We start from the raw sequence: 226,418 nt of genomic DNA, 5'->3' as shown, positions 1-226,418 counted from the left end.
CCGCCTCGGTCCGTCTCGCCCGTGAGCCGGCCGAGACTACCTGTGCGAGCTGGGGCATCAACCCCGGCCACCCCGCACTGGGCCCGGCCCTGCTCGTCCTGAGTGAACTGGTCACCAACGGTGTCCGGCACGCCGCCGCGGCCTCACCCCAGCTCACCGTCACCTACGCGGCGTCCGCCGGCACACTCGCCTTCGCCGTCCACGATCGCGACCCCCGCCTGATCGACCCGCTGAGCTTTTGTGCAGAGCGCCGGGGGCCTGGCCACCGTCGCCGAAGTCACCGCCCGGCTCAACGGCACCTGGACCGTGCGGCCCGACGCCGACGGCGGCGGCAAGAGCGTGTGGGTCACCCTGCCCCTGTGACCTGGCCGCACCACCCTCACCACCCACACGGAAGGCTCTGACGGCACATGTCGATCCAGTGGCGCTGCACCACCCACGATCACCTGGGCATCCTGTCGCCGGCCGGTCATCTGGGCCCGCGGGAGGTGAGCCGGTTTCGCGGAGCCGTCACCTGGCGCTGGCCCGGGGCGAGGGACCGGTGATCTTGGACCTGACTGCCCTTCAGGGGTGGACGGCGGCCGGGCAGGCCGCGATCGCCGAAGCAGCCCGCCAACTGGCCGCGTACGGCCGGCCGTTGACACTCGCCGCGATTCCGGCGGATGGCTCCCTCGTGCCCGACGAAACGTGGCCGGCCCTGACGGTGTACCGCGACCTGGACACCGCACTGACCGCCCACGCCCACACCCACCACGCCATGGCGTCGGCGCCGGCTGTGCGGCAGCAGTGGCGTACCGCCGATTGGGCGACTGGCCGACGATGACCTGATCAGCCGCGGCTCGTCTGCGGGGCCGCAGGCATCTCGGGCAGGGGGCCGAGGCGGGTGGTGACGCGTTGGCGCAGGAGCAGGTACTCCTGCCGGCGTCGGGGCAGCGGGCCCAGGGGCCGCTCGACGACGCGGGCGCCGGTGACGCTCTGGCCGTCGGTGAACTGCTCCACGGTGAGATCGAGGTCGATGCCACTGGGCAGGCGGTTCCACCAGTGGTAGCCGGCCGGTTTCCGGCCTGGTGCACGTCGCCGAGGATGAGGTCGCCGCCGAAGGGGTCATGGACGAGGAGGGCGGTGAGGTCGCAGTGGCCCCGGGCGGGGTTGCCGGGCTGCCGGTCGCCGTCGTCGGGTGAGCAGGTGTCGGCGGCCCAACTGGCCCGGAAGGCACGGTCGATATCGATCAGATTCCACGGTGTCATGCCGTGCAGTGTGCCGTGCGGCACTGACATCCGGCTCTGGCTACGGCCTCCCGCGGCCGTCGGGGCGTGGGGCGGGGTCCGGCAGCGACGAGCGGGCGTCGCTGCCGGGCGCGTCCCCCTTCCTCTCCGCACAGAGGAAGGGGCATCAGCCTTGGCGTGTGAGGGCGTCCAGGGCGGTATCGAGGTCGGGGTAGATGCTCACCGGGATGAGTCCGTCGGCGGTGAGGGCGGTGGTGGGCAGGTCCCCTATGCCGCACACGGACAGTGGCCGTTGCTGGGTGCTGAGGCTGCGGGTGGCGTCCAGGACGGCGGCTTCCCCTTCGGCGCTCCAGCTGACCAGTGCCGTCACATCCAGCAGTACCGGTCCGGTGCTGCGGGCCTGTAGCCAGGCGATGGCGCTCACGAAGCGGGGGGTGCTCTCGCCGCCGAGGTGGCCGGTGAGCGTCAGCACGGTCGCGTTGCGGTGGGTGGCGTATTGCCAGTCCAGGCTCATCTCCCTGCCCGCCGGGTCGAGGAGGCGGTGGGGGTGGACCTGCGGCCGCCGCGGGTGAAGTCCAGCCGGATCAGGCGGTCGTGGCCGCACCCGGGGCAGCGGCCCTGCGCGGCCAGGGCGGTGGGGCGGCAGGTGAGGCCGCAGGTTGGGTCGGGGCATTTGAGCAGAGCGGCTCCCGTGCCGCGCAGGGGTGTGATGCGCACGAATCTCCCTTCGAAGACTTCTGTAGTTGCTAACTTTAGCAATTCGCTAGGTCATGACCCCGGACGCGCTGGGTGAGGATGGCCGCATGACGTTGACGATGGGGTGGACGGGATGCGAGGGAGAGCGGTCACTGTGGCCGTCGAGTACTGGCGGGAGGGCGGTCCGGTGAGCGCGCCGCTGTATCAGCTGAAGGCGGAGTTCTTCAAGACGCTGGGACATCCGGTGCGGATCCGGGTGCTGGAGCTGCTGAGTGAGCGTGAGCACGCGGTGGCCCAGATGCTGCCGCAGATCGGCGTGGAGCCGGCGTACCTCTCGCAACAGCTTGCGGTTCTCCGGAGGGCGAATCTGGTCGTAACCCGCAAGGAAGGGTCGACTGTGTATTACTCGTTGACCAGTCCTCATGTGGCGGAGCTGCTGCGCGTGGCGCGGACCATCCTTTCCGGGGTGCTGACCGGGCAGGCCGAACTGCTGGCGGACCTGCAAGCCACCACGCCGTAGGAGAAGCCGCCGGGGCGCGCACCGTCCTAGCCTCTCGAACGGCGGCCGCTCCCGGGCACCATCTGGCGCTCTGGTGGCAGCAAGAGGGGCGGCCGCTGCGCGCGCGTCGTGAGGCTTCGCAATCGCTGACGTAGGAGTCGGCCCTGCACTCCCGAAGCTCCCGCGAAGTGACAGACAGCTCTCTGTGGCGGATCGGGGGGTGCTTCTCCCGGGTTCCGGGTTTCTCGTCCTTGTGGTGGTGCTCCGTCACCTCGGTCGCGTCACGACGACCGGGAGGAGACCGGGGTGCGGCAGGACTGGGAGCCGGAGGACCGGATCGAGGTCTGGACGCTGCTGGAGGAGGACCAGGAGCGATTACGGAACAAGTCGGGGCGAACCGGCTGGGGTTCGCCTTGTTGTTGAAGTTCTTCGAGGTGGCGGCCCGGTTTCCCGAGGACGTGTCGGAGATTCCGGTGCCGGCGGTGTCGTACGTCGCCCAGCAGGTGAAGGTGCCCGCGGAGGAGTTCGCCGCGTACGACTGGGCGGGGCGGGCGATCAAGCGGCACCGGCTGGAGATCCGGGCCGTCTACGACTTCAGGGAGTGCACCGAGGGGGACCAGGCACTGCTTGCCGAGTGGCTGTCCGTCGAGCTGTGCGGAGTGGAGCTGTCCCGCGACCGGCTCGCGGAGGCGGTGGTGGCGCGCTGCCGCAAGGAGTGGCTGGAGCCGCCGACGCCGGGGCGGATCGGCCGACTGGTGGGGTCGGCGGTCAATACCTGCGAGGAGCGGTTCTGCGCGACGGGTGTGGGCCGTCTGCCGGCGGCGACGCGGTCCCGTCTGGACGATCTGATCGCCGAGGACGACGACGGTGACGGTGAGGAGAGCGCGGGCGGCGGGGGGACGTTCTTCACCGAGTTGAAGGCCGCCCCGGCCGCGCTCGGCCTGGACAGCCTGCTGGCCGAGGTGAACAAGCTCCAGCGGGTGCGCGGGCTGGAGTTGCCACCGGAGCTGTTCGCGTCGCGGATGTGTCGGAGAAGCTGGTGGCCGCATGGCGGGCGCCGGCGGCGAAGGAGTACCCCTCGGATCTGCGGGCGGCGGCGCCGCCGGTGCGGTACACACTGCTGGCCACGCTGTGCCATGTGCGGGAGACGGAGATCGCCGACTCGCTCCTCCAGGACATCCTGAGCGAGGAGAAGTGGCAGACGCGCCTGACCGGCGCGGACAGGCAGGCGCTGTCACCCCTGTTCTGGACGCAGGTGAACCCGTACGGACGGTTCGAGCTGGATATGGCCTCGCACCTCGACATCACGTTGCCTGCTGTGCCGGGCCGGGCTCGCGCACCGCGTCGGATGCCCACGCCGGTGACGGGGAGTTGGCACCGGACCGTACGGAGGTATGAGTCACCGGGACAGGCGCAGGTTCCAGCGAGGCCCGGGAGCGCTGACAGCAGTGCGCTGCGGCCGGTCAGGACGTCCGCTTGACGGGAACGTGGTTCACAAGCGCTGCGCGAACCAGTCGGCGATCAGCTGCCGGGCAGGGTCGGGATCGTCCATGCTGCAGTGTTCGGCGCCGCCGTCCACACCGTCGAACACCACGAGCTGCTTGTCCCTGGACCCGGCGGCCTTGATTGCCCGCTCGGCATGCGGGAGCGGGATCATCGAGTCGTCGGCGCCGTGCACGATCAGGAACGGCTGGGTCAGGTGGGGCAGCGCCTCGGCGAGCGCGAACGCCTTGACCTTCTCCAGCGCCTGCTTCATCGTCTCGGTGCCCATCACCCATGGCAGCTGCCAGAACGGCACCGGGGTGGTCTTCGAGCGGGTTTCCCAGCGGTGCTGCCACAGCGCGCCGTAGTCCCACACCGCGCCCCACGCGGCGCACGCCTTGATTCGGTGCTCGAACGCGGCTCCGCGCGGAGCGTAGTACCCGCCGAGGCTGATGCCCAGCAGCCCGATCCGCGCCGGATCGATGTCGGGGCGGGTCACCAGGTAGTCCACGACTGCCTTCGTCGGCACCTCATAGTCCGGGCGGGAGGCCACACCGCGCAGCCGCAGCGGCTCCCCCGTACCCGGGGCGTCCACCACCAGGCAAGCGATGCCCCGGTCGGCGAACTCCTCACGGATGATGCAGTACAGCAGTTCCTTGGTGACATCGAAGCCGTTGTAGAAGATCACCACCGGCGCGGGGGCGGCGGAATCCCGTGCGAGGGCGGGGATGAGGTAGCCGGGCAGCATCCCGTCCGGCGAGTCGATCTCCACGCGCTCAAGCGGCCGGGGCATGGTCTCGACGGCCTTCCCGAACGTCTCCAGCGCCAGCCGGTAGCTGTTGGCCTTGGCAGGACCCGGCGCGGTCTGCCGCTCCCCGGTCAGGTAGTAGTTCACGGCCCGCAGATACCGCTCGGACGCGCTGCGCCGGCAGCCGCGGCTCAGGTCCCGCTCCGCGAATTCGGCCTGGAGCGCGCCCGCCTGATCCCACGCCTTCGTCCACGCCTCAGGATCCGCCTTTGTCTCGCGCAGCGGTGCGAGCTGACGGTCGATCTGGCCCAGCTGCCCACCGGCGGTAAGGGACAGCAGCACGGCCGAGGACCACATGTAGTTCTTCGGGAAGTACGTGAACATGACGGCTCCTGGATCCGATCTGCCCCGGGCATTCGCATCCACGACTTTATGGGGTGCCAGTAGTTATCGCGGAAAACAACGCGAAGCAGATGCGGCCCAGTTCAGTGGGCGGATCAGGGCGGCCGCAGCGGGTGGTCACTAAACCCGCCGGGCCTCTCGGTGAGGTAGCGGCCCGGGATCGCCGGTGCTCTCTCGTCTGCCATGTCGTCCGGAACGTTGTGCACCGTCCCCGGCCGGGGCTGCTCAGCTCATGGTGACGATCATCTTGCCGATGTTTTCGCCGCGGAACAGCCCGCTGATCGCGCCGGGCAGCGCTTCGAGCCCGTGCCGTTCGGTCTCCAGCGGGATCAGTCTGCCGTTTTCGACCCAGTCGATGAGGTGGTCCAGGGCGGCGGGCAGGGCGTCGGGGAATTGCAGCGGCGTGTAGCCCTGCAGCGTCAGTCCGTTGCCGTAGACGGGCGTGATGTCGACCGTCCAGGCCGTGTCGTCGTCGTACGTGGAGATCAGGCCGCACACGACGATACGGGCCGGGCGGCGCATCGTTGCCATGACGGTCCGGCTGATCTCCCCTCCGACGGAGTCGAAGTACAGGTCCGGCCCTTGCGGCGCCCATGCCCTGATCCGCTCGTCGAGGTCGGCGGCGCGGTAGTCGAGCGCGGCGTCGAACCCGAGGTCCTCGGTGAGGATCCGGCGTTTGCGCTCGGAACCTGCGAGACCGAGCACGCGGGCGCCCCGGATCGTGGCGATCTGTCCGGCCAGTGACCCGACGTTGCCGGCGGCCGCCGAGACCACCACGGATTCGCCGGCCCCGACCTGGCCGGCCTCGATGATGCCGGTGTGGGCCGTCACTCCGCCGAGCAGGCCGAACACGCCCAGTGCACGGGAGGGTCTGCGGATGCGGGGGTCGACGGGAGCCGGTTCGAGCCAGGTGCCGTGGGGAGGCCAGATGGACAGGTCGGCCCACTCCGCCTGGCTGACCACCCGGTCTCCCGGCTGGTGGCCGGGGTGGCGTGAGGCGGTCACTTCGGAGACGGCGAGCCCGGTCACTGCCGCGCCGACGGGGATCTGGGGGAGGAAGTAGCCGTCGTTACCCGTAAGTTGGCCGCGCAGTGTGGCGTCGACGGAGAATGCCAGCGGCCGTAAGAGGAGTTGGCCGTCGCGCAGGCGGGGCAGTTCCTTGGTGGTGAGGGTGAACAAGTCGGGTTCGATCCGTCCGGTGGGCAGGTGACGGCTGAGGGCGACGAATCTGGTGTGTGTCACGGGAGCCTCTCGGGGAATTGTTCGAGGGCCTGCGGGGGCACGCGCCCTCGGGGCGGCGGCGGGCCGCCGGCCGCCGGGTTCCGGCGTGCCGTCGGCTCACCGGCCGGGCCGTCGGTCCACGTGCGGGCCGGTGGTTCAGCCGGCGTCCGCGAGCAGTTGCTCCGAGAGGGTCCACAGGCGTCGGGCGTTGTCGGGGTCGAGGGCGTAGCGGGCCACGCCCTGCAGAGGTGCGCCGCGGCGGTCCAGGACCTCGGTCTCGTTGCAGTCGGTGAAGTAGCGGCCGCCGATGCCGTCCAGCAGGGGGGAGGTGGCGAGGAGGACGGATGTGGCGGCTCCTTGCCCGACCGTCTTGATGAGTTCGCTCGGGACGCTGCCGCTGCCGCGGCCTCCTTCGGTGTGGCGCTGGAGGTTGGTGTAGATGGCGCCGGGCATCACGGCGTTGGCGGTGATGCCGTCCTGGGCCCAGCGGCGGGTGGCCTCCACGGCGAAGAGGACGTTGGCGGTCTTGGACTGGCCGTAGGCGAGCCAGGGGTCGTAGGGGCGGAAGGCGAAGTGGATGTCGTCCCACACGACGGGGGACAGCTGGTGCCCGCTGGAGCTGACGGCGACGATGCGGGCGGCGCCGTCGGCGGCGAGCGCGTGGCGCAGGCCCGTGGCAAGGGCGAAATGGCCCAGATGGTTGGTGGCGAACTGCCATTCCCAGCCCCGCTGTGTGTACCGCTCGGGGCAGGCCATGACACCCGCGTTGTTCACGAGGATGTGCAGCGGGCCGGTCCAGGCCGTGGTGAAGGCGGCGACGGATGCCGGGTCGGTGAGGTCGAGGTGGGCGACGTGCAGGTCACCGTTCCCGGTGGTGGCGGTGATGTCCTTGGCGACGCGCTCGCCCGCCGCCGTGTCGCGGACGGCCAGGGTGACGGCCGCCCCCGTGCCGGCCAGGACGCGGGCCGTTTCCGCGCCCAGGCCGGAGGAGGCGCCGGTGACCAGCACGCGGCGTCCGGTGAGGTCGATGCCCTGGGCGACCTGTGCGGCCGTGCTGGAGAAACCGAAGGGCGTGGCGATGACGGTCATGCGTGAACTCCTGGTGAGGAAGCGGGGTGGCGTCTCGGTGCTGGTGCCGGTGCCGGTGTCTGGATGTCCTGGTGTTCAGGGTCGGACCATGCGGTCCTGTTCCTTCGGGGGCGTGCCGCTGTGCCAGTCCAGGGCCTCGCCGGAGCGGATCAGCTCGCCGTACAGGGCGCGGTCGACGTGTTCGGTGAACACGAGGTCGAGGACGGACCGTGCCGCCTCGGCGGGCGGCTGGGCCTGGCTGTAGTCGTCGAACCACGGCCGGGAGGTCGCGGTGTCGACCATGCCGGGGCAGACGGAGGCGATCAGGGTGCCGGTGGCCAGGTCGTGTTCGCGGCGTTGGGCCGCGACCGCGCGCACGGCGGCGACCTGAGCGACCTTCGAGGGCACGTTCAGCCACCGCGGCCAGCCCGCCTCGGTGGCGGTGTGGTGGTGAACGGCGGTGCGCCAGGATTCGACGGCGTACTCGACCTGGTCGAGGCTCGCGCCGTCGAACCGCCGGTGCAGCCGCGGGTCGAGGTGGCCGAGGGTGCCGAGGCTGCTGGCGATCACCAGCAGCCGGCCGCCGGGGCGCAGGACGGGGCCGAAGGAGCGCAGGACAGCGTGGGTGGCGGTGTTGGACACGTCGATGAACTCGTCGGCGCGCTCGGCCTGCGACTCACCGGGCAGCAGGCGGGCGACCGCGTTGGAGATGACGATGTCGACACCGCCGTACCGGTCGTGCAGTGCGTCGGCGAGTCGGCCGATCGCGTCGGTGTCGGTGACGTCCAGCACCCGGCCCTCGACGCGGGCGCGGGTGCCGGGCAGACAGGCGACCTCGCGGGCGGCGCCGGTGACGCGCTGGTGGCTGCGGCCCGTGAGGAGGACCAGGTCGCCCGGGTCCATGCGCGCGGCCAGTCCTTCGGTCAGGGCCCGGCCCAGGCCCTGGTTGGCGCCCGTGACGAGGGCGATGCGGGGAACGTTCACACCTGCCACGGTAGGAAGCCCGGCTGCTGTGCGTCCAACGAAAGTGGCGCAAGGGTGGTATGCGTAAACGTCATGGACTTCACGGATGTGTCGCTGACGGCACTGCGCGTCTTCCGCGCGGTGGCCGAACAGGGAACCTTCACCGCGGCCGCGGCGTCGCTGGGCTACACGCAGTCGGCGGTGTCCCGGCAGATCGCGGCGATCGAGCGGGCGGCGGGCGCGGAACTACTGGAGCGGCGGCGCGACGGTGTACGGCTCACCTCGGCGGGGCGCGTCGTCATGCGCCGCGCGACGGTCGTGCTTGACGAGATCGACCAGGCCGCCCGCGAGCTGTCCGGCCTGCCGGAGGAGGGCGGCATCGTGCGCCTGGGCTGGGTGCCCACCGCCGGTACGACGCTGGTGCCGCACGCCCTGGCCGCGCTGCGGCGCAGCGATCCGGGCGTGCACGTCGTCAGCCGCGAGGGCGGCACCCCGGCGCTGGTGCGCGCTCTGCGGGCGGGCAGCATAGATCTCGCCCTGCTGTCGTCGGCGCCGCCGTTCCGCGCACCGGACGCCGAGGCGCCGCCGCTGGCGTTGCAGACGCTCACCGAGCGCGCCCTGTGCCTGGCCGTGCCCACGACGCACCCGCTGGCCCGCGGGGAATTCGTCGACGTGGCCGACCTGCGCGGACAGCGGTGGATCGCTGGGTCGGCCTCCGGCGCGGACCGGCTCATGGGCGTGTGGCCGGGTCTGGACGAGCGGCCCGAGATCGCGCACACCGCCCGGGACTGGCTGGCGAAACTGCATCTCGTCGCCGCCGGCTGCGGAATCACCACCGTGCCCTCCGCGCTGGCCCCCGCCGCACCGCCCGGCGTGCGCATCCTGCCGGTGCGCGGCGGCCCGCAGGAGACGCGGCGCCTGCTCCTGGCCCGGCTCCCTCAGCCGCCCGCCGAACCGGTCGTCCGGCTCGCGGCCGCGTTGCGGGCCGCGGCCCTCGGAAACGGCACCGTCCCGGATCCGTGACGCGGGCCCGCCGACCGCTCGGCCCGTACAAGGGCGCGCCGGGACCGGGGCGCCGCATGATGTTCTCGCATGGAGCGTATGTCCAACTGTCGTTGGACTCATGGTGGTTCGCTCCGTAGCGTGACAGTGGTCCCGGGGTGGCCGCTCAAGACCTTGCCGCCGGGCCGGTACGGGCCTCGGCCGAACGCCGTGCCGACCGGCGCCCCCACCGTCCGTACGCCGTGCCCGGCGAGCACCGTGCCGGGCCCTCGCCCCCACCATCAGCGAGGGAGCCGTGCCCAGAGGAATCGAGCTCCACATCCCGTTCCCGTGCCGGATCAGCCCTGATGCCGACCGGGCCAGGCAACGGCATCTCGCCTGGCCACGCTCGCACGGCCTGCTGAACGACGAGGAGGCCGTGCGAAGACACGAGAGCGCGCGGTACGCGGAGTTGGCAGCGCGCTTCTACCCCGACGCCACCGGAGCGGACCTCGACCTCGGCGTGGACCTGATGAGCTGGTTCTTCGTCTTCGACGACCTGTTCGACGGCCCGAGCGGTGAGGACCCCGTCAGGGCGCAGGCCCTTGTGAGCAGCACCATGGAGGCGCTGCGGCGGCCGGCGGGGCATTCCGCGGCGCCCGTCGTGCGGGCGTTCTCCGATCTGTGGAGCGCCGAGCGGGTCACGCCGGCCCAGCGGCAGGGGTTCTTCGGCTTCGGCCTCGGGCGCCGCAAATGCATCGGCGACACCTTCGGACTCACCGAAGCGGCCATCGCCGTCGTCGCGATCCTCGGCCGATGGCGCCTGGAGCACACGGGTCCGGTGACGGACCGCCCCCTCATCGGCACCCTGCTCATGGCCCCGGCCACCCGTATGCGGGTCCGGGCCCGCTGAGGCCGGGGCTGTACCCGAGCGACGGACATTCCCCAAGACCGAGAAAGCCGGGAGAACGCGTGAAAGCCATTCCCGTGAGCGACGCCGAACTGTTCACGGACGGGAGTCTGAGCGACCCCTACCCTCTCTACCAGGAGCTGAGGGATCTCGGCCCGGTGGTCGAGCTCACGGCGTACGGTGTATACGCCTTCGCCCGGTACCGCCAAGTGCGCGAGGCATCCGGCAACTGGCAGGTCTTCTCCTCCGCCAAGGGCGTGATGATGAACGACCGGATCAATTCCGCGCTCCGGGGAGTCACGCTGTGCAGTGACCCACCCGAACACACCCGGATGCGACAGGTACTGGGCCGACCGCTGGGCCCGGAGAAACTGCGCGAGCTGGTCCCCCGGATCGAGGACGAGGCGGAGCGCCTCGTCGCACGCCTCGTGGAACAGGGCACGTTCGACGCGGTGACGGACCTCGCGGAGCACCTCCCGCTCACCGTCGTCTCCGAGCTCGTCGGCCTCGACGACGCCGGCCGCGCCCACATGCGGGAATGGGGGTCCGCCACGTTCGACGCCCAGGGGCCGGTGAACCAGCGGACCATGGACGCCTTCCCCAAACTCGACGAGATGGTCGCCTTCGCCCTGCACGAGGCGAAGCCCGGCACCATCAAACCGGACGGCTGGGCCGCCCACTTGTACGCGGCGGCCGCGCAGGGCGACCTCCCCGTGGAGAAGTGTCCGTTCATGATGATCGACTACATCGCGCCCAGCCTCGACACGACGATCCACGCGACGTCGAGTGCCATCCACCTCTTCGCCCACAACCCGGAGCAGTGGGACGTCCTGCGCGCGGACCCCGCACTGGTCCCGCACGCCATCAACGAAGTCCTGCGCATGGAGTCCCCGGTGCAGCGTTTCACCCGTTACCTCACCGAGGACTACGACACCGAGGGCTGCACGCTGCCCGCCGGCTCCCGCGTCATGCTGCTGTACGGAGCGGCCAACCGCGACGAGCGCCGATACCTGGACCCCGACCGGTTCGACGTCCGCCGCAAGCCGTCCGACCACCTGGCCTTCGGGCGCGGGGAACACGCCTGCCTCGGCATGAACCTGGCCCGGATCGAGATGCGCGCCCTGCTGGAGGCCCTGCTGCCTCGCGTCAGCCGCTTCGAACTGCTCGCATCCGAACTCGAACTCAACAACACCCTGCGCGGGCTGGGCACATGCACGGTACGGGTGAGCTGACTCGTGAAAGACCTTGCCACGACATCCGGCGAGAGCTCCCCACTCGGCCGGACCGCCCTGGTCACCGGGGGAAACAAGGGCCTCGGCCTGGAGACGTGCCGGGCGCTGGCCATGCTCGGCGTGACCGTACTGCTGGCTTCACGTGACGCCGAGCGCGGCGAGCAGGCCGCCGAGCTGCTGTGGGGCGAGGGCCTGGACGTTCACCCAGTGGTCCTGGACGTCACCCGCCCCGCGCAGATGTCCGCCCTGGCCGAGCACATCCGGCAGCGTGCCGGGCGGCTGGACGTACTGGTCAACAACGCAGGCATCATGCTCCCTTGGGATCCCTGGGCTCCGGACGCCGACACCCTTCGCCGGGTGTACGAGACCAACGTGTTCGGGCTGGTGTCCGTCACCGGAGCACTGCTGCCGCTGCTGCGCGAGGCGACGGCGCCCCGCATCGTCAACGTCACGTCCACGACGTCGTCGTTGAGCCTGATCAGCGAGCCAGGTTCACCGCTGGCCACCGACTACATCCTCGCGTACGCGTCGTCCAAGACCGCCGTCAACATGATCACTGTGCAGTACGCGCTGGCCTTCGCCCGCAGCCCCGACTGGCGGCACGTGAAGATCAACGCCGCGACCCCCGGCTTCATCGCCACCGACCTCAACGGCCATACCGGCCCCCGTACCGCGGCGGAAGGCGCCCGGGTGGTGGCCGACCTGGCAACACTGCCGCCGGACGGCCCCAGCGGTGGATTCTTCAACGAAGACGGCCCGCTGCCCTGGTGATACCTCCCATTGCCGCGGCCGGAAGGAGGCCGGGCGCGAGGAACCTTTCCGGCGGGGCCCTCGCTGCTCGGTCACCGGGGCGGAACACCGCTCATGAGCCGGGGTGCGTGGTCAGCAGTCGTGCGTCTGTGGCCGCTCGTTCCCTCTGCCGCCAGGTTCCGGGTGGTTCTCCGTGGTGGCGGCGGAAGGCGGCGGCGAAGGCGAACGGCGAGCCATAGCCGACGGTGTCGGCGATCTGGGCCAGGCTGAGATCGTCGGCGCGGAGGTGGTCGCGGGCGAGGGTCATTCGCCATTCGGTCAGGTACTGCTTGGGGGCCTGGCCGAGTGCCTCCCGGAACACCCGTGCGAAGGCGGCTCGGGGCAAGCCGCTGATCTCGGCGAGTACGGGGACCGTCCACGGGTGGGCCGGGTTCTCGTGCATGGCTTGCAGTGTGGCGCCCAGCCGTGGGTCCGCGGCGGCCCGGTACCAGCGTGGTGCGGTCGCGCTGCGACGGAAATCGGCGCGTATGGCCAGCACGAGGAGCAGGTCCAGGAGGCGGTCCAGCACGATCTGCTGGGCGGGCTCGGCGCGGACCAGCTCGCGCGACAGCAGGGTGATCACCTCCCGGAGGGGGTCGTCGTCGGCCGCCGAGAGGGTCATGACCTGGGGCAGTGCGTCGAGCAGTCCGCTGCCGACATCGCCGGAGAACCGGTAGGCGCCGCACAAGAACACCGTGGCCCGCGGGTTGTCGGCGGGGCCCGCGTGGGCGTGGCGGGCCCGGAACTCCTCTGGTTCCAGGCATTCGGCGCCCGGTGCGTGTCCGATGTAGTGGTCCGGTCCGCCACGTACCAGCGTGACGCTTCCCGGTATGAGCTCCACTGTGCTGCCGGGGGTGTTCAGCCAGAGGTAGCCCCGGCCGCGGACGACCGTGTGCACGGACAGCTGTATCGAGCCGCCCAGCCGCAGTCCCCACGGCGGTTCGGCGACCGTCCGCGCGAACACCGCGCCGGTGGCGCGCGCCCGCACCAGGTGGTCGGACAGCAGGTCCATGGGATCAGCTTGTGCAGGACGACCATCATGGTCAAGGTGTGAGAGCTTCGCGTATAAAGCCGAGCGCAGCACGCATGGATTGTCTCGCCCAGGGCTTCGAGCATGGAGTCATGAACAACGAAGCACCCACCGCGCTCATCCTGGGCGGCACCGGCAGGTCCGGCTCGCTGCTGGCCGACGGGCTCGCCCAGCGAGGCATCACCCCGCGTACCGCGGCGCGCCGCGGAGCCGACGTCCGGTTCGACTGGGACGACCCGGCCACCCACGCGGACGCCCTGGCGGGCGTCGACCGCCTCTACCTGGTGACGCCCACCCTGCGCCTCAGCTACGCCGACCAGGTCGCCGCCTTCCTGGACCTCGCCGAGGCGGCCGGCGTTCGCCACGTCACCCACCTGAGCGTCTACAACGCCGACCAGGCGCCGGCCCAGGCCGGCATCGCGGCCGTCGAGGCCGATCTCGCCGCCCGGCACGGCATCACGCACTCGATCCTGCGCCCCGCGTGGGTGATGCAGAACTTCGCCGACGGACACATCCCGCTCATGGACGGAGCGATCACGACCCCGAGCGGCGGCGGCAGGGAGGCTTTCGTCGACGCGGCCGACATCGCGGCGGTCGCGGCCGAGACGCTGCTGGATCCCGCCGCCCACGCCGGCGCCGTCTACCCGCTCACCGGCCCGCAGGCCCTCACCTTCGATGAGGTCGCGGACACCATCGCCTTCGTGAGCGGCCGACCCGTCTTCTACAACGACATCGAACAGGAGACGTGGATCAACGGCGCGGTCGCCGCGGGCGTACCCGCCGACTACGCGGTGATGCTGCGCTGGCTCACCGGCGCCGTCATCACCGGCAACGGCGCCACGCCCACCGGCGACACCGAGAAGGTCACCGGCAAGCCGGCCACGACCTTCCGCGAGTTCGCCGAGCGCCACGCCCACGCCTGGACCCCGGAGGCGAAGTGACCAAGACCGTCAGCGACGACACTCCCCTGGCCGGGGCGAACAGCCCGTTCTTCCGCATCATCAAGGAGGGGCTGGACGGCCTGGTCGACGGGGAGGACTACTACGACCTGCTGGCCGAGGACGTGGTCTTCGAGTACGTGGTCACCGTGCCGGGGTATCCCAGGCGGGTCGAGGGACGGCAGGGGATCGTCGACCTGTACAGCGACTACGGCGACTACGTGAAGCTGCGCAGCGCGGACAACCTCCGCGTGCACCGGGACCGCGAAACCTCGGTGGTCGTCCTGGAGTACGAAGTCCACGGCACGTCGGTCCGGACGGGGCGGCCCTATGACAACCGCTTCGTCTCCGTCGTGACCATCAAGGACCGCAAGGTGACGCACTGGCGCGACCACCTGGACCCCATCGCCGTATTCGACGCACAGGGATGGCCACAGGGCGGACGCTCGTAAGCGGGGTGTCGAACTGGCGAGATACGCGACAGAGGGGCAATGAGTTGATCTTGACTTTGGCAGTGCTGGACCTGCTCAGCTCCGGGCGTCAGCAGGGAGGGCGTTGAGGCGGGTTCCGTACTCGCGGCGGGCCTTGCGCTCCTTGCGCTGTGCCGGGATCGCCGCAGGGGCATCGAGGACCTGACAGCGGTCGAGGAATTTGGCGGTGGACCGCGGGCACAGCGGGGACGCGGAGGGTGTGGCCCTGGCCGCGCCGTACGGCGGCGCCCTGGTCGAGCGCAGCCCGCTCGGCGGGGGCGAGTTCAGCAGACCGGAGGAAGTCGGCGACCTCGCCCGGCATGTCGAGGGTGACCGGCAATTCCGGAGTCGGGCCCTCGGGTTCGGCGACGTGCTGGGGCATGAGGTCGGCCACGGCCGTGCGGACAGCACCGCGGCTGACGTCGTACTCGCGGGCCAGGGTGGCGATGGACCGGCCCTCCAGGTAGGCGGCGCGTACGCCGTCGATGTCCCCGGACGCGCTGGCGGGGCGGCGTCCGCCCCGACGCGGACCGTCCGGTTGGCGTACGGCAGCGTCCGGACGGCTTCGTGCCCGGGAGCCCCGGCTACTTTGCCCGGAATGTGCGCACCGTCGAGGTCCTTGTCGACCGCGACGCCGTCGCCTCCGGCGCGACGGCCACCGGCGAGCCCTGGCAGTACTACGACCTAGGCCACGGCTGGTGCCGTACACCTTCTTCGAACAGTGCCAGCATCGGGATGGCCTGCGCCCGTTGCGACTTCTGCACCCCCAAGGACTCCGGCAAAGCCCAACTCCGCGAAGCCCAAGAGACCGTGCAGCACATGCTCGCCTCCATCCCCCTGACCGAGGACGAACGCGCAGCGGTCGACGACGGCCGAACTGCCATCGACGCACCCCTCGCCCGGCTTACCGACATCCCCACGCCCGCCGGCCCCACCCCACGGGACTCGGCCTCCTCGCCACCGTCGCCATGCTGCCCATCGTGGAGGTCCGTCAAGGCGAACAGCAGTGAACTCGATGACGCCGACGGTAACGGCGCCGACGTCCTGGCGGAGGAAGCCGACGAAGGTATGAACCGGGGCGGGAGCGTCGCGTTCGGCCTCGCCGATCCAGTCCTGAAGGAGATGCCCGCGCCGGTGGGTGACGAGGTCGCGAAAGGTGCGGGCAAGGTCACCGGCGCGGGCGATGTCCAGGCAGGCCAGGCACACCTTCATTCCTCCAGGGCAGCCGCGATGTGGTCGAGGTCGGCGAGGAGCGCTGCGATGCGCTGCGGGGGGATCGCCTCGGCCATGCGCTGTTCGACGCCGTAGACGGCGGCCTGGACCGCGGTCAGGCGTGCGTGGCCCTCCTCGGTGAGGTGGGCGGGGCGGGCGCGGCCGTGGTCGGCGGTGGCGGGGCGGGTGATCAGTCCCGCGTCTTGCAGGCCCCGCAGGACGACGTTTCCGGACTGCCGGGTGACGAAGGTCGCGCGGGCGAGGTCCGCGTTGGACATACCGGGATGCAGGGCCAGGAGTTCGAGAGTGGCGTACTGCGGCACGGTCAGTCGGTGCTCGCGCAGGACCTTGTCCATGGCCCCGCGCAGGGCGGCCTGGGCGCGTTTGAGCAGGTATCCCACGTGGTGGGTGACGTCCTTCGCAGGGTGGGGCGGCTCGGGCGCTGGATTCTGTGGCATGTCAGCATTTTGACATGCCGGGCCCGCGGTCCTAGCCTCAGTCATGTCAAAGTCCTGACATTAACCATCGAGGGAGAGTCATGTCTGTCACCATCGACGGCCCCGACTTCGTCGCCCTGCAAGTGCGCGACCTGAACGCGGCAGCGGCCTTCTGCGAGCAGCACCTCGGTCTGCGCCGGGCCGCGGTCTCGCCGCCCCACGCGGTCGTGTTCGACACCAGGCCCACCCCCTTCGCCGTCCGCGAGCTGCTCCCGGGCGTCGACCTCACCGACACCGCACGGCCCGGCCTCGGCGTGGTGATCTGGTTCCGGACCTCGGACGCCCACAAGCTCCGCGACCAGCTCATCGCCGCCGGGATCAAGGTCCTCACCCCGATGGCGGACAGCCCCTTCGGCCCGATGTTCTCCTTCGAGGGCCCCGAGGGCTACACGCTCACCGCACACGGAGGCTGACCGTGACTGCCGTCTCCCTCACCCCCGCCGGGAGGTTCTCGCTCGCCTCCAGCATCCGGTTCCTGGAGGGCTTCACCCCCGCGAGCTACCACCACGCGGCGGACGGGATCCTCCGCCTGGCCTTCCCCGCCGACGACGCAACATCTGTCGTCGCAGCCACGGTCCGGCAGGATGCGGGACCGGACGGCAGCACAGGAACGGTCCGGGCCGAATTCACCGTGCGTCCCGGCACCCCCGCCCCGGCGAAGGCCGTGACCGCCGGGCCTGCGGTCAGCGATGCGGTGCGGGCCCAGCTCGCCCGTATCCTCTCGCTCGACGTCGACGCCACCGGATTCGGGGCCCTTGCCACGGACCCCGTGGTGGCCGGGCTCCTGGCGAACTACCCGGGGCTGCGCCCGGTGTGCTTCCACTCGCCCTACGAAGCCGCCGCCTGGAGCGTCATCGGCAACCGCATCCGCATGACCCAGGCAGCCGCCGTCAAGGCCCGCATCGCCCGCCGGTACGGGCACCGCATCCACATCGAAGGCCAGGCTCTGCACGCGTTCCCCACCCCAGCCGTCCTGCGCACCATCACTCACGTGCCCGGCCTGACCGACATCAAAATCCAGCGGCTGCACGCGCTGGCCGAAGCGGCCCTCGACGGACAGCTCGACGCAACGCGCCTACGCGCCCTGCCGGCCGACCACGCCCTCGCCGAACTGCGCACCCTGCCCGGTATCGGTCCCTTCTCCGCCGAGCTCATCCTCATCCGGGGAGCAGGACACCCCGACGTTTTTCCCCGCCACGAACCACGCGTACACAAGGCCATCGCCACCGAATACGGACTCGGCTCCCCAGCCGCCCAAGACATGATTCAACTGGCCAGGATCGCCGACCGGTGGAAGCCCTACCGCAGTTGGGTCGCTTTCCTGCTCCGCGTCCGCGCCCAGGACGCTGCTCAGCCGGGCCCGTGTGTCGCGGTGTCCCCGCCCCGTCACGCTTCGCGCTGAGGTCCCTCGGGATGCGAAGGAACGGACAGCAGGTCAGATGGGTGTCGTGAAAGGACCGGTGGCCATCAGCCCCCGATGCGCGTGCGCGAGCATCGGGGGCTGAACTGCGAGACCTGCCCGGGGCCGCGAACACTGCGGTGTGTCACAGCTCAGACGGCAGATCGGACCCGGGCCAGCCGGGGGAGCATCCGGTATGCGTTGGCCGTGGTGAGCGTCCGCCAGTCCGGGAAGCCCCAGGGCGGCGTGGCCTGGTCGATGGTGCTCAACTGACTGTGCACTCCGGCCGGCTGCGTCCAGCAGTAGTCGCTGCCGTACAGCAGGCGCCGTTCGGTGCCGGTGAGATGAGTGAGTGCAGGTACCTGGGCGGGGAACGGAGTGCCGGCCAGGTCGTAGAACAGCGTGGTCAGCTGCTCCGCGAGGGGTACGGTCGGCCCTTCGGGCTTCCTCACCAACCTGCGGAACCACTCCATGCGGTCGGACAGCAACGGCATGACCCCGCCGGCGTGGGTGACGATCCACCGGATGTTCGGGAAGCCGATCACGGAGTCGGTGAACAGCAGGTCGGCAAACGTGCGCGCGCTTTCGAAGAGGTATTCGATCATCGGGCTCGGGCGGCCACACCAGACGCTTTCGGTGTTCGGCGGCGTGATCGGGCGGACAGATACCACCGCGTTCCGCCGGTCGAGTTCGGCCAGCAGCGGGCGCAGCCGCTTGTCGCCGAGGTAGAGCCCGCTCATGTCGGTGTCAGCAGCACGCCGTCGACGCCGAGTTCGTCATAGGCGTAGGCCAATTCGGTCAGTGCGCCTTTTCCCACCTCACGTTGAGGCGTTGAGGTGGAGGGTGAGGACCGCCTGGACGAGGCTGTGATGCGGGTGGTGCTGCACCGCAGCTTGCGCAGGAGCCTCCAGGTTTTGAGTGTGGCCATGGCCTGTCCACCGAGCGCACGGATCTTGGCGTGGGAGATGTTGGCGGCCTGCTGACCTGCGGACAGCTTGTTCCAGAGACCGCGGTAGGGAACCCGCACGGTGCCTCCGGCGCCTTGGTAGCCCTTGCCGGCCCAGCAGCGCACGCCTGACTGGGCCAAGGCGTCGATGATGCCGTGGGTGTGGGCGGCTCGGATGTCGTGTACTGCGCCGGGCAGCGCAGGTGAGGCCCACAACAGGTTCCCGAATGGATCGGCAAGGACCTGGACGTTCATGCCGTGCTTCTTGTACTTGCCGGAGTAGTACGGCCGGTCGACGGCGATGCGGTCGATGGGCAGCAGCGTGCCGTCGAGGATCAGATACGCCTTCCGCGCCGCCGGGTGGACAGCGGTGGTCAGATCCGGTGCCAGGGCCGCCAGGAGCTCGATGGCCTCGGCCACGTACCGGTAGACCGTGGCGATCCCGATGCCGAAACCGGCTGCCAGCTGGGCGTACGTGTGACCGCACCGCAGGTGGGCCAGTACCAGCAGGGCCTGCCGGTCAGCGGGGAGTCGGCGCCACCGGGTGCCGCGCTCCGGACGCCGGGCGCGTAGCAGGCCGGGGACCGAAGTGTTGAGCTGGAAAGATCGATCCCCGATGTGTAGACAAGCACGCGAATCTCCGGGCGGACAGGTGGCTCTTGGTCCCCCCCCATCTACCAGGAGCCTCACCTCTTCCCGCGCCCAGCGCTCACACCAACTCGGCACGTCACCCGTCAGGGTGGGAAAGGTCGCTGGCTGCCCTCACATCAGAACAACCTCTGGCGGGCCCGTGTTCACGGAACGCGATGGCCGATGGCGCAGAGCTGATGGCGACCTGATCCAGTGAGCGGCTTGCTTCCCGAGGCGAACGGAAGTTCGCACAGTGGCACGGTTTCCAGTACGGAAAGCCCGTCGAGTCAGTGCTCTGCGCACGCACTGAGCGGTCATCGGAATACACACGGCTCACGACGTAGGTTCTGAACACCCATTGACTCTGACGTTCACTGCCATGGCCCACGTTTGTGACCCGGTCAGAGTACGTGGCCGCGCTTGCCGGTGCGGATACCTGAACACTCGGGTGCCGTAGGTCTCGCGGAAAGAGAGAGTCTCATGACAGCATTTCCGGTCCCCGGCTCACGGCGCCGAATACGTCGCATACACATCATGGCAGCTGCGTGCGGCATGGCACTGTGCACGACCGTGGCGGCCCCTGCCGCCGCGGACGGCGGCACGACCACGACCAAACCCACCATCGTGCTGGTGCACGGGGCGTTCGCGGACGCCTCCAGCTGGAACGGGGTCGTCGAACGGCTCGAAGGCCGTGGCTATACCGTCATCGCTCCCGCCAACCCGCTGCGCGGGCTGTACAACGATTCCACCTACATCGCCTCGATCCTGGACAGCATCAAGGGACCGATCGTGCTGGTGGGCCACTCGTACGGCGGCGCCCTGATCAGCTCGGCCGCCGCGGGCAACCCCCGGGTCAAGTCGCTGGTGTACGTATCGGCACTGATGCCCGACGTGGGCGAGAGCGGCATGTCCCTGGCCGCCAGGTTCCCCAGCGAACTCGGCACCGCCACGAAGTCCGTTCCCTACCGGGCCGGCGGCGTCAGCGGCACCGACCTGTACCTCAAGCCCGACAGGCTCCATCAGGTCTTCGCCGCCGACCTGCCGCAGAGCACCACCAGGGTCCTGGCGGTGACCCAGCGGCCCGCGGCGACGACCGCGTTCTCGCAGAAGGCCAAGGTGGCGGCCTGGAAGCACATCCCCTCGTGGTTCCTCGTCGCGAAGCAAGACAAGACCATCAACCCCGACCAGGAACGCTTCGAGGCGAAACGCGCGGGTTCACACACGGTGGAGATCGACTCCTCCCACGTGGCCATGATGGCCCACCCCGAAGCGGTCACCGACCTCGTCCTCCAGGCCGCCGCGGCGGCTGATTCCGCCCGGCCTGCGCTGGCCGCCACCGGTTCCGCACGGGCGGAGACCGAAATCGCCGGCATCGCCGCCGCCTCGTTGATCGCGGGGGCGGGAACAGTCCTCCTGGGCCGCTGCCTGAGGCGCCGCGCGCGCTGACGGCGCTCCGGGACAGCGTCCCTTCCTGTGCCGTGCGGCACCACCCGCATCACCGGCCTCGTCCAGCCGGTCCTCACCCTCCACCCCAACGCCTCAAAGTGAGGTTGAAAAAGGCTCAGTGCGCCGTTGATGTCGGGTACCGGCAGGGACGCGAACACACCGATCCGGTCCGGATGCGCGGCCATGAGCCGGGCGCCGAATTCATTGATCTGCCGGGACAGGGTGCGGGCGGCGGCGTCGTCGCCGTAATGCACTTTATTGGACCAGGAAGGCATCGACACGTCGATGCCTTCCTGGTCCATCATCTGCAGATGGCTTTCGATATCCCAGGCCGGCCAGGCGGGCATGCCCTCCGGATGGTCGCCGGCCCCTGAGCCTTCGCGGCCGCCACATAGAAGTCCGGCATCATGTGCGCATGCACATCGACCAGTCCGGGGCGGTGGCCGTCGGCACCGTTGGCCGACGCGGTAGCACTGGAAGTCACTGTGCTGGAGCTGGTCATCGAATTCCTCACTGTCCCTTCGGATCAGGTGCAACGGGCTGGGCGGCGAGGCGAGGAAACATGCGCCGCGCGTTCTCGGTGGTCAATGTGCGCCAATCCGGTGCGTCCGTCGGCGGTGCGGCGTTGTCGATCGAGATGAGCTGGTCGGCGACACTCCCTGCGGGAGTCCAGCAGTAGTCGCTGCCGTAGAGCACCTTGTCGGTACCGACCAGCCCGGTGAGTACCGGAATCTGGTGAGGGAACGGAGTGCCGGCCATGTCGTACCAGAGCTCGGCGAGCTGTTCGGACACCGGCGGCGGGGGCGGGTTCTCCTTCGCCGGGAACCAGCTGCTGAACATCTCCATACGGTCGGCGAGCAGTGGCAGCACCCCGCCGCCGTGCGTGAAGATCCACCGGATTCCGGAGTATCGGACCAGGGTGCCCGCGAAAATCAGATCGCTGACCGTGCGGGCGGAGTCGAAGATGAACTCGATCATCGGACGGGGGCGGCCGAGGGAAACACTCTCGTAGTTCGGTGGTGAGGTGGGGTGCACGAACACCACCGCGCGGCGCCGGTCGAGCTCGGCCAGCAGCGGCTGCATCCGCGTGTCGCCGAGATACATTCCGTGTGCGTTGGTTTCGATGACGAAACCATCGGCGTGCAGTTCGTCGAGCGCGTACGTCAGCTCGGTCAGGGAGCCGTCGATATCGGGGACCGGCAGTGAGGCGAACAGGCCGAACCGGTCCGGACGGCCGGCCACCAGATCCGCTCCGTACTCGTTGACCTCACGGGCCAGACGCCGGGCGGCGGCATCGTCCCCGAAATGCACGCCGGGAGAGGACACCGACAGCATCGCGATGTCGGTGCCGCTGCGGTCCATGAGATCCAGATGGGCATCGACGCTCCACGTAGGCCAGTCGGGCATGCCGTCCGGATGTGCGATGCCGGCAGCGATCGCCGCCGATTGGTACGCGTCGTTGACGAAGTGCGAATGTACGTCCACCAAACCGTTTCCGGTGGGGTGCTGGGAATTCGACTGTGCTGCATTCGAATCGGCCACGTTGTACTCCTCTGCGTGGGGGTGTCGGTGCGGACCTTTCGGATTGAATTCTCTCGGCGTTGCCGTGGGCGGTCAGGTGCTGGTCCTCGTCGCTCGGCTTCGCGGACTCGCTGCCTCGATCGGCCACCGGGCTCGACCGGACCATCGGTGAATACCCTTCAGCGGAACGCCTGCATCACGCCCAGCGGCATATTCAGCCGGGTCGACCTGCGACACCGCCATCGGCCCTTCAGAGATGACCTGATCATTCTCGGCCACTGAGGTGAAATCCTCCCGTTCTCTGCCGACCGCCTGGACTGGGCGATCTCGGCGGTGCTGCGCGGTCGGACGTGGGTGCTCACCGAGCCGTCGGCCGGGTCGTCGACAGCGGACGGCTCGACGTCCCTCGCGCTCGCCCAGTGGTGGTCGTAGAAGTCCACGATGGCGCTTTTGCCGTGAGGTGGTGGGCCGGTCGGAGCTCAGAGCCCGAGTAGCCGGCGGGCGTGGAGATGGGCGGCAGCCTCGGAGCAGAGTTGTCGGAACTCCTTCACCACCTGTTGCTGGACCGCGCGATCAAGGCCGTCATCGTGGTCGTGGCCCTGGGCGTCCTGGCGCTCGGGATGACGGTGATCTGGCGGAGGGCCGGGCGTGCGAAGAAGCGGCTCGACTGAGCCGACGGCACCAACCGATCCACAGCTATTGATTGTTTCTCACCACACCCTCGCGTTCCTACGTGAGTGGCTCGCAGGTCGGCGGCTCTGAATTCACTTCTTGTGGAGTGATTGCGGAATGTCATGATGCTCAGTCACCTCTGTGTGCTCGCCAGCGGCGATGCCCTCGCCCCGAATCGTGAAAGAATCCGCTGTGACTCACTCCCGCATCCGTCGCCGGTCGACTGCGTTTCCGCTCGTGGCCGTCGTGCTCCTGCTCGGCCTCGCGGGCTGGTACGTGTTCTCGGGCCGAGGTGCGGGGCTGCTGCCGCAGAGCAGCTGGAGGCCGTGGCATGAGAAGCGAGTGGACGACTGGTCGGTGCGGGTGCGGGTCAACTCGTGGGGCGAGGCGGCCGAAGCGTACGTGCACATGGGCAAGGCGGAGGGCTTCACCATCAAGGCATACGGCACGCCGGCCAGTGCCACGACGGTGATGGACGGCACCCGGTTCACTCTGACGCCCGGCGGCGAGGTCACCGGACAGCGGCCGGAGGGGCGCGGCGCGAGGTGACGGCCCCCTCGCCCTGCCCGGAGTGCGATGAACCGGACGCGGGGGCTTGAGCGCGTTCCCCCGGATTTACACGGGCGCGCTACAACACGCTGATCAGCACCGGCTGGCCGATGGGCAAGCGTCCAGGAACGTCGATCCCGCACGGATTTCCGTGCGCGGACACCGGCAAGTCACCCGCTGTGCCGTGCTGGTCGGCCCCGTTCGTCCCCGGCACCCGGCTCGGCGAACCTTTGCGTGCACCGGGAGCAGGTTCAGTGGTGCGGCCTTGATGAGCACCTCGGTTTTCGTATTGTGGCTGGTTGGGGGCGAGCCCTTAGTACTCCAGCAGGATTTCGCTGTCTGACCTGCGAGGTTCGCTGGGCGGCTGGAGTGTAGCGGGCTGTGGAGTCGTCAAGTTCAGCCTCGACGGGACCGACCCGCGAGTTCGAAACGGAAGAGACGAATGATTACTTGCATGCGATGACGGAACCAGCCTGGCCTGCACCCGTCCGATGGCATGCGGCCGTCGCCCTGGGGATCGAAGCATCCCTGGGTTTTGAAGAGGATCAGATGCTGGGCTAGCTCACGACCACAGCAGCGGGCCCAGAGGGACTGGAATGTAATTCTGGGGCCCCATCGACGAATATTCTCGGTGGGGCTCCGGAGGTGCTCGACGGCAACGTCAGGCCCAAGCGGGCCATTCCCACTTCACAGAGGAAAAACATGCACAGCGCAACAAAGAAGATCTTCAGATTGGCTTCTCTGGTGGCCACGACTAGTTTGACGGCAGTCCTGATAGCAGGTTGCGGCACCGGGGAGGCCGTCAAGAGCGAATTCGACAAGCTGGACGCCAAGGAGTTCAAGGTCGTCTACGAGGTGACCGGCACCGGCGTCAAAACGGTGACGTACGAAGAAGGAAACCAGGGGCAGATGTCCTCGGAGACGGCCGAAGACCCGAAGCTGCCCTGGAAGAAGGAATTCACCATGAAGGGCATCGCCACCTCGCCCAACGTCAGCCTGATGCTGGGTGAGAAGGGCGGCAAGGCGGACTGCGTGATCACGATCAACGGCAAGGAGGCCAAGCGCGCCACCGCCACGGGCGAGTTCGGCACGGCCAGTTGCGTGGCCACTTCACCGGCGGGAGAGTCCTCGTAACCATGGCGGCGACCAACGGCGGGCGCACCGCATGCGACCGCATGCGGACCGAACGGGAAGCGGCGGCCTCGCGCGCCCGACTGCGCAAGCGCGGCCTGCTGGTGGGTCATGCCGACTATCGGTGGAAGCGTCAGTGACAACTTCACCAATGCTGTCACCAACTGCCGAGGGAGCAGAGGGAGACCAGGGAGCAGAGGGAGACCAGGGCGGAGAGCGCGAGCGGCCGGACCAGGCGGCTACGGCGCAGCGGGGTGTCACGACGTACCGCGCGGCCCCTCCGCGAGTTTGTAGCCGATGCCGTACACCGTCAGGAGACGGGCGGGGCGGCGCGGATGCGGCTCTATCTTGCGGCGCAGGTTCATCACATGGGTGTCGACGGTGCGGGTGGTGATGTACCGGTCGATGCCGTGCAGTTGCTCCAGCAGCTGGGCGCGGGTGAAGACCCGGCCGGGCTCGGCGGCCAGCACCTCCAGCAGCCGGAATTCGGCGGGCGTGCAGCTCACGTACCGGCCGTCCGCGGTGACCTCATGGCGCAGCGGATCGACGGTGACCGCCCCGGCCGTCAGCGCGGGTGACGGCTCGGCCGACGGCGCGGGCGCCTCCTGCGGGAGCGCGCCGGAGCTGCGGCGCAGCAGGGAGCGGACCCGGGCCATGAGCTCCCGGGGGCTGTAGGGCTTGGTGAGGTAGTCGTCGGCGCCGAGATCGAGGCCGAGCAGGAGGTCCTCCTCGGTGGCACGGGCGGTCAGCATCAGCACCGGCAGGGCCGATTCGGCGCGCAGCGCGCGGCAGACGTCGAGTCCGTCCATGACGGGCATCATCACATCGAGGACCAGCAGCTCGGCCGGACCGCCGCGGGCCGCCTCCAGAGCGGCGCGGCCGTCGTGGACCACGACGACGCGGTGCCCTTCACGCTCCAGATAGCGGCGGATCAGGTCGGCCTGCTTGGGATCGTCCTCGGCCACCACGACATGTGCGCACATGCGGTGATCGTAGGGCGCTCCCCAAGGGCCGTTCCGCGCGGCGTCCGGACCGGGACGGACCGGGGCGGACGGGGACGGCGGCCGACGGGATCCGCCACACACTTCCTGACAGGCGCCCCGTATCCGCCACCTGCCTGCGGGGCCGGGGCCGGAGCAGGGGTCCCGGCCGGCTGGGACCCGTCGTACCCCTACCGCTTCGCGACAGCTTCCTGACAATTCCCTGACACCGATGGGCAAGCGTGGGCGCCGTCCGCCGGGGCGAGCGCCCTGTTCCGCATTGGAAGGTGCCCATGTGATGTCATCCCGTCGACCGCTGCTTCTCGCCGCCCGGATCCTGGGGGTATTCCTCGTCCTGTCCGTGGCCCCCGCCGCCACGGCCACGGCCGCAGGGCATCCGCGACCACCCGCCGCGCCGACCGTCTCGGAGGGCGAGGTGATGCCGCACCTGCGGGCTCTCCAGGAGATCGCCGACCGCAACGGCGGCAACCGTGCGCACGGCACACAGGGGTACGCGGACTCGGTGGCGTATGTGCGGCACGCGCTGGACCGGGCCGGTTTCCGCACCGAGCTCCGCCCCTTCTCGTACGGCGGCGCGGCCGGCTACAGCCTGATCGCCGACTGGCCGGGCGGTGATCCCGACCATGTGCTGTTCACCGGCGCCCACCTGGACAGCGTCAAGGAGGGGCCGGGGATCAACGACAACGGTTCCGGCGCGGCGGCGGTCCTGACCACCGCCCTGCGGGTGGCCGACGCCGGCCTGAAGCCCACGCGGCACCTGCGTTTCGCCTGGTGGGGGGCTGAGGAAGAGGGGCTGGTCGGCTCGGCGGACTATGTCCGGAGCCTCTCCGCCGACGACCGGAAGGCGATCGACGTGTATCTCAACCTCGACCAGGCGGGCAGCAAGAACACCCGGCAGTGGCTCGTGGTGCACGACACGGAGCACGGCGAGAGCGAGGCCCAGCAGGCGTTCGAGGCGTGGTTCGCCGCCCGGGGAATCGCCACGTTCGACATCGGGGTGGGCGGTTCGGACCACGAGTCGTTCGGGAACGCCGGCATCCCGTCGTCCGGCTTCAGCACCGGCATCTCGGACTGCCTCCACGAGGCGTGCGACAACCTCGCCAATGTCGACCCGCAGACGGAGACGACCAGCACCAACGCCCTGCTAGGCGTGGTGTGGCAGCTCGCCGCCACCGCCCCCGCCACCGCCCGTCACTGACCCCCGATCACCAGGAAGCAGAGATGCGCAGACCACTGAGCCGGCGCCGCGGGACCACCGCCGTGCTGACGACCACGACCGCCCTCGCCCTCGCCCTGACGGCCGTCCCCGCCTCGGCCGCGACCGGTATCGGCGACCCGTACTTCCCCGACGACGGCAACTCCGGCTACGACGTGACGCACTACGACGTCCGGATCGCCTACGACCCGGCGCGCACCGACCATCTGGACGGCGACACGACCGTCACCGCCCGAGCCGTCGGCGCGCTGGACCGCTTCACGCTGGACCTGAAGGGCTTCGAGGTCGCCTCGGTCACGGTGAACGGCGCACCGGCGAAGTCGTTCTCGCGGTCCGGGGCCCACAAACTGGCCGTCGTCCCGGCGCACCGGGTGGCCGACGGTGCCACGTTCGCGGTCCGGGTGAAGTACGCCGGCAAGCCCGACGCCGAGGGCTGGCACACCCTGAAGAACGGCGGCGCGGACGTCGCGGGCGAACCGCACTCCGCGACCTCCTGGTACCCCTCCAACGACCATCCGTCCGACAAGGCCACCTTCGCGCTCACCGCGACCGTCCCCGAGGGCTGGACCGCCATCGGCAACGGTCTGCCCGGCCCGACCACCACCGAGGGCGGCAGAACGACCTTCCGCTGGCACGAGGACAAGCCGATGGTGACCTATGCCAGCACGGTCGCCATCGACAAGTTCACCGTCCACCGCACGAAGATGCCCGACGGTACGCCGGTCATCACGGCCTACAGCCCGAGTGCCGTGATCGACGCGGCGGCGGAGGCCCAGCAGGGGGACGTCCTGACCTTCCTGGCCTCGAAGTTCGGCCCGTATCCGTTCTCCTCGGCGGGCGCCATCGTCATCGACGGGACGGTGGACAACGACGGCGCCTCCGCCCTGGAGACGCAGAGCCGGCCCACCTACCACTATGCCCTCTACGACGTTTCGGCGGCGCACGAGATCACCCACCAGTGGTTCGGCGACAGCGTCTCGATCACCGACTGGCGCGACGGCTGCCTCAACGAGTGTTTCGCCCAGTACGCCAACCAGTTGTGGGAGGAGCACAACGGCTCCAAAATCGACACGAGCTTCTACGCCGCCTTGGTCGACGAGAACAAGGACGACCCGTCGTACTGGTCCACGAAGCTCTACGACCCGGGACCGGGGAAGGAACTCGACCCCGCCCTGTACGACAAGGGCTCCCTGATGCTCCACGCGCTGCGGCGCACCGTCGGCGACGACGCGTTCTTCGACACCCTCCGGCGCTGGACCCGTGACCACGCGTACGGCAACGCCTCGTTCCCGCAGTTCGAGGCACTGGCGGCGGAGGTGTCGGGCAAGGACCTCAAGGGCTTCTTCGACGCATGGGCCCACGGGACGACGATCCCCCCGAAGCAGTACCTCTACCCGGGGGGTCTGGCCGCCCTGGGCCACTCGTAGCGCACTGACAGGCCGGGGGCGGGGCCGGGACGGGGCTGATACCGGGCGGGGATCAGCGGGCCCGACCCGGCCCCGGCCCCCGCTCGGGGACGACCGCCGCGAACCGGCCGCCCGACGGGAAGGGCCGGCGGCCCGTCCGGGCGCGGTATCCCCGTCCGGACGTCCGGACGTCCGGACGTCCGGACGAAGCGGCGGTCGTCCGGAACGGGCGGGCGGCAGCGGGGAGCCTGCCCGGCCCCGCCCCGTCCGGAGGGTCGCCGCACCCGGCCCGGAGGAGCATCATCTGCCCCGTGACCGAACAGCGACCGCTCCTCTTCCTCGATGTCGACGGGCCGCTCAACCCGTGGCGGGCCGCCTCCCGCCGCCGTCCCGCCGGCTACCGCGCTCTGCCGATGCGGCCGACGGGCTGGGAGGTGCCCCGCCCGCCGCTGCGGGTGTGGCTCAACCCCGACCACGGTCCGCTGCTGCTGGGCCTCGGCTTCCGGCTCGTCTGGGCGACCAGCTGGAAGGCCGAGGCCAACATCTGGATAGCCCCCGTACTGGGCCTGCCGGAGCTGCCCGCCGTGGACTGGCCGCGGATGCACCATCAGGACCCGGACGGCGTGCACTGGAAGACCCGTCATCTCGTCGGGTCGGCGGCGGGCCGGCCGTTCGCGTGGGTGGACGACGAGATCGGTCCGACGGACCGGGAGTGGATCGCGCACCACCACCGGGGCCGGGCGCTGCTGCACCGCGTCGACCCGGCCAAGGGGCTGCTCCCGGACGACTTCGCGGTGTTACGGGCCTGGGCGGCGGACCGGCCGGACGGCGGACCGGCGGGCGATCGGCGGCCGAGGCCGTAGCGGCCGTCCCGGGTGCGTCCGGCAGACCGGACCTCCGTGAACGTCATCGATTCGGTCGAGGACGGACGGTTCACCGCCGCACGGGCCTTGGCCGCGCGATCGGGCGGACCGCCGCGGGCCGCTGTCCGCCGGCGGGCGCCGAACCGATCCGGCAGGCGAGGGCCGTCGGCGCGGCGACGCTCGCCGCGGCCGGCCTGGTGGGGCAGATCCCGATGGCGGGTGCGGTGGAATCGCTCGACGCCGGGGTGGCGACCGGCATCGGCAGCTGCGAACTCCGCATGAGGACGGTCCTGGCCATGCTGACCGACCGTGTCCGCGACACCCTCGGCCGCCACCTCAACGTGGCCGGCCGGCTCACCCGGCAGGCGTCCGACACCGAACTGCGCCGTATCGGTGACCCGGACAGCGACCGGCGGTGCTCCTCGTGGTGCTCGCCTGCGAACGGCGCCTCCCCCAGGAACAGCTGCGCCGTGACACCGGCGTCGACGCCGGGGAACTCCACGTCCTGCTGACGCCGTTGGACGAACGCGGCCACGTGGTGCTCGGCGCGGACGATGCCACGATCACCGTCGCCGGTGAGCGGCCCATCGCGGCGCTGTGGACCGTACAGGAACGCGTCGAGGGCCGGCTGTAAGCGGGCTTCGGCTTCTCCCCGGCCGGAACGCGGTCAGCCGCGGGATTTCCTGCACCGTATCCAGCACAGCACAGCACAGCACAGCACAGCACAGCACAGCACAGCACAGCACAGCACAGCACAGCACAGCACAGCACAGCACGACGCGACGCGACGCGGTGCGGGGCGGCCGGTACCGGACGGGCGGCCGGCTGACGGGACTTCGGCCGGCGGCGCCGGGGTGCTCACCCCACGAGGTCCAGTACCGGGCGCAGACCGCCCGGACGGCGGTCCACCGGCAGGCGGTCGACCGGCAGATAGCCGCAGCCCAGTGCGGTGGCGCCGCCGTCCGTGGTGCGGTCGTCGCCCACCATCAGGACGGCGGCCGGGGCGAGCCCCAACTCCCGGCAGGCGAGCCGGAAAAGCCTTGGATCGGGTTTCTGTATGCCGTGTTCGCAGGAGAGCACGCAGCTGTCCAGATAGCGGTCGAGGCCGTGGGCGCGCAGCACCGGCCGCAGATCCCAGCCGATGTTGCTCACCACGCCGAGACGGATGCCGCGGCCGTGCAACGCGGCCAGTACCTCCTCGGCGTCGGGGTACGGCACCCAGGCGTCCGCCGTCCGGTGGCGGTCGTAGAGCGCGTCGTACAACTCGGGCCGGGGCAGCGGTACCTGGCGGGCCAGCGCGGTGTACAGCTCGCGGTGGCGGTCGGGCCGGCTGTCGCGGAGCCGCCACAGCCCGGCCAGCTCGGCGGGGATCGCGGCGGGTTCCGGTCCGCCGGGGAGCGCGCCCGCCCGCGCCAGCTCGCCCGCGCGGCGGACGATCTCGGACTCGGCCAGCTCCGTACCGGACGCGGTCAGCACCGCCCGCAGCCAGGACTCCGTGGACTCGATCCGCAGCAGGGTTCCGGAGAAGTCGAAGAGCACGCCCTGGAACGTCGTCATGGGGCCATTCTGTCGCGTTGCGCGGTGTCCGGCCGATGCCGTCGGGGGGCGGCCGGTGCGCGGCCGGTGAGAGAACCGGGCGGCCGGTGGGCGGCCTGTGCGGGGTACGTCGCGTACGGGACCGATGTGTGACGGCCGGTGCCGTACGCCGCCGGCGGTCCCCGGCCGGGCCGGGGCCGTGCGGCTCGCGGCACCGTGTGCCCGTCGCCCCGGGTCCGGGCGGCGCCCCTACGTCAGCGCGCTGAGCCCCGGCACGAACGTGATCAGCAGGGGGACCGCGGGGACCAGCGCCGCGCAGGCCGTCATCCGCAGCCGTCGGCCGGGAGTGAAGCGGTGCGCGGGCGCCAGCAGCCGGTCCACCCGGTGCTGTACCTGGGCGAGTTGGGCCGGTCCCGGGCCGAACACGCCGCGGTCCTCGTTGAGTTCGACCAGGGCCAGGGCGAACGTCAGCCGCCCGAAGCGGCGTGAGGCCGCGTCGTCGGCGGCCAGTTCGACCAGCCGGTGCACCTGGTCGCGGAACGCGGCGAAGACCGGGACCTGCGGGAAACCGGCGGCCAGCGCCGCCGCGCAGTACAGCAGCAGATCGTGCCGGGCCCGTGCGTGTCCCTGCTCATGGGCGATCAGCGCGTCCAGCTGACGACCCTTCAGGCGCCGTAACGCCGAGGTGGTGATGACCAGTTGGGGTGACGAGCTGGGCAGCCACCACACCTCCGGACGGTCGCCCTCCAGGATCACCAGACGGTCCCCGGAGCGCTCCTCGCCGGGCAGCAGGGGGGAGCGGCGGAGGAGGTCCGCGCGGCGCCGGCGCCGCCGGGTGCGGGCGGTGCGCACCTCGCGGGTCAGCGCCACGGCCGTCCACGCGCCGCCGCCCGCCAGGAGGACGGCCAGCGCCCCGGCCCACGGTCCGTACGCCTGGAGTTCGTACGCCTCGACGACCACCCGCGGGGCGGGCCCGAAGAGCTGGCCGCGGACGGCCTCCCAGGCGGCGGCCGCGCTCAGCGACATCGCGAGCGCGCAGCACAGCAGGACACCGGCGACCACGCACTGCCACACCCACAGGGCGAGCACCGGCTCACGGTCGGGCCAGTCGGAGCGGGTCATCAGCCGTGGCGCCATCGCCGCGGCCAGCACGCCGAGAATCATCAGGGCGAGGGGGACCATCATGGCGTCACCCTATGAGCGCCGGAGTACCGGTTGGTACGGCCCCGCGAGGGAAGTGACATAAGCCACTCCCGTCCGAGCCGTCCGCGGCTCAACGGGGCGCGCCCCGCCGCATCGTGAACGTCGCAGCTCAGAGCGTCAGCAGCATCGCGAACATCCCGATGCCCATCGCCACCCGGCAGGCGCCTATCAACTCCGGCCGCGCGGAGCCGATTCCGGCCGACGGGCCGCTCGGCCCCGCGACGTCCGGCGCATCCGCCGGCCCGTCGGCCGTCGCCACCGAGCCGGCCGGTGGTCCCGCGGCCGCCACCGCGCCCGCCGGCGCCAGCCGGAGGCCCGCGGCGACGACGAACACGGCGTAATAGGCGAGCAGCAGCCCGGTCAGCACCGGCACCCCGCCCGGTGCCGCATGGCCGGCGTGCGCGGTGTGTCCGGCGGCGCCGGTGCCCGCGGCCGCCGTCATCGCCAGCGCCATGTAGACCATCGCCGCACAGCCGACCAGGTGGTGCGGATGACGGTGGGCCAGCGCCCACAGACCCGCCGCGCCGAAGACGGCGGCGAACACCCACGGCGACCACGACGGCTGGACCACCACGGACATCGGCAGCGCCATCACCGCCATACCGAGTCCCATCAGCGCCTCGCCGCGGGCCTCCCGCCGCTGCGCGGCGCCGCCCGCACCCACCCGCGACAGGCAGTACGCGCCCGTCGCGGTGCAGAGCACCACCAGCAGCCAGCCCACCCACGGCGGTCCGTGCACGGAGCACCTCCCCACGCGCCCGTCGTACGGACCACGACACCCCGCCGGCCGCGCGGGGCGCCCGTTCCGTACGACGGCAGACTGCCCGCCGCGGACCGGGCACACGGGAGCGCACAGGCGCAACAGGGGGGCACGCACGGCGGGCCGCCAGGCGGCCGGGACGCGGTACCGGCAGGTCGGGGCAGGTCACCCGGTCACGGCGGAGGCCCGGCGGCGCCGGGGGAGTCGCCGCGGCGGCGGGCGGCGGTCAGGGGCGGTGGCGCAGCGGATGGTCCGCGGGGACCTCGGTCAGGACGATCCGGTGGCCGTCGGGGTCGGCGATCCACATCTCGATCAGCCCCCACGGCTCCGTCACCGGCGGCCTCAGCACCTCGACGCCGCGGGCCGACAGCTCCGCGTGCGCCGCGCCCACGTCGGCCACCTGGAGCCACAGCTGGAGCGTGCCGGTGGCGGGCCCGGCGGAGCGCCCGGAGACCTCCAGGAAGCCGCCGCCGAGGAAGTAGACCGTGCCGCGCTCGGGCCCCGTACCGAACTCCCGGTAGATCTCCAGTCCCAGCGCCCCGCCGTAGAACGCCCGTGAACGCTCGGGGTCGGCCGGCCGCACCAGCACCCTGCTGCTCAGTACTTGCACCATGGCACGGACCCTACGCGGCCGTGCCGAGCCCGCCGGGCCGCCGGGGCGGCCGCGCGCCGGGCGGGTCGCCGGCGGCCGGAATCCGATGCCGGAATCCGGTGGCCGGACGGCCCTGACACGGAGGGCCCCGGTCTTGTTAGCCTCCATTCCGGCCATGCGCCACGCCTGGCCATCCGTCCACCGCCACCCGTCACCACCCATCCGTCACCACCCGCCCGACGCCGGTGACAGCTCGCCGGCCGCCCGCCGCCGGCCCTTCGTCCCCTGCCGTCGGCCGCCCCGAGAGGACCCCGCGCACCATGCCCACCAGTCAGCTCACCTTCCGTTCCGCCACCGACGCCGACATCCCCGGGCTCGTCGAGCTCATCGAGTCGGCGTACCGGGGCGACGCCAGCCGCGCCGGCTGGACGACGGAGGCGGACCTGCTGGCGGGTCAGCGCACCGACCCGGACGGCGTCGCCGCGGTGGTCCGCAACGAGACCGGACGGCTGCTGATCGCCGAGCGCGACGGTGAACTGGTCGCCTGCTGCCAGCTCGAACACCGTGGTGACCACGTCTACTTCGGGATGTTCGCGGTGCGCCCCACGCTCCAGGGCGGCGGCCTCGGCAAGGTGATCATGGCCGAGGCGGAGCGGACCGCGCAGGCCGCCTGGGGTGCCCGCGAGATGCGTATGACCGTGATCCGGCAGCGCGCCGAACTGATCGCCTGGTACGAGCGGCGCGGTTACCGGCGCACCGGGCAGCTCACCCCGTTCCCGTACGGCGACGAGCGGTTCGGCATCCCGCAGCGCGCCGACCTGGAGTTCGAGCTGCTGGTCAAGCGGCTGGGCTGAGGGCTGTCCCGTAATACCTGGCGGCCCAGGTATTACGGGACAGCCCTCAGGGGACCGACAGCGGCGTACCAGGGCGTGGCGGCGGCGCCGGGGCCCCGTGGCCCCACCGCCGGCCGCCCCTCCCCGGGGCCCGCTACAGCCGCCCCGCCTGGATGATCCGTTGCAGGAACTGCCGGGTGCGGTCCTGCTGCGGATCGCCGAAGACCTCCTCGGGGGTGCCGCGTTCCAGCACCACCCCGCCGTCCAGGAAACACACCTGGTCCGCGACCTCCCGCGCGAAGCCCATCTCATGGGTGGCGAGCACCATCGTCATGCCCTCCGCCTTGAGATCGCGGACCACGCCCAGCACCTCGCCCACCAGCTCGGGGTCGAGCGCCGCGGTGATCTCGTCCAGCAGGAGCAGCCGTGGCCGGCCGGCCAGCGCGCGGACGATCGCGACCCGCTGCTGCTGACCGCCGCTGAGCCGGTCCGGGTACTCATGGGCCCGCCCGTCGAGCCCCAGTCGCGCCAGCAGCTCGTGCGCCCGCTGTTCGGCCTCGGCCCGCGGTACCCCGTGCACCCGGCGCGGTGCCAGCGTGATGTTGTCCAGGACGGTCAGGTGCGGGAAGAGGTTGTACGCCTGGAAGACGACGCCGATCCGGCGGCGTACCGCGTCCGGGTCCGCCCGCGGATCGGTGATCTCCGCGCCGTCCAGGAAGATCGCGCCGTCGTCGATCTCCTCCAGCAGGTTCGCACAGCGCAGCAGCGTGGACTTGCCCGAGCCCGAGGTGCCGATCAGCGCGGTGACGGTGTGCGGCGCGACCGTCAGGTCCACGTCCCGCAGGACGACCGTGCCGCGCCCGTAGGTCTTGCGGACCGACTCCAGCCGCAGCACCGGGCCGCCGGACGGCCCGTCGGCGACCGGGTCCGCCCCGGCCGCCTCGTGGGGGACGACGTCCTTCGGGGTGCTCATACGGTGCCTCCCTGGGCGCGCCTGCGGTCCATCCGGGCCGTGACCCAGTCCGTGAACCGCGTCATCGGGATCGTCAGCGCGACGAAGACGAGCCCGGCGACGACGTACGGCGTGTAGTTGAAGTCCTTGCCGGCGATGATCTGCGCGGCGTAGACGGCGTCCACCGCGCCCGCGATGGAGACCAGCCCGGTGTCCTTCTGGAGCGACACCAGGTCGTTCAGCAGCGCCGGCACCACCCGCCGCACGGCCTGCGGCAGTACGACGAAGCGCAGCGTCTGGCCGCTGGAGAGCCCCAGCGACCGGGCGGCGGCCCGCTGGCTGGGGTGGACGGACTCGATACCGGCCCGGAAGACCTCGGCCACGTACGCCGAGTAGGTGAGCACCAGCGCGGAGCCGCCGAGCACCACCGGATCGGTCGTCACGCCTTGCAGCCGCAGCGCCGGGACACCGAAGACCACCATCAGCAGGCAGATGATCAGCGGCAGTCCGCGGAAGAAGTCGGTGTACGCGGTGGCCAGCGCGCGCAGCGGGAAGAACACCGGGCCGCGCAGCGTCCGGGCCACCGCCAGCAGCATCCCGATCACCAGCACCGCCGCCCCGCACACCACCAGCAGCCGCAGGTTCAGCAGCAGCCCCTCCAGCACCTTGGGCAGCGCCTGGCGGGCGTACTCCGCGCTGAAGAACGTCTCGCGGGTGCGCTGCCAGCCGGGGGAGCCGGTGATGACGAAGTACAGGACGACGGCGGTGACGAGGGTGGAGAGCGCCGCGACAGCCGTGGCGCGGCGCGTCCTGGTGCGGTGGAAGCGCTCCCGCTCGATCCGCCGCCGCGAGGGCACATACCCGTCCCCGTCCGGCCGCCGCTCGTGGTCCTGTTCCTCCTGCACCGGTCCGCTGTGGAGCGTCATGAGAGCACCGGTACGGCCACGGCGTCGGTCAGCCACTTCTTCTCCAGCGCGGCGAGCGTGCCGTTCTTGCGCAGCGCGTCCACCGCGGCCGTCACACAGCCGGTGAGCCGGCTCTCCTTGTCCAGGACCAGCCCGAACTGTTCCTTCGCGGGTCCCGTGGCCGGGAACTGCCCGACCACCTTGGCGTCCTTCACCTCGGACGAGGTGATGTAGAAGGCCGTCGGCAGGTCGATGACGATCGCGTCGACCTGGCCGTTCTTCAGCGCGGACTTGGCGTAGTCGTTCTTCTGGAAGACGGCGGGCCGCTGGGTGGGCCGGATGGTGTCGTTGATGACGTCGAGGCTGGTGGTACCGACCTGCGCACCGAGCCTGACGTCCCGGAGCGCGGCGATGCTCTTGGCCCCTGCGGCCTTGGAGCCCTTGAGCGCGACGATCGCCTGGCGGACGTCGTAGTAGCCGGCGGAGAAGGCGACGGCCTGCTGCCGCGCGGCGCTGATGGAGATCTGGTTGAGGTCGAAGTCGAACTTCTTCGCACCGGGCGCGAACGCGTTGTTGAACGGTACGGTCTGCCAGGCCACCGCCCCCTTGGCGTACCCCAGTTGCCCGGCCACGGCGTAGGCGACCGCTGACTCGAAGCCCTTGCCGCTCGCCGGGTCGTCGTCGGCGAACCACGGTGCGTACGCGGGTTTGTCGGTGCCCACCGTCAGCTTTCCGGCGGCGACGGTGGGCAGTTTGCCGGGCTCGCAGCTCTCCTTTCCCGGTCCGGGGGTGCGCGCACCACCGGGGGACGCGTCCTGCGGGGCGCAGCCGACGGCCGCGGCGAGCAGTAAGGCCGCGGCGCAACTGGTGAGGCGTATGGGGCGATTGACGAGGCGCATGGCGGGAGAGTGGCAGCGCACCGGCCCGTCTGTCGAGATCACCGGAGAAATCGTCCGCATACTGGGAAGACGTTGCACGCCTGTGAACGACGGGTTTCCGCGCATGCCGGACCGGCCGGAACCGCCGCGCCCGTCGGGCCTTTCGGGTCCGTGCCGGGCGGCACGACCGCCCGCCCGGCTCACGCCGTGAAGCGCACCGCCCGCCGGATCTCGGGCTGGTCGGTGACCACACCGTCCAGCCCCAGCCCGCGCGCGAGCCGGAGGTGATCGTGGGTGTTGACCGTCCAGCCCAGGACCGTCAGCTGCGCGGTGTGCGCGCGCTCGACCAGTTCGAGGGTGAGCCGGCGGATGTTCAGCGACAGCCGGCGCGCGCCGACGGCCCGCGCGCGGTCGACCACCTCCGCGCCGTAGCGGCTGGCGACCAGGGCGGTGCGCACACCGGGCAGCAGGGCGCGGATGGCCGCCAGCGCCTCGTCGTGGAAGGAGATCACCTCGATGCGGCCGGTCAGATCGCGCGACCGCATGACCTCCGCGAGCGCGCGTGCGGCCGCCACATCCTTGATCTCGGCCTGCAACGGCGCGCCGACCGCGTCCAGCACCTCCTCGAAGACGGGGATCCGCTCACCCCGCCCGGCGTCCAGTTCGCGCAGCTCGGCGAGGGTGCGCTCGACGACGGACCCGCTGCCGTCGGTGGTGCGGTCCACTTCCGCGTCGTGCATCACCACGAGCGCGCCGTCCTTGCTCAGATGCAGATCCAGCTCGATGACGTCGAGCCCCTCGCGTTCGGCGCGCACGAAGGACCGCAGGGTGTTCTCCGGCTCCACGCCCATGACCCCGCGGTGTCCGATGGTGAGAAAGGACAAGGCTGCCTCGCTTCTGTCGGCTCGGTGCAACTGTCGGTGGGGGAATGTGCCGGCCGCCGACCGGAAACTGTCGACTGTCGACAACGCTCCACGAAACGGCGCACAGCCTAACGGGCCCGTACCGCGGTGGACCGGTAGCCGGACAGGACCGTGGCGTGCCCTGTACCGATACCCGCGGGGCCCGTTGCCAGACCCTCGGGAGGCCCTCCCGGCGAGGACGGCGGCGGACGTTCACCCGGTCGGCCGCCCGGGGCGGCGCGGTGCCGAAGGTGCCGCGGGCGCCCGTCCGGCGCAGCTGCCGGCGGACCGGCTCACCCGCGCGTGGGCGCGTCCTCCCCGCGCTGACGCCGGTCGCCGCGCGCCGGTCCGGGGGCGCCCGGTGCCGCCTCCGCGCTTCCTCCGGCACCCTCCGGCCCGCCGGAGGAAGCGCGGAGAGCCCCCGCCCTACGGGCAGAAAATGTCGCTGAAACCTCCGAGTGCGGGAAAAATAGGCGTGGTCATGGGTCTGTACAGAATAATTTTCAACAGTTCCCCTTGAAGCGGGAGAACCTCGCTGGATACCGTGTTCTCACCAGACGATCTACCGCCGGAGGGCAGTCATGACGGAAATCCTTTCGCCTGTGGGTGTCCCGGAGGGCACCGTGACCGCGGCCCGCGTGGTCGAGCACCCCGCATGGCCGGTGCTCAAGGACGCGGTCGAGACCATCCGCCCCTGGCAGGCCAAGGACGGCTCGGTGGACCTCCTGGCGGAGGACGCGCCCAGCGCCGCCACCGTCCGCCACGAGGTCGACCGCGCCATAGCCGCCATCGAAGAGCTCGCACCCTTGCTGCCGCACAACGCCGCCTATCACCAGGCGCTCGCCGCCGATCTGCGCCGCTGGGCCGAGAACGGCTTCGGCGTACCGGACTTCCTCGACTCGCTGCTCGCCTTCCAGCCCGCCCAGCAGCGCGCCGACGGCCTTCAGCACCTCGTCGTCTTCCCGATGTACACCCAGAACGGCAACCCGAACCGCAACTTCGAGGCCGTCGTGCTGCGCATGGTCTGGCCCGACTGGCTCGCCGAACTGGAGCGCACGCGCTACGACAACGCCCTGTTCTGCGGCATCACCTTCGAGGACTTCACGGCCGGCTACGACACCAACTCCGCGGTGCTCTTCCCGGAGACCATCGCCGTGCGCGAGGCCCCCGAGCGGTTCACCTGGGGCGGCATCTTCTGCGACCGCGAGGCCGCCCGCTTCCGCCGGGTCAGCGAGGCCGCCGTCGCCACGCTCGGCATCGAGCTCCCGCCGGACATCCGCGACATGCTCGCCGACCAGGACCGCTGCCAGCAGGCGTTCGTCCTCTGGGACATGGTCCACGACCGCACGCACAGCCACGGCGACTTGCCGTTCGACCCGTTCATGATCAAGCAGCGCCAGCCGTTCTGGATGTACGGCCTGGAGGAACTGCGCTGTGACCTCACCGCCTTCAAGGAGGCCGTGAAGCTGGAGGCCGAGGGCTTCCCCCAGGCCCGGGACGTGCAGTACGCGGTGATCTTCGACCGGATGTTCCGCTTCCCGGTCACCGGCGACCGGGTGCGCAACTACGACGGCCTCGGCGGCCAGCTCCTCTTCGCGTACCTCCACCAGCACGACGTCGTACGCTGGACGGACAACACACTGCACATCGACTGGGAGCGGGCGCCCAAGGTCACCAACCAGCTGTGCGGCGAGATCGAAAAGCTCTACCGCGACGGCATCGACCGGCCCAAGCTGGTCCACTGGTTCGCCGCGTACGACCTCGTCTCGACCTACCTCGCACCGCACCCGGGCTCCGTCTGGGCCAAGGGACCGGATGCCCTGAACCTGGACCAGCCGCCGCGCAAACTCGTGGACGACGTCCTTCCGGACGAGTTCCCGCTGAGCATGTTCTACGAGGCGCTCGCCAAGAAGCTGCGCGAGGTGATCGCCTCCACCAAGGGCATCACGGCCGGCAGCGACGTACTGGCGGCGGCGTGAAGGCCGTCCGGGACGCCGGAAAGCCGGCCGTCCAGGAGCATGAGGAGGCGACGGAGATGACCACTTCGACGGGCGGCCAGGGGCCGCTGGAAGGTGCCGTCGTCGCGGTGGCCGGGGCGGCCGGGCCGGCGGGCCGGGCCACCCTGCTGCGGCTGGCCGAGGCCGGTGCGGTGGTCGTCGCCGCGGACGCGAACGCCGCCCGTCTGGCGGAGGCCGTGGACGCGGCGCGCTACGCCCACGGCGGCGCCACGGTCACCGGCGACACGGTGGACCTCCTCGATCTGGAGCACACCCGCGACTGGGCGGACCGCACGGAGAAGGAGTTCGGGCGGATCGACGGTCTGGTCCACCTCGTCGGCGGCTGGCGCGGCTCGGCGAGCTTCGCCGAAACCGACCTGGACGACTGGGAACTCCTCCACAAGCTGCTGGTGCGCACCGTCCAGCACACCTCCCTGGCCTTCCACGCCGCGCTCGAACGGGGCGGCAACGGCCGCTATCTGCTCACCAGCGCGGCCGGCGCCAGCAAGCCGACCGCCGGCAACGCCGCCTACGCCGCCTCCAAGGCGGCGGCCGAAGCCTGGACGCTGGCGCTGGCGGACGCGTTCCGCAAGTCGGGGGGCCCGGACGGCCCGCGCGCCGCGGCTGCGATCCTGATCGTGAAGGCGCTCGTCAACGACCAGATGCGCGCCGAACGACCGAACGCAAAGTTCGCGGGCTTCACGGACGTCACGGAGCTGGCCGAGGCCATCGCCGGGGTCTGGAACAGGCCCGCCCATGAAGTGAATGGACAGCGTCTGTGGCTGACCCCCGAGCCGTGACCGGAAAGAAGACCGACGCCCGGCAGCACCACGACACCCAGGTACGCGGTTTCGCCAGCGACAACTACGCCGGTGCGCACCCGGAGATCCTCGCCGCGCTCGCCCTCGCCAACGGCGGCCACCAGGTCGCCTACGGCGAGGACGACTACACCGCACATCTCCAGCGGATCATCCGCAGCCACTTCGGGCAGAGCGCGGAAGCGTTCCCGGTCTTCAACGGCACCGGTGCCAATGTCGTCGCCCTCCAGGCGGTGACCGACCGCTGGGGCGCGGTGATCGCCGCCGACACCGCGCACATCCACGTCGACGAGTGCGGCGCCCCCGAGCGGGTCGGCGGGCTGAAGCTGCTGACCGTACCGACCGAGGACGGCAAGCTCACCCCGGAGTTGATCGACCGCGAGGCGTACGGCTGGGACGACGAGCACCGCGCCATGCCCCAGGTCGTCTCGATCACCCAGAGCACCGAGCTGGGCACCGTCTACACCCCCGACGAGGTCCGGGCGATCTGCGAACACGCCCATGAGCGCGGGATGCTGGTGCACCTCGACGGCGCGCGGATAGCCAACGCCGCCGCATCGCTCGACGTCCCGATGCGGGCCTTCACCAACGCCGTGGGCGTGGACATCCTCTCCTACGGCGGCACGAAGAACGGCGCGGTCTTCGGGGAGGCGGTGGTCGTCCTCAACTCCGACGCGGTGCGCGCGATGAAGCATCTGCGCAAGCTGTCCATGCAGCTGGCCTCCAAGATGCGCTTCGTCTCGGTGCAGCTGGAGGCGCTGCTCGCCCGCGACCTGTGGCTGCGCAACGCCCGCCACGCCAACACCATGGCGCAGCGGCTGGCGGCCGGCGTACGGGGGATCGACGGCGTGGAGATCCTCCACCCGGTGCAGTCCAACGCGGTGTTCGCGCGGCTGCCGCACGACGTCAGCGAACGGCTCCAGAAGCGCTACCGCTTCTACTTCTGGGACGAGCGGGCCGGCGATGTGCGCTGGATGTGCTCGTTCGACACGACGACGGAGGACGTCGACGGATTCGTCGACGCGCTCCGGGAGGAGATCAGCCGCTGAGGCGGGGCGTCGAAGCAGTGCCCGCCCCACCCCTGTCGTACCGCGATGCGCCCGACCGACGTGCCCTCGGCACGCGCCGGGCGCATCGCTGTGAGCTGTGGCGAGTCCAGTGAAGTGGACCTTCCGGTGTAGTTTGCTGAACCACGCCGGGTCGTGCTGCAATGCCTCCGGAGGCTGCCGCCCGGCCGCCTCCGGCAGACCCTCCCCACCGAACTCCGAGGAACGGCGATGACCCGCACCCTGCACGTCTCCGACGATGTCCGCGCGCTCGCGCCCGGCTTCGGCCATCTCGCCGTCGAAGCGCACGGACTGACCAACGGGCCCAGCGACGAGACCGGTGCGGCGCTGCTGAACGAGGCCACCCGCCGGCTCACGGAGCGGCTGGCCGGCCGCGCACCGCAGGACGATCCGCACCTCGCCGCCTGGCGCGCCGCGTACACCGCCTTCGGCGCCAAGCCCTCGCGGACCCGCAACTCCGCCGAGGCACTGGCCAAACGCGCCCTCGCGGACGGCGGACTGCCGCGCATCAACCGTCTCGTCGACCTCTACAACGCCATCAGCGTCGCCCACCTCATCCCCGTCGGCGGTGAGGACCTGGACCGTATCCAGGGCGATATGCGGCTCGTCCGGGCCACCGGCGAGGAGCCGTTCGCGACCGCGGCGGGCGGTGCGGAGGTCGTCGAGCATCCCGAGCCGGGCGAGGTCGTCTGGTGCGACGACGCGGGCGTCACCTGCCGTCGCTGGAACTGGCGCCAGGGCGTCCGCACCCGCCTGACCGAGGAGTCGGTCAGCGCCCTCTTCCTGCTGGAGCGGATGGCACCGATGTCCCTGGACGAGCTGTCGGCCGCCGCTGCCGAACTCGCCGAGGCGCTGCACAAGCTCTGCCCCGACGCCCGCATCGAGATCGGCGAGATCCGCGTCTGAGCTGCCGCCGAGCGTCTCGGGAGACCGTGCCGCTCGCCTCCGGGGCGCTCCCGCTAGCCGGCCGTCCCGGGCGTGGCCGGTGCGGTGCCGCCGAGGTGGGCCGGGATCCACCAGGTGTCCTCGGGACCCCTGGGGCGTACGGGATAGGCGCGCTGCGCCGCCTCCAGCAGCTCCTGCACCCGGGCCCGCAGCCGGTCGGTGACCTTCTCCGCCGACTCCGCCGGATCGGCCTCCATCGGCTCGCCCACCCGGATCGTGACCGGGTAGTGGCTGCGGCCCAGATCGCGCTTGTGGCCCTTGGTCCACAGCCGCTGGGTGCCCCACAGCGCCATCGGCAGCAGCGGCACCCCGGCCTCCTGCGCCAGCCGCGCCGCACCGGACTTGAAGTTCTTCAGAGTGAACGACTCGGAGATGGTCGCCTCGGGGAAGACCCCGATGATCTCGCCCGAACGCAGCGCGGAGAGCGCGTTCTTATAGGCGTGCACGCCCTGTGAACGGTCCACCGGGATGTGCTTCATCGCCCGCATCAGCGGCCCCGACACCTTGTGCCGGAACACCGAGTCCTTGGCCATGAACCGCACCAGCCGCTTGGCCGGTCTCGCCGCCAGACCGCAGAAGACGAAGTCCAGATACCCGATGTGATTGCTGACCAGCACGGCTCCGCCACGGCGCGGAATGTTGTCCGCCCCGGCGATGTCGAACTTGAGGTCGAGCGCCTTGAAGACGGTGCGGGCCGCACCGATCACGGGGGGATAGACGAGCTCTGCCATGTCGGAGGACCCCTTTTCTGTGCCTGGGGAGGGTTCTCCCGGCGGAAACCTACGCGGCCGTAAGTGTGCGGCTCCGGGAGATCGTGCCCGATGACGGCCCCAGGAGCCACCGCGTCAGGGGGCGCGGCCGAGAGATTCTCGTCACGTGGGGTTCACTTTCCGCGCTCGCCCTCCGCAACAGAAGGTACACCTCACGTCCCGGCAGGTGACCGGGCGGGAATGTTTACGGCCGGGCGGACGCTGCACCCGCCGATGACACACGGTTCATGACGGGGGCGTGGTCCATGACGGGGGCCAGGTCCGGGGCCGGATCCAACGGGAGGCGCAGGGTGCCAGGGCGGGACGACGGGGAGCGGCTGGGCGCCGCCGAGATCGGCGCGGAACTGGGGGAGCGGGCCACGCTGGTGCAGTTCTCCACCGCCTTCTGCCAGCCCTGCCGCGCCACTCGGCGCACCCTCACCGAGGTCGCGGACATGGTGGCCGGGGTCGCGCTCGTGGAGATCGACGCCGAGGCCCGGCTCGATCTCGTCCGGACCCTGGACATCGTGCGCACGCCCACGGTGCTGGTGCTCGACGCGGGCGGCGCGATCGTGCGCCGGGCCGCGGGGCTGCCGCGCAAGGCGGACGTCATCGCCGCACTGGGCGTGGCCGTCCGTGATTGATCTCCCAGATACCGGGCGGCCCTTGACGGTGCGGGCCGGGCATCGTCACTCTGACGTTATGCGGTCAGGGACCCTTCTGTACGGACGTGCGCACGTCGACCTTCTGCGTACCGCCAGCGCGCGCTGTCCGGGTGTGTGAGCAACGACGACAACAGTGCCGCCGGCGCCTCGTGGCCGCCGGCGGCTCCGCCTGGGCTCGTACACCACAGCAGAAGGACAATTCCATGACGGCCTCGCCCGACCTCGGTACGCCTCGCACCACCGCCCCCGATCTCCTGCGCTCCGTCTTCCGGCAGCACGCCGCGGGCGTCGCGGTGATCACCGCGCACGGCTCCCGCCCCGTCGGCTTCACCGCCACCTCCCTGACCTCCGTCGCCGCCGCGCCCCCGCTGCTCTCGTTCGGCATCGCCACCGGAGCCTCCAGCTGGCCGGCCGTCGCCGAGGCCGAGCACATCGGCGTCCACCTGCTCGGCGAGCATCAGCAGGACCTGGCCGCCACCTTCGCGCGCAGCGGCGCGGACCGCTTCGGACCGGCCACCTCCTGGCGCACCGGCCCCGAGGGCGTACCCCTCCTCACCGGCGTACTGGCCTGGCTGGTGTGCAGGGTGGTGGCACGGGTGCCGGCCGGCGACCACCGGATCGTGCTCGCCCAGCCGGTCGTCGGCGACCCCTCGGGACCGGGCCGGCCGCTCCTCTACCACCAGGGGCGCTTCAACGCGCTGCGGGACTGAAGGGTTCCCCGCCGCTCCGTCGTCCCCCGGGTCGGGGCCGTTGGCAAGGTCACAGTTCAACGGCCTTGATTCCGGGGACGAGACTGTATGTACTGGCGAGTAATATTCGGGTCGGCGCGAGGTTCCGCAACCGACCGGGAGCCGCCCCAACAGGCGCCTATGCTGCCAGCACAAGGCAGTTCTGAAGAGACGAAGCAGGTAGGAGAGCCGGCGTGAGCTTGAGGATCGTTGTCTGTGTGAAGTACGTGCCCGACGCCACCGGCGACCGGCACTTCGCCGAGGACCTGACCGTCGACCGCGACGACGTGGACGGCCTCCTCTCGGAGCTCGACGAGTACGCCGTCGAGCAGGCCCTTCAGATCAAGGAAGCTGCCGACGACGCGGAGATCACGGTCCTGACCGTCGGCCCCGAGGACGCCAACGACGCGCTCCGCAAGGCGCTGTCGATGGGCGCCGACAAGGCCGTCCACGTCGAGGACGACGACCTGCACGGCACCGACGCGCTGGGCACCTCGCTGGTGCTCGCCAAGGCCATCGAGAAGACCGGCTACGACCTGGTCGTCTGCGGTATGGCCTCCACCGACGGTGCCATGGGCGTGCTGCCCGCGCTGCTCGCCGAGCGGCTGAACGTGCCTCAGGTGACCCAGCTCTCCGAGGTCGCCGTGGCCGGCGGAAAGGTGACCGGCCGCCGGGACGGCGACACCGCCAGCGAGCAGCTGGAGGCCGCGCTGCCGGCCGTCGTGTCCGTCACCGACCAGTCCGGCGAGGCCCGTTACCCCTCCTTCAAGGGCATCATGGCCGCGAAGAAGAAGCCGGTGGAGTCCCTCGACCTGGAGGACCTGGAGATCGACGCGGACGAGGTCGGCCTCGAAGGTGCCTGGACCACGGTCGACGAAGCGACCGAGCGCCCGGCCCGTACGGCCGGCACGATCGTCAAGGACGAGGGTGAGGGCGGCAAGCAGCTCGCCGAGTTCCTCGCGGGCCAGAAGTTCATCTGAGCCCCGCCTCTTCTCAACCGCCTTCCTTCTTCCCGCAGGAGAGTCATCCCATGGCTGAAGTCCTTGTCTACGTCGACCACGTGGACGGTGCCGTCCGCAAGCCCACCCTCGAACTCCTCGCCCTCGCCCGCCGCATCGGCGAGCCGGTGGCCGTACACCTGGGCGCCGGTGCGGACACCGCCGCCGCCGTGCTCGCCGAGCACGGCGCGGTGAAGGTCCTGGCCGCCGACGCCCCGGAGTTCACCGAGTACCTCGTGGCCCCCAAGGTGGACGCCTTGCAGGCCGCCTACGACGCGGTCTCCCCGGCCGCCGTGCTGCTGCCCTCCTCCGTGGAGGGCAAGGAGATCGCGGCCCGGCTCGCGGTCCGCATCGGCTCCGGCATCATCACCGACGCCGTCGACCTGGAGGCCGGCGACGAGGGCCCGGTGGCGACGCAGTCCGTCTTCGCGGCGTCCTTCACCACCAAGTCCCGCATCACCAAGGGCACTCCGGTCATCACGGTCAAGCCGAACTCCGCCGCCCCGGAGGCCGCGCCGGCCGCCGGTACGGTCGAGCAGCTCGCGGTGACCGTCGCCGACTCCTCCAAGGGCACGAAGATCGTCTCGCGCACCCCGCGCGAGTCGACCGGCCGCCCGGAGCTGACCGAGGCCGCGATCGTGGTCTCCGGCGGCCGCGGCGTCAACGGCGCCGAGAACTTCCCGGTCATCGAGGCGCTCGCCGACTCGCTCGGCGCGGCCGTCGGCGCCTCGCGTGCCGCGGTGGACGCGGGCTGGTACCCGCACACCAACCAGGTCGGCCAGACCGGTAAGTCGGTCTCGCCGCAGCTGTACATCGCGGCGGGCATCTCCGGCGCGATCCAGCACCGTGCCGGTATGCAGACCTCGAAGACCATCGTCGCCATCAACAAGGACGCCGAGGCCCCGATCTTCGACCTGGTCGACTACGGCGTCGTCGGCGACCTGTTCAACGTCGTCCCGGCCCTCACCGACGAGGTCAACGCCCGCAAGGGCTGAGCCCCCGGCTCTCCGCGGCCTGCCACCGGCAGCGGCACGAGGCCCCGTACGCACCGCGCGTACGGGGCCTCGTGCCGTTGGTGCGAGGGTGGCGGGCCGGCGATGGTGGCCGGCGGCTCCGGGTGCGCCGCCGCACTACCGGGCGGACACCCCTCGCGGCCTACCAGGGCCTGTCCGGAGTCGTGATCCATGCGGTCTGTTCCGGACCCGAGGGGCACGCCGAGCGCCTCGGCACCCGGGACGGAGTCTTGAACGTGGACAACACCGGCTTCCCCAAGAAGGGCACCACCTCCGCCGGCGTGCGAAGGCAGTACTCCGGCACCGCCGGCCGCACCGAGAGCCGCCAGACCGGAGTCTTCACCACCCACGCATCGGCCAAGGGCAGAGGGCGAGACGATCGCGTGCGGGTACGAGAAAGAGGACCGCAGGGCGTGTCCGAGCACCAGGGAGTGCCGCTCGGTGCCGCCGGTCGCGCCGATGAGGACGGGCATGTCCGAGAGGGTCTGCTCCGGCATCACGTCGAAGAAGGACATGAACAGTCCGCTGAAGGAGGCGTTGATGGCGGGCGTGGCGGCGATGGCCCCGTCCGCCTGCGCGACCTGCTGGAACGCCGACTCCGGCGCGCCCCCGCTGACCCCCGTCAGCGTCGCGTCCATGATCGGGCGGGCGAGGGGACGCAGTCCACGAAGGTCAACTCCACCGGTACGCCCTCTTCTTCGATACGCCCGGCCACTGGGCGGGGGAATGGGGCGAGGGCGTGCCCCCCGGTCTCACGTCGTCATCCTGCGACGTTACAGACGATCCGGCAGAACGTGCTGCGGACCGCGTGCGCGGCCGGCAGCGGTACCCGCGAGCGGGCACAACGCCGGACCGCGTGGGACGATGGGCGAGGACCGCACTTCGGTGCCGGAGGCCGGCCCGTCACCGCACGGTACGTGTGCACACCGGCCCTTGCACCCCATGCCGACGGGTACCGGCGACCTCATCGACACGCTGGGAGGCTCCCCGTGAGCGAACGTCTCGCCGCGTGGCCGGAGCTCGACCGCGCGGAACTGGCGCCCATGGTCGACTACGTGAACCGGATCGTTCAGGTCGCGGGCAAATACACCCTGGACGATCCCTTCGAAGCGGGCTGGGGCAACATCGTCCTGGGCATCACGCCCCGCGGACTCGGCACGCCGACGTTCCGCCACCGGGGCGTGACCTTCACCGTGCACTACCGTCTGCTCGACGGTGATGTCGTGATCGAGACGGACAAGGACGAGCAGAGACTGCCGTTGTCCGGGGAGTCGGTCGCCTCGTTCTACCGGGCGTTCTGCGACACCGCGGCCGAACTCGGTATACCCCGCCCGCGCACCTCGCTGATCTGCGAGATCCCAGGCGCCCCGCCCACCTTCGAGGACGACCGCACCGAACGGACGTGGAACCCGCACGCGGCCCATCTGATGTGGCAGGCCATGAACCTGGCCACCGGCGGGCTGGAGTCCTGGCAGGCGCCCTTCCTGGGTCACCGCCCGCCGGTGGGTGTGATGTGGGGCGGGTTCGACCTGTCCGCCACCCGGCACCGGGCGCAGCCCACCACCCCGCCGCAAAACGCGCCGCCGTTCATGCAGAACGCGCAGCTCAACGCGTACGTCTCGGTGGGCTTCTCGTTCAAGAACGTGCCGGACAGACCGAGCATCGGCATGTACGCCTACATCTGGCCGCAGCCGGACGGTCTGGAGGGCCGGTCCTGGGGGGTGGAGGGCGCCACCTGGGACGCGGACGTCGGCCTGGTGCTGCTGCCGTGGGACGTCCTGCGGCAGACCGAGGACCCGCATCAGGCGATCGTGGTGTTCGGCGACGCCGTCTACCAGGCCGCGGTCGACACGGCCGGCTGGCCGGCCGACCTCGTCGGACCCCGCGTCGACGGCTGGTACGTGAGCCGGACCCCGGCCTCGGCCCTCCAGCACCTGCACGGCTGAGCCACGCCGGGGGCGCCCGGAACGGTGGTCGGCGGGCGCCCGCCGGGCGGGTTCGAGGCCGGCCGGCGACCACCGGGCGGTGTAGAGGCAGCGGGCAGGCATGCGGCCGCGCAGGTTTGCCGGCCTGGAGGCGGATCTCCTCGCGGCAGGTGGCGGCCTGGGGGCTTTCGTTTGGATTGCCGGGCGGATCGGACGAGGATGCCAGCGGTGTGGAGTCCGGCCAGGTAGATGGTTGCGGTCTTCTCGTAGCGGGTCGCGATACCGCGCCACTGCTTCAGGCGGTCACATGCACCTCTCGACGTGTTGCGCTGCTTGCCTGCCTCGCGATCGAAGGCCGTCGGTCCACCGCCCCGGCTGCCTCGTCGCAGCCGGTGACCCCGCTGGTCCGCCGGGACGGGTTCACCGCCCGGATACCGCGCTTGCGCAGGTGGTCACGGATCGCGCGAGATGAGTAGGCATTGTCCGCCGACGCCACGTCCGGCCTGGTGCGCGGACGACTACGCCGTCGGGGAACACGCAGGCGGGCATGACACCCGTGAAGGCGGGCGCGTCGCCGACCTGGCCCGCGGTGAGAACGAACGCCAGAGGCCGGCAGCGGGAATCGGCAGCGAGAGGGATCTCCGTGGTCGGTCCGCCACGGGAGCGGCCGATGGCGTGGTCGGCGGGTTCGTCGGCCGGGGCCCCCTTCTTTTTCCGGGCGCAGGCAGCGTGCTGGTGAGCGCGCCCGGCCGTGGAGTCCACCGATACGGCCAGGCCAGGTCCTCGTCGGCGTCGGCCTGGGCCATCAGCGTGGTGAACACCCGCTCCCAGGGTGCGTCGACGGCCCACATCCGCAGCCGGTGGCAGATGCCGCGCCAGTTGCCGGACTTCTCCGGCAGGTGCACCCACTGCGTTCCGGTCCGGGAGGTGAAGGCGATCGCGTCGATCACCTGGCGGCGATCCCGCCGGCGGTCACCCCGCTTCGGCGTACGGTCCGGGAGCAACGGCTCGATCCGCGCCCACTGCGCATCTGTTGACGGCACACCCGGCCCAACAACCGACTGATCCAAACGAAACCGGCCCAGTTCATCGCGGTGCTGGAGAAGGTCAGGGTGCGCGGACCGGTGGGCCGCCCGCGCACCCGACCGGACGCGGTAGCTGCCGATGGGGCGTACTCCCCGCGGGCGAGCCGCGCCCGACTGCGCAGACGCGGGATCGCGGTCATCCCGGAGCAGGCCGATCAGGCCGCGAACCGCAAGAAGCGCGGCAGGGATGGCGGCCGGCCGGGGGCCCATGACGCTGAGCAGTACGAGGAGCGCCACACGGTGGAGCGTGCATCAACAAGATGCGAGTGTGGCGGGGCCTGGCCACGCGCTACGACAAGAGGCTTGCGAGCCACCTGGCGGGGCTCCAGCTACGCGGATCCATCATCTGGATGCGCAGCCTCAGCCTGGGCCCGCGGTCGCGGCGTCCGGCCGGACGCCGCGACCGCGCACGTCAGGCCGGCGAGGTGACCGTCCGGCCGAAGTGCCGGGCGAAGAACCGGACCGCGCTGTCGGCCTCGAACCTGGGGAAGTCGAAGTGCTCGCCCGCGTTGGCGTGCAACGTCTTCTCCTTCGAGGCGAAGGCGTCGAACAGCGCGAGGCCGGCCTCGCGCGGGATGCGTTCGTCGTCCCACTGCATGTCGAACTCGATCGGGACAGTGACCTGCTTCGCCTTCTCGACCAGGGCATCGGGCCACATCAGGCCGAAGACCGCGGCCGTGATCCTGGGCTCGATCGCTACCAGCGGCACCCCGATCGCGGTGCCCAGGCCGATGCCGGAGTAGCCCACCGGCCCATCGGCGCCGATCTCCGGAAGTTCCTGAAGGGCGTCCAGGACCGCCTGCCACTCGGGCACGGCGAGCTCCGCCAGGCGGGCGTTGTAACGGACGACGATCGGGCCTTCCGGCTCGCCCGCCGCCTGCGCCTTGCGCAGCTCGGCGATCTCCTGCTCGTCGCGCGCCGTGCGCGGCCGGTCGCCGTGACCGGGCGCGTCGATGACGGCGACATGGAAGCCGCAGCCGGTCACGAGGCGCTGTGCCCGGCCCGCCATCGCCGGATGCTTCTTGTGGGCGCCCCCACCGTGGCCCATCAGCACCAGGGGTGCCCGGCCGGGCCCGGACGCCGGCGACCAGAGAACGCCGGGGACCTCGCCCACGATGAAGTCGCGCTCGACCATGCCGTTCGACGACGACTCGGCGGTGAACTGCGCAGAATGCATAGGTGTTGCCTTTCGGGAGTGCCTTGTTGTCGAGGCGCTCCCGGCGACACCTACGTCAATCGCCCGGCCGTGACGGGAAGGGGGAGCACCCACGTCGATACTGCGTTCATGGGTCTCACCTCCTCGGGCGGTGTCACGGTCGACCGCAAGCTACCAGCCCGATGCGATCCCGCCCACCTCTTTTCCCGTCACGTGATCACGACTCCGGACAGGCCCCAGTGCCGTGACCGGCAAACATTGCCGGTCTCGGCACTAGTCGCCGGTGACGCCGTCGATGCGCTCGCGCAGCAGATCCGCGTGGCCGTTGTGGCGCGCGTACTCCTCGATCAGGTGGACGTAGATCCAGCGCAGGTTCAGCGTGCGGTCGCGTGGACCGGCGAAGGTCTCGTCCAGCCCGCGATCCGTCATCGCCGCGTCGCAGCTCACGATCTCGGCGCGGAAGGCCGCGAAGTCGGCCTCGGCGCCGGCCGGGGCGGCGTCGTCGAAATCGGCGTCCTGATTGTCGGCGCTGAAGTAGAGGTCGCCGGTCTGCTCACCGAGGAAGCGCTGCCGGAACCAGCTGCGCTCGACCTCGGTCATGTGCCGGACGAGACCGAGCAGCGTGAGGTTGGAGGGCGGGGCGCTCGCCGTGACGAGCTGGTCCGGGGTGAGCCCCGCGCACTTGGTGAGCAGGGTGTCGCGGTGCCAGTCCAGCCACCCCTGGAGCATCTCCCGTTCGCCGACGGCTGTCGGCATGTCCCGGCGTTCTGTCTGTGGTGCGATCCAAGTCATGGGGTGAGTGTGACCGGACGGGCCGCCGTACGCCACGGAGTTGTTTCCGCTCACCGTGCACCCGGTCCCGGGCCCCTGGCCTGCGCCGCCTCCGGAGGAGGGTGTTGACCCCGGCAGGCGGCGCGATTAGGTTCGCCATACGGATTGTTGATTCCGTTGGATGGAATGCGGGGAAACGTCCGATCGCCGGGCGTGAGCACCGGGAGGGTGTCGAATGGGGCAGCAGGAGACCGTGGCGACGAGCCTTGCGGACACCGTACGCACGGAGATCGGCGCCGCTCTCGCCGTGACCGACGCGGATCTGGCGCGCCGTTACCCGGGCGACCCCGGCACCCGCCAGCCGGTCCACACCGTCTACGTCCCCGGTGATGTCTTCACCGCCGGAACCCTGCGCTCCTGGGGCGACCAGGCGCTCGCCGCCCTCGACGCGCACGCCCCCGACGCCGCCGCGTTCGCCGCCGTCCTCGGCATCCCCGACGAACTCGCCGGGCCGGTCCACGACCGTGTCCGCGCCAAGCTGGTGCGCGAGCCTGTCGAGGACCTGCGCATCGACTTCGAGGACGGCTACGGCCACTGCCCGGACGCCGAGGAGGACGAGGCGGCCGCACACGCCGCCGCGCTGGTCGCCGCCGCCGGCAAGGAGGGGACCGGGGCCCCCTATATGGGCATCCGGATGAAGTGCATGGAAGCCGCCGTCCGCGACCGCGGCATCCGCACCCTCGACATCTTCCTCACCGGTCTCATGGCGGCCGGCGGTCTGCCCGACGGGCTCGTCCTGACGCTTCCCAAGGTGACCTACGCCGAGCAGGTCACCGCCATGGTCCGGCTGCTGGCGGAGTTCGAGAAGGCCGCCGGGCTGGCGAGCGGCCGGCTCGGCTTCGAGATACAGATCGAGACCACCCAGTCGATCCTGGGTGCCGACGGCCGCGCCACCGTCGCCCGCATGATCGAGGCCGCCGAGGGCCGGGCCACGGCCCTGCATTACGGCACCTTCGACTACAGCGCCTCCTGCGGTGTCAGCGCCGCCCACCAGTCCCTGGACCACCCGGTGGCCGACCACGCCAAGGCCGTGATGCAGGCCGCCGCCGCGGGCACCGGAGTCCGGCTCTCGGACGGCTCCACCAACGTCCTGCCGGTCGGCCCGACATCCCGGGTACACGACGCCTGGCGGCTGCACCACGGCCTCGTCCGCCGGTCGCTGGCCCGCGCCTACTACCAGGGCTGGGACATGCATCCGGGCCACCTGCCCACCCGTTACGCGGCGGTCTATGCCTTCTACCGCGAGGGCCTGGAGCAGGCTTCGGCCCGGCTCGCGGCGTATGTCGCCAAGGCCGGCGGCGATGTCATGGACGAGCCGGCGACCGCCAGGGCGCTCAGTGGCTACCTGCTGCGCGGGCTGGACTGCGGCGCCGTCGACACCTCCGAGGTCGCCCGGCTGACCGGCCTGACCCGAGCCGACCTCGACGCACTCGCGGGCCGCCCGGTGAAGACGGCCTGACACCGCCGGCCACGCTGCCGTCGGCCACACCGCCGTCCCGCACCGCTCGCCGTCCCGCACCTCCCGTCGCCTCGTGGGCGCGGTCCCGTCGGGGCCCGGACGCGGGGCGGCGGCGTTGTCAGTGCCTCGTGCGAGCATGAATGCCGTTGCGTCAGAACTGCACGGGGGAGAGGCAGATGACACTTTCGCGCACCGCCGCGGACCGGCACGCCGTCGGACCGTACACGAGTCCTGAGCCGCGCGTACCGGTCGCCGTAGCGGCGGCCGCGGCTACGGTCACGGACCCGCTCGGCCGGCGCGGCGTCCCGGCTGCCGGCCGACTGCCGCCGCCTGCGCACGTCCGGCCGGTGGGATCAGTTCGGGCCGTGCGTGCCCGGCCGGCGGTCTCCGGCCGGCCGGGCTTACCCGGCCGGTCAGGCGTCCTCGGTCCGTCAGACGTCCTCGGGCGGGATCTCGCCGGAGCCGCGGGTGATCAGGCGGGTCGGGATCTCCACCCGGCACGGCGGCTCCTCGATACCGTCCAGCCGGCGGAAGAGCAGTCCGGCGGCGGTCCGTCCCATCCGTGCCGCGTCCTGCGCGACGACGGTGATCGCGGGGGAGACGAGATCGGCCAGTTCGAAGTCGTCGAAGCCCACCAGCGCGAGCGGGCGCGGCCGTTCGCCGAGGATGCGCACGGCGGTGACGGTGACCCGGTTGTTGCCCGAGAACAGCGCGGTCACCGGCTCCGGACCGGCCAGCATCGCGGCGGCGGCGGCGCGTACACGCTCGGGTGCGGTGGAGCCCAGCGACACCCACGACGCGTCGACCGGCAGCCCGGACTCCGCCATCGCGGCGCGATAGCCGCGCAGCCGCTCCATCGCGGTGTGGATCCGCGGCTGGTCCCCGATGAAGCCGATCCGGCGGTGCCCGTGCGCGATCAGATGGGCCACCGCTTCCCGGGCGCCGCCGAAGCTGTCGGAGAGTACGACATCGGCGTCGATCCGGCCGGCCGGCCGGTCCACGAAGACGGTCGCGACCCCGGCGGCGATCTCCGGTTCCAGATAGCGGTGGTCGTCGCCCGCCGGGATGATGACCAGTCCGTCCACCCGCCGCGCGCACAGCGCGAGCACCAACTCCTGTTCGCGGGCCGGGTCCTCGGCACTGGAACCATTGATCAGCAGCGCGCCGTGGCTGCGCGCGACCTCTTCGACGGCGCGGTTGAGCGGTCCGTAGAAGGGGTCGGCGAGATCCTCCAGGACGAGCCCGATGCTGGCCGTGCGGCCCTTGCGCAGGATCCGGGCGGAGTCGTTGCGGCGGAAGCCCAGCGTCGTGATGGCTTCCTGGACGCGCCGTTCGGTGTCGGGCGTGACGCCCGGTTCACCGTTGACCACGCGCGAGACCGTCTTGAGGCCGACTCCGGCCCGCGCCGCGACATCCTTCATCGTGGGCCGGGTGCCGTAGCGGCGGGCGGTGCCCCGGGCGGTGTCGGTCACGGTGCGCGGTCCTGTTTCTTTCGACAGCGGGGTGCGCTGCCGAGCATAGCCTCTAGACAACGTTGTCAAAAGCGTTAAGACTGGCCCATAACCTGCCGGGCTGACACTCCCCGGCTCCATGCCCACCAGGAGATTCGACACCGATGCACACGTACCTCAGCGCAGCGTTGGACATTGGCGGCACCAAGATCGCCGGCGCTCTGGTGGACGGAACCGGCAGAATGACCGCACGGGTCACGCGACCCACCCCCGCCGACAAGGACGGGGCGACGGTGATGCGTGCGGTTGCCGAGGTGGTCGGTGAGCTGACCGCGGATCCCGGCTGGGCGCGGGTGGCGACCGTCGGTATCGGCAGCGCGGGCCCGGTGGACGCCTCCGCCGGTACGGTCAGCCCGGTCAACATCCCCGGCTGGCGTGACTTCCCGCTCGTCGCCGGTGTGCGGGAACTGGTCGGTGAGCGGCCGGTGGTGCTGGTCGGCGACGGTGTGGCGATGACCGCGGCGGAGCACTGGCAGGGCGCGGCGCGCGGCCGTGCCAACGCGCTGTGCATGGTGGTCTCCACCGGTGTCGGCGGCGGGCTCGTCCTCAACGGCCAGCTGCACCCGGGGCCCACCGGGAACGCCGGCCACATCGGCCACATCAGCGTCGATCTCGACGGCGACCTGTGCCCGTGCGGCGCCCGCGGCTGTGTCGAGCGGATCGCCAGCGGTCCCAACATCGCCCGCCGGGCGCTGGCGAACGGCTGGCAGCCAGGACCTGACGGCGATGTCAGCGCGGCCGCCGTCGGCGCCGCGGCGCGGGCCGGCGATCCGGTCGCCCTGCGCTCCTTCGAGCGGGCCGCCCAGGCGCTGGCCGCCGGGATCGCCGCCACCGCGACGCTCGTCGAGATCGAGATCGCGGTCATCGGCGGTGGCGTCGCGGGCGCCGGGGACATCCTCTTCACCCCCTTGCGCGCCGCCCTGCGCGACTACGCCAAGCTGTCCTTCGTGGCGGATCTGACCGTCGTCCCGGCCCAAATGGGCACGGACGCAGGGGTGGTGGGCGCCGCCGCGGCCGCCGCGCAACAGTCCCGTCTCGAAGCCTTCCTCCCCGCCCTCTGAGCCCGCCACCGTCACCCGGGCGCCCCTCGTCCTGCCGTCGGCCACGGGATACGGGCAGCGTTGCGCGTAGGGAGGGGGCGGCGACGGTGGCATCGCGCCGGGGGAGCGTGAGCGGTGCGGAGCGGACGAGCCGACCGGGACGGACGGGAGGCGCCGGGGCCAGGCTGGGAACGGCCCCGGCGCAGCCGGCGGCGGGCGGGACCGGCACGGTGAGCCCACTCCGGGGCCGCCGTGCGCGGACATCGGCCGCGGTGATGCCCACTGCCCACTGCGACGTGTGCCGCACCACCACGCCGTACACCCGGTACGTCCAGCGGGCCGACACCCTCACCGCGGGGACCGGCACGGGGGCCTGCACGGGGACCGGCCACCTCCTCCGCCGGGCGAAGCCGAACCGCCCGGAGACGTACGGCATGTGGACCCACGTCCGGCGGGCCGATACCGCTGACGACAGCGGCTCTGACGGTGCCCACGTCAGCGTCGGCCGCCTCACTGGCCGACGGCACGACCGGCCCGTTCCGGGACCGCGTACCTGATGGGTGCCGGGCGGGCCCGACGGGCGGGTCCGCCCGGCACCGGCTGTGCCCGCTGCTCGCTCAGCAGCTGAACCTGGCGTCGGCCCAGTCGGCGTGGTCGTAGTCCACACCGTCGCCGCCGTCGGTCACCACCAGGCGGACGGTCTCGGCCCCGGCGAGGCCGGCGGTGAGCGTCGTGGCGGGGTCCGCGCCGGTCCGGGTGGCGCTCGCGGCGACCCGTTCGCCGTCCGCCCACACCTCGAAGGCGGCCGAACCCTTGTCGCCCACCTCGTCGTCGATGCCGACCTGCGCGGTGAAGGCCGTGCACCGGCCGCCCGTGTAGAAGCTCACCTCGCTGGGCGCGTGCACGCCCAGGCCCCGGTCGAAGCGGGTGCCGCCGATGGTGATCGGTCCGCCGTCACCGGCCGCGCGCTCCCCGACGCTGGTGTTCTTCTCGACCGGGCCCCAGCCGTTGGCGGACGTCAGCCAGGGCAGTTCGGCGGCGTACGCGGTCCCGGCCGGTGGTGGCACCACGACCTGGACCGTGCCGGGCAGGGTGGTGGTGATCCGCTGTCCGTCCGGTGCGCGGTAGCCGGCGGTCAGCGTCAGCGGCCGGACGCCGGGCGCGGCCCCGGGCGGGGCGGTGATCCGCCAGGTGGTGGTCAGCCGCCCGCCGCCGGGCAGTGCGCGGGCCGTCGCTGCGGTGGTGGCCCGGATCCGCCACCCCTGCGGGCCCTTGACAGTGACCGTGACGTCCTCGGCGGGCGTGCGGCCCAGGTTGCCGACGGTGCTGCGGAGGCCGGTGGCGGCGCCCGCCTCGACCAGCGGCGTACGGTCGGTGCCGGTTTCGACGGACGGCGGGTAGCTCGCCCAGTGCCGGTCGGCGGAGACCCGGTAGAGGGTGGTGCCGTGGGCCGGCACGGTCGCGGAGACGGTGCCCGCGGTGTGGTAGTCCCGGTGCTGCCACAGGTCGCGCAGCCGGTAGCCGGCCGCCCGCGGGAGGCCGATGTCCGTGGCGGTGGTGGTGATCCGCTGTGGCTGGCCGGTCTCGTTGAACAGCGCGACCGCGCGGTCACCGTCGGCCAGTTGCTTGACCACCGTCCAGCGGCCGGCCTCGGACGTGTGGACCGTGGCCTGCTTGCCCAGCGCGTCCTGGTCCAGGGCGATGACGTCCTTGTTGTCCAGGATCTCGAAGGTCGCGGGGGACGCCTTGCGCAGATCGGAACCGATCAGCAGCGGGGCGGACATCATCGACCACAGGGAGAAGTGGCTGCGGTACTCGGTGTCGGTCATACCGCCGTTGCCGACCTCCAGCATGTCCGGGTCGTTCCAGTGCCCGGGGCCCGCGTGCGGTGCCAGCGGCAGATTCTGCTTGAGGATCGCGAGCATGCTCGGCCAGTTGTCACCGATGTCGCCGGTGGTGCGCCACAGGTGGCCCACGTCCGACGCCCACTCCCAGGGCTTGTTCTCGCCCCATTCGCAGATGCTGTAGACGATGGGCCGCCCGGTGGCTTGCAGCGCGTCCCGCATGGTGCGGTACCGCTGCCGGGCGTCCACACCCTGGTTGTTGCAGTTGTCGTATTTGAGATAGTCCACGCCCCAGTCCGCGAACTGCTGGGCGTCGGAGGACTCATGGCCCAGCGCACCGGGAAAGCCGACCGGACTACAGGTCTTGGTGCCGGCGCTCGTATAGATGCCGAACTTCAGGCCCTTGGCGTGGACGTAGTCGGCCACCGCCTTGATGCCGTTCGGGAAGCGCTGCGGGTCGGGGACGAGCTTGCCGTGCGCATCGCGGGCGGGCAGCGCCCAGCAGTCGTCGAGATTGACGTACCGGTAGCCCGCGTCCTTGAGGCCCTTGGTGACGAAGAGGTCGGCGATGCCCTTGACCATCTCCTCGTTGAACTCCGCCCGGCAGTGGGTGGAGTTCCAGTTGTTGAACCCCATCGGGGGCGTCCTGGCGAGTCCGCCGGGCAGCCGTGGGGCGTCGTCGGTGGTGCGGGTGGTGCGCGGGGCGTCCGAGGCGTCCGGGCCGGGCGTACGGGCCGCGGCCGGCAGGGCGGTCACCCCCGCCGTGCAGAGCAGTGCGACGGACAGTGCTCCGACGATTCTTCGTCGGTTTCGCCGGGGTGTGCTGCGGGTGTGCGGGTGCATGAGGGGCTTCTCCGTCCTCGCGAGAGGTGCTGGGGAGTCATGTACCGGTCACTGGCGAGTGTTTACGGTAGGGCTTGTTGAACTCTGTTGGAAGAGGAGCGGTAACGGTTGTTCCTCCTCCTGCCAAATCTCTTGACTGACACGGTAGTTGGGAGGTGAGATCCCACCACTCGCGTTCGGTTCTGTTTGGTTCCACCCCTGAGGAGGGGGACATGGTCCGGTCAACGTTCAGCGGCTCAGACGCGTACGGGGAAGCGGCAGGAGATCGGATGTCCCGCCGGACGCTGCTGCGGGGCGCCGCGCTCGGCGCGGGGGCTGTCGCCCTGCCGTCCCTGCTCGCCGCCTGTGACAGCGGTCCGAAGAACGGCGTCTCACTGGGGTCCAACGCCTCGGACGCCGTACCGAAGAAGGCGTTCGCCGCGGCCTTCGCGGCGTACGAGAAGAAGTCGAAGAAGACGGTGAAGGTCAACACCGTCAACCACGAGAATTTCCAGGAGAACATCAACCGCTATCTCCAGGGCACCCCGGACGACGTCTTCATGTGGTTCGCCGGAAACCGCATGCAGTACTTCGCGCAGAAGGGCCTGCTCGCGGACATCAGCGATCTGTGGCAGCACTTCGGCGGATTCTCCGACGCCCTCAAGAAGCAGTCCACGGGTGCGGACGGCAAGCAGTACTTCGTGCCGTACTACTACTATCCGTGGGCGGTCTTCCACCGGAAGAGCGTGTTCCAGGAGAAGGGGTACGAGATCCCCCGGACCTTCGACGAGTACCGGGCACTCGCGAAGCAGATGCAGCGGGACGGGCTGGTGCCGTTCGCCTTCGGCGACAAGGACGGCTGGCCGGCGATGGGCACCTTCGACTACCTCGATATGCGCGCCAACGGCTACGACTTCCACATCGCGTTGCTGAGCGGCCAGAAATCCTGGAACAGCCCGCAGGTCAAGCAGGTCTTCGACCTGTGGCGCGGACTGCTGCCGTATCACCAGCAGGGCGCCAACGGCCGCACCTGGCAGGAAGCCGCGCAGAGCCTGGCGCAGAAGAAGGCCGGTATGACCGTCCTCGGGCTGCCGCACCCGGGACAGCAGTTCGGCGCGGCCGACCGCGACGACCTGGACTTCTTCCCCTTTCCCGAGATCGACCCCGCCTTCGGCCGGGATGCCGTCGAGGCGCCGGTCGACGGATTCCTGATGTCGAAGAAGGCCAGGGACAAGAGCGGTGCGAGGGAACTGCTGACCTACCTCGCCACGCCCGCGGCGGAAGACATCTACCTGGCCTCCGACCCGAACAACATCGCGGTCAACAGCGGCGCCGACACCACCGCGTACACACCGCTACAGAAAAAGGCCGTCCAGCTCGTCTCGGGCGCCCGGCAGATATCGCAGTTCATGGACCGCGACACCCGGCCCGACTTCGCCTCGACCGTGCTGATCCAGGCGATCCAGCAGTTCCTGAACAGACCGGACGACATCGACGGCCTGGTGAACGACATCGAACGCCAGAAGAAGCAGATCTTCGCGGCCGGCTGACCGTGCCCCGTACCGCCGTCAACCGGCCCGCGCCGACCGGGGAATTCCGTCATATGACCGCCGCGAGGGACGGGGAGCGAAGAACCGTGCCGAATACCTGCGCACGGCGCGCCGGACGACGCGGACCGCGGCGCCACACCCGCCGCGATCTCGCCGTCCTCGGCGTGCTGCTGGGCATACCGATCCTGCTCGATCTCGCCCTGATCTGGGGCCCGACGCTCGCCTCCGTCGGCCTGTCCTTCACCACCTGGGACGGTGTCGGCGACATCACCTGGGCCGGTTTCAAGAATTACGACAACCTGTTCACCACCTACCCGCAATTCTGGCCGGCGGTCCGTCACAACCTTCTGTGGCTGGTCTTCCTCGGCGTGTTCGCCGCGCCCTTCGGCCTGCTGCTGGCCGTCCTCATCGACCGCGGTGTCCGCTTCAGCCGCTTCTACCAGTCGACGCTCTATATGCCGGTGGTGCTCTCCCTGGCCGTCGTCGGCTTCATCGCCCAGCTGATCCTCTCCCGGGACCAGGGCGCGCTCAACGCCGTGGTCGGCGGCAGGAATCCCACCGACTGGCTGGGCGATCCCGGCCTCAATATCTGGATGGTGCTGCTGGCGGCCTGCTGGCGGCACACCGGATACGTCATGATTCTCTATCTCGCCGGCCTGAAATCCGTCGACCCCACCCTCAAAGAAGCCGCCGCCATCGACGGCGCCACCGAGCGGCAGACCTTCTTCCGCGTCGTCCTTCCCACGCTGCGCCCGGTGAATGTCATCGTCGGCGTCATCACCGTCATCGAATCGCTGCGCGCCTTCGACATCGTCTATGCGGTCAACAAGGGCCGCAACGGCCTGGAACTGCTGTCGGTGCTGGTCACCGACAACATCATCGGGGAGGCCGGCCGGATCGGATTCGGCTCGGCGATCGCCGTCGTCCTGCTGCTCGTCTCCATGGGATTCATCGTGACCTATCTCGTCCAGGAACTCCGCGGGGAAAAGCGGCGATGACCCTCTCCGCCACTCCCGCCCCGGTCCGCCCCCGCTCCCGCGGCCGACTCGGCGTCCACGCCTTTCTGCTCGTCGTCTCGCTGGCCTTCCTCGCCCCGCTGCTGCTGGCCGTCTACGCCTCACTGCGCCCCTACGAGGAGACCGCGAAGTACGGCTATTTCTCGCTTCCGCGCCATCTCTCCTTCGACTACTACCGGCAGGCATTCGTCGATTCCGGTATGGGCAAGTACTTCGTGAACTCGCTCGTCATCGCGGTCCCCGGCGTGGTGGTCACGCTCTTCCTGGCGTCCTTCGTGGCCTTCGCCGTCGCCCGGCTGCGGATACGCGGCGGCACGGTCCTGCTGATGGTCTTCACCGCGGGAAACCTGCTGCCCCAACAGGTGATCGTCACCCCGTTGTACGTCCTTTTCAACAAGATTCCGCTGCCGTACTGGATGTCCGACTCCCTGACCGTGTACGACTCCTACTGGGCCGTCATCGTCGTGCAGATCGCCTTCCAGCTCGGCTTCTGCGTCTTCGTCCTGGCCCATTTCATGCGCACCCTGCCGGTGGAGATCCTGGAGGCCGCCATCGTCGACGGCGCCGGGGTCTGGGCCCGGTACCGGCGCATCACCCTCCCGCTGTGCCGCCCCGCGCTCGCCGCCCTCGGGACGCTCCAGTTCACCTGGATGTACAACGACTTCCTCTGGGGCCTGGTCTTCCTGTCCGACGGCGACAAACTCCCCGTCACCTCGGCCCTGAACAATCTGCGCGGCCAGTTCTTCACCGACTACAACCTGCTCGCGGCGGGTTCCGTCCTCGTCGCGCTGCCCACGATTTTGGTGTTCCTGGTCCTGCAACGGCACTTCGTCGCCGGCCTGACCCTGGGGGCGAGCAAGGGGTAGGGCACAAGCGGCCGTTGACCCGCCGATGGGCTGCCGTTGACCGGGCCGGCGGGCCGCCGTCATATGCGCACCGGCCCCGCCCGCCCGCGGCCCGGAGGTCGGTGCGCGGGTGGGGGTTTCGGGGCTGGAGGGGCTGGGGAGCGCTTGAATGCCGGGGGCTACGCGGCGGGGGATGCGGTGACCGGAACCCCCGCCGTGGCGCATTCCCGACCGGCCGGAACACGGGGATCGAGCGGTCTCCGGGGCCTGGCCGGTAGGTGGACGCGCGCGGCGCCCGGTCATGCCCGCGACCCGTGGTCCGGGGCGTTTCCGTGGCAGGGTGTTGCGGGCAACTCACCTGGGTCTAGGGAAGAGGGGTAACCGTGATCGTCTGGCTGAACGGCACGTTCGGTGCGGGCAAGACCACAGCGGCTCATGAATTGCTCGACCTGCTTCCCGGAAGCACGCTCTACGACCCCGAACTCCTCAGCGGCGGCCTGCGGCTGATGCTGCCGGCCAAGCGGCTGGAGGACGTCGACGACTACCAGGACCTGCCGTCCTGGCGGCGGATGGTCGTGGACACCGCCGCGGCCCTCCTCACCGAGGTCCCCGGACCTCTGGTGACGCCGATGACGCTGCTCCGCCAGGAGTACCGCGACGAGATCTTCGGCTCGCTCGCCGCCCGCCGGATACCCGTCCGGCATGTCCTGCTACATGCGGAGGAAACGATCCTGCGCGCGCGGATATCGCGGCGGGAGGAGGAACAGGCGGACCCCGGGACCGGCGCCTCGACACGCGCCTGGTCGCTGGCGCACCTGGGGGCGTACGCCACCGCGCTGGAGTGGCTGGCGGGCGACGCACACGTCGTCGACACCACCCGGCTGACCCCCCGGCAGACCGCGGAACAGGTCGCCGAGGCCGTCCGGACCGGCGCCGGTTCCTGCGACATCGTGCAGACCCCGGAGCCGACCGCCGAGACCCTCGCCGCCGGTGTGCTGCTCTTCGACGACGAGGAACGGGTGCTGCTCGTCGACCCGACCTACAAACCGGGCTGGGAGTTCCCCGGCGGCATCGTCGAACCCGGCGAAGCGCCCTCCCGGGCCGGCGTGCGCGAGGTCGCGGAGGAATTGGGCATCCAGCTGCCGTGCACCCCCCGGCTGCTGGTGATGGACTGGGAAGCGCCCAAACCACCCGGCTTCGGCGGACTGCGGCTGCTCTTCGACGGCGGCACGCTGCCCGGCGACCGGATCCGTCAACTGCTCCTGCCCGGCGCCGAGTTGCGCGACTGGCGCTTCGTCACCGAGGCGGAGGCCGAGAAGCTGCTGCCGCCGGTGCGCTGGAACCGGCTGCGCTGGGCGCTGCGCGCCCGCGCCCGGGGCTGCCCGCTCAACCTGGAGGCGGGCGTCCCGGTCGGCTGAACCGGCTCCGGGCGCAGCAGCAGGCGCCGCGCCCCGGCCGCCGGCCGGCGGTCCGTGCGCGGCGCCCCCGGGCACGCGCGGCCTGGCGGGTCAGCCCCGGCTCGCCGCGTACCGCTGGAGGAACAGCGCCTCGGCGAGCGAGAGCCGCGCCAGCTCCTGCGGCGAGACGCTCTCGTTCACGGCGTGGATCTGTGCCTCGGGCTCGCTCAGCCCGATCAGCAGGATCTCCGCGTCCGGGTACAGCCCGGCCAGCGTGTTGCACAGCGGGATCGAGCCGCCCATACCGGACGTCTGCATCTCCTCGCCGTCGTACGCCTCGCGCATCGCCGACGCCATCGACGCGTACGCCGGGCTCTTGGTGTCCGCACGGAACGGCTGCCCCTGGCCGATCTGCTCGACCGCGACCCGCACACCCCACGGAGCGGCGCCCTCCAGATGCGCGACGAGCAGCTTCGTCGCCTCCGCGGCGTCGGTGCCCGGCGGCACCCGCAGGCTCACCAGCGCCCGCGCGCCCGCCTGGACGGACGGGGTGGCGCCGATCACCGGCGGGCAGTCGATGCCGAGGACGGTGACCGCGGGGCGCGCCCAGAGCCGGTCCGCGACCGTACCGCTGCCGATCAGCTCGACACCGTCCAGCACCTTGGCGTCCTTGCGGAACTCCTCCTCCGCGTACTGGAGCCCCTCCCAGCTCGCGTCCGCGGCCAGCCCGCGCACGGTCGTCGAACCGTCCTCGGCGCGCAGCGAGTCCAGGATCCGGATCAGCGCCGCGAGCGCGTCCGGCGCCGCGCCACCGAACTGGCCGGAGTGCAGATTGCTCTCCAACGCGTCGACCTGCACCCGCACCAGCGTCATCCCGCGCAGGGTCGCGGTCACCGTCGGCAGCCCGACCCGGAAGTTGCCGGTGTCACCGATGACGATCGCGTCGGCCGTCAGCAGCTCGGGGTGCGCCTCGGCGTACCGCTCCAGGCCGCCGGTGCCCTGCTCCTCCGAACCCTCCACGATCACCTTGACGCCGACCGGGACGCCGCCGTTCTCCTTGAGCGCGCGCAGCGCCGTCAGATGCATGATCAGGCCGCCCTTGCAGTCGGCGGCGCCGCGCCCGTACCAGCGGCCGTCCCGCTCGGTCAGCTCGAACGGCGGGGAGACCCACGCGGCCTCGTCCAGCGGGGGCTGCACGTCGTAGTGCGCGTAGAGCAGCACCGTCGGGGCCCCGGCCGGACCGGGCAGGAAACCGTAGACCGACCGGGTGCCGTCCGGCGTGTCCAGCAGGGCGACGTCCTGGAAGCCCTCCGCGCGCAGCGCGCCGGCGATCCAGTCGGCCGCCGCATCGCATTCGCTCCGGGGGAACTGGGCCGGGTCGGCGACCGACTTGAAGGCCACCAGCTCGGCCAGCTCGGTCCGGGCGCGGGGCTGGAGCGCGGCGACGGTGTGCGCGAGCGGGCTGTCAGACATGGAACGCTCCTTGTGGGCGCGGCGTTGAGTACGTACGGAACGTCCGGCGGGATGCCGCCGGACGGGCCGCACACACGGGCAAGAGTGCCCCCGATCTTCCCACAGGCGATCCGCGCGAGTGCGGCCCGTAGGATGCGGGCGGTACGCCCAGCCAGGCATCGAACGGGAGCAGCAGCACAGGTGAGCAGCGAGCAGGCAGCCGAGGACAACCAGCAGGTGTGGGACGTCGTGGTGGTGGGCGCGGGACCCGCGGGCGCCTCGGCCGCGCACGCCGCGGCCTGTACGGGACGCCGGGTGCTGCTCCTGGAGAAGGCGGCCCTGCCGCGGTACAAGACCTGCGGCGGCGGCATCATCGGCCCCTCGCGGGACTCTCTGCCACCCGGCTTCGAGCTGCCGCTGCGCGACCGGGTGCACGCGGTGACGTTCTCGCTGAACGGCCGGCTGACCCGCACCCGCCGCTCCAAGAACATGCTCTTCGGGCTGGTCAACCGCCCCGAGTTCGACGCCGGACTGGTCGAGTCGGCCAAGGACGCGGGCGCGACGGTCCGTACGGGCGTCACCGTCGCACGGGTCGAGCAGCACGGCGCCGCGGTCCCGGACCGGCGGACCGTCGCGGTGGTGCTGGGCGACGGCGAGGTGGTGCTGGCGCGGGCCGTGGTCGGCGCGGACGGCAGCGCGGGCCGGATAGGCGCGCATGTCGGCGTCAAGGTCGACCAGGTCGACCTCGGCCTGGAGGCGGAGATTCCGGTGCCCGCGACGGTCGCCGAGGACTGGGCGGGCCGGGCACTCATCGACTGGGGCCCGATCCCCGGCAGCTACGGCTGGGTCTTCCCCAAGGGGGACACCCTCACCGTCGGCGTGATCTCCGCGCGCGGTGAGGGCGCGGCGACCAAGCGCTATCTGGAGGACTTCATCGGGCGGCTGGGGCTCGCGGGCTTCGAGCCGAGCATCTCGTCCGGGCATCTGACGCGCTGCCGCGCCGACGACTCGCCGCTCTCCCGCGGCCGGGTGCTGGTCTGCGGTGACGCGGCCGGGCTGCTGGAGCCGTGGACCCGGGAGGGCATCTCCTTCGCGCTGCGGTCGGGGCGGCTCGCGGGGGAGTGGGCGGTACGCGTCAGTGAGGCGCACGACGCCGTGGACGCCCGCCGGCAGGCCCTGAACTACGCCTTCGCGATCAAGGCGGGGCTCGGTGTGGAGATGAGCGTGGGGCGGCGGATGCTCGCCCTCTTCTCCCGGCGACCCGGCATGATGCACGCCGCGGTCACGGGCCTCCGCCCGGCCTGGCACGCCTTCGCGAAGATCACCCGCGGTACGACGACGCTGGGCGAGCTGGTCCGCACCCACCCGATGGCGCGGCGCGTGCTGGAGGGGCTCGACCGGCCGTGAGGCGGTGCCCCGACAGTGCGGCCGGTGGCCACGACCGGCCGCCTCCGCTCCGGCGGGCGGCGGCGCGGTGCGGCCGGATCCCGGGATCGGGGCGCCGTTCGTGGCCGCCCGTAAGCGGCGCACCGCCGCGGATGTGCCAGGTGCGGGCGGGGGCGAGGCACCGGCCGCACCTGACTGCCATCCGTACGGCTACCGATACGGCCACGGCTACCGCTGACACGCCCCCGTGCCGCCGCGGAGCCCGTCGCCCGGGTCGGCCGGACACCGGTCGGTGTGGCCCGCGCCGCGTACGCGACCGGCGGGCCGACGGACTCCGCGGACCGGCCGCCCGCCGCCCGCCGCGCCTCAGTGGCGTATGCGCCGTTGGCCTCCGTGGCCTCCTTCGCCTCCGTGGCCTCCCCCCTCGCGTCCCATGCCGCCGCCGGGTGTCGTATGCACCCCGCCCGGTGCGGTGCCGATGACGACGGTGGCGTCGTGTTCCTCGCTGTGGGTGACCTGGGGAACCAGCCCGCTGCGGGCGAAGACTTCGGCGGCCGGCGGCGCCTGGCGCTCGCTCGTCTCGACCAGCAGATGGCCGCCCGGCGCGAGCCAGCGCGGCGCCGCGGCGGCCACCCGCCGCATCACGGCGAGCCCGTCCGCGCCGCCGTCCAGTGCCATCAGCGGCTCGTGGTCGCGGGCCTCCGGGGGCAGCAGCCCGACCGCGCCGGACGGTACGTAGGGCACATTGGCGGCCAGGACGCCGACCCGGCCCCGCAGCGTGGCGGGCAGCGGCTCGAAGAGATCGCCTGCGTACGCCCGGCCGCCGGCGGAGGTGATGTTCCGGCGGGCGCACCGCACCGCGGCGGGGTCGATATCGGCCGCGTACAGCTCGATTCCGTCCAGCGCCGCGGCCAGTGCGGCGCCCACCGCGCCCGAGCCGCAGCACAGATCGACGACCACCGTGCCGGGCCGGGCGAGGGCGGCGGCCCGGCGGACCAGGAACTCGGTGCGGCGGCGGGGGACGAAGACCCCGGGGTCCACGGCTATCCGCAGCTCGCAGAACTCCGCCCAGCCCAGAACGTGTTCCAGGGGCAGGCCGGTGACCCGCCGGTCCACCATGGCGGCGAGACCGGCGGGCGTACGTGCCGTGGCGATGAGCAACTCCGCCTCGTCCTCGGCGAAGACACAGCCGGCGGCCCGGAGCCTGGTGACGACGGCGGACGGGGCGAGCGAAGACGGGGGCGACGGACGTGACGGGGTGGGTGACGCTGACATGGGAGCCCTTCGGGATACCTGAGGGTGCTCCCGCGGTCACCTACGCCAGAGGGACCGCACGGCCGTGAGGAGGAGGGAGCACCCGACCTGATACAGCGGTAATGGGTCTCACCTCCTTGATATGTCCACTGCTGGAAGCGGAAACATTACCCGAGCACGCCGACCGTGTCGCGCCCCGGACTCCCCGCAGTGCCGCCCGCCACGGCCGTCGCCCGGCCGACGGCTGCTCCGTCGGGAGTCCGGCCGGTCACCGGGTGGGCGGACGCCGCGCGGGTCCGGTGCCGTCCGGCGTTACGGGCATGGAGAACGGAGCGCCGCCGAGGACGCGGCACCGCCTCGGCACGGTCCGGGAGCGATGGCTGACGGCGGCCGGCGGGGAACCGCGGAGCCGGGCCCGCCTGCCCTGGCCGTCGACGCTCGCGCTGACGGTCTTCGTGATGGCCGGTCCCGTTTCGCCACGAGGTTTCAGCCGGACCGCGTCCGGCTCGACGGGTACGCGCACGCCCTGCCTTCGGCATCGGCCTCTCCCACGAGGAGATCGCCCGCCGACTGGTCGTCAGCCCGCTGACCGCCAAGACGCATGTCAGCCGCACGATGGTGAGCCGGGCGCCGCGACCGCGCCCAACTGGTCGTGCCGGCCCGCGAGTCGGGACCGGTGCGGCCCGGCCGGCTGGGCTGACGCCCCGTGAACGGCGGCCCGCGGCCGGGCCTGGTGCGATCCGGCCGATCCCGTGGGGGACCGGGTGACGGGATGCCGGACACGGGAACGGGGGAGTGACCGGTCGGCCGATCGCGGGTGCGTGTTCCGGTTGGGTGCGGTGCAGGTGGCGGCCGGACTCCCGGCGGGAGCCGCGGGTACGCACGCGAGCTGTTGCGGGGGCGGATCGACGATTCGGCGTCGTTGGGGTCGGTCTTGTGGCGGGTGTTCTGCCGGTCTGGTCGCGCTCGATGGCTTGGTCGTGGTGCTGCGGTGCCGGTCGGGTGCCTGGGGCGGCGCGGGGAGGCCGGCCGGCGGTGGCCGTGCGGGCGGTGGGCGTGCGGGCGGTGGACGTCCTCGCGAACAGGGCCGTCAACGGGCCGCAGCCGTACGACGATCGCGCGCTGCCGCCGGTCGGTGCCGGGTCGGCCGCCGGTCGGTGGTCCCGTGGCGGCGAACACCCGGGACCGGGTCCCGGCACCGGGCGTTCGCCGCTTCCGGGAGATCAGATGCCGGCCTTCTCCTGCCACAGCCGGACCGGTGCCGGATCGCCGGTGACCGTCAGGCCGTCCCACGGCAGGCGGTTCCACAGCGCGAGATACAGCTCCTCGGCCGGGCCCTCGACCGTGCTGTCCGCCGGCTCTTCGGGTGCCGGGCCGCTCTCCGCCGTGCCGGCGGTACGCACTGTGCGCGGCGGTTCGGCGGAGAGGTGCACCGTCCAGTCCGCGCCGGCCACGTCCGTCGCGCGCACCCGCAGGGTCCGGGGCACGTCCGTCCGGACGGAGCTGCGGTCCAGGGAGTGGAAGCCCGCCAGGAGTTCGTCGATACCGTCGGCGGCGAACGCGGCCGGCAGGGGGGACAGCGTGGTACCGGCGGCCTGCTGGGCGTCCACGCGGTGCACCGCTGTCTCGTGTGCCTGTCGTCGCGCCCAGAAGGCCAGCGGGGACGGGGCGGGCAGGAACGTCCAGACCGCCAGATCCGGCGGGGCCGCCGTCAGCGTCGTCACGAGGAGACGATGCCCCTCCCGCAGCCAGGGGATCAGCTCGCTGTCGTCCAGCTCCGGCGCGGCGGGGAATCTGCCGGGCTGTTCGGCGCGGTCCGTCACGAACTTCGCCGCCCAGTGGTGCACCCGTCCCATATGGCTGACCAGAGCCCGCACCTGCCACTCCGGGCAGGCCGGAACCCGGGCGTCGGGACCGGCCGCGTCCGCGGCATCGGCCAGCAACGCCCCGTCCAGCCGCAGTCTTTCGAGGTGCTCGGTGATGTCCATGCCGTCGAGTGTGCCAGCCACCACTGACAACGGACCGGCGGGTGCTTCGGAGGGCAGTGGCCGCAGGGCCCCCCTCAGCCGGCCGCGAGTGGTGCCCGGCGCCGTCCGCGGCCCGGCCGGTGGGCGGACATATGGACGTACGGCCGTACGCACACGCCGGCCACAACAGCCAAAACAGCCGTAACAGCCGTGCCGCCCACCGGGGTTCAGGCCCGCTCGGTGCGGTGCGCCCCGCGGGTCGCATGGGCGATGACGGCCGCGACGGCGGCGAGCAGGGCGACCGTCGTCAGCGCCCCGGGCAGGCTGTACGCCTCGGCGAGGAAGCCGATGGCGGGCGGGCCGAGCAGCATGCCGCCGTAGCCGACGGTGGAGGCCGCGGCGACGCCGCCCGAGCCGCCGGACTCGCCGGCCCGCGCGATGGCGAGGGGAAAGATGTTGGCCAGCCCCAGACCGGCGACCGCGAAGCCCAGACAGGCCGCCCACGCCGTGGGCGCCAGCGCGCCCAGCAGCATCCCGGCGGCGGCCGTCGTACCGCCCGCGACCAGGGTGCGGGCCGCTCCGAAGCGCTGCACCACCGCCGTCCCCGACAGCCGTGCGGCGGTCATCGCCAGCGCGAACACCGTGTACCCGGCCGCGGCCACGCCGGGACCCGCGCCCAGGTCCTGCGCGAGGTGCAGGGCGCCCCAGTCGGCCATCGCCCCCTCGCCGTACGCGGTGCACAGGGCGATCAGCCCGAAGACGAGGACGACACGGCGCGGGTGGCCCGCCCGCTGCCCGTTCCGCTCCGTCGGAGTGCGGCCGTCGGGCACGGACCGCCGCCCCGGGGCCGCCGGACGCGTCCGCAGCGCCCGGCCCGCGACGGCCGTCACCAGCAGGCCGCCCGCGGCGAGCAGCAGCAGATGGACGGTGGGGGACAGGCCGCCGGCGAGCAGCCCGCCGAGCCCCGCGCCCAGCATCCCGCCGAGGCTGAAAGCGGCATGGAAACTCGGCATCACCGGGCGCCGCAGCGCGCCGATCAGATCGACGGCGGCGCTGTTCATGGCGACGTTGAGCGAACCGTAGGCGGCACCGAAGACCAGCAGGACCAGGCCCAGCGCGGTCGCCGAACGGGTGAGTGGCGGCAGCACGATGCTCAGGGAGAGGGCGAGGGCGGAGACGACCGTCACCGCATGGCTGCCGAACCGGCGGCAGAGTTTTCCGGTGAGCGTCATGAAGGCGACCGCACCGGCCGAGACACCGAGCAGCGCGAGCCCCAGCGCGCCCGCCCCGGCGCCGGTCTGCGCCTTGATCGCGGGGATACGGACGACCCAGCCGGCGAAGATGAAGCCGTCCAGGGCGAAGAACGCGGTGAGGGCGATGCGGAGCCGGACCAGCCGCGGGTCGGTGGAATCCTGGGGCCGGATCCCCGAGAGGGTCGCGGTAAGGGCCGTCCGTATTTTGTTTAGCGTCGGCACAAAGCCAGAATAGAGGCGTGACCCAGACTCGGACAACCAGGCTGGAGCGGGGCCGCGGCGCCCTCGGACCCGCACTGGAGCTCGTACACACCGGACGCGCGCCCACCCGCGCGGTCCTGACCTCCGAACTCGGCGTGACCCGCGCGACCGCGGGCGCGGTGGCCGCCGAGCTCGAAGCCCTCGGCCTGATCACCGTCGACTCCCGGCCGACCGCCTCCGCCGGCTCCCAAGGACGCCCCTCCCACCGGCTGTTCATCGACGAGAGCGGCCCCGTGGTGCTCGCCGTGCAGATCCACGCCGACGGCTATCGCGTCGCCCTGGTCGGCCTCGGCGGCCGTATCGCGGCGACCGCGACCGGCTGCGGCACCATCTCCGAGGACCCCGCCCATGTCCTCGCCGACGCCGTCGCGGCCGGCTCCGGCCTGCTGCGCGAGAGCGGTCTGCGCTGCCTCGGCGCGGGCCTCGCGGTGCCGTCCGCCGTTGCGGAACCGGACGGCGAGGCCCTCAACCCGCTGCACCTGGCCTGGCCTTCGGGCGCCCCGGTGCGTGCACTCTTCCTGCGCGCCCTCGCCGACGCCGGCATCCCCGGCGTCACCGACGCGATCGGTTTCACGGGAAACGACGTCAACCTGATGGCGCTGGCCGAACACCGGCACGGCGCCGGCCGGGGCGCCCGCGACCTGCTCTGTGTCGCCTCCGGCCACCGCGGTGTCGGCGGGGCGCTGGTGCTCGACGGCCGTCTGCACAGCGGTAGTTCGGGCCTGGCGCTGGAGGTCGGCCATCTGACCGTCAAGCCCGACGGCGCGCCCTGCCACTGCGGCAGCCGCGGCTGCCTGGACGTCGAGGCGGACCCGCTCGCCTTCCTGGGCGCGGCCGGCCGCGCACCCGGCCCCGAGGTCTCCCTCCTCCAGCAGGCCGCCGACCTGCTCCGGTACGAGTACGCCGACCCGGCCGTACGCGCCGCCGCCGACCTCCTCATCGACCGGCTCGGGCTGGGCATCGCCGGGCTCGTCAACATCCTCAACCCCGACCGCATCATCCTCGGCGGGCTCCACCGCACCCTCCTGGAGACCGACCCCGAGCGGCTGCGGGCGGTGGTCGCCGACCGCAGCCTGTGGGGCCGCAGCGGCGGTGTGCCGATCCTGCCGTGCAGTCTCGACCACAACAGCCTGGTCGGCGCGGCGGAGCTGGCCTGGCAGCCGGTCCTGGACGATCCGCTGGCGGTCCTGGACCGCTAGTACGCCTCCTGGCAAGCTGTGCCGCGCCGCCGCGCCGCCGCGCCGTCCAGCACGCACGCTCGCCGCATTGGCCGGAAGTCCTGATAGCTCCGCTGCAAGGACTTCCGGCCGCCCTGCGATCGCACGCACCGGGCGGTGCTCCGCACGGGGCGAACCTTGCCGGTCACGGCACCTAGGCTGCGCCTCATGATTCCCGAAGCGATCGCCCGCAGCCCCTACCTCAGCCTTGTCACGCACCGCAGGGACGGCACCCCGGTGGCCACCCCCGTATGGGCGGTGGCCGTCGGGGCGGAACTCCTGGTGTGGACGCGGGACGACAGCGGGAAGGTCAAGCGGTTGCGCAACGACACGCGGGTGACGGTCACCCCGTGCGATGTGCGCGGCGCGATCGCCGAGGGGGCGCCGACCGCCGAGGGCACCGCCCGGCTGCTGGCGGGCGGCGCCGAACTCGACCGGGTACGCAGGGCGCTGGCCGGCAAGTACGGGCTGCGGTTCCGGCTGCTGGACACCGGGGGCGCGCTGCTGCGCCGGGGCAGGCGCCCGCATGTGGGGATCGCCGTCACCCTGTAACGGAGCCGCCACCCCGCAGGCGGGCGGTGCCGCGTTCCCCGACGCCGCCTCAGATCCCGGCCGCCCGCGGTCCCCAGTCGGCGGCGAAGGCGCGGGCCGGATTGGCCGTCAGGAACCGTGTCACCAGTTCCTCGCCCAGGGTGCGGGCGAGCCGCGTCCGGTGGCCGTGCAGCAGATACGGCATCCCCGGGCCGCCGTTCACCGACCGGGCGCCGGCCGCCGTGGTGTCCCCGCCGAGCAGGATCCGGTCGCCGTACCCCGCGTCGGCGAGCGCGGCCAGGGCGTCGGGGAGCCGCCAGTCGGTCGCGTGATGCGCGCGCGAGGGGCCGTCGAAGGCCAGGTACGCACCGGCCTCGGCGGCCAGCCGGTGCGCGGTGAGGTCCGGCGAGCGGTTGAGATGGCCCAGGATCACCCGGCCGGGCGGCACCTCCAGGTCACCGCAGAGCAGGTCGAGGACGTCCGGCACACCGGTACCCAGCTCCAGGTGGACGCCGATGACGGCCCCGGTGGCGCGCTGCGCCTCGGCGGCCGCGGCGAGGGTGCGCCGGGCGTGCCGGTCCAGTCCGTGGAACCCCCCGGCGACCTTGATCATCCCGGCCCGGGGGCCGGTGCCGCCGATCCCCTCGGTCAGCTCGGCGACGAACAGCCCGGCCAGATCCGCGGGCAGCCGCTCCAGGATCCCGGGAGCGTAGTGCGCGGCCTGGTGCAGCCCGGTCGCCGCGACGATCCGTACTCCCGACTCGCGTGCCAGCCGCGGCAGTTCGGCGGCGTGGCGTCCCATCCCGTACGGCGTCCACTGGATCACCGCCGCGCCGCCCGCGGCCCGGAAGGCGCGCAGTTCGGCGGCGGCCGGGGCGGGGTCGTCCAGTTCCTGGCCCGGCAGCAGGGGGCTGCGCAGGAACAGATGGTCGTGCGCATCGCAGACGCCGAGGTCGCCGGGGGCGATATCCCCCAGAACGGTGCGGACGGTGCGGGTGGCGTCGGGGGCGGCCGGTGCGGCGGGCCGCTTTGTGGGGGCCGGGCTCACCACTGCCGTCCCGTGCCCAGCCGGCCGGTGCCCGGCGCGGACAGATGCAGCACCTGATAGCGGTCGCCCGCGGACTCGGGGACGGCGTCCGCCCAGAGGGTGAAGTGGACCAGTTCCCAGTGCCGGGGGTCGAGGGCCAGCGCGGTCGTGTGCACGCCGTCCGTGGCGGCCAGCTCCTCGTGCCCGGCCAGCGCGTGCGCGATGACGGCCGCCGGATCGGCGCTCTCGGGGACGGCCTCGGTCCGGCGGGAGAAGGCCCGCGGGAGGGTGGCGGCGGCCGGCCCCGGGCGGTGGAAGAGTCCTTGCCAGTGCTGGACGGCCGGCCGTCCGAAGTCGCGGCTCACCCCGCGGAAGCCGTCCCCGGTCAGGAAGCGGTTCATGGCCCGCGGATCGGCCCAGAGATAGAACGGCGCGTACTGGTTGACGGCCGACCCGTCGGTCCCGCGCTCGCGGATTCCGTACGCCTTGAGACCGAGCCCCTCGAAGTCGTCCAGGAGATGCCCCTTGGACCGGACCCGGTCCCGGATGATCCGCATGTCGTAGTCGGCGGGCAGAGTGATCGCGTACTGCATGGCGTGCATGGTCGGCTCCGGGTGGTGGGGGAGAGGTGTGGTGCTGTCGGCGCGGGTCGCGCGCCAGGGGCCCGGCCGCGGCCACGGGGCGGACCTCCTGTACGGGCGCTGGGGAGCCGAGGCGGGGGTGGGGCGGCGGTCAGCCGGCGGCGGGTGTGTCCGGTGTGCCGTCCGGGGCCGGTGTGACCTGGGCGGTGAGCAGGGCGAGCACGCCGTGTACCGCGGCGTCGAACGGTGCCGGGTCGTCGGCCGCGCGGGCGAGCACATAGCCGCCCTGGACGACGGCCGCGACGGCTGCCGCGGTGGCCGCCGGATCCAGGGCGGCGGCCAGCTCGCCGCGCCGCTGTCCCTCGGCGAGCACCTCCGCGATCCGGCCCCGGAGCCAGCCGAACATCTCGTCCAGCGGCTGCCGCAGCTCGGCGCTGTGCACCACATCGCGGTCCTGCGTCATCCGGCCGATCGGGCAGCCGCGCAGCACCCGCCGTTCCCGCAGCAGATAGGCCGCGACCCGGTCGTACGCCGTTCCCGGTCCGGACAGGCATTCCTCCGCGGACTCCCGCATGCCCTCCGCGGTGCGCCGGATCGCCGCCAGCGCGAGCGCGGACTTGCCCGCGAAGTGGTGGTACATGCTGCCCTGGCCGACGCCCGCGCGCTCCAGGATCGCCTTGGGGCTGGTGCCGACGTAGCCGCGCTCCCACAGGAGTTCCTGGGCGCTCTTCACCAGCCGTTCCCGAGTGTTCATGCCGCCACTGTACATACCAGTAGTTACAGAATCGGGCGGAGGGCGGACGCGGCGTGGTGGGTCCCGGGCACCGGCCGCGTGACCGTGGCCGGACCGCCCCGGCGCGCGGTCCGCCCGATGCGCCGCAAGTGCCCCGGACGACAAGGCGAACCCCCGTCCGGCGGGGACGGCGAATTCCGGGGCCCGCTCTTCCGCGCGATCGACGATCGCCCGGCCCGTGCTCACACGGTGAGCGCTCGCCTGGTCAGTGGACGATGCGGACCGCGGTGACGACCAGCACCGCCGAACTGACGTAGTAGACGACGAACGCCCCGGCCACGGTCGCCTCGCGGTAGTCGCGGTCGTCCTGGAGCTGTGTGGAGCCGTGGCCGTACGGGTCGAGGCCCAGGCTCTTGCCCATGGCCCGCTCGAACGCGGTGCCGGTGTCCGGCGTCATCGCCTTCCAGGACGCCGCGGCCTGGTCCGCGTACTGGATGCGGTAGCGGCTCACGCCACCCCCGTGCGGCGCTCGTCCCCCTCCTGGGGGACGCAGCCGGAGAAGTCGCCGGCCCGCAGCCGGGCGACGACCGTGTCGTCCTCGTCCTCGGCCTCGGCGGGCAGCGCCCAGCGGGCGAGCACGCGGTGCAGGTCCTGGGCCGGGGTCCGCAGGACCTCGGCGTCGTACGCCTCGGTATCGCCCTCGTCGAGGGTGGCGCGGATGCCCTCTATGGTCGCCGGGACCTTGACCGGCCGGCCGCCGACGTATGTCGTCCACGTCGCGGCCGCGACGTCGCTCATGTGGTACCTCCCTCGGCTACGGCCACGGTACGCGCGTGCGCGCGCGGTGGACGGCCGCGTGAACAACCGGTTCCGGAGTGTCGGGCGCCCGTCCCGCGGCACCGGTCGGCCCGGCGGGCGGGCCCGGCACGCCACCCCTCTATTCGCCGCGTGTATACATGCTGGCTATAGTCAGCGGGTCCGTGCTCGGCGGCCCTCGCCACCTGCTCTGGAGGACCCAGCGTGCCCAAAAGCGGTTCGACGCCTGCCATCCGGCAGGAACCCTGTCCCGGCGAGGTTCCGGCGGGCCGGGGAGGTGCGCGGACACCGGGCGGGCCGGCCACGGGGACGCGGCTGGCCGCCATCGACGGGCTGCGCCTCGTGGCCGCCCTCGCGGTGGCCGCCTACCACTACGTGGGCACGACGACCCCGCACTTCTGGGGCAGCTACGACCCGAAGCAGTTCGCTCCCGCGTTGCACGAGATCAGCCGCTACGGCTGGCTGGGCGTGGAGTTCTTCTTCATGATCAGCGGGTTCGTCATCTGCATGAGCTGCTGGGGGCGGTCCCCCGTGCAGTTCGTCGTCTCCCGCGTCTCCCGGCTGTTCCCGGCGTACTGGTGCGCCGTACTGCTGGTCATAGCCCTGGTCCTGACCGCGCGGCTCGCCCATCTTCAGGCCGCCACGCCGATCGACCTCCGGACGGTCCTGGGGAACCTGACGATGGTCCCGGGGCCGCTGGGGCTCGACCTGATCGACGGAGTCGCCTGGACGCTGTGGGTGGAGGCCCGCTTCTACCTGCTGATGGCGGTCATGCTCTTCTTCGGGCTGACCTATCGCCGCATGATCGCCTTCTGCGGGACCTGGCTCACCCTCGCGATCGTCACCCGTGAACTCCACTCGGCCGTACTCGACGAGATCTTCATCAGCCAGTACGCGGGCCTCTTCATCACCGGAATCGCGCTCTACCTGATGCACCGGTTCGGCCAGAACCTCGTGCTGTGGCTGCTGGCCGGAATCGCCTGGTGCTACGAACTCACGGTGCTCAACGCCCGGGTGGCCGGCCACACCGTGCGGCCCGCTGACGGGGGCGCGCTCTCCTGGGCCGCCTGTGCCGCGGTGCTGACCTTCTTCTTCGTCGTCCTCGCGCTCGCCGGATCCGGCCCGCTCGCCCGGCTGCGGTGGCGCTGGCTCGTGACCGCCGGTGCGCTCACCTACCCCTTCTACCTGGTGCACCAGAGCATCGGCATACCCGTCGCCAAGGGGCTGCTCCAGAAGGTCCCCGCGCTCGGCGTCCTGCCGTCGATGGCGGTGGCCATCGTCTTCTCCCTGCTGCTCGCGGCCGTCGTCTACCGCACCGTCGACGGCCCCCTCGGCCGCGTGCTACGGCGTCATCTGACGCGCGGGATGAGCCCTCGGCAGCGGCCGGCGGCCACCAGGGCGCCGGACCGGGACGAACCGCGCGGCCCCCGGCGGCAGCCTCCCGCGCTCGCCGGGCGGACCACGGGAGCCGGCCCGCAGCCGTGCGCGAGCGGCGCCGGAAGCGACGGCGGAAACCGGCCGGTGCCGTCGGGGTGAGCTCCGCCGGAGCGGCGGGGCCCACGTCCGGGCCGCGCCTCCGCCGCCGACGCGGCGCGGGGCCGGGCTCGTCCGGCCCCCGCCCGGTCCCTGGCCGGGCGGTACGGCGGCCCGGGGAGGAGCAGGCTGGGTAGTGACAGCACAGACACTCGTACCGGCGAGGAGCTGAGTCCCATGGTCGTGTTGGCGCACTACTGGTCCGGCGGCGGTCCCGGCCCCTGGATCCTCTTCGTTCCCGTCTTCTGGTTGCTGGTCATCCTGTGTCTGGTGATCCTCCTGGTGATCCTGGCGCGCCGCGCGGCCTGGTGGCGGCACGGCGGGCCCGGCCGGCCGTTCGGCGGCCCGTGGCACGGCGCCGACCCGAACTCGCCGATCGCCGAACTCGGCCGTCGCTTCGCCGCCGGTGACATCGACGAGGAGGAGTACCGGCGCCGGCTGGCCGTCCTGGAGGAGCGCTTCGGCGCCGGGCCGGCCGGTCCTCCAGGGCCCGCCGGTCCCGTGTGGCCCGGGAAAGGGGGCGGCAAGGAGTGAGCGCCGCCGGTCCGCCCGTACGGCCCCCGCTCGTGCGCGCATCCGCGCGGTGGCGCTCAGCCGACCTTCGTGCCCCGTTCCCGGGCGCGTGCACCGGCGGCCGCACGGGCGGCCTCCAGCGGCATGGCGTCCCAGCACGCGGGCACCGGGCGGACCTCTTCGCGCGCGGGGTCGAGGGTCGGCAGGGTGAACCAGACGACCTTGCCGGAACCGTCCGGGCGCACCCCCCAGCTCTCGCTGAGCGCCGCGACCAGGGACAGGCCGCGCCCGCTGGTCTCCCAGGTGTCGGCGGCCCGGATCCGTGGCAGCCGCGGATCGAGATCGTGCACCGAGACCGTCAACTGGTCGAGCAGTACGTACAGTTCGACCGTGCACTGCTTACTGGGGCGGGCGTGCCGGTGGACATTGGCGAGCAGCTCGGTCACCCCGAGCGAGGCCGGATCGATCAAGGCGTCGAGACGCCAGTACCGCAGTTGTGCGGAGACGATTCTGCGCACATGTCCGATGCGGGCCGGAAGGGCCTGGAGCTCTACCGAGCAGTGCCTGCTGGGCTGCCTGATCACGACCGCGACTCCCTGATGAGGTCGGGCGCCCCCACGTACACGGCAGGGACGAAGATCGGATCCAGCGATGCCGACTGCGCCACAACGTCACCGCTGGTGAACCCTCAGTGATACGTGTCCAGGGTCCGGCAGGCGGTGCGCTCCCGCAACCGCACACCTCGGCCGCGGTGGAGCCTCAGGCGTGTGGCGGACGCGCCGCCCGCACCGCCTTCAGGAAGAGCTCCGGGGCGCCGAGGGTGAGCGAATAGCGGTGTCCGTTGAGCGTGGCGAACGCCCGGTCCCGCGCCGCGAACAGCGGTTTGTGGGCCTGCACGGTCTGGATCGGGGCGCTGTCGATCTCCGTGCCGTAGCTGGTCAGCAGCGCCAGCCTGCCGTCGCGGATGACCACCTGTCCGGCGTGGGTCAGGGACCGCAGCCACCGTTCGATCCGTACGCCGGTCATGTTGAACTCCGGCTCCGCCATGGCCGTCACCTCCTCGGTGAACCGGGCGGGCGACCGCCGCCGGCCCGTGGGGGAAAGTCTGCCCGGGTGCCGCCCGGCACACCAGTGGCCCGGGGCCCGCGGCCCGTGCAACAGCCGTGCCCCAGGGCCTCCTTGGGGCTTCTCAAAGTGATGTTTATGCAGGTGAGAAGCGTGCGGTGGGTGGTTATAGTCGGAATCGGCCCGGTGTTCCGCGCGGGCCCCGGAACCCCTTGAGGAGCGCGTCGGTGAGCACCGCAGAACAGTCGCAGGGCCGACCGGACCGGGACGGCGCGGCCGGCGCCCCGATCCCCACCATCGATGTCGACCGCACGGATCCGGACTACCGGAGCTGGCTCAAAGAAGCCGTCCGAAAGGTCCAGGCGGACGCCAACCGCACCGCCGACACCCATCTGCTGCGCTTCCCGCTGCCCGAGGAGTGGGGCGTCGACCTCTATCTCAAGGACGAGTCGACGCACCCCACCGGCAGCCTCAAGCACCGGCTGGCCCGCTCGCTCTTCCTCTACGGGCTGTGCAACGGCTGGATCCGCCCCGGCAAGCCGGTCATCGAGTCCTCCAGTGGCTCCACCGCCGTCTCCGAGGCGTACTTCGCCAAGCTGGTCGGCGTCCCGTTCATCGCGGTGATGCCGGCCACCACCAGCCGGGAGAAGACCCGGCTGATCGAGTTCCACGGCGGCAGCTGCCATCTCGTCCAGGACCCGCGGACCGTCTACGAGGTGTCGGCCCGGCTCGCCGCCGAGTCCGGCGGGCACTACATGGACCAGTTCACCTATGCCGAACGGGCGACGGACTGGCGCGGCAACAACAACATCGCCGAGTCGATCTACCACCAGCTGCGGCTGGAGCGGCACCCCGAACCCGCCTGGATCGTGGCCACCGCGGGCACCGGCGGCACCTCGGCGACCATCGCCCGTTACATCCACTACATGCAGTACGACACCCGCGTCTGTGTCCCCGACCCGGAGAACTCCTGTTTCTTCCACGGCTGGGTCACCGGCGACCCCGGGACCGACTGCGCCACGGCCTCGCGTATCGAGGGCATCGGGCGGCCCCGGATGGAGCCGAGCTTCCTGCCCGGTGCGATCGACCGGATGATGAAGGTCCCGGACGCGGCCAGTGTCGCCGCCGTCCGCGCCCTGGAGACGGCGATCGGCCGCAAGGCGGGCGGCTCGACCGGCACCGGGCTGTGGAGCGCCCTGAAGATCGTCGCGGAGATGCGCGCCGAGGGCCGTACGGGCTCCGTCGTCACCCTGCTGTGCGACCCCGGCGACCGCTACCTCGACAAGTACTACTCCGACGACTGGCTGGCCGCCCAGGGGCTGGACATCGCGCCCTATCGGCGCACCATCGACACCTTCCTGACCACCGGCACCTGGTCGGACTGACCGGCCGCGCCCGCGCGCTCCCGGGGGCCCGCCCGCTCGGGCGGTCCGGTGCTCCCGGTGCGGGGGCACGCCGTCCGCCGTCCGCGCCCGGTGGCTGGTGCCGGCGGCCGCCGGGCCGGTGGGCGGCCGACGCCACGGCCCCCGGCCGTCCGTCAGCTGTCCGTGTCGTCCGCCGGCTCGCCCGCCACCAGCAGCTCCGGCGGCAGCTCCGCGATCTCCGCGCGCGCCCCGGCGGACAGCCCCGCGTCCGTCACCAGCACATCCACCTCGTCCAGCGAGGCGAATGAACTCAGGCCCACCGTGCCCCACTTGGTGTGGTCGGCGACCACCACCACCCGCCGCGCGGACCGCACGAAATGCCGGTTGGTCTCCGCCTCGGCCAGATTCGGTGTCGACAGCCCGGCCTCCACCGATATGCCGTGCACGCCGAGGAAGAGCACATCGAAGTGGAGCGACCGGATCGCCGCGTCCGCCACCGGGCCCACCAGGGTGTCCGACGGGGTGCGCACCCCGCCCGTCAGCACCACCGTCGGGGCCCCCGGGTGCGGGTCCGCGCCGCTGCTCGCCGCGTCCCGCTGGGCGCCGTAGAACACATCGGCCACCCGCACCGAATTCGTCACCACCGTCAGCTCCGGCACCTCCAGCAGCTGCTGCGCCAGCGCGAACGCCGTCGTGCCGCCCGCCAGCGCGATGGCGCTGCCCGGCGGTGCCATCCGGGCCGCGGCCCTGGCGATGTCCTCCTTCGCGCTCAGCTCCAGCGCCGACTTCGCCTCGAAACCGGGTTCGTGCGCGCTCGGTTCGCTCACCGGCACCGCGCCGCCGTGCACCTTCTCCAGCATGCCCTGGCGGGCCAGCGCGTCCAGATCGCGACGGACCGTCATGTCCGACACGCTGAGCCTGCGGGTCAGTTCGTTGACCCGCACCCCGCCGCGCCGTCTGACCTCATCGAGGATCAGGGCCCGCCGCTGCTCCGCGAGGAGGTTGTGGCTGTCGCTCACCGCGGCCCGTCCCTTCCGCCCGGTCCGCGCCCCCGGGCCGTCCGTGCCGGCTTGCGCCCGCGATCACTGGTTCCCTCATCCTCGCACGAGCCACCGACAGCGCGACGCGACCCGAACCTATGGCGTGAACGCGACAAGAATGTCCTCGGCGGGGGTGGATGGATGTCCGCTCGCGGGCAGGAGAGAATCTGACGGCTCGTCGCCGCACGGCGCCGCACGACAACGGGGGACACACCAGTGGAGACCGCGGACACGACACCGCACGCCCGACCGACGGACCGCGACGGCACACCGGCGCGGGCCCCGGCCGCCGCACCGCGGCTCGCCCTGGAACTGCTGGTGCACGGCGTCGGGGGCACCACCCCGGAGCGGATGCTCGGCGACCCGCGCGTCCAGCTGATCACCGGCGACGCCACCGCGGCCTGCTACCGCCGCACCGCGGACGCGGACGCCGAACAGCGGCCCGACGACTACCACGGCGAGCCGGTCCGCGAGGCGTACTGCTGGTCCAACCTCACCTCGGGCAACGGCGCCCGCGCACTGTGGCTGATCCTGCTCCCCTTCATGGTCGCCAACCTCGCCCACTGGATGCGCCCCGCCGCCCCACCCGGCCACCAGGCCCAGCGGATCTACGACGTCCTGGTGCGCATCCTCGCGCTCACCCTCACCGTCCTGCTGACCGCCGCGGCCTGCGAGGTCGCCCTCGATCTGACGGCCTGGCAGTGCGCCGGCTCCGCCTACTGCGTCGCCGGAAAATCCTGGCTGGGCTTCCTCAGCCCCGCCCACGGCGGCTGGTGGAGCGCCCCCGGCCGCCGCCTCGTGCTCGCCTCCGCGGTGCCGCTGCTGCTCGTCGGCCTGCTGTGGTGGCTCTCGCACCGCACCTGGAGCGCCTACGAATCCGCCTCACCGCCACCGCGCCGCCCCGGCGCCACCCGTGACATCCCCGCCGCCGAACGCACCGCGCTCGGCCTGGACGGCTTCTGGTACGGCCGCCGGCTCGTCGGCCGACTGCGCGCCGCGCACACCGCGGCCGGCGTCCTGACCATCACCGCCGCCCTGCTCGTCGCCACCGCGCGGACCGACCGGCACAGTGGCGCGGGCACCGTCCTCGCCGTCACCGGCCAAGGGCTGACCGCGCTGGTCGTCCTGCTCGCCGTCACCACCCTGGTGATCGTCTGGCGCACCGCCCGCAGCGAGGCCGCCCGGGACGACGAGTCCGACCTCCTGATCGTGCGGGCGCTGCCGTACGCCGCCCTCGCCGTGCTGGTCCTCACCGCCGTGTACACCGCCTGGGCGCGCCCCGGAGCCGACAGCGCGGGCCCGCTGCCCGGCGCCGGGACCTTCGGCGGTATCGCCGTCCTCCAGGGAGCCCTGGTCCTCGCGCTGGCCGTCACCGCCGGGTTCCTCCAGCGCGCCTCCCACAGCACGGCGCGCACCGCCCTGCGCGGGATGGCCGGACCGGCCGTCGCGCTGCTGTCCTGCGCGCTCGGCGGGGTGCTGACCGGGGGAGTGGCCCAGCGGTTCGCGGACTGGCTGGACCGCGGCGCGACCCCCGGCCAGGCGCACGCCCCCATGGCGGGCCCGCCGGTCCTGCTGTCCTGGCAGGCGTCGGTCATCCCCGCGCTGCTGATCGTGGTCGCCGTCGTCGCGACGCTCGCCGCGGTCCGGGCGACCGTCGTCCGCGACCGGATCGCCAGGGACGTCCCCGGGCTCTACGACCCCAAGGAGCGCCCCGACGCCTGGCGTACGAAGCGGATCGCCACCGTCATCGCCCGCGCCGGCCTGACCGACGCGGCCCCCGTCCTGGTCGCCGCCACCGCCGTCGTCACCCTCGTCCTGGGAGCCGGCGCGGTGGCCGGTGCCTGGCTCACCGGCCATGCGCCCGGCCGCGCCACCGACCACTCGGCGCCCGTCGTGCACGCCGCCGCGGCCACCGCCGAGGCCCTCGGCTCCTGGCTGATGGGCGCCGGCGTGCTGCTGCTCGTCGCCACGGGCCGGCGCGCCTACCGCGACCTCTCCGCGCGCCGCACCATCGGCATCCTCTGGGACGTCGGCACCTTCTGGCCGCGCGCTGCCCACCCCTTCGCGCCCCCCTGCTACGCCGAGCGCGCCGTCCCCGACCTCACCTGGCGGATGGCCACCTGGACCGAGCGGTTCGACGGCCGCCTGGTGATCTCCGGACACTCCCAGGGCAGCGTGCTGGCGGCGGCCGCCGTCTGGCAGCTGGACCCGGTGACCCGCAGCCGGATCGCGCTGCTCACCTACGGCTGCCCGCTGGAGCGCCTCTACGGACGCTGGTTCCCCGCCTACTTCGGCCCGCCCGCGCTCGACGGACTGCACCGTCAGATGGACGACTGGCGCAATCTGTGGCGCCTGACCGACCCCATCGGCGGTCCGATCCGGCTCGCCTGCGAGGACGGCCGGCGGATCGACTGCGGCCCGCTGCACGACCCGCTCGCCTTCGGCCGCACCCTGTACCACCCGCTGCCCGCCCAGATCCTGGGCCACGGCGACTACCAGGCCGACCCGGTCTTCGACAAGGTACGGGCCGAACTGATCGCCCGGCTCGGCCCGGCCGACCGCCACCCGGCACCCGTGCCCGCTCAGGACAGCTCGGGCAGATCCCCGGCGTAGAGCAGCGTCAGGTCGTCGGTGCTCGGATCGGCGACCTGCGCGATCCGGCCCGCGTGCCGCTCGACCATCGCCTCGAACGTCTGCCGGGCGGTACGGCCGTTGCCGAACGTGGGGCCCTTGGGCAGCGCCGTGAAGTACTTCAGCAGCGCCTCCCCGGTCCCCTCGGCGAGGCGGTACTCATGCTCCTCGCCCTGCTGCTCCACGATCCGCAGCAGCTCCTCGGGCGCGTAGTCGCCGAATGTGATGGTCCGTGAGAAACGGGAGGCCACACCCGGATTGACCGCCAGGAAGCGCGCCATCTCGACGGTGTAGCCCGCCACGATCACCACCACGGCGTCCCGGTGGTCCTCCATCAGCTTCACCAGCGTGTCGATGGCCTCCCGCCCGAAGTCCCGCCCGGAGTCTTCCGGGGAGAGGGCGTACGCCTCGTCGACGAAGAGCACCCCGCCGCGCGCCCGGTCGAACGCCTCCTGGGTGCGGATCGCCGTCGACCCGATGTGCTCGCCCACCAGGTCCACCCGCGACACCTCGACCAGATGCCCGCGCTCCAGCACCCCCAGCGCGGCCAGGATCTCGCCGTAGAGCCGGGCCACGGTCGTCTTGCCGGTGCCGGGGGAGCCGGTGAAGACCAGATGGCGGCGGACCGAGGCGGCCTTGAGGCCCGCCTCCTGGCGCCTGCGCCCCACCTCGATCATGTTGATCAGGCTGCGTACCTCACGCTTGACGCTGTCCAGCCCGACCAGGGTGTCCAGTTCGCCCAGCACCTCCTCGGAGGGCCGGGCGGCGGCCGGATCGGCGGCGCCCGCGGCGGGCGGCGGCGCGCTCCGCTCCGGGGCCGTGCTCGGCGCGGGGACGCCACCCAGCAGCCCGGCCGTCCGCGTCGCCTGCCCTGCCGCGGGCGCTGCTATCGCCCCGGTGGCCGGCGTCTGGGTGGCCCGGCTCTCGTCGCTGGTGCAGTCCTGGACCAGCGGCCCGCCGTCGCCCGCCGCGAAGCCGCCGTCCGCGAACTCGTAGCCGCCGCGCGCGCACCGCTCCGTACGGCACCGCGTCAGCGTCGTCCGGCAGCCGTCGATCACATGGAAGCCGAACCCCGAACTTCCGGTGACCCGGCAGCCGTGGAAGGTACCGCGGCCCTCCGCGGAGACGTAGAACCCTGCCTCGGCCGGTGAACTGACCGTGCAGCCCTCGATGGTGGGGTCGGCGCCCTTGGTGACGATCACGCCGGTCTGCGCGCCGTCGATGGTGCAGTTGGCGAGCGTGCCGCCGCTGCCGTGGTCGCGGAACCACGCACCGGTCGCGGCCTCCCGGATGCGGCAGTCGTCCAGCTGCACGGTCGCGCCGTCGCTCACCGACACCGCGGTGTTGCGCACCTGGGAGAGATCGCAGTCCACCACATCGGCGCGCGAGCCCCGGTCCAGGACGAACAGCGCGTCCGGCACATCGTGCACCCGCGTCGCGTCCAGCACCGCGGTCGCGCCGTCGCTCACCCAGACCGCCGGGTAGTCGCCCGTACTGTCGTGGATCTCGCACCGGTTGGCGTCCACCCGGGTGCCCGGATCCCATACGGACAGGCCGTTGCGGCCGAAGTGCCGCACCGTACTGCGGGTCAGCGTCAGCACCGACCGGGAGCGCAGGTCGATCGCGTTCTCCGGGATGTCGTGGATGGCGCAGTCGGCGAGGGTGAGCACCGCGTCGGTGTCCAGCGTGATGCCGTCGGCCGCGGTGCGGTGCACCGTGCAGTCGGTGAGCTGGCCCGTGGCCCGCGCCGCCACCTGCACCCCCGCGCCCTTGATCTCGTACAGCTCGCAGCCCACCGCCTCGACCGCGGTGCCCTCGCCGGTCAGCGACAGACCGGCCCCGGAGGCGTGGTGGATCCGGCAGTTCTCCAGCCGCGGCCGGGCCCCGCCGCGCACCGCCACCCCGGACTGCCCGGCGGCCAGCACCTCGCAGCCCTCGAAGATCCCGCCGGCGCCGTCCAGGACGCTGATGCCCACCCCGCCGGGGTTGTCGACCGTGCAGCGGCGCACCGTCGGCCGGGCGCCGCCGCGCACCTCGATGCCCGACGCGGACCGGGTCACCACCCGCAGATCGGACAGCTCCGGGGCGCCGTCCTCCACCAGCAGCGCGGGCGAGGCCGAGTCCGTCGCCTCCAGATGCAGATCGTGGACGGTGGCCGAGGCCCGGATCGTCAGCGCGACACCGTCGGCCGGCGCGATCCGCACCGAACCGCGGGCCCCGTCCGCCCCACGCAGCGTCACCGCGCGCACCAGCACCAGATTCTCGCGGTAGGTGCCCGCCGGCACGGTCAGCACATCACCGTCCCCTGCGGCCTCCAGCGCGGCGGCGAGCGAGCTGTACTCCCCCGTACGGCGCCGCCAACGCGACGTTCCGGAGTGCGTCACCTGGACCGAGCCCTGTGCCATGGCGCTGTCGTGTCCCCACCTCGTACGGCTGTTGCCGGCCCGGCAGCCGTACGTCCGCGGATGTCCGCGGCCGGCTCTGCGAGGCCCCAGCCAGGAGGCTGGCTGCACCACCGTAGCGCGCCCGGCGGGCGGGAGTTGACATGGTCAGCCGGACGGTCAGCTGCCCGCCCCGGCCCGCCCCCAGTCCTGGCCCGCGCGCTCCCACGCGAGGTCCCAGCGGCGGTGGCGACGCGCCGTCAGCCGCCGCACGGCCAGCCGCCGGCCGCCCCCGATGAGGCACCCGGTGGCCGCCGCGGCGCCCAGCCCCGCCAGCGCCGCGTGGGTGGCGGCGGTGCCGGCGTCCATCGGCGGCGGCAGCACCAGCCCCCGGCCGTCGGCCCAGATCCGGAACCGCTCACCGGGCCGCAGCGCACGCGGCGCGGCGATCCGCCCGGTGTGCGCGCTGCCGTCCCGCGCCGTCCAGCTGGCGACGACCCGCGGCTGCCCCGCACGCGACGACGAGGTCTCCGGATCCGGGCCGAGCGGGGTCCGGGAGGCCGGCCGCTCGACCGTGGCCCACACCGGGTGCCGCGTCTCGCGCTGGATCCGTACGCTCGCCAGCAGCGCGCCGTTCGCGGCCCGGCCTGCGTACCAGCCCACGGCGGGCGCCCCCAGCGCCATCAGGAGGACGGCGGCCAGCGCCAGCCACGCCTCGATCCGGTCGGTCCGGCGCCACAGCGGATTGCGCCGCCAGCGCCACAGCCCCGTCACCAGCCCGGTCATCGCCCGCACCGCCGCACCTCCTCGTCCGTTCCCGTACCTATCTCATCGGGTGGCACCCGTGGGGGAGTTACGCAAAGAGAGAGCAACATCACGCCACGCGCGGGGGAGGCGGCAGACGCCGTGCGGTGTCCTTCCTGCCCTGCCCGGGGCCTCTCGGTGCACCAACTCCGGTGATTGCCGGGCGTGTTCGAGGGAGTCCCGCAACTGCGGTACCGGTGGTCAGCGCAGCCGTACGGCCAGCGTCACCACCGTGCCGACCGCTCCGGCGCCCCCGGTGCCCACAGCGCCCGTCCCGACCGGACCGGCGGCGACCGTGAACCGGTCCGCCACCAGCCGCGCCAGCCACAGCCCGCGCCCCTGCGGCGCACCGTCGAGGCCGGGCAGCAGCTCGGGGATCACCGCTTCGCTGAACCCGGGGCCGGCGTCGCTGATGCGGCACTCCAGCTCATCGCCCACCCGGCGCACCTCCAGCCGCCCCGAACCGCCGGCATGCTCCACGGCGTTCCCGGCGATCTCGTCGACGGCCAGTACGAACTCGCCCCGCCGCGGCTCGGCCAGCCCCTCGCGGGCCGCGCACTCCTCCACCAGCAGCCGCAGCTGGGGCAGCAGCCGGGCGGTGAAGCGGCGCCGCAGCAGCGGGCGGCAGGGCGTCTCGGCCGGTGTCCCGGCGGGCCGGGCCGGATCGGGCTGCGCCACGGCCGCACCATCTCCGTCGGGGCGCGCCACGGCGCGCTCCCCGGGCCGCGGATGCGGGACGGGGATGAGGTGGACGCTCCTGGTGTTCCTCGCAGCCATCGACACGCGGCTCTCTGTCTCCCCGTCGGCCTCTCCCGTAGGCGGCGCCGGGCGCTCACTGCCCGGCGGCCGGTGAAACCGGGCCACAAGGAGTCCGGCCGGCCGCCGCGAGCGCCCTCGGCGCGGCCACGGCGGGGGCCGCGCCGGCCCGTCAGCCGAGTATCCCGAACGGGTCGCCGACAGGGATGGTGCCGATCTCACGAGGGATCAGAATCTGGCCGAAGACCCACTGGTCACCGGAGCGTCGATGCCCCGAGAGCATGCGCCGCGGCTCCTCGCCGAGCCCGGCCGCGCACCGGCCGAGGGCGGCGACCACGCAGTGTGCGCCGGGCCCGGCGGCCCGCTGGCCACCTCGCCGCACCGGACCGGGGGCCGGTGGTCCGCCGCCCGGGGTCCGGTGGCGCCCACCACCACATTGGGCCGGAAACGGTTCCTCGGCGGCGCGTCCCGGACGGCGGGACCGGCGCCGTTCCGGAGCGGTGAGATGTACGGGACGGGCCGCGGCGCCGCTGTGCGGACGCCGGGACCCGGTCCTGTCCGGCAGGGACCACCCCCGGGTCCCGGGCACCGTGACCGTCAGCCGCTCCCTGTCGGGCGCGGCCCGGCCGGAGGACGTCGCCCGTGAGCCCCCCGGCACGGACGAACGACGACTCCGGCCCCGGCCGTTGGACGAGCGGCCCGCGCCCGGTGGCCACCTGCGGCCACCGTCTCCCCGGCGGGCCTCACCGCTCCCCGGCCGTCTCGCCGGACCGGCCCCCGCGACGGCTGTGACCGGGTGCGGAGGGGCCGATCGCGGCGCGAGCCCGGACCTGCGTCCGGCCGGCCGGTCGGGCCGGACGGTTGGACGACCGGCCGGATCAGTACCCGCGTGGGTACTGGCGGCCGTACGGGTCGTCGTACGGAGCCGGGGGCCGCGGCGCGACCGGCGCGGCCGGACGCATCGCCTCGTACCCCGTGCCCGAGGCGGAGCGCTGGGGCTGCGGCGGCTGCGGGGCGGGATAGCCCCGGGTACCGGCCTGCTGCGGGATGTACGGCGCCGGAGTCTGCTGGAGCGGAGCGACCGGCTGCGCGGCCGCACCGGGATAGCCCTGTCCGGGCGAGGGCTGGGACGGGGCGGCGGGGAGCGCCGGCAGTGCCGAGGGCAGCGCCGGCAGATAGGACGAGCCGGTGTCGTACGCGGGCGGCGAGACCCGGATCGGGGCGATCTGCGGGGTACCGCGTTCCGCGACGAGGCTGTCGTAGATCGGGGTGTCCGGGAAGGAGGGCGAAGCGTAGTAGCCGCCGCCGTAGGTAGAGCGGGGGGAGGTCATACCTCTTAAGTTAAGCCCACGATGTGTCGATTGGGGAGCCGGGCAAGGGGGTTCTTTCGCGTGTTGTGAGGGGCTCCGCGTCCACAATGTGAGCGAACTTACGGAAATCGGTCGCGAACGCCCGTATGGATCGTGTAAAGGCGGGACTTCTCGCAGGTGAACGAGGGGCGTTCGGGGCGCCTCCGGCCAAGTAGGTTGGGGGATGCCACCGCTGACGGGGCGGCGCATACGAGGGGAAGAGGCAGGCGCGGCGATGACGATGCTCAAGGGCGGCAACGTACCGGTACCCGCCGCGGCGGTCCGGGTGGAGCTGGGCTGGCACGCCGCTCCCGGGGCTCCGGACGTGGACGCCTCCGCCCTCCTCCTGGTGTCGGGAAAGGTCCGCGACGACGCGGACCTCGTCTTCTACAACCAGGCCGTGCACGCCTCGGGCGCCGTACGCCACGAGGGCAAGCGGCCCGTCGGTGACGTCATGACCGACAGCCTCACCGTCGATCTCGCCGCCGTCGAGGGCGCCGTCGACACGGTGGTGCTCGCGGCCTCGGCCGACGGCGGCACCTTCGGGAGCGTCCCCGGTCTGGGTGTCCGGGTGCTGGACGCGGTGAGCGGCGCCGAGCTCGCCCGCTTCGAGAGCTGGGACGCCACCGCCGAGACCGCCTTCGTGCTCGGCGAGCTCTACCGCCGCCAGGGTGGCTGGAAGTTCCGCGCGGTCGGGCAGGGCTACGCCACCGGGCTCGCGGGCCTGGCCACCGACTTCGGCATCAGCGTCGAGGAGCCCGCGCCCGCACCCGGGCCGCTCACGGCGCAGGCCCCGCCGCCGGCGCCCGTGCCCCCGCCGGCGCCGCCCGTGCCCCTCGCGCCCCCGCTGCCGACCGGTCAGCTCCCGTTCCCGCCCGGCCCGTCCGCCCCGTCCCCCGCGCCCGCCCCGGTCCGGCTGACGAAGGTGACGCTCACCAAGGCCGCCCCCGCCGTCTCCCTGACGAAACAGGGCGGCGCCTCGGGCACGCTGCGGGTGAACCTCGACTGGACCGGTGGCAAGGGCGGCCGGAGCCTGGGCCGGAAGCTCGGCCGCAAGGCGATGGAGGCGATGGGCGCCCGGGGCGCGCTGCTCCCCCAGGGCGGCGACCTCGACCTCGACCTGTGCGCGCTGTTCGAGCTCACCGACGGCAGCGCCGGAGTGGTGCACCCCCTCGGCGGCAACTTCGGCTCACTGCACACACCGCCGTTCATCCAGCTCGACGGCGACGACCGCACCGGGGCTGTCGAGGGCGGCGAGAACCTGACCGTCAACCTCGACCACCAGGCCCGGTTCAAGCGCATCCTGATCTTCGTCACCGTCTATGCCGGGGCGCGCAGTTTCGAGGGGCTGCACGCCACGGTCACCCTCCGGCCGCAGCACGGCGCACCCGTCGAGTTCTCGCTCGACGCCTGCACGGTGCCCGCCACCGTCTGCGCACTGGCGCTGCTCACCCGGACCGACGGCGAACTCGTCGTCCGGCGCGAGGCCCGCTATCTCGTCCCCGCGCCCGGCGTCAGCCCGCAGCGCACCGTCGACCACGCCTACGGCTGGGGTCTGAACTGGTCCCCGGCCGCCAAATGACGCCGGCCGCCGCACTGCGCCGCCACCGGGCCGCGCGGGTCACGGCGCCCCGTACGTCCGGCCCTTCCACGCCGCCCCGCGTCCCCGGTAGTGCTGCACCGCCGAGTCCACGGTCATCAGCAGATACAGCAGCGCGGTGAACGGCAGCAGCGGCGCCGTCCACAGCGGCTGCCGGTAGTGACGGAGCATCGGCAGATACGTCCCGCACATCACCGCCCACGCCGCCCCGCCCAGCACCGCGGCCGGCGCCTCGCCCAGGGCCACGCCGGCCAGCAGCGTGACGGGCGGCGCGAGATACACCAGCGCCAGCCCGGCGACCGTCCCCAGCAGCAGCGACGGCCGGTGCCGCAGCTGGGCGTACGCGCTGCGCGCCACCATCCGCCACAGCTGTGCCAGCCGCGGATACGGCCGCACGCTGACCACCCGGTCCGCGAGCCCCAGCCAGATCCGCCCGCCGGAGCGCTGCACGGCCCGCGCCAGCGTCACATCGTCGATCACCGCATGCCGGATGGACTCCGGGACGCCCGCCCGTTCGGCGGCCGCCCGCCGCAGCAGCACACAGCCGCCCGCCGCGGCCGCGGTCCGCGACCGGGGCCGGTTGACCCGGCGGAACGGATACAGCTGCCCGAAGAAGTAGACGAAGGCCGGCACGATCAGCTGCTCCCAGCCCGTCTCGACCCGCAGCCGCGCCATCTGCGACACCAGATCCAGCTCCGCCGACCGCGCCGCCGCCACCAGCTCCCGCAGACTGTCCGGCTCATGGGCGATGTCCGCGTCGGTCAGCAGCAGATACTCCGGCGCGTACCGCTCCCGGGCCAGCGCCATCCCGTGCCGCAGGGCCCACAGCTTGCCCGTCCAGCCCGGCTCGGGCTCGCCGGGCGAGGCGACGGTCAGGGGCAGCCCGCCCCGCTCGGCCGCCAGCTCCCGGGCCAGCGCGCCCGTCCCGTCCGTACTGCCGTCGTCGATCAGAAACACCTCCGCCCGCCCGGGGTACTTCTGCCCGAGCAGCGACGGCAGACTGGCCGGCAGCACCCCGGCCTCGTCCCGCGCCGGGACCACCACCGCGACCGACGGCCAGCGCGCCGGATCCCGCCGGTCCGGCAGCCGGACGTCCGTACGCCAGAAGAAACCCTGCCCCAGCAGCAGCCACAACCAGGCCAGCAGCGACCCGGCACCGACCCACTCCATCGCTCCCACGGGCCGCAGTCTGCCGCACGGACGGTGCCGCGCACCGGTGATCGGCCGGGTGCGCCGGAACGCCGTCGGCCGGCCGGGGGACCGGCGGACCACGGGCCGGTATGACAAACCGGGCGCACGGCTGAGTAGAGTGTCGGGGTGAAGATCGCGCTGATGGACTCCGGGACCGGACTGCTCGCGGCGGCCGCCGCCGTGCGGCGACTGCGGCCGGACGCCGATCTCATCCTCTCCGCCGACCCCGACAGCATGCCCTGGGGCCCGCGCACCCCCGAGGACGTCGCCACGCGCGCGCTCGCGGTCGCCCGCGCCGCCGCCGCGCACCACCCCGAAGCCCTGATCGTCGCCTGCAACACCGCCTCCGTGCACGCGCTGCCGGTGGTCCGCGCCGCGCTGGAACCGGCCGTCCCCGTCATCGGCACCGTGCCCGCCATCAAGCCCGCCGCGGCCGCCGGCGGCCCCGTCGCGATCTGGGCGACCCCCGCCACCACCGGCAGCCCCTACCAGCGGGAGCTGATCGAACGCTTCGCGGCCGGTGTGGCCGTCACCGGCGTACCGTGCCCCGGCCTCGCCGACGCCGTGGAGGCCGCGGACGACGCCGCCGTCGACGCGGCCGTCGCGGCCGCCGCCCGGCGCACCCCGCCGGACGTCCGCGCCGTCGTGCTGGGCTGCACCCACTACGAACTGGTCGCCGACCGGATCCGGGCCGCCCTCCAGCGGCCCGGCGCCCCCGAGCTCGTCCTGCACGGCTCCGCCGAGGCCGTCGCGGCCCAGGCACTGCGCCGCGTCGGCGCCGAACCGGCACCCGCCGCCGCGCCGACCGGCGGTCTGCGGGTGCTCCTCGGCGGCCGCCCGGCCCGGCTGCCCGCCGCGGCGCTCGCCTACGCGGAGGGCCGACTGCTCGCCGCCGCCGAGACCTTGGCCGGTGCGGGCGCCGACCCGGATGCCGGTACGGACACCGGTACGCCCGCCGCCGCGCTGCGCCGCTGACACCCGGGGCGCGCCCCCGAGGACGCCGCCACCGCACCCTCGGTGGCGGCCCGCACCCCGCGTCCCGGGGTGACCGACGCCTCGTCCGGAGCTCTGCCCCGGCGTGCGAAGACGCGTACGCTGCGATGCATGAGGGACCACCCCCACGAGGGGGCAGCAGCCCCCGGTACCCCCGGCGACGCCGGTCGTGACAGCGGCGCCGGCAGCGGCGCGCCCGTGGTGCGCGGCGCCCACGCGGACGTTCCCGAGGTGTGGCACGGCAGCGCCACCAACCGCGTGCAGTGGCTGCTGGCCGCCGTGGGCGCCGCCTGCCTGGCGCTGGGCGTCCAGCTCGCCGTCGAGAGCACCTGGACCTCCGGCCTCGCGCCCCTGGCGATGGCCGTGGTCGGCTGTGTCGCGGCCGGTCTGCTGGTGATCTTCGGCACGCTCGCCTTCGTCCATGTCGCGGTGCGCGTCGAAGAGGACCATCTGGAGGTCCGCTGCGGCCACATAGGAGTACCGCGCCGCCGGATCCCCCTCGACCATGTCGTCGGCGCCGACTTCGCCCCCCAGGTCACCCCCCGGCACTGGGGCGGCTGGGGCTACCGCTGGCGCCCCGAACAGGGCACCGCCGTCGTCGTACGCCGCGGTGAGGGCCTGGTGCTCCGGCTGGGCGACGGCCGCACGTTCACCGTCACCGTCGACGACGCCGAGGGCGCCGTCCGCTGTATCCGCGGCCGGCTGAGCCTGCGCGGCGGGAGCCGGACCGGCGCCTGAGCGGCCGGCCGCCGCCCGTGCGCGCCCGGGACCTGCGGGATCGTCCCTTAGGGTTCCCGGCATGGCTACCCCCGACTTCATCCATGACCTGCGGACCTCCATCGGCCAACAGCTCCTGTGGCTGCCGGGGGTCAGCGCGGTCGTCTTCGACGACGCGGGCCGGGTCCTGCTGGGCAAGCGGGCGGACACCGGCGGCTGGTCGGTGATCGGCGGCATCCCCGAGCCCGGCGAGCAGCCGGCCGAGACCGCGGTGCGCGAGGTCTACGAGGAGACGGCGGTGCGGGTCGTGCCCGAGCGCGTCGTCCTCGTCGAGGCCATGCCGCCGGTCCGCTACCCCAACGGCGACCGGTGCCAGTTCATGGACGTCACGCTGCGCTGCCGCGCGACCGGCGGCACGGCCCGGGTCAACGACGACGAATCGCTGGACGTGGGCTGGTTCGCGGTGGACGACCTGCCGGCGGTCCACGACTACGCGCTGACCCGGATCGAGCGGGCGCTTCAGGACGGGCCCACCTGGTTCCGCGGGATGGGGGAGGACCCCCGGCCCTGAGGCGCGCGCCCGCCTCGTATTACGGGACAGCCCTTGGCGCGCGGGCCGCTCCCGCCGCCCGGCCGCGGGCCCGCGCGAGCCGCCGCTACAACTCCTCGGTCGACGGTTCGCCCACCGGGCCGGTGGGGTCGCCGGGCAGGCTGGGCAGCCGGGAGGAGTCGGGGCCGTCCGACGGGCCGGGGCCGGTGTCCGGGTCCGACGGGTACTCGGTGTGCATCTCCCGGTCGTCCTTGCGGCAGGAGCTGAGCCAGGTGCCGGCCGGACCGCTCTCGTACCGGCAGGCCCACCCCCGTACGGCCAGCGCGCCCTGGTCCCCGCCGGTCCGCCGCGGCGCCCGCAGGAAGAACTCGGTCATCACACCGTGGGCCTCCGCGCAGTCCACCGTGCCGCCGGCGCCCGGGTCCGCGAAGAGCGCGGCGCTCCGGCCCGCGCCCAGCGCGTCCGGGATCTCACCGCACTCCACGGACTGCCCGGGGACGGCGGGGGAGGTGGCCGACGTACCCGGCGAGGGGGCGCGGTCCGGTCCGCCGGTCCCCGTACCGGCGGTGGACGACGCGGCGGTGGAGGTGGCCCCGTTGCCGTCGCCGCTCCCGCATCCGGCGGCGGCGAGGGCGAGCAGCACGATCGGTACGGCGATCAGCCGGCGCATGGTCGGACCTCCTTGTGGCGGCGGTGCGCAGGCGGCGCGCTGCGTCGTCTGACGCTAGGAGCCCGGCGGGGGCGCGGCGATCCGGGGCGGCCGTTCGGGTGAGCGGGCGAGGCGCGGGGAGCGCGGGTGCGGTGGGCGGTGCGGACGGGCGTGGCAGCCGTCGCCCGCGGCGGGCGTGCGCGGCCGCCATATCACCGGGGCCAAGTGTGGGGCGGTGACACATCGGTGCCGCTCCCCGGGGCTGCCTAAGGTGCGGGTATGACCGCGATCGGCACCCCAGGCCCGGTATCCCTCGACCTCGCGGGCCGCACCGCACTCGTCACCGGCGCCGCCGGCGGCATCGGACGCGCCTGCGCGCTGCGACTGGCGGCGGCCGGCGCCGTGGTGCGCGCCGTGGACCGGGACGCGGCCGGCCTCGACGGCCTCCTGGACGCGCTGCCGGCCGGCACCCCCGGCGGCATCGAACCGCACCCGCTCGACCTCACCGACCTGACCGCCGCGGAACGGGCGGCCGCGGGCAGCGATGTGCTGGTCAACAACGCGGGCCTGCAACTCGTCCGCCCCATCGAGGAGTTCCCGCCCGAGGCGTTCCACGAGGTGCTGACCGTCATGCTGGAGGCGCCCTTCCGGCTGCTGCGCGGCGCACTGCCGCACATGTACGGGCAGGGCTGGGGCCGCATCGTCAACATCTCGTCTGTGCACGGCCTGCGGGCGTCCCCCTTCAAGTCCGCGTACGTCGCCGCCAAGCACGGCCTGGAGGGGCTGTCGAAGACCGCCGCCCTGGAGGGCGCCCCGCACGGCGTCACCTCCAACTGCGTCAATCCCGCATATGTCCGCACCCCGCTCGTCGAACGGCAGATCGCCGACCAGGCCGCCGCGCACGGCATCCCCGAGGACCGCGTACTGGCCGACATCCTGCTCGCCGACTCGGCGCTCAAGCGGCTGCTCGAACCCGAAGAGGTCGCCGAGGCCGTCGCCTATCTCTGCACCCCCCAGGCGTCCTTCGTCACCGGTACCTCGCTCGCCCTCGACGGCGGCTGGACCGCGCACTGAGCGCGCGGCGCGGGACGGCCGTACGGCGGTGCGCCCCGCGAGGGCGGCCGCGCTTCCCGGGGCGCCGGTGTCCGGTGGCGGGCGGGTGGCGCGCCGCTCCGAGGCGGCGGCGTACGGGACGGCACGCGAGGCGGTGGAGGCTGGTGTGTCACGTCGTACCGGAGGTATCCCTGTGACCATGTCCAGCGAACATCCGATACCCGAGCGCGCTCCCGGACCGGCACCGACGGCAACCACCGCCGCGCCCATGGCAACGCCCCCGCCGCCCGACGAGCCGGCCGAGACCCCCTTCCTCCGGCTGCTGGCCACCGGCGCGTCCGCCGAGGACTTCGAACGGGCGGTGCTGCGCGCCCGCGCCGAGGGCGCACCCGCCGGGCGGCTCGCCGCCCTGGAGCGGGCCAAGCTCCTCGCCCTGCGGGTACGGACCGAACTGGAGGGCCGGCGGCGGCGCGAGGCCGAACTGTCCGCGCTCTACGCGACCGTCCACGACCTCGCCGGACTGCGCGACCTCGACGCCGTACTGCGCGCGATCGTGCGCCGGGCCCGCTCCCTCCTGGGCACCGAGGCCGCCTATCTGACCCTCCACGACCCGTCGGCGGGCGATACGTACATGCGGGTCACCGACGGTTCGGTGTCCGCGCGGTTCCAGCAGCTGCGGCTCGGCATGGGGGAGGGGCTCGGCGGCCTCGTCGCCCAGACCGCCCGCCCGTACGTCACCGACAGCTACTTCCACGACGAGCGGTTCCGGCACACCCGCACCATCGACACCGGTGTCCAGGACGAGGGGCTGGTGGCGATCCTCGGGGTGCCGCTGATGCTCGGCAGCGGCGTGATCGGTGTGCTCTTCGCCGCCGACCGGCGGGAGCGGGTCTTCGAACACGGCCAGATAGCGCTGCTCGCCGCGCACGCGGCACACGCCGCCGTCGCCATCGACACCGCCAACCTCCTCGCCGAGACCCGCAAGACGCTCACCGAACTGGAGGCCGCGAACGAGATCATCCGCGACCGCAGCGCGGTCATCGAGCGCGCGTCGGACATCCACGACCGGCTGACCGAACTGGTACTGCGCGGCGGCGGGGTCCAGGACGTCGCGGACGCGGTGGCCGAAGTGCTCCGTGGCGAGGTGGAGTTCGCCGGTCCCGGCCGGGCGCCGGCCGCCGCCCTGGACCGCTCCCGCGCCGACGGCCACGCCGTACGGGACGGTACGGACTGGGTCGCGGCGGTGTCGGCGGGCGGCGAGGTGCTGGGCGCCCTCGTCCTGCGCGGCCATCCGGTGCTGGACCCCGTGGACCAGCGGACCCTGGAGCGCGCCGCGATGGTCACCTCCCTGCTGCTGCTCGCCCGGCGGAGCGCGGGCGAGGCCGAACAGCGGGTGCGGGGCGAACTGCTGGACGACCTCCTCGACGCCGCCGGCCGCGACCCGCGGCTGCTGCGCGAGCGCGCGGCCCGGGTCGGCGCGAACCTCGACGCGCCGCATATCGTCCTCGCGGCGCGCATCGAAGGCCCGCCGGGCACGCGCACCGACGGCCCGCAGGCGGCGGACACCCCCGCCGGGGCGGCGCCACCCGCCCCCGCCCCGGCTCCCGCGCCCGCTCCCGCCCCGGCGGCTGCCGCCCGTAGCGGTGCCGCATGCGACGCCGCGGGCCCCGTCGCCGGCGCCGACCGGCAGCGCCTGTGGTCGGCGGCCTCGCATCTCGCCGCCACCCGCCGCGGACTGGCCGCCGTACGGGACGGGGGCGCGGTCCTGCTGCTGCCGCTCGGCCCCGGGGACGATCCGGCGCAGGCCGCCCGGGAGGCCGCGGGACGCCTCGGCGCCGCCCTCCACGTACCCGTCACGGTCGGCGGCTCGGCGCCCGTGACGGCCCCCGCCGCCCGCCCCGCCGCGGTCGCCGACGCGTACGCGGAGGCCAGACGCTGCCGGGAGGCGTTGCGGGTGCTGGGCCGCGGCGGGCAGGGCGCGGCCGCCGCCGACTTCGGGTTCCTCGGCCTGCTGCTCGCCGACACCCGCGATGTGGACGGGTTCGTGCACCGCACGCTCGGCGCGGTCACCGACTACGACGCGCGCCGCGGTACGGATCTGCTGCGCACCCTGAGCGCCTATTTCGCGAGCGGGATGAGCCCGGCCCGCACCAAGGACGAACTGCACGTCCATGTGAACACCGTCGCCCAGCGGCTGGAGCGGGTGGGCCGCCTGCTGGGCCCCGACTGGCAGTCCCCGGCCCGCGCGCTGGAGATCCAGCTCGCGCTGCGGCTGCACCAGCTCTCCGCCGCGGTCGTCCGCCCGCCGGGGGCGTGACGGGGGCGGGGCGCCACGCGCGGCGCCCCGGGGCCGACGCACCACCGGGGCGGCGCCCGTGGCCGGTGAACCGGTAGCCCCCTCCGGGTGCGGACCGTGCCGATCTGCGGCAGCGTGGGCCACGGCTACAGACCGACCCTCCCCACCGGACGAAGGAGTTCGCCATGGGTGACGACAGGACCATGGGCAAGATGAAGGGCAAGGCCAAAGAGGCGGCGGGCAAGGCCACCGGCGACGACCGGATGGCGGCCGAGGGCCGCACCGACCAGGCCAAGGCCAAGGCCAAGGACACGGTGGAGAACGCCAAGGACAAGGCCGCCGGGGTGAAGGACTCGCTGCGGGGCAAGGGCAAGTCCTGACCCCGGCCGGCACCCGGGTGCTCTGGCGGGGTGCCAGGACGGGCGTCCCCTACGGGTGCCCGCACCGGCGCGCCTGCTCCCCGGCCGGGCCCTGACCGGCGCGGCCGGGACGCGGCCGCGCCGCGGTGCGCCTCAGGCCCGCCGGGCACCGCCCGCCGCGCTCTCCTCACCGGCCGCCGCGGTGTCGCCGGCCCCCGCACCCGTGTCCCCGGCCGGATCCGGCGCCCCGTCCGGCCGTGCGGCGTCGGCCGCGCCGAGATCGCGGTTGCGGGTCTCCTTCGCCACGCCCACCGCGATCAGCGTGAGCACCGCGGCGAGGACGACGTACAGGGCGATGGGCGTCGGGCTGTCGAAGTCGGCGAGCAGCGCGGTCGCGATGAGCGGGGCGGGCGCACCGGCCGCGACCGACGAGAACTGGGCGCCGATCGACGCGCCCGAGTACCGCATCCGCGTCGCGAACATCTCCGCGAAGAACGCCGCCTGCGGCGCGTACATCGCCCCGTGGAAGACCAGCCCGACGCTCACCGCGAGCAGCAGCGGTCCGAAGTCGGCGGAGTCCACCAGCGCGAAGAACGGGAACGCCCAGACGGCCACCCCGACCGCGCCCAGCAGATACACGGGCCGGCGGCCGATCCGGTCCGACAGGGCGCCCCAGGCGGGGATGACCGCGAAGTGCAGCGCGGAGGCGATCAGCACCGCGTTCAGGGCGGTCTGCCGGGACAGGCCGGTGTGCGTGGTGGCGTAGACGAGGACGAAGGCCGTGATGACGTAGTACGAGATGTTCTCGGCCATCCGGGCGCCCATCGCGATCAGCACGTCCCGCCAGTGGTACTTCAGGACGGCGACCAGCGGCATCCTCTCCACCGCCGCGCCCTCGGCCCGGCGCGACTCCGCGCTCGCCAACGCGGCCTTGAACACCGGCGATTCATCCACGGACAGCCGGATCCACAGTCCCAGGAGCACCAGCACCCCGGAGAGCAGGAACGGCACCCGCCAGCCCCAGGAGACGAACTCCGCGTCCGACAGCAGTGCGGTCAGCGCCGACAGCACACCGGTGGCGAGCAACTGCCCGGCGGGCGCACCGGTCTGCGGCCAGGACGCCCAGAACCCGCGCCGCCGCGCATCGCCGTGCTCCGACACCAGCAGCACCGCGCCGCCCCACTCACCGCCCAGCGCGAACCCCTGGATCAGCCGCAGCACGGTCAGCAGCACGGGCGCCGCCGTGCCGACCGTCGCATGCGTGGGCAGCAGTCCGATCGCGAAGGTCGCCCCGCCCATCATCAACAGGCTCAGCACCAGCAGCTTCTTCCGGCCCAGCCGGTCGCCGTAGTGACCGAAGACCAGCGCCCCGAGGGGACGCGCGGCGAAGCCGACCGCGTAGGTCAGGAACGACAGCAGGGTGCCGACGAGCGGGTCGGAGCCGGGAAAGAACAGCTTGTTGAAGACGAGCGCGGCGGCGGAACCGTAGAGAAAGAAGTCGTACCACTCGACGGTGGTGCCGATGAGGCTCGCGGCGACAATGCGCTTGAGCGAGCCAGGAGTTGGGGGCGCGGATGCCGAGGCGGCCATGGTCACCACTTCCGGGGGCAGGGGCGGATCAGGTGTCGCCACACCGTAGGAATGCGCAGGTCAGACCGATATGGCGCGTATCCCCACAGTTGCGGGGCGAGAGATGTGCGCGGCCGCCATCAGCGTGGCCGCCGGGGTGCGTGACGTCCGCCCGAGGGCACGAATCCGTTGCTGTGAGGGGTGTGCTGTGGCGGGCGTTCGGCGGTGTGATGCCGACTCCCTGCGGAGGGTGGTGCCGGACGCCCGCGGAGACTCCGGTGGGTTCTGTCCGGCCTCTTCAGACCGTTCGCGGCCTCGACGGCGGCCTGGCCGGTGGCGTCGGGCCGGTGAGGACCGGAGCGTGCTTGCCGATGTGGGGTGGCGCGAGGAGGACGGCCGGTGGCTGGTGCGGGAACGGCGGGTGACCCGGGACGATCTGTCCGCGGCCGGGGCGTCGGCGGGAGCGGGCGGGCGGCACCGGTGACCGCGCCGTCCCCCGAGCCGCTGCCGCTGGAGCTGCGATGGGGATACTTCTCCGTGCGCCGGACCCGCGCGGTGAACACCGGGGACTTCGACACCTGCCGGGACACCTCCGCACCGGACGCGGAGTTCCGGATCGCCGGGCGGCCCGGCCCGTCGCGCGGGGCGGCGGCACTCTCCCTCGGCATCGCCGGCCACAGTGCCGACGAGCGCCGGCACTTGCTCGCGCCGGGGGTGGCGGAGTACACCGGCTCGGGGTGATCGGGTGGCCGTCACTGTCGTTGCGGGAAAGGGACGACGGGGCGATCGCCCACCTGGTCGCCGCGTTCACCAAGTACCAGGCCCTGCCCGGCGGGTAGACATGGGCACGGGCCGGCGGGCGCCGACCGCAGCCACCGACGAAAGGCCACCATGCCACGAGAACTCGACGCCGACCGTGCCTGGGGCCGGTTGCTGTCCGTACGGACCACACAGGACGCCGAGCGGGCCGGACTCGCCCGTGGGCCGGAAGGGGAGTGGCGGTGGACGGAGGACGCCACACCCGAGGCGACGCTGCTGGCCCACCGCTACCTCCCGCTGTGTCTGGCGGGCCCGCGCTGCGTGTTCGCCCAACTCGGGCAGAGCGTGGACGGGTTCATCGCGACGCGCACCGGTGACGCGGTGTATGTCACGGGGGAGGAGGACCGCCGCCATCTGCACCGGTTGCGGGCCCTGGCCGACGCCGTGGTCGTCGGGGCCGGCACGGTCGTCGCGGACGATCCCCGGCTGACCGTACGCGCCTGCGCGGGCGACAGTCCGCCCCGGGTGGTCCTGGACCGCAGCGGGCGGGTGCCGCCGGACCGGGGCGTGTTCACCGACGGCGCCGCGCCGACCCTGTGGGTCCGGGGAGCCGGAAGCGGCGCGCCCCGGCCCCGTCGGGACGGCGTCGAGATCCTCGACGTGCCGGGCGACGGCGAGCGCTTCGCGCCGCCGCGGCTGCTGGGCGCGCTCGCCGAGCGGTCCCTGGGCCGGGTCCTGATCGAGGGCGGCGGCGTCACCGTCTCCCGCTTTCTGACGGCCGGCGTCCTGGACCGGCTCTACGTCACTGTCGCACCCGTGATCCTGGGTGAGGGCATACCCGGACTGCGCTTCCCCGGACCGGACCGGATGAGTGGAGCGCTACGGGCCCCGGTGCGCCGTTTCGCACTCGGGGAGGACACGCTCCTGGAGTTCGAGCTCCGTACCGGCCGGGCGGGGGCGGGCCTGCCGCAGGAGCAGCACCCCGGCGCCGGGCAGGCTTGAGACGAAGGCGAGCACCCCGTAGACCACGGAGACGGCCAGGCCGTGTTCGGCGCTCAGCCCGGCAGAGTTGAACGCCAGCGCCAGGACGCCTTCCCGTGGCCCCCACCCGCCGATGTTCACCGGCAGCGCCATCGCCAACAGCGCCAGCAGGAACAGCGGCACCAACTGGGCCACCGGCGCCCGGGTGCCCGTCACGCGCGCCGCGACCAGGAACATGCCGAGGTGTCCGGCGAGCACCGCCAGGGACAGGCCCGCCACCGCCGGCCAGGTGTCGCGGGCGAGCAGACCCAGCCGGAGGTCCGTACGGGCGGCGGACAGCGCGCGCCGTAGCCGGGCCGCGTACCGCCCCCAACGGGCCGCCGCCACCAGGGCGATGACCGCCGCACCCAGGACTGCCGCGACGACGAGGAGGAGCAGGCCCAGCGGGGCGCCGCGGCCGTGCCGGAAGAGGGAGGGTTCGGCCAGCAGGGCGGTGCCGCCGACGGCGATCAGCGCCACCTGGCCCGCGGTCCGTTCGAGGACCACCGCGCGCACGCCGCGGCCGAGGTCACCGGAGTCCTTGCCGTGTTGCACGGCCCGGTGGACGTCGCCGAGCACCCCGCCGGGAAGTGCCGCGTTGAGGAACACCGCGCGGTAGTAGTCCGCGACGGCGGCGCGCAGCGGGAGCCGCAGGCCCAGCCGGCCCGCGACCAAGCGCCAGCGCTGGGCGCTGAGGACGGTGGTGCCCAGGCCGATGGCGAGCGCGAGGAGCAGCGTCGCGGCATCGACGGAGCGCAGGGCGGCGAGGGACGCACCGGTGCCCATCCGCCAGAGCACCACCAGGAGGATGCCGAGCCCGATGAGCACGCGGGCCACCGCCCAGACCCGCCGGTTCATGCGGGTGCCCCGCCCGGCGCCGCCGGGAGCGCCAGCAGATCGCTGTGGTGCACCACGGCGCGCAACCCGCCCGCCGTACAGGACCGCAGACGACGCCGCAGATAGGCGTCGGCGCGGGGACCCAGCTCCGGCCGCTGCTCGACGGCCGCGGCCACCCACTCGGTCAGCCACCGCCTCAGCAGCACCTCCTGTCCGGCGCCGAGCCGCCAGGGGCTGGGCCGGGACCACACCTGAGCGCCCCGCAGGCGGAACACCCGGGCGGCGGCGTCGGCGGCGTCCGGGCCGAGCAGGTGGCGGCTGCCGTGGACCCGGCGCTGGTGGGCGTTGAACGCGGCGGTCAGCTCGGTGTCGAGAGGGTCGGCCGGATCGAGGCCGACCCGCCCCACGACGGAGAGGGCCAGCAGCGCCGGGCACCGGGCCCGCACGCACGCCGTGGCGAACGCGTCCACCTCGTCCGCGGTGAGCAGGTCCAGCAGGGCGGAGGCGGTGACCAGGGAGACGCCGTCGAGGTCGGCCGCGCGCAGCTGTGTGACGTCGCCCTGCCGGGTGCGGACCGTGACGGGACTGCCGTCGGCGGCGGTGTCCGGCATCCCGGCGGCGGCCAGCCGAAGCAGCTCGGGGTCGCGGTCGTGCAGGACCCAGTGCTGCGGTCCGGGCAGCCGGGCGGCGAGCCAGCGCCCCATGGAACCGGTGCCGCAGCCGAGGTCGTGGACCACCGTCCGGCCGGTGGCGGACGGTGCCCGCGCCAGATGGGCGGTGAGCGGGGCGAGCAGATCTCGGGAGCGGGCCCGTGCGTCGGCCGGTTCGCGCAACTCCAGCCACTCGGCGGCGTATCGGACCTGGTCTGCCGTGCTCACGCGGTTCTCCCTGGCTGCCGGCCGAGCCGTGCCAGTACACCGGCGAGGCTCTCCGCTGTCGTCTGCCATCCCGCCAACCCCGCACGGCGCAGCCGCGCCGACGCCCTCAGCCGGTCGCGCAGCGCGGCGTCCGCAAGCCACCGGCGCAGCGCCGCGGCCAGGGCCTCGGGGTCATCGGGGGGCACCAGGATGCCGGGCAGGCTGCCGTCCGGCGCGTGTCCCAGGGCGTCCGGGACACCGCCGACGGCCGTTGCCACCACGGGAGTTCCGCGGGCGAGCGCCTCGGTGACGACCATGCCGTAGGTCTCCGCGCGGGAGGCCAGCACGGCGAGGTCGGCGGCGGCGTAGGTGCGGTGGAGGTCCGCGCCGGTCCGCGGGCCGAGCAGCCGTACCCGGCCGGTGAGGCCGGACCGTGCGACCGTGTCGCGCAGGTGCGCGCAGCGGTGGGGGTCGGGGCCCGGCGCTCCGGCGAACTCGCACTCCCAGGGCAGGTCGGTGAGGCCGGCGAGTGCCCGGAGGAGCAGGTCGTGTCCCTTCCGGGGGGTCAGCGATGCCACGCACAGCAGCCGGGAGGCGCCGTCGGTGCCGGGTGCGAGGGGCGCGGGGTCGGTGCCCGGCGGGGCGAGGTGGACGCGGCTCGGGTCGATGCCATGGTGCGCGGTCAGCCGGCGGGCCGTCCAGGGGCTGGTGGCCACGACCGTGTCCGCGGCGCGCAGGGTCCGCCGCTCCCGCTCGTCGAGGCGGGCGGCGGTGGCCGGCGGCAGCCCGGTCTCGTCGGCCAGCGGCAGATGCACCACGACGGCCGACCGCAGCCGGCCGGACTGCGGGACGACGGCCTCGGGTGCGCCGCAGGCGACCAGGCCGTCGAGGAGGACGACGGAGGCGTCGGGCAGGGCGGCGAGCGTACGGGCAAGCCGCGTGCGGGCCGCTTCGTCCGGCTGCGGCCAGGAACCCGGCAGAGCGGTCTCGTGCACGGTCCAGCCCGCCGCCGCGAGGCCCCGGCACACCTTGCGGTCGTAGACGTTGCCGCCGCTGGGGGCGGCCGGGTCGTCGACACCGCCGGGGAGTACGACGTGCACCCGGCCCGGGGCCGCCGTGGTGGTGCCGGCCTGGCTCACAGCGCGCGCTCGTACGTCGCCCATGCGATATGCGATTCGTGCAGGGTCACGGAGATGCCGGACAGTGCGCGCGCCCCTTCGCCCAGGGCACCGGAGTGCACCTGGTCGGCGAGCCGGTCGGCGATGACCTTGGCGAGGAACTCCGTGGAGGTGTTGACGCCCTCGAAGGCGGGCTGGTCGTCGAGATTGCGGTAGTTGAACTCGCCGAGGACCGCTTCGAGTTCCCGGGTGGCCAGGCCGATGTCGACGACGATGTTGTCGGCGTCGAGGGTGGTGCGACGGAAGGTCGCGTCCACGGTGAAGGTCGCGCCGTGCAGCCGCTGTGCGGGCCCGAAGACCTCGCCGCGGAAGCTGTGGGCGACCATGAAGTGGTTGCGGACGGTGATGCTGAACAACGGTCATCCTCCATGGAGTCCGGTTTCCGCCCGGCCTTCGGGTGTGTTCGGCCCGCCCGTCCGGACCTCGTCGGCGGCGGGGTACTCGATCAGTTGGCACAGGGCCGGGTGGCTGTTCTCGGCCAGTCCGGGCATGACCCGCGGCAGTTCTTCGAAGGTGCACCGCTCGGTGAGCAGCACGTCGAAGGCCGGGTCCGCGAGCAACTCCAGGGCGAGGGCGAGCCGGTCGGCGAAGGTGCGGCGGGACCGGCGGGCCGGGGAGACGGCGCCCACCTGGCTGCTGCGTACGGTCAGGCGGCGGGAGTGGAAGGACTCGCCCAGCGGCAGGCTGATCCGCCGGTCGCCGTACCAGCTGAGTTCGATCACCTCCCCTTCCGGCGCCAGGAGTTCGAGCGAGCGGGCGAGTCCGGCCTCGGTGGCGCTGGTGTGGAAGACCAGGTCGCGTTCGGCGTCGGCCTCCTCGGGCGGGGCGAAGCCGACGCCGAAGGCCCTGGCGATCCCGGCTCGGGCGGGATCGGTGTCGACCAGTTGCACCCGGACCGCTGGATACCGGGAGAGCACCGCCGCGACGCAGCAGCCGACCATCCCGGCCCCGACCACCGCGATCCGGTCGCCGGCCAACGGTGCCGCGTCCCACAGGGCGTTGACCGCGGTCTCCACCGTGCCGGCCAGTACGGCGCGGGCGGGGGGCACGGTGTCCGGTACGACGGTCACCGCGCCGGCGGGGACGACATAGCGGGTCTGGTGCGGGTACAGACTGAAGACGGTACGGCCGAGCAGGTCCGGCGGTCCCTGTTCGACGACGCCGACGTTGAGGTACCCGTATTTGACCGGTGCGGGGAAGTCGCCCTCCTGGAACGGCGCCCGCATGGCCGTGCGCTGGCTCTCGGGCACCTCGCCGCGGAAGACCAGGGTCTCGGTGCCGCGGCTGATTCCGGAGTACAGGGTGCGGACCATGACGTCGCCAACACCGGGGCCGGGCAGGGGAACCGTCCGGATCTCGCCCCGGCCGGGTGCCCGGAGCCAGAACGCGCGTGCCGTGTGCTGCATGGTGACCTCCGTGGCGGCGGGGCGGTACGTCATCGTTCCCGGGCGGGAACGGGCAGTGGTCCCCGGAACCCAGCGGGCACGCGGTTACGCTGAGGCGCGCCGATTCACTTTGCCACACTGTAAGGAGACGTGGTGGCAGCACAAGATCTCAGCAGCACATGCCAGTTCAGCCAGGAGTTGACCATCGGAGTGGGCGCCCAGTTCGCCCTGCTGGCGCTGCTGTGGGTCGGGGTGGGACTGGGGCCGGCCGGCTGGCTGGTCGGTGCGGCGTTCGCCGCCGCCACCTGGGTGGTTCTGGTGCTGTCGCTGCGCAGGACGTGGTCGCGGCCGCTGGGGCCGGCGAACCGCGTCACGCTGGCGCGGACCGGGCTGGTGTGCGGGGTGACGGCGCTGGCGGCGAGCGCCGTGGCGGACTGGCGGACGCTCACCGTGGCGTCCATGGTCGTACTCGCCTCGGTGGCGCTGGTCATGGACGCGGTCGACGGCCGGGTGGCGCGGCGCACCGGATCGGCCTCCGCGGTGGGCGCGCGCTTCGACATGGAGGTCGATGCCGTGCTGATCCTGGTGCTGAGCGCTTTCGTCGCGGTGTCCCAGGGCGCGTGGGTGCTGGTGATCGGCGCCATGCGCTACGCCTTCGTGGGGGCGGCCCGGCTGCTGCCGTGGCTGCGGGCGGCGCTGCCGCTGAGCTACGCCCGCAAGGCCGTGGCCGCGCTCCAGGGGATCGTCCTCGTCGTGGCGAGCGCGGGAGTCCTGCCGCCGGTGGCCACCAGGCTGCTGCTCGGACTGTCGCTGGCCGCCCTTGTGTGGTCGTTCGGGCGGGACGTCGTGTGGCTGTGGCGGTTCAGGCCGCGTCAAGCGGCATGAGGCCGGACCAGGCCACGCGCTTCGGTCGATTGCGGTTGACCTCGTTCCCGTTGTTCCCCCTTGTTCCCTTTTGACGTAAGCGCAACGCCTTCTACGGCGACATCCAGGTCGTCCCGCACGTCACCGACGAGCAGGCGGCGTCCTGCGGCACCGCGCTCCGCAGGGATGCGCAGGTCACCGGCCCATGCGGGGGCACACCACAGTCCGGCCTCCGGGCCTGCGCGCGGTAACCATGCCGGAAGCCGGAAGCCGGAAGCCGGGCGGTCGCGGACAGCCGACGGCCCCCGCTCGCCGGGCGAGCGGGGGCCGAGGGCGGAGAGACCGGCTGCCCGCCGGACCCTCCTTCCGCATACTTCCTCGGTTACGAGGCTTCCTTGCGCGGCGCCGCCTGGCGGCGGGACGCCGTACGGTCTCCGTTGCCCGAACGGGCGGCCCCGCGCTCGCCGTTCGCCGAGCGGGAGCCCCCGCCCGTGCGCTCGCCGTTCGCCGAGCGGCGCGCCTGGGCCGGGCGGCTGCGGCGGCCGCGGGACGACGACGCGCTGCGCTTGGGGCGCTCGACGACGGGTGCCGCGATGGTGACGGGGATACCGGAGGGGGCCTGGGCGCCGGTGATGCGGGTGAGTTCGGCGTCACCGGAGCGGACCTGTGCGGTCTGCGGGGTGATCCCGGCGGTGGCCATCAGCCGGGACATCTCGCGGCGCTGGTTGGGCAGCACCAGGGTGACGACGCTGCCGGACTCGCCGGCCCGCGCGGTGCGGCCGCCGCGGTGCAGGTAGTCCTTGTGGTCGGTCGGCGGATCGACGTTCACGACGAGGTCGAGGTTGTCGACGTGGATACCGCGGGCCGCGACATTGGTGGCCACCAGCACATTGACATGCCCGGACTTGAACTGCGTGAGCGTGCGGTTGCGCTGCGGCTGGGACTTGCCGCCGTGCAGCGCGGCCGCCCGGACACCGCTGGCGAGCAGGTCCTTGGTGAGGCGGTCGACGGCGTGCTTGGTGTCCAGGAACATGATCACCCGGCCGTCGCGGGCCGCGATCTCGACGGTCGTGGCGTGCTTGTCCGGACCCTGCACATGCAGGACGTGGTGCTCCATCGTGGTGACCGCGCCCGCCGACGGATCGACGGAGTGCACCACCGGGTCGGAGAGGAACCGCCGGACCAGCTTGTCGACATTCCGGTCCAGCGTGGCCGAGAACAGCATCCGCTGGCCGTCCGCGCGCACCTGGTTGAGCAGCTCGGTGACCTGCGGCATGAAGCCCATGTCGGCCATCTGGTCGGCCTCGTCCAGGACGGTGATCGCCACCTCGTCCAGACGGCAGTCGCGGCGCTCGATGAGGTCCTTGAGCCGGCCCGGCGTGGCGACGACGACCTCGACGCCGCCGCGCAGCGCACCGGCCTGGCGGCCGATGGACATACCGCCGACGACGGTCGCCAGACGCAGGTGCAGCGCCTGGGCGTAGGGGGTGAGGGCGTCGGTGACCTGCTGGGCCAGTTCGCGGGTGGGGACCAGTACCAGGGCGAGCGGCTGGCGCGGTTCGGCCCGCTGACCGGCCGTACGGGTCAGCATCGCGAGGCCGAACGCGAGCGTCTTGCCCGACCCGGTGCGGCCGCGGCCGAGGACGTCACGGCCCGCGAGGGAGTTCGGCAGCGTCGCGGCCTGGATGGGGAACGGCTCGGTCACGCCGAGCCGGGTCAGGGTGGCGAGCAGCGCGGCGGGCATGTCCAGCTCGTCGAAGGCCGCCACGGCGGGCAGTGCCGGGGTGGTGCTCACGGGCAGCGCGAACTCGCCCTGCGGGGCCGCGGCCCGCGGCCGGCGCGGTGCCTGGGAGCGGAAACGGCCGCCGCCGCCTCCGGAGCTGCTGCCACCGGAGCGGCTGCCGAAGCCACCGCCGCCGGAGCCGTTGCCGCCCGACCGGCCGGCGAAGCCACCGGAGCGGTTGCCGGAGCCGCCGGAACGGGAGTTGCGGTCATAGGAACGGGTGGTGCGGTTCATGGGGAACCTTCCTCGATACGGCGCGTGTCGAGGAAGACCCGGCGGCGCATGAGCCGCACGAAGAATCGCAAGAACGAGCCGGAAAACGGAGAGCGGTGCGGGACGGAGAGCCGTTGCGCCCGGAATCTCGGAGAACGGCCGGCGCCGGCCGCGCTGTGGCGGTCGGAAAAGCCGGACCGTGGGAGCCGGTCAGCCGTGGTCGTGCGCTGCCGGCGGGTGAGCGGACGGTCGTCGCCGCTGCCGGATGGTGCCGGGCCCATCGGGCGGCGCCCGGCGGGCCGGGGGCTCCGGAGTGCCGGAGGCCCGGGAGGGCGGGGTCCGCACCGCGAGGTGCGGCCCCCTGTCCTACTGCGGTCCCAGATCAGGCGGGGACGATGTTCTCCGCCTGGGGGCCCTTCTGGCCCTGCGTGACGTCGAAGCTGACCTTCTGGCCCTCCTGGAGCTCACGGAAGCCCTGGGTGGCGATGTTCGAGTAGTGCGCGAAGACGTCGGCGCCGCCGCCGTCCTGCTCGATGAAGCCGAAGCCCTTTTCGGCGTTGAACCACTTCACGGTGCCGGTGGCCATGTGAAATCTCTTTCGATAAGGGGAAAAACCAGGATCCGCACGGTGCGAACCCCGCGTCGCTGATGAGCCCAGCCGGAGATGACCGGCAAACAAAAATGCGCCTGCGGGTCACTGCCCGTCAGGCGCACACAAAGTCATGGGTACCAAAACTGCAACTGACATGAACGTAGCACGGATATCGCTGTGACGAGTGGTTCCGGCCCCGCGGACCGGCCCCGCGGACCGGCGGATGCGGGTGGCAGCGGCCCGCCGGGCGGCGCTCTGTGAAGGACGTCACACCCGAACCGGTCGCGGTGGACCGCCCGGCGGGCGCCGCCGGAGTACTCGCGCGGGCGGGGGCGGCGGCGCGGGGGCACGATGGCCGTATGTTGCTGGCCGAGGTCGCCCGGGTCTCCCGGGAGGTCGCCGCGGAGCCGGCGCGGTCCCGGAAGGTCTCGCTGCTGGCCGCGGTGTTCCGGGCCGCCGGGCCGCCGGACGTACCGGTGGTCATCCCGTACCTGGCCGGCCGGCTGCCGCAGGGCCGGCTCGGGGTCGGGTGGAGCGTGCTGCGCGAGCCGGTCCCGGCGGCGGTCCTGGCCGGCCTGACGGTGCACGACACCGATGCGGCGCTGACCGCCCTGGCCTCGGTCACGGGGCCCGGCGCGCAGCGCGCACGCCGGCGGCTGGTACGGGAGCTGCTGGCCGCGGCCACCGAGGAGGAGCAGCGGTTCCTGACCGCACTGCTGACCGGCGAGGTGCGCCAGGGCGCGCTGGACGCCCTCGCCGCCGAGGCGCTCGCCGAGGCGGCGCGGGTGCCCGCGGCGGACGTCCGGCGGGCGGTGATGCTCGCCGGTGACCTGCCGGAGGTCGCGCGGGCCCTGCTGGCCCGGGGGCCGGAGGCCCTGGCGGAGTTCCGGCTCACCGTCGGCAGACCCGTCGGGCCGATGCTCGCGCAGAGCGCGACGTCCGTGGCCGAGGCGCTCGGCAGGCTCGGCCCGTGCGCCGTGGAGGAGAAGCTCGACGGCATCCGGGTGCAGGTGCACCGCGACGGGCCCGGCGTACGGATCTACACCCGCACCCTGGACGAGGTCACCGACCGCCTGCCCGAGGTCGCCGCCGTCGCCCGCGGCCTCCCGGCGGCGCGGTTCATCCTGGACGGCGAGGTGATCGCCCTGGACGCCGACGGGCGGCCGGTGCCGTTCCAGCGGGTCGCCGGCCGCTTCGGGTCGCGCGTGGACGTGGCCGCGGCGCGGGCCGCGCTGCCGCTGTCCCCGGTCTTCTTCGACGTGCTGTCCGTGGCCGGCCGCGACCTGCTGGGCCTGTCCTGCGCGCAGCGCCACACCGAACTGGCCGAGCTGGTGCCCGAGCGGCTGCGGGTGCGCCGGCTGGCGGTGCCCGACCCGGCGGACGCCGCCGCGCGCACCGCGGCCGACAGCTTCTGGACCGAGGCCCTGCGCCGGGGCCACGAGGGCGTCGTGGTCAAGGCCCTGGACGCGCCCTACCGGGCGGGCCGCCGGGGCGCCTCGTGGCTCAAGGTGAAGCCGGTGCACACGCTCGATCTCGTGGTGCTGGCGGCGGAGTGGGGGCACGGCCGGCGCACCGGGAAGCTGTCCAACCTGCACCTCGGGGCGCGCGGGCCGGACGGCTCGTTCGTCATGCTGGGCAAGACCTTCAAGGGACTCACCGACGCCACCCTCGCCTGGCAGACCGAACGGCTGCGGGAACTCGCCGTCCGCGAGAGCGGCCAGGTCGTGACGGTGCGCCCGGAACTCGTCGTCGAGATCGCCTACGACGGTCTCCAGACCTCCACGCGCTACCCGGCCGGCGTCACGCTGCGCTTCGCCCGGGTCGTGCGCTACCGGCCGGACAAGACGGCGGCCGAGGCGGACACGGTGGAGACCGTACTGGCCGCCCACGCCCCGCCCGGCGCCGCCGGCTGAACCGGGGCCCGCGCCGCCCGGCGGCCCCCAGGCGGCGCGGGCACACTGAGGGCATGGCGGGAAAGCGGAGCGCCGGGCTGCTGCTGTTCCGCGGCTCCGGCGCCGGCCTGGAGGTGCTGCTGGCCCACATGGGCGGGCCGCTCTGGGCCCGGCGCGACGCGGGCGCCTGGTCCGTGCCCAAGGGCGAGTACGTCCCGCCGGAGGAACCGCTGGCCGCCGCCCGGCGGGAGTTCGCGGAGGAGCTCGGGCTGGCCGCTCCGGACGGCCCGTACCTGCCGCTGGGCGACACCCGTCAGGCGGGCGGCAAGACCGTGACGGTCTGGGCGGTCGCGGGCGATCTCGACCCGGCACGGATCGTGCCCGGCACCTTCGGCATGGAATGGCCGCGCGGCTCCGGCGCCGTGCGCCGCTTCCCCGAGATCGACCGGGTGGCGTGGTACGCCCCGGACGAGGCCCGGCCCCGGCTGGTGACCGGCCAGCGGGTCTTCCTGGACCGGCTGGCCGCGCGGCTGCGGGCGGCCAGCGGGCCCGGCCCGGGTACGCCCGCGGACCGGACCGGTGATGCGCCCGCGGACGGCGCTTAGGCTGGACGCCATGAGCTCGGAGACGCGGCCGCTGGCGGTCACCGCCATCGTGCGGGAGGAAGAGTGCGCGGTCCTGCGGGTCAGCGGGGAGCTGGACCTCCGCACCGAGCAGGCGTTTCTCGCCGAGGCACGGTCGCTCGTCTCGGCCGGCCACCGCTTCCTCGTGCTCGATCTGACCGCGCTGCGCTTCTGCGACTCACGGGGCCTGAGCTGCCTGCTCGCCCTGGAGTGGCTGTGCCGGCGCCTGGCGGGCCGGCTGCTGCTGGCGTCGCTCGGCGGACGGATGCTGCGGCTGCTGGCCGGTACGCAGTCCATCGGCGTCTTCTCCTGCTTTCCCACGGTCGGCCACGCGCTGGCCGCCGTCCCCGACGGCAGCCGCCCGTCCTGGCCGCCGGTCACCGAGGCCCCTTCCGCGTGACGGACGCCGCCGGACTCCCCGGCCGGGGAGCGTGACCGGGGCGGGCACCGAGCACCGTGGCAGCGGCCGTAGCGCCCGCGCGGCGATCTGCCGGGACGCCGCGCCCGCTGGACAGCCTGGGCCTGTCCGGGCTGTCGGGGCTGTCGTGACCGGAGTCGCCGTGGCGCTCCGGCCCGGCTCCGGCGGTGTCGGCCGCACCCCGGCACCTTTCGGCCGGAACTCCGCGGCGGATCCGTCACCCCGGCGCGGCCCGGAACCCCTGACCAGCCCCTGACCTGCCTCTGACCCGCCCCGGAAGAACCCCCGGCGGGCCACGCCGGGAACGGTGCATGGACGCGGCGCGCCCCGGCCGTCACCATCGGAGACACCGGCGCTTCCCGCACCCGCCGGGACCGATCACCCGCACCCCGCACCGCTCCGTCCGGCACCACACCCGGCACCAGCAGACCGGAAGGCGGCCCCGATGGCTCCCACCGCGGATTCCGTCCCCCTCCCCGAACAGGCCGACGTCGTGATCATCGGCGGCGGTGTCATCGGGGCGAGCATCGCGTTCCACCTGGCCGAGGCGGGCGCCGGGCAGGTGCTCCTGCTGGAGCGCGACGAACCCGCGTCCGGTTCGTCCGGCAAACCCATCGGCGGCGTCCGCGCGCAGTTCTCCGACCCGCTCAACATCCGGCTCGGCCTGCGCAGCCTGGACGCCTGGCGCGGCTTCGCCCGGCGCCCCGGCGCCGACATCGGGCTGGACCGGGTCGGCTACCTCTTCCTGCTGGCGGACGAGACCGAACTGGCCACCTTCACCCAGGGCGTCGAGGTACAGAACGCGCTCGGTGTGCCCAGCCGGATCATCTCCCCGCGCGCCGCCCGGGACCTGTGCCCGTACCTCGATCCGGGCACCATCGTCGCGGCCGCGTACTCGCCCGCCGACGGCTACGCACTGCCCGGGGCCGCGGTGGCGGGCTATCTGCGCGCCGCCCGGCGGCTGGGCGCGACCGTCCGCACCCACTGCCCGGTCACCGCCATCGACACCGCGGACGGCACCGTCCAGGCGGTCCGCACCCCGTACGGCACGGTGCGCACCCACACCGTCGTCTGCTGCGCGGGCGCCTGGTCCGGCGCCGTCGGCGCGCTGGCCGGTGTCGAACTCCCCGTCACGCCGCTGCGCCGGCAGATCGCCTTCACCGGACCGCTGCGCCCGGCCCCGCCCCGCATCCCCTTCACCCTCGACTTCGGCTCCACCCTCTACTTCCACAACGACGGCGCGGACGGCCTGCTCATGGGCCTGTCCGACCCGGCCCAGCAGCCCGGATTCGAGCGCCGGTTCACCCGTGAATGGCTACGCCCCTTCCGTACGGCGGCGGCCCGCCGGGCACCGGAACTCGCCCGTGTACCGGTCACCGGCGGCTGGGCGGGGCTGTACGAGATGACGCCCGACCGCAACGCGCTGATAGGCGAGGCCGGGCGCCCGGACCGGTTCCTGTACGCCACCGGCTTCTCCGGCCACGGATTCCTCCAGGCCCCCGCCGTCGGCGAGCTCGTCCGCGATCTCTGCCTCGGCCGGGAACCGTTCGTCGACGTCGGCCCGCTCGCCGCTTCCCGCTTCGACGGCCGGGTCAACCGCCCCGAGGCGCACATCATCTGACCCGCCCGCACCGCGGCGGCGGGTCCCCGGAGCCCCGGAGCGCGCCCGCCGCCCCCGTCCCCACCGTCCACCACCCCGGAGGCCCGTATGGTCCCCACCTGGCGGCTGCGCGCCGCGTTCGCCCGTCGGCTGTCCGAGATGTACGGCACCGAAGTCCCCGCCTACACCACGCTGCTGGAGGTGACCGGGCGGATCAACGACGAGGCCGTGGCCCGGGACCCGGACGCCGGCCGGCTCGGCGGCATCGACCGGGTGACGGCCGAACGGCACGGTGCGATCCGCGTCGGCACTCCCCGGGAACTGCGCCAGGCCGCCCAGATCTTCGCCGCGCTCGGTATGCGGCCGGTCGGCTTCTACGACCTGCGGGACGGCCCCGGCGCCGTGCCGGTCGTCTCCACCGCCTTCCGGCCGACCGGCACCGAGGAACTGGACCGCAATCCCTTCCGCGTCTTCACCTCGCTGCTGACCACCGCCGACCGCCGTTTCTTCGACGCCGGACTGGATGCCCGCCTCGACGCCTTCCTCGCCCGCCGGCAGCTCTTCCCGCCGGAACTCCTCACCCTCGCCGAACGTGCCGAGGAGCGAGCCGGGCTCCCCGAAGCACAGGCCGAACGCTTCCTCACCCTCGCAGTCGCCGCGCTCGAACTCTCCCCGGAACCCGTCGACCGCGCCTGGTACGCCGAACTGGAGCGGATCTCCGCCGTCGCGGCCGACATCGGCGGGGTGGCGGCCACCCACATCAACCACCTCACCCCGCGCGTCCTGGACATCGACGCCCTCTACCGGCGGATGGGGGAGCGCGGGATCACCATGATCGACCGGATCCAGGGACCGCCGCGCTGGGACGGCCCGGATGTCCTGCTGCGCCAGACCTCGTTCCGGGCGCTGGCCGAACCGCGGGCGTTCCGCGAGCCCGACGGCAGCGTCACCGGTGGCGCGCTGCGGGTCAGGTTCGGCGAGGTCGAGGCGCGCGGGATCGCGCTGACCCGGGCGGGCCGCGCCCGCTACGACGCGCTGATGGCCGAGACGGACCGGCAGACGGCGGAGCGGCCGGACACCGTACGGGAGGAGACGGCCCGCGCCCTGTGGGAGCGCCGCTTCCCCCGTACCGAACACCGGCTCGCCGCCGGACAGCTGGCGTACTTCACCTTCCGTCCCGAGACCGGACGGCCCGCCGACGGGCGGCGCCCGCCCGCGGACCTCGCCGGTCTCCTCGCCCAGGGCTGGCTCACCGCCCACCCCCTCGTCTACGAGGACTTCCTGCCCCGCTCCGCCGCCGGCATCTTCCGCTCCAACCTGACCGGCGACGGCACCCGCGCCGCGGACCGCACCGGCACCCCCTTCGACGCGGACCGGCTCGCCGCGGCGATCGGCCGTCCGGTGCTCGACCCGTTCGCCCTCTACGCCGCCCCGCACGACCGCTCGCTGCGCCAGGCGCTGACCACCCTGCGCGCCGACGACGCGCTCCGCGCCCTGGACGCCGCCGCACCGCCGCCGCCCGCCGACGGCTGACAACACCGCCCGCCCCGGCACCCGTTCCCCCGTACGCCCGCGCACCCACCCCCTTCCCGACGCCCCCAGGACCCCCGAGGAGAGCCTGACGGCCACTCTTCGGGAGCCACGGAAGGCAAGACCGCATACGCCACATCCGGCCCTCCCGGGCCGTCCGACACCTTACGGAGACCCCATGGACGCCGAGCCCGCCACCGGCCGCAGCCTGCCCGGTACCGACTCCCTGTGCCGCCGCGCCGAGGCGGCCCTGCGCCGCTGCGGCGCAGGCCCCGCCGCGGACGCCGTCCTGGACGAGATCCACCGGGCAACCGGCACCGACGCGCCCCGCACCCCCGGCACCCCCGGCGAACCCGTCGCCATCCGTGCCCGTACGCCGCTCACCGGCGGCACCCTCGGCCTGCTGCCCGCCGCCACCCCGGAGCAGACCGAGGCGGCCGTCGCCGAGGCGCACCGGACGTTCGAGCGGTGGCGCACCGTGCCCGCCCCGCGGCGCGGGGCACTGGTCAAGCGGCTCGGCGAACTCCTCACCGCGCACAAGGAGGACCTCGCCGACCTGGTCACCCTCGAAGCCGGCAAAATCCGGTCCGAGGCGCTCGGTGAAGTGCAGGAAATGATCGACATCTGTGACTTCGCGGTCGGCCTCTCCCGGCAGCTCTACGGGCGCACGATCGCCGGTGAACGCCCCGGCCACCGGCTCGCCGAGACCTGGCACCCGCTCGGCGTGGTCGGCGTCATCTCCGCCTTCAACTTCCCGGTGGCCGTCTGGTCCTGGAACACCGCCATCGCCCTCGTCTGCGGCGACACCGTCGTCTGGAAGCCGTCCGAACGCACCCCGCTCACCGCCCTCGCCTGCGACGGGCTGCTCGCCAGGGCGGCCGCGGACACCGGCGCGCCGCCCGGGGTGCACCGGCTGCTGCTCGGCGCGCGGGAGTGCGGGCAGCGGCTGGCCGACGATCCGCGGGTGGCGCTGGTCAGCGCGACCGGATCGGTGCGGATGGGGCGGCACCTCGCCCCGCGGGTGGCCGCCCGGTTCGGCCGCTGCCTGCTCGAACTCGGCGGCAACAACGCCGCCGTCGTCACGCCCTCGGCCGACCTCGACCTCACCGTCCGCGCCGTCGTCTTCTCCGCCGCCGGAACCGCCGGCCAGCGCTGCACCTCACTGCGCCGGCTGATCGTCCACGAAGAGCTCGCCGACCGCCTCGTGGCGCGGCTGGTGCGCGCGTACCGCCAACTGCCGCTCGGCGACCCCTTCGACGCCGCGACGCTCGTCGGCCCGCTCGTGGACACCGCCGCGCACACCGCGCTGACGGCGGCCCTGGCCACCGCGGAGCGCGACGGCGGCAAGCTGCTGACCGGCGGCGACCGCTGTTTTGTGACGGAGGCACCGGACGCCGCGTACGTACGGCCGGCGATCGTCCGGATGCCGGCCCAGACCGGGATCGTCCGCACGGAGACCTTCGGACCCCTCCTGTACGTCCTGACCTACCGGACCCTCGACGAGGCCATCGCCCTGCACAACGACGTCCCGCAGGGACTGTCGTCCAGCATCTTCACCCGCGATCAGCGGGAGGCCGAGCGGTTCCTCGCTCCCGACGGGTCCGACTGCGGTATCGCCAACGTCAACATCGGCACCTCGGGGGCGGAGATCGGCGGCGCGTTCGGCGGGGAGAAGGAGACCGGCGGCGGCCGCGAGTCGGGCTCCGACGCCTGGCGCGCCTATATGCGGCGGGCCACCAACACCGTGAACTACTCCGCGGATCTGCCGCTCGCCCAGGGCGTCAACTTCCTGTGAACGCACGGCAGTCGGGCCACCGGCCGGTCAGTGTCCGCCGCGCAGGTCCTGGACCAGGGTGGGCGACGGGCGGGGGATCTCGCCGAAGTCCTCGTCGTCGCTGTCCACGACGAGGCGGTTGATCACGCTCTCCAGCGCGGCGGGCAGGGCCGGGGCGAGCCCGCTGTGCCACTGGACGAGGAGGTTGTGCCGGGCGGTGTCCGGCAGCAGCTGCCGCTCGTCGAAGGCGGCGGCGGCCGGGCGTGCCTCGTCGGGCTCGTGCGCGGCCTGCTCGCGCCAGTACGCGGCGTCCCGGAACTCGCCGCTGCGCCGGTGCGAGAGGTAGAGGCAGTAGGCCGCGGTCCGGCTGCCGGCGCCCGCGCCGAAGTGCCACCAGAAGTGCGCCGCGTCGGTCCGCCCGGTGATGTGCAGCAGACAGGCGAAGACCAGCGCGCCCTCGGGGTCGATGCGGTGGTCGTCGACCAGCCGTTCCAGGCTGGCGGCGGCCGCCGCGGCGTTCACCACCAGCGCGCAGGCCAGGTCGAGTTCGTGGGTGGCCTCGTCGCGGGCGGTGGGGTAGGAGCTCGGCGCGCCCCGGTCGGCGCGGTCCGGCGCCGGTGCCGGGGGCCCGGTGGTGCCCTCCCCGGCCGGCACCCAGGTCTCCCGGTCCGCGCCGAGCCCGGGGAAGGCGGTGCCGAAGCAGCCGGGATCGTCGAGTACCGGGACGTCCTCCAGTTCGCCGAATCCGGCGAAGCCGTCGAACGCGACCCCGGCGGCGGCGCTGAGCAGCGTCTCGACGGTGTCCTGGCGGCCGGCGTGCTGGGCGGATGACATGGTCAGTTCCCCCTCGTGGTTCCTTGGTCGATGCCGAGCGCGGCGGCCAGTTTGCGCTTGCCCCGGCTCGCGTGGGAGCGGACGGTGACTTCGTCGACGCCGAGCAGCGCGGCGATCTGCCCGTCGCTGTACCCGATGACATGGCGCAGCACGATCACGTCGCACTGCCGCTCGGGCAGTCGTGAGATGGCCGCGTACAGACCCAGCTGGCTCTCCAGCAGGGCGAACTGCTGCTGGCATTCGCGCAGCAGCGCCTGGGTGACGACGGCGAAGGCGGCGGTCTCGGTGAGCGCGGTGGGCTGCTGGTGGTCGTAGAGCCAGTCCACGACATGCTCCTTGAGCACCGACCAGGCGAACGCCTCCACCGACGCCTGACGCAGCGCGTGCGGCCACAGGAGGCGCAGTTGCCGGAAGGCGGACCGGGTGACCTCGCGGGCCGCCGCCTCGCCGCCCGTGTGCAGATAGGCGTAGGTCACCCACTTCCGGGCGTGCGTCCCGTGGAACGCCTCGAAGGTGAGGGACAGCTGGTGCTGCGACGCTCCGGCGGGGCCGGACCGGGACGGCGGCGCGCCGGTCGCCCGGGAGATGCCGTACCCGGTCATGTCGGCCTCTCCTCGCCGTGCGGGCCGCGGAGGTGCGAGGGGCGGCCGGCGGTGTACCGCGGACCGCTCCGCGCCCGGCGCGGGCCGGGCGCGTACCGCCGCCCGGTGTGCGCCCGGGATATGCCGGCGGGCGCCCGGCACGGCGCGGCGGCCGGGAGCGGGCGACGGGGGCGCGCGGTCACCTCCGCGATGACGACGTGCGCCTCCGCGCACGCCGGTAGGAGCCGGTCCCGGTCTGCGCTCACGAACCGTCCTCGTTCCGGTTGCCGTGCGCCGCTGCTGCCGCGCCGTAGGCCCGCGCAGCGGGAGGACTGTCTGCCCTCTCCTCCAATCAACCGGAAAGGGGGCCCATTTGTGGCACCTGGGTGCAAGAAATCTTCCGCAGCGTATTCATATGACTACGCGTGACATTGGCATGGGTCGCCGTCATGCCGCCGCGCCGGGCCCGCGGCCGGCACCTGACGAGGCGTCTGCGCCGCGTATGCGCCTCATGTGCGCGGGGAACGCCCCGTGTGCGTCCCCCGCCGACGGTCCGGGCCCGGACCACGCGGCCTCCGGCGGATGTCCGGCGGCCGCCGGGCGGGGCGCACGCGTCGCGGCACATGCCACCTGGCGGGTACTGGCACCGCGTGCAGTGCGGCATGATCCGGAGCGTACGGGGCAATGGTCCCCCCAGCCGGGCGGGCGGCGGTATCAGGTGCGCCGTGGGCCCGGCCGAAGGACCGTCACCGGCCGCCGGGGAGCGGCCGGGGCGGCGTGCCGCACCAGGAGACAGAGGATGCCGAGCGACCGCGACAAGCCCGTGGTGGACCTGCAACTGGACCGCGCCCATTCGGCCCGCATCTACGATTACTTCCTGGGCGGCAAGACCAATTTCCTGGCCGACCGGCTGGCGGCCGGCGACGTCCTGGGCGTCTTCCCCGCCGCGCTGGTCGCCGCGCGCGTCAACCGCGAGTTCATGCACCGCGCGACACGCTTCCTCGCGGAGTCGGGGATGCGGCAGTTCCTCGACATCGGCACCGGCATCCCCACCCCGCCGAACCTCCACGACATCGCCCAGGCCATCGCCCCCGACGCCCGCATCGTCTACACCGACAACGACCCGATCGTCCTCGCGCACGCCGCGGCCCTGCTGCGGAGCACCCCCGAGGGCCGCACCGCCTACGTCCAGGCCGATGTCACCGACCCGGCGGGCATCTGCACGGCGCCGCAGCTCCTGCGCACCCTCGACCTGACCCGGCCGGTCGCCCTCAGCCTCAACGCCTTGATGCACTTCGTCACCGACGACGGACACGACCGCGCGCACACCATCGTCGAGACCCTCAAGGACGCGCTGCCCAGCGGCAGCACCCTGGCCGTCTCGCACGCGACGCCGGACTTCGCCCCCGAGGCCATGGGCAAGATCATCAAGATCTACGCCGACGCCGGAACCTCCCTCCAGTTCCGTACCCGGGCGGAGTTCGCCCGCTTCTTCGACGGCTGGGAACTGCTGGAGCCGGGCATCACCCTCTCCCACCAGTGGCGCCCCGCCGACCCCGCCGACGCCACCCATGTCACCGACGCCGAGGCCGCCTGCTACGCGGCCGTGGCCCGCAAACCCTGACGGGGGAGGCGGGGCACCTCACCCGCCCCGCCTCGCCCCGCCGCTTCCCTTCCTGCCCGCGGCCGCACGGCGTTACTGCCCCGCCGCGCCGCTGACGTGCGGCGCCACCGGTCCGCGGCCTTACGCCTTGCGGTAGCCGTACGCCTCCTCGGCCGCCGCCGTGACCTCGGACAGCGCCGCACCGGCCGAGGCGGTGACCACGGCGGCCACCGCGCCCTCCACGAACGGCGCGTCCACCAGCCGGGCGCCCTCGGGGAGTTCATCGCCCTCGGCCATCAGGGACTTGACGGTCAGCACGGCGCTGCCGAGGTCGACGAGGATCGCCACCCCCGCGCCCCGGTCCACCCGCCGTGCCGCCGCGGCGATCAGCTCGGCGCTCGTACCGAGCCCGCCGTCCGGCGTACCGCCCGCGGCGGCGACCGGCGCCTGGATACCGCCCCCGGCCAGCCCGGTGGCCATCGCCGCGACGGACTCGGCGACCGGACCGCTGTGCGATACCAGCACGACCCCGACCAACGACGCCTGGTCACCCGCCGCACCGGCGACCGTCCCGCCGCTCATTTCGCCGCCTCCGCGAGCGCCGCGAACAGCAGGGCCGAGGACGTCGCCCCCGGATCCTGGTGCCCGATGCTCCGTTCCCCCAGGTAGCTCGCCCGTCCCTTCCGCGCCCGCAGCGGTACCGTCGCCAGCGCGCCCTCCGTGGCGGCGGCCGCCGCCGCGTCGAAGGAGGCCGTCGCCCCGACCGCGGGCACCAGCGCGTCGAGCATCGTCTTGTCACCCGGTGCCGCGCCGCCGAGCTGGGCCACCGCGTCCACGCCCGCGGCGAGCGCCGCGCGCAGCTCCGCGGGCGTCACCCGCTCCGCGTCGCCGAGCACCTTCCCGGCGCGCCGCAGCAAGGTCCCGTAGAGCGGCCCGGACGCGCCGCCCACGGTCGAGATCAACTGCCGTCCGGCGGCGGTCAGTACGCCGCCGGGCGTCTGTGGCGCCGCCGTCTCCAGCAGCTTTCGGACGGCGGCGAAACCGCGCTGCATGTTGCTGCCGTGGTCGGCGTCGCCGATCGGCGAGTCCAGCTCGGTGAGCCGGTCGGCCTCCCGGTCTATGGAGGCGGCGGCCGCCGTCATCCAGCGGATGAAGAACGCGGCATCCAGGGCCGTTTCGGACACGTTCACTCCTCGGTTCGTGCACTGCGCGTGCGGGACGGTGGGAGGGCGGGTGGACGTACGGGGTGCGGGCGGGGGCGGCCGTGCCGGGGGCTCAGCGGCCCCAGCGCAGCCCCGGTGTCTGCACCGGCGCGTCCCACAGCCGCAGCAGCTCCTCGTCGACCTGGCAGAGCGTCACCGAGCAGCCCGCCATGTCCAGCGACGTCACGTAGTTGCCGACGAGCGTACGGGCCACCGCCACCCCGCGGCCGGCCAGCACCCGCTGCACCTCGGCGTTGAAGCCGTACAGCTCCAGCAGCGGTGTCGCGCCCATCCCGTTGACCAGCGCGAGCACCGGCAGTTCCGGCCGCAGGTCCGCCAGGATCGCGTCCACCGCGACATCCGCGATCTCGTGCGAGGTCATCATCGAGCGCCGCTCACGCCCCGGCTCGCCGTGGATGCCGATGCCCAGCTCCAGCTCACCGGCGGGCAGTTCGAAGGTCGGGGTGCCCTTCGCCGGAGTGGTGCAGGGGGCGAGCGCGACACCGAAACTGCGGGCGCCGGCGACGACCTGCCGGGCCACCGCCTCGACCCGCTCCAGCGGCGCCCCCTCCTCGGCCGCGGCCCCGGCGATCTTCTCGACGAAGAGCGTCGCCCCCGTGCCGCGCCGCCCCGCCGTGAACAGCGAGTCGGTCACCGCCACATCGTCGTCGACGAGCACGCTGGCGACCCGCAGGCCCTCGTCCTGGGCCAGCTCCGCCGCCATCGCGAAGTTCAGTACGTCGCCGGTGTAGTTCTTCACCACGAACAGCACGCCGCTGCCACTGTCCACCGCCGCCGCGGCCCGCACCATCTGATCGGGCACGGGGGAGGTGAACACCTCGCCAGGACAGGCGGCGTCCAGCATGCCGGGGCCGACGAAACCGCCGTGCAGCGGCTCGTGCCCGCTGCCGCCGCCGGACACCAGCCCCACCTTGCCCGCGACCGGCGCGTCCCGCCGCACGATCACCCGGTTCTCCGCATCCACCACCAGCTCGGGATGGGCCGCCGCCATACCGCGCAGCGCGTCCGCCACGACGGTCCCGGCGGCGTTGATGAGCATATTCATCCGAACCTCCTGTCGTATGCCGATCAGTATTCAGGCAACGCCGCCCCGCGGCACGGACAGCGGCACGGACAGCGACACGGAGACGGGGGCACGGTCTCCCGGCGGTACGGGCGACGGCGGGCGGGACGGTCCGGTACCGGCCGCTCAGGGGGTGGAGACGGTGAAGAGCCCGCCGTCCGGATCACGGATGACGGCCTGGCACCCGGTGCCACCCGCCACCGGCGCGACCGGCGCCACGGACCCGCCGGCGGCCACGGCGGCAGCGGTCACCGCCTCGATGTCGCGTACCGGGAAATGGACGTGCCACCGGGGGCGGATATGCGGGTCCGGCGCGGCCTCGACGCCGCCGCTGCGCAGCGCGGCCACCACGTTGTCCCGGCCGTCGCGCACGATGACCTGGTCGTGTTCGTAGGTCACATCGCAGACGCCCGGCTGCCCGGAAGCCCAGTCGAAGACCTGGGCGTAGAAGATGGCGGCGGCGAACGCGTCCCGGGTCCGCAGTTCCAGAATGGCCGGGGCGTTGCCCCGTCCGACCGTCCAGGCCAGGGTCTGCCCCTCCCAGAAGCCGAACGTCGCGCCGTCCGGGTCGGCGGCGAGGGCCGCGCGTCCGGGCCCGAGCCGGAGCGGCCCGACCGCGACCGTCGCACCGCGCTCCCGGACGCGGGAGGCGGTGTCGTCCGCGCTCTCCACGGTGAAGTACGGCGTCCAGGACACCGCGATCTGGAGGCTCGGCGCCAGCGCCCCGATACCGGCGACCGGCTGGCCGTCGGCCAACGCGACGGAGAACTCGTCCCCCAGCCGGGCGGGCCGGAACGTCCAGCCGAGGACCGCGCCGTAGAAGTCCTGCGCCGCCCGGAGATCGCGGGCCATCAGACTGACCCAGCACGGTGCGCCGCGTACGGGAACGGTGGCATCCACGGTCGTCATGGGATCGCGCATCCTTACCTCCGGTGCCCTTTTCCACTCTGCCAGCGACCGGTCACCGACGCACCCAGGGGCCGTCGGCGGCCCCGCCCCGGCCCGTCGCGCACCGGCCGCCGTGGCGTGGCGGCCCGGGTGCCCGCTGGCTACGCTCGTCCGGGGGACACCGAGGATCCGACCCACGGAGGTTCGCCATGATGCAGCTGCCCGAACCGCGCGATGTGGCCCCGCGCATCGCCACCGGCGCGTTCATCCTGAACTCCGGGCTGAGCAAGCTCTCGGCGGACGAGGCGACCGCGCACGGCGTGCACGGCATGGCCTGTACGGCCTACCCGTTCCTGCGGAACATCGAGGCCGAGCGGTTCACCCGGTTGCTGGCCTGGAGCGAGATCGCGATAGGCGGGGCGCTGCTCAACCCCCTCGTACCGACCCGGCTGGCCGGGCTCGCCCTGACCGGGTTCGCCGGCGGACTGGTCGGCCTGTACCTGCGGCTGCCCGGGATGCGGGAGCCCGGCAGCCTGCGCCCGACCCAGGACGGCATCCCGCTGGCCAAGGACGCCTGGATGCTGGGCATCGGCCTGGGCTTCCTGAGCGCCGGCCGGCGGCGGGGGAACGCCGGCGCGGCCCGCCGCCGGTGCCGCTGCCGGCGGCGCGGCTGAGCACCCGGCCGGTCCCGGCCCGGTGCCCGCGGTCCGCCGCCTCGCGAAGGCCACGGCGGTAAGGGGCACTCCCCGGGTGTGGCGCAAACCGCTGCGGAGATCATCCGATGTCTGGACGCTGATCGGTCCGGCCGGACAGGGTGAATCATGCTCCTACGCCAACTTGAATACCTGGTCGCCCTCGCCCGTGAGCGGCACTTCACCCGCGCCGCCGACGCCTGCTTCGTCTCGCAGCCCTCGCTCTCCGCCGCGATCCGCAAGCTGGAGCACGAACTGGACGTCCCCATCGTGCGGCGCGGGCGGCGGTACGAGGGGCTGACCCCCGAGGGCGAACGCGTACTGGCGTGGGCACACCGGATCCTCGCCGAGCGCGACGCGCTGCGCCAGGAACTGTCCGCCATGCGCGGCGGGCTGACCGGAACCCTGCGCCTCGGCGCGATCCCCACCGCGCTCACCGCCGCCTCCCTGCTGACGACGCCGTTCTGCGCGAAACACCCGATGGCACGGGTCAGCCTGGAATCGCTGTCGTCGCGGGAGATCACCGACGGGCTGGCGGAGTTCGCACTCGACGCGGCGATGACGTACCTGGACGAGGACACGCTGCGCCACATCCGCACGATCCCGCTGTACGAGGAGCGGTATGTGCTGCTCACCCCGGACGAGGGCCCGCTCGCCGGACAGCGGAGCGCGCGCTGGGCCCAGGCCGCGGCGCTGCCGCTCTGCCTGCTGTCCCCGCGGATGCGCAACCGCCGGATCATGGACGGCTGTTTCGCCGCCGACGGCGTGGCCGCGACACCGGCGGTCGAGTCGGACACCGTGGCCGGGCTCTACGCGCATCTGGCCGACGGCAACTGGTCCAGCGTGATCTCCCATGCCTGGCTGCACATGTTCGGCGTGCCGGAGGGGATGCGCGTACTGCCGCTGGACGGGCCCGCGCACGGCCCCCGGGTCGGCCTGGTGCTCGGCGACCGCGACCCGGAATCCGTACTGGCCCGTGAACTGTGGGAGACCGCCCGCCAGGCGGGGGTGCGCGACACCCTCGACGATGTGCTGCGCAGACACCTGGGCGGTCGCGCGGGCACACGGTGATAGATCCGGGCTATCTCGTCATAGCGAGGTTCGCTTTGACGGTGATGAGCGGCGGCGAGCACCGTGGTGATCAGCGGAAGTCACCTTCCGTACCACCACATTCCAGGATGAGGAGCCACGACCATGGCCAAGGTGCTGTGCGTGCTGTTCGACGACCCCAAGGACGGCTTCCCGACGTCCTACGCCCGCGACGACCTGCCCCGTATCGACAGTTACCCCGGCGGCCGGACCACGCCCACCCCGCACGGCATCGACTTCACCCCCGGCCAACTGCTCGGCAGCGTCTCCGGCGAACTGGGCCTGCGGTCCTTCCTGGAGAGCCGCGGCCACACGCTCGTCGTCACCTCCGACAAGGATGGCGCGGACTCGGTCTTCGACCGCGAACTCCCGGACGCGGACATCGTCATCTCCCAGCCGTTCTGGCCCGCCTACCTCACCCCCGAGCGCATCGCCGTGGCGAAGAAGCTCAAGCTGGCGGTCACCGCGGGCATCGGCTCCGACCATGTCGACCTCGACGCCGCCATCGCGCACGGCATCACCGTCGCCGAGGTCACCTACTCCAACAGCATCAGCGTCGCCGAACACGTGGTGATGATGATCCTGTCGCAGGTGCGCAACTACCTCCCCGCCCACCGCACGGTCCTGGAGGGCGGCTGGGACGTCGCCGACTGCGTGGCCCGTGCCTACGACCTGGAGGGCATGCACGTCGGCTCGGTCGCCGCCGGGCGCATCGGCCTCGCCGTGGCGCGCCGGCTCGCCCCCTTCGACGTCACGCTGCACTACACCGACCGCCACCGGCTCCCCGCCGACGTCGAGGCCGAACTCGGGCTGGTCTTCCACCCCACGGTCGAGGACATGCTCCCGCACTGCGACGTCGTCACCGTCAACGTGCCGCTGCACCCGGAGACCGAGGGGCTCTTCGACGACAAGCTGATCGCCGGGATGAAGCGCGGCACGTATCTGATCAACACCGCGCGGGCCCGGATATGCGACGAAGGGGCGGTGCAACGCGCCCTGGAGAGCGGTCAGTTGGCGGGCTACGCGGGTGACGTCTGGTACCCGCAGCCGGCCCCCGCCGACCACCCGTGGCGCACCATGCCGCACCACGGCATGACCCCGCACATCTCCGGGGCGACCCTCTCCGCCCAGGCCCGCTACGCCGCGGGCACCCGGGAGATCCTCGAATCCTGGCTGGACGGCACCCCCATCCGCGACGAGTACCTCATCGTCCGGGGCGGCGCCCTCGCCGGAACCGGCGCGCACTCCTATTCGGCCGGTGCGACGGCCGCCGAGCGGTAGCGGACACGCCCGGCGGGGCGCAGGGGGAGGGACCCACGGCACGCGCCGCGGGTCCCTCCCCCTGCGCCCCGCCGCCGTCGGTGCCCCTCACGCCGTCGCGTCCGGGGGCCGGGCGGCCAGTTCGGCCAACGGCACCGCGGGGTCGGCGAGCGCGGCCGCGTCGACCGGGTGCCGGCCGGCCACGAGGGCGCGGACCGGGTCGGTGACGTCCCAGACATTGACGTTCATACCGGCCAGCACCCGGCCGTCGGCGAGCCAGAAAGCGAGGTACTCGCCGGTGCGGGTGTCACCGCGGAAGACGACCCGGTCGTAGGCGCCCGGGGTGACGTAGCCGGTGTACTCCATGCCCAGGTCGTACTGGTCGGTGAAGAAGTACGGCAGCCGGTCGTAGGTCACGTCCCGGCCGAGCATCGACCTGGCCGCGGTCTGCGGCTGATGGAGGGCGTTGGCCCAGTGTTCGACGCGGACATGGATGCCCAGCCGGGGATGGAAGGCGCAGGCGACATCGCCCGCGGCATGGATGTCCGGGGCGGAGGAGCGCAGCCGGGCGTCGACGCGGACACCGTCATCGACGTCGAGACCGGCCGCGGCGGCCAGTTGGCTGTTGGGGGAGACGCCGACGCCGACGATGACGGCGTCCGCCGCGATACGGGTGCCGTCGGCCAGCAGCACCCCGTCCGCGTGACCGCCGGTGCCGGTGATCTCCGCGAGCCGGGCGCCGCACCGGAGATCGACCCCGTGGGCGGTGTGCAGATCGGCGAAGAGCTGGGCGACCTCGCGTCCCAGCACCCGCAGCAGCGGCAGCTCCGCCGCCTCCAGCACGGTCACCTCGACACCGGCGGCGCGGGCCGCGGCGGTGGTCTCCAGACCGATCCAGCCGCCGCCGATCACCACCACCCGGGACGCAGACCGGAACGTCTCCTTGAGGTGGTCGCTGTCCGCGAGCCGCCGCAGGTAGTACACGCCGTCCAGCTCCGCGCCGGGCACCGGCAGCCGGCGTGGCGTGGCGCCGGTGGCCAGCAGCAGCTTGGCGTAGCCCAGCCGGCCGCCGTCGCCGAGGGTCACCGTGCGGGCGGCCGGGTCGACGGCGGTGACCGCGGTGCCCAGGCGCAGGTCGATGTCGTGCTCGGCGTACCACTCCGGCGGATGGACGTAGGCGTCCTCCCGCGGGGACGTGCCCAGCAGATAGCCCTTCGACAGCGGCGGCCGCTCGTACGGCCGGTCGTGCTCGTCACCGACCAGCACGACCGGCCCGTCGAACCCCTCCGTACGCAGGGTCTCCGCGGCCTTCGCACCGGCCAGCCCCGCTCCGGCGATCACGAATGCTGTGTTCCCGGCCATCTTCGGCTCCTCTTCCGGCGCCTTCGCGGCGCCTCGAACAGGTCACACCGCGGCGTGGCGGACCCGGTGACGCGCGCGTCCCGGGTCCGGCCCGCCCCCGGCGTGGCAGCGCACTGCGCGCCTTCCCGGCCACCTGAGGGCTGTCCCGTCATACCTGGCGGGCGCGCGACGACAGCTACGGCACCTCGCCGCGTTGTCGGAACATCCACAGGCAACCAGTATGCGGACGCTCCTCCGCCGTGCGATGCACCGCGTCCGACGCCGCGCGCTGAGCCACCAGGTATGACGGGACAGCCCTTGGCACGTATCCGCCGGGCGGCGGCGCCGGTACCGCCGACGGTGTGGCCCCTGCCGCGCGTCGCGGGCCCGCGCGGGCGGCCCCGGGCGTGCGACGCGCCGGACCGCCGGGTGTCTTCGGCCCCGGCGCGGCGCGCTCCGTCCGCCTCGCCGGAGCGCGCCACGGAGCGGCGGTTGGGCCGCGCGCCCCTGCCGCCCGGCCCTGCGCGCCCTGTCACACGATCGGCTCCCCGGTCGTCGTTTCAGCACATCGGACGGGCTTTTTGCGCGTAATGTCCACCTCGCGCCAATGGGCGGCATCGCGTTCAAGAACAGGAGACCCCTTATGTCGACGACCGACATCCTCGTGGCCCGAAGCCGGAAGTTCGCAGCCGGCGCGGGCGCGCTGACCGCTGCTGTCGCCCTTGGCGCGACGCTGCTCGGCGCGGCGCCGGCCCAGGCCGTCACCCCCGAGCGTCCGTACGGCACCGTCACCACCAAGGCCGGTGTGACGGAGCGTCAGTACCCCAGCACCGACTCCGCCGTGAAGGGTTCCCTCAGCCACCGCCACGCGTTCGGCCTGCGGTGCAAGGTCCGCGCCGAGAGCGTCGGGGGCAACAACATCTGGTACATGCTCCGGGAGCGGGACACCTGGGTCTCGGCGAAGTACGTGAACAACACCAGCGCGGTGCCCTTCTGCAAGGACGCGTCGCACGGCCGCAGCGAGCCGAAGGCCCCGGTGAAGCACGCCGCCGAGCCGAAGACCGCGGCCAAGCACGCGGCCGAGCCGAAGACCGGTGCGAAGCACGCCACGGAGCCGAAGACCGGTGCGAAGCACGTCGTGGAGCCGAAGACCGGTGCGAAGCACGCCACGGAGCCGAAGACCGGGTCGAAGCAGGCCGTGGAGCCCAAGACCGTGACGAAGCGCCCCGCGGGCCGGACCGCGACCCCGGTCACCGACTGACCGGCCAGCCGGCCGGGCGGCCGGTGCGCACACCCGGTGGAGTAATCGGCAGGCCCGGTTCCGGTACCCGTGGGTACGGAGGCCGGGCCTGCCGCCTGCGCGGGCCCGTGCGGGACGGCTTGCCCCCGTACGGCGCGGACGGCGGGCGGCCGGGCATGCGGGCGCGGATACCGGCGGCTACGTTGGCGAAATGGATGTCCGGCAGACACCAAAAAGCCATGGCTTCCGCCGCGCGGCGGTGGCCATGGCCGTGTGCGCGGCCGCGACGGCGGCCGTGCTGGTGCCGGCCGTGCTGACGCCGGCCGCCGAGGAGGTCCCGCCGTCCGCGGTCTCCCCGCCACCGCGGACGGCCCCGAAGCCGGTCCGGCCGGCCCGTACTCCGGGCGCCGGTCTCGGCCCGTACTACCGCCAGCGGATCCACTGGACCCCCTGCGCCGGCACGCTGCACGTCCAGGGGACCGACACGTACCGGCGGCGGTTCGAGTGCGGCACGGTGACCGTCCCGCTCGACTACGGACACCCCGGGAACGGTGAGATCCGGCTCGCGGTGAACCGGATGCGGACGACGGGCCCCGGCAGACGGCTCGGCTCCCTCCTGCTGAACTTCGGCGGCCCCGGCGAACCGGTGGTCGCCGTACTGCCGGACATGGCCGGGTTTTTCACCGGACCGGCCGCGAGCTACGACCTCGTCGGCGTCGACCCCCGCGGTACGGGCGGCAGTTCACCGGTCGTCTGCGGTCCGGGTGTCGCGATGACGGTGAACATCGCCGAACCGCCCGCCCAGGTGGTCGCGGACCAGCGCGCCAAGAACGCCACCTGCGGTACGTACTCCGGCAAGCTGCTGCCCTGGGTCGGCACCCCCGACGCGGCGCGTGACATGGACGTGGTGCGCGCCGCGCTCGGCGAGGACAAGCTCAACTACATGGGGTTCTCGTACGGAACCACCCTCGGCGCCAACTACGCGCACCAATTCCCCACCAGGGTCGGCCGGTTCGTCCTGGACAGCGTGGTCGACCCGACGCACGACCCCGAGCAGGAGGCGCTCGCCCAGACCGCGTCCGAGCAGGCCGTGCTGGACGACTTCCTGGCGGACTGCGCCGCACGGGGCGCCGACTGTCCGCTGGGCGGCACCGGACAGTCGGCGGCCGACGCGCTCACCGCCCTCTACCAGGACGCCAAGGCGCAGGGCGGGGCGGGGGAATTCGTCCAGGCGATCCGCAACGGCCTGTACTCCCGGGCGAGCTGGCCGGCGATCCGGCAGGCGCTGGCCCAGCTCGAACAGGGTGACGCCACGGGCATCGAGCAGCTGGCCGGCGGCGGGGCGAACGGCCTGCCCGCGGCGGTCGCGCCCCACCGGTCCGCGCCGGCCGACGGTCCCGGCCGGTCCGACGATCCCGGCGGCGCCGAGGACCCCGGCCGGTTCGGCGGGTCCCACCGGCCGGACCCGCCGAACCGGTCCGGTCCGGCCGACCGGAACCGGTCCGGTCCGGCCCGGTCCGACCCGGACCCCGATGCCGTCCAGGCCGGCATCGCCATGCGGGCCATCTCCTGCCGGGACACCGCCGCCCGCTACGACGCCGACGCCTTCACCCGGGCCCTGCCCGCCTTCCTCAAGGCGTCGCCCCTCTTCGGCGAGGCCAATGCCACCGGGCTGCTCTCCTGCGCCGGCTGGCCGGTCGCCGGTGACAACACCTCCCGGCAGGTCGGCGCGGCCCAGGCGCCGCCCATGCTGCTGGTCGCCACCACCGACGACCCGGCCACCCCGTACGACGGTGCGGCGCACATGGCGCGGGCGCTCGGCAACGGCAGCACCGTGCTCACCCTCCGTGGCTCGGGGCACGGCGCGTACGTCACCCCCAGCGCCTGTGTGCACCGGAACGTCGATGCCTTCCTCCTCCACGGCGTGCGGCCCGCCAAGGGCACCACCTGTAGCTGACCGGCGCCGGTCGCCGCCGTCCGCGGGGCCGTGGCCGCAGTCACCGCCTCCGTCGCGCACCCTTCCGTATTACTGGAACAAGTTCTACTGTGCTGCCCCTCGGTCCACTGCCCGACGGACCGTCAGGAACGCCCGGACAGCCGCGGACGAACTGGAGGGGCCGTGCACCTCGAATACACCCCCGAGCAGCAGCGGTTGCGCGCCGAACTGCGCACGTACTTCGCCGAACTGGTGCCGGGCGGTACCCCGCCCCCGGACCCCGCCGCCCGGAAACGGTTCTACCGCGCGACCGTCCGACGGCTGGGCACCGACGGCTGGCTCGGTGTCGGCTGGCCGGAGGAGTTCGGCGGCCGCGGGCTGAGCACCATGGAGCAGTTCATCTTCTTCGACGAGGCGGCGCAGGCGGGCGTGCCGCTGCCGCTGATGGCGCTGAACACCGTCGGCCCGACGATCATGCGGTTCGGCACGGCCGGGCAGAAGGCGTACTTCCTGCCCAGAATCCTCTCCGGCGAGATCGACTTCGCCATCGGCTACAGCGAACCGGACGCCGGCACCGACCTGGCCGCCCTCAAGACCCGCGCCGTACGCGAGGGCGACGAGGACACCGGCCACTACGTCGTCAACGGCCAGAAGATCTGGACCACCAACGGCGACACCGCGGACTGGGTCTGGCTCGCGGTCCGCACCGACCCCGACGCCCCGCCCCACAAGGGCATCACCCTGCTGCTCGTGCCCACCACCGATCCCGGCTACTCCTGCACCCTCATCAACACCCTCGCCTCCCACGACACCACCGCCAGCTACTACGAGAACATCACCGTCCCGGCCACCCACCGCATCGGCCGGGAGAACCACGGCTGGCGGATCATCACCAACCAGCTCAACCACGAACGGGTCACCCTCGCCGCCCACGGCACCATGGCCATCCGGGCGCTGCACGATGTCCAGCGCTGGGCCGCCGCCACGAAACTCACCGACGGCCGCCGGGTCATCGACCTCGGCTGGGTACGCGGCCGGCTGGCCCGCACGCACACCAGGCTGGACGCGATGAAACTGCTCAACTGGCGCATGGTCGACGCCCTCCAGCACGGCGGACTCACCCCGCAGGACGCCTCCGCCGTCAAGGTCTACGGCTCGGAGGCCCGGCGGGACGCGTACGCCTGGCTGATGGAGGTCGTCGGTTCCGCCGGGCCCCTCAAGGAGGGATCGGCGGGCGCGGTGCTCCACGGTGAGCTGGAGCGCGGCTACCGCTCGGCCGTCATCTTCACCTTCGGCGGCGGCAACAACGAGATCCAGCGCGAGATCATCTCGTGGATCGGCCTGGGGATGCCCCGCGTCCGGCGGTGACGGGACACCGCCCCTGACAGCGGGAATCCCCAAGTCCTGCTGGACTGCCGGATCAAGTCCCTAAAAGCGTTGTATATAGCGGCGAGCCGTGTCGGCGTCGGCCAACCACGCCTCATAGCCGCTCGGATCACTGAACATCGCGGCAAAACGATGGGAAACCTCCGGAAGGGACTGTGCCGCCTCCAGTGTCTCCAGTACGTGATCCGGCAGGGGTGCCAGCAGGTCATTGCTCAGCCGAGTCGAATGCCTCGCGTAATCCCAGTAGCGAGCGTAGCAATTTTCCATGAACTCCCCGTCGAACCGGCGTCCGCCATGGCTGATGATGGAGGCGAGGTAGGAAACCGCGCAATGTACGGCGTTGTTCGCACCTTGGCCGGCTATCGGATCGCTGGTGATCGCCGTATCTCCCATCGCCAGGACATGCCTGCCGGAAGGGAGGGTCCCCACCGCGTTGCGCACCACGGGTGTCACTCTGCCGATCAGTGAATCCGAGGGGCCCGCCGGGGAGGCGTCGGAGAAGAATTCCGCATCCCAGGCGAAATGCTTTCGGATGAGGTCTCTCGATATCTCCCATTGCTGATCGACATCCGTGACGCCGTGCCAGCGGTCCAGCGGGCCGCCCGGAATACCTGACAGGCAGAGACCGTAGACGGGTCCATGTACCGAGAGTATCGGCAGCCAGTAGAATTCACCCACCCCGGGCTGAATATTAAAAGTCAGCTGGAGCGGCGGTGAAGTCGTGGAATTTCCGGCAACCGACACATATGTCAGCGCGAGAGCGCGTTGCGGCTCCCCGTACGGAGAGTGCTGGTCGTCGCGCCGGAACAGCTGGGAAAACTGATCCCCACGTCCGGCTGCCACCAGGACAAGATCGTTGTCCGCCGCGTATCGGTCCATCTCATCGATGTCAACCCGGCCGGCACGCAGGTCGCCACCTCGATCGACGAACTCCTCAAGCCACCGCGACATTTTGAGACGCTGATCCACGGAAGTCGCCGGCTGATCAAAACGGGCGCTCCACGAGATTCGCCGATCGCGAGTTTCCGGGTCACCCATCGAGAAGCGGAAGTCTGCCACCTGCGCTGTTTCGTCATCCCAGTAGTGCAGACCCAGCTTGCGCTCCTGGTGCAAGGCCGGCCCGAAAAGGCATTGACCGGACAGCACGCGCCCTGTCCTGATCTCTTCGGCGGAGCGGTCCGACACCATTGTCACGTGGTAACCGGCGCCCTGTAGCCCCAGAGCGACCAGCAGGCCGGCCTGCCCTGCGCCGATGACGACAATGCTTTGCATGTGCCCCTCCAGTTCCCTTGCGAAGCACGACACTTCTTGGCCTATCGGCCGCCGGCTGTCCCTCCGTCGATGCGGTAGTTGACGCCATTGATGTAGCCGGCCCTGGCCGAGCACAGGAAAGTCACGAGCTCGGCGACCTCCGCCACGCCGCCCATCCTTCCGGCGTAATTTCTCCGAATTCCCGAGATCAGCGCCTTGCGGACTTCGGGCCAGGTCTTTCCGAAGTCCGGCCCGGGGTCACCTTCCGTGAAGATTCTTGCCAATCCAGGCGTATCAATGGTTCCCGGACTCACACAGTTGACCGTAATTCCGCTGCCACTGAGAATCTTGGCAAGTCCGACGGAGAAGTTGAGAAGTGCGGCTTTTGTGGCTCCGTAACTGATCTGCGTTCCGGGCGGCGGCACGTCGGCCGAAATACTTCCGATGTGGATGATACGCCCCCAGCCGCCTTTCCGCATCTGCGGAAGTACATTGCGTACGAAGCGGACCGCCCCTACGACATTTGTATCGTAGAGTTCGAGCCACTCCTCGGTCGACGTCTTCTCCCAGTCCCCGAAGAATCTTGGAATCCGGCCGGCGTTATTGATGAGGATATCGACGGGACCGTGGACCTCTTGAGCCCTTCTGACAATCGCTTCCACCTCGAAGTCGCTACTGACATCGCCATACAGTGCAGTGGCCTCCGCTCCACAACTCGCGATTTTCTCGGCGATTTCGTTCACCCGGTCCACGTTGCGTCCGTGGACCGAGACAAGGGTGCCCTCCTCGGCGAACCGCGTGGCGATAGCCGCACCGATCCCACTGCTGGAGCCCGTCACCAAGGCATGTCGCCTGCCTGTAACCGGTGTCATTCAACGACCTGCCGTTCCGGCGTCGGACGAGGCCGGAGAGGGGCGCCGTCCCCACGCCGAGTAGAAAGTCGACATCGGTTCGGGAGCCGCGGTGCTTTCCAGATGCTGCTCCAGTCGGCTGACGAATCCCTCCTTCAGCAGCCCGAGTCCGATCAGTTCGGCTTCGCTCTGCCGAAGTGTGAGCGTCAAGACCTGATCGGCGGGTCCACCGTGTCCGACGAGCACCGGGCTGCGTGCGAGGCCGACGTCGCGAAGTCCGAGCGATTTCAGCGTGTGCGGCACCGTCCGCGGCCAGTGCATATCGGTTCCCATCGCCCTGGAGAAGAACTGACTCGCCACCTCCACTGCTCCCTTGACCACGGACGAGGGGTCTGTTCGTGCCGACTCGAAGCCTGCGGCTTCGACGACCAGCCAGCCTCCTGGCTTGAGCCAGCCCACGACCTTTTTCAGGGCCGTCTCCCGGAACTCGTGGCCAATATGCTCGAACACGCACCTGGCGTGCACAAGGTCAAAATGCTGGGAGGGGAAGTTGTCCGTGACCACATCGTGCTCGACGACCTCCACACCGCAATCATGTGCGGTGGACAGCAGGCTCGGGGCAAGCTCCGTCGCCACCACCCGCCCACTCGGCCCGACCGTTCCGAGTAAGTACTGAGCGATCGTTCCGGTACCTGCCCCAATTTCGAGACAGTGCCATCCCTTGCGAACACGGACTTCCTGGAGAACCCTCACCGAGGCCGGATCCAACGCTCCGGCGAGGGCGCAGAGGCGGTGCCTTTCGGTATCTTTCCCGTAGGACAGCGGACCGCTGACATAAGCGCTTTTTTCGTAAGACGACATCTCTTCCACCCAACTTTACCGGGGATTCAGCTCCAGCACTCGGGTATGCATGGGCCGGAAGCGTCCTCATTCCGGCCATGCGACGTAATGGCGGCGTCCATACAGAAGCGGTGCTCGATCCGAGAGTTGCCACGCGTACACGACCTCACCGACCACGATCGTGTGCGTTCCGGCGTTCAACAAGCTACGCACGGTGCAACCCGCCAGAGCGTGCGCATTTCCGACCATATGTGGTCCGGCTGCGCCACCGGTCCATCGCACCTTTTCGAATCGCTTCGGGTCACCTGAGCCGAACAGCTCCGCGACCTTTCGACTTCCTTCGTGCAGCAGATTCACCACGAAGCTCGCGCTGCTCTTGACCGAATCGAGTGTGGGGCTCTCCCTGCGCAGACAGACGAGCAAGGCCGGCGGCGCAATGCTGAGACTGCACAGTGCCGAACATGTCATTCCGCGCGGCTGCCCTTCGCCTTCGGTAGCCGTGACGATGGCCACGCCGGTCGGAAACTCCGCCATCAGCGACCGATAGTCTGCGGACAGACCAGGATCACCGGGAACCAACGGTCGTCGACCAGCCTTTCCTGTCACCGGAATGCTCCTCGCTCGGTCTGAAGAGGTTCACCCGGGCCGACGGACAACGAGGTCATGGCCGGCAGGTGCTGCGGGCGGCGAGGATCCGGTTCTCGAAGTCCGGGCGGGGGTGCGCCGCGACGACGGCCGCGCACCGCTCGTCGGAGACGGCGCTGCCGGGTATCCGTACGCCCGCGATCGTCTCACTCATGGTGGGCACCTTTTCCGTGGTCGATCGGGTGACTGCCCCTACCATCGCCCGATGGCATAACCTGATGCCATGTCCATTCGGCCACGAGCGCCACAGATGCAGACATGACGCAGCGGGTGGCTTTCCTGGTTTTCGACGGGGTGACCATGCTCGACGTCAGCGGCCCCGTAGAGGTGGTGCACCAGGCGGAGCGGCTCGGCTGCCCCTACCAGCTGGCGCTGGTGTCCCCACGTGGCGGCCAGGTGACCACGTCCTCAGGGCTCGCCCTGGCCGGGGCGATCGCGGTGGCCGACGCCGGCCCCTTCGACACGGTCGTGGTCGCCGGCGCCGACCGGCTGGCCGACCGGCCCATCGAGGAGGAGTTGCTGGCAGCCGCCGGCACCCTCGCCGAGCAGGCCACCCGCGTCGCCTCGGTCTGTAGCGGTGCCTTCGTCCTGGGCGCTCTCGGCCTGCTCGACGGGCGCCGGGCGACCACGCACTGGCGGCACGCCGAAGCGCTCGCCCGTCGCTACCCGAGAGTGCGGGTGGAGCCGGACGCCCTCCACATCCGCGACGGGCGGTACATCACCTCCGCGGGGATCAGCGCAGGCATCGATCTGGCCCTTGCACTGGTGGAGGACGACCACGGAGCGGAAACCGCCCGGGAAATCGCCCGCGAACTGGTCGTGTTCATGCAGCGCCCAGGCGGGCAATCGCAGTTCTCCACGGCCATCACGACCCCGTCGGCGCGCAACGGCCTGCTGCGCGCGCTGCTCGCGTCCGTGGTCGCCGACCCGGCCGGCGACCACACCCTGCCCGCCATGGCCGCATCCGCGGCCGTCAGCACCCGGCACCTGGCCCGGCTGTTCCAGACCGAACTGGACACCACTCCCGCCCGCTGGGTCGAACGCGTCCGCCTCGACCGCGCCCGGCAACTCCTCCTGGACGGACACAGCATCACCTCGGCGGCGCAGCACAGCGGCCTCGGCAGCGACGAAACCCTCCGCCGCGCCTTCGCCCGCCACCTGGGCACCACACCGACCGAGTACCGCAAACGCTTCACCACCACACACGGCTGAGCGGACCCGCGGGTTCAGGTTGTCTTCGGGGCAGGGGCAGGGGCAGGGGCAGGGGCAGGGGCAGGGGCTTTCCGAAGGGGTCAACTCCCTTGTGCTGTCTGCTCGTTGTGATGGCGGCGGGCAGGTCGTGGGCGGGTGCCTCCCGCGGCGATGGCCGGTGCCGTCCGGCCGGGTGCGCCGCCGCCGACGACGGACCGGGTCCCGGTCGGCCCATCAGGCCCATCCGGCCCACCCGGCCCACCCGGCCCATCCGGCCCATCAGGCCCGGCGACGGAACCGGCGTCACCAGCACCACGCCGGGGCGCCCGCTGCGAGGACCACGGTGGCCTGCCGCGGCCGGACGGCGGCCGCGGGGGACCGGGCGGCTGCGAGCGGCCGTCCCGGCCACATTTTTTCCGCCTGACGGCGTGCTGACCGGCAGCTGCCGGAGGGCGGGACGGAACGGCCTACTCGGACTTGGGGGAGAACCGCAGCCGGGTCGCCGCCAGCGCGCCGAGGGCCAGCAGGGCGACGGACACCCACAGCCCCGAGAGATGGCTGCCGGTGGCGTCCTCGGCGTACCCCATGAGGTACGGGCCGACGAAACCGCCCGTGATGCCCACGGTGTTGAGCAGGGCCAGGCCGCCCGCGAGGGTCTTGCCCGCCAGCCGGGTGGCGGGGAAGTTGAACAGGAGCGGCTGGACGACGAAGAACGCCAGGCCGGTGAAGCAGAACCCGAGCAGCGCGATCACCGGCCCGGCCACCGCCCCGACGATGAGCCCGGTGAACATCATCAGCAGACCGGCCACCACGAAGTTGCGGGAGCGGCGGGGCGTCGTCGCACGGGGCGGTACCACCACGGCGCCGACGGCCGCGGTGACCCAGGGCAGCCCGGTCAGCAGGCCGATGGTGAACGGCGACAGCCGGCCCCAGCCGCCGATGATGCCGGGCAGGAAGTAGACGACGGAGTACAGCGCGACCTGGTGCGTCCAGTTGGCGAAGATGGCCAGCAGCATCTGCTTGTCGCGCAGCACCGTCCGCAGGGTGCCGGAACCGTTGCCGGCCGCCTCGGCGCCCTCGCGCTGCTCGCGGGCGACCTCGTCCTGGACCAGCCGGGCCTCCTCGGCCGTCAGCCACGGTGCCTTGGCCGGGCCGTCGGGCAGGTACCGGAAGACGGCGACCGCCAGGAAGAGACAGGGGATTCCCTCGATGAGGAACATCCACTGCCAGCCGTGCCAGCCGCCGATCCCGTCCATCTCCAGGAGCAGTCCGCCCAGCGGATTGCCGACGACGCTGGCGATGGAGGCACCGAGCAGCAGCAGCCCGATGGCCTTGCCGCGGGTCTCGGAGCGGAACCAGTACGTGAAGTAGAGCAGGATGCCCGGCAGCAGCCCGGCCTCGGCGGCGCCGAGCAGCAGCCGCATGGCGTAGAAGGACTTCTCGCCCTGGACGAAGGCCATGCAGGCGGAGATGACGCCCCAGGTCAGCATGATCCGGGTGATCCACCAGCGGGCCCCCACGCGGTGCATGATCAGGTTGCTGGGGACTTCGGAGACGGCGTAGGTGAGGAAGAACAGGCCCGCGCCCAGCCCGTAGGCCGCGGCGGAGATGCCGAGGTCGACCTCCAGGCGTTCCTTGGCCAGACCGATGTTGGTCCGGTCCAGGAACGACATGACGTAGGCGGCCAGCAGCAGGGGCATCAGCCGCTGCAGATTGCGGCTGTCCAGCTCGCCGAGCGTGTCGGGCGGGGTGGCAGGCGGGGTGGCCGCACCGGGGGTGCGGGAACCGCGGATCAAAGACATCGGTGTCCTCAAGGAGTGCTCGGGCGGCCGTTGCTGCGGGTGCGGCCGAGGGGGACGGGGCCGGGGCACGCGGTGGTGGCGCGTACCCCGGCCGCCGGGACGGGGTCAGACGACGAGCCGGACCGGGTTCTCCACGGCCTCGGTGAAGGCCGCGAGCCAGCGCGCCGCGACGGCGCCGTCCACCGGACGGTGGTCCACGGACAGGACCACGCCGAGCACCTTGGCCACGGTGACCGCCCCGTCGCGGACCACCGCCGCGTCCCGTGCGGCGCCGACGGCCAGAATGGCGGCCTGCGGCGGGTTGATGATGGCGGCGAACTCCTCGACCCCGTACATGCCGAGGTTCGAGACGGTGATGGAGCCGCCGTCGAGATCGGCGGGGTGCAGCGCACCGGCACGTGCCCGCTCCGCGAACGCCCGGGTCCGCGTGGCGATCGCCGAGACCGACAGGTTCTCGACGCCGCGCAGTACCGGGGTCACCAGACCCTTCTCGGTGGCGACGGCGACCGACACATCGACGGTGGCGAACCGGCGGACGGCCTCCGGCCGCCATACGGCGTTCATCTCCGGCACCTGTGTATGCGCCGTGGCGACGGCCTTGACCAGCAGGTCGTTGACCGAGACCTTCACCGGGCTGACGGCGTTGAGCCGCTCCCGCAGCGCGAGCAGCCCGGCCACGGCGCAGGTCGCCCGCAGATAGAAGTGCGGGGTGTGCTGCTTGCTCTCCGTCAGGCGGGTGGCGATGGCCCGGCGCATCCGGTTGTGCGGGATGTCCGTGTGATCGCCGGAATCCGCCGGGGCGGTGGCGGTGGCGGGCACCGGCGCGGCGGTGGCCGGGGCGGTCGCCAGGGGGCCCGGTGCCTGTGGTGCCGCCCCGGCCGTGTCCCGGGCGGCGACTGCCGCCTCGACATCGCGCCGCACGATGCGGCCGCCGGGCCCGGTGCCGGTGAGCGCCGCGACCTCCAGCCCGGCCTCCCGGGCCAGCCTGCGGGCCAGCGGGCTGCTGAAGACGCGCCCGCCGTGCTCCGGTCCGGCGGGCTCCGGGGCCGGGGCGGTCCGCGGGCGGTCCGCGGCAGGGTCCTCCGGTACGTCCCGGCGCACGGCACGACCGGCCGCGGCGGGCGCGCCGACGCCCAGCTCCGCCAGCAGCGCGCCGAGATCGCCGGGCCGCTCGCCGGCGGCGCCGAGCACGGCGATCGGGGTGCCGACCTCGATCTCCGCGCCGGCCTCGTACAACGTCGTGAGCAGGACGCCGTCCCGTTCGGCCGCGACGTCCACCTCCGCCTTGTCGGTCTCGATGGAGACCAGCGCGTCGTCCTTCGCGAACGGCGCGCCCGGTGCCACCTGCCAGGCGGACAGCACCGCTGTCGCCGCGTCGGCGGCCACGGCGGGCATACGGAACAGTTCGGCCATGATCAACCCTCCTGGGTCTGCTGTCGTACGGGGGAGGGTCAGTTCTCGGTGACCCGCTGGAGCGCGGCCACGACCTCTTCGGTCCGCGCGATGGCCGCCCGTTCCAGCACCTTGCTGATGCTGGGGGAGGACTCCCCGGCGTGGACGCGCTGGACCGGCTGGTCGAGATGGTCGAAGTAGCGGCGCTGGATCTCGTCGGACAGCCAGCCGCCGTAGGAGGTGCCGACGGGGCCCTGCTCGGCGATGAGCACATTGTTGGTCTTGCGGATGCTCGCGCCGACGGTGTCCCAGTCCAGACTGGCCCGGTCCAGCCACCGCAGGTCGATGACCTCGGCGTCCAGGCCCAGTTGCTCGACCGCCGCCAGGACATGACCGGTCATCGCGAGGTACGTCACGACGGTGATCCGCGATCCGGTGCGCCGCACGGCCGCCCGGCCCACCGGCAGGCAGTAGTCGAGGTCGTCCGCCGGACCCGGACCGACCGAGCTGTACAGATCGGTGTGCTCCAGCACGACGACGGGGTCCTTGCAGGTCAGTGCCGTGTTCATCAGACCCACGTAGTCGAAGGGCGTGGACGGTGCGACGATCCGCCAGCCGGGGGCCGTGGCGAAGACACCGGCCGGGTCCATGGAGTGCTGGGAGCCGTAGCCGGTGCCCATGGCGACCTTGCTGCGCAGCACGAGGGGCACGCCGGAGCCCTGTCCGTCGCCGCCGAACATGTGCCGCGCCTTGCCGATCTGGTTGAAGATCTGGTCGGCCGCGACCCACATGAAGTCGGCGTACATGAACTCCACCACCGGCTTGTACCGGCCGTCGAGCGCGATACCGCCGCCGAGTCCGGCGAAGGCGTTCTCGCTGATGGGCGTACCCAGGACGCGGTCGGGGTGGGCCTCGGCCAGGCCCTTGGTCGCGCCGTTGGTGCCGCCCTTGAGGCGGTGCACGTCCTCGCCCATGACCACGACCGACTCGTCCTCGGCCATCCGGCGGCGCATCACCTCGGCCACCACGTCGATGAACTTCCGCTGCTCCAGGCGCCCTTCGAAGGTGTCGCTGTCGACGAGACGGACGCCCTCGAACTCGCTGAGGTCGCCCCGTACGCCGACGTCGCGGAAGGACGGGTCGGGCCATTCGGCGGGCTTGATACGGCGGGTGCCCGGCTTGCCGTCGGGGTCGGGCTCCAGCAGTTCGTCGCCGACGGAGGCCAGCAGCGCCTTGGCGCGTGCGGTGCACTCCTCGATCGCCTCGGCGGTGCGGATGCCGCGCTCGATGAGCTGCCGGGAGACCAGGGCCAGCGGGTCGCGGGCCCGCCACTCCTGTTCCTCGTCCTTGCCGCGGTAGCCGAAGGCGCTGCCGGGGAACGGGCCGTTCTGGTGGAAGTAGCGGTAGACCTCGGCCTCGACGATGGTGGGTCCCCGGCCGGCGCGCATATGGTCCACGGCCTCGGTCATGGCCAGGTGCACGGCGAGCGGATCCATCCCGTCCACGCGCCAGCTGGGGATGTTGAAGCCCAGGCCGCGCGCCGAGAGCCGGGGCTCGGCCGTCGCCTCGTCCACATGCGTGGAGACGGCGTACTTGTTGTTCTCGATGAAGAAGCAGACCGGCAGCCGCCAGGCCGCGGCGAGGTTCATCGTCTCCAGTACGGAGCCGATATTGACCGCGCCGTCCCCGAAGTAGCTGACGGAGACGGCGTCGGTGCCCGCCTGCCGGGCCGACCAGGCGAACCCGGCGGCCTGCGGTACGCCGCCGCCGACGATCGCGTTGGTGCCCATGGCGCCGGCCGCGCGCCACCGAAGATGCATGGAGCCGCCCCGGCCCCGGCAGAAGCCCCTGGCCAGGCCGCAGATCTCGGCCAGGCTGCGCAGCAGTACGGTGCGCACCCCGGCGTCCACGGGCTGCCGCAGATCGATACCGCCGGGTGCGACGTACCCCAGTGCCTTGGCCAGGAACTGGTGGTGGCCCCGGTGTGAGCCGCCGACGAAGTCGGCGCCGGTCAGCGGGAGCACGGAGCCGACCGCGCCGCCCTCCTGGCCGATGCTGGAGTGCGCCGGGCCGTGCACCAGCCCCTGGCCCGCGAGGTCGAGGACGTACTCCTCGAAGGTCCTGATCAGCAGGATCTGGGCGAACATCGAGGTCAGCAGCCGCGGATCCGCGTCGTGCCAGTCCTTCTTGGTCGCGCTCACCTCGGTCCAGGGCGAGGTGGGGGCCAGTTTCCGGTGTATGGGCATGAGCACTCTCCTGTGGATTCGGTGAGCACTGTCGCAGTGAATGGATCCATAACCAAGACCTCGTTATGGGAACGTTACCTTCAGGTTTGGGTTATATCCATTGACTACGGCACTTATGGCGACGCAGGGTGAGTGGCATGGCGGAACGATGGATCCATTCAGTGGATGAGCGGAGTCATGGGCTTCCCGGCCTCGCCGGGGTCGAGCACATCGGCTTCACCGTCCCCGACCTCGAAGCGGCGACCCGGTTCTTCGTCGAGGTGATCGGCTGCGAGCACGTCTACTCGCTCGGCCCCTTCCGGTCCGACGGCACCTGGATGCGTGACCACCTCGGCGTCCACCCCCGCGCCGTCATGCGCGAGCTGCGCTTCTTCCGCTGCGCGGGCGGCCCCAACTTCGAGATCTTCGAGTACGAGGCACCCGAGCAGACCACGCGACCGCCCCGCAACAGCGATATCGGCGGTCACCATCTCGCCTTCTACGTCACCGACCTCGACGCGGCCGTCGCCCATCTGCGGCGGCACGGCGTACGGATCCTGGGCGGGCCCACCGCCAGCTCGGGCCCGAGCGAAGGGCAGCGGTGGGTCTACTTCCTGACCCCCTGGGGGATGCAGCTGGAGCTGGTCTCCTACCCCGGCGGCAAGCGGTACGCGGCCGACTCCCCGGTGCTGCTGTGGCAGCCTTCCGCCTGAACACGTCCGCCGTACCGGGAAGAGCCATGCCACAGAAGCCGACCACCGGATCCAGCGCCACCGGATCCAGCACCTCCGCATCCCGTACCTCCGGGTCCGGTACCTCCGGATCCGGCGCCTCCGCCGTCGCCAGCCAGCGCGTCGCCGACCATCTGCGGACCGCCATCCTCAGCGGTGAACTGCGCCCCGGCGCGCGGATCAGGCAGGAGGAGGTCGCGGCCCGGCTCGGCGCCAGCCGGCTGCCGGTACGCGAGGCCCTGCGGATACTGGCGGCCGAGGGCCTGACCGTAGTGAAGTCCAACAGCGGTGCCTGGGTCTCCAAGATGGACATGGCGGAGTGCGAAGGCGTCTACAAGATCCGCGAACGCCTCGAACCGCTCGCCCTCAGCGAGAGCATTCCGCACCTGACCGCCGGGCAGATCGCCGAACTGGCGGCGATCGCGCGGCAGATCGAGCAGACCACCGACGTGGACCGCTTCCTGACCCTCGACCGCCGCCTGCATCTGCTCACCTATGCCGGCTGCCGCGTCGGCCAGCTGACCGCCCTGGTCGACCGGTTCTGGAACACCACACAGCACTACCGGCGCGCCTTCGCCCGGCTCGCGGGCGACAGCGGCTGGGAGCTGATCCACGCCGAACACCGCCTGATCATCGAGGCGATCAGGCGCGCCGACACCGTCGACGCCGAACGATTTCTCACCGGCCACATCCGCCGCACCCGGCTGGAACTGGGCCAGCACCCCGAACTCTTCACCGAGGACGACCATGACACCGCAGACACCGCAGACACCGCAGACACCGCAGACACCGCAGACCCCGCAGATATCGCCGGCGCCGGGCACTGACGCCCACCCCTTCCAGGGCCGGACCCTCCTCCTGTCCGGCGCGAGCGGCGGCATCGCCCGCGAGGTGGCCCGCCAGTTCCACGCCGCCGGCGCCAACCTGGTCCTCGGCGACCTGGACGCCGGCGCCCTGACGGAGTTCGCCGCCACCCTCGACCCCACCGGTACGCGGGTGCTCACCCGCACCTTGGACGCGGCCTCTTCGGAGAGCAACAACGCGTTCGTCGCCGCCGCGGTCGAGAGGTTCGGCGCGGTGGACTTCCTCGTACCGGCGGCCGGGATCTATCCCGAACAGACCGTCGCCGAGATGACCGACGAGGAGTGGAACGCCGTCATCTCGGTCAACCTCAACGGCGTCTTCTACCTCACCCGCGCCGTCCTGCCCCACCTCAACGAGGGCGGCAGCATCGTCAACCTGACCTCCATGGCGGGCCACCGCGGCAGCATCCGGCACGCGCACTACGCGGCGACCAAGGGCGCCCTGCTCGCCTTCTCCCGCAGCCTCGCCTGGGAACTGGGCTCCCGGGCGCGGATCAACATGGTCTCGCCCGGGATCATCGAGACCCCCATGACCCGCGACTACGTCGCCACCCGCGGCGACACCGCGCTGGCCACCACCCCCATGGGCCGCCTGGGCAGGCCGGCGGAGGTCGCCTCCGTCGTCACGTTCCTCTGCTCGCCCGCGGCGAGCTTCGTGCAGGGCGAGGTCATCCACGTCAACGGCGGTATGCACATGGCCTGAGCACCCGCGCGCCGGGGCGGCCGGGGGAGAACCAGGGGCGGCCGGGACCAGGAGAGGAATCACCCGGCTCAGCCCACGGAGAAAGACAGGGAACGGAACATGACGACCGAAGCGGCGAGCTACCCCGATCTGCGCGGCAGGTCCGTGTGCGTCACCGGCGCGGCGCGCGGCCTGGGCCTGGCGATGGCCACCGCCTTCGCGCACGCCGGCTGCCATGTGCTGCTGCTCGACATCGACGGCGGCGAACTGGACCGCGTACGGCCCCTGCTGGTGGCGCGCCACCCGGACCGGGTGATCGCGACGGCCACCGCCCCGGTGAGCGATGAGGACGCCGTGGCGGCGGCGCTCGCGGACTTCACCGCGCGCACCGGGGAGCTGTCCGTCATGGTCGGCAACGCGGGGATGTCCGCCAACGCGCCGTCCCTCGACCTCGAACTGGGGCGCTGGCACGCCGCGCTGGACGTCAATCTCACGGGCGTCTTCGTCTGCGCGCGGGCGGCCGCCCGCCTCATGCGCGACGGCGACGGGGGCGTCATCCTCACCACCTCGTCGATGTACGGGGTGACCGCGGGGCCCGAACGCGCGGCGTACTGTGCGACCAAGGCCGCCGTCGCCTCCCTCACCAAGGTGCTGGCCGTCGAATGGGCCCCGTACGGCATCCGCGTCAACGCGCTGGCGCCCGGCTATGTCGAGACCGACCTGGTGGCCCGGCTCGCCGCGGCCGGCCGGCTGGACACGGCGGCACTGCGCCGCCGCACCCCGCGCGGCGTCCTCGGGCGGTCGGCGGACATCGCCCACCTCGCCCTCTTCCTGGCCTCCGACGTGTCCGCGAACATCACCGGCCAGGTGATGGTCAGCGACGGCGGCTGGACGGCCGACGGCTACGCCGTGACACCGGGTTAGGGCGCACCCGGCCGGGCACCGTCGCCCGGCGGCGCCGCACCGGCGACGGCCCGCCACGCGCGCCGCACGCGGGTCCCGCCCGCCCCGGCGCACCCCGTGCACCGCCGACCGGATCGGCACCGGCCGCCGCCGAGTCCCCTACAAGCTCCGCCGCCGCGCCGCCATACTGGACGGGCAGGACACGCAGGGGGAGCTGCGCGACGGAACGGAGTCGGCGACGGGGGCGGCGGTACACGATGGTGGAGAGCAGGCTGATCCAGGGACGCTACCGGCTGCTCGAACGGATCGGACGCGGCGGGATGGGCGAGGTGTGGCGCTCCCGCGACGAATCGCTGGGCCGCCAGGTCGCCGTCAAATGTCTCAAGCCCGTGGGGCCGCAGCACGACGCGTCGTTCCTGCGGGTGCTGCGCGAGCGGTTCCGCCGGGAGGCCCGGGTCGCGGCCGCGCTCCAGCACCGCGGTATCACCGTCGTCCATGACTTCGGCGAGGACGGCGACACCCTCTTCCTCGTCATGGAGCTGCTGACCGGCCGCAACCTCAGCCAGCTGCTGGACGACAACCGGCGCGAACCGCTGCCCGTCGTGGACATCGTCGAGATCGCCGAACAGCTCACCGCCGCGCTCGCCTACACCCACGAACAGGCCGTCGTCCACCGCGATCTGAAACCGGCCAACATCGTGCGGACCGCCGACGGCACGGTCAAGATCTGCGATTTCGGTATCGCCCGCCTCGGCGACGACATCGGCTTCACCGCCCGGCTGACCGGCACAGGTATGGCCATGGGCACCCCGCACTACATGTCCCCCGAGCAGATCGGCGCCGGCACCGTCGACCACCGCAGCGACCTCTACTCCCTGGGCTGTGTGCTGTACGAGATCACCACCGGAGTCCCGCCGTTCGATCTGGGGGACGCCTGGGCGGTGCTCATCGGGCACCGCGACACCGCCCCGGAACCCCCGCGCAACCGGCGCCCGGACCTGCCCGAGGCGTACGAACGGATCGTGCTGGACCTGCTGGCCAAGGACCCGGACGACCGGCCGCGGGACGCCGCCGAACTGGGCAAACGCCTCGCCGACGCCCGCCGGCCGCAGGCCGGCCACCCCACCGTGGCGGCGGCGCCCGCGAACGGCGAGCACGGCGAGCACGGCATGAGTGGTGTGGACGATCCGGAGACCGCCGGCACGCATCGGCTGCCCTCGTGGACGCGGGGGATGACCGGCGGTTCCCCGGCGAGCGGCGCCCGTCCGGCCGGTCCGGGGCCGTCGGGTCAGGGCCTCGATGCCCTCACCGACACCTGGACCCGCGGCCCCGCGGCACCGCACAGCGAGGCGTCCCCGGCCGCAGTGCCCGCCGGCCCGGCCGGTGAGCCGCGCACCGCCCTCGCCGCCCGGCACGCCGCCGGGCTCGCCCTCGGCCGGCAGGGCCGCTGGTCGGCGGCGGGCGACGTACACCGCGCCGTCGCCGCCGAACGCGCGCGGCTCCTCGGGCCCGACCACTCCGACACTCTCGCCAGCCACTTCGAGGAAGCCCGCGCCCTCGACCGGTCGGGGCACCCCGCCGCCGCACTGACCGGGTACGAGCGGGTCGCCGCGGCCCGCGCCCGCAGCCTGGGCGCGGACCACCCCGACACCCTCACCGCCCGGCTGGCGACCGGCCACGCGCTCGGCCGGCTCGGCCGGCACTTCGAGGCGCACCAGGTCTGCGCCGCGGTGCTGGCCGGGCGGACGCGTGCGCTGGGCCCCGACCACCCCGACACCCTCAGCTGCCGCCACCACCTCGCGTTCAACCTCCGCAGGCTGGGGCGGCTGGAGGACTGCCACGCGATGGCCCGGGAGGTGGCCGAGGCGCGCGCCCGGGTACTCGGCGAGCGGCACCCCGAAACCCTCCGCACCCGCTACGAAATCGCCGGCGTGCTGGGGCAGTTGGGGAGGTGGGAGGAGGCGCTGCGGGGCTACCGGCAGGTGGCGGACGCACGGGCCGGGACGCTCGGCCCCGACCACCCCGACACCCTCGCCGCCCGCTACGAGGTCGGGATCGGTCTGGGCCGGCTGGGCCGCAGCGGGGAGGCCCTGGCGCTCTACCGCGAGCTGGCGGCGGCCCGTACTCGCGTCCAGGGCGCCGACGATCCGGAGACGCTGCGGGCCCGGCACGGCCTGGGCGTCAACCTGGGGCGGCTCGGCTGCTGGGAGGAGGCGCTGGCCGAGGCCCGCGAGGTGGCGGCGGCGCGCGTGCGCGTCCTGGGCGCCGACCACCCCGACACCCTGGTCAGCCGCCGGGAGGTCGCCGTGGCGCTGGGCTGGCTGGGCCGCTGGGCTGACGCGCTGGGCGGCTACCGCCAGGTCGCCGACGCCCGCGAACGGGTCCTGGGCGCGGCCCATCCGGACGCGCTGGCCAGCCGCGGCGACCAGGCCCAGTGCCTGGAGCAGCTGGGCCGCACCGCCGAGGCCGTCGCACTCTACCGCCGGGTCGCGACGCTGCGTCAGGAGCGCGCGGCCCGGCGGTAGCGGCGCCGTGCCCCGCCGGACGGGTCAGCGTGCGGTGATCCGGTAGAGCACCGTGGCGTGCGGCGGTACGTCCTTCGCGACGATGTCCCGCCCGGCGGACGTGGTGCGGCCGGTGACCAGCTCGCGCAGCCGGTAGGAGGCGGCGGGCGGCAGTCCGGCCGCGGCGGCTGTGGTGGCGAGCGTGCGCCGGGAGTCGCCGGAGTTGAACAGGGCGACGGCCCGGTCACCGTTCTTCAGCGGCTTGGACAGCACCGTGAAACCGTCACCCTGCGCCACGATCCGGCCCTGGACGCCGAGCGGGTCCTGGTCGACGGCGATGACGTCCCTGTTGCCCAGCGCCCGGCGCGCCGTCGCGCCGATCCGGGTCAGGTCCGTACTGGAGATCAGCGGTGCGGCCATCATCGACCACAGCGACATCTGGCTGCGCGTCTCGTCCGCCGTCAGCCCCGGGTCGCCGGTCAGCAGGAAGTCGGGGTCGTTCCAGCGGCCGGGCCGCTGAAGGGGGGCCAGCTTGGCGTTGTAGTCGAAGTTGTAGACGATCGAGGACCATTTCGTGGCCGGGTCCTGCTCCCGCGTCGCGATGTCCCGCCCGCCCCGCCACAGATTGCCGAGCCGGGCGGACCAGCCGATGACCTGGTGCCAGACGCTGTCGCCGTTGTACTGGAAATAGGCCGGCGCGGACACCGAGAAGGTGATGGGGCGGCCGGCGGCGGTCAGCGCGCCGCTCATCTTCTCGTACGCCTCGCGGTACGCCTGCTCCTTGGTCTGTCCGGCGGGCACGGGCACATTGCAGCCGTCGGCCTTGAGGTAGTCGACCTTCCAGCGCGCGAACTGGTCGGCGTCCTGCTGGAAATGGCCGAGACTGCCCGGGAACTTGCCGCAGGTGGCGGTGCCGACATCCTCGTAGATGCCGAACTTCAGCCCCATCGCGTGCAGTTGACGGCCCACGTACGCCATGCCGTGCGGGAACTTCACCGGGTCCGCGACCAGCTCGCCCCGGGACCCGCGCTGCTTGGCCATCCAGCAGTCGTCGACGGTGACGGTGCGGTAGCCCCTCTTCGCGAGCCCCGTGCGCACCAGCGCCCGCGCGTTGTCCAGCACGACCTGCTCGTTGATGTCGCACATGTAGTAGGACCAGTTGTTCCAGCCCATCGGGGGTGTCGGGGCCAGGTTCGGATACGGCGCGACGGCGGCTGCCGGGTCCGCGTCGGCGGCCGCCGGGCCGGTGGCCGAGAGCAGTCCCGCCGCGCAGGCGGCCACGGCCGTCAGCCCGGCGACGGTGCGGCCGGTGCGGGATACCGAAAAGACCGAAAACGGGGACACGGGTCACCTCACGGGTGGGCGGGACGGCCGGAGCGGCGCACGGGCCGGGTGGTGCCGGGGCGGCGCACGGCCGGACGCTAAGAGGCGGCCCGGACCCGGTCAAGAAGCCTCGCTGCCCGGGACGGAGGATTCAGCCGCCTGCGCCTGGCGACCCCGGTCACCCCGTGCTACCAAGAGACATGCCGGAACGGACTTCGTACGACGTGGTCATCGTCGGCGGCGGACACAACGGACTGGTCGCCGCCGCCTATCTCGCACGCGCCGGGCGCAGCGTGCTCGTGCTGGAACGCCTGGCGCACACCGGTGGGGCCGCGGTCTCGACCCGGGCGTTCGCCGGGGTCGACGCCCGGCTCTCCCGCTACTCCTACCTGGTCAGCCTGCTGCCACCGAAGATCGTCCAGGATCTCGGCCTGCGCTTCGCGGTCCGCAAACGCACCGTCGCCTCCTACACCCCCGCCGTCCGCGACGGCCGTTCGACCGGCCTCCTGGTAGGCGGCGGGCCGGACCGCACCCGCCGGGCGTTCGCCGAACTCACCGGCTCGGACCGGGAGTTCACCGCCTGGCAGTGCTTCTACGGCCGGACGCGGCGGCTCGCCGAGCGGGTCTTCCCGACGCTCACCGAACCGCTGCCCAGCCGCGCCGCACTGCGCGCCGGGATCGACGACGACGCCACCTGGCACGCGCTCTTCGAACGCCCGCTGGGTGAGGCGGTCGAGGAAGCCTTCACCGACGACCTGGTGCGCGGCGTGGTGCTCACCGACGCCCTGATCGGCACCTTCGCCGCCGCCCACGACCCCTCGCTGCGGCAGAACCGCTGCTTCCTCTACCACGTCATCGGCGGCGGCACCGGCGACTGGGACGTCCCGATCGGCGGTATGGGCGCGCTCACCGACGCGCTGGCCGACGCCGCCCGCGGCGCCGGGGCGGAGATCGTCACGGACTGCGCGGTGACCGGTATCGCGACGGACGGCCGGACGGCGGAGGTGACGTGCGCAGCGGGCCCGGTCGGCGCCCGCCGGGTGCTGGTCAACGCCGCGCCACGGGAGCTCGCCCGGCTGCTCGGCGAAGCGCCGCCACCGCCCGCCGAGGGCGCTCAGCTCAAGGTCAATATGCTGCTCACCCGGCTGCCGCGGCTGCGCGATCCGGGGGTGGACGCGCGGGAGGCGTTCTCCGGGACGTTCCATGTCGCCGAGGGCTACCGGCAGTTGGAGACCGCCTACCGGCAGGCCGCGGCCGGTGAGCTGCCCGCCACGCCGCCCAGCGAGATCTACTGCCACTCCCTGACCGACCCCTCGATCCTCGGCTCGGAGCTGGTCCGCCGGGGCTACCACACGCTCACCCTCTTCGGGCTGCACACCCCGGCCCGGCTGTTCGCCGCCGACACCCCCGGGCACCCCGCCGCCCGCGACCGGCTGCTCGCCGCCACCCTCGCGGAGCTGGACACCCACCTCGCCGAACCGCTCGCCGACTGCCTGGCCCGCGACGCCGACGGCCGGCCCTGCGTCGAGGCCCGCAGCCCGCTGGATCTGGACCGCGAACTGGGGCTGCCCGGCGGCAACATCTTCCACCGCGAGCTGGCGTTCCCGTACGCGGACCCGGACGGCGCGGCGACCGCACCGGGCCGCTGGGGTGTGGCGACCGGGCACGCCAACGTCCTGCTGTGCGGGGCGGGCGCGGTGCGCGGCGGGGGAGTGAGCGGCATCCCCGGGCACAACGCGGCGATGGCGGTGCTGGAGGAGGACCGGGAGCGGCCGCGGGGGCGGGGCGGGCGCGTCGGCGACCGGCCGGGAAGCGGGCAGCCGGCCGCCGGGTGACCGGTGGCGCAGACGGGCGCCGGGCGGGCCGGCGGGGCCGCCCGCCTCCGTGGCCACGGTGCGCGGTGCGGCACCCGGTCCGGCCCTGCGGTGGTGCCCCGGGCCCGTGGTGTCCTGCGCCGCGCACCGGACCTCCCGGCCGTGGCCGGTGCGGTCCGGAATCTGACGTGGCATCAGAAACCCTCTTCCCTCGTACGGCGCGCTGCGGCATCCTGCGCCCATGCAGACGGAGTTGAGCAACACGCTGGGAGCCGAATACGCCGTCTTCGGGTTCACCCCCTTCCCCGCGGTCGCCGCCGCGATCACCCGGGCCGGCGGCTTCGGGGTGCTCGGCGCGGTCCGCTACACCGCGCCGGACGACCTCGCCCGCGACCTCGACTGGATGCAGGACCACACCGGGGGACTGCCGTACGGCCTCGACGTGGTGATGCCCGCCAAGAAGGTGGCGGGCGTCAGCGAGGCCGAGGTCGAGGCGATGATCCCCGAGGGGCACCGCCGCTTCGTCGACGGCCTCCTCGACCGCCACCAGGTGCCGCGGCTCGCCGCGGGCGAGGCGTCCGGCTGGCGGATCACCGGCTGGATGGAGCAGGTCGCCCGCGACCAGCTCGACGTGGCGTTCGGCTATCCGATCAAGCTGCTCGCCAACGCGCTGGGCTCCCCGCCCGCCGATATCGTCCGGCGCGCCCACGACCACGGCGTCCTCGTCGCCGCGCTGGCCGGCAGCCCCCGGCACGCCCGGCACCACCGGGACGCCGGTATCGACATCGTCGTCGCGCAGGGCTACGAGGCCGGCGGGCACACCGGCGAGATCGCCACCATGGTGCTCACCCCCGAAGTGGTGGCCGCCGTCGATCCGCTGCCGGTGCTCGCCGCGGGCGGCATCGGCACCGGCGAGCAGATCGCCGCCGGGCTGGCCCTCGGCGCGCAGGGCGTCTGGCTCGGCTCCCTCTGGCTCACCACCGAGGAGGCCGAACTGCACTCCCGGCGGCTGACCCGGAAACTGCTCGCCGCCGGGCCCGGCGACACCGTCCGCTCCCGCGCCCTGACCGGTAAACCCGCCCGCCAGTTGCGCACCGAGTGGACCGACGCCTGGGACGACCCGGGCGGCCCCGGCGCCCTGCCCATGCCGTTGCAGGGCCTGCTGGTCGCCGAGGCCAACTCCCGTATCCAGCGGTACGAGGTGGAACCGCTGCTCGGCACGCCGGTCGGCCAGATCGTCGGCCGGATGAACAGCGAACGCAGTGTGCAGGCCGTCTTCGACGACCTGACCCGCGGTTTCGAGCGGGCCATCGACCGCATCAACCGCATCGCCGGACGCGCCTGATCCCGAGGAGGAGAGCGCCATGACCCACGACTCACCGCCCAGGGGCTTCTGGGCGCAGGCCGCCGCCGATCCGGACCGGGTGGTGCTGATCGCCCCGGACGGCACGGAGTGGACCGCGGGGCGGTTGCACGCCGCGAGCAACCAGCTCGTGCACGGACTGCGCGCCGCCGGACTGGCGCGCGGCGACGCGTTCGCCGCCGTCCTCCCCAACGGCGTGGAGTTCTTCACCGCCTATCTCGCCGCGTCCCAGGCCGGCTTCTACCTCGTCCCCGTCAACCACCACCTGGTCGGACCGGAGATCGCCTGGATCGTCGCCGACTCCGGTGCGAAGGTGCTGATCGCCCACGAGCGGTTCGCCGACGCCGCCCGCCGCGCCGCCGACGAGGCGCACCTCCCGGCGGACCGGCGCTACGCCGTCGGCGGCGCCGCCGACGGTTTCGTCCCGTACGAGCGGCTGCTGGCCGGTCAGCCGCGGTCCGCGCCCGCCGACCGCACCCTCGGCTGGGTCATGAACTACACCTCGGGCACCACCGGACGCCCCCGCGGCATCCGCCGCCCGCTGCCCGGCACGCCCCCGGAGGAGAGCCATCTCGGCGGCTTTCTCGCCATCTTCGGCATCACCCCGTTCGACGGCAACGTCCACCTCGTCTGCTCGCCGCTCTACCACACCGCGGTGCTCCAGTTCGCGGCCGCCGCCCTGCACCTCGGGCACCGGCTCGTCGTGATGGACAAGTGGACGCCACAGGACATGCTCGCCCTGATGGACACCCACCGCTGCACCCACACCCACATGGTGCCCACCCAGTTCCACCGCCTCCTCGCGCTCCCCGCGGAGATCCGGACGGCATACGACGTCAGCTCGATGCGGCACGCCATCCACGGCGCCGCGCCCTGCCCCGACCACGTCAAACGCGCGATGATCGACTGGTGGGGCGGCTGCGTGGAGGAGTACTACGCGGCGAGCGAGGGCGGCGGCGCCTTCGCCACCGCACAGGACTGGCTCAAGAAGCCGGGGACGGTCGGCAGAGCCTGGCCGATCAGCGAACTGGCCGTCCTCGACGACGACGGCAACCGGCTGCCCGCCGGCGAGGTGGGCACCGTCTACATGAAGATGGCCACCGGCGGTTTCAGCTACCACAAGGACGAGGGCAAGACGCGCGAGAACCGGATCGGCGACTTCTTCACCGTCGGCGACCTCGGCCATCTGGACCGGGACGGCTATCTCTTCCTCCACGACCGCAAGATCGACATGATCATCTCGGGCGGGGTCAACATCTACCCCGCCGAGATCGAGTCGGTGCTGCTCGGCCACCCCGCCGTCGCCGACGCGGCCGCCTTCGGCATCCCGCACGACGACTGGGGCGAGGAGGTCAAGGCCGTGGTGGAGCCCGCCGACGGCCACCCGCCGGGCCCCGGCCTGGCCGCGGAGATCCTGGCGCACTGCGCACGGCACCTCGCGGACTACAAACGGCCCAAGTCCGTCGACTTCCTCGCGGCCATGCCCCGCGACCCCAACGGCAAGCTCTACAAACGGCGGCTGCGCGACCCGTACTGGGCGGGGCGGGACCGCGCCGTGTAGCCACCGGACCGCCGGATGTCTTGACCCGCGCCGGGGCGCGGCCGAGGATCACGCCATGACCCGAGCGCGGAGCAACACGGTCGACGACGTCCTGCGGCGCAGCGCGCGCCGGGTGCCGCGGCGGACGGCGGTGCGGTATGCGGACCGGACCTGGACCTACCGCGCACTGGACGCCGCGGTGAGCGCCGCGGCCCGCGTCCTGCTGGCGGACGGGCTCCGCGCCGGCGACCGGGTCGCCTCCTACGGCCACAACTCCGACGCGTACCTCATCGGCTTCCTGGCCTGCGCCCGCGCCGGCCTGGTGCATGTGCCGGTCAACCATGGCCTCACCGGCGAGGACCTGCGCTACATCCTGGCGCAGTCGGGCAGCGCACTGGTGCTCACCGACCCCGCACTCGCCGGCCGGCTGCCGGACACGGTGCGCAGCATGCCGCTGCGCGACGCCCCGGACGGGCTGCTGGAGCGGCTGGCCGGGGCCGCCGCGGCGCCCGGCGGACCGGATCCGGCCGGGGCGCGGGCCGACGGCACGGCGGCCGACGAGGCGCTCGTGCAGCTCCTCTACACCTCCGGCACCACCGCGCTGCCGAAGGGCGCCATGATGACGCACCGCGCGCTGGTGCACGCCTACACCAGCGCCGTCGTCGCCCTGGACCTGCGGGAGACGGACCGGCCGGTGCACTCGCTGCCGCTCTACCACGCCGCGCAGCTGCACGTCTTCCTGCTGCCCTACCTGGCGGTCGGCGCGGAGAACCTCATCCTGGACGGTCCCGACCCGGCGCGGCTCCTCGAACTGGTGGCGGCGGGCCGGGCGGACAGCCTGTTCGCGCCGCCGACCGTGTGGATCGGACTGTCGAACCACCCGGACTTCGCGGTCCGCGATCTGCGCGGTCTGCGCAAGGCGTACTACGGCGCCTCGATCATGCCGGTGCCGGTGCTGGCCCGGCTGCGCGCCCGGCTGCCACAGCTCGCCTTCTACAACTGCTTCGGGCAGAGCGAGATCGGGCCGCTGGCCATGGTGCTGGGCCCGGCCGAACACGAGGACCGGCCGGACTCCTGCGGGCGGCCGGTGCTGTTCGTGGAGGCGCGGCTGGTGGACGAGGCGGGTCAGGAAGTGCCGGCCGGCACCCGGGGCGAGATCGTCTACCGCTCCCCGCAGCTGTGCACCGGCTACTGGGACAAGCCCGCGGAGACCGCCGAGGCGTTCCGGGACGGCTGGTTCCACTCCGGGGACCTGGCCGTCCAGGACGCCGACGGCTATGTCACGGTCGTCGACCGGATCAAGGACGTCATCAACTCCGGTGGTGTGCTGGTCGCCTCGCGCCAGGTGGAGGACGTGCTCTACGAGCATCCCCAGGTGGCGGAGGTGGCCGTCATCGGGCTGCCGGACGAGCGCTGGATCGAGGCGGTGACCGCCGTCGTCGTACGGCGTACGGGCGCGGACGGCGACGGCGACGGGGTGGGGGAGCGGGAGCTGATCGACGCGGCCCGCGCGCGCCTCGCGGCGTTCAAGGCGCCCAAACGGGTGCTGTTCGTGGACGCGCTGCCGCGCAACGCCAGCGGCAAGGTCCTCAAGCGGGAACTGCGCGACCGGTTCGGCCCTGCCTGATCCGGCGTTGCCCGGTCCGGCCCGGCGTGCTGCGGCACTGCCCGATCCGGCCCTGCCCGATCCGGTGGTGCCCGAGCGGTCACCACGGGTGCGGCGCCGGCTCCGGGGAGCGGCTCCCGGGGCGCGTCCGGTCCGCCGCCACCCGTACGAAGGGCGACTGTCAGTGCCCCCTGCCATGCTGAGAAGTGGCCGGCGCGAGGCCCACGGAACCGGCCGGGCGGGGCCACCCCGTCCCCACCCCACAGCACACACGCCCACCCACCGGACACACCCGACAGAACCCCACCCAACGGACGCACCCTCAGACGCCCCGCCCCCGGCCCCCAGCGGACCGCACCGCGGGCCCGGCCCCCGCATGGCGGGTGCCGTCTCGCCCCGTACACCGGAGGAATTCCCATGCTGACGACCGATTTCGTCCCGGGCACACCGAACTGGCTCGACCTCGGGGCCCCCGATATCGACGCCGCCACCACCTTCTACTCCGCCGTCTTCGGCTGGACCTTCCACTCGGCCGGTCCGGAGGCGGGCGGCTACGGCTTCTTCCAGCGCGACGGCCGGACCGTCGCCGCCGTCGGCCCGCTGGAGGAGGGCGCGAGCTCCGCCTGGACGGTGTACTTCCACTCCGCCGACGCCGAGGCCACGGTCAAGGCGGTCGAGCAGGCCGGCGGCTCGGTCCGCTTCCCGCCGATGGAGGTCTTCACCGCCGGGCGGCTGGCCGGGTTCACCGATCCGACGGGCGCCGATTTCGCCGTGTGGGAGCCCCGTGACGTCAAGGGCCTGGAAGCGGTCATGGAGCCCGACACCCTCTGCTGGACGGAGCTCTACACCACCGACGCGGCCGCCGCGAAGGACTTCTACCGCGCCGTCTTCTCCTGGCAGACCCAGGACATGCCGATGGCCGGCGACCTCGTCTACACCGTGGTGTCCTCGCCCGGCGGCGGCAAGGGTGACGACACGGGGCAGGGCGGCATCATGCAGCTGGCGCAGATGAATCTGGCGGCCGGTTCGCGGTCGGAGTGGCACCCGTACTTCGGCGTGACCGACTGCGACGCCACCGTCGCCTCGGCCGCCGCGCACGGCGCCACGGTCATCATCCCCCCGGCCGACGCACCCGGAGTCGGCCGGCTGGCCATGCTGACGGACCCGGCCGGCGCCCCGTTCGCCGTCATCAAGGGCGACCCGGCGATGTCCTGATCCGGCGATGTCCTGATCGGGCGAGGACCTGATCCGGCGGCGGCCCGGTCCGGCGGCCGTCGCCGGACCGCGCCCGCGCCGCCCGCCCGGCGCCGCCCGCCCGGCGCCGCCTGCCCGGCTCCGTCAGCCCCGCTCCCGCGGCCGCGCGTCGACAATGCGCTTGATCTTGCCGACCGAGCGCTCCAGCGTCTCCGGATCGACGATCTCGACGTCGACCGAGACCCCGATACCGTCCTTGACGCAGCGCGCGATCCGCCCAGCGGCCGCCGTACGCGCCTCCGGGGCCGCGTCCGGCCGGGCCTCGGCGCGTACGGTCAGCCGGTCCATCCGGCCCTCGCGGGTGAGCCGCAGCTGGAAATGCGGGGCGACGCCCGGCGTCCGCAGCACGATCTCCTCGACCTGCGCGGGGAAGAGGTTGACCCCGCGCAGGATGATCATGTCGTCGCTGCGCCCGGTGATCTTCTCCATCCGGCGGAAGGCGGGGCGGGCGGTGCCGGGCAGCAGCCGGGTCAGATCACGGGTGCGGTAGCGGACGATCGGCATCGCCTCCTTGGTGAGCGAGGTGAACACCAGCTCACCGGAGGCACCGTCGGGCAGCACCTCGCCGGTGATCGGATCGACCACCTCCGGATAGAAGTGGTCCTCCCAGATGTGCAGCCCGTCCTTGGTCTCCACGCACTCCTGCGCGACCCCCGGCCCCATCAGCTCCGACAGGCCGTAGATGTCCACCGCGTCGATCGCGAACCGTTCCTCGATCTCGCGGCGCATCTCCTGCGTCCACGGCTCGGCGCCGAAGATGCCCACCTTGAGCGAGGTCGACCGGGGATCGATGCCCTGCCGCTCGAACTCGTCCAGCAGGGTGAGCATGTACGACGGCGTCACCATGATGATCTCGGGGCGGAAGTCCCGGATGATCTGCACCTGCCGGCTGGTCATCCCGCCGGACGCCGGCACGACGGTACAGCCGAGCCGCTCCGCCCCGTAATGCGCGCCGAGACCGCCGGTGAACAGGCCGTATCCGTAGGCGATATGGACGGTGTGACCGGCCCGCCCGCCGGCCGCATGGATCGAGCGGGCCACCACATCCGCCCAGGACGACAGATCGCGTGCGGTGTAGCCGACGACCGTCGGACGGCCCGTCGTGCCGCTGGAGGCGTGGATGCGGCGGACCTCGCTCCGGGGGACGGCGAACATCCCGAAGGGGTAGTTGGACCGCAGATCGTCCTTGACGGTGAACGGGAACCGGGTGAGATCACCGAGCGAGCGGCAGTCCTGCGGCCGTACCCCGGCCCGGTCGAAGGACGTGCGGTAGAAGGGAACGTGGTCGTACGCGTGCTGCAACGAGGCGCGCAGCCGTGTCAGCTGGAGTTCCCGCAACGCGTCCCTGGAGAGCCTTTCGGTCTCGTCGAACGCCGCCCTGCCCGTAGCCGCTTCCGGCATGGAGTGTCACCCGCCTTGTCTCCCTACCGATCATTCGGTAGCTGAATGCGGGTCCAAACAATCAGCGCGCGGCGAGCACGTCAAGGGGTGTGCCACGAACGGCTCCCGGGCGGCGGCCACGCCGGAGCGGGGTGCGGAAGGCGCAGGTCGGTGCGGTGCGGCCGGTCTACCGGGTCGGTGGGGGCGGCGGGATGTGCCGCCGGCGGTGCCGCCGCACCGCCCGGGGCGGACCGGCACCGGGCCGCTCCCCGTCCACGAGGGGTGGCCCCGCGTGTTTCTCACCGCGGCCGGTCCGTGCCCGGCGCCGCGGGCGTGGGGCGGGTCCACGGAGCGCCGTCGGCCCGCCGGACGGCACCGCACGTCACACGTGCCGCAGACCGCTCCCCGTGGGCAGCTCCGGCAGCGTCTTGTCGTAGAGCCAGGATTGCAGGAGCGGCCGGACCGCCCGGACGGTGTGCCGGTCCGCGTGGGTGATGAACGCCTCCGTGTCGCTGGTCCGGCCGCGGTGCGTGTCGTGCCAGGCGCGCAGCATGGGGAAGAAGCGGTCGTCGCCCATGGCCAGTCGCAGCGCGTGCAGGGTGCAGGCGCCGCGGACGTAGACCCGGTTGTCGAAGATATGGCGCGGGCCCGGCTCGGCGAGACAGAGGTCCTGGTCACGGCGGCCCATCGAGACGCGCTCACGGCGGGCGATGGTGTCCGCGTCGTCCTCCCCGAGGTGCTCGGACCACAGCCACTCGGCGTAGGTGGCGAACCCCTCGTTCAGCCAGATGTGCCGCCAGTCGCTGAGGCCGACGCTGTTGCCGTACCACTGGTGGGCCATCTCGTGCGCGACCAGCGTCTCCCAGCCCCGCTTCCCGTCGATGTGGTTGCGGCCGAAGACGGAGAGCGTCTGGTTCTCGACCGGTTCCGCGAGGTCGGCGTCCACCACCACGGCGCCGTACGACTCGAAGGGGTACGGGCCGAAGAGCTCGGTGAAGTGCCGCAGCATCTCGGGCTGGCGCCCCAGGTCGTATCGGGCGGCTTCGGCCAGCCGCGGCGGGAAGGCGTTGTGCAGCGAGACGGGCCGGCCGTCGACCGTGGTGACGGCCGGCAGATGCTCGTGCTGGAAGCGGCCCGTGTAGAGAGCGGCCAGATAGGAGGACATCGGGCCCGGGTGGTGGTAGGTCCACACCTCCGTCCGCCCGTCCTGGCTGCGCTCGTGCAGGGTGCCGTTGGCGAGCGCCTGGTGGCCGCGCGGGACGGTGATCCGGAAGGTGTAGGCGGCCTTGTCGTCGGGGCGGTCGTTGCACGGGAACCAGGACGGCGCGCCCAGCGGCTGGGACGCCACCAGCGTCCCGTCGTAGCGGTCGCCGGTACGGTCCCAGCCGATGGAGCCGAACGGCGAGCGCAGCGGGCCGGGCCGTCCCCGGTAGCGCACGTCGAGGGTGAACGGCGCCCCGGCGGCGATCCGGCGCGGCGCCTCCAGGAACAGCTTGCCCTGCCGCTGCCGGGTGCGCGCCGCCCGCCCGTCCACCTCGGCGGAGTGCACCGAGAGCCGCGCGAGATCCAGCTCCACCCGGTCCAGCGGGGGGCCGGCCACGGCGTCGATCCGGGCGCGGCCGTCGAGCCGGCCGCTGTCCGGGTCGTAGGCCAGGCGCAGATCGTAGGCGACCGTGCGGTGGGCGGCCGTGCCGTGCTGGGGGAAGTAGCGGTCGGCGCGGCCGGTGGAGCAGTCGGCCGCGGCGGCGAGCGGGAGCAGGGCGGCGGTCCTGACCAGCGCCCTGCGGGTGCACCAGGTCATGCGGGGCCGCCTCCTTCGACGGCCCCCACCGGAGTGCCGGGCGCACCCACTGCCACCGGAGTGCCGGGCGCACCCGCCGCCACCGGGGTGCCGGTGGCGCGCACACCGCTCCGCGCGCCGCCCGTGGCCCCCGCGATCGGATTGCCCGCCCATCTGGTCCCCGCCGGGACGCTCTCGCCGCGCATCACCAGGGAGGACGGCCCGATGGAGGCGTGCGCCCCCACGGCGGTACCCGGCAGCGAGATGCTGTGCGGACCCAGCGAGGAGCCCGCCGCGAGGTGGACGGTGTCCAGCCGCATGATCCGGTCGTGGAAGAGGTGGGTCTGGAGCACACAGCCGCGGTTGACGCTCACCCCGTCCCCGAGGGTGATCAGATCCGTCTCCGGCAGCCAGTGCGTCTCGCACCACACACCGCGGCCGATCCGGGCCCCGAGGCTGCGCAGCCACCAGTTCAGCACGGGCGTACCGGTGAACGCGTTGGTCATCCATGGGACGGCGAGCGATTCGACGAAGGTGTCGTACAGCTCGTTGCGCCACACGAACGAGGACCACAGCGGATGCTCGCCCGCCGTGAAGCGGCCCACCAGCAGCCACTTCGCCGCGGTCGTGGTCAGCGCGGCCACCGCCGCCGCGAGCAGCAGCAGCGGCGCGCCCACCAGGACCGCCAGGCCGGGCCCGCCGGTGTCCAGCGCGCCCTGTTCGGTGAGCAGCACGGCCTCGGTGAGCGCCATCGCGCACATCAGCGGCAGCACCCGGCACAGTTCGACGGCGGCGCGCGCCACCACCAGCCGGCGCGGCGGCTCGAAGGTGCGTCCCACCTCACCGGCCGTCGCCACCCGCGGCAGCGGCAGCGCGGGCCGCCCCAGCCAGGAGGTGCCCGGTTCGCTGTGCTCCGGGGCGTCCGACAGCACACCGATCAGGCTCTCGTCGGGCACCGCGCGGTCCGGCCCCACGATGCCGGAGTTGCCGACGAAGGACCGCCGCCCGATACGCGCGGTCCCCAGCCGCAGCCAGCCGCCGCGCAGTTCGTACGGAGCGACCAGCGTGTCGTCGGCGAGGAAGGCGAAGTCCTCGACGCTCAGCAGGGACGGCAGCGGCAGCACCGTGGAGATCTCGGCGCGCCGGCCGACCCGGGCGCCGAGCAGCCGCAGCCACAGCGGTGTCGCCAGGCTCGCGTAGAGCGGGAAGAGGGTGCCGCGGGCGCCGTCGACGAGACGGGTCACCAGCCAGGCCCGCCAGGCGACCGGGCCGCAGACCGGGTGCATACCGGGCCGGATGCCCCGGCCCAGCAGCCGGACCACGGCGGCGACCACCACCATCCAGCACAGCGTCGTGCCGATCGCGATCGCCGGGACGGCGGCGAACAGCCGCAGCGCCGCCGCGGAGAGCGTCGCGCAGTCGCGCACCAGGTAGTAGACGCCGACCAGCGCGGGCAGCGAGGCGAGCAGCGGCAGCGCCGGGAGTCCGGCCAGCGAGAGGGCGTAGGCGGCGCTCCAGCGGCGGGAGCGCTCCGGCCTCGGCGCGGGCCAGCCCTTGCCGGCGATCTGCGCGTACCCCTTGGCGGGGCGGGCCGGCGAGCCGGTCCAGCAATTCCCCTCGGGCACCACGCCGTCCAGGCAGGCGCCGGGCGCCAGTTCGCCCTCCGGCCCGACCTCGGCACCGGGCATCAGCATGCTCCGGTGGCCGACGCGTGCCCCGGCCCCGATCCGTACGGCGCCGATGTGCAGCGTCTCCCCGTCCAGCCACCAGCCCGCCAGATCGGCCTCCGGCTCGACGCTCGCACCGTCGCCGAACTCGGCCAGCCCGGTCACCGGCGGCATGGCGTGCAGCGCCACGTTCGCCCCCACCCGGCAGCCCAGGGCACGGGCGTAGCGGCCCGCCCAGGGCGTACCCAGCAGCGCGGGGACGCCGAAGGCCGCGACGATCCGCTCGGCGCTCCACAGCCGCAGATGGACCCGGCCGCCGCGCGGATAGCTGCCCGGCACGATGGTGCGGGTCAGCGCGCGGGCGGCCCCGGCGCCGATCAGGAACCGGCCGGGGGCGCTCAGCAGTACCAGCCAGCCGGCGATCACCAGCCACCAGGAGGTGTACGGCGCCCACGCCTGCGGCGCCAGCAGGGCGAGCACATTGTCGGCCGTCATGATGCCGACCAGCACCCGCAGCCCCGCGATCACGAACAGCACCGTCTGTACCAGGAGTTGGGCCGCTCCGGTGCGCCGCCGTACCGGCCGCACCGGCCGGGCCGGGCCCGCTTCGCCCGCGAGGGAGTCCAGATGTCCGGCCATGTCCCGCAGCACCGGCTGCCGGTAGAGGTCGGCCACCGACACGCCCGGGTGGTGCGCGCGGAGTTCGGAGGCCAGCCGCGCCGCGCTCAGGCTGGTGCCGCCCAGTGCGAAGAAGTCGCTGTCCGCCCCGGGCCGGACGCCGAGCATGCGCTCCCACAGTTCCGCGAGCCGCGCGGCGCTCCCGGACAGTTCCTCGCCCGGTCCGCTCTCCGCGCCGCCGCCGCCGGCGAGCGCGGGCAGCGGCCAGGGGAGGGCGTCGCGGTCCACCTTGCCCGAGGTACGGGTGGGCAGCTCCGCGACCTCGGCGAGTACCGGTACCAGTGCGGCGGGCAGCCGGTCCGCCAGCACGCCGCGCGCGTGATCCGCCCGGAACCCCGTACCGCCGTCGGCGCCGTTCCCGGTCACCACGTAGCCGACCAGGATCTGTCCGCCGCCGGGGGTGGTGCGGACGGCGGCGGCGGCCCCGCGCACCCCGTCCAGCGCGCTCAGCGCGGCGTCGATCTCGCCGAGCTCGATCCGCCGGCCGCCCAGTTTGACCTGGTCGTCCGCCCGGCCGACGTAGACCAGCCCGGCGCGTTCGGCCCGTACGAGATCCCCGGTCCGGTAGGCGCGTGCCGCGTCCAGCGCGGCGCAGGGCCGAAACCGGTCCGCGTCCTTGACGGGGTCGAGATAGCGCGCGACGCCCGCGCCCGCGACCACCAGCTCGCCCTCGCAGCCGTAGGGCACCGGTTTGCCCGTGGCGTCGACGACCGCCAGCCGCCAGCCGTCCAGCGGCAGTCCGATGCGTACCGGCAGACCCGCGGTCATCCGGTCCGCGCACGCCACGACGGTCGTCTCCGTCGGGCCGTAGGTGTTCCACATCTCCCGTCCCGGTGTGGCGAACCGCTCCACGAGCCCGGCCGGGCACGCCTCACCGCCGACGATCAGCAGCCGTACCCGCGCGAGCGCCTCGTCCGGCCAGAGCGCGGCCAGCGTGGGCACCGTGGACACCACGGTGATGCCGCGTTCGATCAGCCAGCCGCCCAGCTCGTGGCCCGCCCGGACGAGCGAGCGCGGCGCGGGCACCAGGCAGGCGCCGTGCCGCCAGGCCAGCCACATCTCCTCGCACGAGGCGTCGAACGAGACGGACAGCCCCGCGAGGACCCGGTCGCCCGGTCCCAGCGGGCGGTCGCCCTCCTGGAGGAAGAGCCCCGCCTCGGCGTCGACGAACGCCGCGGCCGACCGGTGGCTGACCGCGACGCCCTTGGGGGCGCCGGTCGACCCCGACGTGAAGATGATCCAGGCGTCGTCCTGCGGCCCCGGAGCCTTCCCCGGTGTGCCGCCGCGCGGTTCGCCCCGCGGCGCGAGCCGCCCGTCCGCCCCGATCACGGCGCACACCCCGGCCTCCCGGAACACGGTGGCGGCGCGTTCGTCGGGGTCGTCGGCATCGACCGGGACGTAGGCGGCGCCGCTGCGCAGCACGGCGAGCAGGGACAGATACAGCTCGGCCGTGCCGGAGGGAATGCGGATGCCGACCCGGTCGCCGGGCCCGATGCCGTGCTCCGACAGCCTGCGGGCCCGGCGCGCGACCGCCGCGCTCAGCCCGCGGTAGTCGAGCACCTCGTCCCCGGTGTCGAGGGCGTCGGCGCCGGGGTGCGCGGCCGCGGTGGCATCCAGTACGTGAAGCAGGGTCCGGGGCGGCGGAGCGGCCGCCCCGTGGTAGATGCCCACCGCGGGGTGCGGCTCCGGCGGATCACAGGGGGATTCGAGTAGGGACGAAGACATGGGTATGCCTCTGTTCGACGCCAGTGGTACGGATACCCCTCGGATATCCGTCCCTACAGACGACCCCTACCCACGCCGGGTTCGCTATTCGACACCATATCTCCGTCAATCGAACACGCCATTCCGCACGCCCGAGGGGCCATCACCCCAGGCCCGCGCAGCGATGTGGCGGCTGCGCCCTGACCGGCCCATGGGCAAGACTTGACGCGGCCTGTGCGTTGTTTTCGCCGCCAAGGAGGGGATTGCGCTGCTTGCGTGGACATGGGGGCAGGCGTGTGGTAATGGGTGTGACAGGAGAGGGTGAGGGTGCGCCAGTACCGTAGCGTGGTGCGGACGCCTCAGGCGGGCCGGGTCGCGCTGCCCAGGAGGGCGACGACGGGCAGTGCCACGAAGCCGTCACCGACCGCGTGCGCGGCGGCCTTGCGGTCGTAGATCCGGCGGACGGCCGCGTACGACGCCGCGTCGAGCCGGGAGACCACCGTGCCGGTCAGCGGAGTGCCCGTCACGAGGTCGGTCCACCACTGGTCCGGATCGACGCGGTGCAGCCAGCTGACCGTCTCGACATCGGCGTCCGCGAACCCGGCGTCCGCCAGCAGCCCGTGGAACGCCGACGGACGGTCCGGTGCGGTGGAGGCGGCCAGGAACGGCCCCGCCTGGGGCACCCCGGCGGGGTACGGCACACCCGATTCGGCCAGCGCCTCGCCGAACAGCGCGAGCGCGCGCATCGGTTCCTTCTCCCAGCAGGTCAGCGCGAGCCGGCCGCCGGGGGCCAGCACCCGGCGCAGCTCCGCGAGCCCGGCGGCCGGATCGCCGAGGTGGTTGATCACGAAGTTGCCGACGACGGCGGAGAACTCCCCGTCGGGAAAGGGGAGTTCGGTGAGCAGCGCGACCCTGGTGTCGAGGCCCGGGTGGGTCCGTCCGGCGAGTTCGGCCATCTCCGGTGAGGCGTCCACGGCCGTCACCTTCGCCCCGCGCTCCAGCGCCGCCGCGGCGACCGGGCCCGGCCCGCAGCCCGCGTCCAGCACCCGGGTCCCCGCGGTCACCCCCGCGGCGTCCAGCAGCGGTTCGGCCAGCCGGGGAGTCAGCCGCCCGAAGCCCGCCCGGTAGGCGTCGGCGCGACCGGACCAGCCCGTCCGCTCGAACTCGTCGAACGACTCCGCGTCCCACGTGGTCATGGCCGTCCTCGTCTCTCCTCGGTGGCCCCTCATGGTGCCAGAGGGCACCGGCGGCGCCGGTGTGTCCGAGCGGGTGTCGGCGACTTCCGGTCGCGGTCCGCGGTACGCGCCGCACACCCGGGCGGGGCCCGTCCGCGGGTGCGCGGATGCTCCTTACGACTCCCCGCCGGCCGCCGCCACCGCCTTCGCCCAGCGGTAGTCCGCCTTGCCGCTGGGCGAGCGCCGGATGCGGTCGGTGAAGACGACGGCGCGCGGGATCTTGTACCCCGCCAGCCGGGTCCGGCAGTGGTCCTGGACACCGGCCAGGTCCAACGGCGCCGAACCGGCCCGGAGCTGGACGACGGCCGCCACCCGGCTGCCCCACCGCTCGTCCGGGACACCCGCCACCAGCGCGTCGTAGACGTCCGGATGGGCCTTCAGCGCCTGTTCGACCTCCTCCGGGTAGATCTTCTCGCCGCCGGAGTTGATGCACTGCGAGCCCCGGCCCAGCACGGTGACGATGCCCTCGGCGTCCACGGTCGCCATATCGCCCAGCAGCACCCACCGGTCGCCGTCCGCCTCGAAGAACGTCTCGGCGGTCTTCTCCGGGTCGTTGTAGTAGCCCAGCGGTACGTGCCCGCGCAGCGCGATCCGCCCCGTACCGCCGGCCGCGACCGGCCGGTGGGTGGCCGGATCCACCACCGCCGTACGGGAGTTGACCCGCAGCCGGAACCCCTTGTCCGGGCCCGAGTCCTCGGTGGCCGTGCCGTTGAAACCGGATTCCGAGGAGCCGAAGTTGTTCAGCAGCAGGGCGCCCGGGACCAGTGCGGCGAACTGGTCCCGTACGGTCTCCGAGAGGATCGCGCCGGAGCTGCTGACGCTGAACAGCGAGGAGCAGTCGGTGCCCTTGAGCGGTCCGCCGAGCGCGTCGACGAGCGGCCGCAGCATCGCGTCGCCGACCAGCGAGACGCTGGTGACCCGCTCGCGCGCCACGGTGCGCAGCACGTCCTCGGGCGCGTACTTGCGGTGCAGGACGACCTTCTGGCCGAAGTGGAAGGCGATGAACGCGGTGAGCGTGGAGGTGCCGTGCATCAGCGGGGGAGCGGGGAAGAAGACGATGCCGTCACCGCCCGCCGCGACCCGTTCGGCCAGTTCCGCCGGCCGCCCGACCGGCTCGCCGGTCGGCGCCCCGCCGCCCATCCCGGAGAAGAACAGGTCCTCGTGCCGCCACACCACGCCCTTGGGCATACCGGTGGTGCCGCCGGTGTAGATGACGATCCGGTCGTCGCCGGAGCGCGGGCCGAAGCCGCGCTCGGGCGATCCGGCGGCTTCCGCGTCCGCGAGCGGCACGGGGGCGAGGCGCGGCCCGACGGCACCGGCGGGCGGGGTGCCCACCCGTACGAGGTGCCGCAGCCGCGCGGCCCGGGGCAGGGCGGCGGCGACCCGTTCGGTGAACTCCGCGTCGTAGACCAGGGCGACCAGGTCCGCGTCCCGGTAGAGATAGGCCAACTCGTCCGCCACGTAGCGGTAGTTGACGTTGACCGGCACCGCGCGGATCTTCAGGCAGGCATAGAGGGTCTGGAGGTACTCGACGCCGTTGTAGAGGTGCAGCCCGACGTGCTGCCCGGGGCCGACGCCGTGGTCGCGCAGATGGTGGGCGAGGCGGTTGGCGGCCCGGTCCAGCTCCGCGTAGGTGAGCCGGCGCTCGGCGCCGGTTCCCGGATGGTCGAGGTACACCAGCGCCTCGCGGCCGGGGACCGTGTCGACGATCGACTCGAAGAGGTCGGCAAGGTTGTACTCCACGTCTCCTCCAGACCGGGCGGACGTCGGCTTGGCGGTCATTAGAGCGCCGCCGAGGGGCGCAGGGAAGGGCCGTGGCCAAGAAAACTGACTGTCTGTCAGAAAACTCTTGAAGTCGCCGTTCGGCTGCTGCAACCTGTTCTCCGTCTGGAGACGGGAGGACGGCATGAGCGGTACCGAACATCTCACCGTACGGCGCGTCGGCGCGACACTGGTGCTCACCCTCAACCGGCCGGAGGCCAAGAACGCGCTCTCGCTGCCGATGCTGGTGGGCCTGTACGACGGCTGGGTGGCCGCCGACGAGGACGACGCGATCCGCTCCATCGTGCTCACCGGCGCCGGCGGCACCTTCTGCGCCGGTATGGACCTCAAGGCCCTCGCGGGCGACGGGATGACCGGCGAGCAGTACCGCGACCGGCTGCGCGACGACCCCGACCTGCACTGGAAGGCGATGCTGCGCCACCACCGCCCGCGCAAACCCGTGATCGCCGCCGTCGAGGGCCACTGCGTCGCCGGCGGTACCGAGATCCTCCAGGGCACCGACATCCGGGTGGCCGGGGAGAGCGCCGTCTTCGGGCTCTTCGAGGTCCGGCGCGGCCTCTTCCCCATCGGCGGCTCCACCGTCCGCCTCGCCCGCCAGATCCCCCGCACCCACGCCCTGGAAATGCTGCTCACCGGACGGCCCTACCCGGCGCGCGAAGCCGAACACATCGGCCTGATCGGCCATGTCGTACCCGACGGCACCGCACTGGAGAAGGCCCTGGAGATCGCCGAACAGATCAACGCCTGCGGCCCGCTGGCCGTCGAAGCCGTCAAGGCGTCCGTCTACGAGACGGCGGAACTGCCCGAGACCGAAGGGCTCAAGGCCGAACTGGAGCGCGGCTGGCCGGTCTTCGCCACCGCCGACGCCAAGGAGGGCTCCCTGGCCTTCGCCCAGAAGCGCCCACCCGTCTACCGGCGCGCCTGACCCGAGGAGTTCCGCATGGCCGATATCCGCACGGCGCCGCTCGTGGTGGAGTTCCCCTTCACCCGCTCGCTGGGCCCCGTCCAGAGCGCCTTCCTCACCGGGCTGCGCGAGGGCACCGTCCTCGGCGTCCGCGCGGGCGACGGACGGGCGATCGTCCCGCCCGCCGAATACGACCCGGTCACCGCCGAGGAGATCCGCGAACTGGTCGAGGTCGGATCGACCGGCACCGTCACCACCTGGGCCTGGAACCCCGCCCCGCGCCGCGGCCAGCCGCTCGCCACCCCCTTCGCCTGGGTCCTGGTCCGGCTCGACGGCGCCGACACCGCGCTGCTGCACGCCCTGGACGTCCCCGGCCCGGAGTCCGTACACACCGGCCTGAGGGTCCGCATCCGCTGGGCCGCCCAACGCACCGGCGCGATCACCGACATCGCCTGCTTCACCCCGTACGACGGACCGCGGACCGGCGCCGGACCGGCCGCCCACAGCGGGGAGTTCGCCGACCCCGTCACCGGCATCACCACCCCCGCCCGCCTCGACTACACCTACGCACCCGGCCGCGCCCAGTCCCGCTACCTCCAGGCGCTCGCCGGACACAAGACCGTCGGCGAACGCTGCCCCTCCTGCCACAAGGTCTATGTGCCGCCCCGCGGCGCCTGCCCCACCTGCGGCATCGCCACCGACACCCAGGTCGAGGTCGGCCCCCGCGGCACCGTCACCACGTACTGCATCGTCAACATCAAGGCCCGGAACCTCGACATCGAGGTCCCCTACGTCTACGCCCACATCGCCCTGGACGGCGCCGGTCTGGCCCTGCACGCGCGCATCGGCGGCATCCCCTACGACCAGGTCAGGATGGGCCTGCGCGTCGAACCGGTGTGGACCGGTGACGGCCCCTTCCCCGACCACTACCGCCCCACCGGCGAACCCGACGCTCCCTACGACAGCTACAAGGAGCTGATCTGATGCGCGAGGTCGCCATCGTCGCCTTCGGGCAGAGTGACCACGTCCGCGACAGCGCACAGACCTCCGAGGTCGAGATGCTGATGCCGGTGCTGCACGACGTCCTGCGCCGCACCGGCCTGCGGACCCGCGACATCGGCTTCACCTGCTCCGGCTCCAGCGACTACCTCGCCGGCCGCGCCTTCTCGTTCACCATGGCCCTGGACGGCGTCGGCGCCTGGCCGCCGATCTCCGAATCCCATGTCGAGACGGACGGCGCCTGGGCCCTGTACGAGGCATGGGTGAAGCTCCTCACCGGCGAGGCCGACACCGCGCTGGTCTACGCGTACGGCAAGTCCTCCCCGGGCGACCTCCGCGAGGTGCTCACCCGTCAGCTCGACCCCTACTACCTGGCCCCGCTGTGGCCCGACTCCGTCGCGCTCGCCGCCCTCCAGGCCCAGGCGCTGATCGACGCCGGACGGACCGACGAGGCGGAACTGGCCGCCATCGCCGACCGCGACCGCACCGCCGCCGCGGCCAATCCGCACGCCCAGCGGCGCGGCCCGCGCCCGGCGGGCGAGTACGTCGTCGCGCCGCTGCGCACCGGCGACTGCCCGCCCATCGGCGACGGCGCGGCCGCCGTGATCCTCGCCGCCGGCGACACCGCCCGCCGGCTGGCCGCCGCGCAGGGCCGCCGGCCGGCCTGGATCCGCGGCCTCGACCACCGCATCGAGGCCCACGGCCTGGGCGTTCGCGACCTCACCGACTCCCCGTCCACCCGGCTCGCCGCCGAACGCGCCGGCGCCTTCCTGCGCCCCGTCGACACCGCCGAGCTGCACGCCCCCTTCACCTCCCAGGAGGTCGTCCTGCGGCAGGCGCTCGCCCTCGACGACACGGTACGGATCAACCCCTCGGGCGGCGCCCAGGCCGCCAACCCCGTCATGGCCACCGGGCTGATCCGCCTCGGCGAGGCCGCCGACCGTATCCAGCGCGGCGACTCCGACCGCGCCCTCGCGCACGCCACCTCGGGGCCGTGCCTGCAACAGAACCTGGTCGCCGTCCTGGAGGGGGAGGCATGAGCAAGGAACCCGTGGCCGTGACCGGTATCGGCCAGACCGCGCACGCCGCCGCCCGCCGCGATGTCTCCCTCGCCGGACTCGTCCGCGAGGCCGCCCGCCGCGCCCTGGACGACGCCCGGCTGGAGTGGGCGGACATCGACGCCGTGGTGATCGGCAAGGCCCCCGACTTCTTCGAGGGCGTGATGATGCCCGAGCTGTATCTCGCCGACGCGCTGGGCGCCGTCGGCAAACCGATGCTGCGGGTACACACCGCCGGTTCGGTCGGCGGCTCCACCGCCCTGGTCGCCGCGAACCTCGTCGCCGCCCGGATCCACCGCACCGTCCTCACCCTCGCCTTCGAGAAACAGTCCGAGTCCAACGCCATGTGGGGGCTCTCCCTGCCGATCCCCTTCCAGCAGCCGCTGCTGGCCGGCGCCGGCGGATTCTTCGCCCCGCACGTGCGCGCGTACATCCGGCGCACCGGCGCCCCGGACACCATCGGCTCCCTGGTCGCCTACAAGGACCGCCGCAACGCCCTGAAGAACCCCTACGCGCATCTGCACGAACACGACCTCACCCTGGAGCAGGTCCAGGCGTCCCCGATGCTCTGGGACCCGATCCGCTACTCCGAGACCTGCCCGTCCTCCGACGGCGCCTGCGCGATGATCCTCACCGACCGGGCCGGGGCCGCCCGCGCGCCCCACCCGCCCGCCTGGGTGCACGGCGGCGCGATGCGCAGCGAACCCACCCTCTTCGCCGGCAAGGACTCCGTCTCACCGCAGGCCGGCAAGGACTGCGCGGCCGATGTCTACCGGCAGGCGGGCATCACCGACCCGCGCCGGGAGATCGACGCGGTGGAGATGTACGTGCCCTTCAGCTGGTACGAGCCGATGTGGCTGGAGAACCTGGGCTTCGCCGCCGAGGGGGAGGGCTGGAAACTCACCGAGTCCGGCGTCACCGGACTCGACGGCGACCTCCCTGTCAACCCCTCCGGCGGCGTCCTGTCCACCAACCCCATCGGCGCCTCCGGAATGCTCCGCTTCGCGGAGGCCGCCCTCCAGGTCCGCGGACAGGCCGGCGACCACCAGATCGAGGGCGCCAGAAGGGCGTTGGGACACGCCTACGGAGGCGGCGCACAGTTCTTCTCGATGTGGCTGGTCGGCACCGAACCCCCGCCCGGCTGACCCGTCCGAGCGGGCGCGGCCGCACCACGCGCCCCACCCGCGAACCGCCGTGCCGCCGCCGTCCGCGGCACCCGGTCCGTCCCCGTACGCGGTGGTGCCGCCGGCCGTCGGCGGGGAACCGGGAGGCGCGGGGAGGCGACGGACGGTATGGCCGGGCAGCGGCCGCGGGCGGGTCGGCGCCCACCTGACCTGACGTACGCCGGTGGTGGCCGGGAGTTGGGCGATGCGCGGACTGCCTGTGCCGGGGGCCGGTGTCGCGATCCCCGTGCGCGGTGGTGCGGCCGGCCGCCGTCGGTGCCGGGAGCGGCGTACCCCGTCTGCGGCAACCGCGCCCGCCCGGCCCGCCGCCGTGACCCTCGCCGTGTCCGCCCGCCGCGACCGGGCGCCCGCGGCGGGCGGACCGGTGCGCCGTAGAGTGGCGGTCATGACGGGTGAGCGTGATCTCCGGGCGCTGCTGAGCGGTATGCGGCCCGAGCTGAACGAAGGCCGCTATGTCTTCACGACCGTGGTCGGCGGGATCCCCGAGGGCCTGCGGCCCGTGGTCACCGTCGCCGAGCCGGAAGGCACCACGCTGGTCCTCCGCCAGGAGGAGGCCGACCGCGCGGGCCTGGCGTACGGCTACGTCGCCGGCTGGATCACGCTGCGGGTGCACTCGGCGCTGGACGCCGTCGGCCTGACCGCCGCCGTCGCCGCCGAACTCGCCACCGCCGGACTGAGCTGCAATGTCGTGGCGGGTTTCCACCACGACCACCTCTTCGTCCCGTACGACGCGGCCGGCGAGGCGCTCCGCCACCTGGTCACGCTCGCCGACCGGAGCTGAGCGACCCGGCCCGGGACCGGGGCCGCCGCGCGCGGGGCCCCGGACGGCCGCGCCCGCCACGCCGTCGCGCGCCCCGCCCCGGCGCCCGGCCGGGCCCACCCCGACGTCCGCGCGGCGCGTCCGGCCGGGCCACGTACGATGGCGGCATGTCCTTCCTCCGCCGCCGCAGCGCAGCCACGCCCGCCGGGCCTGACTTCGACGTCCTCGCCATGGACCCCGGGGACTGGCCGGGCAACCTCGGAGCCGGGCTGCTGCCCGCACCCGACGGCAGCTGCCAGGGCGTCTTCCTCCGCTACGACCTGTTCGGCGGCCGTGGCCCCGCGATGATCATCGGCAATCTGCCGGAGGGCTCGCCGGCCCGTGACCTCGACGAGGACCAGGTGCCCTTCGAGGTGGCCCAGCTCCTCGCGGCCCTCGGCAACGACGAGCCGGTGGTGGTCGTCGAGCGCGAGGACACCCCCGTGATGCACGAGGACAACCTGCTCATCGTCAAGCGCATCAAATGCTCCGAGAGCCGTATCTCCTGTGCCCAGTTCGACCGCAGTGACGGTGTACTGGTCACCATCGCCAGCTGGGACCGGCCGATCACCGACGACCTCTACGCCCTGCTCAAGCCGCTGCCCGCGGAGCTCTTCCAGCAGGGCTGAGCGCCGCGCGGTCATCCGTCGCGCCCGGTGGACGGACCGCCGTCCACCGGGCGCGACGTGCTCTCGTCACACGGGTGCCGTCACCCGGGCGGCGCTACCGGTCCGACGGCCGCACGTCCACGTCGGCCGCCCGCACATAGCCGACGCGGTGCCCGAGCTGGATCTCGTAGTACGCGTCCTCGCCGCGCACGACCACGTGTTCGCGGACGTCGAAGGACTTGGCGTAGAGGAAGTCGCCCGTCAGCCGCTGACCCACGGCGTACCGCTGGCCGGCGGCCAGCTTGTACGGCAGCGGGGTGACGTTCTGGACCGGCACACCGGCCGGGTAGGCGGCCTTCTCCGGGTACGCCACTCCGTAGACCGGGATCTCGGACCGGCCGGCCCTGGGTGTCGCGATCAGGCCCTTCGCGTTCACCGCCGTCGGCTGGTGGCGCGGGTTGTGGAACCACGCCCGCTGACCGAGGTACCAGATCGCCGTCCAGTCACCGGAGCGGCCCGCCAGCGCGAACCGCTGTCCCGTCGTGGCGCGGGCGCCGGTGTCGTTGACGTCGGTCGTCGAAGCGCTGCCGTCCGGGTGCAGCCCGGCGTCCTTGACGAGCGGGGCGTCCTCGCGCGGGGCGGTGTGCAGCCGGACCGCGGCGGAGCCGTGCGCCGCGCAGGGGGCACCGCCCTTCTCGCAGCCGGTGTAGACCGGCTCGTTCCGGTCGTAGTCGGGGCGGATGGTGACCAGACCGCCGTGCGGGCCCGCGGTGGGCGTGACGGGCTTGCCCAGCAGCGCGAAGTAGTGGCCCCAGTCCCAGTACGGGCCGGGGTCGGTGTGCATACCGGGGACCGTGGACGGCGACGTGGCGGGCACGTTGTCGTGGCCCAGGATGTGCTGGCGGTCCAGCGGTACGTCGTACTTGCGGCTCAGATACTTCACCAGCCGGGCCGACGTGCGGTACATGGCCTCCGTGTACCAGGCGTCCGGCGCGGTCAGAAAGCCCTCGTGTTCGATGCCCACGGAGTGCGAGTTGGTGTACCAGTTGCCCGCGTGCCAGGCGACGTCCCTGGTCGGGACGTGCTGGGCGATCAGCCCGTCCGAGGAGCGGACCGTGTAGTTCCACGACACATACGCCGGGTCCTTGATCAGCTTCAGCGTCGTCTCCCAGGACCCCTCGGTGTCGTGGATGACGATGGTGTCGACGCGCAGATCCGCGGGGCGGTCCGCCCGGTCGTGGTTGCCGTAGTTGTTGTCGCCGAACTGCGCGTACGGGGCCGGAACCGACTCGCAGGCGACGCTCGACGGGCACTCCGGCACGGCGGTCCCGGCCGGGGCGGATGCCTGGACGGCGGTGGTGGCGGGGCCCGCAGAGATACGTTTCTGCTGCGTACGGTCGGGGACCAGTGAGGGCGCGGCGGCCAGCGTGATCCGCTGCCCCGCGTCGGTGGTCCGGGTCCGGCCGTGGCGAAGCAGGTCGTACACCTCGTCGGCGAAGACCGTGCCGCCCTGCTCGCTGTCCTCGCCGGCGTAGCGCGCCACCGCGGCGTACCACTCGGCCGGGTCGGTGCTGCCGGGGAGCCCCAGCGCGCGCTGCTCGGCGGCGAGCAGCGCGGCGCCGCCGAGCACATTCGCGGCGGGGTCGGTGCGCAGCTTCTCGGCGGGCAGCCCGGTCAGCCGCGCCGCCGTCGGCAACGTCCGCAGCCGGGCGGGGAGTTCGGCGGGCAGGGCGGCCGGCCGCGCCGCGGGCGTCGCCCCACGGGCGCCGGTACCGTCACCGCGGGCGCCGGTCCGCCGGGTGTCCGTCGCGGCCGTGCCGTACTCCGGCTCGCGGGCCAGCGCCGTCCGGGCGTCGGTCAGATGCATGGGCCCGTAGCCGCCGGAGACGCTGGGCGCGCCGCCGTGGCCGTCCCAGCGGGACTCCAGGTACGAGACGCCGAGCAGCACACTGCGCGGCACCTGGAAACGGGCGGAGGCGTCGGTGAAGGCCCGCTGCAAGGCGGCGTCCGCCCGGGTCTGCCCGGCGGGCGCGGCGGAGATCAGCGGCACCATCAGCGCCGCGGTGGCGACGGCGGTGGCGGACCTGCGCAAGGTGGGGCGGGCAGTTCTCTTCGTGTCAATCGGGGCGGATTCTCGCAAAAGAGCCTCCTCAGAGCCGGCCCGAGCCGGGACGGTGTGGCGGGTGGTGCGTGAACGGCCGTGCGGGGCGGGACCGGACCCGTGGTCCTGCTCGGCTAGGGGTACCCCTTTGCCGACGCCCCGTCAATGACCGTGCGGGATCGGGATTTCGCATGTCAGAGCATGTCCCGAGGAGCTTTCCCACTGCGGGCTCCCGGCCTGCGGTGCGTCAGTGGAATGGACCAATGTCCGGGCTCCGGCGCGGATCACGAATATGCGGCGGAGGACTCCGGAGGGTCCGGTTCCGCGCATCCGGGGAGTGGGGAGGGGAGCGGACACGGCACGGATACGGGAGCGAAGGCGGAGCGGATCCGGAGCGGATCCGGAAAGCCGGGCACCGGCGGGCCGCGGCAGCCGAGCGGGCACGGCTGGGCGGACACGGGTGAGCGGCGCGCCCGGATCGGGCGCGCCGCTCACAGTCCCCCGTCGGCGGTCAGCGCGTGCCGACCGCCGCCCGCACCGCACGCCGCGCCATCTGGCAGTCGTCGTGCAGCCGGCGCAGGAGCAGTCGCTGCTCCTCGCCCGCCGCGGGTGCCCCGGACTGTCCCGTACTCGCTGTCCCCGTCGGCGCGGGCTCGCGCATGGTCCGCTGGACCGCGGTTTCGTAGCGCCGGATCTCACGGGTCAGCACCAGCATCAGATTCACCAGGAAGGCGTCCCGCGAGGCCGGCCCCGCCGCCTGCGCCAGCTGACTGATCTGACGGCGGGCCACCGGCGCGTCACCCAGCACCGACCAGAGCGTCGCCAGGTCGTAGCCCGGCAGATACCAGCCCGCGTTGTCCCAGTCCAGCAGCACCGGACCCGCGGGGGAGAGCAGGACGTTGTTCAGCAGCGCGTCGCCGTGGCAGAACTGGCCCTGGGTGTGCGACAGACCGCGCAGCAGCTTCTGGAGGTCGCCCAGATCCCGGTCGGTGAGCAGCCCGAGGTCGTGGTACCGGCCGATGCGGTCCGGGTAGTCCAGCGGGGCGTCGAACAGCCCGGCCTGCGGACGCCAGAGGTTGACCCGGCAGATCGCGCCGAGCGCGGCCCTGACGTCCGCGCGCGCGGGTGCCTCGGACGGATGCCGCTGCACGGCGGCGACCCGGCCCGGCATGCGCTCCACGACCAGGGTGCAGTTGTCGGGGTCGGCGGCCACCAGCCGCGGTACCCGCACCGGCGGACGGTGCCGGACGAACGCGCGATAGGCGACTATTTCCTGCCGGAACCGCTCCGCCCAGGCCGGGGAATGGTCCAGTAAGCACTTCGCGACCGCGGTCGTACGGCCCGTGGTGCCCACCAGGAGAACGGACCTGCCGCCGCGGCGCAGCACCTTGACCGGGTTGAACTCCGGGCAGATGCGGTGCACCGAGGCGACGGCGGCGCGCAGCTGTGCACCCTGTGGGCCGGACAAGTCGAGTCTCCCGCTGAGCGGTTGGGCGCCCGTCCCCTGCGCCCGCCGGGTGTGGCCGCCGGACAGGCCGTTGACCGCCCCCGCGGCAGCGGCGGGGGCGAGATACGGCCCGCTGCCTGCGGTGTGCGGCCGGTACGGCCGGGTGGGGGCGGTCACGGCGGACGATGCTGCGTACATGGGTGAGACAGGTCCCTTCGTGCGCCGACGAATTGCGTGCGTGCCCCCGGCCCGGTGGTGAGAACCCGGTGAAGGGTCCCGTGCAGAAGGCCGATCCAGGGCCCCTGCGCAGGGCTCGCACCCTGGGGAATGCGGTCCCGCCACCGGGCCGGGGGCTGCACACCTACAGAACACTCGGGCGCGGGTGGCAGACCATCTGGCGCACCCTGGCGAACCCTGGCGAATGGTCGCCGCGCACGTCACGGGCCGTTACTGTCAACTCAGTCGAGGAACCTGGGGGCTTGACGTGGACAGGGAGCCGAACACCCGTCTCGCGGACCTTTTCGGCCTGGCGGGCTGGTCCAAGGGAGAGCTGGCGAGACTGGTCAACCGGCAGGCGGCGGCCATGGGGCATCCGCAGCTGGCGACCGACACCTCGCGAGTGCGGCGCTGGATCGATACGGGGGAGACCCCGCGCGATCCGGTGCCCAAGGTCCTGGCCTCCCTGTTCACCGAGCGACTCGGCCGTGTCGTAACCATCGAGGATCTCGGGTTCGCAAGAACCGGCCGCGCGGGGAAACGGCAGGCCACGGACGGTCTGCCGTGGGCACCCGAGCGGACCGCTGCGGTCCTCACGGAATTCACGGGAATGGACCTCATGCTCAACCGACGCGGCTTGGTGGGCGCGGGCGCTGCGCTCGCCGCAGGCTCCGCACTCACCGGCGCCATGCACGACTGGTTGCACACCGACCCGGCCACCTCGGCCACCTCCTCCCACGACCCGTTCGCCGCCGGCTCGGCCGGCCGGCGTGATCAGCTCGACCAGATCGGCCTCGACCGCTATGAGGCGGCCCCCGTGGGGTCGCAGGAGATCGACGCGCTGGAGCACTCGGTGGAGGTGTTCCGCGCCTGGGACGCGGCCCGCGGCGGCGGGTTGCAGCGCAAGGCCGTAGTGGGCCAGCTCAACGAGATCGGCGGCATGCTCGCCTACCGCCACCCCGACCATCTGCAACGCAGGCTCTGGGGGGTGGCGGCCAATCTGGCGGTGCTGGCCGGCTGGATGTCCCACGACGTGGGCCTGGAGTCCACCGCCCAGAAATACTTCGTCATCGCCGCCCACGCGGCGCGCGAGGGCGGCGACCGACCGCGCGCCGGGGAGGCGCTCTCCCGCGCCGCCCGTCAGATGGTCCATCTGGGCCGTCCGGACGATGCGCTGGATCTGATGAAGCTGGCCAAGTCCGGTTCCGGAGCGGAGAATCTGCCGCGCACCCGCGCCATGCTGTACACCATCGAGGCATGGGCGCAGGCATCCAAGGGCCACGGCCAGGCGATGCGCCGCACCCTGGGCGAGGCGGAGGAGCTCTTCGTCTCGGACAAGGCCGATGTGCCACCGCCCAGTTGGATGCAGAATTTCGACGAGGCGGATCTGCACGGTATGCAGGCGCTGGCCTTCCGTACGCTCGCCGACCACGATCCGTCGGTCGCCGGGCTGGCCCAGCATCACGCCAAGCAGGCGCTCCGGCTGCGGGGGAGCGGCCACCAGCGGTCGCAGATCTTCGACTACCTCTCGATGGCCTCGGCGTGCTTCATCGGTGACGACCCCGAACAAGCCGACCGGTACGCCCGGTTGGCGCTGGCCACCATCGGTGAGAACTCCTCCCACCGCACCTGGGACCGGCTGCGCGAGATGTTCCGGCTCACCGGGCAGTACGCGAACTCCGCCAAGATCCAGGAACTGCGCGAGGAAATCCAGCAGGTCATGCCGAAGGAGAAGGCGAAGGGCAAGGCCCGGGAGAAGGGGGCGGGACTGGGACCGGAGTGGGGACCGGCGCTGGGCGGCCTCTCGGTGTGACGGGGTGACACCACACACCCCGCCACCCGGCCATTACCTCCACCCGGTATCAGGTCGGCCGAAATCCGGCCGTCAGGTCCGCCCGCCGTCCGCGCGCGGTTCGTCAGGAGCCGACTCTGGCGATCAGCACGCAGGCGTCGTGCTCGCGCTCGGTGCTGCCGAACTCCTCCAGGACGATACGGACACCGTCCTGCGCACTGCGCGCCGCGGCGAACCGCGGCGCCAGCGCGAGCAGCCGCTCGGCGCCCTCATGGGCGGCGTCCGAGTGGTGCGTACGGCGCGGCGCGAGTCCGTCGGTGTGCAGGACGAGCAGATCGCCGGGGGCCAGCTGCTCGGTGCGCTGGGTGTAGGCCGCGCCCGTCGTGGCGCCGAGCAGCACCCCCTCGGGCGGGTCCAGCGCGCGCCCCGTACCGCCGCGGAAGAGCAGCGGTGCGGGGTGCCCGGCCTGGGCCCACTCCAGCAGACGGGTGGCGGGGTCGAAGCGGCAGCACACCGCGCTGCCCAGGGCGGGCTGGGCGGCGGTGTCGAGGAGCTGGTTGAGGAAGCCCATCAGCGGCCCCGGCCGTTGTCCCGCGACGGCCATACCGCGCAGCGCGCCGAGCACCATCGCCATCCCGGAGGTGGCGGCGACGCCGTGCCCGGTGAGATCGCCGACGCTTAACAGTGTGTTGCCGTCCGGGAGTTGCAGGGCGTCGTACCAGTCGCCGCCGATCAGCGCCCGGGTGCCGGAGGGGAGGTAGTGCCCGGCGAGGTCGAGGGCGGCCGGGCCGCTCTGCGGGAACTGGAGGGAGCCGCGCCAGGGCGGCAGCACGGCCTGCTGGAGCTCGACCGCGAGCCGGTGCTCGGTCTGCGCGATATGCCGTTGGCGCTGCAACGATTCGCGGGTCTCGGCCGCCACCTGCTGGCTGCGGCGCAGCGCGCTGACGTCCCGCAGCACGGCCCACATACAGGCGGTACCGCCGTCGGCGTCGAGGACCGGCTCGCCCACCATGTGCACCGTGCGGACGCTCGCGTCGGAGCGGACGATGCGGAACTCGCCGTCGATCGGCCGGCCGTCCACCAGACAGTTGGTGACCATCGTCGTCAGCCCCTCCTGGTCCTCCGCGAGGACCAGGGAGGGCAGCTCGTCCAGGGTCAGCGGACCGTCGGACGACTCCCTGCCGAACATCGCGAAGAGTTCATCGGACCAGCTCACCTCGTCCGTGAGCAGATTCCACTCGGCGCTGCCCACCCGGCGCAGCAGTGAGCCGCGCTCGTGCGGTTCGGGCTCGGGCGGGGCCGCCGGCGGCTCGGCGTCCGCCCCCCCGCCGTCCGCGGCGTCGGCCGACAGGCCCTCCCGCAGCTGGCCGAGGTGGCCGTCGAGGTCGTCGAGGTGGTGGACGGCGAGATCGCACAGGGCCCGCTGCCAGCGCTGCTGCGGGTCGGCGGGGGCGTCGGCGGACGACGCCTCCTGCCGGACGGCGTCGAGGTCGCCGCGCAGCCGGCGGGCCTGCGTGATGAGTGCCTCCACCGATTCACGCTCGGGAGGCTGGGCGGCGTGGTGGTCCGCGAAGCGAGGGGACGGCATGACGTACTCCGTGATCAGGCGGCGCCGGGGCCAGGTCTGACAGAAGGGCCGGTCACGACTGTTGCACAGGCTGCGACTGTCCGTAAGGGATTTGGCGGTACCCGTTACGGTGGTGCACCCGGCATATGCCCCCGGCCTCCCTGGGGCAACCCAGGGCCGAATCGGCGGAATGATGGCTTCCAGGCTAGGCTGCGCCCGCCGCAAGCAGTCACGCCCCCCGATCCACGGTGGGAACGATGCATACGGCCCGCGGTCACCGGCAAGAATGCCGGTCGGCGGAAATCCCGTTGCCAGCCTGTCCCCCGCACCGGATGCTGACCTCATGTTCGATCCAGACATAGCGCCCAGTGGCACCTTGCTCGGCCTCCTTCAGCGAGGCCGCGGCGACGGTACCCTGCATGCCCTCGCGGCGCCGCGGGCCGAGGCGCTCGCGGCACTCAACGACAGTGTGCTGCGTGACCCCCGCCGCGACTGGCAGGTGGAGAACCGCTCGCTCTACTACGCGCGCCTCTACATGCAGCTCGACGGCGGGCTCGAAGAGATCGAACGGCACCTCTTCCACCCCGACGACCTCATCGACACCGCCGAGGAGCGCACCGGCCTCGCCCTCGCAGTCCTGGGCCACCTCGCCTCGTACGGCCGGGACGCCGCGCGCCTGCTGCTGCGCAGCTACGCCGCGGTCGGCAGCAACTGGCGCTGGGCCCTGGACGAGCTGGCGCTGCGCGACGACGACGCCGGGCTGATGGGCCTCGCCCCCGCCGTCCTCGCCCGCTTCCCCCAGACCGGGGAAGGGGAGGCCGCGCTGGCCACCGCCGTCCGCGACGCCTTCGAGCCGCGGCCCTGGCGGCTGTGGGCCGAGGACGCCCGGTACGCCGGACGGCTGGCCGCCGCCGGGGAGCAGGGCTCCTTCGACCGCTGGCAGCGGCAGCTGCGGCCCCGCGGGCCGCGCCCCGGCTGGAGCGTCACCGAGGTGCTGGAGTGGGCCCAGCAGGGCCTCGACCTGCACCCCGAGGAACACCGGCACGCCGCGGCCGCCCGCTGCCTGGCCGCCGTCGCGGGCCCCGAGGACCGCCCCGAACTGCTACGGGCCGCGCGCGGCGGGCCGGATGCCGCCCGCGCCGCCGCCCTGCACCACCTCGCCGAACGCGGCGACCCGGACGTCCTCGGCCTGATCGAGGACGTGGCCGTCGACCCGTTGACCGCGGAGCCGCTGGCCGCTGCCGCGCTGGCCTCCTTCGAGCGGATGCGCAGCGTCCAGGCCGTCGACCGGGCCCGGGTCTGGGCCCGGCGCGAGGACCGGCTGGGCGCGTCCGCCGCCGCGATGCTCGCCCGGCGCGGCGGGCAGCGCGACGCCGCACTGGTGCTGGCCGCGCTGCGCAGGACCGTACGCGCCGAGGGCCCGGACGCGGACGGGCTGTGGGAACTGGTCGACGGGGCGGGCCGCCTCGGTGTCGGCTGCGCCGCCCCCGTCCTGCGCCACGTCTACCGCGAGACCTCCTCCTCGCATCTGCGCGGCCGGGCCGCCGGGGCGCTCGCCGCCACCGACCCCGGTTTCGGGGCGGGTTTCGCCGTCGAATGCCTGTGGGACTGCGAGGAGACCACCCGGGAACTGGCCGCCCGGCACGCCGCGACCGGTGACGCCCGGGTCGTCGAACAACTCCGCCGCCTCGCCGCCGACCCGGCCGAGGAGGCCGAGGTCCAGACGGCCGTACGCAGCAGATTCGGGCCGGACGCGTCAGCGGTGTGACGGACACGGCAGCGGGGTGCGACGCGCGGCGGCGAACACGGTCCACGCGGCGCACGTGGCGCCACGCGTGGGGTGAGCCGGCCGGGCCCGCCCGCACCGGCCGGACGGATACCGGGGCACCGGATACCGGGGCACCGGATCCCGTCCCCGTACCCGCCGTACGCCGCGCCAGGCACCCCGTCGGCGTCGTGCGCGATGCCTGCCCGTTCGCTTCCGGCCGCGGCGTGCGGCCCGGCCGCCGTCCACCGGTCCGTCCCGCTCCGCCCGTACCCGCGGGCCGGCCGAGGCGGTACCCGGGAGGCCGGTGGACGGACCCGCCCCGGGCCGTTTCCGGGGGCGTGCGCACCGGTCGGACGGCGGTTGCCGACGGGGCGCGCGACGGACACCGACGGGGCTCCGGCGGGCGATCCGCCGCCCGCCCGTCGGGGCGGCGCGCTGACACAATGGCCGGATGACGGGACGCTGGGAGTTCTGGATCGACCGCGGTGGCACGTTCACGGACGTCGTCGGCAGGCGGCCGGACGGGCGGCTGGTCACCGGCAAACTGCTCTCGCACCACCCCGAGCGCTATCGGGACGCCGCGGTGGCCGGTATCCGGATGATGCTCGGTCTCGGCCCGGACGAGCCGGTCCCCGCCGACCGGGTCTCCGTCGTCAAGATGGGCACCACGGTCGCCACCAACGCCCTGCTGGAGCGCACCGGCGAACCGACCGTGCTGCTCACCACCGAGGGGTTCCGGGACGCGCTGCGGATCGCCTACCAGAACCGGCCGCGGATCTTCGACCGGCGGATCGTGCTGCCCGAGGCGCTGTACGACCGGGTGATCGAGGTGCCGGAGCGGGTCGACGCGCACGGTGCGGTCGTCCGGCCGCTGGACACCGGTGCCGTCCGCCGGGCGCTGCGCCGGGCCCGCGCGGACGGGCTGCGCAGTGCGGCCGTCGTCCTGCTGCACGGCTATCGGTACACCGCGCACGAGCGGGCCGTCGCCGAGCTGGCCCGGGAGGCCGGGTTCGCGCAGGTGAGCTGTTCGCACGAGGTCAGCCCGCTGATGAAGCTGGTGCCGCGCGGGGACACCACCGTCGTCGACGCCTATCTCTCGCCGATCCTGCGCCGGTACGTCGACGAGATCGCGGCCCAACTCCCCGGTGTCCGGCTGATGTTCATGCAGTCCAACGGCGGGCTGCGGCAGGCCGTGCACTTCCGCGGCAAGGACGCGGTGCTCTCCGGCCCGGCGGGCGGCGTCGTCGGCATGGTCCGCAGCGCCGCCGAAGCCGGGCCGGGCCACGACCGGGTGATCGGCTTCGACATGGGCGGCACCTCCACCGATGTGTCGCACTACGCGGGCGAGTTCGAGCGGGTCTTCGGCAACGAGGTCGCGGGCGTCCGGATGCGGGCCCCGATGATGAACATCCACACCGTCGCGGCGGGCGGCGGCTCCGTGCTGCACTTCGACGGGCGCCGCTACCGGGTCGGACCCGACTCGGCGGGCGCGGTACCGGGACCGGCCTGCTACCGCCGCGGCGGCCCGCTGACCGTCACGGACGCCAATGTGATGCTCGGCCGCGTGCAGCCCGGCCATTTTCCGGCGGTGTTCGGGCCAACCGGCGACCGGAGGCTGGACGCCGAGATCGTGCGGACCCGGTTCGCGGAGCTGGCCGGGCGCGCCGCGGCCGCCCTGGGGGACGACCGCGGCCCCGAGGACGTCGCCGCCGGCTTCCTGGACATCGCGGTGCTGAACATGGCCAACGCCGTCAAGAAGATCTCCGTCCAGCGCGGCCACGACATCACCCGTTACGCGCTGACCAGCTTCGGCGGCGCGGGCGGCCAGCACGCCTGCGCGGTCGCCGACGCGCTGGGCATCGGCACGGTCCTCGTCCCGCCGCTGGCCGGGGTGCTCTCCGCGTACGGCATCGGGGTCGCCGACGCCACCGCGATGCGCGAACAGGCCGTGGAGTGCGAGCTGACCGACGAGGTGTCCGCCGACCGGGTGCGGGAGGTCTGCGCCGAGCTCGCCGGACAGGCCCGGCGCGAGCTGCTGGCCGAGGGGGTGCCGGACGCCTCGCTCACCACCCGGGCGCGGGTGCTGATCCGCTACGCCGGGACGGACTCCACCATCGGCGTACCGCTGGCCGACGCCGCCACCATGACCCGGGACTTCCACCGGGCGCACCGGGCCCGCTACGCCTTCACGATGGACAAGCCCCTGGTGGCCGAGGCGGTGTCGGTCGAGGCGACCGGCGCGGCCGGCGGTGCCGCCGACCACGGGGCCGCCCTGCCGCCCGGGGAAGGGGAGCTGCGGCCCGCCGCGACGGTGCGGATGTACGCACAGGGGCGCTGGCAGGACACCGGGCTCTACCGGCGCGTCGAGCTGCGCCCCGGCGACACCCTCACCGGCCCGGCGATCATCGCCGAGGAGGACGCGACGACGGTCGTCGACCCGGGCTGGCGGGCGGCCGCGGGCGACCGCGGGCACCTCCTGCTGACCCGGGCCCGGCCGCGCACCGGCCGGGCCGCGGCCGGCACCGGCGCCGACCCGGTGCTGCTGGAGGTCTTCAACAGCCTCTTCATGGCCGTCGCCGAGCAGATGGGCGTCCGCCTGGAGAACACCGCGCACTCCGTCAACATCAAGGAGCGCCTCGACTTCTCCTGCGCGCTCTTCGACGCCGACGGCAATCTGATCGCCAACGCCCCGCACATCCCGGTGCACCTGGGGTCGATGGGGGAGTCCATCAAGGAGGTGCTGCGGCGCCGCGCGGGGGAGCTGCGGCCCGGCGATGTGTACGCGGTCAACGATCCGTACCACGGCGGCACCCACCTCCCGGACGTCACCGTCGTCACACCGGTCTTCGGCACGGCGGCGGGGGTGGCCGTCACGGGCGGTGCGGAGCTGCTCTTCCTGGTGGCCTCCCGCGGCCATCACGCGGAGATCGGCGGCATCACCCCGGGTTCGATGCCCGCCTTCAGCCGCACCATCCAGGAGGAGGGCATCCTCTTCGACAACTGGCTGCTGGTACGCGACGGTGTGCTGCGCGAACGCGAGACCCGCGCACTGCTGGCCGGCGGCCCGTACCCCTCGCGCGCGCCGGACGCCAACATCGCCGATCTGCGGGCCCAGATCGCCGCGAACGAGAAGGGCATCCAGGAACTGCGCCGGATGACCGAGGAGTTCGGGCTCGATGTCGTACGGGCCTATATGCGGCACGTCCAGGACAACGCCGAGGAATCGGTGCGGCGGATCATCGCGGGACTGTCGGACGGCTCCTGCCGCTACGAGACCGACAGCGGCGCGCGGATCCAGGTGGCGCTGACCGTCGACCGGCGCGCCCGCAGCGCGGTACTCGACTTCGCCGGCACCTCACCCCAGCTGCCCGGCAACGCGAACGCGCCCAGCTCGGTGGTGATGGCGGCCGTCCTGTACGTCTTCCGGACGCTCGTCGCCGAGGACATCCCGCTCAACAGCGGCTGTCTCAAGCCCGTCGAGGTCCGTATCCCCGAAGGCTCGATGCTGGCTCCGGTCTTCCCCGCGGCCACCGTCGCGGGCAATGTCGAGACCTCCCAGGCGGTCACCGGCGCGCTCTACGCGGCGCTGGGCGTCCAGGCCGAGGGCTCCGGCACCATGAACAACCTGACCTTCGGCGACGACCGGGTGCAGTACTACGAGACGGTGGCCAGTGGCTCGGGCGCGGGCGACGGCTTCGACGGCGCGGACGCCGTGCAGACCCATATGACCAACTCCCGGCTGACCGACCCGGAGGTGCTGGAGTGGCGCTACCCGGTCCGGGTGGACAGCTTCGCGATCCGCCCCGGCAGCGGCGGCACCGGCCGGTGGCACGGCGGCTGCGGCGTCGAGCGCCGGCTGCGTTTCCTGGCGCCGATGACGCTGGCCCTGCTCACCAACCACCGGCGCGTCGCGCCGTACGGCATGGCGGGCGGCGCGCCGGGCGCGCTGGGCGCCAACTCCGTCGAACGGGCCGACGGTACGACCGAGCCGCTGCGGGGCTGCGATGCGGCGACGGTCGGCGTGGACGATGTACTGGTGATGCGGACCCCGGGGGGCGGCGGGTACGGGACGGCGGATCCGGTGCGGGAGTGAGCGGACCGGGGTGCGGGCGGGGCGGTCAGCCGGGGCGGCGCCGGGCGGGCCCGGCCGCGCGCCGCGGGACGAACCGGACCGGGGTGCCCGGTACGGCCTGGGCGGCGGGGGCGAGGTAGCGCTCGGGGACCACGCCGATCACCGGGTAGCCGCCGGTGGTGGGATGGTCGTGGAGGAAGAGGACCGGGCGGCCGTCGGGCGGCACCTGGAGGGCGCCCAACGGCATTCCCTCGCTGGGGAGTTCGCCGGTGCGGGCGCGTTCCAGCGACGGGCCCTCGGTGCGCAGGCCGATGCGGTTGCTGGCCGCGGAGACCCGGAAGCGGCCGGTGGCCAGGGTGCGCAGACCGTGGTCGGTGAACCAGGTGTGGCGGGGGCCGGGGACGAAGGGGAGCACCAACTCCGTCCCCGGGCCGGTGTGCGGGACGGCGTCCGCGTCGGCGGGCGGGCCGTGCGGCGGGCCGAGGGGGAGGACCGCGCCGTCGGTGAGCGGGTCGGGGCCGAGGCCGGAGAGCAGGTCGGCGGCGCGGCTGCCCAGGACCGGTTCGGTGCCGATACCGCCCGCGCAGGCGAGGTACGAGCGCAGCCCGTGGGTGGCCGGTCCGGCGTCCAGGACGGCGCCCGCCGGGACACGGACCGGCGCGCCCCAGGGCGCCGGGCGGCCGTCGACCGTCACCGGGCAGGGGGCGCCGGTGACGGCGACGGTGGTGGCCGTACGGACGCGGATACCGCAGCCGGTCAGCGTCGTCTCCAGGGTGGCGGCCGACCCGGGGTTGCCCACCAGGCGGTTGGCGAGACGGTGCGCGGGCTCGTCGAGGGCGCCGGCGCGGGGTACGCCGAGGTGTGCGTGGCCGGGTCGGCCGAGGTCCTGGACGGTGGTGAGCGCACCGGCCCGGACGACCGTGAGGGCGGGGCCGGTCATCGGGGTGCCTCCTCGGCGCGGCAGACGTCACCGGACACGGCGCCGGGGTGCTCCCCTGCGGTGGTGCCCGGGTGGTCCTGGGGGACGAAACGGACCCGGGTGCCGGGCGCGAGCAGCGCCGCGGGCTCGCGGTGCGGATCCCACAGGACGGTGTCGGTGGTGCCGATGAGCTGCCAGCCGCCGGGGGAGGCGCGCGGGTAGACGCCGGTGTACGGGCCGGCCAGGGCGACGGCGCCGGCCGGGACCCTGGTGCGGGGGGTGTCGCGGCGCGGTACGTGCAGCGGTTCCGGCAGACCGGTCAGATAGCCGAAGCCGGGGGCGAATCCGCAGAAGGCGACGTGGAATTCGGTGCCGGAGTGCAGGCGGACGACCTCGTCCGGGGTGACGCCCCACAGGGCGGCGACCTCGGCGAGGTCGGGGCCGTCGTACCGGACCGGGATCTCGACACCGGGCCGGTCGCCCGCGGTGCGGGCCGGGACGTCCCAGGTCGCCAGCTCGGCGGTGAGGCCACGCGGGTCCGCGAGCCCGTCGAGCAGGACGGTACGGGCGGCCGGCACGATCTCGCGGACCGGCGGCAGGGTGCCGTCGGCGGCCCGGCGCAGCAGTTCGGCATGGAGCGCCTCGGTCTCGCCGGCGGTGTCCAGTTCGATGAGCAGCCCGTGTTCGCCGACGGGCAGCGGCCTCATACGAAGCTCCGCACGCGGACGCCGGCCGCGGTCAGCGCGGACCGTACGCGGCGGGCGAGCCCGGCGGCGCCCGGGGTGTCGCCGTGCAGACAGAGCGACCGGGCCGTGATCTCGACCCGCCGGCCGTCGAGGGAGGTGACGGCGCGGTCCCGGGACATGCCCAGGGCGCGCCGGACGACCTCGTCGGGATCGTGGACGACCGAGCCCGGTTCGCGGCGTGGGACGAGGGTGCCCGCGGCGGTGTAGGCGCGGTCGGCGAACGCCTCGCCGACCACGGGCAGACCGGCCCGGCCGGCCGCCTCGTGCAGCCGGGAGCCGGTCAGGCCGAGCACCGGGAGACCGCCGCCCGCGGTGCGGATACCGGCGACGACGGCGTCCGCCTGCTCCGCGTCGTGCACACAGCGGTTGTAGAGCGCGCCGTGCGGTTTGACGTAGCCGACGCGGGCCCCGGCAGCGCGTGCGAAGACCTCCAACGCGCCTATCTGGTAGGTGATCTCGTCGGCCAGCTCCTCGGGCGGCACGTCCATCGCGCGGCGGCCGAAGCCGGCCAGGTCGCGGTAGGAGACCTGGGCGCCGATGACCACACCGCGCGCGGCGGCCAGATCGCACACCCGCCGCATCGTGGCCGGGTCGCCGGCGTGGAAGCCGCAGGCGACGTTGGCGCTGGTGACGACGGACAGCAGGGCCTCGTCGTCGGTGAGCTGCCAGCGGCCGAAGCCTTCTCCGAGGTCGGCGTTGAGGTCGATGACGGGAGGGGCCACCGCGTCGCTCATGTGTGTCCGTTCCAGATGTGCTCGGTGCTCCGCCGGGTGCGCGGCCGCCGGGTCCGGGGCCGAGGGCGGCTGCCGGTGTGCCGGGGTGCCGGTGCGTGCGCCGTCGCGGCGCGCGCGTGGCTGAAGTGGCGGGATGTGGTGGATGGGGATGAGGGAGGACCGGTCGGCCCGTATCCGTAGTGACTCTCCCCCGAGGGCACTCGGGCCGACCGGCATGGAGGCCAACGTAAGGGATCGTTGAACGATCCGACAAGAGGTGTGTTGTCTCGCTCTTCCATCTGGGATTGACTTCCGCCGGAACGGCACCCGGGTGGCCCGTCGGCGGGTCACCCGGTACGAGGCGAGGGACGGGGAGGCGGTATGGCCGGCGGAGTGGCGAAGAACGATCAGCGGCGGCTCGCGGAGGTCTCGGGGCTGGCGCGGGACCGTGCGCTGCTGGGGCGCTCCAGTACGGCCGAGCGGGTCGCCGACATTCTGCGGGACCGGATCACCGAGGGGTATTTCCCGCCCGGTGTCCGGCTCTCGGAGGAGGGCATCGGCGGTGCGCTGGGCGTCTCGCGCAACACCCTGCGCGAGGCGTTCCGGCTGCTCACGCACGAGCGGCTGCTGGTGCACCGGCTCAACCGCGGAGTGTTCGTACGTCTGGTGACGGTGGCGGACCTGGACGACATCTACCGGGTGCGCACCCTGGTGGAGTGCGCGGCGGTCCGCGGGCTGGGGGAATCGCCCTACGACGCCGGGGTGACCGAGGCGATCGGGGCCATCGAGGCGGCCGTGCGGGCCGGTGAGACCGCCTCCCACGACCGGGCCTGGCAGGATCTTTCAACCGCAAATATCCGCTTTCATCAGGCGATCGTGGCGCTGGCCGGCAGCCCCCGCACCGATGAGCTGATGCGCGGTGTGCTGGCCGAACTGCGGCTGGTCTTCCACGTCATGGACGATCCGCGGCGCTTCCACGCGCCGTATCTGACCCGCAACCGGCAGATCGTCGAGGCGCTCCAGGCGGGCGATGCCGCCGAGGCGGAGCGGTTGCTGGTGTCCTATCTGGAGGATTCGCGCAGCCAGCTGTCGGGGGCGTACGCCCAGCACATCGCCGAACAATGAGGTTCGTCCTCACAGAACCCTTGTCGGATCGTTGAACAATCGCCTAGCCTCCGCAGGACTCTTTTCTTCTCTCCCCGCGCGGTCCGCGTGGGGTCCCGTACGCGGAAGGCGGATCCATGATCGTGCTCCTCGGCGTGCTCGTGGTCGTGATCGGCTTCGCCACGAAACGCAACCCGCTCCTGGTCGTCGGGGTGGCCGGTATCGCCACCGGCCTCCTCGGCGGCCTGACACCCGGTGAGGTCCTCGCCGCCTTCGGCGAGGGCTTCGCGAACAGCCGGGCGGTGACGATCTTCGCGATCACCCTGCCGGTCATCGGCCTCCTGGAGCGCTACGGCCTCCAGGAGCAGGCCCGCAACCTGATCGCCCGGTTCGGCAAGCTCACCACCGGCCGTTTCCTGGCGCTCTACCTCGGCCTCCGGCAGATCGGCGCCGCGGTCGGGCTGACCAACGTCTTCGGGCACGCCCAGACCGTCCGCCCGCTCGCCGTCCCGATGGCCGAGGGCGCCGCCGAGCGGAAGTACGGCCAACTGCCGGACCGGACCCGGGAGAAGATCAGGTCGTTCTCCGCCAGCGCGGACAACGTCGGCCTGTTCTTCGGTGAGGACGTCTTCCTGGCCGTCGGCTCGATCCTGCTGATCACCAGCTTCGTCAACACCACCTACGGCACCCACCTCGAACCGCTGCACCTCGCCCTGTGGGCGATCCCCACCGCGCTGTGCGCCTTCGCCGTCCACGGCTGGCGACTGCTGCGCCTGGACCGCCGGCTGGAGCGCGAACTGGTCACCGCCAACGCCGAATCCCTCGCCGCGGAGGCCGTCAAATGATCAAGGCAGAGTGGTTCTACTGGCTGGTCGGCCTCAGCTTCCTGGTGATGGCCGCCCAGATGGCCGCCGACCGCAGCAACCCCAAGCGCCTGGGCACCGGCGCCTTCTGGGGCCTGATCGGCGCCGGCTTCGTCTACAGCAGCTGGGTGGTCACCAAACAGGCCCCCGCCGAGCCGCTGGGCGTCGCCGTCCTCCTCATGGCCGTCCTGGCCGGCTGCGGCTTCACCGGCCGCGGCACCCCCCGCACCACCACCCCGGAACAGCGCCGGGCGAGCGCCGCCCGGCTGGGCAACCGGCTCTTCGTCCCGGCGCTCACCATCCCCGCCGTCGCGATGGTCTGCGCCATCGGCGTCAAACACCTCTCCGTCGGCGGGCAGCCGGTCCTCCAGAAGGGCAGCGAGACCATCCTCGGGCTGGGCATCGGCGCCGTCGTCGCGCTGGTGGTCGGCATGGTGATGCTGCGTGAGAAGCGGCTGTCCGTGCCCGTGCAGGCCGGCCGCGGCATGCTGGAGGCGATGGGCTGGGCGATGCTGCTGCCGCAGCTGCTGGCCACCCTGGGCACCATCTTCCAGGTCTCCGGGGTCGGCGACCAGGTGGGCAGGCTCACCGCCTCCCTGCTGCCCAAGGACTCGCTCTACGTCGCGATCGTCGTCTACCTCGTGGGCATGTTCCTGTTCACCGTCATCATGGGCAACGCCTTCGCCGCCTTCCCGGTGATGACCGCCGCCGTCGGCTGGCCCGTCCTGGTAGGGCACTTCCACGGCACCCCCGCCGCCGTCCTGGCCATCGGCATGCTCGCCGGATTCTGCGGCACACTGGTGACCCCGATGGCCGCCAACTACAACATCGTGCCGGCGGCCCTGCTGGAACTGAAGGACCAGTACGGGCCCATCAAGGCGCAACTGCCGACCGCGGGCGTGCTGCTCGGCTGCAACATCGTGATCATGTCTCTCTTCGCCTTCTGACCACCGCCGAGGAGCACCGTATGACCCGGGTACTGCTGACCGGATTCGAGCCCTTCGACGGCGAGTCGGTCAACCCCTCCTGGCTGGCGGTACGCGCCGCCGCGGCCGAGCCGCCCGCCGGCCTGGACCTCGCCACCGCCGAACTGCCCTGCGTCTACGGCGCGGCCCGGGTGGCGCTGCGCGCCGCCATCGAGGAGACCCGCCCCGAGATCGTGGTGAGCGTCGGTCAGGCGGGCGGCCGCCCCGACATCACCGTCGAACGCGTCGCCGTCAACCTCGACGACGCCCGCATCCCGGACGCCTCCGGCGCCCGCCCGATAGACGAGCCGATCGTGCCCGGCGGCCCCGCCGCGTACTTCTCCACGCTGCCGGTCAAGGCGTGCGTGGCGGCCGTCCGCGCCGCCGGCCTCCCGGCCTCCGTCTCCCACACCGCGGGCACCTTCGTCTGCAACCACGTCTTCTACGCCCTCGCCCACCTCATCGCCACCGAACTGCCGGGCGTACGCGGCGGCTTCGTCCACGTCCCCTACGCCCCCGAACAGGTCCTGGACCGCGCCCGGCCGTCGCTGCCGGTCGCCGCCGTCGCGCGGGCCCTGCGGGAGATCGCCGCCACCGCCGCGCACACCCGCACCGACCTGAGGGTCGCCGAAGGGGCCATCCACTGAGCGGCGCCGCCGGGGCGGCCGCACCCACCGCACCCACCGCACCCGCCGTCCCCGGCCCCGCCGGCCCGCGGACCGGCCACCGCGCCGGGCGCTCGTCCGGCCCGGCCGGCCACCGCGGTGCCGGACGCGTACGCGCCCCGGAGCCGGCCCGCCGGCGTCCCGCGGCGGGCCGCACCGTAGACTGACGGACCGCCGACGGACGGCTCCGTCGCACCGGGCGGTCCGTGCCGTTTCGTCCGTTGTCAGTGCGAGCGCCTACGCTGTGCGACGTGACTTTTCCAGCCCCGGGGGCCGCCGCGCCCCAGCTCAACGGGCCCAGCCGGCCCACGCCGGGCCCGGCCGCCGACGAAGGACTGGCCCGCCGGCTGCGCGCCCTCGCGTGCACCGCGCCGCTCCACGACCTCGACGTGCGCAAGGCCAACCTCGCGGGCGAGTACGGGATCTACGCGATGGCGGAGGTGGCGCTCGCCGTCATCGACCTCGTCACGCTCCACATGGACTTCGACACCGGCGCCGACCACGAGGAGATAGTGGCCAGGGTGCTCCCGCGGATCGCCGCGCAGGCCCCGCGCCGCCCCGCGGGCGAGCACGAGCGGGTGGCCCGCTGGGTGCTGGAGAACCTGATCAACGTCGGCAGCGTGGACCGCGGCTTCCGCGCCGTCTACGGCACCTTCGGCCCCGAGGGCGAGTACGTCCGCCGCGACTACGACTTCAAGCTCATCGAGGAGGTCCCCGGCACCGGCGGCAACGTCTACCTCCGGACCACCGACGAAGCGGTCAACGTCCTGGTCGGCGCCCTCGACACGGACGTCACCAGCGCCCAGATCGCCGCCGAGGTCAAGCTGGAGGTGCTGATCAGACGCGGCCGGCTGGCCGACGCCCAGCTCGCCGCCGAACAGGCCCGCTACCGCACCGTGCAGTACGCCGAGACCCTCCGCCGGACCCTGGACGCCACCCGGCGCAACGTCCGCGCCGTCGACTGGCTGCACGCCGTCCCCGACATGATCGCCGAGGCGCTGGAGCACGTCGCGGACCGCTACCGCCACGAGAACGCCATCCTCACCAACATCCGCAAGGCCCGCGACGAGACCGAGGAGCCCGAGCACAAGCGCCTCGCCGCCGAGCTGGTCGACATCGTCAAGGACTGCATCCGCCGGCACACCCAGCTCCAGTCCCGGCTGCTGGAAGCCGGACCGCTCTTCCGCGCCGAACAGGACCGGCAGGCGTTCGCCACCCCCGCCGCCCGCCTGGGCCTCGACCTCTACGGCCAGCTCGTCGCCCCGCTGCTGCCCCTTCCCGCCGAGCGCGCCATCCGCGTCACCGACGCGTTCTTCGCCCACGGCACGGGCCTGCGCACCCCGTCGGCCGTCCGCGTCGGCGACCTCGTCGAGGTGCTGCTCACCCCGCCCCTGGAGCGCGAGCACCTCGGCGCCGAGATGCCCGAGCCCGACCTGGTGGCGACGCCCGACGACAGCCGCTTCAGCGAACAGCAGCTCGACGCCGCGATGGAACTCCTCGACCTGCCCGCCGACGCCCCCCGCCGGCTCTCCGGCCTGCTCGCCGACGCCCGCCGCGCGGACCCCGAACTCCCCTACCTCGTCGCCCTCCTGGCGGTGCACGCCGCCAGCCCCCCGGTCGGCACCGCCTACCGCCAGGGCGAGCAGCAGCTGCTCTTCGCCGTCGACGACGGAACCGAGCTCGCCGACCCGGAGTTCGGCGGCGCCGACCTCGTCGTCGGCAAGGCCCTGCTGGACGCGGCCGGGATGGCCGCCGACCGCTCGGAGGTGGCCTGATGCCCCGACGATCCCGCGTACGGCGCTGCGGCGCCCGCCACCGCCGACCGGCCGCCCCCACCCCCCACAAGGAGCTTCAACCGTGACCGAGTACGACGCCGCCGACCCGGCACCGCCGGAGCCGTCCGCCGCAGGCGAGGCGGCGGACCGGCCGGTGCCCGCCGACGGGACGCCGGGCCCGGCCGGCCCCGCGCCGGTCACCCCGGCCGACGCCGCGGACGCCGCACGGCTGGTCTCCTTCGGACTCCAGCCCAAACTGCTGCCCGCCCGCGACGCCGAATACGCCGAACTGCTGCGCCGCTACCGCGACGAGCCCGCCTTCGCCCGGCTGAGCGACGCGGTCGCCACCGGCCTCGGCCTGGTCGTCCTGGAGGTGTCCACCCGCGCCGGGATGGCCGTCACCGCCGCCGAGGACTCCGTCTTCGCCGTCCGGATGGGCGACTACGCCCGCCGCGCCTCCGCCGACTCCGCCGACCGCTTCCTGCACGGCCTCGCCCATCTGGCCGTCGCCGCGCTGGCGTTCCCGCGCCCCGAGGATCTCGCCGACGACGGCTACATCGGCCGGATCACCGTCAACGGCGTCGACGCCTTCGTCCGCCAGGCGTGCCGCCGCCTGGAGGAGCGCGCCGAGCAGGACGGCGAGAACACCGACCCGGCCACCGGCGCCCCCGGCCTGGAGTCGGCCTGGCGGGTCTACGCCCGGCGCAGCGCGACCGGCGCCACCAAGGACGCCCGGCGACTGGCAGGTTCGACCACCGGCATCATCGCCAAGGCCGTCACCTTCCTCGTCGACTCCGGCTTCCTGCAACGCACCGGCGACGACGCCGGCGGCGCCTACCGCACCACCGCCCGCTACCAGCTCCAGGTCCGCGACCTGGCCGGCGGCGCCGCCATGGCCGAACTGCTGGAGCTGGGCATCGTCACCGTCGCCGACGGCAGCGCCTCCCTGCTGCCCGGCGAGGACACCGACGACCTCGACCTGGTCGCCGAGGCCGGGCTCCCCTTCCACTCCGCCTGACCTCGCCGGCCGGTCCCGCCGGCCACCGTCCGACAAGACACCACACGACACCACACGACACAACAACGAGAGTCCGCCATGTACGAGCTGTCCAGGGTCCGCCTCTACTCCATCGGACCCGCCGGTGCGCGCTATGCCGACACCGTGCTGGACCTGCGCGGAGTCGGCGCACCCGTGCCCCGGCCGGCCCCGGCCCAGGCGGACTTCTTCGAGGACGAACCGGTCGGCCCGCCGCGCCGCCCGGCCCCCGCGGGCGTCCTCTTCCTGGAGAACGGCGGCGGCAAGTCCGTCCTGCTCAAGCTGATCTTCTCGGTGATGCTGCCCGGCCACCGCAACACCCTCGGCGGCGCCAGCTCCGGCGTCCTGCGCAAGTTCCTGCTCGCCGACGACTGCGGCCATGTCGCCCTGGAATGGCAGCACGTCCTCACCGGTGAGAGCGTCGTCGTCGGCAAGGTCAGCGAATGGCGCGGCCGGCAGGTCTCCAACGACCCCCGGAAGTTCGCCGAAGCCTGGTACAGCTTCCGGCCGGGCCCCGGGATGAGCCTGGACTCCCTCCCCGTCGCCGAGGCCACCGTCGTCCGGCCCCGCCGGGAGAGCGGCGAGGGCGCCTCGGGCGCCCAGGGCCGCCGCCGCACGATGAAGGGCTTCCGCGACGTCCTCACCGAAGCCGGCAAGAACTACCCCAACCTCGACGTCGTCTGGGAAGAGATCCACGAACGCTGGAACGAACACCTCGGCGACCTGGGCCTGGACCCCGAACTCTTCCGCTACCAGCGGGAGATGAACGCCGACGAGGGCGAGGCCGCCGGCCTGTTCGCGGTCAAGAACGACTCCGACTTCACCGACCTGCTGCTGCGCGCCGTCACCGACACCCGCGACACCGACGGCCTCGCCGACCTCGTCCACGGCTTCGCGCACAAGCTCGGCCGGCGCGCCGAGCTCACCGCGGAACGGGACTTCACCGCCGGCTCCCTCGACCTGCTGGCGCGCATCGCCGACGCCGCCGAGCAGCGCGAACGCGCCCGTGAGGTGCACACGGGCGCCGAGCGGCGCACCCGCGGCCTCGCCCGGCGGCTGCACGCCCGCGGCACCGAGGAGCACGGCCGGGCCGCCGAACTCGCCGAACAGGTCGCCGCCGCCGCGCACCGCGTCACCGACGCCGCGGACACCCGGGACCGCCGTGCCCTGGTCTCCGCCGAACTCGCCTACCGGCACGCCTCGCTGGCGCTGACCGCCGCCGAGAAGGGCGCCGCCGCCCAGCGCCGCGAACTCAACGACGCCCGCACACTGCACAGCGCCTGGCAGGCCGCCGAGATCGCACTGCGCCACCGCGCCGCCGCCGACCGCTCCACCCGCGTCGCCGCCGCCATCCGCGAGGCCGAGCGGGACGCCGCCCCGGCGCTCGCCGCCCGCGCCACCGCCGCCGCCGACCTCGTCCGCGCCCTGCACACCGCCGCCGAGGCGGGCGAACGGATCGCGGGCGAGGAGGAGGAGCGCTCCGCGGCCCTCCAGGAGGCCGCCGAATCGGCGCACCGCGACGCCACCGCCGCCGCCACCCACGCCCAGCGCGCCCGCAGCGAGACCGGACACCTCAAGCAGCGGCTCGCCGAGGTCGCCCAGGAGACCACCGAGGCCGTCGCGGCCGGCTGGCTGGACGACACCGCCCCGGACGCCGATCCGGCCCGCGCCGCGCTCGCCGCCTCGGACGCCGAGAAGAGCGCCGTCGCGGTCTGGGACACGGCCCGCGAGGCGGCCCGGGAAGCCACCGACCGCGTCCGGGAGGCCACCGCGCGGCACTCCGCCGCGGAGCTGGCGGCGGCCCGCGCCGAGGACGCCGCCCAGGCCGCGGAGGGCGCCCATGACGCGGAGCGCCGCGCCGCCGAATCGATCGGCGCCGAGCAGCGGCTCGCCGACCTCCTCGGACTCCCCGAGGACCGGGCCCGCACCATCGGCCTGCCCGGCCCCCGGACGGCCACCGGCCAGGAACGCGAGAGCGCCCCCGCCGGCCCGGCCCGCCCCGCCGCCGGCCCGCTCACCGCCGAGGAACTGGACCGCAACGCCGACGCGCTGCACGAACTGCTCGACGAGGGCGTCGCCGCCGCCGAACGGCAGCTCTTCGACCTGCGCACCGCCGCCGCGGACGACTCCCGCATCCTCGGCGCGCTGGGCGACGGCGGTCTGCTGCCTCCCGGCCCCGATGTGCTGGCCGCCGTCGAATATCTCGGCGAGCACGGCGTCCCGGCACTGCCCGGCTGGCGCTATCTCGCCCAGTCCGTCGATCCCGCCGACCACACCCGGGTGCTCGCCGCCCGCCCCGAACTCGTCGACGGCGTGATCATCACCGACCCCGACACCCACGCACGGGCCCGCGAGGTCCTCGGCCGGGCCGCGCTGCTGCCCCGCTCCGCCGTCGCCGTCGGCACCGCCGCCGCCCTGCTCGCCCCCACCCCCGCCTCCGACGGCCGGGACACCGGCGTCTTCCTCGTCCCGCCCAACCCGGCGATGCACGACGAATCCGCCGCCGACGAGGAGCGCCAGGCGCTGCGGGCCCGCGCCATGCGGCGCGACGACGAGATCCGGGCGCTCGCCGCCCGGCTCGCCGGGGACCGCGCGCTGGCCGCCCGGCTCGCCTCGTGGCGCACCGGCTGCCCGGCCGGCCGGCTCGCCGAGCTGGCCGCCGCCGCGGCGCGCACCCGCGCGGCCGCGGACACCGCGGCCGCCGAGCTGGCCGAGGCCCGTACGGTCCGCGCCGAGGCCGACGAGATCGCGGCGGAGGCCACCCGGGTGCGCGACGAGCGGCAGGAGGCCGCGCAGCGCGCCCGCCGCGCCGCGGACATCCTGGCGGGGCTCGCCCACCGGCTGCGCGAGCGCGCCGGCTGGCAGTCCCGGCTGCGTGAACTCGCCGACGAGAGCGCCGAGTTCGAGGCCCGCGCCGAGGAGTGCGTGGACCGCGCACGGGCCGCCGACGAGGACCGCAGGGCCGCCCAGCGGGCCGCCGACGACGCCCGCCGCACCGCCCGCGCGCTGCGCGCCGAGCGCGCCGAGATCGCCGGCGTCCCCGACGACCTGGGTGGCGCCCCCGAGGGCGCCACCACGTCCCTGCCCGCCCTGCGCGAGGCGTACCGCGCCGCCTCCCAGCTCTACGAAAAGGTCGGTGTCGGCGCCGACCTGCGCGCCGAACAGGCCCGCGCCGAGGGCGAGGAGAGCGCCGCCCTGGCCGAGCTGAACCGCCTCACCAACAAGGTCCGCACCCGCGCCGAACAGCTCCTCCAGAGCCCGGACGCCGCCGACGGCCCGTCCCGGCAGGCCGCCGCGGCACGCGCCGAATCGCTCGTCCACATGCTGGAGACCCGCGCCTCGGCCGCCAGCGAGCAACTGGGCCGGCTGCGCGGCGAGGCCGAGCGGCTCGCCCCCACCGACGGCGACGCGCACACCGAGCTGCCCGACGCGCTGATCCCCGCGGACGCCGGCCGGGCCAAGGAACTCCTGCGCACCGCGGGCGGCGAACTGGCCACCGCCACCGACGCGCTGGACGCCGCCCGCGCCCGGCACGAAGAGCTGCTGCGCGGCCACCGCGCCGCCGAGGACGCGGCCGGCGGCTTCGAGGAGAGCGCCGCCCAGTTGCGCGATCTGCTGCGCGACCACCACGACGCCGAGGACCCGGCGGGCGAGCAGCCCGAACCGTACGCCGGCGGGCTGGCGGAGGCCCGGCACGCCGCCGCCGAGTCCCGCCGCTCGCTGCGCGGCTGCGCCGCCGACCTGTCGGCCGCCGAGGCCGCGGTGCGCGAGGCGGGCGACGTCCTGGTACGGCACGCCAACTCGACCCGCTACGAACAGGTACGCACCCCCGCCCGGCAGCAGATCCGCGAACTGCCCGCCGCCGCGCTCCCGGACCACGCGGCCAAGTGGGCGGAGGCGTTCGCGCCCCGGCTGCGGGTGCTGACCGACGAACTGGCGCAGCTGGAGCGCAACCGCGACAGCATCGTCGACCGGCTCCGCGGCCTGGTCGAGTCGTCGCTGACCACGCTGCGTTCGGCGCAGCGGCTGTCCCGGCTGCCCGAGGGGCTGGGGGAGTGGTCGGGGCAGGAGTTCCTGCGGATCCGCTTCGAGGACCCGGACCAGGCCACGCTCGCCGAGCGGCTCGGCGAGGTCATCGACGAGGCGACCCGTTCGGCGGTGAAGAAGAACAGCGATCTGCGGCGGGACGGTATGTCGCTGCTGCTGCGCGGGGTCGCCGCCGCGCTCCGGCCGCGCGGGGTGGCCGTGGAGATCCTCAAGCCGGACGCGGTGCTGCGCGCCGAGCGGGTGCCGGTCGGGCAGATGGGCGACGTCTTCTCCGGCGGCCAGCTGCTGACCGCCGCCATCGCCCTGTACTGCACGATGGCGGCGCTGCGCAGCAACGACCGGGGCCGCGACAAGCAGCGGCACGCCGGCACGCTGTTCCTCGACAACCCCATCGGCCGGGCCAACGCCACCTATCTGCTGGAGCTCCAGCGGGCCGTCGCCGACGCTCTCGGCGTCCAGCTGCTCTACACCACCGGCCTCTTCGACACCACCGCGCTCGCCGAGTTCCCGCTGGTCATCCGGTTGCGCAATGACGCGGACCTGCGGGCCGGGCTGAAGTACATCAGCGTCGAGGAGCATCTGCGGCCCGGTCTGCCGCAGCAGGACCCGGCCGGGGAGCCGGTGCACGGCCAGATCACGGCGACGCGGATGTACCGCCGTCCGGAAGAGCCCCCGCAGCCGCCGGCCCGGTCCGAGGACGCTCCGGAGGGGACGGCGGACGGCGCACCGGCCCCGGCTCCGGATGCCCCTGCGGACGGAGCCGCCCGGTGACCCACCGGTGGAACTCCCCGATGTGGTGCTCGGTGGGCACGAGCACCCCGCCGGCCCGGTAGGCGCGGGAGCCCATCGCGGGCTGGGTCCGCTCGCAGGCCGCGAAGTCCTGCGCGTTGACGCGGTGGAAGAGCTCCACCGACCCGTCGAGGTCGGCACCGGAGGCGACGACGTCGGGTGCGTACAGCCAGTCGCAGTCGACGACGGTGCGGTCCGCGGCCATCGGGAACATCCGGTGCACGATCACATGGTCGGGTACGAGGTTGAGGAAGACCTGCGGGCGGACGGTGACGGCGTAGTAGCGGCGGTCCTGTTCCACGGCGAGACCGGCGAGCGGAGCGAAGCCGCCACCGCCGTCGACGGTGAACCCCGTGACCCCGTCCGCGAACGCCGCACCGTGCCCGACGAAGTACTGCGCGGCGAAACCGTCCGCGAACTCCGGTAACACCTCGGTCAGTTCGGGGTGGATGGTCGCGCAGTGATAGCACTCCATGAAGTTCTCGACGATCAGCTTCCAGTTGGCGGCCACGTCGTAGCGGATCCGCCGGCCGAGCGCGAGCCCGTCGACCGCGTAACGGGCCACGGCCGCCGGATCGCCCAGCCGCTCGGTGACCGCCGCGATCACCGTCTCCTCGAAGGAGGGCGGCTCCTCGGCCAGGCACACCCACACATAGCCCAGCCACTCCCGCAGCCGGACCGGCAGCAGCCCGCGTTCCCCCGGGTCCACCTCCGGCATCCGCCGCAGGTTGGGCGCGGCGGTCAGCCGTCCGTCCAGATCGTAGGTCCAGGCGTGGTACGGGCAGCGCAGCGAGCGCCCTGCCTCACCGGACTCCTCGGTGCACAGCCGGGCGCCGCGGTGCCGGCAGACGTTGAGGAACGCCCGGAAACCGCCCCGGTGATTGCGGGTGATCAGCACGCTCTCCCGGCCCACCTGGACGGTACGGAACGCGCCGGGCCGCGCCAGGTCGGCCGCGCGGACCGCGCAGAACCACAGCGATTCGAAGATCCGCTGCTGCTCCTCGGCGAAGACACCGGGGTCGGTGTACAGCTGCCCCGGCAGGGTGGCGAGCAGACCGGTGGACTCGGGAACGAGGGTCATCGGACACCTCCGGGGACGGGCGCGGCGGCCAGCCGGCCGGGGTCGAACAGCTCGATGGGGTGCCCGGTCCCCCCGGTCAGCGCCAGATCGGCGAGGATCTCGCCGACCACCGGTACGAACTTGAAGCCGTGGCCGGAGAAGCCACAGGCGACGGTGACGGTGTCGGGGTGCGCGGGGTGCCGGGTGATGACGAAGTGCTCGTCGGGGGTGTTGCTGTACATACAGGTGGCGGCCGACAGGAAGCGGCCGGGGAGGGTGGGCAGCAGCCGGGCCGCCTGCGCGGCCATGGCCCGCACCTCGTCCCCGTGCACGGTCCGGTCGATGCTCTCCGGGGTGCAGACGGTGCCCTTGCGGAAGAACGCCACCTTCGCGCCGCCGTCCGGTCCGTCGATCGCCGGGAAACCGTAGATCTGGACGCCCGCCGCGTCCTCCCAGATGTAGACGGGGTGCTGGTCGGGGGCGTACGGGGCGGTGCCGCCGTCGGGGGCGAACCAGTACATCACCTGCCGTTCGATGGTGAACGGCACCCCGAGACCGGCCAGCAGCCGCGGCGCCCAGGCCCCGGGGCAGATCACCAACTGGCCCGCCGTATACGTGTCGTCGGGGGTGTGCACCCGCACCCCGCGCCCGCCCGGCAGCGCCTCCCAGCGGGTCACCGGCTCCTGGAAGTGCAGCGCGGCGCCGCTCCGGCCGGCGAGCTGGAGGTGGGCCGCCACGGTGTGCTCCGGGCGGACGAACCCGGCCCGCGCCTCGTACAGCGCGACCTCGTCGGCGGCCGGGGCCAGCGTCGGGAAGCGGCGCCGGATCTCCTTCGCGTCGAGCATCTCGTGCGGCAGGTCCCAGGTCCGCGCGGAGCGCAGCGCGCCGGCGACGGTACGGCTCCCGGGCCGCCCGACCATCACCCCGCCGCACAGCGTCGCCACCTGCCGGCCACTGTCGCGCGCCAACCGCGCGTACAGCTCATGGGCGCGCAGCAGCAGGGGCACATACGCGGGGTCCTCGAAATAGGACTGCCGGGTGATGCGGGAGCCGCCGTGGCTGGAGCCGCGCGGATGCACCGGGCCGAATTTCTCCAGCCCCAGCACCCGGGCGCCCCGGGCGGCCAGATGGTGGGCGGCGGCGCTGCCCATGCCGCCGAGTCCGAGCACGATCACGTCATACGAGGGGGACAAGCGGGCCTCCCGGGCCGAACGGGCTGCGACAGCGCTTCCCGGCGTTCCCGGGCGCTGTCCCTACGGTCGGATTCAGTTGTGCTTCCCCGGTACCGCTCAGCGGCGGATGCGGTCCATGGCCGGGTCGAAGAGCGGTTCGGCGCGGACCGTCGCCGGAACCCGCGCGCCGAAGTACGCCACCTCCACGGCCGTGCCGGGCCCGGCGGCGACCGCCGGCAGCCAGGCGTAGGCGACGGTCCGCCCGAGGGAGTAGCCGTGGGCCGCGCTGGTCACATAGCCGGCCGCGGTCCCCGCCAGGTACACCGGCTCGCCGCCCAGCACGATCGCCGCCGGATCGTCGAGGGTCAGGCACACCAGGCGGCGCCGGACGGTCTCCCGGGACACGCCGGCCAGCGCCGCGCGCCCGACGAAGTCGCCCTTGTCCCGCCGTACGGCCCAGCCGAGCCCGGCCTCGTAGGGGTTGTGCTCGGCGGTCATGTCCCGGCCCCAGGCGCGGTACCCCTTCTCCAGCCGGAGGCTGTCGAAGGCACTGCGGCCGCCCGCGACCACCCCGAGCGGCCGGCCCGCCCGCCACAGCGTGTCCCACAGCCGCAGGCCCAGATCGGCGCTGGTGTACAGCTCCCAGCCCAGCTCACCGACGTAACTCAGCCGCAGCGCGGTCACCGGCACCTCGCCGATGAACGCCGCACGCGCCGTGAAGTAGCCGAAGCCGCGGTGCGAGAAGTCCGTCCCGGAGAGCGGCTGGACCAGCTCGCGGGCCAGCGGGCCCCAGACGCCGATTCCACAGGTGCCGGACGTGCGGTCGGCGACGCGGACCCCCGCGGGGGCGTGGCGGGCCAGCCACGCCAGGTCCGCGGCGCTGTTGGCGCCGACCTGGAAGCGGTCCGCGGCGAGCCGGGCCACCGTCAGATCGCTGCGTATCCCGCCCGCCGCGTCCAGCAGCAGTGTGTACGTCACCGCGCCGGGGCGCTTGGCCAGCTGATTGGTGGTCATCCGCTGGAGGAAGTCCAGCGCGCCGGGCCCGGTGACCTCCAGCCGGCGCAGCGGCGTCATGTCGTAGAGCGCGACCCGCTCCCGGGTGGCCCGCGCCTCGGCCGCCGCGGCCGGCGACCAGTGCCGCGCCGACCAGGCGTCCCGCGCGGGCAGTGCCAGGTCCCGCGCCAGTGGGGCGTTGGCCTCGAACCAGTGCGGGCGCTCCCAGCCGCCGTCCTCCAGGAAGTGCGCCCCCAGTTCCCGCTGCCGGGCGTACCACGGGCTGACCCGCAGTGGCCGTGGCCGGTCCGCCGGCGCCAAGGGGTGGACGACGTCGTAGACCTCGGTGAACTGCCGCGCGCCGCGCGCGTGGACGTAACCGGGCGAGCGCTGGGCGCCCTCGAAGCGGGACACCTCACAGCCGTGCAGGTCGGTACCGGGCCTGCCGTCGGTCAGCCACTCGGCGACGGCCTTCGCGGCGCCCGCGGAGTGGGTGATCCAGACCGCCTCGGCCAGCCAGAAACCGCGCAGCTCGGGGGATTCGCCGAGCAGCGGCAGCCCGTCCGGGGTGAAGGAGAAGACCCCGTTGAAACCGTCCTCGACCCGGCACCCGGCCAGGGCGGGCAGCAGACGGCCGCTCGCCGTCCAGCTGGGGGCGAAGTCGTCGGGGGTGAACGGTAGCGCGGACGGCATCACCGGGGCGTCGTCGAAGGCGGCCACCGCGTACGGATCGACGGGCAGCACCCGGTGCGCGTACGAGCCGATGCCGAGCCGGACGGCCGGCCGCCCGGCCGGGCCCGGGGCGTCCGCCGGGTGCTCGCGGAAGTACAGGTCCTGGTCCTGGTGGCGCAGGATCGGGCGGCGGCCGTCCAGGCCCGGGACCGCCGAGGTCGTCACGTACTGGTGCGCCAGCGGCAGCAGCGGGACGGTGACGCCCGCCAGCGCGCCGATCACCGGACCCCAGAACCCGGCGGCGGAGACGACCAGATCCGCCGGGAAGGTGCCCCGGTCCGTGACCACGGCGGTGACGCGGCCGTCCGCGCGCTCGGTGCCGGTGACGGTGTGCCGGTCCAGGAAGCGGGCACCGCGGGCGGCGGCCCGCGCGGCCTGGACCCGTGCGGCGGGCAGCGCGCGGGCCAGCCCGTCGCCGGGGGTGTGAAATCCGCCGAGCACCCTCGACTCGTCCAGCAGCGGCCACAGTTCGGCACACCGCCGCGCCGGGACCAGCTCGCCCTCGATGCCCCAGGACGCCGCCAGCCCGGCCCTGCGGTGCAGATCGGCCCACCGCGCTTCGGTGGTCGCGATCTCCAGCCCGCCCACCGCGTCGAAACAGGACCGCCCGTCCTCCGTCAGCCCGGAGAACTTCCGCACGGTGTACGCGGCGAGGTCGGTCATCGTCTTGTGCGGATGGGTACGGAAGACCAGGCCGGGGGCGTGCGAGGTGGAGCCGCCCGGGGCGTGCAGCGGGCCCTGCTCCAGGACCGTGACGTCCCGCCAGCCGCGTGCGGTGAGTTCGTCGGCGAGCGAGCAGCCGACGATACCGGCGCCGATGACGACCACCCGGCGGGTGTCCGCACCGGTGCTCACCGGACCACCGCCGTACGGAGCGCCGCGCCGCGCGGTGTCGTGGCAGAGGCGGCCGCGGGCCCGGCCTGCCCGCGGCGGCGGGCGCGGCACCGGCCGCCGGGCGCCCGCCGGACGGGCACCGCACCGTCGCGGGGATGCGGGTCCGTGGCACCGGGGCCGACGGCCGCGACGGCACCGGCGGCCCCCTGGCCGGGCGGACGGGGAAGCGTCTCGCCGGGTGCGCCCTTCTCGACGGCGACGGCGACGGCGACGGTGGCGGCGCGGGCTTCGTGCGGCATGTCTCACTCCTCAACAGCCCCTGTGGTGACGGCAGGGGCGGGTGCGCGTGGAGCTGGCACGGATGCTTGTGAGGATGGCGCGGCGCGCTGTACCAGGGCCTGTCGGACGGCGCTCCGCCGCACCCGGTAAGACCGGATGCTGTTGCCTATGGCACATCACGTTGCGCCATGGGGGACATGCTGGAAGCCCATCAGGAATCCGTCAAGGGGCGAATGTCCTGACCGGAGATCAGCCCGCGTGGCCCATCCGGCGGGAGAGTTCGGCGGCGGCCCCGACGGTCCGCCGGGCCAGCTCCGGAAGGCGTGCACGCGCCATGCGGTAGGCGGGCCCGGAGACGCCGATCGCCCCGATCACCGCGCCGTCGTACGCCCGGACCGGCGCCGCGACCGCGTTCAGCCCGATCTCCAGCTCCTCGGTGGAACAGGCGAATCCGTCCTCGGCGGCGGCGGTGAGCTGGGCGCGCAGCGCGGCCGGTGCGGTGAGGGTGTGCCCGGTGAACCGCGACAGCTTCCGTGCCGCCAGGGTCTCCTGTCGCTCCCGGGGCAGATGCGCCAGCAGCACCTTGCCGCTCGCGGTGGCGTGCAGCGGGGTGCGGCGGCCCAGCCAGTTGTACGCGGTCACCGCGGCGGCGCCCCTGGCCTGCATGATGTTCACCGCCGCATCGCCGTCCAGCACCGCGATGTTGGCGGTCTCCCCGGTGTCGTCGGCGAGCGCCCGGCACACCGGCTGGCCCTCCTGCGAGATGTCCAGCCGGATCGCGGCGGCGCCCGCCAGCCGCAGCACCCCGGCGCCCAGGAAGTACTTCCCGCGCTCCTTCTCCTGCTCCACCAGCCCGCGCGTCTCCAGCACACCCAGGATCCGGAACGCGGTCGATTTGTGGACGCCCAGCTCCTCGGCGATCTCGGTCACCCCGGCCTCGCTCGTCCGGGCCAGGATCTCCAGCACGCTCACCGCGCGGTCCACGGACTGAACGGATCCCGCCGCGCCGCGCCGCTCCTCGGACCGTTCCTCGGCCGCATCGGTCGTGTTCGACATCGGTCTCCGCGTCTCCACCCGGTGGCCCCGCGGGGCGCGTCCGACGGCATCTTTCCGGGAGGCCCTTGACGGCCCGCTCCCCGGCTTGGATTCTGTTGCGCATCGCGCTCCGCGATGCGTTATTCAGAACGTCATGATACCGATCAGCGCGAGGGGGGCCAGATGATACCCGTCTGCCGCATCGAGGACCTGCCCGAAGGCGAGTCCGTACGGATCGAGATCGACGACACCACACCGGCCATCGCCGTCTTCCACACCGGGACCGGCCTCTACGCCCTCGACGACACCTGTAGCCACCAGGACGCCTCGCTCTCCGACGGCTGGGCCGAGGGCTGCCACGTCGAATGCCCGCTGCACGCCGCCCGGTTCGACCTGCGTACCGGCGTCCCCAACGGGCCGCCCGCCCGCCGGCCCGTGCGCACCCATGAGGTCAGCGTCCTGGACGGCGTGATACACGTCCGGCTCGCGGTGTCCGAGGAGTCCATGGCGTGAGACCGGTCCGGCCGTACGGGCCGGGCGCCGCGCTCACCCGCGCGGGACGGCCGGCGGACCGCCGCCGACGGCCCGCCGGCCGCCGCCCGTTCACGCCGCCGCGCGGTCCGCCCGCGCGGAGCGGTCCCGGCCCTCCCGCCGCCGCTGCCGGCGCGCCCGCCGCCGCTCCCGGCGCAATTCCCGGGCCGTACTGCTCGGCTGGGACTGCACACCGTTGCGCTGCACCCACACCTGCCGGGTCACCCAGACGTCCAGCACCCCCCAGGTGGCGACCACGGTGCTGGCGACCGTGCTGATCACCGCGGGGAAGGCGAGCCAGGACCCCGTCACGGTGCTCAGGAACGCCACCATGGCCTGGATCAGGGTGATCGCCACGATGATCACGGCGCGCACCGCGGCCGTGCGCACCGGATCCGGCATCCGCCACCGGGTCGCCGGCTCCTCCTGCCACAGGGCACGCCTGGTGTCCATGAACGCGTCACACTCCCCGCACTCTCCGCGCATGTCCGACGCCTCGGTGGCTGCCCGGATTTCACCGGGTACCCACCCGTGTCGCCGCACCTCGTCCACCCTCATCGTCACGCACCCCGGAGCCACCGGATCACCCGGGGTAGCAGAATTCCGGCCAACCGGCGCGGCGGGGCACCGGAGACGGGAGCGGCGTCCGGGGCCGTAAACACGGGTGGGTTGTCCGGGAATCGACGGACAACTCATGACCGCCCCGCCCCGAACCCCGCGCCACGGCGTCCGGAAGAGCCTTCGGCCCGGTCACCCGACAGTAGTAGGCTCGCGCCGTTTGCTGACGGAACACCGCCCCCGTGCGCCGGGGTTGACGTGGGGGAGGCCATGCGCTTTCGCGGGAAGTCGATCCGCCGGAAGATCGTGGCGCTGCTGCTCGTGCCGCTGGTGTCCCTGACCGCCATGTGGGCCTTCGCGACCTACCTCACCGGCCGCGAGGCCAACCAGCTGCTGGACGTCGGCAATGTCGTACGGAAACTGGGGTACCCGGCCGAGGACGTCGTCCAGGCCCTCCAGAACGAACGCCGGCAGAGCCTGCTCTACCTCGCGGACCGGCGCGGCGCCGACGCGCTCACCGAACTGCGCCAGCGGGACCGGGCCACCGACGAGAACGTCGCCCGGCTGCGCGCCAACGCCCGGGACCCCGGCGTACGCGAGGACCTCACCGCCGGCGCGGGCGCCCGGATGCGCGACGTCATCAAGGGACTGGACGGCCTGCCCGCCCTGCGCACCCAGGTCGAGGACAACACCCTCACCCGCGAGGAGGCCATGGAGGCGTACGACAGCCTGGTCGACCCGCACTACGACTTCCTCGCCGCCCTCCACGACCTGGCGGACGTGGAGATGGACAAAGAGGGCCGCGCGCTGGTCACCCTCACCCGCGCCCGCGAGGCGTTCGCCCGCGAGGACGCCCTGCTGTCCGCGGTACTGACCTCCGGCAGTATGAGCACCCGCGATCTGCGGGCGTTCACCGAGCGGATCGCCGAACGCCGCGTCCTGTACGCCACCGGTCTGCCCGCCCTGTCCGCCGCGGACCGCACCGCCTACGACGACTACTGGCACACCGCCACGGCCCGCGCGCTCACCTCCTTCGAGGACTCCGTGATCGCCGCCGGGGCGCGGGACGCGCCGCACGCCGTCAACGCCGAACGCTGGGAATCCACCGCGGACACGGTGCTCGGCGACCTCCAGCAGCTGGGCAAGGACGCCGGCGACCGTTACCAGGAGCGCGTCGCACCGGTCGCGCGGGCCGTCGTGATCAAGGCCGGTATCGCCGGAGTCCTCGGCTTCGTCGCCCTGCTGGTGTCCGTCGTCGTCTCCCTGCGCATCGGCCGCCGGCACGTCAAGGACCTGACCCGGCTGCGCAAGGACGCGCACGAGGTCTCCGGCGTCCGGCTGCCCAGCGTCATGCGCCGGCTGGCGGCCGGCGAGCGGGTGGACGTGGCGGCCGAGGCGCCCCGGCTGGACTTCGGCCACGACGAGACGGGCCAGGTCGGCCAGGCGCTCAACACCCTCCAGCGGGCCGCCGTCGAGGCGGCCGTCAAACAGGCGGACATGCGCCGCGGCGTCTCCGAGGTGTTCGTCAACCTCGCCCGACGCAGCCAGGTCCTGCTGCACCGTCAGCTGACCCTCCTGGACGCCATGGAGCGGCGCACCGAGAACACCGACGAACTCGCCGACCTCTTCCGGCTCGACCACCTGACCACCCGGATGCGCCGGCACGCGGAGGGCCTGGTCATCCTCTCCGGCGCGGCGCCCTCCCGGCAGTGGCGCAATCCCGTCCAGCTGATGGACGTGGTACGGGCCGCCGTCGCCGAGGTGGAGGACTACGCGCGCATCGAGGTGCGCCGGCTGCCGCGGCTCGCGGTGGACGGGCCCGCCGTCTCGGACCTCACCCATCTGATCGCCGAACTCGTGGAGAACGCCACCGTCTTCTCACCGCCGCACACCGCCGTCCAGGTACGCGGCGAGCGGGTCCCCAACGGCTTCACCCTGGAGATCCACGACCGCGGTCTGGGAATGGCCCCCGACCTGCTGCTGGACGCCAACCTCCGGCTCGCCGAGACCCCGGAGTTCGAGCTGTCCGACACCGACCGGCTCGGTCTGTTCGTGGTCAGCAGGCTCGCCCGGCGGCAGGGCGTACGGGTCTCGCTCCAGCCCTCGCCGTACGGCGGCACCACCGCCGTGGTCCTCATCCCCGGCACCATCCTGACCGAGACCGCCGAGGACGGCCGCGACGACACCGGCGCGGCGGCCGTGGACGGCGGGGCGAACGGCGCACCGGAGGAGGCCGTGGACCGGCTGGCCGTCCTCGCGCAGATCCCGGTCCCGCTGGCGGAACGTGCGGGCCGCACCCTGGCCGCGCTCGACGGACCGGCCGGACGGGAGGCGCCCCGCGCCGACGCGGCCGGCCGCCCCCGCGGCCGGAACCACGCCCGGGGCCGCGGCCGCCGGGGCCCGGCCGCCGCGCCGACCGGCCCCACCCCCTCACCCGCCGCCCCCGCGGCCAGCGCCCCCGTACCGGCCGCCGAACAGCACCAGCAGAGCCGGGACCAGGCGCCGGGCGGCGGCCCCGCGCCGCTGCCGCGCCGCCGGCGCCCGCCGGTCCTGGTCGCCGACCACGGCAGACCCGTCGACGCCCGCGACGACGGCGGCGAACCGCCCGCCGAGCGCCCCGGCCCGGAGCGCGCCGGACGGCACACCGGGCACGGACCGCAGCCCCCCGGCGACGGGACACCGGAGCCCGCGGACGGCGTGCCCGCCGCACCACCGCCCCCGGCATCCGGCGGGTTGTTGCCCCGCCGGGTCCGGCAGGCCAGCCTCGCACCGCAGCTCAAGGACGGCCCCGTCCGGCAGCCGGCGGCGGACGACGACCGCGACGCGGACGCCGTCCGCGCCCGGATGGCCGCGCTCCAGCGCGGCTGGCAGCGCGGCCGCCGCGACAACGGCGAGGCCCCGGACGGCGGTCCGGCCGCGGCCGGCGGGGGCGCCGGCACCGCACCGGACCGCGGCCCCGCGGACACCGCCGCCCACCGTACGGACACCGCCCGCGACGCAGCCGCGCGCCGCGGCGACGGGGGCACCACCGCACCAGGAACGACATCGGGAGGAGACGGTCCATGACCGCACCGAAGGCAGCAGCTTCCACCGCACCGGACGCGACGCAGGGAACGGGCGAGCTCAACTGGCTCCTCGACGAACTGGTCGAGCGGGTCGGCAGCATCCGCAAGGCACTCGTCCTGTCCAGCGACGGGCTGGCCACCGGCGCCTCCAAGGACCTGACCCGCGAGGACGGCGAGCATCTGGCCGCGGTGGCCTCCGGCTTCCACAGTCTGGCCAAGGGCGTCGGCCGGCACTTCGACGCGGGCCGGGTCCGGCAGACCCTGGTCGAACTGGACGACGCGTTCCTGTTCGTCAGCGCGGCCGGCGACGGCAGCTGCCTGGCCGTGCTGGCCGACGCCGACTCCGATGTCGGGCTGATCGCCTACGAGATGACCCTGCTCGTCAAACGCGTCGGCGCACACCTGGTCACCGCGCCCCGGTCCGGGCTGACCACCTGAGGGCGCCGACGGTGACGCCATGAGGGACCAGGATGGGCGGACCGGGCGGGCCGGGCCGGACCGCGCGGCGGCCCGCTGGTTCGACGACGACGCGGGCCCGGTCGTCCGCCCGTACGCCATGACCCGCGGGCGCACCCGCACGGCCGCGGAAGGACGCCTGGACCTCATCGCGCTGGTGATCGCGGAGACCCGCGCGGAGGAGACGGTCGCCGACCAGACGCTCTCGCCCGAGCATGTGGACATCGTCGGGCGCTGCCGCCGGACACCGCTGTCGGTCGCCGAGCTGGCGGCCGGCCTCGATCTGCCGGTCGGCGTCGTGCGGGTGCTCATCGGCGATCTCCTGGACGCGGGACTGGTACACGTCAGCCGCCCCGTACCGCCGGCCGAACTGCCGGACGAGCAGATCCTGCGCGAGGTGATCGACGGACTGCGCGCGCTGTGACACGGTGCTGCGCACCGACGCCCGCGCGACGGTCCGTCTGTATGTTTCCCGCCGTGTGACGGCCGACCAGAGGAGAGCACCGCCATGTCCCCGGACACCACCCCGGCCCCCTTCGAGCAGCTGACGATCCAGGCCGGCCCGTACACCTACGACGCCCTGGCGGCCGGGCCCGCCGACGGCGAGTTCGTGCTGCTGCTGCACGGCTGGCCCGAGTTCGCCGACTCCTGGAGCGCCGTGCTCACCGCCCTGGGCGCGGCCGGCTACCGCGCCGTCGCGGTCGACCAGCGCGGCTACTCCCCGCGGGCCCGCCCGCCGCGGACCGCCGACTACGCCGTGCCCGAACTCGTCGCCGACGCCCTCGCGTTCGCCACGTCCCAGGGCGCCGGCCGGTTCCATCTCGTCGCCCACGACTGGGGCGGCATGGTCGCCTGGGCACTGGCCGCCGCCCACCCCGAGCGGCTGAGGTCGCTGACCGTACTGGCCACCCCGCACCCCGAGGCCCTCAACCGCGCGGCGGCCGAGGACCCGGACCAGCACCACCGGCTGGACTATGTGCGCTTCTTCCGCCAGGCGGACGGCGCCGCCGAGCGCGCCCTGCTGGCCGACGGCGCGGCCCGGCTGCGCGCCGCGTACGGCGGCATGGTCGCCGACGAGCTGGTGGCGGCCAACGTCCGCAGGCTCACCGAGCCGGGCGCGCTGACCGCCACCCTGAACTGGTACCGGGCGCCCCGCGAGACCGTCTCGGTCCCCGCGGGCCGGATCGCCGTCCCCACCCTGTTCCTGTGGGGCAGCGAGGACATCGCCCTGGGACGTGTCGCAGCCGAGTCGACGGGGGAGTGGATCGACGGCCCGTATCGCTTCGAGGCCCTGGCGGGCGCGAGTCACTGGCTGCCCGAAGAGGTGCCCGACGAGCTCGTACCCCGGATCCTGCACCACCTGGGCCGGTACACCTGACGGCGGGTGCGGGAGGCGACGATCCCCGTCCGGCCCGGCCCGCGCCGCCGTACACTGCGGACATGTCCGGCAAGCGCGCCACCCGTCTCACCCCCGACCAGCGCCGGGAACAGCTGGTCGAGATCGGCCGGGAGATGCTCGCCGACCGTTCCCTGGACGAGCTCCCCACCGACGAGGTCGCCCGGCGGGCCGGTATCTCGCGCGGATTGCTCTTCCACTACTTCGACTCCAAACACGACTTCTACCGCGCCGTGGTCCGCGCGGAGTGCGACCGGCTGACGGCCGCCACCGAACCGGACGCCTCGCTCGGCCCCGTCGAGTGGCTGCGCTCCTTCATCGCGGGCTTCGTCGGCTACGTCCTGGAGCACCGGCAGGTGTACCGCGCGCTGGTCCGGGGCGCGGCCGGCAGCCATCCGGTGGTGGCCGACATCGTCGGCGACACCCGCCGGACGCTCGCCCGGCGGGTGTGCGACGGACGGCGGCGGCTGGGCCTGCCGGACGTCCCCCGGCTGGAGCTGGCCTCGGGCGCCTGGATGGCGTTCGCCGAGGAGGCGGTCACCAACTGGCCGGCGGCGGACCCGGACGCGCGGGAGGAGATCTGCGCGTTCGTGGAAGCCGGCTTCGTCGGCCTCCTGGGACTGCTGGACCGGCCCGCGGCGCTCACCCCGCGCTGAGCCCGTCCGTCAAGGCGCGCCGGACGACGGCACGTCTCACACAGCCCATAGCCGGTCGGCACCGTGCCTCGGGGTGCGGTCGGCGGCTTCCCGCTCCACCAGCCCCTGCGGACGAACCCGCACCCGCTCCGGAGCCGATGCCAGACCCTCCGCATGGAGTCCTGGCCGATGGGCCCGGTGCCGGGGCCACCAGCACGGGAGAGCGGCAGCCTCCCTGCTCTGTACGGGGGGTGGTGACGGCCCGACCGGCGTCCAGGCATCAGCTGAGGGCCATGAGCGCGGCCCGCCGGCCCGGCCCCGTCGTGCGGTTCGTACGGCCGGGGAACTCGAACCCCCGGCCGGGAACTCCCGCCGCCTGGGGCGAGCCTGCCGCCTGATGCCGTTCGACTCTCGCGAGCCGAGCCGAGCCGGAGCCGGTGCGTCCCAATCACCCTTATCCACCCACCATTTGGGGTGATTGCGGGACGCTGCGGGCACTGTTCCCGGCCATGGTGCACCTCAAGTGGGCTCACCAGCAAGCACGTTGTACCGTTCCCTTCCGGCCGCTGACGCCGGGCGCTCGCCGTCCCCCGGGGGCTCCGCGCGAGTGCGCCCCTCTGCATCCGGCAATCCTGGAGAAGAATCCCATGGCCCTCGGCCGTTCGGAACGCCGCAGCCGGTCCGCCACCGCGGACCCGATGACGCTCAAGATCCTGGTCGCGGGCGGGTTCGGCGTCGGTAAGACCACTTTGGTGGGCGCGGTCAGCGAGATCAAACCGCTGCGCACCGAGGAGCGGCTGACCGAAGCCGGCCGGCCGGTCGACGACCTCGACGGGGTGACGGGCAAGTCCACCACCACCGTCGCGATGGACTTCGGCCGGATCACCCTCAGCGAGCGGCTGACGCTCTACCTGTTCGGCACCCCCGGCCAGGAACGCTTCTGGTTCCTCTGGGACGAGCTGGCGCTCGGCGCGCTGGGCGCCGTGGTGCTCGCCGACACCCGGCGGCTGGCGGACAGCTTCGCCGCCATCGACTACTTCGAGCGCCGCGGCCTGCCCTTCACCGTCGCCGTCAACTGCTTCGACGGCGCCGACCGGTACGCCGTGGAGACCGTCCAGGACGCCCTGGACCTCGACCCGGAGGTACCGGTGATGCTGTGCGACGCACGGCACAAGGACTCCGCCCGGGACGTGCTGATCGCCGTGGTCCAGCACGCGATGCGCCTCGGCGCCCGGCGGCGCGAGCCCGCGCTTCCCTGACGGGGCGCGGAGGAACGGCCCGCACCCCGCACCGCCCGGGGTGCGGGCCGTACGCCCGGCACGTCCCCGGTCTCACCGGACGGCGACCACCGCGGACCCGTGCCCGAACAGCCCCTGGTTGGCCGTCACCCCGACCCGCGCGCCCGGTACCTGACGCGCGCCCGCCTGCCCCCGCAGCTGCCAGGTCAGCTCGCAGACCTGCGCGATGGCCTGGGCCGGCACCGCCTCCCCGAAGGAGGCCAGACCGCCGCTGGTGTTCACCGGCAGCCGCCCGCCGAGCGCCGTCGCCCCGTCCCGCAGCAGCCGCGCCCCCTCACCCGCGGCGCACAGCCCGAGGTCCTCGTACCACTCCAGCTCCAGGGCGGTGGACAGGTCGTAGACCTCGGCGAGCGAGAGATCCTCGGGCCCGATGCCCGCCTCCTCGTAGGCGCCGCGGGCGATCGAGGCGCGGAAGGTGGTCGCCGGCTCCGGCACCGCCGCCGCCGAGTCGGTGGCGATATCGGGCAGGTCGAGCACGGTCCGGGGATAGTGCGGGGTGGCCGTGGCGACCGCGCGGATCCGGACCGGGTCCGCGGCGCCGTGCCGGCGGGCGAAGTCCATGCTGCTCAGGACGAGCGCCGCGGCGCCGTCGGAGGTGGCGCAGATGTCCAGCAGCCGCAGCGGATCGGCGACCACCGCCGACGCGGCGACCTCCCGGGCCGTGACCCGCTTGCGGTAGCGGGCGTACGGATTGGCCGCGCCCGCCGCCGAGTTCTTCACCTTCACCTGCGCGAAGTCCTCGACGGTGTCGCCGTACAGCGCCATCCTGCGGCGCGCGTACAGCCCGAAGTACGCCGGGTTGGTGGCCCCCAGCACCCTGAAGCGCAGCCAGTCCGGGTCGTCGGGACGGTCGCCGCCCGCCGGCGCGAAGAACCCCTTCGGCGCGGCGTCGGCACCCACCACCAGCGCCACCTCCGCCAGGCCCGCCAGGATCTGCGCCCGCGCCGTGCCGATCGCCTGCGCGCCGGACGCACAGGCCGCGTAGACACTGGTCACCCGGGCGCCCTGCCAGCCCAGCGCCTTGGCGAAGGAGGCGCCCGCGACATAGCCGGGGTAGCCGCCGCGCACCGTGTCCGCCCCGACCACGCTCTGTACGGCGCGCCAGTCGAGCCCGGCGTCCGCTAGGGCGTCCCGCGCCGCCCGGGTGCCGTACTCGACGAAGCCGCGCCCCCACTTGCCCCAGGGGTGCATCCCGGCGCCGAGCACCGCCACCTCGCCCGTCATGACGCCTCCGGTGCGGCCGTGGCGACCGGCTGCCAGTACCAGGTCGTCCAGATGTGCTCGGCGTCCTCGTTGAGCACCCCCGGCACCAGCTCCACCTCCGCGCCGACGGTCAGGCCGTCGACGGTGACACCGGGCGCGGCCTGCCCGAGGACCACCATCCGCTCCGCCGCCAGCTCCACGGCGACCAGGGTGTACGGCTGCCATGCGGCGTCGGGGTCGGAGACGTAGGGGGCGGGCGGGCGGTAGCGCCCGTCGGTGTAGGACCAGACCGTGCCGCGCCGGGACAGCGGCACCTCGTCCAGCTCGTCGCCCGCGCAGCCGGGGTTGCGGCAGAAGGAGTCCTCCCGCGGGAAGAACACCGAGCCGCAGGCCCGGCACCGCGTCCCCAGCAGCCGGAAATCCGCGGCGTCCTGATCGAACCAACCCGGCACCACGGGCTTACGGGTACGCGGCACAACGCCTCCCGGCAACGCGACCGACGGACCGGCGGAACGTACTCACGCGGCTCACACAGCTCACCGAACCGCCGGAATCACAGAACTGACGGAACGTCAGGAGTGTGTCACGGGCCCGCTCGGCACGGAACCCCACCGGCTCCCGGGCGGTGACCGCGGGGGAGGGGAGGGGAGCGGTCGGCCGGGATCTTGCGGCCGCCGTCCCGTCCCGGCCGCGGCTCCTTCGGCCGCCGTCACCTCTCCGGCTGCCGGGGCGTCGCTAACTCCCGTGCTCCGCGAGCCACTTCGCGGCGATCTCGGCCAGCTCCGCGTCCCGCCCCTTGAGCATCATGCGGATCATCTGCGCATCCCCGCGCAGCGACCACGCCGGGTGCCCGAACGTCGCGGGGTTGTTGCGCTCGATGAGGAAGTGCGCGGGCCAGGCCGTGCCGTAGCCGATCAGCGGCAGGGCCAGCAGCAGCTTCGGCCGCCCGCGCAGCACCCCGTACGCGGACACCGCCAGCCCGGTCAGCGTGCCCGTCAGATGCACCCAGCGGGTGGCCGCCTGGGAGTGCATCGCGACGTAGTAGGGCCAGAACTCCTCGTACGAGCCGAACCGCCGGCCGCTCGCGCGCCCGGCCTCTCCCTCGCGCTCCTGGTTGCTCTCTCGGTCGGTCATGCCCGCACGGTAGCCGGGCCCGTGGAGGCTGTCAGTATCCGGTGTCACGGTGGTCCTGTGCGACGGCGGCCCCGGGGCGCGAACCGGCCGTCCGGGGTGGCCGAGGCGCCCTTGGCCGTGACCCGGACAAGGTCGCCGGACCGGACCCCGGCCCTGGTACTCCTCGGTATTTCTCGTGTTTTCAACGAACCGGACGCGCCCTGCCCGCGTCCCTCACAGCAGGGCCCGGGGTACGGGATCGACGGGGGTGATTCCGTGCCCCGGACCGCGGACGAGCCCCGCCCGCGGCGGCCGGTGGACGTCAGCGCCGGACGAGCGAGCGCAGGGTCACCGGGAAGTCGAAGTAGGTGTCCGGAAAGGTCTCCGCCGCGAGGGTGTAGTGCCACCACTCGTAGGGGTAATTGACGAACCCGGCCTGCTCCAGACCTCGCTTGAGCAGCAGCCGGTTCGCCCGCTGGGTGCCCGTGATCCGCGGATCGAGGGTGTGTGCCAGGGGATCCATGCAGTCGAAGCCGGTGCCCATGTCGAGCGAATTGTCCGGGAAGCGGGCGGCCTTCGGGCCGTAGCAGGACGACAGCGGCTCCCCGGGGTGATACGGCCTGGTCGGCAGCGCCGGCAGCCGTACCAGCGTCAGATCGAGGGTGCTGCCCCTGCTGTGCCCCGACTTCTCGGCGATATAGCCGTCCCGGAAGAGCGCCGACTTCTCGACCCGCGGGTAGAACTCGTCCTTCATCCGCTGGTCGCCCGGATCCTCGGCCCACCGGATGAAGTGGTTCACGGCGCGCTGCGGTCGGTAGCAGTCGTAGACCTTGAGGGAGTAGCCGCGGCGCAGGAACGACAGCTGCGCCCGGTGCAGCGCCCGTGCCGTGTCCCGCGTGACGAGGCACACCGGCGCCCGATAGCCGGTCACCGGTACGCCCATGAAGTCATGCGGGGTGAAGTAACGCATCTCCTGAATGATCGTGGGATCCACCGCGCGCAGCGCGACGAACTCCCCGGGCGCCCTGGGCTCCGCGGCCGGGGGCGGGGCCGGCCGGGCGGCGGGGGCTCCCGCCACCGCACTCGACGGCAACAGGGTGACGGTCAGCAGGGCGGCAGCGGCAACGGCGAGGCCGCGCAGCGCGGCGGTAAGTCTCGGCATGGCCCCCGTCTACCAGCCACGGCCCGCTGAGGGGAACCCTCCGGGACGCGGGCCGTGCCGGGAGGGATGCCACGCGGTGCACCGCGACGGGAAGCCGGCCGGCGCGCCGTGACGGGCGCCGCGATGTGCGACGCGATGTCCCTCGACGGGAACGGCTCGCCGCCGCGATGCACCGCTACGGGACCCGCCCGCCCGCGCGGCAGCCGCCCGCTACCCGCCCCCGCCCGCCGCGGACCCGCCCGTATCCGTCCCTGTCCCCGTATCCCTCCCCGTATCCGGCCTCGTTCCCGTATCCGGCTCGTTGTCCGCGTCCGGACCGGTGTCCGCCCCACGCACCCGTACCCGGTATCCCACCGCGTGGCCGCCGTGCCGCTCCACGACCACCCGCCCGTCCTCCAGCCGCGAGGTGAAACGTTCGACGTTCGGCCGCCGCCAGCCGTCCCCGGCGTCCGGCACCACCAGACCGCCGCCCCGGCGCCCGGCCGCCGGCGCCCATACCTCCAGCTCCGTCGCACCGTCCGCGCCCGCCACCGGCAGTACCGCGCCCGCCCGTGCCAGCACCGGAATCCGCGACAACGGCGCCGCCACCAGTACCTGGCCGGGCCCCTCGTACGCCTGCCCGGTCACCGTGTCGTACCACCGCCCGCGCGGCAGCCGCACCGCCCGCCGGGTCGCGCCCGGCTCCAGTACCGGCGCCACCAGCAGCGCGTCCCCCAGCAGGAACGCGTCCTCGCAGTCCCGCAGCGCCCGGTCCCGCGGCGCGTTCCACCACAGTGGGCGGACGTACGGCGCGCCGGTCAGCCGCGCCAGCTGCCCCAGCGTGTCGAAGTACGGCAGCAGCCGCGCCCGCTCCCGCAGCGCCACCCGCGCGTGCTCCAGCACCTGCGGTCCGTACTCCCACGGTTCCCGCCGCCCCGCCCGGATCGCCGAATGGGTACGGAACAGCGGGAGGTACGCGCCCAGTTGGAACCACCGCAGATAGAGCTCCGGCGACGGCACCCCGGAGAACCCCCCGATATCCGGACCGCTGTACGGCACCCCGCACAGCCCGAGCCCCAGCACCAGCGACAGCGAAGCCCGCAGCCCCGGCCAGCCCGTCGCCACATCGCCCGACCAGCTGCCCCCGTACCGCTGCAACCCGGCCCACCCCGACCGGGAGAAGAGGAACGGCCGCTCGTCCGGCCGCAGTTCGCACAGCGCCTCGTACCCGGCCCGCGCCATCGCCAGCGCGTAGACGTTGTGCGCCTCCCGGTGGTCGCCGCCCCGGCCCTCCAGCGCGTGCCGCGCCGAACGTGGCAGCGTCGGCTCACCGAACACCGCGAACGAGACCGGCTCGTTCATGTCGTGCCAGACCCCCGCGAAACCCTGCGCCAGCCGCTCCGCGTACAGCGCGCCCCACCACTTGCGCACCCGCGCGTCGGTGAAGTCCGGGTACACCGTCTCGCCCGGCCACACCACGCCGCGCACCTCCCGCCCGCGCGCGTCCCGGACGAACGCACCGGCCGCGGCCCCGCTGTCGTACACCGCGGCGCCCGGCTCCGCCTTCACCGCCGGATCGACGATCGACACCAGCCGCACCCCGTCCGCCCGCAGCTCCCGGGCCAGACCGGGCAGATCCGGATAGCGCTCCCGGTCGACGGTGAAGACCCGGTGCCCGTCGTAGTGGTCGATGTCCAGATGGACGGCGGCCAGCGGCAGCCCGCGCTCCCGGTAGCCCGCGACCACCCGCCGCACCTCCGCCGCCCCGCCGAACCCCCAGCGGGCGTGCTGATGGCCCAGCGCCCAGCGGGGCGGCAGCGCGGGGGCACCGGTCAGCGCCGTCCAGCCGAGCAGCACCCGGGCCGGGGTGCCGGCCAGCACCCAGTAGCGCAGCGGCCCGCCGTCCATCCGCACCTCGCAGGTGCCGGGCCGGTCGTGCCCGGAGCCCGCGCCCTCCTCGCCCTCGCGCAGCGTCACCCGCCCGTCCCAGGAGTTGTCGTGGAAGACCAGATGCGTACCGGCGTCCGCCACCACCAGCTGCACCGGCATCGTCAGCGACAGCGGATCGTCACCCGGCCCGAACGCACCGCCGGGATCGGTGTTCCACAGCCGGTACACCCCGTCGCGCAGCCGCGGCCCGTGCGCCCGGCCCCCCAGCCCGAAGAACCGCGCATCGGCCGCCACCTCCGACCGCTGCACCCACCGCGACCCGATGGGCCCTTCCGGCCGTTCGGGCTCCTCCGACCGCTCGGACCCTTCCGGCCGTTCGGACCGCTCGGGCCCCTCCGACCCCTCTGTCCTCTCCGGTCCTTCCGGCCTCCGGGAGCGAGCGGGCCCCTGGGCCGGCGGCACCCCGGCGTCCCGGGGATTCCCACCGCCCGCCGCGCCGTCCCCAGGGCCCCTCCCGCTCTTCCCGCCCTTCCTGCCCTTTCCGTCCCTCTTCCCGCTCTTCTTCCCGTCCGTCACACTGTCCGCGCCATCCGTGCGGTCCCACCAGCGGGGCGGCAGCTCGCGACGGAGTACCGCCCCGCCCGGTGTCCGCACCTCGACCGCGCCGTAACGGGACACCATCACCAGCAGCCGCTCGGAGACCACCCGCCAGCCGCCCTCCGTATCCGGTTCGAGCACGGCCCGCGCGTCCACCTCGGGACATGCCCCGGCCAGTGCGTACGAGGGTTCCGGCGCGGCGCCGTCCCAGCCGCAGAACACCGCGCCGCCCGTCGCCACCCGCACCCGCAGCGACGACCGGGCGAAATGGATCACCCCGCCGCCCGGCTGCGGCTCCGCGCCCCGCGCGGCCCCGGGCACCCGCGCCCGCTCCGTGCCCCGCCGCGGCAGCGCCAGCGCGTCCGTCCGCCGCCGTCGCCATGCCGTGCGCACGGAGCGCAGCCCCTGTGCCGGCCCGATCGCCCTGACCATCCGTACCGACCGCACCAGAGCACGCCCGAGATCACGCCTGTCCATGCCGGTCAGCCTGCCATTGACGGAACTGCGGGCCGGTACCGTTCAACTCCCGTTCACCTGTGAGAGATCATGTCGGCCACCTCCTGGCGGGCGGCCCGCCCACGATGGCCGGAACCGACCGGGAGACATACCCGGGGCCCGCACCCCGTGGCCGCCCCACACCGGGTACCCCCCGAATGTGGGGGGTCCGCTCTGGTGCACGAGTCGATCACATGGCATCGTCCAGGCAAGCCGTGTCACGCGCACACCCCACCGCACCGGAGGGGACCACCCACCGCCACGCGCGACCGACGCACACCACGCGTATCGCCCAGGAGCCGCATCATGACCACCGCACCGCAGTCCGCACCGCAGCCGGAACCCCTCTGGCAGCCCGGCCAGGACCGCATCGCCGGCGCACAGGTCACCCGCTTCCACTCCTGGGCCGCCGAGCACCACGGGGCACCCGCCCCCACCCCGGGCGACCCGGCCGCGAGCTACGCCGCCCTGCACCGCTGGTCCGTCGACGACCTCGCCCGGTTCTGGCAGGCCATCGCCGAATGGTTCGACGTCCGGTTCGCCACCCCGTACGAGACCGTCCTCGCCGACCGGACGATGCCCGGCGCCCGCTGGTTCCCCGGTGCCACCCTCAACTACGCCGAGCACGCGCTGCGCCATGCCCAGGACCCGGCCCGCGCCGGCACCCCGGCGCTGCTGTACGTCGACGAGACCCACGAGCCCACCCCGGTGACCTGGTCGGAACTCCGCGCCCAGGTCGGCTCGCTGGCCGCCGCGCTGCGCCGGCTCGGCGTCCGCCCCGGCGACCGCGTCAGCGGCTACGTCCCCAACATCCCGCAAGCCGTCATCGCCCTCCTCGCCACCGCCGCGGTCGGCGCCGTCTGGACCTCCTGCGCCCCGGACTTCGGCGCCCGCAGCGTCCTGGACCGCTTCCAGCAGGTCGAACCGGTCGTCCTGTTCACCGTCGACGGCTACCGCTACGGCGGCAAGGAACACGACCGGCGTGCGACCGTCGCCGAGCTCCGCGCCGAACTGCCCACCCTCCGCGCCGTGGTCCACATCCCGCTGCTCGGCACGCCCGCCCCCGAAGGCGCCGTCACCTGGTCGGAACTGACCTCGGGCGACACCGAACCGGTCTTCGAGCAGGTCCCGTTCGATCATCCGCTGTGGGTCCTGTACTCCTCCGGGACCACCGGCCTGCCCAAGGCCATCGTCCAGTCCCAGGGCGGCATCCTGCTCGAACACCTCAAGCAGACCGGCCTGCACTGTGATCTCGGCCCCGACGACCGCTTCTTCTGGTACACCTCCACCGGCTGGATGATGTGGAACTTCCTCGTCGGCGGCCTGCTGGTGGGCACCACCCTCGTGCTCTACGACGGCAGCCCCGGCCACCCGGACATCTCCGCCCAGTGGCAGGTCGCCGCACGGACCGGGGCCACCGTCTTCGGCACCTCCGCCGCGTACGTCATGGCCTGCCGCAAGGCGGACATCCACCCCGCCCGCGACCTCGACCTCTCGGCCGTCACCTGCGTCGCCACCACCGGCTCGCCGCTCCCGCCCGACGGCTTCCGCTGGCTGCACGACTCCTTCGCGGAGAGCGGCGCCGACCTGTGGACCGCCTCCGTCAGCGGCGGCACAGACGTCTGCAGCTGCTTCGCCGGGGCCGTGCCCACCCTCCCCGTGCACATCGGCGAACTCCAGGCACCCTGCCTCGGCACCGACCTGCACGCCTGGGACGCCCAGGGCGAACCCGTCATCGACGAGGTCGGCGAACTCGTCGTCACCAGCCCGCTGCCCTCCATGCCGCTGCGCTTCTGGAACGACCCGGACGGCAGCCGGTACCACGACAGCTACTTCGACATGTACCCCGGAGTCTGGCGGCACGGCGACTGGATCACCCTCACCTCCCGGGGCAGCGTCATCATCCACGGCCGCTCCGACTCCACCCTCAACCGCCAGGGCGTGCGGATGGGCTCCGCCGACATCTACGAAGCCGTCGAACGGCTCCCCGAGATCCGCGAATCCCTCGTCATCGGCCTCGAACTCCCCGACGGCGGCTACTGGATGCCCCTCTTCATCCACCTCGTCCCCGGCGCCACCCTGGACGACGACCTGCGCAACCGCATCAAGCAGACCATCCGCACCGAACTCTCCCCGCGCCACGTCCCCGACGACATCATCGAGGCCCCCGGCGTACCGCACACCCTCACCGGCAAGCGCATCGAGGTCCCGGTCAAACGCCTCCTCCAGGGCACCCCCCTCGACAAGGCCGTCAACCCCGGCTCGGTCGACGACCTCGAACTGCTCCGCTTCTACGAGCGCATCGCCAACGACCGCGCACAGTAACGCCGGACCGCCATTGTCCGACCCCCCGATTACTCTCGGTGACAAGTGATGTTCGAGCAGCGCATCTCACCGAGGGGGAGTCATGACCACCACATCCCGGCACACCGGACCGGCCGGGGGCCGCCGCACACTGCGCCGCGAAGTCCCCAGCACCGCCGCCGTCCTGGCGGACGAGCAGGACTTCGCGGCCATGCGCCGTTACCGCACCTTCCCGTTCGACGACTACGGCGGCTACCTCCGGCAGCTGGAGACCCTGCTGCGCACCCTCGCCGCCCAGGGCGTCCCCACCACCCTCACCCTCTTCGACCCGGCCGCCTACGAGGAATACTGCGCGAACCTCGCCCTCGACCCCGACCGCCCCGAGAGCCGCACCCGTTACACGACGGAGGCGGCCTGCGCCGGAGCGACGCTGCCCTACGGCGGCGAACCGCTCACCGAGCTCCTGCCCCCGCTGGTCGAAGCGGCCGACCGCCGGGCGACCTGGGAGCACGCCGGCACCCTGCTCTCCCGCGCCGGCCACTGCGAGGAGTGCGGCGCAGACCTCGCACACGCCGCCTTCACCCGCGCCACCCAGGCCCTCCGCCAACTCCTCGAAGCCCTCGGCGACGGTACCCACCACCTGGTGTGCAGCGTCCCGGCGGGGGAGCGGTCCCTCCTGGCGGTCCTGCACACGACGGCCGAGGGCGGCCGCCGCCGGCTCTCCGAATCCGAATCCCTCGTCTTCCGGACGGTCCTGGCCACCGGGATCGCCCTGCGCACGCCCGGCGGCATCGTCTCCCGCACCAGCACCAGCGTGAGCACCGGCGCCGACACCAGCAGCGGCACCGACACCAGCAGCGGCACCGGCGACGCCCGGGACACCGTCCGCGGCTGGTCCCTGCGCGACTCCTGGCCCCGCGCCCTCACCGCGGCCGAGGTCTTCACGGCCTACTGCACCGACCCCGGCACCGGCGGTCCCGTCCCGCCCGAGCCCGGCGTCGACCACGCCCCCGGCCTCCCCCTCACACCCCCGCCGGACGACCACCGGCACCGCTGACGGCCGCCCCGCCCGGCCCCGTACGGCAGATGGCCGCCCCGCCACAAGGGCGGGACGGCCATCAACACTCCTGCGACGCGGCGCGCCGCCGGGATCACTCCCCGGAGAGCACCGCCTGCGCGGCGACCCGCGCCTCCTGGGCGCTGTCCGCCGCACGCGCCGCGGCCGCGGCGCGCTCGCACTGCGCGAGCGTGTGCTTGGCCAGCGCCGCCCGCACATACGGAATCGACGCCGCACCCATGGAGAGGCTGGTGACACCCAGACCGGTCAGCACACAGGCCAGCAGCGGATCGGCGGCCGCCTCACCACAGACCCCACAGCTCTTGCCCTCGGCCTTCGCGGCCTCGGCCGAAGCCGCCACGAGATCCAGCAGCGCCGGCTGCCACGGGTCCTGCAACCGCGACACGGCGCCCACCTGGCGGTCCGCCGCGAAGGTGTACTGCGCCAGGTCGTTGGTGCCCAGCGACAGGAACTCCACCTCCTGCAAGATCGAGCGCGCCCGGAGCGCGGCCGACGGGATCTCCACCATCGCGCCGAACTTCGCCTGGAGCCCGGCCTCCCGGCACGCGTCCGCGAACGCCTTGGCGTCGATCCGGTCCGCCACCATCGGGGCCATGACCTCAAGGTAGACGGGCAGCCCCTCGGCGGCCTTGGCCAGCGCGGTGAGCTGCGTCCGCAGCACATCGGGGTGGTCGAGCAGCGACCGCAGACCCCGCACACCCAGCGCCGGGTTCGGCTCGTCACCGGGGGTCAGGAAGTCGAGCGGCTTGTCGGCACCGGCATCGAGCACCCGCACCACGACCCGGCCCTCGGGGAAGGCTTCCAGCACCTTGCGGTACGCCTCGACCTGCTTCTCCTCGGACGGCGCCCGCTGGCTGTCGTCCAGGAAGAGGAACTCGGTCCGGAAGAGACCGACACCCTCCGCACCGGCCTCGACCGCGGCCGGCACATCCGCCGGACCGCCGACGTTCGCCAGCAGCGGCACCTTGTGTCCGTCGGAGGTGGCACCCGGCCCGGACGACGCGGCGAGCGCCGCCTTCCGCGCCGCCGCGGCCTGCTCCAGCGAGGCACGCTTGTCGGCGCTCGGCTCGACGAAGACCTCACCGGTGCTGCCGTCCACGGCGACCACGATGCCCTCGGCCAGCTCACCCGCACCCGGCATCGCGACCACGGCCGGTACCCCCAGCGCCCGCGCGAGAATCGCGCTGTGGCTGGTCGGCCCGCCCTCCTCGGTCACGAAACCGAGCACCAGCGCCGGGTCGAGCAGCGCCGTGTCCGCCGGCGCCAGATCGCGCGCGATCAGCACATACGGCTCGTCACTGTCCGGTACACCCGGCATCGGTACGCCCAGCAGGCGGGCGACGATCCGGTTCCGTACGTCATCGAGGTCGGCGACCCGGCCGGCCAGGTACTCACCGGCACCCGCCAGCAGCGCACGGTACGCGGCGAACGCGTCGTACACACCGCGCTCGGCGGTGCTGCCGACGGTGATCCGTCGCTCGACATCGGCCATCAGCTCGGGGTCCTGAGCCATCATGGCCTGCGCCTCGAGCACGGCCTGCGCCTCGCCGCCGGCCAGATTCCCCCGCGCGATCAAGTCAGCGGCAACAGCTTCCACGGCCTGGCGGGCGCGCCCCTGTTCGCGCTCCGCCTCCTCCGCCGGAATCTGCTTGGCCGGCGGTTCGAGAACCGCCGTGCCCATGTGCCGCACCTCGCCGATGGCCACACCGTGGCTCACCCCGACGCCTCGCAGCGTTGTCTCCATTTCACCCGTCTCCGGTTGATGCGACGGTCTGTGCCGCCGCGGTGTATGTCGTACCTGCCGTCGCGGACGGCGCCCGGCTACTGCCAGGAGAAGAGCGTGTCGCCCGCCTTGAGGTCGCCGTCCTCGCGCACCTCACCGAGCGAGTCGGCGGTCGCCTCGAGCGCGACGACCGGGCACACCGGCGACTTGCCGGCCTCCTCGACCGCGGCCGGGTTCCAGCGCACGATCTCCTGGCCGCGCGTCACGGTGTCGCCCTTGTTGACGAGCAGCTCGAAGCCCTCGCCGTTGAGCTGAACGGTGTCGATGCCGAGGTGCGTGAGCACGCCGTGCCCACTGCTGTCGACGACGACGAACGCGTGCGGGTGCAGCGATACGACAACACCGTCCACGGGCGAGACGGCCGTGGACGGCTCACGAACGGGGTCGATGGCGGTACCGGGACCCACCATCGCGCCGGAGAACACCGGATCGGGCACAGCCGCGAGTCCGATGGCGCGTCCTGCAAGCGGGGACGTCACGGTGGTCATGGGAAGCCTCCCAGGGGTGGAGATTCATCAGGCCGCCGTCACTACCTGTCCTGGACGGCGCACCGTTCAGAAGCGTAAGTCATAAGAACTGACGGTTCCGCATGCGCGACACCCGCCAGAGATCCAGAACCCCGCCGAATCGATTTGCCTCGCCCACAGCAGGGCTGTACTGTCTGACACCTGCCCCGGACACCAGGACGCAATCACTGCGGCCAGGAGAGTGGGTGGCACTCCCTCAGAGCTTTGATCGAGATTCTCGAATTGCGCGCTTCTGTATTCCTACAGAAAAGCAGCGGTTCGAAAGCCCGAAACGGCCTGATAGAGTGTGAAACATCGAAGGGAAGCGCCCGGAGAGCCTGGTGAAACAGGCGCGAAGGAAGCGTCCGTTCCTTGAGAACTCAACAGCGTGCCAAAAGTCAACGCCAGATATGTTGATACCCCGTCCACTTCGGTGGATGAGGTTCCTTTGAAAAAGTCCTCCGACATCCACTAGTTGGTGTGGGAGGCGACACTAGCGAGGACGCTGTGAACTGCTGGACTTATTCCGTCCGGTGGTTCCGCTCTCGTGGTGTTTGCCCCGGTATCGGGGAGACATTCACGGAGAGTTTGATCCTGGCTCAG

Annotated in this window: 193 protein-coding genes and 11 pseudogenes (1 of these 204 running past the window's edge); 108 read left to right on the top strand and 96 right to left on the bottom strand. The window is 73.1% G+C overall.

Annotated elements, in window-relative coordinates:
* Nucleotides 1-363, top strand: a pseudogene (locus ACLJWH_RS18340) (ATP-binding protein) (it extends 58 nt beyond the left edge of the window).
* A 184-nt stretch (nt 364-547) separates the two neighbouring features.
* Nucleotides 548-823, top strand: a complete 276-nt coding sequence (locus ACLJWH_RS18335) for a hypothetical protein (protein ID WP_411142797.1) — start codon at nt 548-550, stop codon at nt 821-823.
* Between the two features lie 5 nt (nt 824-828).
* Here the strand turns inward: ACLJWH_RS18335 and ACLJWH_RS18330 are convergent.
* The 3 genes and pseudogenes from ACLJWH_RS18330 to ACLJWH_RS18320 form a co-directional block, all read right to left on the bottom strand.
* Nucleotides 829-1,247 (bottom strand): annotated as a pseudogene (locus ACLJWH_RS18330) (hypothetical protein).
* Between the two features lie 145 nt (nt 1,248-1,392).
* A complete protein-coding gene (locus ACLJWH_RS18325; RefSeq protein ID WP_411142796.1) occupies nt 1,393-1,740 on the bottom strand; it encodes an STAS domain-containing protein in 348 nt (115 codons plus the stop codon).
* Nucleotides 1,737-1,943, bottom strand: coding sequence for a hypothetical protein (locus ACLJWH_RS18320; RefSeq protein ID WP_411142795.1), 207 nt, complete (start codon nt 1,941-1,943; stop codon nt 1,737-1,739). Before ACLJWH_RS18320 ends, ACLJWH_RS18325 begins: the two co-directional genes overlap by 4 nt.
* Before the next feature lie 166 nt (nt 1,944-2,109).
* On the opposite strand from ACLJWH_RS18320, the gene ACLJWH_RS18315 reads away from it, so the two are divergent.
* The gene (locus ACLJWH_RS18315) at nt 2,110-2,442 is read left to right on the top strand and encodes an ArsR/SmtB family transcription factor (protein WP_411142957.1); all 333 of its coding nucleotides are present in this window, start codon (nt 2,110-2,112) and stop codon (nt 2,440-2,442) included.
* Between the two features lie 392 nt (nt 2,443-2,834).
* The gene (locus ACLJWH_RS18310; RefSeq protein ID WP_411142794.1) at nt 2,835-3,605 is read left to right on the top strand and encodes a DUF4158 domain-containing protein; all 771 of its coding nucleotides are present in this window, start codon (nt 2,835-2,837) and stop codon (nt 3,603-3,605) included.
* Between the two features lie 308 nt (nt 3,606-3,913).
* Here ACLJWH_RS18310 and ACLJWH_RS18305 read toward each other — a convergent pair whose 3' ends face one another.
* The 4 genes from ACLJWH_RS18305 to ACLJWH_RS18290 all read right to left on the bottom strand — a co-directional run bounded on the left by ACLJWH_RS18305 (nt 3,914) and on the right by ACLJWH_RS18290 (nt 8,326).
* Entirely contained in the window at nt 3,914-5,035 is a 1,122-nt protein-coding gene (locus tag ACLJWH_RS18305) for an alpha/beta hydrolase (protein ID WP_411142793.1), read from the bottom strand.
* Nucleotides 5,036-5,278: 243 nt separating this feature from the next.
* The gene (locus ACLJWH_RS18300; RefSeq protein WP_411142792.1) at nt 5,279-6,295 is read right to left on the bottom strand and encodes a zinc-binding dehydrogenase; all 1,017 of its coding nucleotides are present in this window, start codon (nt 6,293-6,295) and stop codon (nt 5,279-5,281) included.
* Nucleotides 6,296-6,430: 135 nt separating this feature from the next.
* Nucleotides 6,431-7,363, bottom strand: coding sequence for an SDR family NAD(P)-dependent oxidoreductase (locus tag ACLJWH_RS18295; protein WP_411142791.1), 933 nt, complete (start codon nt 7,361-7,363; stop codon nt 6,431-6,433).
* Nucleotides 7,364-7,438: 75 nt separating this feature from the next.
* The gene (locus ACLJWH_RS18290) at nt 7,439-8,326 is read right to left on the bottom strand and encodes an SDR family NAD(P)-dependent oxidoreductase (RefSeq protein WP_411142790.1); all 888 of its coding nucleotides are present in this window, start codon (nt 8,324-8,326) and stop codon (nt 7,439-7,441) included.
* Nucleotides 8,327-8,398: 72 nt separating this feature from the next.
* Here ACLJWH_RS18290 and ACLJWH_RS18285 point away from each other — a divergent pair, with 72 nt between their 5' ends.
* The 4 genes from ACLJWH_RS18285 to ACLJWH_RS18270 all read left to right on the top strand — a co-directional run bounded on the left by ACLJWH_RS18285 (nt 8,399) and on the right by ACLJWH_RS18270 (nt 12,199).
* Nucleotides 8,399-9,328 carry a LysR family transcriptional regulator gene (locus tag ACLJWH_RS18285; RefSeq protein WP_411142789.1) on the top strand — a complete coding sequence of 310 codons (930 nt, stop codon included), beginning with the start codon at nt 8,399-8,401 and terminating at the stop codon, nt 9,326-9,328.
* Nucleotides 9,329-9,602: 274 nt separating this feature from the next.
* Nucleotides 9,603-10,199 (top strand): cytochrome P450, encoded by a 597-nt coding sequence (locus ACLJWH_RS18280; RefSeq protein ID WP_411142788.1) that lies wholly within the window; start codon nt 9,603-9,605, stop codon nt 10,197-10,199.
* Nucleotides 10,200-10,258: 59 nt separating this feature from the next.
* Nucleotides 10,259-11,428: a cytochrome P450 gene (locus tag ACLJWH_RS18275; RefSeq protein ID WP_411142787.1), complete on the top strand. Its 1,170-nt coding sequence runs from the start codon at nt 10,259-10,261 to the stop codon at nt 11,426-11,428.
* A gap of 3 nt (nt 11,429-11,431) precedes the next feature.
* On the top strand, nt 11,432-12,199 hold the full coding sequence (locus tag ACLJWH_RS18270; RefSeq protein ID WP_411142786.1) for an SDR family oxidoreductase: 768 nt from the start codon (nt 11,432-11,434) through the stop codon (nt 12,197-12,199).
* 91 nt (nt 12,200-12,290) lie between these two features.
* Here the strand turns inward: ACLJWH_RS18270 and ACLJWH_RS18265 are convergent, their stop codons facing one another.
* Complete coding sequence (locus ACLJWH_RS18265; RefSeq protein WP_411142785.1) at nt 12,291-13,229, bottom strand: cupin domain-containing protein; 939 nt, start codon at nt 13,227-13,229, stop codon at nt 12,291-12,293.
* 110 nt (nt 13,230-13,339) lie between these two features.
* Here ACLJWH_RS18265 and ACLJWH_RS18260 point away from each other — a divergent pair, with 110 nt between their 5' ends.
* The 3 genes from ACLJWH_RS18260 to ACLJWH_RS18250 all read left to right on the top strand — a co-directional run bounded on the left by ACLJWH_RS18260 (nt 13,340) and on the right by ACLJWH_RS18250 (nt 15,963).
* On the top strand, nt 13,340-14,188 hold the full coding sequence (locus ACLJWH_RS18260; RefSeq protein WP_411142784.1) for an NmrA family NAD(P)-binding protein: 849 nt from the start codon (nt 13,340-13,342) through the stop codon (nt 14,186-14,188).
* A complete protein-coding gene (locus tag ACLJWH_RS18255) occupies nt 14,185-14,637 on the top strand; it encodes a nuclear transport factor 2 family protein (RefSeq protein ID WP_411142783.1) in 453 nt (150 codons plus the stop codon). The genes ACLJWH_RS18260 and ACLJWH_RS18255 overlap by 4 nt, the downstream gene beginning before the upstream one ends.
* 585 nt (nt 14,638-15,222) lie before the next feature.
* Nucleotides 15,223-15,963 carry a hypothetical protein gene (locus ACLJWH_RS18250; RefSeq protein WP_411142782.1) on the top strand — a complete coding sequence of 247 codons (741 nt, stop codon included), beginning with the start codon at nt 15,223-15,225 and terminating at the stop codon, nt 15,961-15,963.
* On the opposite strand, the gene ACLJWH_RS18245 is transcribed toward ACLJWH_RS18250, so the two are convergent.
* Nucleotides 15,864-16,325: a MarR family winged helix-turn-helix transcriptional regulator gene (locus ACLJWH_RS18245; RefSeq protein WP_411142781.1), complete on the bottom strand. Its 462-nt coding sequence runs from the start codon at nt 16,323-16,325 to the stop codon at nt 15,864-15,866. The two genes, ACLJWH_RS18250 and ACLJWH_RS18245, sit on opposite strands and share 100 nt — an antisense overlap.
* An 80-nt stretch (nt 16,326-16,405) precedes the next feature.
* Here ACLJWH_RS18245 and ACLJWH_RS18240 point away from each other — a divergent pair, with 80 nt between their 5' ends.
* Nucleotides 16,406-16,777: a VOC family protein gene (locus ACLJWH_RS18240; protein ID WP_411142780.1), complete on the top strand. Its 372-nt coding sequence runs from the start codon at nt 16,406-16,408 to the stop codon at nt 16,775-16,777.
* A 2-nt stretch (nt 16,778-16,779) separates the two neighbouring features.
* On the top strand, nt 16,780-17,766 hold the full coding sequence (locus ACLJWH_RS18235; protein ID WP_411142779.1) for a DNA-3-methyladenine glycosylase family protein: 987 nt from the start codon (nt 16,780-16,782) through the stop codon (nt 17,764-17,766).
* Between the two features lie 149 nt (nt 17,767-17,915).
* Here the strand turns inward: ACLJWH_RS18235 and ACLJWH_RS18230 are convergent, their stop codons facing one another.
* Both ACLJWH_RS18230 and ACLJWH_RS18225 read right to left on the bottom strand, forming a co-directional pair.
* Nucleotides 17,916-18,503, bottom strand: coding sequence for an amidohydrolase family protein (locus ACLJWH_RS18230; protein ID WP_411142778.1), 588 nt, complete (start codon nt 18,501-18,503; stop codon nt 17,916-17,918).
* Nucleotides 18,504-18,581: 78 nt separating this feature from the next.
* Nucleotides 18,582-19,341 (bottom strand): annotated as a pseudogene (locus ACLJWH_RS18225) (transposase family protein).
* A 532-nt stretch (nt 19,342-19,873) separates the two neighbouring features.
* On the opposite strand from ACLJWH_RS18225, the gene ACLJWH_RS18220 reads away from it, so the two are divergent.
* Nucleotides 19,874-20,785: an alpha/beta fold hydrolase gene (locus tag ACLJWH_RS18220; protein WP_411142777.1), complete on the top strand. Its 912-nt coding sequence runs from the start codon at nt 19,874-19,876 to the stop codon at nt 20,783-20,785.
* A gap of 510 nt (nt 20,786-21,295) precedes the next feature.
* Here the strand turns inward: ACLJWH_RS18220 and ACLJWH_RS18215 are convergent.
* Together ACLJWH_RS18215 and ACLJWH_RS18210 are read right to left on the bottom strand one after the other, a co-directional pair.
* Nucleotides 21,296-22,327, bottom strand: coding sequence for an amidohydrolase family protein (locus ACLJWH_RS18215; protein WP_411142776.1), 1,032 nt, complete (start codon nt 22,325-22,327; stop codon nt 21,296-21,298).
* Between the two features lie 158 nt (nt 22,328-22,485).
* Nucleotides 22,486-22,746, bottom strand: coding sequence for a hypothetical protein (locus ACLJWH_RS18210; protein ID WP_411142775.1), 261 nt, complete (start codon nt 22,744-22,746; stop codon nt 22,486-22,488).
* 93 nt (nt 22,747-22,839) lie between these two features.
* Between ACLJWH_RS18210 and ACLJWH_RS18205 the strand changes: the two genes are divergently transcribed.
* From ACLJWH_RS18205 to ACLJWH_RS18190, 4 genes are all read left to right on the top strand, one after another.
* Nucleotides 22,840-22,977, top strand: a complete 138-nt coding sequence (locus tag ACLJWH_RS18205) for a hypothetical protein (protein ID WP_411142774.1) — start codon at nt 22,840-22,842, stop codon at nt 22,975-22,977.
* 238 nt (nt 22,978-23,215) lie between these two features.
* Nucleotides 23,216-23,527 (top strand): hypothetical protein, encoded by a 312-nt coding sequence (locus ACLJWH_RS18200; protein WP_411142773.1) that lies wholly within the window; start codon nt 23,216-23,218, stop codon nt 23,525-23,527.
* 702 nt (nt 23,528-24,229) lie between these two features.
* Nucleotides 24,230-24,661 carry a hypothetical protein gene (locus ACLJWH_RS18195; RefSeq protein ID WP_411142772.1) on the top strand — a complete coding sequence of 144 codons (432 nt, stop codon included), beginning with the start codon at nt 24,230-24,232 and terminating at the stop codon, nt 24,659-24,661.
* A 2-nt stretch (nt 24,662-24,663) separates the two neighbouring features.
* Complete coding sequence (locus ACLJWH_RS18190; protein WP_411142771.1) at nt 24,664-24,798, top strand: hypothetical protein; 135 nt, start codon at nt 24,664-24,666, stop codon at nt 24,796-24,798.
* A 117-nt stretch (nt 24,799-24,915) separates the two neighbouring features.
* Here the strand turns inward: ACLJWH_RS18190 and ACLJWH_RS18185 are convergent, their stop codons facing one another.
* Nucleotides 24,916-25,641: a response regulator transcription factor gene (locus ACLJWH_RS18185; protein WP_411142770.1), complete on the bottom strand. Its 726-nt coding sequence runs from the start codon at nt 25,639-25,641 to the stop codon at nt 24,916-24,918.
* A gap of 295 nt (nt 25,642-25,936) precedes the next feature.
* Here ACLJWH_RS18185 and ACLJWH_RS18180 point away from each other — a divergent pair, with 295 nt between their 5' ends.
* The 3 genes from ACLJWH_RS18180 (at nt 25,937) to ACLJWH_RS18170 (ending at nt 29,144) form a co-directional block, all read left to right on the top strand.
* A complete protein-coding gene (locus ACLJWH_RS18180; RefSeq protein ID WP_411142769.1) occupies nt 25,937-26,857 on the top strand; it encodes a M20/M25/M40 family metallo-hydrolase in 921 nt (306 codons plus the stop codon).
* A 23-nt stretch (nt 26,858-26,880) separates the two neighbouring features.
* Nucleotides 26,881-28,302: a M1 family metallopeptidase gene (locus ACLJWH_RS18175; RefSeq protein WP_411142768.1), complete on the top strand. Its 1,422-nt coding sequence runs from the start codon at nt 26,881-26,883 to the stop codon at nt 28,300-28,302.
* A gap of 290 nt (nt 28,303-28,592) precedes the next feature.
* Nucleotides 28,593-29,144 (top strand): hypothetical protein, encoded by a 552-nt coding sequence (locus ACLJWH_RS18170; RefSeq protein WP_411142767.1) that lies wholly within the window; start codon nt 28,593-28,595, stop codon nt 29,142-29,144.
* A gap of 70 nt (nt 29,145-29,214) precedes the next feature.
* Here the strand turns inward: ACLJWH_RS18170 and ACLJWH_RS18165 are convergent, their stop codons facing one another.
* The gene (locus ACLJWH_RS18165) at nt 29,215-29,442 is read right to left on the bottom strand and encodes a hypothetical protein (protein WP_411142766.1); all 228 of its coding nucleotides are present in this window, start codon (nt 29,440-29,442) and stop codon (nt 29,215-29,217) included.
* A 117-nt stretch (nt 29,443-29,559) separates the two neighbouring features.
* Here ACLJWH_RS18165 and ACLJWH_RS18160 point away from each other — a divergent pair, with 117 nt between their 5' ends.
* Entirely contained in the window at nt 29,560-29,778 is a 219-nt protein-coding gene (locus ACLJWH_RS18160; RefSeq protein WP_411142765.1) for a hypothetical protein, read from the top strand.
* A 224-nt stretch (nt 29,779-30,002) separates the two neighbouring features.
* Here the strand turns inward: ACLJWH_RS18160 and ACLJWH_RS18155 are convergent, their stop codons facing one another.
* The 4 genes from ACLJWH_RS18155 to ACLJWH_RS18140 form a co-directional block, all read right to left on the bottom strand.
* Complete coding sequence (locus ACLJWH_RS18155; protein ID WP_411142764.1) at nt 30,003-30,701, bottom strand: HAD family hydrolase; 699 nt, start codon at nt 30,699-30,701, stop codon at nt 30,003-30,005.
* A 228-nt stretch (nt 30,702-30,929) separates the two neighbouring features.
* Complete coding sequence (locus ACLJWH_RS18150) at nt 30,930-31,865, bottom strand: M56 family metallopeptidase (protein WP_411142763.1); 936 nt, start codon at nt 31,863-31,865, stop codon at nt 30,930-30,932.
* Nucleotides 31,866-31,992: 127 nt separating this feature from the next.
* A complete protein-coding gene (locus ACLJWH_RS18145) occupies nt 31,993-32,622 on the bottom strand; it encodes a DUF5134 domain-containing protein (protein ID WP_411142762.1) in 630 nt (209 codons plus the stop codon).
* A gap of 247 nt (nt 32,623-32,869) precedes the next feature.
* Nucleotides 32,870-33,256: a VOC family protein gene (locus tag ACLJWH_RS18140; protein WP_411142761.1), complete on the bottom strand. Its 387-nt coding sequence runs from the start codon at nt 33,254-33,256 to the stop codon at nt 32,870-32,872.
* Between the two features lie 299 nt (nt 33,257-33,555).
* On the opposite strand from ACLJWH_RS18140, the gene ACLJWH_RS18135 reads away from it, so the two are divergent.
* The gene (locus tag ACLJWH_RS18135) at nt 33,556-34,089 is read left to right on the top strand and encodes a GNAT family N-acetyltransferase (RefSeq protein ID WP_411142760.1); all 534 of its coding nucleotides are present in this window, start codon (nt 33,556-33,558) and stop codon (nt 34,087-34,089) included.
* Nucleotides 34,090-34,222: 133 nt separating this feature from the next.
* Here ACLJWH_RS18135 and ACLJWH_RS18130 read toward each other — a convergent pair whose 3' ends face one another.
* The 4 genes from ACLJWH_RS18130 to ACLJWH_RS18115 form a co-directional block, all read right to left on the bottom strand.
* Nucleotides 34,223-35,041, bottom strand: coding sequence for an amino acid ABC transporter ATP-binding protein (locus tag ACLJWH_RS18130; protein WP_411142759.1), 819 nt, complete (start codon nt 35,039-35,041; stop codon nt 34,223-34,225).
* Nucleotides 35,038-35,946, bottom strand: a complete 909-nt coding sequence (locus ACLJWH_RS18125; RefSeq protein ID WP_411142758.1) for an amino acid ABC transporter permease — start codon at nt 35,944-35,946, stop codon at nt 35,038-35,040. Before ACLJWH_RS18125 ends, ACLJWH_RS18130 begins: the two co-directional genes overlap by 4 nt.
* Nucleotides 35,943-36,824, bottom strand: coding sequence for an ABC transporter substrate-binding protein (locus tag ACLJWH_RS18120; RefSeq protein WP_411142757.1), 882 nt, complete (start codon nt 36,822-36,824; stop codon nt 35,943-35,945). Before ACLJWH_RS18120 ends, ACLJWH_RS18125 begins: the two co-directional genes overlap by 4 nt.
* Nucleotides 36,825-37,003: 179 nt before the next feature.
* Nucleotides 37,004-37,687 carry a glycerophosphodiester phosphodiesterase gene (locus ACLJWH_RS18115; protein WP_411142756.1) on the bottom strand — a complete coding sequence of 228 codons (684 nt, stop codon included), beginning with the start codon at nt 37,685-37,687 and terminating at the stop codon, nt 37,004-37,006.
* Nucleotides 37,688-38,286: 599 nt separating this feature from the next.
* Here ACLJWH_RS18115 and ACLJWH_RS18110 point away from each other — a divergent pair.
* The 4 genes from ACLJWH_RS18110 (at nt 38,287) to ACLJWH_RS18095 (ending at nt 42,493) form a co-directional block, all read left to right on the top strand.
* Nucleotides 38,287-39,684, top strand: coding sequence for a DUF6421 family protein (locus tag ACLJWH_RS18110; RefSeq protein ID WP_411142755.1), 1,398 nt, complete (start codon nt 38,287-38,289; stop codon nt 39,682-39,684).
* A gap of 56 nt (nt 39,685-39,740) precedes the next feature.
* A complete protein-coding gene (locus ACLJWH_RS18105; protein ID WP_411142754.1) occupies nt 39,741-40,502 on the top strand; it encodes an SDR family NAD(P)-dependent oxidoreductase in 762 nt (253 codons plus the stop codon).
* A complete protein-coding gene (locus ACLJWH_RS18100; protein ID WP_411142753.1) occupies nt 40,481-41,569 on the top strand; it encodes a threonine aldolase family protein in 1,089 nt (362 codons plus the stop codon). The genes ACLJWH_RS18105 and ACLJWH_RS18100 overlap by 22 nt, the downstream gene beginning before the upstream one ends.
* A 228-nt stretch (nt 41,570-41,797) precedes the next feature.
* On the top strand, nt 41,798-42,493 hold the full coding sequence (locus ACLJWH_RS18095) for a B3/4 domain-containing protein (protein ID WP_411142752.1): 696 nt from the start codon (nt 41,798-41,800) through the stop codon (nt 42,491-42,493).
* A gap of 53 nt (nt 42,494-42,546) precedes the next feature.
* On the opposite strand, the gene ACLJWH_RS18090 is transcribed toward ACLJWH_RS18095, so the two are convergent.
* Nucleotides 42,547-43,263, bottom strand: a complete 717-nt coding sequence (locus ACLJWH_RS18090; protein WP_411142751.1) for a lysophospholipid acyltransferase family protein — start codon at nt 43,261-43,263, stop codon at nt 42,547-42,549.
* A gap of 284 nt (nt 43,264-43,547) precedes the next feature.
* Between ACLJWH_RS18090 and ACLJWH_RS18085 the strand changes: the two genes are divergently transcribed.
* The 5 genes and pseudogenes from ACLJWH_RS18085 to ACLJWH_RS18065 all read left to right on the top strand — a co-directional run.
* Nucleotides 43,548-43,925: a TlpA family protein disulfide reductase gene (locus ACLJWH_RS18085; RefSeq protein ID WP_411142750.1), complete on the top strand. Its 378-nt coding sequence runs from the start codon at nt 43,548-43,550 to the stop codon at nt 43,923-43,925.
* Between the two features lie 224 nt (nt 43,926-44,149).
* Nucleotides 44,150-44,656, top strand: coding sequence for a flavin reductase family protein (locus ACLJWH_RS18080; RefSeq protein WP_411142749.1), 507 nt, complete (start codon nt 44,150-44,152; stop codon nt 44,654-44,656).
* A gap of 212 nt (nt 44,657-44,868) precedes the next feature.
* Complete coding sequence (locus ACLJWH_RS18075; RefSeq protein ID WP_411142748.1) at nt 44,869-45,654, top strand: electron transfer flavoprotein subunit beta/FixA family protein; 786 nt, start codon at nt 44,869-44,871, stop codon at nt 45,652-45,654.
* Nucleotides 45,655-45,704: 50 nt separating this feature from the next.
* Complete coding sequence (locus tag ACLJWH_RS18070; RefSeq protein ID WP_411142747.1) at nt 45,705-46,667, top strand: electron transfer flavoprotein subunit alpha/FixB family protein; 963 nt, start codon at nt 45,705-45,707, stop codon at nt 46,665-46,667.
* A gap of 221 nt (nt 46,668-46,888) precedes the next feature.
* Nucleotides 46,889-47,068, top strand: a pseudogene (locus ACLJWH_RS18065) (transposase); the annotation flags it as partial.
* 42 nt (nt 47,069-47,110) lie between these two features.
* On the opposite strand, the pseudogene ACLJWH_RS18060 reads toward ACLJWH_RS18065, so the two are convergent.
* A pseudogene (locus tag ACLJWH_RS18060) lies at nt 47,111-47,323 on the bottom strand (NAD(P)H-dependent oxidoreductase); the annotation flags it as partial.
* 351 nt (nt 47,324-47,674) lie between these two features.
* On the opposite strand from ACLJWH_RS18060, the gene ACLJWH_RS18055 reads away from it, so the two are divergent.
* Nucleotides 47,675-48,631, top strand: a complete 957-nt coding sequence (locus tag ACLJWH_RS18055; protein WP_411142956.1) for a DUF5996 family protein — start codon at nt 47,675-47,677, stop codon at nt 48,629-48,631.
* A 191-nt stretch (nt 48,632-48,822) separates the two neighbouring features.
* Here the strand turns inward: ACLJWH_RS18055 and ACLJWH_RS18050 are convergent.
* Nucleotides 48,823-49,653 (bottom strand): annotated as a pseudogene (locus ACLJWH_RS18050) (IS5 family transposase); the annotation flags it as partial.
* Nucleotides 49,654-49,692: 39 nt separating this feature from the next.
* On the opposite strand from ACLJWH_RS18050, the pseudogene ACLJWH_RS18045 reads away from it, so the two are divergent.
* Nucleotides 49,693-50,057 (top strand): annotated as a pseudogene (locus ACLJWH_RS18045) (IS5/IS1182 family transposase); the annotation flags it as partial.
* Between the two features lie 50 nt (nt 50,058-50,107).
* Here the strand turns inward: ACLJWH_RS18045 and ACLJWH_RS18040 are convergent.
* Together ACLJWH_RS18040 and ACLJWH_RS18035 are read right to left on the bottom strand one after the other, a co-directional pair.
* The gene (locus tag ACLJWH_RS18040; RefSeq protein ID WP_411142746.1) at nt 50,108-50,872 is read right to left on the bottom strand and encodes an alpha/beta hydrolase; all 765 of its coding nucleotides are present in this window, start codon (nt 50,870-50,872) and stop codon (nt 50,108-50,110) included.
* A 252-nt stretch (nt 50,873-51,124) separates the two neighbouring features.
* Nucleotides 51,125-51,643 carry a DinB family protein gene (locus ACLJWH_RS18035; protein ID WP_411142745.1) on the bottom strand — a complete coding sequence of 173 codons (519 nt, stop codon included), beginning with the start codon at nt 51,641-51,643 and terminating at the stop codon, nt 51,125-51,127.
* 214 nt (nt 51,644-51,857) lie between these two features.
* Between ACLJWH_RS18035 and ACLJWH_RS18030 the strand changes: the two genes are divergently transcribed.
* Complete coding sequence (locus tag ACLJWH_RS18030; protein WP_411142744.1) at nt 51,858-53,141, top strand: DUF6986 family protein; 1,284 nt, start codon at nt 51,858-51,860, stop codon at nt 53,139-53,141.
* A 431-nt stretch (nt 53,142-53,572) separates the two neighbouring features.
* On the opposite strand, the gene ACLJWH_RS18025 is transcribed toward ACLJWH_RS18030, so the two are convergent.
* Entirely contained in the window at nt 53,573-54,613 is a 1,041-nt protein-coding gene (locus ACLJWH_RS18025) for a LacI family DNA-binding transcriptional regulator (RefSeq protein WP_411142743.1), read from the bottom strand.
* 143 nt (nt 54,614-54,756) lie between these two features.
* On the opposite strand from ACLJWH_RS18025, the gene ACLJWH_RS18020 reads away from it, so the two are divergent.
* Nucleotides 54,757-55,713, top strand: a complete 957-nt coding sequence (locus tag ACLJWH_RS18020) for an ROK family protein (protein WP_381715580.1) — start codon at nt 54,757-54,759, stop codon at nt 55,711-55,713.
* 596 nt (nt 55,714-56,309) lie between these two features.
* On the opposite strand, the gene ACLJWH_RS18015 is transcribed toward ACLJWH_RS18020, so the two are convergent.
* Nucleotides 56,310-58,379 carry an NPCBM/NEW2 domain-containing protein gene (locus tag ACLJWH_RS18015; RefSeq protein ID WP_411142742.1) on the bottom strand — a complete coding sequence of 690 codons (2,070 nt, stop codon included), beginning with the start codon at nt 58,377-58,379 and terminating at the stop codon, nt 56,310-56,312.
* A 269-nt stretch (nt 58,380-58,648) separates the two neighbouring features.
* On the opposite strand from ACLJWH_RS18015, the gene ACLJWH_RS18010 reads away from it, so the two are divergent.
* The 4 genes from ACLJWH_RS18010 (at nt 58,649) to ACLJWH_RS17995 (ending at nt 63,187) form a co-directional block, all read left to right on the top strand.
* Nucleotides 58,649-59,908: an ABC transporter substrate-binding protein gene (locus ACLJWH_RS18010; protein ID WP_411142741.1), complete on the top strand. Its 1,260-nt coding sequence runs from the start codon at nt 58,649-58,651 to the stop codon at nt 59,906-59,908.
* A gap of 53 nt (nt 59,909-59,961) precedes the next feature.
* A complete protein-coding gene (locus tag ACLJWH_RS18005; RefSeq protein WP_411142740.1) occupies nt 59,962-60,906 on the top strand; it encodes a carbohydrate ABC transporter permease in 945 nt (314 codons plus the stop codon).
* Nucleotides 60,903-61,790, top strand: coding sequence for a carbohydrate ABC transporter permease (locus ACLJWH_RS18000; protein ID WP_411142739.1), 888 nt, complete (start codon nt 60,903-60,905; stop codon nt 61,788-61,790). Before ACLJWH_RS18005 ends, ACLJWH_RS18000 begins: the two co-directional genes overlap by 4 nt.
* A gap of 362 nt (nt 61,791-62,152) precedes the next feature.
* The gene (locus ACLJWH_RS17995) at nt 62,153-63,187 is read left to right on the top strand and encodes an NUDIX domain-containing protein (protein ID WP_411142738.1); all 1,035 of its coding nucleotides are present in this window, start codon (nt 62,153-62,155) and stop codon (nt 63,185-63,187) included.
* A 90-nt stretch (nt 63,188-63,277) separates the two neighbouring features.
* On the opposite strand, the gene ACLJWH_RS17990 is transcribed toward ACLJWH_RS17995, so the two are convergent.
* On the bottom strand, nt 63,278-64,639 hold the full coding sequence (locus tag ACLJWH_RS17990) for a dipeptidase (protein WP_411142737.1): 1,362 nt from the start codon (nt 64,637-64,639) through the stop codon (nt 63,278-63,280).
* 180 nt (nt 64,640-64,819) lie between these two features.
* On the opposite strand from ACLJWH_RS17990, the gene ACLJWH_RS17985 reads away from it, so the two are divergent.
* A complete protein-coding gene (locus tag ACLJWH_RS17985; protein ID WP_411142736.1) occupies nt 64,820-66,025 on the top strand; it encodes a geranylgeranyl reductase family protein in 1,206 nt (401 codons plus the stop codon).
* A gap of 345 nt (nt 66,026-66,370) precedes the next feature.
* Here ACLJWH_RS17985 and ACLJWH_RS17980 read toward each other — a convergent pair whose 3' ends face one another.
* Nucleotides 66,371-67,279 (bottom strand): putative protein N(5)-glutamine methyltransferase, encoded by a 909-nt coding sequence (locus ACLJWH_RS17980; protein WP_411142735.1) that lies wholly within the window; start codon nt 67,277-67,279, stop codon nt 66,371-66,373.
* Nucleotides 67,280-67,789: 510 nt separating this feature from the next.
* Here ACLJWH_RS17980 and ACLJWH_RS17975 point away from each other — a divergent pair.
* Nucleotides 67,790-67,958: pseudogene (locus ACLJWH_RS17975) on the top strand (DNA-binding response regulator); the annotation flags it as partial.
* A 523-nt stretch (nt 67,959-68,481) separates the two neighbouring features.
* Here ACLJWH_RS17975 and ACLJWH_RS17970 read toward each other — a convergent pair.
* On the bottom strand, nt 68,482-69,246 hold the full coding sequence (locus ACLJWH_RS17970) for a maleylpyruvate isomerase family mycothiol-dependent enzyme (protein ID WP_411142734.1): 765 nt from the start codon (nt 69,244-69,246) through the stop codon (nt 68,482-68,484).
* Between the two features lie 206 nt (nt 69,247-69,452).
* On the bottom strand, nt 69,453-70,700 hold the full coding sequence (locus ACLJWH_RS17965) for an MFS transporter (protein ID WP_411142733.1): 1,248 nt from the start codon (nt 70,698-70,700) through the stop codon (nt 69,453-69,455).
* Nucleotides 70,701-70,717: 17 nt separating this feature from the next.
* On the opposite strand from ACLJWH_RS17965, the gene ACLJWH_RS17960 reads away from it, so the two are divergent.
* Both ACLJWH_RS17960 and ACLJWH_RS17955 read left to right on the top strand, forming a co-directional pair.
* A complete protein-coding gene (locus ACLJWH_RS17960) occupies nt 70,718-71,938 on the top strand; it encodes an ROK family protein (protein WP_411142732.1) in 1,221 nt (406 codons plus the stop codon).
* A gap of 186 nt (nt 71,939-72,124) precedes the next feature.
* Nucleotides 72,125-72,508 (top strand): PPOX class F420-dependent oxidoreductase, encoded by a 384-nt coding sequence (locus tag ACLJWH_RS17955; RefSeq protein WP_411142731.1) that lies wholly within the window; start codon nt 72,125-72,127, stop codon nt 72,506-72,508.
* A gap of 49 nt (nt 72,509-72,557) precedes the next feature.
* Here the strand turns inward: ACLJWH_RS17955 and ACLJWH_RS17950 are convergent, their stop codons facing one another.
* From ACLJWH_RS17950 to ACLJWH_RS17930, 5 genes are all read right to left on the bottom strand, one after another.
* Nucleotides 72,558-73,535, bottom strand: coding sequence for a phosphotriesterase (locus ACLJWH_RS17950; protein WP_411142730.1), 978 nt, complete (start codon nt 73,533-73,535; stop codon nt 72,558-72,560).
* Nucleotides 73,532-74,116, bottom strand: a complete 585-nt coding sequence (locus tag ACLJWH_RS17945) for a DUF4865 family protein (protein ID WP_411142729.1) — start codon at nt 74,114-74,116, stop codon at nt 73,532-73,534. The genes ACLJWH_RS17950 and ACLJWH_RS17945 overlap by 4 nt, the downstream gene beginning before the upstream one ends.
* A gap of 130 nt (nt 74,117-74,246) precedes the next feature.
* The gene (locus ACLJWH_RS17940) at nt 74,247-74,849 is read right to left on the bottom strand and encodes a TetR/AcrR family transcriptional regulator (RefSeq protein WP_411142728.1); all 603 of its coding nucleotides are present in this window, start codon (nt 74,847-74,849) and stop codon (nt 74,247-74,249) included.
* Nucleotides 74,850-75,093: 244 nt separating this feature from the next.
* The gene (locus tag ACLJWH_RS17935) at nt 75,094-75,339 is read right to left on the bottom strand and encodes a type II toxin-antitoxin system RelE family toxin (protein ID WP_411142727.1); all 246 of its coding nucleotides are present in this window, start codon (nt 75,337-75,339) and stop codon (nt 75,094-75,096) included.
* The gene (locus ACLJWH_RS17930) at nt 75,336-75,626 is read right to left on the bottom strand and encodes a hypothetical protein (protein WP_411142726.1); all 291 of its coding nucleotides are present in this window, start codon (nt 75,624-75,626) and stop codon (nt 75,336-75,338) included. The genes ACLJWH_RS17935 and ACLJWH_RS17930 overlap by 4 nt, the downstream gene beginning before the upstream one ends.
* Before the next feature lie 222 nt (nt 75,627-75,848).
* Here ACLJWH_RS17930 and ACLJWH_RS17925 point away from each other — a divergent pair, with 222 nt between their 5' ends.
* Complete coding sequence (locus ACLJWH_RS17925) at nt 75,849-77,180, top strand: acyltransferase family protein (protein WP_411142725.1); 1,332 nt, start codon at nt 75,849-75,851, stop codon at nt 77,178-77,180.
* Between the two features lie 174 nt (nt 77,181-77,354).
* Entirely contained in the window at nt 77,355-77,711 is a 357-nt protein-coding gene (locus ACLJWH_RS17920; protein WP_411142724.1) for an SHOCT domain-containing protein, read from the top strand.
* 56 nt (nt 77,712-77,767) lie between these two features.
* On the opposite strand, the gene ACLJWH_RS17915 is transcribed toward ACLJWH_RS17920, so the two are convergent.
* Both ACLJWH_RS17915 and ACLJWH_RS17910 read right to left on the bottom strand, forming a co-directional pair.
* Nucleotides 77,768-78,274 carry an ATP-binding protein gene (locus ACLJWH_RS17915; protein ID WP_411142723.1) on the bottom strand — a complete coding sequence of 169 codons (507 nt, stop codon included), beginning with the start codon at nt 78,272-78,274 and terminating at the stop codon, nt 77,768-77,770.
* A gap of 175 nt (nt 78,275-78,449) precedes the next feature.
* Nucleotides 78,450-78,737, bottom strand: coding sequence for a hypothetical protein (locus tag ACLJWH_RS17910; protein WP_411142722.1), 288 nt, complete (start codon nt 78,735-78,737; stop codon nt 78,450-78,452).
* A gap of 245 nt (nt 78,738-78,982) precedes the next feature.
* Between ACLJWH_RS17910 and ACLJWH_RS17905 the strand changes: the two genes are divergently transcribed.
* Nucleotides 78,983-80,140 carry a PLP-dependent cysteine synthase family protein gene (locus ACLJWH_RS17905; RefSeq protein WP_411142721.1) on the top strand — a complete coding sequence of 386 codons (1,158 nt, stop codon included), beginning with the start codon at nt 78,983-78,985 and terminating at the stop codon, nt 80,138-80,140.
* A 152-nt stretch (nt 80,141-80,292) separates the two neighbouring features.
* Here ACLJWH_RS17905 and ACLJWH_RS17900 read toward each other — a convergent pair whose 3' ends face one another.
* Nucleotides 80,293-81,138 carry a DeoR/GlpR family DNA-binding transcription regulator gene (locus ACLJWH_RS17900; protein ID WP_411142720.1) on the bottom strand — a complete coding sequence of 282 codons (846 nt, stop codon included), beginning with the start codon at nt 81,136-81,138 and terminating at the stop codon, nt 80,293-80,295.
* 237 nt (nt 81,139-81,375) lie between these two features.
* On the opposite strand from ACLJWH_RS17900, the gene ACLJWH_RS17895 reads away from it, so the two are divergent.
* Nucleotides 81,376-83,772 (top strand): hypothetical protein, encoded by a 2,397-nt coding sequence (locus ACLJWH_RS17895; RefSeq protein ID WP_411142719.1) that lies wholly within the window; start codon nt 81,376-81,378, stop codon nt 83,770-83,772.
* Here the strand turns inward: ACLJWH_RS17895 and ACLJWH_RS17890 are convergent.
* From ACLJWH_RS17890 to ACLJWH_RS17875, 4 genes are all read right to left on the bottom strand, one after another.
* Nucleotides 83,742-86,195 carry a right-handed parallel beta-helix repeat-containing protein gene (locus tag ACLJWH_RS17890; RefSeq protein WP_411142718.1) on the bottom strand — a complete coding sequence of 818 codons (2,454 nt, stop codon included), beginning with the start codon at nt 86,193-86,195 and terminating at the stop codon, nt 83,742-83,744. The two genes, ACLJWH_RS17895 and ACLJWH_RS17890, sit on opposite strands and share 31 nt — an antisense overlap.
* A 156-nt stretch (nt 86,196-86,351) precedes the next feature.
* Nucleotides 86,352-86,957, bottom strand: coding sequence for a hypothetical protein (locus ACLJWH_RS17885; RefSeq protein ID WP_411142955.1), 606 nt, complete (start codon nt 86,955-86,957; stop codon nt 86,352-86,354).
* 219 nt (nt 86,958-87,176) lie between these two features.
* Entirely contained in the window at nt 87,177-87,653 is a 477-nt protein-coding gene (locus tag ACLJWH_RS17880; protein WP_411142954.1) for an ATP-binding protein, read from the bottom strand.
* A gap of 956 nt (nt 87,654-88,609) precedes the next feature.
* Complete coding sequence (locus tag ACLJWH_RS17875) at nt 88,610-89,062, bottom strand: DUF6643 family protein (protein WP_411142717.1); 453 nt, start codon at nt 89,060-89,062, stop codon at nt 88,610-88,612.
* 253 nt (nt 89,063-89,315) lie between these two features.
* Here ACLJWH_RS17875 and ACLJWH_RS17870 point away from each other — a divergent pair, with 253 nt between their 5' ends.
* Nucleotides 89,316-90,662, top strand: a complete 1,347-nt coding sequence (locus ACLJWH_RS17870; RefSeq protein WP_411142716.1) for a TerD family protein — start codon at nt 89,316-89,318, stop codon at nt 90,660-90,662.
* 39 nt (nt 90,663-90,701) lie between these two features.
* Here the strand turns inward: ACLJWH_RS17870 and ACLJWH_RS17865 are convergent, their stop codons facing one another.
* Nucleotides 90,702-91,850, bottom strand: coding sequence for a glycosyltransferase (locus tag ACLJWH_RS17865; RefSeq protein ID WP_411142953.1), 1,149 nt, complete (start codon nt 91,848-91,850; stop codon nt 90,702-90,704).
* Nucleotides 91,851-91,997: 147 nt separating this feature from the next.
* On the opposite strand from ACLJWH_RS17865, the gene ACLJWH_RS17860 reads away from it, so the two are divergent.
* The 3 genes from ACLJWH_RS17860 to ACLJWH_RS17850 all read left to right on the top strand — a co-directional run bounded on the left by ACLJWH_RS17860 (nt 91,998) and on the right by ACLJWH_RS17850 (nt 94,152).
* Nucleotides 91,998-92,846, top strand: coding sequence for a glutamate racemase (locus tag ACLJWH_RS17860; RefSeq protein ID WP_411142715.1), 849 nt, complete (start codon nt 91,998-92,000; stop codon nt 92,844-92,846).
* A gap of 129 nt (nt 92,847-92,975) precedes the next feature.
* Entirely contained in the window at nt 92,976-93,602 is a 627-nt protein-coding gene (locus ACLJWH_RS17855) for a hypothetical protein (protein WP_411142714.1), read from the top strand.
* 61 nt (nt 93,603-93,663) lie between these two features.
* Nucleotides 93,664-94,152 (top strand): NUDIX hydrolase, encoded by a 489-nt coding sequence (locus ACLJWH_RS17850; protein ID WP_411142713.1) that lies wholly within the window; start codon nt 93,664-93,666, stop codon nt 94,150-94,152.
* 85 nt (nt 94,153-94,237) lie between these two features.
* On the opposite strand, the gene ACLJWH_RS17845 is transcribed toward ACLJWH_RS17850, so the two are convergent.
* Nucleotides 94,238-94,801, bottom strand: a complete 564-nt coding sequence (locus ACLJWH_RS17845) for a hypothetical protein (RefSeq protein ID WP_411142712.1) — start codon at nt 94,799-94,801, stop codon at nt 94,238-94,240.
* 258 nt (nt 94,802-95,059) lie between these two features.
* On the opposite strand from ACLJWH_RS17845, the gene ACLJWH_RS17840 reads away from it, so the two are divergent.
* The 3 genes from ACLJWH_RS17840 to ACLJWH_RS17830 all read left to right on the top strand — a co-directional run bounded on the left by ACLJWH_RS17840 (nt 95,060) and on the right by ACLJWH_RS17830 (nt 98,509).
* The gene (locus ACLJWH_RS17840) at nt 95,060-95,854 is read left to right on the top strand and encodes a 3-hydroxybutyrate dehydrogenase (protein ID WP_411142711.1); all 795 of its coding nucleotides are present in this window, start codon (nt 95,060-95,062) and stop codon (nt 95,852-95,854) included.
* Between the two features lie 178 nt (nt 95,855-96,032).
* A complete protein-coding gene (locus ACLJWH_RS17835; RefSeq protein WP_411142710.1) occupies nt 96,033-98,150 on the top strand; it encodes a helix-turn-helix domain-containing protein in 2,118 nt (705 codons plus the stop codon).
* Nucleotides 98,151-98,314: 164 nt separating this feature from the next.
* On the top strand, nt 98,315-98,509 hold the full coding sequence (locus tag ACLJWH_RS17830) for a CsbD family protein (protein ID WP_411142709.1): 195 nt from the start codon (nt 98,315-98,317) through the stop codon (nt 98,507-98,509).
* 132 nt (nt 98,510-98,641) lie between these two features.
* On the opposite strand, the gene ACLJWH_RS17825 is transcribed toward ACLJWH_RS17830, so the two are convergent.
* The gene (locus ACLJWH_RS17825; RefSeq protein WP_411142708.1) at nt 98,642-100,078 is read right to left on the bottom strand and encodes an MFS transporter; all 1,437 of its coding nucleotides are present in this window, start codon (nt 100,076-100,078) and stop codon (nt 98,642-98,644) included.
* A gap of 340 nt (nt 100,079-100,418) precedes the next feature.
* On the opposite strand from ACLJWH_RS17825, the gene ACLJWH_RS17820 reads away from it, so the two are divergent.
* From ACLJWH_RS17820 to ACLJWH_RS17810, 3 genes are all read left to right on the top strand, one after another.
* Nucleotides 100,419-100,541: a hypothetical protein gene (locus tag ACLJWH_RS17820; protein WP_411142707.1), complete on the top strand. Its 123-nt coding sequence runs from the start codon at nt 100,419-100,421 to the stop codon at nt 100,539-100,541.
* On the top strand, nt 100,538-100,798 hold the full coding sequence (locus ACLJWH_RS17815) for a hypothetical protein (RefSeq protein ID WP_411142706.1): 261 nt from the start codon (nt 100,538-100,540) through the stop codon (nt 100,796-100,798). Before ACLJWH_RS17820 ends, ACLJWH_RS17815 begins: the two co-directional genes overlap by 4 nt.
* A 150-nt stretch (nt 100,799-100,948) precedes the next feature.
* Nucleotides 100,949-101,818 (top strand): RibD family protein, encoded by an 870-nt coding sequence (locus tag ACLJWH_RS17810; protein ID WP_411142705.1) that lies wholly within the window; start codon nt 100,949-100,951, stop codon nt 101,816-101,818.
* A gap of 45 nt (nt 101,819-101,863) precedes the next feature.
* Here ACLJWH_RS17810 and ACLJWH_RS17805 read toward each other — a convergent pair.
* From ACLJWH_RS17805 to ACLJWH_RS17785, 5 genes and pseudogenes are all read right to left on the bottom strand, one after another.
* Nucleotides 101,864-102,622: pseudogene (locus ACLJWH_RS17805) on the bottom strand (lysylphosphatidylglycerol synthase transmembrane domain-containing protein); the annotation flags it as partial.
* Between the two features lie 68 nt (nt 102,623-102,690).
* Complete coding sequence (locus ACLJWH_RS17800; RefSeq protein ID WP_411142704.1) at nt 102,691-103,551, bottom strand: class I SAM-dependent methyltransferase; 861 nt, start codon at nt 103,549-103,551, stop codon at nt 102,691-102,693.
* Nucleotides 103,548-104,669, bottom strand: a complete 1,122-nt coding sequence (locus ACLJWH_RS17795; RefSeq protein WP_411142703.1) for a glycosyltransferase family 4 protein — start codon at nt 104,667-104,669, stop codon at nt 103,548-103,550. The genes ACLJWH_RS17800 and ACLJWH_RS17795 overlap by 4 nt, the downstream gene beginning before the upstream one ends.
* Nucleotides 104,666-105,064: a 6-pyruvoyl trahydropterin synthase family protein gene (locus ACLJWH_RS17790; protein ID WP_411142702.1), complete on the bottom strand. Its 399-nt coding sequence runs from the start codon at nt 105,062-105,064 to the stop codon at nt 104,666-104,668. Before ACLJWH_RS17790 ends, ACLJWH_RS17795 begins: the two co-directional genes overlap by 4 nt.
* Nucleotides 105,065-105,067: 3 nt before the next feature.
* Nucleotides 105,068-106,114 (bottom strand): zinc-dependent alcohol dehydrogenase, encoded by a 1,047-nt coding sequence (locus ACLJWH_RS17785; protein WP_411142701.1) that lies wholly within the window; start codon nt 106,112-106,114, stop codon nt 105,068-105,070.
* A gap of 132 nt (nt 106,115-106,246) precedes the next feature.
* On the opposite strand from ACLJWH_RS17785, the gene ACLJWH_RS17780 reads away from it, so the two are divergent.
* Nucleotides 106,247-106,978, top strand: a complete 732-nt coding sequence (locus ACLJWH_RS17780; protein WP_411142700.1) for a CDP-alcohol phosphatidyltransferase family protein — start codon at nt 106,247-106,249, stop codon at nt 106,976-106,978.
* A 361-nt stretch (nt 106,979-107,339) separates the two neighbouring features.
* On the opposite strand, the gene ACLJWH_RS17775 is transcribed toward ACLJWH_RS17780, so the two are convergent.
* Together ACLJWH_RS17775 and ACLJWH_RS17770 are read right to left on the bottom strand one after the other, a co-directional pair.
* A complete protein-coding gene (locus ACLJWH_RS17775; RefSeq protein WP_411142699.1) occupies nt 107,340-108,974 on the bottom strand; it encodes a DEAD/DEAH box helicase in 1,635 nt (544 codons plus the stop codon).
* A gap of 361 nt (nt 108,975-109,335) precedes the next feature.
* Complete coding sequence (locus tag ACLJWH_RS17770) at nt 109,336-109,539, bottom strand: cold-shock protein (RefSeq protein WP_037915390.1); 204 nt, start codon at nt 109,537-109,539, stop codon at nt 109,336-109,338.
* Nucleotides 109,540-109,904: 365 nt separating this feature from the next.
* Here ACLJWH_RS17770 and ACLJWH_RS17765 point away from each other — a divergent pair, with 365 nt between their 5' ends.
* From ACLJWH_RS17765 to ACLJWH_RS17740, 6 genes are all read left to right on the top strand, one after another.
* Nucleotides 109,905-111,458 (top strand): ATP-dependent DNA ligase, encoded by a 1,554-nt coding sequence (locus ACLJWH_RS17765; RefSeq protein ID WP_411142698.1) that lies wholly within the window; start codon nt 109,905-109,907, stop codon nt 111,456-111,458.
* 53 nt (nt 111,459-111,511) lie between these two features.
* Nucleotides 111,512-112,042, top strand: coding sequence for an NUDIX domain-containing protein (locus ACLJWH_RS17760; protein WP_411142697.1), 531 nt, complete (start codon nt 111,512-111,514; stop codon nt 112,040-112,042).
* A gap of 10 nt (nt 112,043-112,052) precedes the next feature.
* Nucleotides 112,053-112,460, top strand: a complete 408-nt coding sequence (locus ACLJWH_RS17755; protein ID WP_411142696.1) for an STAS domain-containing protein — start codon at nt 112,053-112,055, stop codon at nt 112,458-112,460.
* A gap of 463 nt (nt 112,461-112,923) precedes the next feature.
* Nucleotides 112,924-114,099, top strand: a complete 1,176-nt coding sequence (locus tag ACLJWH_RS17750; RefSeq protein WP_411142695.1) for an NAD(P)/FAD-dependent oxidoreductase — start codon at nt 112,924-112,926, stop codon at nt 114,097-114,099.
* Between the two features lie 87 nt (nt 114,100-114,186).
* Nucleotides 114,187-115,611 (top strand): 2-oxoadipate dioxygenase/decarboxylase family protein, encoded by a 1,425-nt coding sequence (locus tag ACLJWH_RS17745; RefSeq protein ID WP_411142694.1) that lies wholly within the window; start codon nt 114,187-114,189, stop codon nt 115,609-115,611.
* A gap of 175 nt (nt 115,612-115,786) precedes the next feature.
* Entirely contained in the window at nt 115,787-117,403 is a 1,617-nt protein-coding gene (locus ACLJWH_RS17740) for an aldehyde dehydrogenase family protein (RefSeq protein WP_411142693.1), read from the top strand.
* A 27-nt stretch (nt 117,404-117,430) separates the two neighbouring features.
* Here the strand turns inward: ACLJWH_RS17740 and ACLJWH_RS17735 are convergent, their stop codons facing one another.
* Both ACLJWH_RS17735 and ACLJWH_RS17730 read right to left on the bottom strand, forming a co-directional pair.
* Nucleotides 117,431-118,216, bottom strand: a complete 786-nt coding sequence (locus tag ACLJWH_RS17735; RefSeq protein WP_411142692.1) for a hypothetical protein — start codon at nt 118,214-118,216, stop codon at nt 117,431-117,433.
* 2 nt (nt 118,217-118,218) lie between these two features.
* On the bottom strand, nt 118,219-118,818 hold the full coding sequence (locus ACLJWH_RS17730) for an RNA polymerase sigma factor (protein ID WP_411142691.1): 600 nt from the start codon (nt 118,816-118,818) through the stop codon (nt 118,219-118,221).
* A 778-nt stretch (nt 118,819-119,596) separates the two neighbouring features.
* Here ACLJWH_RS17730 and ACLJWH_RS17725 point away from each other — a divergent pair.
* A complete protein-coding gene (locus ACLJWH_RS17725; RefSeq protein ID WP_411142690.1) occupies nt 119,597-120,421 on the top strand; it encodes an SAM-dependent methyltransferase in 825 nt (274 codons plus the stop codon).
* Nucleotides 120,422-120,541: 120 nt separating this feature from the next.
* On the opposite strand, the gene ACLJWH_RS17720 is transcribed toward ACLJWH_RS17725, so the two are convergent.
* The 4 genes from ACLJWH_RS17720 to ACLJWH_RS17705 form a co-directional block, all read right to left on the bottom strand.
* Nucleotides 120,542-120,982 (bottom strand): PTS-dependent dihydroxyacetone kinase phosphotransferase subunit DhaM, encoded by a 441-nt coding sequence (locus tag ACLJWH_RS17720; RefSeq protein ID WP_411142689.1) that lies wholly within the window; start codon nt 120,980-120,982, stop codon nt 120,542-120,544.
* The gene (gene dhaL, locus ACLJWH_RS17715) at nt 120,979-121,584 is read right to left on the bottom strand and encodes a dihydroxyacetone kinase subunit DhaL (protein WP_411142688.1); all 606 of its coding nucleotides are present in this window, start codon (nt 121,582-121,584) and stop codon (nt 120,979-120,981) included. The genes ACLJWH_RS17720 and dhaL overlap by 4 nt, the downstream gene beginning before the upstream one ends.
* A gap of 91 nt (nt 121,585-121,675) precedes the next feature.
* Nucleotides 121,676-122,668 carry a dihydroxyacetone kinase subunit DhaK gene (gene dhaK / locus ACLJWH_RS17710; RefSeq protein ID WP_411142687.1) on the bottom strand — a complete coding sequence of 331 codons (993 nt, stop codon included), beginning with the start codon at nt 122,666-122,668 and terminating at the stop codon, nt 121,676-121,678.
* A 144-nt stretch (nt 122,669-122,812) separates the two neighbouring features.
* Nucleotides 122,813-123,595, bottom strand: a complete 783-nt coding sequence (locus ACLJWH_RS17705; protein WP_411142686.1) for a VOC family protein — start codon at nt 123,593-123,595, stop codon at nt 122,813-122,815.
* A gap of 188 nt (nt 123,596-123,783) precedes the next feature.
* Here ACLJWH_RS17705 and ACLJWH_RS17700 point away from each other — a divergent pair, with 188 nt between their 5' ends.
* The 3 genes from ACLJWH_RS17700 (at nt 123,784) to ACLJWH_RS17690 (ending at nt 126,636) form a co-directional block, all read left to right on the top strand.
* Nucleotides 123,784-124,248, top strand: coding sequence for a hypothetical protein (locus ACLJWH_RS17700; RefSeq protein WP_411142685.1), 465 nt, complete (start codon nt 123,784-123,786; stop codon nt 124,246-124,248).
* 147 nt (nt 124,249-124,395) lie between these two features.
* Nucleotides 124,396-125,337 carry a LysR substrate-binding domain-containing protein gene (locus ACLJWH_RS17695; protein ID WP_411142684.1) on the top strand — a complete coding sequence of 314 codons (942 nt, stop codon included), beginning with the start codon at nt 124,396-124,398 and terminating at the stop codon, nt 125,335-125,337.
* A 123-nt stretch (nt 125,338-125,460) separates the two neighbouring features.
* Complete coding sequence (locus ACLJWH_RS17690) at nt 125,461-126,636, top strand: NAD-dependent formate dehydrogenase (RefSeq protein ID WP_411142683.1); 1,176 nt, start codon at nt 125,461-125,463, stop codon at nt 126,634-126,636.
* An 87-nt stretch (nt 126,637-126,723) separates the two neighbouring features.
* Here ACLJWH_RS17690 and ACLJWH_RS17685 read toward each other — a convergent pair whose 3' ends face one another.
* Nucleotides 126,724-127,977 carry an NAD(P)/FAD-dependent oxidoreductase gene (locus ACLJWH_RS17685; RefSeq protein WP_411142682.1) on the bottom strand — a complete coding sequence of 418 codons (1,254 nt, stop codon included), beginning with the start codon at nt 127,975-127,977 and terminating at the stop codon, nt 126,724-126,726.
* Nucleotides 127,978-128,599: 622 nt separating this feature from the next.
* Between ACLJWH_RS17685 and ACLJWH_RS17680 the strand changes: the two genes are divergently transcribed.
* The 3 genes from ACLJWH_RS17680 to ACLJWH_RS17670 all read left to right on the top strand — a co-directional run bounded on the left by ACLJWH_RS17680 (nt 128,600) and on the right by ACLJWH_RS17670 (nt 132,500).
* Nucleotides 128,600-129,217, top strand: a complete 618-nt coding sequence (locus ACLJWH_RS17680; RefSeq protein ID WP_411142681.1) for a hypothetical protein — start codon at nt 128,600-128,602, stop codon at nt 129,215-129,217.
* A gap of 190 nt (nt 129,218-129,407) precedes the next feature.
* Entirely contained in the window at nt 129,408-131,153 is a 1,746-nt protein-coding gene (locus ACLJWH_RS17675) for an alpha/beta hydrolase (RefSeq protein WP_411142680.1), read from the top strand.
* A gap of 162 nt (nt 131,154-131,315) precedes the next feature.
* Nucleotides 131,316-132,500, top strand: a complete 1,185-nt coding sequence (locus tag ACLJWH_RS17670; RefSeq protein ID WP_411142679.1) for an acyl-CoA dehydrogenase family protein — start codon at nt 131,316-131,318, stop codon at nt 132,498-132,500.
* A gap of 60 nt (nt 132,501-132,560) precedes the next feature.
* Here ACLJWH_RS17670 and ACLJWH_RS17665 read toward each other — a convergent pair whose 3' ends face one another.
* The 5 genes from ACLJWH_RS17665 to ACLJWH_RS17645 form a co-directional block, all read right to left on the bottom strand.
* On the bottom strand, nt 132,561-133,790 hold the full coding sequence (locus ACLJWH_RS17665) for a styrene monooxygenase/indole monooxygenase family protein (protein WP_411142678.1): 1,230 nt from the start codon (nt 133,788-133,790) through the stop codon (nt 132,561-132,563).
* A 41-nt stretch (nt 133,791-133,831) separates the two neighbouring features.
* Nucleotides 133,832-134,641 carry an SDR family NAD(P)-dependent oxidoreductase gene (locus tag ACLJWH_RS17660; protein WP_411142677.1) on the bottom strand — a complete coding sequence of 270 codons (810 nt, stop codon included), beginning with the start codon at nt 134,639-134,641 and terminating at the stop codon, nt 133,832-133,834.
* Complete coding sequence (locus ACLJWH_RS17655; RefSeq protein ID WP_411142952.1) at nt 134,642-135,481, bottom strand: methyltransferase domain-containing protein; 840 nt, start codon at nt 135,479-135,481, stop codon at nt 134,642-134,644.
* Nucleotides 135,482-135,547: 66 nt separating this feature from the next.
* Entirely contained in the window at nt 135,548-136,066 is a 519-nt protein-coding gene (locus tag ACLJWH_RS17650) for a flavin reductase family protein (RefSeq protein WP_411142676.1), read from the bottom strand.
* 55 nt (nt 136,067-136,121) lie between these two features.
* Nucleotides 136,122-136,259, bottom strand: a complete 138-nt coding sequence (locus ACLJWH_RS17645; RefSeq protein WP_411142675.1) for a hypothetical protein — start codon at nt 136,257-136,259, stop codon at nt 136,122-136,124.
* 104 nt (nt 136,260-136,363) lie between these two features.
* Between ACLJWH_RS17645 and ACLJWH_RS17640 the strand changes: the two genes are divergently transcribed.
* On the top strand, nt 136,364-137,317 hold the full coding sequence (locus tag ACLJWH_RS17640) for a GlxA family transcriptional regulator (RefSeq protein ID WP_411142674.1): 954 nt from the start codon (nt 136,364-136,366) through the stop codon (nt 137,315-137,317).
* A gap of 446 nt (nt 137,318-137,763) precedes the next feature.
* Here the strand turns inward: ACLJWH_RS17640 and ACLJWH_RS17635 are convergent, their stop codons facing one another.
* The 3 genes from ACLJWH_RS17635 to ACLJWH_RS17625 form a co-directional block, all read right to left on the bottom strand.
* The gene (locus ACLJWH_RS17635) at nt 137,764-139,098 is read right to left on the bottom strand and encodes an MFS transporter (RefSeq protein ID WP_411142673.1); all 1,335 of its coding nucleotides are present in this window, start codon (nt 139,096-139,098) and stop codon (nt 137,764-137,766) included.
* A 105-nt stretch (nt 139,099-139,203) separates the two neighbouring features.
* On the bottom strand, nt 139,204-140,511 hold the full coding sequence (locus ACLJWH_RS17630) for a 2-oxo acid dehydrogenase subunit E2 (protein ID WP_411142672.1): 1,308 nt from the start codon (nt 140,509-140,511) through the stop codon (nt 139,204-139,206).
* 38 nt (nt 140,512-140,549) lie between these two features.
* Nucleotides 140,550-142,736, bottom strand: coding sequence for a thiamine pyrophosphate-dependent enzyme (locus ACLJWH_RS17625; protein WP_411142671.1), 2,187 nt, complete (start codon nt 142,734-142,736; stop codon nt 140,550-140,552).
* Nucleotides 142,737-142,897: 161 nt separating this feature from the next.
* On the opposite strand from ACLJWH_RS17625, the gene ACLJWH_RS17620 reads away from it, so the two are divergent.
* The 5 genes from ACLJWH_RS17620 (at nt 142,898) to ACLJWH_RS17600 (ending at nt 148,419) form a co-directional block, all read left to right on the top strand.
* Complete coding sequence (locus tag ACLJWH_RS17620; protein ID WP_411142670.1) at nt 142,898-143,428, top strand: VOC family protein; 531 nt, start codon at nt 142,898-142,900, stop codon at nt 143,426-143,428.
* A gap of 26 nt (nt 143,429-143,454) precedes the next feature.
* Nucleotides 143,455-144,273, top strand: coding sequence for a GntR family transcriptional regulator (locus ACLJWH_RS17615; RefSeq protein WP_411142669.1), 819 nt, complete (start codon nt 143,455-143,457; stop codon nt 144,271-144,273).
* Nucleotides 144,194-145,012, top strand: coding sequence for an SDR family NAD(P)-dependent oxidoreductase (locus ACLJWH_RS17610; protein ID WP_411142668.1), 819 nt, complete (start codon nt 144,194-144,196; stop codon nt 145,010-145,012). The genes ACLJWH_RS17615 and ACLJWH_RS17610 overlap by 80 nt, the downstream gene beginning before the upstream one ends.
* Nucleotides 145,013-145,111: 99 nt before the next feature.
* Nucleotides 145,112-145,915, top strand: a complete 804-nt coding sequence (locus ACLJWH_RS17605; RefSeq protein WP_411142667.1) for an SDR family NAD(P)-dependent oxidoreductase — start codon at nt 145,112-145,114, stop codon at nt 145,913-145,915.
* Nucleotides 145,916-146,151: 236 nt separating this feature from the next.
* Nucleotides 146,152-148,419 carry a protein kinase domain-containing protein gene (locus tag ACLJWH_RS17600; RefSeq protein ID WP_411142666.1) on the top strand — a complete coding sequence of 756 codons (2,268 nt, stop codon included), beginning with the start codon at nt 146,152-146,154 and terminating at the stop codon, nt 148,417-148,419.
* Between the two features lie 24 nt (nt 148,420-148,443).
* Here the strand turns inward: ACLJWH_RS17600 and ACLJWH_RS17595 are convergent, their stop codons facing one another.
* Nucleotides 148,444-149,742 carry a glycoside hydrolase family 27 protein gene (locus ACLJWH_RS17595; protein ID WP_411142665.1) on the bottom strand — a complete coding sequence of 433 codons (1,299 nt, stop codon included), beginning with the start codon at nt 149,740-149,742 and terminating at the stop codon, nt 148,444-148,446.
* A gap of 179 nt (nt 149,743-149,921) precedes the next feature.
* Here ACLJWH_RS17595 and ACLJWH_RS17590 point away from each other — a divergent pair, with 179 nt between their 5' ends.
* The 5 genes from ACLJWH_RS17590 (at nt 149,922) to ACLJWH_RS17570 (ending at nt 157,259) form a co-directional block, all read left to right on the top strand.
* A complete protein-coding gene (locus tag ACLJWH_RS17590) occupies nt 149,922-151,556 on the top strand; it encodes a phytoene desaturase family protein (RefSeq protein WP_411142664.1) in 1,635 nt (544 codons plus the stop codon).
* Nucleotides 151,557-151,776: 220 nt separating this feature from the next.
* On the top strand, nt 151,777-152,880 hold the full coding sequence (locus ACLJWH_RS17585; protein WP_411142663.1) for an NAD(P)H-dependent flavin oxidoreductase: 1,104 nt from the start codon (nt 151,777-151,779) through the stop codon (nt 152,878-152,880).
* A gap of 19 nt (nt 152,881-152,899) precedes the next feature.
* Nucleotides 152,900-154,459: an acyl-CoA synthetase gene (locus tag ACLJWH_RS17580; protein WP_411142662.1), complete on the top strand. Its 1,560-nt coding sequence runs from the start codon at nt 152,900-152,902 to the stop codon at nt 154,457-154,459.
* Nucleotides 154,460-154,514: 55 nt separating this feature from the next.
* Nucleotides 154,515-156,065: a fatty acyl-CoA synthetase gene (locus tag ACLJWH_RS17575; RefSeq protein ID WP_411142661.1), complete on the top strand. Its 1,551-nt coding sequence runs from the start codon at nt 154,515-154,517 to the stop codon at nt 156,063-156,065.
* Nucleotides 156,066-156,461: 396 nt separating this feature from the next.
* Nucleotides 156,462-157,259: a VOC family protein gene (locus ACLJWH_RS17570; RefSeq protein WP_411142660.1), complete on the top strand. Its 798-nt coding sequence runs from the start codon at nt 156,462-156,464 to the stop codon at nt 157,257-157,259.
* A 123-nt stretch (nt 157,260-157,382) separates the two neighbouring features.
* Here ACLJWH_RS17570 and paaK read toward each other — a convergent pair whose 3' ends face one another.
* The 5 genes from paaK to ACLJWH_RS17545 form a co-directional block, all read right to left on the bottom strand.
* Complete coding sequence (paaK, locus tag ACLJWH_RS17565) at nt 157,383-158,699, bottom strand: phenylacetate--CoA ligase PaaK (RefSeq protein ID WP_411142659.1); 1,317 nt, start codon at nt 158,697-158,699, stop codon at nt 157,383-157,385.
* Nucleotides 158,700-159,060: 361 nt separating this feature from the next.
* Nucleotides 159,061-160,479, bottom strand: coding sequence for a M1 family metallopeptidase (locus ACLJWH_RS17560; protein ID WP_411142658.1), 1,419 nt, complete (start codon nt 160,477-160,479; stop codon nt 159,061-159,063).
* Nucleotides 160,476-164,528, bottom strand: coding sequence for a Pls/PosA family non-ribosomal peptide synthetase (locus ACLJWH_RS17555; protein ID WP_411142657.1), 4,053 nt, complete (start codon nt 164,526-164,528; stop codon nt 160,476-160,478). Before ACLJWH_RS17555 ends, ACLJWH_RS17560 begins: the two co-directional genes overlap by 4 nt.
* Before the next feature lie 338 nt (nt 164,529-164,866).
* On the bottom strand, nt 164,867-165,703 hold the full coding sequence (locus ACLJWH_RS17550; RefSeq protein ID WP_411142656.1) for a class I SAM-dependent methyltransferase: 837 nt from the start codon (nt 165,701-165,703) through the stop codon (nt 164,867-164,869).
* Between the two features lie 153 nt (nt 165,704-165,856).
* Nucleotides 165,857-167,485 carry an acyl-CoA synthetase gene (locus ACLJWH_RS17545; RefSeq protein WP_411142655.1) on the bottom strand — a complete coding sequence of 543 codons (1,629 nt, stop codon included), beginning with the start codon at nt 167,483-167,485 and terminating at the stop codon, nt 165,857-165,859.
* Nucleotides 167,486-167,648: 163 nt separating this feature from the next.
* Between ACLJWH_RS17545 and ACLJWH_RS17540 the strand changes: the two genes are divergently transcribed.
* From ACLJWH_RS17540 to ACLJWH_RS17515, 6 genes are all read left to right on the top strand, one after another.
* Nucleotides 167,649-168,449, top strand: coding sequence for a crotonase/enoyl-CoA hydratase family protein (locus ACLJWH_RS17540; RefSeq protein ID WP_411142654.1), 801 nt, complete (start codon nt 167,649-167,651; stop codon nt 168,447-168,449).
* A gap of 15 nt (nt 168,450-168,464) precedes the next feature.
* The gene (locus tag ACLJWH_RS17535) at nt 168,465-169,412 is read left to right on the top strand and encodes a Zn-ribbon domain-containing OB-fold protein (RefSeq protein ID WP_411142653.1); all 948 of its coding nucleotides are present in this window, start codon (nt 168,465-168,467) and stop codon (nt 169,410-169,412) included.
* Nucleotides 169,412-170,467, top strand: coding sequence for a thiolase domain-containing protein (locus ACLJWH_RS17530; RefSeq protein WP_411142652.1), 1,056 nt, complete (start codon nt 169,412-169,414; stop codon nt 170,465-170,467). The genes ACLJWH_RS17535 and ACLJWH_RS17530 overlap by 1 nt, the downstream gene beginning before the upstream one ends.
* Complete coding sequence (locus tag ACLJWH_RS17525; protein ID WP_411142651.1) at nt 170,464-171,630, top strand: thiolase domain-containing protein; 1,167 nt, start codon at nt 170,464-170,466, stop codon at nt 171,628-171,630. Before ACLJWH_RS17530 ends, ACLJWH_RS17525 begins: the two co-directional genes overlap by 4 nt.
* 424 nt (nt 171,631-172,054) lie before the next feature.
* Nucleotides 172,055-172,450, top strand: coding sequence for an ACT domain-containing protein (locus tag ACLJWH_RS17520; RefSeq protein WP_411142650.1), 396 nt, complete (start codon nt 172,055-172,057; stop codon nt 172,448-172,450).
* Nucleotides 172,451-172,596: 146 nt separating this feature from the next.
* Complete coding sequence (locus ACLJWH_RS17515) at nt 172,597-173,097, top strand: hypothetical protein (protein WP_052853723.1); 501 nt, start codon at nt 172,597-172,599, stop codon at nt 173,095-173,097.
* 94 nt (nt 173,098-173,191) lie between these two features.
* Here ACLJWH_RS17515 and ACLJWH_RS17510 read toward each other — a convergent pair whose 3' ends face one another.
* Nucleotides 173,192-175,216 carry an N-acetylmuramoyl-L-alanine amidase gene (locus ACLJWH_RS17510; RefSeq protein ID WP_411142649.1) on the bottom strand — a complete coding sequence of 675 codons (2,025 nt, stop codon included), beginning with the start codon at nt 175,214-175,216 and terminating at the stop codon, nt 173,192-173,194.
* Nucleotides 175,217-175,688: 472 nt separating this feature from the next.
* The gene (locus tag ACLJWH_RS17505; RefSeq protein ID WP_411142648.1) at nt 175,689-176,822 is read right to left on the bottom strand and encodes an aminoglycoside phosphotransferase family protein; all 1,134 of its coding nucleotides are present in this window, start codon (nt 176,820-176,822) and stop codon (nt 175,689-175,691) included.
* A gap of 286 nt (nt 176,823-177,108) precedes the next feature.
* Here ACLJWH_RS17505 and ACLJWH_RS17500 point away from each other — a divergent pair, with 286 nt between their 5' ends.
* Complete coding sequence (locus ACLJWH_RS17500; protein ID WP_411142647.1) at nt 177,109-178,653, top strand: hypothetical protein; 1,545 nt, start codon at nt 177,109-177,111, stop codon at nt 178,651-178,653.
* Between the two features lie 103 nt (nt 178,654-178,756).
* On the opposite strand, the gene ACLJWH_RS17495 is transcribed toward ACLJWH_RS17500, so the two are convergent.
* Nucleotides 178,757-180,220 (bottom strand): PP2C family protein-serine/threonine phosphatase, encoded by a 1,464-nt coding sequence (locus ACLJWH_RS17495; protein WP_411142646.1) that lies wholly within the window; start codon nt 180,218-180,220, stop codon nt 178,757-178,759.
* A 322-nt stretch (nt 180,221-180,542) separates the two neighbouring features.
* Between ACLJWH_RS17495 and ACLJWH_RS17490 the strand changes: the two genes are divergently transcribed.
* Both ACLJWH_RS17490 and ACLJWH_RS17485 read left to right on the top strand, forming a co-directional pair.
* Nucleotides 180,543-181,967: a HEAT repeat domain-containing protein gene (locus tag ACLJWH_RS17490; RefSeq protein WP_411142645.1), complete on the top strand. Its 1,425-nt coding sequence runs from the start codon at nt 180,543-180,545 to the stop codon at nt 181,965-181,967.
* A gap of 451 nt (nt 181,968-182,418) precedes the next feature.
* Entirely contained in the window at nt 182,419-186,060 is a 3,642-nt protein-coding gene (locus tag ACLJWH_RS17485; RefSeq protein WP_411142644.1) for a hydantoinase B/oxoprolinase family protein, read from the top strand.
* Between the two features lie 25 nt (nt 186,061-186,085).
* Here the strand turns inward: ACLJWH_RS17485 and ACLJWH_RS17480 are convergent, their stop codons facing one another.
* From ACLJWH_RS17480 to ACLJWH_RS17470, 3 genes are read right to left on the bottom strand one after another with little or no spacing between them, the layout of a single operon-like run.
* Entirely contained in the window at nt 186,086-186,979 is an 894-nt protein-coding gene (locus ACLJWH_RS17480; RefSeq protein ID WP_411142643.1) for a biotin-dependent carboxyltransferase family protein, read from the bottom strand.
* The gene (pxpB, locus tag ACLJWH_RS17475; protein ID WP_411142642.1) at nt 186,976-187,665 is read right to left on the bottom strand and encodes a 5-oxoprolinase subunit PxpB; all 690 of its coding nucleotides are present in this window, start codon (nt 187,663-187,665) and stop codon (nt 186,976-186,978) included. The genes ACLJWH_RS17480 and pxpB overlap by 4 nt, the downstream gene beginning before the upstream one ends.
* Entirely contained in the window at nt 187,662-188,438 is a 777-nt protein-coding gene (locus ACLJWH_RS17470) for a LamB/YcsF family protein (protein WP_411142641.1), read from the bottom strand. Before ACLJWH_RS17470 ends, pxpB begins: the two co-directional genes overlap by 4 nt.
* Before the next feature lie 360 nt (nt 188,439-188,798).
* On the opposite strand from ACLJWH_RS17470, the gene ACLJWH_RS17465 reads away from it, so the two are divergent.
* From ACLJWH_RS17465 to ACLJWH_RS17435, 7 genes are all read left to right on the top strand, one after another.
* Nucleotides 188,799-189,542, top strand: coding sequence for a GntR family transcriptional regulator (locus tag ACLJWH_RS17465; RefSeq protein ID WP_411142640.1), 744 nt, complete (start codon nt 188,799-188,801; stop codon nt 189,540-189,542).
* A 116-nt stretch (nt 189,543-189,658) separates the two neighbouring features.
* The gene (locus tag ACLJWH_RS17460; protein WP_411142639.1) at nt 189,659-190,366 is read left to right on the top strand and encodes a DUF969 domain-containing protein; all 708 of its coding nucleotides are present in this window, start codon (nt 189,659-189,661) and stop codon (nt 190,364-190,366) included.
* Nucleotides 190,363-191,331: a DUF979 domain-containing protein gene (locus tag ACLJWH_RS17455; protein ID WP_411142638.1), complete on the top strand. Its 969-nt coding sequence runs from the start codon at nt 190,363-190,365 to the stop codon at nt 191,329-191,331. The genes ACLJWH_RS17460 and ACLJWH_RS17455 overlap by 4 nt, the downstream gene beginning before the upstream one ends.
* 20 nt (nt 191,332-191,351) lie before the next feature.
* A complete protein-coding gene (gene pcp / locus ACLJWH_RS17450; protein ID WP_411142637.1) occupies nt 191,352-191,996 on the top strand; it encodes a pyroglutamyl-peptidase I in 645 nt (214 codons plus the stop codon).
* A gap of 269 nt (nt 191,997-192,265) precedes the next feature.
* Nucleotides 192,266-193,789, top strand: a complete 1,524-nt coding sequence (locus ACLJWH_RS17445; protein WP_411142636.1) for a hypothetical protein — start codon at nt 192,266-192,268, stop codon at nt 193,787-193,789.
* 82 nt (nt 193,790-193,871) lie between these two features.
* Nucleotides 193,872-194,807: a hypothetical protein gene (locus ACLJWH_RS17440; RefSeq protein WP_411142635.1), complete on the top strand. Its 936-nt coding sequence runs from the start codon at nt 193,872-193,874 to the stop codon at nt 194,805-194,807.
* Between the two features lie 78 nt (nt 194,808-194,885).
* The gene (locus ACLJWH_RS17435) at nt 194,886-199,643 is read left to right on the top strand and encodes a hypothetical protein (RefSeq protein WP_411142634.1); all 4,758 of its coding nucleotides are present in this window, start codon (nt 194,886-194,888) and stop codon (nt 199,641-199,643) included.
* Here the strand turns inward: ACLJWH_RS17435 and ACLJWH_RS17430 are convergent.
* The 5 genes and pseudogenes from ACLJWH_RS17430 to ACLJWH_RS17410 form a co-directional block, all read right to left on the bottom strand.
* Nucleotides 199,630-200,742: pseudogene (locus tag ACLJWH_RS17430) on the bottom strand (aromatic ring-hydroxylating oxygenase subunit alpha); the annotation flags it as partial. The gene ACLJWH_RS17435 and the pseudogene ACLJWH_RS17430 sit on opposite strands and share 14 nt — an antisense overlap.
* Entirely contained in the window at nt 200,739-201,914 is a 1,176-nt protein-coding gene (gene solA, locus ACLJWH_RS17425) for an N-methyl-L-tryptophan oxidase (RefSeq protein ID WP_411142633.1), read from the bottom strand. The gene solA and the pseudogene ACLJWH_RS17430, both read right to left, overlap by 4 nt.
* A gap of 96 nt (nt 201,915-202,010) precedes the next feature.
* Nucleotides 202,011-204,473: a GcvT family protein gene (locus tag ACLJWH_RS17420; protein WP_411142632.1), complete on the bottom strand. Its 2,463-nt coding sequence runs from the start codon at nt 204,471-204,473 to the stop codon at nt 202,011-202,013.
* Entirely contained in the window at nt 204,470-204,751 is a 282-nt protein-coding gene (locus ACLJWH_RS17415) for a hypothetical protein (RefSeq protein WP_411142631.1), read from the bottom strand. The genes ACLJWH_RS17420 and ACLJWH_RS17415 overlap by 4 nt, the downstream gene beginning before the upstream one ends.
* A gap of 229 nt (nt 204,752-204,980) precedes the next feature.
* Complete coding sequence (locus tag ACLJWH_RS17410; protein WP_411142630.1) at nt 204,981-205,787, bottom strand: IclR family transcriptional regulator; 807 nt, start codon at nt 205,785-205,787, stop codon at nt 204,981-204,983.
* 162 nt (nt 205,788-205,949) lie between these two features.
* Between ACLJWH_RS17410 and ACLJWH_RS17405 the strand changes: the two genes are divergently transcribed.
* Nucleotides 205,950-206,279: a bifunctional 3-phenylpropionate/cinnamic acid dioxygenase ferredoxin subunit gene (locus ACLJWH_RS17405; protein WP_411142629.1), complete on the top strand. Its 330-nt coding sequence runs from the start codon at nt 205,950-205,952 to the stop codon at nt 206,277-206,279.
* A 90-nt stretch (nt 206,280-206,369) separates the two neighbouring features.
* Here ACLJWH_RS17405 and ACLJWH_RS17400 read toward each other — a convergent pair whose 3' ends face one another.
* The gene (locus ACLJWH_RS17400; protein WP_411142628.1) at nt 206,370-206,783 is read right to left on the bottom strand and encodes a hypothetical protein; all 414 of its coding nucleotides are present in this window, start codon (nt 206,781-206,783) and stop codon (nt 206,370-206,372) included.
* Between the two features lie 342 nt (nt 206,784-207,125).
* On the opposite strand from ACLJWH_RS17400, the gene ACLJWH_RS17395 reads away from it, so the two are divergent.
* From ACLJWH_RS17395 to ACLJWH_RS17370, 6 genes are all read left to right on the top strand, one after another.
* Complete coding sequence (locus ACLJWH_RS17395; RefSeq protein WP_411142627.1) at nt 207,126-209,921, top strand: nitrate- and nitrite sensing domain-containing protein; 2,796 nt, start codon at nt 207,126-207,128, stop codon at nt 209,919-209,921.
* Entirely contained in the window at nt 209,918-210,358 is a 441-nt protein-coding gene (locus tag ACLJWH_RS17390; protein WP_411142626.1) for a roadblock/LC7 domain-containing protein, read from the top strand. Before ACLJWH_RS17395 ends, ACLJWH_RS17390 begins: the two co-directional genes overlap by 4 nt.
* Nucleotides 210,359-210,377: 19 nt before the next feature.
* A complete protein-coding gene (locus ACLJWH_RS17385; protein WP_411142625.1) occupies nt 210,378-210,800 on the top strand; it encodes a DUF742 domain-containing protein in 423 nt (140 codons plus the stop codon).
* A gap of 84 nt (nt 210,801-210,884) precedes the next feature.
* A complete protein-coding gene (locus ACLJWH_RS17380; protein WP_411142624.1) occupies nt 210,885-211,754 on the top strand; it encodes an alpha/beta fold hydrolase in 870 nt (289 codons plus the stop codon).
* 62 nt (nt 211,755-211,816) lie between these two features.
* Nucleotides 211,817-212,428 (top strand): TetR/AcrR family transcriptional regulator, encoded by a 612-nt coding sequence (locus tag ACLJWH_RS17375; protein WP_411142623.1) that lies wholly within the window; start codon nt 211,817-211,819, stop codon nt 212,426-212,428.
* Nucleotides 212,429-213,054: 626 nt separating this feature from the next.
* Nucleotides 213,055-213,666, top strand: coding sequence for a GTP-binding protein (locus ACLJWH_RS17370; protein WP_411142622.1), 612 nt, complete (start codon nt 213,055-213,057; stop codon nt 213,664-213,666).
* A 72-nt stretch (nt 213,667-213,738) separates the two neighbouring features.
* Here the strand turns inward: ACLJWH_RS17370 and ACLJWH_RS17365 are convergent, their stop codons facing one another.
* The 5 genes and pseudogenes from ACLJWH_RS17365 to ACLJWH_RS17345 all read right to left on the bottom strand — a co-directional run.
* Nucleotides 213,739-214,929: a lipid-transfer protein gene (locus tag ACLJWH_RS17365; RefSeq protein ID WP_411142621.1), complete on the bottom strand. Its 1,191-nt coding sequence runs from the start codon at nt 214,927-214,929 to the stop codon at nt 213,739-213,741.
* The gene (locus ACLJWH_RS17360) at nt 214,926-215,384 is read right to left on the bottom strand and encodes a Zn-ribbon domain-containing OB-fold protein (RefSeq protein ID WP_411142620.1); all 459 of its coding nucleotides are present in this window, start codon (nt 215,382-215,384) and stop codon (nt 214,926-214,928) included. The genes ACLJWH_RS17365 and ACLJWH_RS17360 overlap by 4 nt, the downstream gene beginning before the upstream one ends.
* Before the next feature lie 259 nt (nt 215,385-215,643).
* Nucleotides 215,644-216,042 carry an Mpo1-like protein gene (locus tag ACLJWH_RS17355; RefSeq protein WP_411142619.1) on the bottom strand — a complete coding sequence of 133 codons (399 nt, stop codon included), beginning with the start codon at nt 216,040-216,042 and terminating at the stop codon, nt 215,644-215,646.
* Nucleotides 216,043-216,343: 301 nt separating this feature from the next.
* Nucleotides 216,344-217,183, bottom strand: coding sequence for a M15 family metallopeptidase (locus tag ACLJWH_RS17350; protein ID WP_411142618.1), 840 nt, complete (start codon nt 217,181-217,183; stop codon nt 216,344-216,346).
* A 327-nt stretch (nt 217,184-217,510) separates the two neighbouring features.
* Nucleotides 217,511-220,126: pseudogene (locus ACLJWH_RS17345) on the bottom strand (glycoside hydrolase family 31 protein); the annotation flags it as partial.
* Nucleotides 220,127-220,450: 324 nt separating this feature from the next.
* Between ACLJWH_RS17345 and ACLJWH_RS17340 the strand changes: the two are divergent.
* Both ACLJWH_RS17340 and ACLJWH_RS17335 read left to right on the top strand, forming a co-directional pair.
* Nucleotides 220,451-222,469: an acetoacetate--CoA ligase gene (locus ACLJWH_RS17340; protein ID WP_411142617.1), complete on the top strand. Its 2,019-nt coding sequence runs from the start codon at nt 220,451-220,453 to the stop codon at nt 222,467-222,469.
* Between the two features lie 82 nt (nt 222,470-222,551).
* Entirely contained in the window at nt 222,552-223,505 is a 954-nt protein-coding gene (locus tag ACLJWH_RS17335) for a hypothetical protein (protein WP_411142616.1), read from the top strand.
* Between the two features lie 94 nt (nt 223,506-223,599).
* Here the strand turns inward: ACLJWH_RS17335 and ptsP are convergent, their stop codons facing one another.
* Nucleotides 223,600-225,270, bottom strand: a complete 1,671-nt coding sequence (gene ptsP / locus ACLJWH_RS17330) for a phosphoenolpyruvate--protein phosphotransferase (RefSeq protein WP_411142615.1) — start codon at nt 225,268-225,270, stop codon at nt 223,600-223,602.
* A gap of 77 nt (nt 225,271-225,347) precedes the next feature.
* The gene (locus ACLJWH_RS17325; RefSeq protein ID WP_411142614.1) at nt 225,348-225,797 is read right to left on the bottom strand and encodes a PTS glucose transporter subunit IIA; all 450 of its coding nucleotides are present in this window, start codon (nt 225,795-225,797) and stop codon (nt 225,348-225,350) included.
* Nucleotides 225,798-226,418 lie beyond the last annotated feature (621 nt).

Origin of the sequence: Streptomyces sp. x-80 (assembly GCF_046549095.1) — a bacterium.
In the GTDB taxonomy this organism is placed as follows: Bacteria; Actinomycetota; Actinomycetes; order Streptomycetales; family Streptomycetaceae; genus Streptomyces; species Streptomyces celluloflavus.
This window is presented reverse-complemented; position numbering and strand designations above follow the sequence as displayed.

Bases quoted from the DNA above. Each gene is read 5' to 3' on its own strand.
- ACLJWH_RS18325 (WP_411142796.1), bottom strand. From the start codon at position 1,740: ATGAGCCTGGACTGGCAATACGCCACCCACCGCAACGCGACCGTGCTG.
- ACLJWH_RS18305 (WP_411142793.1), bottom strand. From the start codon at position 5,035: ATGTTCACGTACTTCCCGAAGAACTACATGTGGTCCTCGGCCGTGCTG.
- ACLJWH_RS18295 (WP_411142791.1), bottom strand. From the start codon at position 7,363: ATGACCGTCATCGCCACGCCCTTCGGTTTCTCCAGCACGGCCGCACAG.
- ACLJWH_RS18285 (WP_411142789.1), top strand. From the start codon at position 8,399: ATGGACTTCACGGATGTGTCGCTGACGGCACTGCGCGTCTTCCGCGCG.
- ACLJWH_RS18265 (WP_411142785.1), bottom strand. From the start codon at position 13,229: ATGGACCTGCTGTCCGACCACCTGGTGCGGGCGCGCGCCACCGGCGCG.
- ACLJWH_RS18260 (WP_411142784.1), top strand. From the start codon at position 13,340: ATGAACAACGAAGCACCCACCGCGCTCATCCTGGGCGGCACCGGCAGG.
- ACLJWH_RS18245 (WP_411142781.1), bottom strand. From the start codon at position 16,325: ATGCCACAGAATCCAGCGCCCGAGCCGCCCCACCCTGCGAAGGACGTC.
- ACLJWH_RS18240 (WP_411142780.1), top strand. From the start codon at position 16,406: ATGTCTGTCACCATCGACGGCCCCGACTTCGTCGCCCTGCAAGTGCGC.
- ACLJWH_RS18230 (WP_411142778.1), bottom strand. From the start codon at position 18,503: ATGAGCGGGCTCTACCTCGGCGACAAGCGGCTGCGCCCGCTGCTGGCC.
- ACLJWH_RS18220 (WP_411142777.1), top strand. From the start codon at position 19,874: ATGGCAGCTGCGTGCGGCATGGCACTGTGCACGACCGTGGCGGCCCCT.
- ACLJWH_RS18195 (WP_411142772.1), top strand. From the start codon at position 24,230: ATGCACAGCGCAACAAAGAAGATCTTCAGATTGGCTTCTCTGGTGGCC.
- ACLJWH_RS18190 (WP_411142771.1), top strand. From the start codon at position 24,664: ATGGCGGCGACCAACGGCGGGCGCACCGCATGCGACCGCATGCGGACC.
- ACLJWH_RS18185 (WP_411142770.1), bottom strand. From the start codon at position 25,641: ATGTGCGCACATGTCGTGGTGGCCGAGGACGATCCCAAGCAGGCCGAC.
- ACLJWH_RS18180 (WP_411142769.1), top strand. From the start codon at position 25,937: ATGTCATCCCGTCGACCGCTGCTTCTCGCCGCCCGGATCCTGGGGGTA.
- ACLJWH_RS18175 (WP_411142768.1), top strand. From the start codon at position 26,881: ATGCGCAGACCACTGAGCCGGCGCCGCGGGACCACCGCCGTGCTGACG.
- ACLJWH_RS18165 (WP_411142766.1), bottom strand. From the start codon at position 29,442: ATGGCCAGGACCGTCCTCATGCGGAGTTCGCAGCTGCCGATGCCGGTC.
- ACLJWH_RS18155 (WP_411142764.1), bottom strand. From the start codon at position 30,701: ATGACGACGTTCCAGGGCGTGCTCTTCGACTTCTCCGGAACCCTGCTG.
- ACLJWH_RS18150 (WP_411142763.1), bottom strand. From the start codon at position 31,865: ATGATGGTCCCCCTCGCCCTGATGATTCTCGGCGTGCTGGCCGCGGCG.
- ACLJWH_RS18140 (WP_411142761.1), bottom strand. From the start codon at position 33,256: ATGGTGCAAGTACTGAGCAGCAGGGTGCTGGTGCGGCCGGCCGACCCC.
- ACLJWH_RS18135 (WP_411142760.1), top strand. From the start codon at position 33,556: ATGCCCACCAGTCAGCTCACCTTCCGTTCCGCCACCGACGCCGACATC.
- ACLJWH_RS18130 (WP_411142759.1), bottom strand. From the start codon at position 35,041: ATGAGCACCCCGAAGGACGTCGTCCCCCACGAGGCGGCCGGGGCGGAC.
- ACLJWH_RS18125 (WP_411142758.1), bottom strand. From the start codon at position 35,946: ATGACGCTCCACAGCGGACCGGTGCAGGAGGAACAGGACCACGAGCGG.
- ACLJWH_RS18120 (WP_411142757.1), bottom strand. From the start codon at position 36,824: ATGCGCCTCGTCAATCGCCCCATACGCCTCACCAGTTGCGCCGCGGCC.
- ACLJWH_RS18110 (WP_411142755.1), top strand. From the start codon at position 38,287: ATGACGGAAATCCTTTCGCCTGTGGGTGTCCCGGAGGGCACCGTGACC.
- ACLJWH_RS18105 (WP_411142754.1), top strand. From the start codon at position 39,741: ATGACCACTTCGACGGGCGGCCAGGGGCCGCTGGAAGGTGCCGTCGTC.
- ACLJWH_RS18095 (WP_411142752.1), top strand. From the start codon at position 41,798: ATGACCCGCACCCTGCACGTCTCCGACGATGTCCGCGCGCTCGCGCCC.
- ACLJWH_RS18090 (WP_411142751.1), bottom strand. From the start codon at position 43,263: ATGGCAGAGCTCGTCTATCCCCCCGTGATCGGTGCGGCCCGCACCGTC.
- ACLJWH_RS18085 (WP_411142750.1), top strand. From the start codon at position 43,548: ATGACGGGGGCCAGGTCCGGGGCCGGATCCAACGGGAGGCGCAGGGTG.
- ACLJWH_RS18080 (WP_411142749.1), top strand. From the start codon at position 44,150: ATGACGGCCTCGCCCGACCTCGGTACGCCTCGCACCACCGCCCCCGAT.
- ACLJWH_RS18070 (WP_411142747.1), top strand. From the start codon at position 45,705: ATGGCTGAAGTCCTTGTCTACGTCGACCACGTGGACGGTGCCGTCCGC.
- ACLJWH_RS18040 (WP_411142746.1), bottom strand. From the start codon at position 50,872: ATGCATTCTGCGCAGTTCACCGCCGAGTCGTCGTCGAACGGCATGGTC.
- ACLJWH_RS18035 (WP_411142745.1), bottom strand. From the start codon at position 51,643: ATGACTTGGATCGCACCACAGACAGAACGCCGGGACATGCCGACAGCC.
- ACLJWH_RS18030 (WP_411142744.1), top strand. From the start codon at position 51,858: ATGGGGCAGCAGGAGACCGTGGCGACGAGCCTTGCGGACACCGTACGC.
- ACLJWH_RS18020 (WP_381715580.1), top strand. From the start codon at position 54,757: ATGCACACGTACCTCAGCGCAGCGTTGGACATTGGCGGCACCAAGATC.
- ACLJWH_RS18015 (WP_411142742.1), bottom strand. From the start codon at position 58,379: ATGCACCCGCACACCCGCAGCACACCCCGGCGAAACCGACGAAGAATC.
- ACLJWH_RS18010 (WP_411142741.1), top strand. From the start codon at position 58,649: ATGTCCCGCCGGACGCTGCTGCGGGGCGCCGCGCTCGGCGCGGGGGCT.
- ACLJWH_RS18005 (WP_411142740.1), top strand. From the start codon at position 59,962: ATGACCGCCGCGAGGGACGGGGAGCGAAGAACCGTGCCGAATACCTGC.
- ACLJWH_RS18000 (WP_411142739.1), top strand. From the start codon at position 60,903: ATGACCCTCTCCGCCACTCCCGCCCCGGTCCGCCCCCGCTCCCGCGGC.
- ACLJWH_RS17990 (WP_411142737.1), bottom strand. From the start codon at position 64,639: ATGTCTGACAGCCCGCTCGCGCACACCGTCGCCGCGCTCCAGCCCCGC.
- ACLJWH_RS17980 (WP_411142735.1), bottom strand. From the start codon at position 67,279: ATGTCAGCGTCACCCACCCCGTCACGTCCGTCGCCCCCGTCTTCGCTC.
- ACLJWH_RS17970 (WP_411142734.1), bottom strand. From the start codon at position 69,246: ATGGACATCACCGAGCACCTCGAAAGACTGCGGCTGGACGGGGCGTTG.
- ACLJWH_RS17955 (WP_411142731.1), top strand. From the start codon at position 72,125: ATGATTCCCGAAGCGATCGCCCGCAGCCCCTACCTCAGCCTTGTCACG.
- ACLJWH_RS17945 (WP_411142729.1), bottom strand. From the start codon at position 74,116: ATGCACGCCATGCAGTACGCGATCACTCTGCCCGCCGACTACGACATG.
- ACLJWH_RS17940 (WP_411142728.1), bottom strand. From the start codon at position 74,849: ATGAACACTCGGGAACGGCTGGTGAAGAGCGCCCAGGAACTCCTGTGG.
- ACLJWH_RS17930 (WP_411142726.1), bottom strand. From the start codon at position 75,626: ATGAGCGACGTCGCGGCCGCGACGTGGACGACATACGTCGGCGGCCGG.
- ACLJWH_RS17920 (WP_411142724.1), top strand. From the start codon at position 77,355: ATGGTCGTGTTGGCGCACTACTGGTCCGGCGGCGGTCCCGGCCCCTGG.
- ACLJWH_RS17910 (WP_411142722.1), bottom strand. From the start codon at position 78,737: ATGGCGGAGCCGGAGTTCAACATGACCGGCGTACGGATCGAACGGTGG.
- ACLJWH_RS17890 (WP_411142718.1), bottom strand. From the start codon at position 86,195: ATGGCACAGGGCTCGGTCCAGGTGACGCACTCCGGAACGTCGCGTTGG.
- ACLJWH_RS17885 (WP_411142955.1), bottom strand. From the start codon at position 86,957: ATGACCGGGCTGGTGACGGGGCTGTGGCGCTGGCGGCGCAATCCGCTG.
- ACLJWH_RS17875 (WP_411142717.1), bottom strand. From the start codon at position 89,062: ATGACCTCCCCCCGCTCTACCTACGGCGGCGGCTACTACGCTTCGCCC.
- ACLJWH_RS17870 (WP_411142716.1), top strand. From the start codon at position 89,316: ATGACGATGCTCAAGGGCGGCAACGTACCGGTACCCGCCGCGGCGGTC.
- ACLJWH_RS17865 (WP_411142953.1), bottom strand. From the start codon at position 91,850: ATGGAGTGGGTCGGTGCCGGGTCGCTGCTGGCCTGGTTGTGGCTGCTG.
- ACLJWH_RS17855 (WP_411142714.1), top strand. From the start codon at position 92,976: ATGAGGGACCACCCCCACGAGGGGGCAGCAGCCCCCGGTACCCCCGGC.
- ACLJWH_RS17850 (WP_411142713.1), top strand. From the start codon at position 93,664: ATGGCTACCCCCGACTTCATCCATGACCTGCGGACCTCCATCGGCCAA.
- ACLJWH_RS17845 (WP_411142712.1), bottom strand. From the start codon at position 94,801: ATGCGCCGGCTGATCGCCGTACCGATCGTGCTGCTCGCCCTCGCCGCC.
- ACLJWH_RS17840 (WP_411142711.1), top strand. From the start codon at position 95,060: ATGACCGCGATCGGCACCCCAGGCCCGGTATCCCTCGACCTCGCGGGC.
- ACLJWH_RS17835 (WP_411142710.1), top strand. From the start codon at position 96,033: ATGTCCAGCGAACATCCGATACCCGAGCGCGCTCCCGGACCGGCACCG.
- ACLJWH_RS17830 (WP_411142709.1), top strand. From the start codon at position 98,315: ATGGGTGACGACAGGACCATGGGCAAGATGAAGGGCAAGGCCAAAGAG.
- ACLJWH_RS17825 (WP_411142708.1), bottom strand. From the start codon at position 100,078: ATGGCCGCCTCGGCATCCGCGCCCCCAACTCCTGGCTCGCTCAAGCGC.
- ACLJWH_RS17810 (WP_411142705.1), top strand. From the start codon at position 100,949: ATGCCACGAGAACTCGACGCCGACCGTGCCTGGGGCCGGTTGCTGTCC.
- ACLJWH_RS17785 (WP_411142701.1), bottom strand. From the start codon at position 106,114: ATGCAGCACACGGCACGCGCGTTCTGGCTCCGGGCACCCGGCCGGGGC.
- ACLJWH_RS17775 (WP_411142699.1), bottom strand. From the start codon at position 108,974: ATGAACCGCACCACCCGTTCCTATGACCGCAACTCCCGTTCCGGCGGC.
- ACLJWH_RS17770 (WP_037915390.1), bottom strand. From the start codon at position 109,539: ATGGCCACCGGCACCGTGAAGTGGTTCAACGCCGAAAAGGGCTTCGGC.
- ACLJWH_RS17765 (WP_411142698.1), top strand. From the start codon at position 109,905: ATGTTGCTGGCCGAGGTCGCCCGGGTCTCCCGGGAGGTCGCCGCGGAG.
- ACLJWH_RS17760 (WP_411142697.1), top strand. From the start codon at position 111,512: ATGGCGGGAAAGCGGAGCGCCGGGCTGCTGCTGTTCCGCGGCTCCGGC.
- ACLJWH_RS17755 (WP_411142696.1), top strand. From the start codon at position 112,053: ATGAGCTCGGAGACGCGGCCGCTGGCGGTCACCGCCATCGTGCGGGAG.
- ACLJWH_RS17750 (WP_411142695.1), top strand. From the start codon at position 112,924: ATGGCTCCCACCGCGGATTCCGTCCCCCTCCCCGAACAGGCCGACGTC.
- ACLJWH_RS17745 (WP_411142694.1), top strand. From the start codon at position 114,187: ATGGTCCCCACCTGGCGGCTGCGCGCCGCGTTCGCCCGTCGGCTGTCC.
- ACLJWH_RS17740 (WP_411142693.1), top strand. From the start codon at position 115,787: ATGGACGCCGAGCCCGCCACCGGCCGCAGCCTGCCCGGTACCGACTCC.
- ACLJWH_RS17735 (WP_411142692.1), bottom strand. From the start codon at position 118,216: ATGTCATCCGCCCAGCACGCCGGCCGCCAGGACACCGTCGAGACGCTG.
- ACLJWH_RS17730 (WP_411142691.1), bottom strand. From the start codon at position 118,818: ATGACCGGGTACGGCATCTCCCGGGCGACCGGCGCGCCGCCGTCCCGG.
- ACLJWH_RS17725 (WP_411142690.1), top strand. From the start codon at position 119,597: ATGCCGAGCGACCGCGACAAGCCCGTGGTGGACCTGCAACTGGACCGC.
- ACLJWH_RS17720 (WP_411142689.1), bottom strand. From the start codon at position 120,982: ATGAGCGGCGGGACGGTCGCCGGTGCGGCGGGTGACCAGGCGTCGTTG.
- dhaK (WP_411142687.1), bottom strand. From the start codon at position 122,668: ATGAATATGCTCATCAACGCCGCCGGGACCGTCGTGGCGGACGCGCTG.
- ACLJWH_RS17705 (WP_411142686.1), bottom strand. From the start codon at position 123,595: ATGACGACCGTGGATGCCACCGTTCCCGTACGCGGCGCACCGTGCTGG.
- ACLJWH_RS17700 (WP_411142685.1), top strand. From the start codon at position 123,784: ATGATGCAGCTGCCCGAACCGCGCGATGTGGCCCCGCGCATCGCCACC.
- ACLJWH_RS17695 (WP_411142684.1), top strand. From the start codon at position 124,396: ATGCTCCTACGCCAACTTGAATACCTGGTCGCCCTCGCCCGTGAGCGG.
- ACLJWH_RS17690 (WP_411142683.1), top strand. From the start codon at position 125,461: ATGGCCAAGGTGCTGTGCGTGCTGTTCGACGACCCCAAGGACGGCTTC.
- ACLJWH_RS17685 (WP_411142682.1), bottom strand. From the start codon at position 127,977: ATGGCCGGGAACACAGCATTCGTGATCGCCGGAGCGGGGCTGGCCGGT.
- ACLJWH_RS17680 (WP_411142681.1), top strand. From the start codon at position 128,600: ATGTCGACGACCGACATCCTCGTGGCCCGAAGCCGGAAGTTCGCAGCC.
- ACLJWH_RS17675 (WP_411142680.1), top strand. From the start codon at position 129,408: ATGGATGTCCGGCAGACACCAAAAAGCCATGGCTTCCGCCGCGCGGCG.
- ACLJWH_RS17665 (WP_411142678.1), bottom strand. From the start codon at position 133,790: ATGCAAAGCATTGTCGTCATCGGCGCAGGGCAGGCCGGCCTGCTGGTC.
- ACLJWH_RS17660 (WP_411142677.1), bottom strand. From the start codon at position 134,641: ATGACACCGGTTACAGGCAGGCGACATGCCTTGGTGACGGGCTCCAGC.
- ACLJWH_RS17655 (WP_411142952.1), bottom strand. From the start codon at position 135,481: ATGTCGTCTTACGAAAAAAGCGCTTATGTCAGCGGTCCGCTGTCCTAC.
- ACLJWH_RS17645 (WP_411142675.1), bottom strand. From the start codon at position 136,259: ATGAGTGAGACGATCGCGGGCGTACGGATACCCGGCAGCGCCGTCTCC.
- ACLJWH_RS17640 (WP_411142674.1), top strand. From the start codon at position 136,364: ATGACGCAGCGGGTGGCTTTCCTGGTTTTCGACGGGGTGACCATGCTC.
- ACLJWH_RS17635 (WP_411142673.1), bottom strand. From the start codon at position 139,098: ATGTCTTTGATCCGCGGTTCCCGCACCCCCGGTGCGGCCACCCCGCCT.
- ACLJWH_RS17630 (WP_411142672.1), bottom strand. From the start codon at position 140,511: ATGGCCGAACTGTTCCGTATGCCCGCCGTGGCCGCCGACGCGGCGACA.
- ACLJWH_RS17625 (WP_411142671.1), bottom strand. From the start codon at position 142,736: ATGCCCATACACCGGAAACTGGCCCCCACCTCGCCCTGGACCGAGGTG.
- ACLJWH_RS17615 (WP_411142669.1), top strand. From the start codon at position 143,455: ATGCCACAGAAGCCGACCACCGGATCCAGCGCCACCGGATCCAGCACC.
- ACLJWH_RS17610 (WP_411142668.1), top strand. From the start codon at position 144,194: ATGACACCGCAGACACCGCAGACACCGCAGACACCGCAGACACCGCAG.
- ACLJWH_RS17605 (WP_411142667.1), top strand. From the start codon at position 145,112: ATGACGACCGAAGCGGCGAGCTACCCCGATCTGCGCGGCAGGTCCGTG.
- ACLJWH_RS17600 (WP_411142666.1), top strand. From the start codon at position 146,152: ATGGTGGAGAGCAGGCTGATCCAGGGACGCTACCGGCTGCTCGAACGG.
- ACLJWH_RS17590 (WP_411142664.1), top strand. From the start codon at position 149,922: ATGCCGGAACGGACTTCGTACGACGTGGTCATCGTCGGCGGCGGACAC.
- ACLJWH_RS17585 (WP_411142663.1), top strand. From the start codon at position 151,777: ATGCAGACGGAGTTGAGCAACACGCTGGGAGCCGAATACGCCGTCTTC.
- ACLJWH_RS17580 (WP_411142662.1), top strand. From the start codon at position 152,900: ATGACCCACGACTCACCGCCCAGGGGCTTCTGGGCGCAGGCCGCCGCC.
- ACLJWH_RS17575 (WP_411142661.1), top strand. From the start codon at position 154,515: ATGACCCGAGCGCGGAGCAACACGGTCGACGACGTCCTGCGGCGCAGC.
- ACLJWH_RS17570 (WP_411142660.1), top strand. From the start codon at position 156,462: ATGCTGACGACCGATTTCGTCCCGGGCACACCGAACTGGCTCGACCTC.
- paaK (WP_411142659.1), bottom strand. From the start codon at position 158,699: ATGCCGGAAGCGGCTACGGGCAGGGCGGCGTTCGACGAGACCGAAAGG.
- ACLJWH_RS17560 (WP_411142658.1), bottom strand. From the start codon at position 160,479: ATGACCTGGTGCACCCGCAGGGCGCTGGTCAGGACCGCCGCCCTGCTC.
- ACLJWH_RS17555 (WP_411142657.1), bottom strand. From the start codon at position 164,528: ATGTCTTCGTCCCTACTCGAATCCCCCTGTGATCCGCCGGAGCCGCAC.
- ACLJWH_RS17550 (WP_411142656.1), bottom strand. From the start codon at position 165,703: ATGACCACGTGGGACGCGGAGTCGTTCGACGAGTTCGAGCGGACGGGC.
- ACLJWH_RS17540 (WP_411142654.1), top strand. From the start codon at position 167,649: ATGAGCGGTACCGAACATCTCACCGTACGGCGCGTCGGCGCGACACTG.
- ACLJWH_RS17535 (WP_411142653.1), top strand. From the start codon at position 168,465: ATGGCCGATATCCGCACGGCGCCGCTCGTGGTGGAGTTCCCCTTCACC.
- ACLJWH_RS17530 (WP_411142652.1), top strand. From the start codon at position 169,412: ATGCGCGAGGTCGCCATCGTCGCCTTCGGGCAGAGTGACCACGTCCGC.
- ACLJWH_RS17525 (WP_411142651.1), top strand. From the start codon at position 170,464: ATGAGCAAGGAACCCGTGGCCGTGACCGGTATCGGCCAGACCGCGCAC.
- ACLJWH_RS17520 (WP_411142650.1), top strand. From the start codon at position 172,055: ATGACGGGTGAGCGTGATCTCCGGGCGCTGCTGAGCGGTATGCGGCCC.
- ACLJWH_RS17515 (WP_052853723.1), top strand. From the start codon at position 172,597: ATGTCCTTCCTCCGCCGCCGCAGCGCAGCCACGCCCGCCGGGCCTGAC.
- ACLJWH_RS17505 (WP_411142648.1), bottom strand. From the start codon at position 176,822: ATGTACGCAGCATCGTCCGCCGTGACCGCCCCCACCCGGCCGTACCGG.
- ACLJWH_RS17495 (WP_411142646.1), bottom strand. From the start codon at position 180,220: ATGCCGTCCCCTCGCTTCGCGGACCACCACGCCGCCCAGCCTCCCGAG.
- ACLJWH_RS17490 (WP_411142645.1), top strand. From the start codon at position 180,543: ATGTTCGATCCAGACATAGCGCCCAGTGGCACCTTGCTCGGCCTCCTT.
- ACLJWH_RS17485 (WP_411142644.1), top strand. From the start codon at position 182,419: ATGACGGGACGCTGGGAGTTCTGGATCGACCGCGGTGGCACGTTCACG.
- ACLJWH_RS17480 (WP_411142643.1), bottom strand. From the start codon at position 186,979: ATGACCGGCCCCGCCCTCACGGTCGTCCGGGCCGGTGCGCTCACCACC.
- pxpB (WP_411142642.1), bottom strand. From the start codon at position 187,665: ATGAGGCCGCTGCCCGTCGGCGAACACGGGCTGCTCATCGAACTGGAC.
- ACLJWH_RS17470 (WP_411142641.1), bottom strand. From the start codon at position 188,438: ATGAGCGACGCGGTGGCCCCTCCCGTCATCGACCTCAACGCCGACCTC.
- ACLJWH_RS17465 (WP_411142640.1), top strand. From the start codon at position 188,799: ATGGCCGGCGGAGTGGCGAAGAACGATCAGCGGCGGCTCGCGGAGGTC.
- ACLJWH_RS17460 (WP_411142639.1), top strand. From the start codon at position 189,659: ATGATCGTGCTCCTCGGCGTGCTCGTGGTCGTGATCGGCTTCGCCACG.
- ACLJWH_RS17455 (WP_411142638.1), top strand. From the start codon at position 190,363: ATGATCAAGGCAGAGTGGTTCTACTGGCTGGTCGGCCTCAGCTTCCTG.
- pcp (WP_411142637.1), top strand. From the start codon at position 191,352: ATGACCCGGGTACTGCTGACCGGATTCGAGCCCTTCGACGGCGAGTCG.
- ACLJWH_RS17435 (WP_411142634.1), top strand. From the start codon at position 194,886: ATGTACGAGCTGTCCAGGGTCCGCCTCTACTCCATCGGACCCGCCGGT.
- ACLJWH_RS17415 (WP_411142631.1), bottom strand. From the start codon at position 204,751: ATGCCGCACGAAGCCCGCGCCGCCACCGTCGCCGTCGCCGTCGCCGTC.
- ACLJWH_RS17410 (WP_411142630.1), bottom strand. From the start codon at position 205,787: ATGTCGAACACGACCGATGCGGCCGAGGAACGGTCCGAGGAGCGGCGC.
- ACLJWH_RS17405 (WP_411142629.1), top strand. From the start codon at position 205,950: ATGATACCCGTCTGCCGCATCGAGGACCTGCCCGAAGGCGAGTCCGTA.
- ACLJWH_RS17400 (WP_411142628.1), bottom strand. From the start codon at position 206,783: ATGCGCGGAGAGTGCGGGGAGTGTGACGCGTTCATGGACACCAGGCGT.
- ACLJWH_RS17395 (WP_411142627.1), top strand. From the start codon at position 207,126: ATGCGCTTTCGCGGGAAGTCGATCCGCCGGAAGATCGTGGCGCTGCTG.
- ACLJWH_RS17390 (WP_411142626.1), top strand. From the start codon at position 209,918: ATGACCGCACCGAAGGCAGCAGCTTCCACCGCACCGGACGCGACGCAG.
- ACLJWH_RS17385 (WP_411142625.1), top strand. From the start codon at position 210,378: ATGAGGGACCAGGATGGGCGGACCGGGCGGGCCGGGCCGGACCGCGCG.
- ACLJWH_RS17380 (WP_411142624.1), top strand. From the start codon at position 210,885: ATGTCCCCGGACACCACCCCGGCCCCCTTCGAGCAGCTGACGATCCAG.
- ACLJWH_RS17375 (WP_411142623.1), top strand. From the start codon at position 211,817: ATGTCCGGCAAGCGCGCCACCCGTCTCACCCCCGACCAGCGCCGGGAA.
- ACLJWH_RS17370 (WP_411142622.1), top strand. From the start codon at position 213,055: ATGGCCCTCGGCCGTTCGGAACGCCGCAGCCGGTCCGCCACCGCGGAC.
- ACLJWH_RS17365 (WP_411142621.1), bottom strand. From the start codon at position 214,929: ATGACGGGCGAGGTGGCGGTGCTCGGCGCCGGGATGCACCCCTGGGGC.
- ACLJWH_RS17355 (WP_411142619.1), bottom strand. From the start codon at position 216,042: ATGACCGACCGAGAGAGCAACCAGGAGCGCGAGGGAGAGGCCGGGCGC.
- ACLJWH_RS17350 (WP_411142618.1), bottom strand. From the start codon at position 217,183: ATGCCGAGACTTACCGCCGCGCTGCGCGGCCTCGCCGTTGCCGCTGCC.
- ACLJWH_RS17340 (WP_411142617.1), top strand. From the start codon at position 220,451: ATGACCACCGCACCGCAGTCCGCACCGCAGCCGGAACCCCTCTGGCAG.
- ACLJWH_RS17335 (WP_411142616.1), top strand. From the start codon at position 222,552: ATGACCACCACATCCCGGCACACCGGACCGGCCGGGGGCCGCCGCACA.
- ptsP (WP_411142615.1), bottom strand. From the start codon at position 225,270: ATGGAGACAACGCTGCGAGGCGTCGGGGTGAGCCACGGTGTGGCCATC.
- ACLJWH_RS17325 (WP_411142614.1), bottom strand. From the start codon at position 225,797: ATGACCACCGTGACGTCCCCGCTTGCAGGACGCGCCATCGGACTCGCG.